This is a genomic window from Kordia sp. E (genome assembly GCF_056033805.1).
In genome coordinates this window covers 57,672-288,357 of record NZ_JBRASR010000003.1, presented here as the reverse complement: position 1 = coordinate 288,357, position 230,686 = coordinate 57,672, and the positions used below count along the sequence as shown (strand labels likewise).

Genomic DNA, 230,686 nt, shown 5'->3' with positions numbered 1-230,686 from the left:
TTTGCATAAAAAATTAGATCATAATATCTATTATATAAATCTTGATAAAGCTCCTATGGATACTATTACAAAACTATTACCAGCGCTTCAAAAAGCCGATGGTATTATTTGTGATTTAAGAGGATATCCCGAAGGAAATGATGGCTTAATTTCACATTTATTAAAACAAAATGACACTTCTACATCTTGGATGAGAATTCCAAAAATAATATATCCAGATCAAAAGAATATTGTAGGATATGAAAAACGCAGTTGGGGATTAAAAGCTAAGAAACCATATTTAGGCGATAAAAAAGTGGTATTTATAATAAGCGGAAGAGCTATTAGCTATTCAGAAAGTTATATGGGCTTTATTAGAGGTTATAATTTGGCAACCATTATAGGGCAACCGACAGCAGGTACAAATGGTAATGTAACATCTTTTAGACTTCTTGGTAATTTACGCATCAGTTGGACAGGAATGAAAGTTGTAAAACACGACAACTCCCAATTATATAGCATAGGAATTTTACCCGATATTTATGTAAATAAAACTATTGAAGGTGTAAAAGCTGGAGAAGATGAATTTTTAAATAAAGCCATTGAAGTAATTTTAGAAAAATAAATTGCTCAAAAGAAGCAACACAAGCTTCATAAAATTGAGTTTTACTAAAATAAAAAGTCATTCAATTACTTGAATGACTTTTTCCTCAACCAACCTAATAACTGATATCCCACCTTCAGCTATGAAAAAATTGTGCGAAATCATTGTCTGATTTCTGAATCAAATATAGGGCTGGATTGTCTTAATTTGTTCTTAATTGAATCCTAAAACTTGATTAAAATTTTCACAGAGAAACGTTAATTTTTAAGAGTTTTCTCCTATTTTGGGATTAAATCGCAGTACCAAAACGCAGTATCCCATGCAGAATCACCTGACGCACAGCTATCTTCGTCTTTTTTGGAAGGAGTATATGTTTTTAACACTTTTTCACCGATAGTAAAATCGATTGGAGAAGAAAAAATAGGTCCATCAAATACAAATGTGTGAAATTCTCCATTTTCTCCACATGGATCAACCGTATCTGGTAAATCATTAATGAAATTTTCATCTAAAATTCTTCCCACAAAAGATTCATCTAGTAATTTAGCATTGACACAAACTGTAATTGCTTTAAAACCTAGTGACAATAATTCTTTTAATAAGGCTTTTGTATCTTGTTTCCATAGTGGAAATACAGCTGTAATTCCGACTTCTTTGAGTTTTTCTTCTCGATAACTTCTTAGATTTTCTAAAAAAATATCTCCAAAGATTCCATATTCAAAACCTTCCTCAACCAATTTTGAAGTGGCTTTTTTCATGGTTTCGTCATAGCTAGACATTGAAACTTCTGCCGGAAAGTATATTTTTTGTAGTGGCAATTGCAAACGTTCTACTTGTGCGTCTAGCAATTCTTCACGCAATCCGTGCATAGAAACACGCTCGTAATCTTTATTTACTGTTGTGACTAATTGTATAACGTTGTATTCTTTGTCTTTTAGAATATAATATAAAGCCAGTGAAGAATCTTTTCCTGTGCTCCAATTAAAGTATGCTTTCTTCATTTATGATAAGAAACTTTGAATTGCCAATTGATAACTTTGCGTTCCAAAACCTAAGATAACACCTTTTGCATGCGCAGAAATATACGATTGATGTCTGAATGTTTCTCTACCAAATGTGTTTGAAATATGAACTTCTACAACTGGTGTACTAATAGCCTTGATTGCATCACCAATTCCAATAGATGTATGTGTGTAGGCGCCTGCATTTAAGATAATTCCATCATAATCAAAACCAACTTCTTGTAGCTTATTAATCAACTCTCCTTCAACATTTGATTGATAGTAACTTAAGTTTACTGCTGGGAATTCTTTTTGTAATCCTTTAAAGTAGTCTTCAAACGTAGCGCTTCCATAAATTTCTGGTTCACGTTTTCCTAACAGATTTAAGTTAGGTCCATTAATAATAATGATGTTCATGGCAATTGTTTTGGTAAAAATAGACAATTTTTACCCATAAAAAAAGGAAGCAATAGTTGCTTCCTTTTACTAGTTTTATAGTAAGATAAATTCTTAGAATCCGAACTCTACTCCTAAACCGATAGTATTGAAATCACCACCATCAATTGAAATTGCAGTATAAGAAGCGTTTAAGTTGATTTTTTCTGTAATATCATAACCAATTCTTGGTCTGTAATAAAAACCACCATCATTACCATCGTTGATTCCGATTGCATATCCAAGGTCAGCTCCTAAATAAAACTTATCAGAAACATTGAAACGACCAGCAGCTGCAAGTGGAATAAATTGAGCATCATCTACGTCTGCAGTAGCAGTAATTCCAAGTACAGTAACACTTCGCTCATCTCCGAAAGCTGAAGTAAATCCTGAAGCAACTCCAACATCAAATTTCTCTGACACATTCCATAAATAAGCTACATCTAAACCTACACTAAAAGAATAAAAATCTCCAGCGTCACCGATTGGTAAAGCTGCGTTTGCTCCTACTTTAAACTCTTGTGCATTTGATGTGAAAGCAAAAGCAAAAATTGCAATTGCTACTAAAAAAATTTTTTTCATCTTAAATAGTTTTTTAATTAATTCATTACAAAAGAACTAATTTTTGTAATTTGACATACATTTGTTAACTAATTATTAACACATTTTGACGCAACCCTATTTTTAACATTCTGATTATCAATTGTTTATTTTTTAACAAATTTTACTAAAATTATAAGATTTTTCCTATGAAATGGGTGCATACGCTTAAAGATTTCCAACATTTTTTGAGAATAGAACGCGGTTTATCTGACAATACAATTGTAAATTACACACTTGATGTAGAGAAGTTAATTCAATTTATTACAGATAATAAAATCAATCATTCGCCACTTTCAATTGATGAAGAAACTGTTCAACAATTTATTTATGAAGTTGCAAAAATTTTAAATGCTCGCTCTCAAACACGTATCATTTCTGGTTTAAAAAGTTTTTTTAATTATTTGGTTTTTGAAGATTATCGAAAAGACAATCCTATGGAACTGATTGAAGCACCAAAAATTGGACGAAAACTTCCTGATACATTAGCACTAGAAGACATTGAAAAATTGATTGCTGCCATTGACTTAACAAAGATAAATGGACAAGGTCATCGAAATAAAGCAATTATAGAAACTTTATATGGTTGTGGATTGCGCGTAAGTGAATTGGTAGGTTTAAAGTTATCTGACTTATTCTTTGATGAAGGTTTCATAAGAGTTACTGGGAAAGGAGATAAACAACGTTTCGTACCTATTAGTAGCTTTACACTGAAATATATCAACATTTATGTAAAAGAAGAACGAGTTCATATAAAACATATTCCAGAGTTTAGCGATACCGTTTTTTTGAATAGACGTGGAAAACAATTAACACGTGTGATGATTTTTACAATTATTAAACGTTTAACGGAGAAATCAGGCTTAAAGAAGAAAATATCACCACATACGTTCCGACATTCGTTTGCAACACATTTGTTAGAAAATGGCGCCGATTTACGGGCTATACAACTGATGCTAGGTCATGAAAGTATTACAACTACTGAAATTTACATGCATGTAGATAGAAGCCATTTGGCAATGGTCATGGAAAAATTTCATCCTAGGACATAAAAAAAACAGAAACCGTTAACTGATTTCTGTTTTTCTTTTTTTTGAATATTCTGTTAGTTAACAAGTACTCCAACAATCTTTAACAGATTTCTTTTCACCAACATATCTATGATTGCAATAACACATAAATGATGCTGCGAGGGAAGCTGTCACTTTTCCACCTTGTGTTTCAATTTGCTTTGCTTTAGAAAGCATGTCTACTCCTGCGAGATTTAAAATTTTCTTTAACATAACAGGTCTTATTTAGGTTATACTAAAGATATCTATAAATAATAGCTATTCGTCAATGTTTTGCCATAAACTAGAAACGTGAATACCGTAAGTTGTAAAGCTTAGTATCCACGTTTATGGCTTTATGTAAGTTTTTAAATACTTACTTTGCGATATTTACCGCTCTTGTTTCTCTAATTACTGTAATTTTCACTTGTCCAGGATAGGTCATATCCGTCTGAATCTTTTGTGAGATATTGAATGACAATTCAGCAGCTTTTGCATCATCTACTTTTTCACTCTCAACAATCACACGTAATTCACGACCAGCCTGAATTGCATATGCTTTCTTTACTCCTGGGAAACCAAAAGCAATATCTTCTAAGTCTTTTAAACGTTGAATATAACTATCTAATACTTGACGACGTGCGCCTGGTCTTGCTCCTGAAATTGCATCACATACTTGTACAATTGGTGATAATAATGAAACCATTTCTATTTCATCGTGATGCGCTCCAATAGCATTACAAACTTCTGGCTTTTCACCATATTTCTCTGCCCATTGCATTCCTAAGATTGCGTGAGGTACTTCTGTTTCTGTATCAGGCACTTTTCCTATATCGTGTAATAATCCGGCTCTTTTGGCTAATTTTGGATTTAATCCTAGTTCAGCTGCCATTACACCACAAAGCTTAGCAACTTCACGTGAATGCTGTAATAAGTTTTGTCCGTATGAAGAACGATATTTCATTCTTCCAACCGTTTTAATCAATTCTGGATGCAATCCATGAATTCCTAAATCGATTACTGTACGCTTTCCAACTTCAATGATTTCTTCATCAATTTGTTTGCGTGTTTTCTTTACGATTTCTTCAATACGTGCTGGATGAATTCGTCCGTCAGTTACCAATCTGTGTAATGACAAACGGGCAATCTCTCTTCTTACCGAATCAAAGCATGAAAGAATAATAGCTTCTGGTGTATCATCAACAATAATTTCAACACCTGTAGCAGCTTCTAAAGCTCTAATGTTTCGTCCTTCTCTACCAATAATACGCCCTTTAACATCATCAGATTCAATATTAAAAACTGATACACAGTTTTCAACAGCTTCTTCTGTTCCAATTCGTTGAATGGTATTAATAATAATTTTCTTAGCTTCTTGTTGTGCCGTTAACTTTGCTTCCTCTTGTTTCGTTTGAATGTAGCTCATTGCATCCGTTTTAGCTTCTTCTTTTAAAGATGCTACTAATTGGTCTTTTGCTTCATCAGCCGATAATCCTGAGATTACTTCTAATTGTTCTATTTGGCTTTTATGTAAACGCTCAACTTCCGTCTTTTTCTTTTCTACAAAGTCTAAACGATAGTTGTAATCTTTTACTTTTGATTCTATTTCTTGGTTGAGTTTTTTATTCTTTGATAATTCGCTAGAAATTTGAGATTCCTTATCACGCGTACGTTTTTCGGCTTCAGCCATCTTTTTATCCTTAGATAGGATAAACTTTTCATGTTCTGCTTTGAGCTCTAAAAACTTTTCTTTTGCTTGAAGAATTTTATCTTTCTTTACGCTATCTGCTTCTACTTTTGCTGCTTTTAATGAAGAAGAAGCTTCTTTTTTAGCATCTTGAATAATTTTTGAAGCTTGTTTTTTCTCCAAGCTCTTGGCTATCATAAAGCCTATAAATGCGCAAACAATGCCGACGGCGGCTGCGATTATGATTGTTGTACTATCCATCATCTATCGATCTTAATTATATATTAGTTATAATGTAAAGCATTGAATTTCAAGGCAAGCCTTACATTTTAAAAATTAAATTAAAGTTGAGTTGCAACTTTAAGTTCTGCTTTTCAGCAGGATTAGTTCAACTTGAAAATTTTGTATCCGTCTTTTCAGACTTCGTAAAACTGAGTTTCACTAATAAAAAAAGCCTACATTGATTAGAGTTTTGTATAAACTCCAAAAAAACAAGTTTAGAGCTAACAGATTGATCAAGGATCCGTCTAAATACTGAATAAATTCAGTACTAACAGCGTGCTTTTACAACCATGACTCACTCTTTTTAATTATATTAACGTTGAGTTTATCAAAAATAAAAACCAATGTAGGCAGTAACCTATTGTATTTTAAAGAACTTATGAGCTAAGTTGCGCCTTCAATAATTCGTCAAGCGCTTTTAATTTTTCTTCTAATGCGTTTTGATTTGCATCTTTATCTATCGTTTTTTGCTCTACCTGAGCTGCAAATTGCACGGCACACATTGCCAATACATCTTGCTTGTCTCTTACGGCATAGCTTTGCTCAAACTGTTTTATCATCGCTTCTATTTTCTTAGCCGCTTTGCGCAATCCTTCTTCTTGGCTTGCTGCAATGGTTAGTGGATATACTCTATCCGCAATAGAAAGCTTTATTTTGAGCTTATTTTCCATAGTGTAAAGAACTATCTTTTATTCGGCTAATTGTGCAATACAATGGTCAATTTCCCGAATTAGTGTATTTATTTTAAGCTTAGCTTCTTTTTTGTTGTTATCACTGCCAAGCATTGAATTTGCAATTTTTAACGTTTGAAATTTTTCTTCCCATGTTGAGATTTCTTCTTGCAAACGCGTTGTATTTTGATTGGCTGTTGCTAATTCTTGACTTAGTTTTTGGTTTTTTTGCTCCAAAACTGCAAGTTTGTGAAGCATTTTACTCACTCTATTTTCAAGAGAATCAACGATTTTCAAAGTACTACTCATTACATTTTTCTTCAATGCATATAATTACAAATTTAGCATTCATAAAATTAGTTCGCAAGGGTTTTGGTCATTATTTAAAGTATTACTTTAAGATTTGCAATTTTTGGTGCAGTTTTTGAATTTAAAGATTCCGAATTAACTTAGTATTAGCTATTTTAGCTTTTCAAACGCATTTTTGATTTATGTACAGACTGTTTTTTATTTTTATATTTTTCTTTTCCCTTGCCTTTTCTCAACAAAAAATTCCACAAAACGATTTTAGATCGCCGCTGGATATTCCAGTTATTTTGTCAGGAACTTTTGGTGAATTGAGAAGTAATCATTTTCACTCAGGACTAGATATTAAAACGAAACAAAAAGAAGGTTTTGAAGTATTTGCCATTGGAGATGGACATGTTTCTCGTATTAAAATTCAACATTGGGGATTTGGAAAAGCGTTGTATGTAACGCATACAAACGGTTATACTTCTGTATATGCGCATTTGAAAAAGTTAGCTCCAAAGTTAGAAGCGTATTTAAAAAAACAACAATATAATAAGGAGCGTTACGAAATTCAGTTGTATCCAAAAGCAGATGAATTGGTGCTAAAAAAAGGAGAAGTTATTGCATATTCTGGAAATAGTGGTTCTTCTGGCGGACCGCATTTGCATTTTGAAATTCGTGATGCAGCTTCCAAACCAATGAATCCGATGTTGTTTGGTATTGATGTAAAAGATTCACACCATCCGACAGTAAATGGTGTGTTTGTGTATGCATTGTCAGATTCTGCTCAGGTTAATTCTTCTAATAAAATTGTACAATTACAATTAAAGAAAGGAAAAGAAAAGAATAGTTTTATTGCTGATAAAGTATTCGCTTCGGGCGAAATTGGCTTAGGTGTAAATTCATATGACCGACAAGATTTAGCATTTAATAAAAATGGAATTTACCAATTGGAAAGTTCTGTAAATGGCGTAAAAAACTTTAGTTATGATTTTCAAAAGTTTTCTTTTGGTGAATCGAGATATATTAATACGCTGATTGATTATGCTCGTTTTAAAAGTAAACGACAACGTGTACAACGCTGTTTTGTTACTGATGCCAATAAACTCAGCATTTATGATGATGTTGTTAATAACGGAAAGATTCAAATTGAAGAAGGAAAAGAATACACAGTTGTTTTAAAAGTTAAGGATTTTAAAAATAATACAACTACAATTACAGTTCCTATTATTGGTAAAAAACAAAAGATTACACAAAAGAAGAAAGAAATTGTTACGAATAACTTAGTTACACGAAATTCTGAACATACAATTAAAGAAGGTGACGTTAGTGTTTATATTCCGAAGCAAGCATTTTATGAAGATTTCTATTTTGATTTGAGTAAAGATAAAAAAGGTCGTTATAAAATTCATAATGATAAAGTGCCAGCTCACAAAAATTTTGTCATTACGTTTGATGTTTCATCATATCCGGTAGCTGAACGCAAAAAATTATTCATTGCCAGTTTAAACAGAAAAAAGAAACCTTCATACAGTAGGACAAAAAAGAAAGGCACTAAATTTACGACAAGTACAAAAAATTTAGGAACGTACTTTATTGCAAAAGATACAGTTCCACCTAAAGTGAAACCTGTGAATTTTGCCAAGAATAAGTGGATTTCCAGTAAAAAGTATTTAAAAATAAAAGTCACAGACAACCTTTCAGCGGTACGAAGTTATCGTGGAACTATTAATGGAAAGTGGATTTTATTTGAATATGACGCCAAAAAAGGTATGTTATCTTACGATTTTAGTGATGTTGCTTTTACCGAAGCAAAACATAATTTAAAATTGATCGTTACTGATAATGTTGGAAATAGTACTACTTTTACAAGCACGTTTTTTAGAAAAAATTAAAACTAATTATATTGAAACCAATACGAAACATCCTTTTCTTCGGTTTTTTCCTGTTTGCAAACTTCATCATTGCGCAAACAGCAACTGTTAGAGGAGTTATTTTAGACAAGAACAATAAACCAATTGAGAATGTAAATATTAGCACTTCCGTAGATTCGGGAACGCAAACGAATAAAAACGGTTTTTTTAAAATCGTTATTCCTGCTAATGAAAAAATTACACTTACGTTTTCGCACATTACACTCAAAAACATCACCGTTACACTTCAGTTGAAGAATGGAGAAGATTATGAGTTTTATCCTGTAATGAGTGAAAGTACGGAACAAATTGGTGTTGTCGTATTAGATTCTCGTCGAAGAAAAGACGTGCAAGGAATTCAAACTATTGCCGCAGAAACAGTAAAGTTGATTCCTGGTGCAAATCCTGGAGTAGAAAATCTATTGATGTCTTTCCCTGGTGTTAATAACAACAATGAATTAAGTACACAATATTCAGTTCGTGGTGGAAATTACGATGAAAACTTAGTGTATGTAAATGAAATTGAAGTATATCGTCCATTTTTGGTTCGTTCAGGACAACAAGAAGGATTGAGTTTTGTAAACTCTGATTTGGTTCAAAATATAGATTTCTCTGCTGGAGGATTTCAAGCAAAGTATGGAGATAAACTTTCTTCAGTTTTAGATATTACTTATAAAAGACCTGTTCGCTTTGGCGGAAGTGTCAACTTGAGTTTACTTGGTGGAAGTGCTTCTATTGAAACTGCAAGTAATGACAGCAAGTTTTCTACCATTTCGGGAATTCGTTACCGAGATAATAGTTTATTAGTAAATAGTAAGCAAACCGAAACAAATTTTAGACCGCGATTTACAGATTTTCAAACGTACATGACGTATAAGTTTTCAGATAAATTTGATTTGAGTTTCTTAGGAAATGTTTCTTTCAACGATTATGATTACGAACCATTAACACGTCAAACTAACTTTGGAACTCTACAAGATCCGATTGCATTACTCGTATTTTATGAAGGTCAGGAACAAGATCGTTACCGAACGTATTTTGGAGCTTTAAAAGCAAATTATTATCTCAACGATGATGTAACATTAAAGTTTATCGCGTCAGCATATCATACTACAGAACAAGAACATTTTGACATTTTAGCACAGTACCGCTTAGGAGAAGTAAATACAGATATTGGTGGTCAAGATTTAGGAAGTGTAGAATTTAGTGAAGGAATTGGTTCGCAATTAAGTCATGGTCGAAATGATTTAGATGCCTTAATAGTTAATGTAGAACACAAAGGAAGTTATAAAATTAATGATGATGAAAATCAAGTTGATTGGGGAATTAAATATACACATGAAGATATTCGTGATCGATTGATCGAATGGGAAGTGATTGATTCAGCCGGATTTTCTATTCGTCCACCATTACCACAATTTTCAAACAATCAACCATATACACCTTATGAAGGTCCAATAGAACCTTTTCAAACGGTTCGCGCACGAAATAATACACAAATTGATCGTGTTTCTGGATTCGCACAATGGAGTAAACAATCAACACTTGGAGAACACGACGTTTGGACAAACGTTGGTGTACGTGCACATAGCTGGACAGTAAATGGTGATGGAATTGAAAGTAATGCACAAATGGTTTTCAGTCCAAGAGCGCAATTTGCTATTAAGCCAAATTGGGAAAAAGATATGTTATTCCGTTTGTCGGGAGGATTTTATCATCAGCCACCTTTTTATAGAGAATTACGTGGTCCTGATGGCGTTGTAAACCCAAATGTAAAAGCACAACAATCTGTACATGTGGTTTTAGGAAACGATTATAGTTTTAAACTTTGGGACAGACCTTTTAAGTTAACAACTGAAGCGTATTATAAGAGTTTATCTGATGTAAATGCCTATACAATTGAAAACGTTCGAATTCGTTACAGAGCTGACAATGCTGCAACAGCATATGCATATGGTTTAGACTTGCGTATGAATGGAGAATTTGTTCCTGGAACAGAAAGTTGGGTTAGTGTTGGATATTTAAAAACAGAAGAAAACATTAATAATCGTGGATATATTAGCAGACCTACTGATCAACGTTTGAAGTTTGCAGTATTGTTTCAAGATTATATGCGTAAGATTCCAAACTTAAAATTGTATTTAAACTTAACATATAATACAGGATTGCCTGGTGGATCACCTAGTTATTCTGATCCGTATAACTTTCAAAGTGAATTACCTGATTATAAGCGTGCAGACGTAGGTTTCTCCTATGTTTTAGTAGATAAGGATAAACAATTTGACAAAGGTTGGAAATCTGCTTTTAAAGAATTGAATGTAGGTTTTGAGATTTTTAATGTATTTGATGTACAAAATTCAATTACCAATACGTGGGTTCGAGATGTGTATACAAAGCGTCAGTTTGGAATTCCAAATTTCTTAACTGGTCGTGTGTTTAATGTAAAAATGGGAATGCGTTTCTAGTTAGATGTTAGATGTTAGATGTTAGATGTTAGATGTTAGATGTTAGATGAAAACTAAATAATCCTAGCTCACTTCGAGTGATTTTCGATAGAAGATTGTATCGAGAAGTGCTTTTGAAACGAAGATATAATAGATTCCTGTCTACAGGAATGACAAAAAATTGTAATGAAGAAGATAGTTATCCTTTTATTATTAGTTGTTGGAATACAACAAAGTACTGCACAAAAAAAAATATATGTAAGTGATAAGTTTGAAGAACTTTCTAAAGATCATCAAACTATTGCTATTCTTCCTTTTCAGACTACTTTAAATTTAAAAGCTGCGCAAGAAAAATATAGTGAAAAACAACTAAAAAAGTTTGAACAACAAGAAGGTGTTGCCGTTCAAGAAGCATTAGAAAGTTATTTTTTGAATCGTAAACGCAAGAAGAAACTTAAAATTGATTTGCAAGATATTAATACTACGAATAGAATCTTGAAGAAAGCAAAAATTACTAGTGAAAACATAGACATTTACACACCACAAGAATTGTGTAAATTATTGAAAGTAGACGCAATTATTAGTGGTTCATTGACTTCTCGCATGTTACTTTCTAAAGAGGTTGATACGTCTTTTGACTTGATTACATTCCTTAAAGGAAAATCCGATTACGGAAAAATCATCCTTAAATTGAGTGATAAGAATACTGGTAAATTGTTATGGCGTTACGAAAAAATCATCAATAGAAAATCTGGTAAAAACACTTCTACCATTATTGCTAAAATGATGCGAAAAGCTAGTAGACAGTTTCCTTATGAAGAAAAGTTATGATTCGCTATTTTGAATTAATTCGGTTGCTTTTTTTTATCTAAAATTAATAGAACTGTAGCAAACTTCAGTATAGACTGGAATTACGATTGAAAGTTTAGTTAGCTTCATTGATCACTTTTATTTTTACATTGTTTTCGTATACGCTTCTTTCTATGATTTCATCATTTTTAGCTCTTTTTATAACTTCTCCATTTAGTTTGCCATGTTCCCAAACTCCCGTAAGGTATTCTCCATTTTTAAAATAGAGCGTTCCTTTACCATGTCTTACATCATTTTTCCAGTTGCCAGTATATTTTTGTCCGTCTTCCCAAACATACGTTCCCAAGCCGTTTCTTTTTCCGTTTTCCCAAGCTCCCCAATATCCTAATTCTGGTAAGAATTCCATTAAGTATGTGTTTGGGTTTTTAAGTTCTTTAATGATTTTAAATTTATTGGGATATCTATCTATTACAGGAACTAAGTATTTGTGAGTTGAAGAATATCCGAGTTGCTCCACAACTACATAGTCTACATTTTTACTTTTTAAGTATTCAATTTGCGCTTCTCTATCTAGTGTTTTTTGATAGTTTGTTACATTCTTTTTTGAAAATAGATAAAATAAACCTTCTTTCCGTACTGAAGTTACAGAATTGTCAGTCGTGTTTTTTTGAACCCAATCTGCCAATGCGAAGTAATTTTTGTAGTTGCTTGCATAAGCTCCACTTGCTTCATCTTCCAATTTAGCTATTGATTCACTTCCATATGTAAAAGACCATAACCCTAAAATCAGTATCATGACTGTAGGAATAACATATTTTTTATACTTCGGAAAAACTTTAGAACTTATTAGTTTCAGTAATTCTATCATTCCAAAAATGACCAGAAAAATAAGTAATGGTATTAATGGAAGTAAAAAACGTATTCCAAACCATACATGAGGCCATACCATAAGTAATGAAAGGAAAGCTATACTATATGAAAGGATAAAAATTTTGAATTTTGGCAGTCTAAATATTCCAAATGAAATTATTCCAATAATCAAAAATCCTAAAAACCATTCTATTAAAGGAGCTGCTGCATCTGTATACATAATATCTTTAGAAGATATAATACTTGAAGGTATTTCTTTCGTTATATATCTTTCTACATTTAGTGAAATTCTTTCGCTAATATCTAAAAAATCGATACTTCCAAGTTCAGGTTTATATGGATTTTTTAAAAATAGTTGATGTATGTAAGAGTTTCCAGTAGCATTCCTATTTCTAAGTATCCAAGGTAGATATAATAGTATAAAACCACCAATTGAACTAAAGAAGTATGACCATCTTTTTTTTAGGAATAGATAAAATACAATACTTACAAATAGCGCCAATGCTACTGAACGAATGTAAAATGAAAACGACAGGCATATTAATAATAGCAAGAAAATCCAGTTCTTAAAAACAGGTTTAGAGAAATCTATCTTTATAAATAACCACACAGATACCATTGAAAAGAATAGAAAAGGAATTTCACTCATCATAATCGTAGAATAGACTAATAGATGATAATTGAGTAGTGCTATAAAACTCGTAGCAAAAGCAATATGATCGTTTTGCGTAAGTTTTTTTACAATGAAAAATAGTAATAATATAGCTCCAAAAAGCAATATACCATTGAACACTTTAATCGTTACAATATCATTTGAAAATAGTTTTGTAACGCCAGCTATTACCAATGGATACCCTGGTGGATAATGATAATGCGCTTCTTTTTCGAGATGTTGAATGTTTGTATAACCATCTCCATTAGCAATCGCTGTACCCAACATATAATAACTAACATTATCACCAACCAAGCTTACTTTTTTATCAAAAATATTACTGTAAATTTTGATAAAAGTAACAGCTAGAATTACTATATATATAATTCTAATAAGTTTCTTGTTAGCTGCGATGGATTTAATCATTAGTGTTTTAGGGTTTCAAAATAGCTACAACTTAAACAGCTTCTAATATAGAGATAATTTAAAAGATAATTGTTACTTGATGCATGAATGGTAACAACATAAAAAAAGCGAGTTCGTATTGAACTCGCTTTTGTTTTTATATCGTTATTGTTTATGAGATTCTGAATCAAGTTCAGAATGACGTATACATTATGAATTTGCGTATTCGCTTAATACTTCTATTAAATAATCGATTTCTTCTTTTGTATTAAATTTTGAGAATGAGAAACGCAACGATGGCTTTTCTAAATCTTCATTACTTAAAATTGCACGTAATACATGTGAACCTTTACTGCTTCCCGATTGACAAGCACTTCCTCTAGAGCAAGCAATTCCTTTTAAATCCATATGAAATAATAGCATCAACGCTTTTTGCTGATTAAAAGGTAAACATACATTTACTAATGTGTATGTGCTTTTTGTAGTTTCATGACAGTTACCGTTGAATTTTACTTCTGGCAATACTTTTTTAAGCTCGTCCATGAAGTACATTTTCAAACCTTCTACATAGCTTTTTTCTTCTTCTATATTGTCATAGGCAAGTTTGAAAGCTTCTTCCAATCCAACAACATTATGAACTGCTTCTGTTCCTGCACGGAATCCACGTTCTTGCGATCCACCAAAGATTAACGGTTTTAAGCCTGAGTTTTTTCTAATAAAAGCAAAACCAATTCCTTTTGGTCCGTGAAATTTATGCGCTGCTGCTGCTAAGAAATCAACATTTGTTTTTTGTAAATCCCATTCAAAATGCCCAATTGATTGAACCGAATCTGAATGAAATAATGCTCCGTATTCTTTACATAACGTTCCGACTCTATCGGCATCTAAGATATTTCCAATCTCGTTATTAACGTGCATTAAACTTACTAACTTTTTAGAATTATCTGATTTCAATAATGCTTCCAAATCCTCATAATCAGGCGTTCCACACGATTGTAATTTTACATAAATCACTTTTATATCACTTTCTACACGCAATTGTTCTACGGTATGCAAAACTGCATGGTGTTCAATTGGTGACGTAATAATTGTTGTGACTCCTAAATCACGTACAGAACAACGCAATGCCATATTATCTGCTTCTGTTCCTCCAGAGGTGAAAATAATTTCTTGTGGAGAAGCATTTAAATATTTAGCAATCGTTTTACGAGCTGTTTCTATTAATGTTTTTGAAGAGCGACCATAACTATGTGTTGAAGACGGATTTCCGTAATTCTCTTCTAAAGCTACCTTAATGCGATCTACAACTTCTGGTCGAATTTGTGTTGTAGCGGCACTATCAAAATATACATTCTTCATTCGTAATTTATTATAAATAGGGTTGGTTTAAAATAAAGATGAACAAAAATAGCTTAAATAAAATTATTTGCAATAAGTTTCGTTATAAATAGAGTTTTCTTATACTTTTGCTTATATATTTATACGAATTTTTTAATAGCATATTTCATGAAAAAATTATTGTTACTTTTTGTCCTAGTGTTTACGTTTGGTTGTGATGATGGAGATTTACCCTTGGAAGAAATTGACTTTACAAGTACAGCAAGTGTAGATTCTTGTAATACTGTGGCTGGCGTTACATTACTTTTTAAGATTGATAGTGTTAATGCTTTAATATTAGAAATTCCAAATACACTAATTGTAAATACGATTACTGAAGATGAAGCTCCACGAGAAGCAAATTTAACAAACGCTAGTATTAATGCGTATTATAGAGGTTTCAATACAACTATTACAAGTACTTATTTCTGTAGCGAATTGCCTCCTTCTGATGTTCAAGTAAATTTAGAATATACTGCCAATAATGGTATTATAAAAGTTGTTACTACTGAGGTATTTGATACTACTGATCCAACAATGGTAACAGATTATAAACATGAAATTACGTTTGAAAATATTGTGTTTTCAAATGAAGTTGGAGATAGTGTAACGTATGAGTTATTTGATTACGGTACAATTACAACGCCAATAGAATAGGTTTAAGGAAATTGAAAACCTCAATTCTAGCCAAACGTCTTTTCGAGTGATTTTTGAAGAAAATTGTATCGAAAAATACTTAGAATAGAGAATGGAAATTTAAAAATCTAGTATCAAATTAACTTTTAGGATTTTGATAGATGTATACTTCAGTGGCACCTAAACCATACTTTTGATAATTTGCATCATAGTATTTAACGTTATCATAACGTCTAAATAAATACGCTAATTCCTCTTTTAAAACGCCTGCGCCAACTCCATGAATAAATACTACTTTAGGAATACGCTTGCTAATTGCAAAGTCTAATTGACGTTTTGCAGCATCTGTTTGTATCGTAAGCATATCATAATTACTCAATCCTTTGTAAGCATTGGTTAGTTGATGAATGTGTAAATCGACTTCCAAAATAACTTCAGAACGATCTTTTCTCGATTTTACTAAAACACGTTTGGGTTTCGTTTGCGCTTCTTTTTCTTGAATAGCATTATGAATTTTTTGATATGATAAATCGAGCGCTATTTCATTAGAGTTTACTTTGACCAACTCAGAAGCTTCAAATGCAATTGGAAAACCTTCACTTGTTTCTACAGTAATTGTCTTTCCATTAACAGATTGTACAACTCCACTAACGACATCATCAATTGCTTCTACCTTATCACCTACTTCAAAATTCATGACTATTATATGCGTTTACTTTTGTTATTTATTCCTCTTCTTCTTGTTGTTCGTATTTTTCTCTATTAAAGTATTCTTCGTCTTCATACTTTTTTTGTTTGTTTGAAGTTTGCATCGAAGTTACTTTGTAGACTCCAAACATCATCATAAATAATGCAATGATTGTAACCACTATTTGTCCTTCGCCTTGAATGTTATCTCTAAAAAGCAACATTCCTGCTCCACAAAAAAGAAGGAAAAAGTAAAGTGTTGTTTTATATTTTAATTTCACTACATACAATTTTAGACCTCAAAAATAATATTTTCTTTTCAAGCATTCCTTTCATTTATAAAATGATCAAAGAAATAAGTGTCAATTTTCATCTTTTTCGCAAAAAAAGTATCTTTTTCCGTAACATTCCATCTATAAATACTACTCATGAAACAGTTGAATATTGAATAAAGTATTTTCTATATTTGTAAAAACGAATTGTAAAAATGCATAATGCGCTCATTTTTTTAGGACAACTTGAAGATTATATGCTTCCATGTGTTTCAAAAAAATACTTAGGAATTGATTGCTTTGGTTGCGGAATTCAACGTTCTTTATCATTCCTTTCACAAGGAGAATTTATAGAAGCATTTAAAATGTACCCAGCAATTTATACGCTTATTTTATTTTTTATCCTTGTAGGTTTCAATATCTTTTATAAATTTAAAAGTTCTCAGAAACTGGTTAATATTTTAGGAATTGCAAACGTCGTTATTATTATAATCAGCTTTTTAATCAAAAAATTATATTAAATTTAAATAATCAAACTATAACACACATGAAAAAACAACTCAATCCAACGTTAGTATATGTCTTATCTGTAGTAGGTTTTCTTTGCTGCTGCTTCAATGGGCTCGGATTTTTACTTTCAGGAGCTGCTTATTTTGTAGCCGATAATAAAATTAAAGGCGCTACAGCAAATCCTGATGATTATGAAGGTAATCTTAACAATATGAATACAGCTAAAATTGTTGCTTTAGTTGTGACTATTATTAATGTAATTTACTTTTTATACTCTATTTACTATTTCTCTACTGGAGGATGGGAAGAATCTCAAGAGCAATGGAGACAGATTTTAGAACAAATGGACAATCAATAAGAAATTAGATTTTTCTATATATATAAAAGCGGATGTAAAATTTACATCCGCTTTTTTTATGTACTCTATTTTTATAAAATTTAAAATCCTGTTGCGCCTGCAATGATTACAAAAACAAAAAGCAATGCATATATTCCGGCAATGCTCAATATTAAAATTCCTATGAATTTATAATGTGATTTTAGACTTGAAAAAGCAGCTGTTAAATCTTCTGTGTTTTTTTCTTGTAATGCAGATTTCATTCTTCGCGAAAATCTATATAAATACATTACTGGAAAAAAATACAATACTGCCAATATAAAATATACTATAGATACAAATTCCATAGACATTCCTCCTGGTCCTCCAAATAAACTCGCGTTTCTATTCACAGCAGAAAACATCACGAATGAAAATATCGCAATCAACAAAAATAATCCTATGACTATAAACCCAATTATTGATAAAATAAAAGCCCATTTTGCAGTTTCACGCAGAAACTTTTTGGAGTTTTCATTTAATCGTAATTCGAAATTATCAAATACTGAACTATCTTGTTGTTTTAAAGGCACTATTCAAATTCTTTAAGTGTTTTTATAATAATTGCTACACAATCTAACAATTGTTCTTTTGTCATTACTAATGGCGGTGCAAAACGAATAATGTTTCCATGTGTTGGTTTTGCAAGTAATCCATTATTTTTCAAAGCCATACAAATATTCCAAGCTGTATCACTTTCTTCTGTATCATTGATTACAATTGCATTCAATAATCCTTTTCCTCTTACAAGGTTTACAATAGTACTTGTTTCAATATATTTGTTTAATTCACCTCTGAATAATTCTCCCATCTGAGTTGCATTTTCTGCTAACTCTTCATCTCTTACAACTTCTAACGCTGCAATTGCAACTGCTGCCGCTACAGGGTTTCCTCCAAAAGTTGAACCGTGATTTCCAGGACGAATTACGCTCATAATGTGATCATCTGCTAACACAGCTGAAACTGGGTATGCGCCACCCGATAATGCTTTTCCTAAGATTAAAATATCTGGTTTTACATTTTCATGATCTACGGCTAATAATTTTCCAGTACGTGCAATTCCTGTTTGTACCTCATCAGCAATAAATAATACATTGTGTTTTTCACATAATGCTTTCGCTTTCGCTAGATATCCTTCTGATGGAACATATACACCTGCTTCACCTTGAATCGGCTCTGCCATGAATCCTGCAACATTTGGATTATTTGCTAATGCTTCTTCCAAAGCAGCAAGGTTATCATATTCAATTTTGATAAATCCGCTTGTATATGGTCCGAAATTTTTACGTGCTACTGGATCATTTGAAAATGAAATAATAGTTGTTGTTCTTCCGTGAAAGTTATTTTCGCAAACAATAATTTCTGCTTTGTTCTCCGCAATTCCTTTTTTCTCGTATGCCCATTTTCTACAAATTTTCAAAGCAGTTTCTACCGCTTCGGCTCCTGTATTCATTGGTAATAGTTTGTCGAAATTGAAATATTCCGATGCAAATTTTTCATAACGACCTAAGATGTCATTATAAAATGCACGAGACGTTAATGTCAATGTTTGTGCTTGAGACACCATCGCATTTACAATTTTTGGATGACAATGTCCTTGGTTTACTGCTGAGTATGCAGAAAGAAAATCGTAATATTTTACGCCTTCTACGTCCCAAACGTATACGCCTTCACCTCTATTCAAAACCACTGGAAGTGGATGATAGTTGTGTGCTCCGTACTTGTCTTCTAATTCAATTGCTTGCTGAGATGTTAATTGTTCTAAAACAGCCATTTTAATAAAGTTTTAAATGATAGATAAAATTACCATTCCTTCTCTACCTTTATCTTTTCGAGGAATCGAAAATTCAGCGTGGGAGAGAAATCATCCCTAGAGACTTGCAAAATACTAAATATTAATCTCGAATTAAAACTTATTCAGATATTTTAGACGCTAATGAAGATACTTGTAACTCTAAACGTTTCATTTCTCTTAAAATAGCACGTTTATCCATTTGCATCCAAGCGTATACTTTTATCATAGACATAAACATTGCACTAATTACAATACCCAATCCCCATTTTATAAGTTCGTTTGTTTCTGTTACGTCAAAAAACTGAATGAAGCAATAAATCATGAATCCGAATACACCTAGATTAATGATATTCATAATGACAGCCAACCAACCTAATTTCCCTTTAAAAATACTTCCTATAGATCCAAAAAGTCCTTGCTCGTCCAATTCATCGTAAAACTTTGATTCTTCTTCTGTTAGCGTTTCTTTGATTAACGCATCTATATCTTCCATTGTGCTCATAATTTCTATTTTTTTAATTGTTTTTTTAATTGTTCTCGTGCGTGATACAAACGCGATTTTGCAGTTCCTACTGATATTCCTAAAATGCTTGAAATACGTTTTAAAGAATAATCATCTACATAAAACAAACGAATTATTTGTTGTTGACTTGTTGTCAATTGTCTGATAGCCTTCTTTAACTGTTGCTTTGCAAACGTTGTATCTGTTGACGGAATTTCCTGAATGGATTTTGTAACCTTATAATCTTTATGACTTTGTACCTGTTTAGAAACTGATCGCGTCCAATCAATTGATTTTCTATGTACAATTCGTAATGACCAGCTTTTAAAACGCGTTGGATTTTGTAATGTTTGTAGGTTATCAATGATGAGTTTCCAACTATCCTGCGCAATATCTTTGGCAACTTCAGCATCTTTTACAATCCAATATGCATGATTACAAAATGTTTTATGAAAACGTTTTACTAACACCGCAAGTGCTTGCTTATTTCCTGCTACGTATTGTGTGACCAATTCGCCATCTGGTATGTGATTTTTTTTATGCATAAAAAACTTCCGTCTATACTACAGACGTGAAAAAATTGTAAAGGTTCATTTTTTGAGAAAAATTTTATCCTTTTTTAAAGATACGGGAAATTTTGGTTGTCGGGTTTTGGGTTTTGGGTTTTGGGTTTTGGGTTAATTTATTTATGGGCAATTTTACTTCAAAGAATAAATTCTTAAACTTATAAACTTCTAACTCGTTATTCATTATTCATTATTCATTATTCAAAAATACTTTTACATTTAAAATTTTGAGTTTTACATTTTACTTTTCTCTAAATTATGGGTGTTTTCCTTCTTTTTCAGTCACTTATAAGCTTGTACTTTTGTAATATGATTAATCATTATATCATACAGGAGCTATCCGAAAAGCCTATATAAAAAGAGTAGGAAACCTATCAAAACCAAAACATTATGGCAAGTCAATGCAATTCAGTTGTTGTGAATCCTATTAGAAATGGAAACAACCTTAACATTTTAGTCGGAGCACAATCTGGCACAAATCCAGCAATTTTAACGTGGATTATAGTACGTCAAGGTGGTTCTACACGTTATTTTTATCCAGACGATTTCAATATTGGTGGGCAATATGTATATCCAGGTTTAAGTCAATCAAAACTTAACATTGCTATTTCTCCAGGAGATGTAAAAGTAGAAGTTTACTATAGTGATTCTAATTGTACTGCTTCTGCTGGTGCATAATCACCAGTTAGTTTACAATTAAAAAAAATGAATAACATTTAAAACACAATCATTATGAGTACACAACGAAAAATTCGTCAGATTTCTATAAGTCCTGACGCATTATATATAAAAGCTTCTTCAGTAGATGCTGCCACAGAATCATTTATGAAATATATAAATGAAGTTACTTTAGAGTTGGTTTCAAAAGGCACGCACGTAAGTGGTATACAAATTCTGGAAGCAATAGCAGATAAAGAAATGATTCACTTTAAGTTTGATGATCCAGACAATTTAATTGATCATGTATGTTTGCATATGAGCCGATATAACCCAGAAGCAAAAATAGAAGTACATCATACTTCTGCTAGGAGTTAGTCATTAGTTTCTAGAATATATTTTAAAAGCCGACCTGAGAGATTTTTTCCTTGGGTTGGTTTTTTTGGATTGAATACTTTGATCTTCATTTCTTAACTAATCCTATTCAAAAAGAAAGTTCTATTTTTAGGTATCTCTCTCGAATTGAAATCTACTACAATAGATCTAAATATCTCTGTTTTGAACATTAAACTAATTACTTTTGATTTACTTCTCTTATTACTCACTTATAAATTTAGATTACCTCTTATTTCTATTTTTTTTAGGGTGCTTTCTTAATTGTGCCATACTGGAATCTAATTTTTGATACTTACCTTTAGAGTGGATCCTAATTTTATTTACTTTTAAATTGATTTCACAATCCGAACTATTTAAAATCATTAAATTCTTTTTACCTGAAAGTACCTTTTTATCATCTTCCCCGCTTTTAACTAAATAACTAAGATTAGATTTTGCTAAATTAGCTCTATTATATTTTTTTGATTTATCAAAAATACTCCTTATGTATTTTTCTGATGCTTCCTCATTAAAAAACACATTTTTAAAACAATTAATAAATTGAAGAGTATTTAATTGATCTACTTCATCCTTTAATGTAATTTCTATTAACTTTTGTTTTCTATTACCAATTTTATAAATACTATTATCAAAGAATACAATAGTTAATTTACTAGTAATAGGTATAAATATTTCTAATCCAATCACACCATACCCTGATTTTGATTGTGTCCATTTTTTTTGCTCAAGAAACTGATTATATTTAACTATAGGGAAATCAGAAGCTATGAACGGATATTTTGTTTTATTTATTAAAAGTTTAAAATCTAAATCTAAAATATCAATTATTATATCTGGAACATTTGATAATGATAATTTTACAACTTCATCATGGCTTAATTCTGGAACTAATTTTTTGATATCTACATTAGGGTCTAAAGACAATAAATTTTTGCTCACCTCTTGCATCATTCCTTTCATAGAGTCAATTCTAACTGGATTTCTCAAATCCGTTAATGTTACAAAAGTTAATAAGTCTATATGTCCCTCACTTCCTTTTTGCGGAAGTTCTCTTTTATAAATAAGTTTTTTTACTATGCTAGAAAGTTTTCCTTCAATCTCTGCTAAACTATCTTCAATTTTTCCATCATAACCATAAAAAAAATTTTTTGAACCTTGAGTTTTTAATTTTGCTTTAGGTATAAAAAATTCATTATTTATATTGAACACACCAATTTGTTTTTGATTTTTTCGATGTGAAAAATTCCTAAGATAGAATTTAGGAATGTAATGTTGATTTTTCTTTTCTGTTATCATTTATTAAATCAATTCTAATATAAAAACTATCTAAAATTAATACTCTATAACTACTATTAACATTCGTAAATATAAAGCAAAGGCTATACTAACTCATTACGGTTTCCCATAATCATTCTCTAATAATCACCAAAAACACACAACATCACAAACCTTACATTCAAACTTTTAGCATTTTTTTAAATATTCCCACGATAAATAATATATATATTTACTGCTATTGTTATTTTTGCCGCATGGGAAGAAAGAATCGTAAGAAATTGTTTGAACAGGTTGAAGTGGTAGATACTGCTACAAAAGGAAAAACAGTTGCTAAAACTGAAGATGGAAATGTGATATTTTTACCAAACGCCGTACCTGGTGATGTGGTAGATATTCAAACATATAAGAAACGAAAAGCATTCTACGAAGGGAAAGCGGTACACTTTCATTCGTATTCAGATAAACGTACCGAACCTGTTTGTGAACACTTTGGAACTTGCGGTGGTTGCAAATGGCAACATATGGGCTACGAGCACCAATTGTTTTACAAGCAAAAAGAAGTGTTGAATAACTTAACACGCATTGGAAAAGTTGAATTACCAGAATTAACACCAATTTTAGGAAGTGCAGAGCAATATTTCTATAGAAACAAAATGGAGTTTTCATTTTCGGACAGTCGTTGGTTAACACAAGAAGAAGTTGATTCAGAAGAAGATTTAGGCGATAGAAATGCACTTGGTTTTCACATTCCAGGAATGTGGGACAAAATTTTAGATGTAAAAAAATGTCACTTACAAGCCGATCCATCAAATGCAATTCGTAATGCTGTGAAGCAATTTGCTACGGAAAACAATATTGCTTTTTTTAATACACGTCATCAAACTGGATTGTTACGAACGTTAATGCTTCGAACATCTTCCATTGGTGAAGTAATGGTATTGATTCAGTTTTATCAAGAAGACAAAGCAAAGCGCGAATTATTATTAAACTATATACAAGAGACGTTTCCTGAAATTACATCGTTATTGTATGTAATCAACGGAAAAGGAAATGATACCATATACGATCAAGAAGTGATTTGTTTTAACGGACGCGATCATATTTTTGAAGAAATGGAAGGCTTGAAGTTTAAAATCAACGCCAAATCTTTCTACCAAACAAATTCTGATCAAGCATATGAACTGTATAAAATTACGCGTGATTTCGCAGGATTAGAAGGTGACGAACTCGTGTATGATTTATATACTGGAACAGGAACCATTGCACAATTTGTATCGAAAAAGGCAAAAAAAGTTGTTGGTGTAGAATCGGTTCCAGAAGCAATTGAAGCTGCAAAAGAAAATGCAGAATTAAACAATATTAAAAATACAGAATTCTTTGTTGGAGACATGAAAAAGGTATTCAATGCTGAGTTCATTTCCGCACACGGAACGCCTGATGTAATTATTACTGATCCACCACGTGATGGAATGCACGGTGATGTTGTGCAACAAATATTAAATATTGCACCAAAAAAAGTTGTCTATGTAAGTTGTAATAGCGCAACACAAGCGCGCGATTTAGCATTGATGGACGCAATATACAAAGTAACCAAAGTACAAGCTGTTGATATGTTTCCGCAAACACATCATATTGAAAATGTTGTACTTTTAGAAAAGAGAAATTAAAATATATGAAGAAGTTATCTTATATAGGAATTATAGGTTTTGTGATGGTAGCAGCTATATTGTCCTTTTCATGCGAGAAAGATGATATTTGTGCCGAAGGAACACTCACAACACCAAGATTAGTCATTGAGTTTTTTGATGCAGATATTAGTATTGCTACAGGAGAAGATGTTGCTAAAAATGTAACGAACTTATTTGTAGTAGCTACAAGCCCGAATACAGATCCTGATACTGTTTCGCCTATTCAAACGAGTGCTAGTTCTGTAGCTACGGTTTCCATTCCATTACGCACATTGGAAAACAGTACTGTATATGAATTTTACGCTGGATATGAAACTGACAGCGACGGAAATATTACCGCAGGAAACTTAGACACCGTAACGTTTAACTATGAAACTTCAGAAATTTTTCTATCTAGAGCTTGTGGATATATAAAAAACTATAGATTAGATGATGCTGGAACTGGCGTAGTTGTTACGACAGATTCAGACAACTGGATTGATCCGGCTGCAGGAATTGCCATTACACAATTTACTATTCAAGATGAAACAATAGCACATGTTAAAATATATCACTAGTATACTCGCATTCTTGGTAGTTAGCATCAGCTTTGCACAAGAAAATTTAGAAGAAACAACAACTACTACTGAAGAAGAAACAGTAGTCGTAAAAGATACGCTTGCCGGAAAAGATAATTATGGATTACGAATTGGGTTAGATTTAAGCAGACCAATTCGAATGTTACTAGAAAAAGATTACCAAGGTTTTGAAGTTATTGGTGATTTTAGAATTACAAAAAAATTCTATCTAGCAGCAGAATTAGGAAACGAAAAGAAAACTGTTGATGATGATCAATTAAACTTTACAACAGAAGGAAGTTACTTAAAGTTTGGGTTCGACTTTAATGCGTACGAAAACTGGTTTGGAATGGAAAATGCCATATTTGTAGGTTTACGTTACGGATATAGTACACACAAACAAACATTAAACAGTTATCGTGTATATATTAATGATACACATTTAGAAAATCCTAATGAGTTAGAAGTTACGCCTGGCACAGAATTTTCTAGCTTAAATGCACACTGGATTGAAGCTGTTGCTGGTATAAAAGTAGAACTCTATGATAATATTTATTTAGGTTTTAGCGTACGCTTAAATCGACTCTTAAGCACCAAAGAGCCTGACAATTTTCAAAATTTATTCATACCTGGATTCAATAAAGTAACGACAGATAGTAATGTTGGAGCTGGTTTTAATTACACAATAAGCTATTCAATTCCTATCTATAAAAAAACAAAGAAGAAAAAAGAGGAAGCTGCTGAAGAAACTGAATAATGCCAAATAATTGAACCTTTTAAAGGTTCTTATTAAATTTATAACATTGAAAACTTAAAAGTCATCTCTATAGATGGCTTTTTTTATATAATTTAACATATAACTAGAAATAGAATATATCTCTATTTCACTATTTTCACTATCTTCATCTTACTAAATAAACCATACCAATTAATACCATAAAAATGAAATTTCATCAATCAATTACCACATACCTTTTTGGTATACTTTTCCTGTTTTCTACGTTTACAACTACTGCTCAAAATGTAAAGGACACACGTCTAATGAAGAATCCTGCCATAAGTAAAAATAAAATTGCATTTATCTATGCAGAAGATTTATGGGTTGCTAACAGAGATGGCTCCAACCCTATTCGACTGACTATTGACGAAGGAATTGAGTCACGCCCTAAATTCTCGCCTGATGGTTCTAAAATTGCATTTAGTGCTGAATACGATGGAAATACAGATGTCTTTATTGTTGATGCAAATGGAGGTATTCCAAAACGACTGACTTGGAATCCTTACTATGATCGCGTACGCGGTTTTGATGCTTCTGGAGAAAACGTGCTTTTTTCTTCTAGAAGACATAGTCATGTATACGCACATCGTCAACTATATTTAGTAAATATAAATGGAGGTCCTATAAAAAAACTTCCTGTTCCCACAGCTCATTACGCAACCTACTCACCTGATAATAAATATATTGCGTACACACCTTTTCCAAATGCTCATGAACAATGGAAAAATTACCGTGGCGGACGACAAGCGCGTATTTGGATTTATAACGTAGCTAATCATGAAGTTGTAGAAATTCCAAAACCAGCTACAGGTAGTAATGATACAAATCCGCAATGGATTGGAAATACAGTTTACTTTAGATCAGATAGAAATGGAGAGTTTAATATCTATTCGTACGATATGAATTCAAAGGAAATTACACAACATACAGACTATGAAAAATTTCCAGTCTTAGGAATGACTTCTGACTACAAAGATTTGATCTATGAACAAAAAGGGTATTTACACATATACAATCCTGCTCAAAAGAAAAGTACAAAATTAACCATAGGAATTGCAACCGATTTACTAGAAATGCGACCGCGTTTTGTTTCTGGAAAAAAATATATAAACAATATGTCTATTTCTCCTACTGGAAAACGACTGGTTGCTAATTTTAGGGGTGAGATTGTTACGATCCCTGTTAAAAAAGGAGATGTCAATAATCTTACTGAAACTGTTGATGTCCATGAAAAATCTCCTAAATGGTCACCAGATGGGAAAAACATTGCTTATTTTTCTGATGCTTCTGGAGAATATGAACTGCACTTACAAAATGTTCAAGATAAGAGTGTCAAAAAAATAAAACTAGGTGATGGTGGGTTTTATGGTGATATTCATTGGTCGCCAGACGGAAAGAAAATAAGCTATAGTGATCATACTCGAAGTTTTTATATATTAGACATTGCTTCTAAAAAAAGTACTAAAATTGCCTCTGATATTATGAATACAGGCGGTTCGATAGGTTATTTGTTTCGTTCATGGTCGCACAATTCAAAATGGATTACGTATGTAGTAATAACAGAAACACTTTTTGAAAAAGCGTATGTATATTCTGTAGATCAAAATAAATCGTATGCCATTTCTGACGGTTCATCACATGTAACAGAAGCTATTTTTGACCCAAGCGGTAAATATATTTATATGACAGCTTCAACTGATGCTGGACCACTAGTTAATTGGTTTGATTTATCCAATAGAGATTCAGAAATGACAAATTTAATTTATGTAGTTACATTACAAAAAAATATAATTTCTCCTTTAGCTAAAAAAAATGATGATGAAGAAGCAGTCTTAGAAAAAACAGAAGATACTATAGATTCAAACAAAAAGAAAACTACTGATTTCACTATTGACTTTGAAGGTATTCAAAATAGAGTTGTTGCACTTCCTATTGGGTCTGGAAATTATGCAAATTTAGCTTCTGTAAAAGAAGGCGAACTATTATATATCTCTAGAAAACCACATACAAATCACTATTATTCTCCGCAATCTATAAAGAAATATAATCTTTCTGATCAGAAAGAAAAAGAAATCATGAAAGCTACAAGGTTTGATATTTCTGCTGATGGAAAGAAAATGTTATACTACAAACAAGGCAACTATGGAGTAGTCAATGTAGGTTCAAAACCAAGTAACTCTGAGGTTAATCTTTCATCAATCAAAATTAAAATTGATCCTCCTAAAGAGTGGCGCAATATTTTCAATGAAGCTTGGCGTGTAAATCGAGACTATTTTTATGATCCAAATATGCATGGACTAGACTGGAAGAAAATCAAACAGAAATACGAACCTTTTTTGACTGATGTAACTACACAAAATGATTTATACAGAGTTATGGGATGGATGTTTAGTGAACTAAGTGTTGGACATCATCGTTTTGGCGGTACTAGAGATTGGTTACATAATGCTCCATACATAAATGGAGGTTTGTTAGGCGCTGATTATGAAATTAAGAATAATCGTTATCAAATTACAAAAATATATGGCGGATCTAATTGGACGCCAAGCTTACGAGCTCCTTTAAATGAACCAGGTATTAATGTAAATATTGGTGACTATATTATAAAAATAAATGGAAAAAATGTTACGGGTACACAGAACATATATGCCTTTTTTGAAAATACTGTTGATAAAATTGTAACGCTCACTGTTTCAAAAAAAGCAGATGGTTCTAATGCTCGTACATACAAAGTTGTTCCTATTTATGACGAAATTAATCTTAGAAGCCTTAGCTGGGTTGAAGAAAACATCAAAAAAGTAGATAAAGCAACAAACGGACAAATAGGTTATGTCTTTGTTCCTAATACTAGTGACAGAGGACACGAATATTTTAAACGCTATTTTTATCCGCAAACTAATAAAAAAGGTATAATTGTAGACGAACGCTTTAATGGCGGTGGTCATTTAGCTGATTATTACTTAGATATTTTGAATAGGAAAAAAATGTCTAATTGGAGCTTTAGACATGGAAAAACTATGTCAACTCCTAGCGCTTCTATAGACGGACCAAAAGTATTGATCGTTAATGAAGCTGCTGGTTCTGGTGGTGACTATTTCCCTTGGGCTTTCCGTAAGATGAATTTAGGTACTATTGTTGGGAAAACAACTTGGGGAGGATTAGTCGGTGTTTCTGGCTTTCCTAGATTTATAGATGGTGGCTATGTAACCGCTCCACACTTTGGTTTTTGGGATGAAAATGGTTTTGGAATTGAAAATGTTGGCGTTGCTCCTGATGTAGATGTTGAACAATTGCCAAAAGATGTCATTGCAGGAAAAGATCCGCAGCTGGAGAAAGCAATCGAAATAGCATTGAAGCAACTCAAAGAAAATCCGTCTACACCATTAAAAAAGCCAAAATATCCAATTAGAGTTCGAAAAGAACAGAATAAGTTTTAATCTTATTATAAAAAATAGTTGTATTTATGACAATTAACGAAAAAGCACGTTTGTACGCGATTGAAAAACATCGTGATGCTAATCACCATTATGATCAATATTCTTATGAATTTCATTTGCAAATGGTTGTCAATGCTGCCAAACAATTTCTATATTTAATTCCAGAAGAAGCACAACAAAATGTATTAGCAGGTTGTTGGGTTCATGATATTATTGAAGATGCACGCGAAACTTATAATGATGTCAAAAAAGCATTAAATGAAGATATTGCCGAACTTGCTTATGCATTAACAAATGATAAAGGAAAAACGCGCAGTGAACGCGCTGGAAATGCATATTATGAAGGAATCAGAAATACGCAGTATGCAATATTTATAAAACTTTGTGATCGTGTGGCAAATGCTACACATTCTAAAAACACGAATAGTAAAATGTTAGCTGTCTACCGAAAAGAAAACCCTTCATTTATTGCGAAATTATATGATGAAAAATATCTTGAAGTTATTCAGCATTTAGAAGAATTGTTGAAGGTTTAACCAGTTAAAGTAATCTAAAGAAACACAGTTTAACTCATGAATCTAATTGATTTTATCATCGGAGCATTACTAATCAATGCAATTCCGCATTTAATTTTTGGGTTGACCAAAACTCATTTCCTTGGAATGTTTGGCTATAGTCCAAAAGGAAATATCGTCTATGCTATTCTTCAGTTTGTAGTAGTGATTGTATTATTTTGTTATACTTACGGATATGCAACATTATTAGAGAATGGTTTTGTAGCTGGCGGAATTACAGTTTTAGTACTTTACTTTATTTTTGGAAAGGCTTTAGTGAAATTTTACGGAAAACGAAAAAGTGAAGCCAAATAACAGTAATGAAACACATATATTATACTCAAGTTAGAAAATCATACTATAATTAAAGATTTGAACTAAATTTAAAATGTCTAAAAACAAGGATTTAATAGAAATTGCGAAGTTATTTTTCAAGTTAGGAAGTATCTCTTTTGGTGGTCCTGCTGCTCATATTGCAATGATGGAAGACGAAGTTGTCAAAAAAAGAAAGTGGATGTCACAAGAACACTTTCTCGATCTTGTTGGTGCTACTAATTTAATTCCTGGTCCAAACTCAACAGAAATGACTATGCATTGCGGACACGAACGTGCAGGTTGGAAAGGTCTTTTTGTTGCAGGAATTTCTTTCATTTTTCCTGCGGTTGTAATCACTTCTATTGTTGCTTGGCTTTATCTAGAGTATGGTCAATTGCCAAATGTTGAGCCTTTTATATATGGAATAAAACCAGCAGTTATTTCAATAATAGTAATGGCAGCTTTCCGACTTGGTAAAAAGGCTATAAAATCTACCGAACTAGCAATTCTAGGGATACTAACTTTAGTAGTTTGTCTACTTGGTGTAAATGAAATTGTTGCGCTTTTTGGTTGTGGACTTCTTGGTTTAATTCTATACTTTTTCAAAAAGAATAAAGATAACTTAAAGAGTTTCATTCCACTTTTACTTTTTCAAATTGTTGAACCTTCAAAGATTGGAGCATTCAAAATATTCTTGACTTTTTTAAAGGTTGGCGCCATTCTTTATGGAAGTGGCTATGTACTCTTTGCCTTTCTCGATACAGAATTGGTTGCAAACGGCTGGTTAACACGACAAGCATTAATTGATGCCGTTGCATTTGGACAAATAACACCAGGACCAGTTTTGTCAACCGCAACTTTTATAGGTTGGCAAATGAATGGAGTTACGGGAGCTATTGCTGCTACTATTGGAATTTTCCTTCCTTCATTTCTTTTCGTACTTATCCTAAATCCATTGATTCCTAAAATGCGGAAGTCAAAAATTATTAGTGCAATCTTAGATGCTGTAAATGTTGCTGCTGTTGCCTTAATAATTGCTGTTTGCGTAGAAATGACAAAAGATACATTAATCGATTGGCGAACTATTTTAATTGCGATTGCAAGTTTAGTTAGCGTTTTTGTTTTCAAAAAACTGAACAGCGCATTTATCGTTTTAGGCGGCGCAATAGTTGGATACTTATTGACTTTTATTTAAACTATTAAACAAAAAAAGGAGTTGAAAACTATTCTGTTATTTTTTATTGAAATGTGTAACTAATTATTATGCATATATACTAACTCAACATGGGACTATTGACACAAGAGTATAAAGAACATTGGAATACTTTAAGCAAGGTATTATTCAGATTATTGTTTACTTACTTTGTCCTATATATACTTCTCACATTCTTTGGCTCTTTATTTGAAACGCCTTTTAGGTGGATTGGTAAAGTAATTCTTGGAATAGATTACGAATATGAGGTAAGCGGTTATGGCAGTGGAGATCATACTTTTGCATATATAACTTTATTTGTAAATGCAGTTTCGACCTTTGTAATAGTTATTCTTTGGAATCTTATAGATCGAAAACGTAAAAGCTACAATACATTACTATATTGGTTTTTAGTATTTCTTCGTTTAATTTTAATCGCTGCAATGTTCCTTTATGGGTTTGTAAAAGTTTTTAAACTTCAATTTCCATCTGCTTCATTAGTACATTTGCTTGATCCTTTAGGTGATTTTTCTCCAATGGGATTAGCCTGGAAATACATGGGCTATTCAAAAGGGTTTAATGTATTTGTTGGTTCTTTAGAAGTATTAGGAGGTTTGCTTTTAATTCCTAGACGTACACAAACACTTGGTTCATTTATAATTATTGGTGTAATGACTCAAGTAGCTGTAATGAACTTCTGCTTTGATATTCCTGTCAAATTATTTTCAGTTCATTTAGTTATAATGGCTTTGGTTATTTTTATCACTGACAATCGATTTTTAAATGTATTCATTAAAAATAAAGCTGTCGAAGAATATAATTATCATCATCCTGTTACGAGTACTAAATACCATAAAGTCATTTTTTGGGTTAAATCTATTGGCTTAATTATTATTGTCAGTTTCATATCTTTTAATTTTTATACAACTGAAAGTCATAGAGGAAAGAATCGAAAAAAGCCGCTATTATATGGCATTTGGGAAGCTTCATATTTTATTAAAAATGGAGATACATTGCAACCTTTAATTACAGATCATTATAGATGGCGTTACCTTATTGTTGATTTAAAGGATAAAGCAATTGTAAAGACAATGGATGACTTAAAACATCAATATAAATTTATACCAGATTCAACGTCTCAAAAAATAATAATCCATAAAAAAGATTCTGGGTCTGAAGGTTATAATTTCAACTATAAAAGCGTGAATTCAGATTTTCTTCAACTTGATGGAGTTATAGAGTCTGACACATTACACATTATATTCTCTAGAAAAGATCACACTAAATTTAATTTAAACGCTCGTGGTTTTAATTGGATTAATGAACGTCCTTACAATAAATAAAGTGAGCTTAGACAAGATCATAATTATTGTTGCTGCATTGTATTATCCTTGTTTAAAATATATGAAATACAAAGCAAAACATCCAGAAAAGAAATGGTTGAGTTATTTATAATTGTAAGATCTCTTTCTAAATGACAAAACTTACTGAATACATATATTACGTTGATCAAAATATCCTGAATATTATTAAAACAAATTTCGAACTCGTTGATTCAAAAGATTGTAAAAAAAATACATTGACAGAAATGAAGATTAGGAAATAAATAGTGTTATACTATTTTTATACAACCCAATTTTATCTGTAACAATTTCATCTTAGTACACACTCATAAAAGACAATCTATAAATGGTTTGTAGATTGTCTTTTTTAATACTAAACTGTACTAGGTAAATCTTAAAAATGAATAGCATGAAAAACAACAAAAAATATATCGTACTAATAACTAGTATACTTGTATTGATCATTGGATATTTCATTGCAGATATTATGTTATATGATGGTATTAAACCAATTTCAATACATGAAAATGGTGTACAAGGAAACTACTTCATTAAAAGTGATACAGAAAAGCAACCAACAGTTGTACTAATTGGCGGCGGACAATGGGGCGATTATTGGGCAGAACAAATTGCAAAAAAAGGATATGCAAGTTTATCATTACCATATACTCGAAGAGAAGGTTTACCGAAACTAGCAGAAGAAGTAAACCTTGAATATTTTGAAAAAGCATTACACTGGCTTGCAGAACAACCAGAAGTTGATGCAGATAATATCATAGTGATGGGCGCTTCCAGAAATGCCGAGCTAGCTTTAGTACTTGCATCTATATTCCCTAACTATATTCATGGTGTTGTAGCATATGCACCAAGTGCTGTGAGTTGGTCAAACACTGTACTTCCGTATAGTGCTAATAGTTTAAAAGCAAGTTGGAAATATAAAGGAGTTGCTATTCCGTATGTATCAATGGACAAAATTCAGGGAAACAATACCGATAAAATTAAAACATTGCCTTACTGGGAAAATGGTTTAGCCAAAACAAACGAAGTATCGAAAGCAATCATTAAGATTGAGAATATTAAAGGACCTATTTTGTTATTCTCTGGATTAGATGACAAAGTCTGGCCAGCAGCAACGATGGCGAATATATTAGAGGACAGAATAAAAGTAGCTAATTTTAAGTATGACTTTAAAAATATACAATATGAAAATGCAGGTCATTTAATTTCAACACATCCTGATATAAATTCAGATATAAAAACTGGAAATATGACGATTAATGGCAAAACATATACGTTTGAATTTGGAGGAACTACAGAAGGTGATACAAAAGCAAAAAAAGATGCTCAGCATAAATTGTATCAGTTTTTAGAAAAGTTAAAGTAAATCAATGCCCATAAAACTCAGCAACCTCAACCATTGGAACTTCTACTGTAGTAAAACTATGATTCTTTCTGATTTCGAAAGTAATAAGTTTAGAAGCGCTGTCAATTGACTTTATAGTGATACCACTAAGAAGTGCTTTATAATATTCTATAGGTAAAATAAGATTGTTTTTAGCTGAAGTATAGGTGTATGTATATTTTTTCTGTGTAGATAAATCACATATATATAGTTTGTTCCTAGGCAACGTATTTGAATCTGAACTTGATTTCATATACGTTGTATTCACTTCAGAAATTATTACATAGGAACCTTTTTTATCTTTAAAATAATCAACAAGGTATGAAAACTCAGAATTCAACTGTTCCATATTCACAATCGTATTTCCATTGTGGTTGATTGTTTTAGGTGTGATAGTGATTCCTTTTTCTTTTATATATTTTTCAGCACTACCCTTTTCCAGTCGTAAATTACCATTATCATAATACGTACACATTGCGAAAAATCCATTTTCTAATATTTCAGCTGTAGCTGTATTAGAAATAGCTTCTTTTTTCGACGTGCAAGAACACATCAAAAGTATACTCAACAAAATTATACTATAGAATTTCCGTATCATCTTATACTTCTCTGCTATCACCAAATATACTTTTCATCATCACCTTTTCTTTGCCGCCTTCATCGACTACGCCAAATTTTGGTGCTAGTATACTTGCAATCACTGCACATATTAATGACAACCACAATCCGCTTATAGGAATAACATAACCTAAGGTAAAACGGAATACTAAAAAGAGCGACATAAACGCGACTAAATTGAGTAACAACGCTTTTGTTTTTGGTTTCATCTGTGTAATTTTTTAGTTTTCTTAATCTTTATCTTGGTGTTTGGCTTTCTTGCTTCCTGCATACATTTCATACTTAACCAAACGTGATTCTAACTTTCCGTTAAACACTTTTATCTTTCTTGATGGACGTAAGCCTACAAATTTCAACGCTTCTAAATTTGAGGTAATAAACCAAGCATTGGTATTCGCATATCCTTGTTTTAAGGTATCTCCAATTTCGGCATAAAATTGTTCCATATCAATATGTAAACGTTCGCCATAAGGTGGATTGAACAAAATATGCAACTTTTCATCTCCTTCTTTTTTTGTTTCAAAGAAGTTTTGTTGACGAATTTTGATATAATCACTCAAGTTTGCATTTTGGACATTGTCTTTTGCTTTCTGAACTGCCGAAGGCGCTTTGTCATATCCATAAATATCATGATGAAATTCACGAATTTTACGCAAGCAAGATTCTTCTATCTTTTCATATAAATCAACATCCCAATCGTTCCATTTCTCAAAACCAAATTCTTTTCTATTGATGTTTGCAGGAATGTTACAGGCAATCATTGCAGCTTCAATAGCAATGGTTCCACTTCCACACATCGGATCGAGTAAATCGCTTTGTCCGTCCCAACCTGACATCATTACCAAACCTGCTGCCAATACTTCATTTATTGGTGCAATATTGGTTGCTGTTTTATAACCACGTTTGTGCAACGATCCGCCCGAACTGTCTAATGAAATTGAACAATCATTGTTTTGAATGTGTACATGAATACGTAATGTTGGAAATTTTATATCCACATTTGGACGTCTTCCTTCCGTATTACGAAATTTATCTGCAATTGCATCTTTCGTTTTTAAGGCTATAAATTGTGAATGTGTAAATTGTTCAGAAGCAACTGTAGCGTCAATAGCAAATGTTTGTTCGTGCGTTAGGTATTTATCCCAATGCATATTATACACCTGATCGTATAAATCTTGCTCATTCTTAATTTTAAAATATCGGATTGGTTTTAGAATTTTAATCGCTGTACGCAAGCATAAGTTTGCTTTGTACATAAAACCTTTATCTCCTCTAAAAGTAACGTTACGGGTTCCCTTTCGGATATCCATAGCGCCCAATCTTTTTAGTTCATCTTCCAACATGTCTTCAAAACCGTGTAAGGTTTTGGCAACCATTTTATAATTATCTCCCATTTGCTTCTGTAATCTGACTGCAAAAGTACATTAATTTGTTGCCTTATAAAACTTGTAATAAGAAACGTTGAAAAACTTCTTAATTATTACTATTTAATCTATTGGCTTTAAAAATTCTAAATAATCCATACAAAATAATTAAAACGCCCACTAAGGAGAAGATTACTGATAAAATTGCATACTCTTTCCAAATAGATAGTATCATCATTCCTACTATTGAAAATAAAAGTCCTAGTACTATACATACCATTCCTTTCATTTCCTTTTTTGATTTATTCATTGGTTTAGTTTAAGTTGAGTTTGTATAAAAACAGTAAAGATTTAAAGATTACTTATCCTTTTAAGTTATCATTTTCGGCAAGCACATTCATGGTGTTCATTAAGGTATTTAATTGTTTCCATACAGAGTTTTTCCAAAATTGGAATGTTGATATCTGCTAGTTTATTGACATAAATACAAGCCTTTCCCATTTTGAATTTCCCCAAATCTTCCAATAAAAGTTCGCTTTCTTTCGTATTTGAATATACATAGAATGAAAACTTTGCTTTCCTTGGAGAAAACCCTAAAAGAGGCGCATTTCCTTCGTGTCCACTTTCATATTTGTAATGGTAACTTCCAAATCCGATAATTGTTGGTCCCCACATTCTAGGTTCAAACGTTGACCATTTGCGCATCAACTCAATTAGTTGAAAACTATCAGCTTTCTTTTGCTCATGAGTCACATATGAATTGACAAAGTCAGTCACTGAAACCTCCGTTTCTTTTGTTTTATTTTCAGCCATTGCAGTTCTATTTATAAGTTTATAAACACCTCTTTTATTGTAATTTAGGTAAAATTTAACTCAAACTCTTCAATATCTTTATGAATATTTTTAATTACACTTTTACTTTTTCCCCAATCAAAAAGTTGTCCTTTTATCTTAGCATCAATACGTACCTCAACTCCTGCTTCATTTTCTTTTAAAGAAATTATAACTTCCCCGCCAAAAGTTTTCATGTCTGAAGGAATTTCTGCTATAAGAATGATTCCGTTAAGTGCCTCTTTTGCTTCCATTAAAGGGTAATTATTTTTTGCCAATGAACAGAGTATCTTTACTACTATTTTCTGAATTAAGTCTGTATAAGATACTGTTTTAGATTTTCCTGTCTTTACGCCTAGCTTTTTATATATTGGAACTGCTACATCTGCTACTTCTTTTAAGGACAATCCTGTTAAAGGAGAAAATAATGTATCTATTCTTTTAAGAAATACATCCGCAGAAATGCTTTTTTTTGATTCCGCTAAATACCGTTTAATAATATCTTGAACCGTTGGGTTTTCAACAACTAGTTTTAAATCTTCTTCTTCCCACCAACTTTTAATAACAAGTCCTTCAATTTCATTCTTATCTAGTCCTTTCGTTCCACATTCAGCACAGTATTTCCCTGTTATTTTCTCTTTGCATTCTGGGCAATATATGTTTTCCATTAAAACAGTTTTTAGTTAGCTACAACGAGTAGTCTATTGTTTCTAGCATCACTCAAAATTAATAATTGATTCTATTTTTCTTGTATATATTCTCTAAAATTAGTGAATATATAGTTGCTTTGAAGTCGTACTTACGCAAAACCGACTTGTGTTCATTGTTTTTATTAGCACTTTTCAATTCATTTGCTTCATTATCAAGTTTTAAAAATATAGTAATCATGAAAAAAAAGAATCTAAACGTATTAACATTGAACAAGAAATCTATTTCTAATCTTAAGGTAATGAAAGTTAAAGGTGGAGCTGATACACTGATAAACTTTAATTGTCGTGTAACTAATGAATCCTTTTGCGAATGTCAGTCAGAAGGTTGCAATACAGGGCATACTTTTGATGATTGTGACGTTTCAGGTACTTGTAATGAAACTGCATATCCAATTTGTTAATACTATGTATAAAGCGATCTTCGGATCGCTTTTCTTTTTTAAGTACTTATGTTTACTAAAATCTTTAATGATTTTATATAACAACTTTCACCTATACTTCAATCATACTAGTAGTGTACAATCTTTTTAATCTCCTTCTATTAATTTATCAAATTGCCAATTTGATACTTTTCTTATCCTTTTAATTCTATCAGCTAATGCGGGATTATAAGAACATCTTGCTTTATCAAAACCTATCCAATCTGGAAAATACTTTTTAGCCAGTTTAAAAGTCCATTTATTAAATTTATTTGATTTTCTCTCATGTAAAGGTTTCTCAATTAAATACGTTCGATAATTAACAACAAGCCCAAACATATCTTTTAAATCTGGATGACTTTCTAACAAGCCTTCATCTTCCCAAATAACCGCATCTTCCATAAAATAATACTCCATTTTTGGGTTTTTCATGTTAGATTTTCTTGGCAAACTATTTTTATATTTTTTGAATACGCGCCTTATTTTTATTACAACTAACAGTTTGTATAACATTTTCTAAAATTATTCAATATATAAGCATAATCAAAGTAGAGTGTCTTATTTTATAATACTAAGATGATGATAACAAAAAGGATCACTACAAAAAGTTATTGACACCTTGGAGTGAATTAAGGGGAAGTTGTAATTGATTTTTATATATAAAGCACTCGTTACAAACGAGCGCTAGCGTGGGTATTACTATAAAAAGCGGGACATCTATATAAGAAATCCCGCTTTTAAAACCTTCTATGAAATACTTATAATGTATACCTATTAATTTGTTTGCTCAAGCCATGCCGTACCTGAAACACTTTTAGCTTTATTGTCTAATGTCATATTACCTGTTACAGCTCCTACACCTTCGTATACGCCACCATTAAACACTTGATCTGGAAACAAACTTTTTACTGTAAATGATCCATCTATAGCTGCAATTTCAACAGATACTTCAGTAAAATACTCCTTACCTCCTACAGTTGTAGATTTTGTTGGTTTCAATTTTGTTGGCACAAAGAACGATCCACCTTCTGCACCTACTTGAATAGTAGCCACTCCCTTAGTAATTGTATTCAATTTTGGTGTAGTCATTGAATAATTAGAAATCGTAACTCCATTGTCCAATTGCATATCTTGTAAAATCCACTTCACTCCTTGTCCATGATTCCCAAATTTTCCCCATTCGTGATCCATCCAAGTAACTCCTGTTACATTGTGTTTTTCTGGAGTACCATTTTCAGGAGTAATTGTAATCGTACCATTTGCTTGTATACGCGTTAATGAAAAGTAGAAATTGTTATCGTACTTTTCTGGTTTTGGTGGAGTTGGCGCTTCTCCAGTTCCCCAAACAATAAATGGTTTTCCTTCTTGAGAGAGTGTCAAATCAAACGATACTGTTGCTTTGGTAGCAGCATCAGTTAACGATGCCGTAACTTTCATGTTCTTTGTTGGATCTGCCGCTAGAGGAGCACTCATTGATACATCTTCCAAGTTTACTTTCCAAGGTTTTGACGGATCACTTTCTGCCCAATCTTTTGATACTGATACTGTTGATTTGGTTTCATGATAGTGAACTCCATTTTTTACATCTGTAAGCATTACTTCTGTAAAACCTAATGGATAAAATGCAGCCGCATTAATTTCAAAACCAAATACTCTACCTGTATCTGTCTTTAATGTACCAATGTGCCACCACCATTCTGTAGAGCAACCATTTGGATGAGCTGCATCATACGTTGGCGTATGCAAATACATATCATTTGGTAGTGAAACTTTTGGAGCTGGTAATTCAACTTTGTGTTCTGGAACATTTTGTACATGACTGCGATTATGTCCTCTTAATGGTCTTTGTTGTTGTGCTGTTGTACTCATAACTTTTAGTTTTTGGTTTTCCTACTCTATTTATATTGACTTTTCGGATTCCGTCGTTGTTGTAACAAAGGTGCGTTGAATACGAAATTTTTTATAGAGAGGAATTGCCTGTTTTACAGAAAAGGATAGAATTTACCATAACTACGTACTTGTACGCACTAAGTACTCCAAGGATTTTATATAATAATCTCCGTTGTCATTTTTATATGTTTTTTGAAACTCTTTTAATGATTCCACCAAATTGTTGGTTAGTATAAAGAAATACAAATAGTTTTTAATGTTCATTTCGGTTTCAAAATTGTGCTTGTATTTGGCAAGTTTTGCTTTGATTTCTTTTAATTCTGCTACTTAACCGAGAAAGTGGGCGTAGCTCCTGCAAGTATTTCTAATATTGTTCAAGGAAATAGTTTTCCAAAACCTGAATTATTATTGAAGATTGCCAATACTTTAGATGTAGATATCCGTGATTTGTTTTACCCAACTAAAGAGGAAGAGAACCCAACTGAAGCACTCCAAAAAGTAATTGATGAGCTGGAACGGATTAAAGGGAAGTTATAGTTGACTTTTATTTGTAAAGCACTCGTTACAAACGAGCGCTAGCGTGGGGGTTTTGTATCCGAGGATTTTCCGCAGGAAAATCAGCTTGACCAAACACGCACTAACATTTTGATTTAGGATTAAACTTAAGCATTATTTTTGTACGTAGTTTTTTATTCAGGTTTTAAAATCTCTTGCACTCTTTTTTTTACAGGAACCATTTTATAAAATCTTTCTTTTGCGGATAAAACCATTAAATAACTATCGCCAATATTATCGATACAATTATTATATTCTAGTGGTTTTCTTTTTCTCACATCGTAGGTCATTCCAACTATTTTTCCCTCATCGTTCGGTGTGGTTAGTTTTTCATTTCCATCTTTTTTATAGATTATTTTTTGAGTGTCACATTCGAACCCTGATTTTTTCTTTATCATCAACTCGATATTTTTATTATTCGAAGTATAATTTCCTTCCAAATGAATCTGTTTAGTACTAGTTTCATTTAAAATATAAATATTGTAAACAAAATTACTGTCAGACATTAGTTTTAGGTTTCTTAAATATTCCACCATATTTCCATTTAGGTCTTCTGTGGTCTCATATTGGAGATATTCTTTCTCTACAACTTGTTTTTTATTGTTTCCACAATTCAAAAATAAAAGAAATGAAATAATGGTAAGTATTCTCATTTTACGGGTTTTCAGGTTTCTTTAAATTACGTACAACGGTTTAGTATATGAAAAGTAGCAGATTTACTTGTGCCATTTTTCGATTTAAAAACAAAGATAGCAGAAAAGAACCAAACATTAAGTTTAGCACAAAACTGCTATTTTTTATATACTTTGTTGGCTGTTCGTTCTTTTATATTTTTGAGAAACGAATCACATTACCAAATATAATAATATAGAGGAAATATTTAATTTTCAAACTTCTCAATATCATTTAAAAACTCTAAAGCTTTCATCGTTTTTGATCCTATAAATAACCCAATAGTTTTTCTTATCCATTCAATATGTAGATTTTTGTAGGTTAATTTATTTAAAAACCAGACTAACGGAATAATTAATAAGGAATTAACCATAAGGTATGTTAGCACAAAATCGGAATCCATATTAGCATATAAATCAATATTGAATAAATAGTCGCTTCCAACAACTACGTAAGACCACCATATTGGTACAGATAGAAACATTAATTTCACAAATAATAAGCCGTGTATATTTACTAACTCTATCTTTTTCCTTATATCAATAATTGGTTTTGCAAAGTCTATTTGTTTTAATAAGGTAACTTGTCCTATACTACCAGATAATGCAATTAATGTAAAAACACCAACAATAACACCGCTCGTTGCTAAATGTGTATGAGTCCAATTAGTTGCAATATAATTTCCCATAAATAGTGCTAGTAAAGAAAGAATAACAATTTCTATAACTCTATATTTAAGAATAGTCTGCGTACTCTTTTCTGATTTATCCAACTTTATGCTCTTTAAAGACGCTACGTTTAAACTTAATTTTTTATCTAATTTATTATCGTAGGCTGCTAATATTTTTTTTAATTCTTCTGCTTCCATAATTCTATATATTTTGAAATTCTTTTTTTAATTTTAATTTAATTCTACTAATTTTTGTGGCGACATTAGTTTTAGTAATACCAAGTATTTCTGAAATTTCCTCGTAACTTTTTTCTTCTAAATATAATAGCATTAGTGCTTTATTTAGTTCATTTAAATTATGAATGAATTCTTGTAATAACTTTAGATGATAATTTAATTCTGTTTGCTCTTCAATAGTATCTTCTTCTATTTTGAAAATAGATTCTTCATTGTAAAAATCATTTTTAATAGACCACTTTTTTTCTTTCCTATAAAAAGAGATTGCTACGTTTAATGCAATTCGATACATCCAAGTTGAATATTTATAATCGCTATTATAATTATCAAACGAATTCCATAACTGGATAATAATTTCTTGCTCTAAATCTTTTCTATCTTCTTTATTTTGGCAATAAGAGTTCACAATTTTATAGATGATTTTTTTGTGTTCATCTATCGTATTTATGAATTGTTCTTTTTTATTTACCATCATTTGTAAGTGATTATACTTTTGTAATCTAAAAATATTTATGCATTGAGAAACAATATCTCTTGGTTTTATATATTATTCGCAATACAAAATAAAAAATCATAAATAATAAGAAAAAGCATTAATTATAGTTCCTAGAATTAAACTAGAAACGCCTTCTTTTAACGATAAATGTTTCTGGTTGATATTGTCCGAATAAGCAATCCATAACGCAAGTAATGCGCTAGAAAAAAATATTGCGACAATATAAGTTGGGAAATCAATAGAAATTATACCAAACCAACTGAATACAATTTCCTCTAGTACTGTAAATCCGAATAAGGCTAAAATAGGGTTTGATTTTGTAGGTTTTGTTATTAACAATATGCCACCATACAACAGAATTAAGCAATTAATTAGAGGCAAAATTTGATTAAAATAGGATAAACTGAAATAACTCTTAAAAGAAAAATCAAAATATTCTTTTAAATCAATATTTAAACCTGAATGTATCATGAAGATTATGCTAAATAGAATACCTATAAATGAAAATATAATTCCGATAATTTTTCTAGTTGCCATATTATAATAAGTTAGTTTACTTATTATTCGCAAGACTTAAAAAAAATCACACTTTTTATGATTTTTTTACTTGTTGTTTAAAACAGCGTTTGGATGAAAGTTTCGGAATGACAGCCAACGTGTTTGTGTATGATTTCGTTGTGTGTTTGAGCAACTAATTTAGCAAATACAAACCGAATAGAAAATCCGCGAGAATTTTCGTAAGTAGGCGAGCACTAGCAATGAATTATACATGGTGTTGGCAACAGGCTTTTATTCAATTTACATATCACCTTCACCTGAAGGGACTATAACAAATCCATATTCAACATCATCAGGAACACTATATTTCTCCCAATATTCGCCTCCAATTCCAGCTAATTCGCTTTTTTTGTCATCGACCTCAAGTCCAGTATCTCCGAAATAAATTTTAGGTCCAATGTCAAACAAAAGGGAATCTGTATCAACAAATTCGAATATTTTCTCATCATTCGTTTTCAAGGTAAATTTATCTTTAATACTCACAGTTTTGTCAGTTTCATTCCGTAAAAAGATTTTATAAGTTGTACCCTTTTTTTCATAATCGGCTGGGATTATATATGTTTCATCTCCTTTTTCAATGATTTCATTTCCATGTTTATCTTTATATCTATTATCGTTTTTACAACCAAATAAAAATGATAAAATTCCAATAGCAAGTATTACTGTTTTTAGTTTCATTTTTTCAGAATGTTCGTTTTTTCAAAGTGCAGTTTTGAGCTTGTTACCAACGTGTGTATAATGAACATATGTTCATTATACAACCTATGTTTTCTTACAAATCTAAGTGATTTTTAATAAGTTAAAGAGTTTTTCATAAAACAAACTACTGTTTTAAACAGTTTTGTTATTTATATAAACTTTTTAATTGATGAACTAGAATAGATTAAGGGGAAGTTGTAGTTGGTCTTTATGTGTAAAGCACTCGTTACAAACGAGCGCTAGCGTGGGAATCTATTTACAATGTTTTTTTTTGTAAATCAGAAGTTTTAATATTACCCAATTTACTTGCCTGATTCCAATCAGAACAAGCTCCTTTTATATTTCCTGACTTTTGTCTAGAAAGACCTCTATTAAAAAAAGAGTTATGGTCAGTAGGATTAATTTTAATAGCTTTATTAAAGTCTTTTATAGCTCCTTGAAAATCTCCTAATTTATTTTTAGCATATCCTCTATATTTATATATTCGAGCATCATTTGAGTCAAGTTCAATTGCTTTATTATAGTCTAGAATTGCATCTTTTAAATTGCCTAATTGTTTCTTAGCCCATCCTCTATAAAAGTATCCTTCTTTGTCTTGAGGATTAATTTCAATAAATTTATTAAAATCTTGGATTGATGATTCGTGCTGTTTTAAAAACTGTTTTGAACGACCTCTTAAATAGTAAGGTAATGGATTATTTGACTCTAAATTTATTACCTTAGTGAAGTCTTGAATTGATTCCTCATAATTTTTTAATTCAAAATTATTCATACCTCTAAATAAATATGCATTAATAAAACTAGAATCAAGTTTTATAGCTTTACTATAATTTTCTATTGCCTTAATATAGTTTTTTGACTTGCTATAAACTATTCCTTTGTTAATGTATTCAATCGATGATTGACAATGAATTGAAATTGTGAAGTTTAAAATTATTAATAATAGTAATGTTTTTTTCATATGTTCTGTTTAATGCACGCCAACGTGTTTGTGTATGATTTCGTTGCGTCTTTAAGCAACTAAATTAGTAAACTAAAACGAACCAAAGGAAACTCCTTCGGAATTTCCAAGTAGGCTAGAACTAGCAATGAATTATGTCATTTAATCGTGAACTTGGAATATCAAAGGCATTTTATAGGAAACGTTAATTGGTTTTCCATCTTTCATTCCAGGTTTCAAATTTGGTAATAGTCCGATAACTTCAATTGCGTTTTGGTTCATAATATCTGGTCCACCAGTAGCATTGATGTTTACTGGTTTTCCATTAGTATCAATTATAAATTCTATCATTATTTTTACTCTACCAGAAAGTCCAACATCATCAGCAAGACTTGTATTGAATTTTCTCATTACGTGTTGTTGAATAAACTTATTCGTGCATTTTTGCTTTTTATCAATATCCCATTTCGATTTACAATCAGGTGCCAATGGCGGGTTTTCAGCTTGCTTAAATTCAACAATTTTAGTTTTGTCAATTTCTTTAATTACAATTTCTGCTTTTGAGTAATCAACACCTTTTGCTTTTTCTGATTTTGATTCAATAATTTTAGGCTTTGAAGGTTTATCATCACTTAATTTTTCCATTTCTAATCGAATCATTGGAAGTATGAAATATGTTTTGCCCTCTACTTTTTGAACAGTAATATGCATTGAAGAAAATCCATCATTTTTTGTTCCAATTAGTATTTGGTTGTCTTTTATTTCCCAATTTTGATTGTCAAGAACAAACAATTCTTTCATTCTTTCATCAGCTAGTTTTCCAAATTTGATCCTAAAAACTCTGTTTCCTTTGAAATTGAATTTTGAGTTTAAAAAAGCATTTTCAACCATTTTTAAAGCTTCTTTTTGTGGAACTTCATCAGAATTAGGAATATTTACATTAATAGCTTTCCATTCTCCCATTAAATTTTTATCATTCAAGTTTTGAGCTTTCGTTAAAAGGCTAAATATTAATGTTGTAACTAATAGTAATTTATATTTCATAATGTTTTTTTCAAATGTTGGGCAACGTATTCGTGTATGGTTAGTTGCGTTCAAATACGTGATTTATTTTCCGCAGTTACAATATAGTAAAAAGTAAGGAAGAACCATCGTCTTAGCCAGCAACAGCAATTAATTATACACGTGTTGTGGGTAGTTATTCTTTTGTACTTACAACTGTGTCAATAATAGTTTCATAAGCTGCAAAATATGCTCGATTTCCAAATTTAGAAAAAGACCATAGAGCAATTTCTGATTCCGTTTTAAGTTCATTTGGAATTAAGTGAGGGAATGCCTGCCCAATTGCATGGGATTTAATTAGAAAATGAACATCATTTTTTGCTTCGTTATCAGAAGAAAAATTATTGAATAATACTTCTGATATTACTATTTTATCACTTGTGATATCATATCTAGCTTTATAGATTAATTCGCCATCCCAACTTCTAGAAAAAAAGAGATAATCATTATAGGCATAAATATCCCATTTACAATCCATAGAATCTGCTTTAAAAGCAATTCCTTCTAGCTTATCTCCATTATGAGGATATTCTAAGTTAACTGATGTTTTATTAAAATTTGTGGTATCAAAATCAACTAATTCTTTTCCTAAAGAACTTCTTAACTCATTATATTTTTCGGCAATTTTTTTCTCTTTTGTAAATGCCATAGTAGTTGTAGTATAAGAGCTAATATCCAAAACTTTTTTATTAAATGGATTGTCATTCGCTCCAAGTTCCAACCAACGAAATGAATGTTGATTAGAATCTGTTTTTAAAAATTCAGATTCTGGTTTTCTTTTTTTCTTAAACCATTTAAACATAAAGTTCTTTTTAATTACCTACAACGGTCTCGTATAGCCGTCAGTTATGGGTTTTAAGTTACTGTTTTTCGACTAAGCACTGACACTCGCAATTCCGAGTGGATTCGGACGTAGTCGAATCCGCCGTAATTGCGGTTATACATTGTTGTAAACAGTTTTTTATTCAGTTCTGTTTTCAAATTCGGTTAGTTTTTGTCTTATTGATTTTCCCTCTTCATAACTCACACGCAATTTATTCAGTCCAAAAATAGATTTTTCATTTTGCTCAGTTATTTCTAATGCAGATTTCACACCGTTATATATCAATGATTCATTTCCGTTTAACTTTTTTTCAAGTTGAATTTTGTTCCGCACTATTAATAAAATTCTTTTTTCAGTCAGAATTAAAGTATCTAGTTTTTTTCTTGTGAAGAAATATATAGCAGAAATTAACGAAACAGTATTGTTTAAAATCGATTCAAAAAAAGATTGTTCAGATTCCTTTTCTAATAGGATAATTCCAGATTCAGTTTTCAGAATGGTATTAATTTCTTTTTTCGTCATATATGCTCTAAATTGTTTACAACGGTTTGTGTATGAAACTTAGCGTGCAAAAAGACACTAACTTATCGGATTAACACAGAGCCGAATTTTTATATTTTGTTTTTAATTTTTCTCTTTTTAAAAGCCAAATTAAAAATTTGGTGGTCTATGGTAATAAGCAAGAACCTTTCGGTTTAGCCTTTACTAGCTATGTTTTATACACGTTGTTACCAGCTGTTTTTTAATACATTCCACTTGTTAAATGAGTTTTATCAAACCTACATAGAAAATCATTGGCTATTCCATCATTCTCATTTAGTAAGTCTAAAACAGATTTTTTAATTGTTTTTTTAATTTGCGTATAGACAATTTTACTTTCAAGTTTCTCTTTAAAACTGCCACTAAATTCAAAATTTTCACCACGAACAGAGCATACAATTATTAATCCATTTAACATTTTTTTTCTTTTAACTTTAAAGGTTTCTAGGTTGTGTTTCTTAACATATGTCTTACAAGCTGATAAAAGTCCATCAAAAACACCATCAACTAATGAGCCTCCACATCTTGTTTCGGTATTATTAGCAAAACTTAGAATATGTGGTGTTGGATACCAATCTGTTCTATAAGCAAGTCCAACTTGATATTGATTAGAATTTATTGTGTCATCGATTGTTATTTTAAACTTTGGTTTTCCTAAAACTTCTTTGTTTACTTGGTCAAACAAGTAGAATATACCTTCTGGAAAATAATAATAATTTTGTGATAAATATTTATGCCTTTTGTCTATTGTTAATGTTTCTATTTGTTTGTTTAAGACTGAGATTAATAAAGCTTTTTCGGTTAAATTTAAATAATCAATCGTAGTGTTTTGAATAATTTTTTTGTCAAATGAAAAAGAAATTGTTGTTTCACAATCATTTTCTTGACTGATGTTAAACGTTTTGGATATAGCTTTTAAAACTTGAGGCAAATAATAATCTTCAAAATCTTTTGTTTTGTGAGTAAAGTGTTCCAAAAATGAGTTTATATTACTATTTGTAGAAATATTAATTGCAAAGTCGTTATCCCCTAATAGAATTATTTTAAAAAGAATTTTATCAGTTTTAGATAATTCTATACAATCAGTGACTAATCCTAAAAAGAGGCTTATGATATTTCCAAAATACATAAAAGGTCTTTTTTTTACGTGTTCTGAAAAATCAAAAGGTTTTATTGAACTCTTAGAATATTTTTCGCTGTTTTTCATTAATTGCTGGTAACGTGTTTGTGTATGGTTAGTTGCGTAGTTAAGCAACTAAATTAGTAAACTTTTACGAACCCGTGAATATTCCGCAGGAATATTCGCAAGTAGGTAAGAACAAAGCAATTAATTATACACGGTGTTACCAATAGTTTTTATTTAATATGCTTGTAATATATAATTAAACTATCCATAGTAATTGTTTTTAAAGCTAACCCATTTTGGTCAAATATTACTTTACGTGAATAGCTTTGATTTTGATTTTCTCTATCTATCCAGCTTAAAGTTGTTAAAGTTGAATCAAGATTTTTGTTAGAGTAATAATAATCAGTTATTGCATTAGAACTCAATGATGAATCTTCGTTATCACTTGGTTCGTATAATATTTCTTTCGTAGATAATGAGTTCAATTTTGTGTCGTAAACGTATTTTGTAGTGAGCTTTTTACCCTTTCCATAATCGTTATTCTGATACTGATAGGATTCTAGAATTTTTCCATCTTTTTTGAATTTAAAAATAGCTGCTGGTTTTGAAACATCCTGTTTTGAAATTCCAATAGAAGGTTCAGTATAATACTTATAGAGGATTAAGCTATCGTTATCAAATTCATAGCGAAAATTGAAAATAGCTTTAAAATCAGTAAAAAATATTTTTTGCTTTTCAAGGTCTAATGAGTCGTATTCATATTCTTCATTTATGCTATACATAAAAGATTTCCTCCATACGGTTTTAATATTTCCGTTTCCATTATATTCGATAATTTCAATTGTATCGTTCTTTTTATAAAGTGCAGTATCAAATCCCGATATCAAAAGAGTCTTCTTTATATTATTTTTTAATATACTTGCTTGATTGAAATCTAAAAAGTCTAATTCAGACATTTTTAAAGTTTTATCATTACAACTGAACAATAAAAAAGTTAATATTATTAGTAGTAGTGCGCTTTTCATCAAATTATTGGTAACGGTTTTGGCTAAACTGCGTTTTAATGCAGTTTAGGTTTTGTTAGCTTACGTTTTTTACTTTTTCAATATAGTTATGAAAACTTTGAATCATTGAAACTCCAGCCTCAAACATAACAACATACCCAACTCCAATTTCGTAATCAGGTCCAACAAAATTCATACTATTCTGAGCCTCTATTAAATCTGTTGGAATCACTGGGTCAACATGACTCCCTCCTTCTTTATTTGCGTACTTTAATGTTAATTCCCTCCTCGACCATATTTTTTTATTTACACCTGGCGCACCAAGTATCATCCTATTCCACCAATGATTCCGAGACTTGAACAATCTAAATGTGTCAAGAAATTCTTCTTGCGAAATGTTAATTCGTATTCTTGGAACTTGGCAATCTACATACGAAGCAATATTACTTTGGAGACTTTCAGGGATTCCACCCCTGTCAAAAAACATCATTGGTTCCGTGAACTTATTGTCAGGATGATTTTCTATTTGACCAATCAACGAATGGCTTTGACTGGTATCATGTACTAAGGTTCTGATGGTTGATGCTATTCTTTTTACTTCAAATAGTTGTCCCTTATCAAATGCAGATAACGAGTTATTAAGAAAATGCAAGTTTTCATTACCTAATTCAATTAAATTTTCAAGTGTTCTTGTCATTTTTCAATGTAAGCTAACGTGTGTATAATGAACATATGTTCATTATACAACCTATGTTTTCTTACAAATTTAAGTGATTTTTAATAGGCTTAAGAGTTATACATAAAAGAAACTATTATTTTAAACAGTTTTATTATTTATATAAGCTTTTTATCAGATAAGAATATTGATCTGACATAGTTCAAAAAAAGCGCAATACACCAAGTTTTGACTACCAAAAAAAAGATATATTCACACTAGGTCTAAATATTATTTTACCTTTTTCAATTGTAGCCGCCGTAACTTCTACTGCGGTATCTTTCCCTGTTGCAAATACATTCCTTTTATTTTTCACTAATATCTGATAGTTTTTTCAATATTTCTAAATATTCTGTGTAAGCGTAGCAATTATTGTATAAGCGTTGTGTTTTATAGCAAAATGAAATATTTCTCTACACAAATAATAGAACTATAAAGTTAATAAGGGTGATTTTCCTCCTGTGTATCTTTCTCTTCTACAGTACTTTTACTAGCTATTAACCATTAAAGAAAAAGTTATGCCACAGTATGCACAAGGAACTACAACATGGACGAAGTTAAAATCGTATCAAGCGGTATGGGACCCAAAAATTGATTTAGGAAAGTTTTATTTTACCACATTTCAAGGTGATAGAGAAGAAACACCTTATATGACTGCCGATAATTTTGCAAGAGTTATTGATATTCTACGAAATGAAACACCTGTATACGGGAATTCTGAAACTGGTTCTGTAACCACGCAAACAGAAGCAGTAGGAGAAGAAGAAAGCTAAACGTTTTCGATAGATATATAAAAATAAGAGGTTGTCTAAAAACTTTTTAGACAACCTATTTGTGTTGTGCTATACAACTTGTTTTTCTAATGCGATAAAATGAGTTGTTTCCTCACCGTATAGTGGTATGATGCTAACTTCACATTTATAAGCTGTATTGTCTTTTTTGTAATTAATGATAATTTCTTTGAAAGGTTTGTTTTGCATAATTTTTTCTCGAATCCTGCTTTTGGCTTCCTCAGAAGTTTGTTCGCCTTGTAAAAATTTTGGTGTTTTGTTTACTGCAAACTTTTGTGAATAGCCTGTCATTTCCGAAAAACCTTCATTAACCCATATGATATTTTGGTGAATGTCCGTAATGATTAAAGCTTCATAGTCATGCTCGGAAAATACCAAGTTGAGATCGTTTTGCCAATTGTGCTTTTTAGCTAGAGTTGCTACTTGTTTTATTTCTGTTTTCTTTTTGGCATCTTCTAACATTTCATGAAAACTTTCCATATAAATGTCCCAACTCATTAATGGCATAGGCTTGTAACTAAGAGACTCGGTATTTGTTGCTTTTCTATTGTCTTCTTCGCTGGTTATATTGGACATGTATATGTCTAAACCTGCCATATTATTGAGGTTGTTTTTCATAGTAATTCTTTAATAATGTAAACAATAGTTCTTTTTCATTGCTAAAATAATAAGAATCATAGTTGAAATCAAATCAATGTGATAAAGTTTATGATCTTATGAACGCAGTATATATTGAATGTTTTTGAAATTATTTTTTAACTGTCACGACTACTAAAGCGCAAAATGTATTAATTTTGCAATCTGTTAAATGTATTGTTTAATAGAAACTGGGTTAAGGATAGCAGCATTTGTTTGAGCTCTTTTTTAGATTTGGATTCCTGCCTTCGCAGGAATGACAAAATAAAAAAAGCGAGTGCGGATAGCCTGACCTCCATAAAAATGGAGGAAACCCCAAAATAAGAATATGCAGAAAGAAGAGACAACTTGGTACGCATCGTGGTTTGACACACCTTATTATCATATATTATATAAGGATAGAGGTTATGATGAAGCGGAAGCCTTTATGAAACATTTGGTTGAGTTTTTGAACATGCCCGAAGACGGAACTATTTTGGACTTGGCCTGCGGAAAAGGAAGACATTCTGTCTTTTTGAATAAAATGGGCTATGATGTTACTGGTGTAGATTTGTCTGCTAATAGTATTGAATTTGCTTCACAGTTTGCCAATGATAGCTTGCGCTTTGAAGTGCATGATATGTGTAAACCGTATCCGAAACAGTTTGATGCCGTATTTAATTTATTTACAAGTTTTGGGTATTTTGAAAGTGAAGACGATAACTTGCGCACTATAAAGTCTATTAAAACAGAACTAAATGAACAAGGTTTTGGTGTGATTGATTTTTTGAATGCTGATTTTGTGATTGATAACTTGGTAGAAAACGAAGTGAAAGAAGTAGATGGAATTATTTTTCGCCTACATCGCTATGTAGAAGACGGTTTTATTTATAAAGATATCCGTTTTGAAGCTGACGGACGCGAGCATCATTATACCGAAAAAGTAAAAGGTTTGCGCCTTGAAGATTTTGAATCGTATTTTAAAGCAGCTGCTATTGATTTATTAGCTATTTTTGGCGATTATAGTTTAGGAAAGTTTAATAGAAAAACTTCCAACAGACTTATTATGATTTTTAAATGATACAGTATTTACTTCCTATTTTTGCCGTTGTATTTGGTTTTTTGTTTGTGACTGTTTTTCAGCTTCGCGATAAGAAACGCATGAAATTATTGCTCGCATTTAGTGGAGCTTTTTTACTAGCCATCACCATTTTTAATTTACTACCAACCGTTTTTTTAGATTATAAAAGCAGTTATGGTATTTTTATAATGGTTGGGATTTTATTGCAGATTTTCCTAGAATTCTTTTCAAAAGGTGCCGAACATGGACATGTACACTTACATAAAAATAGTACTGCGTTTCCGTGGTTATTATTTTTAAGTCTGAGTATTCATGCAGTGTTAGAAGGTTTCCCTATGCATCATCATGAACATTTGATCTATGGAATTGTAGTACATAAAATCCCCGTAGCTATTATTTTGACAACATTTTTTTATAAGTCAAAATTATCAAAGGTTTCTATTATATCATTTTTAGTTTTGTTTGCATTGATGACGCCTTTGGGTAGTTTTTTATCTGAGCACGTTACATTTTTAGAAGCTTATCAAAATCAAATTTCAGCATTAGTTATTGGAATCTTTTTACATATTTCTACCACAATATTGTTTGAAAGTTCGGAAGGACATAAGTTCAATTTAACAAAACTGTTGGTGATTATTGTAGCAACTACCATTGCCTTCTTTATATAATACGCGGACTTCCTTATTTTATTACTATTGCTTCTTTACGCTTCCTGAAGAAAATGTAGAAGTTCCATTTTGGTTTACAATTTTGAAATACCCAACAGTTGGCACTTTTTGATTTCCTTCTTTTGCAATACCTCGCATATCCACTTGAAGATTATATACCCTAATGGTGTCATGATGTTTTGTTACCGTATAAAATCCTTTTGCAAACCAACGCATTTTATCTGCAACATGTTGATCTATTTCCTGTAAGTAGTGATCATTTATAGGAAAAGCTGTGATGGTTTTGTCTGTATTAGAAAAGGTACTGTGTTTGCACATATATATACTATCCTTCGTTTTTGCTACACCATACCAATTGATATTAGCAACTCCAACAGGCATGGTTAACAAAGATGTATAGCTGATGTTATTTTTTGTAAAACCTCTTTCAATATTAGTTGCTACTATTTCTTTATGTAGTAAGGTAAAGAGTAAGTATATAGAACTGATCCATAAACCATAATTATTAAATTTTGATCTGTTTTTATGCGAACGATATAGCCAAACACTTGCTATTAATCCTATAATCATAGGAAGTGTATACACAGGATCGACCACATTAATACTATCAAAACCTACTCTGCGGTCACTAAACGGCAATAGTAATTGTGTGCCGTATGCTGTGAAAGTATCCAATAATATATGTGTAAAAAGACATAACCATACGAAAAGGAAACATCTTTTAAAGGAAATTTGAGAAAACCATTTTATTTTACTGAGTACAAATGCTAGCAGTAATGCGCCAATAATACTAAATACAATGGAATGACTGTAACCTCTATGAATACTTAGCATTTTAAATTTGTCATAAAATAAATGTAGTATCACATCAAGATCAGGAACCGTAGCAATAATAGCTCCTGCAATTGCTGCTTTGCTTCCTATCTTTTTTCCAAGTGTAGCCTCACCTATAGCGGCACCTAATACAGCTTGTGTAATACTATCCATTTACTTTTTTTTACGTTATGAAAAAGAAAATATACGTATGCTCCTATCCTTTTTGTATAAATGTACACATCTATTTTTTAATGACAGCCTTGAAGTTTTGAAGATCTTCTAATTCGCCTCCTATGACATAGGAATAGGTTTTATTTTCATCAAAACTCAACGCTTCTTCAATGTATACAAAATACGATTCTAGCTGTTTTTCTACTTCTTTCTTTGGAAGTTTTTCTTTTTCAAATGTAATTGCAATTGCAGTTCGGTACGTAGAAAACCCATCAACATCATTTAAGTCATTATAAATTCCGTCTTCAATCAATTGATAGTTAGACGTATTTCGAAATTTCTCAAATGGTATGATATTGAAACTTTTCATTTTTGGTAGTTCGTAATTTAGTATGCTACGATTTTTCAATATGCATTGCGCAGCATTGATCTTTTTGACATTGACAGTATTTTCTATTGTATAGATGAAGAACTACCAAACCAATACCAGGTAGGTAAATAGTATACTCTGGAATAGAAAACCAGCCTACTTTTTCATTCATAATAATTATGCACAAACACAGCCATGTGATCCAAAGTAAAGATTTCATCCATTGTTTACTAGTTGACTTACTAGACCAATAAATGGCAATAAACGATATGATGAGAAAAACAAAATCTAACATTTTCCACCAAACCGGGACGGATACACCATGACTAATTGTGTGTGTTTGTACAATAAATAGAAACGGCGTAAATACACAGTGTAGCAAACAAAAACTACTTATGAACGCTCCTATAAAATCTGAATTATTTTTATTAAAAACCATATATTAATGCAACTGAGTTGCAAAAGTAGTTATTTTTTTTGTTAATGCAACTAACTAGCCTTAATTTTGTATTATGGGAGTTATTAGAAAAACGAAATCTGTTCAAACATTACTTGATATTTTTGAGAGAAATGAAGATGCCATTTCTGTTGTGCAATTAATTGATCTTTTACAACAAAAGATGAATAAAACTACCATTTATAGAATTCTTGAACGCATGGAGAGCGATGGCATTGTACATTCATTTATGGATAAAGATGGACTTAAATGGTATGCAACATGTCATAGTTGTTCTTCAACACAACATTCTGACATTCATCCGCATTTTCAATGTCAGGATTGCGGAAAAGTAGATTGCTTATCTGTTGAAATGAAAATACCTTCGATACCTAATAGAAAGATAAATTTTTCTCAAATATTACTTATAGGAACCTGTGAAAATTGTGTTTCATAGTTATTCTAATTTAGAATTAAATACGTTACTTTAATAATAGTTTCCTTAGTACACTTCTATTTAACTCAGTGAGTGTACGGAATTAAAAAATTCATTTTTTTCATGTTTAGCAAAGCAGAATCGCAGAAATTACGAAAAGATTTTTGGACTTCGTTTGGAAAGTCATTTCCACGAAAGTGGATTTTATACAATACAAAAATTAAAGATTTTTCATTTAAGTTTTATTTCGATAAGAGAAAAGCAATGGTTACGCTTGATATTGAAGATCAGAATATTGAGAATCGCATTAAGTATTGGGATAAAATGATTTCGCTAAAGAGTATTTTGAAAGATGAATTTTTACCAGAGGCTGTTTTTAATGCAGATTATGTGTTAGACAACGGAAAGGAAATTTCCAGAATTTATCTTGAAAAACACCAAGTTTCTATTCATAATAAGAATACTTGGCAAGAAACAATGCTTTTCCTCAATGAAACAATGAAACAGTTTGAAGCGTTTTATTATGAATACGAGGATTTTATTAAAGCGTGATTTAGACTTAACTCAATCAATTTTATTTTTAACTTCGATTAATTAACCTTAGTTTGACTACATTCAGTGTGAACGTTTATGGTGTTTCAAATTATTAGTCCAGTTAGAAGTACTTTATTCTTAGATTCTGAGATAGCTTAAATTATTTTAAGAAATCTTCTATATTCCTATTCATCTAATACTGTAATTGGATTACTTCATTACCCAAAATCAATATCTTATTACATTTTCATGATTTATACTTTTAAAAAGTATCAAATTCGTGTTGTAATCACATAAAGATTTGATTAAGTAGCTACTAGATTTATTTGATTACCAATTTTAAATTTTCAAAAAAGATTTAAAATAACACTATCAAAAAGTTTGATAGTATACCACGGAGATCAATCATTCGTGATATAAATTAACAATTTAAAAATAAATATTATGAGTAATAATTTAAATTTAGAGCGAGACATAGTTTTAACAAAAACTGTAGGTAATCTTGATGATGTACACGGAGGTACACTAAAATGTAGAACAGCTGACTTTTTTGCAGTCAGTGCCAACGTCGTTGTGCAACTTGCTGTGTCAAACCCAAGTAATACAAACAGTGTAAAATTTAATTTCTTTAACAACAACTCCAATAGTAGTGCATTTAGTGGAGAATTAGGTCCAGGAGGAAGTGCTTCTAAAACGATTCCTTTTAGTGAAGAATTGAATATCTATAGAGTACAGAATCAATCTCAATGCGGAAGAACAGGAACTACTCCATATTTAAACTGGACAGCTATATCTGATCAAACCTAAGTAGATAGCTATCAAAAGTAAAACTTCTTAATCCTACTAATTTTTTTAGTAGGATTTTTTCAATAAAAATATGAAGAAGTTTGACTACATTCAGTGTGAACGTTATAATGTTTTGGATTATTTAACGTACATTGAAGTATTGTCTGTGAATCTCCTAATTACTGCTATGTTAAAGAAAATTGCTACACTTACTATTTTTATCTTCTGTATAAACATTATACAAGCACAAGAGTTTTTTAGAACGGAAGAAGGAAAGAAAACCTACACCAAAACACAACTAGATAAACGCGTTCAAGGCTTAAATACTGCTACTAATTCAAAAAATAGTACGATGACTTTCATGGTTAGTTATACGATTGTCAATACTATTAAAAAAAAGGATTCTATTATTCATATAATTAAATATGAATTTGATTCTAAACCTAGTAAGAATGAACGCTTATATCAACTAGAAAATAAGCCATTTCCTGATTTTAAATTACGGAATTTAGAAGGTAAAAAAGTAACTGAACAGGATTTTAAAGGCAAGATAACCTTCATTAATCTTTGGTTTGTGAATTGCGTTCCTTGCAGACGCGAAATGCCACTTTTAAATATACTACATAAAAAATATAAAGACAGCGTTGACTTTAGATCGATAACATTTGATTCCAAAGAAAGTGTACAACAATTTTTGAAAACAAACGACTACACTTTTGATCATTTGGTTAGTGCAAAGTCTTTTTTAAAGAAAGATTTAGGTGTAAAAGCGTATCCAAAGATTATGATTGTAGATGAACATGGTGTTATCAACTATATTGGTGCCGGAATTCCTCCTACTTTTGATAAAGAAACAAAAAAAATAAAAGACTTTACTGAAAATGATCTTGCTTATTTGGAGGCGATTCTTGATGAATTACTTAAAAAGTAAAAAGGCATTAGTAAGTGTTACTAATTAGTATTTTCTAAATCTTTAATCAAGCTTACTGTTTCCTTTTTATTAGCATCCATATTTCTTTTGTTTATGATATACGCAACTACAAAAAGAATGATTGTTGCAAGGTGAAAGTAGCTTCTATTTTCATCATTAATTTCAAAATTGAAAATTGTTCCTTTTTCATATAATCCAAGCAAAGCCATATTTAATGCTAGTATAATGATAGACATATATAATAGTAGATGTTTTGTTTTGAAACGCATTTTTTTAGTCAGTTTTTTTATATAATCATGATTGTTAAAGCTTGATTCATTGGTTATCTTTCCATAATTAGTTTGATACAGCGGAACTAATTTTATAGCAATACCAATAACTAATAATATATACGATACTAAATAAAACGTATTCCCTAATAATTCAGATAGGAATAACACCGAAGCTACCATAATTACAAGTAAAGCAGTAATTAGTTTTATCCGTTGGAATTTTGCCTTTTTTTCGATTTGATTTAATCGTGCTATTAATTCATTTGTATTCATTGCATTAGATTTTTGCTCTTTCCACATATTTTTCCATTTTATAATTTGTTCTTCCATCCTATTATATTTTCTTAGCTAGTGCTTTTTTTATTCTATTAATCCGTACGCCAACATTAGAAACACTAATTCCAGTGATATCAGCAATCTCTTTATAACTAATATCTTCTAATACTAAACTCATGATAATTCGGTCAATTTCCTTTAAAGAAGAAATGGCTTTGTATAGTTTTTTAATTTGTTCTTGCCCAAAAGGTGAAGATGCTTCCGTACTTTCAGTTTTTAAGTTTTCAGGAATTAGGTTGGTATGCTTCTTTTTTAGTTTATTAATTTTACTTCTTGATAATAGCGCTGTATTTGTAGTAATTCTATACACCCAAGTATTGATAGAACTTTCACCTCTAAAACTATCTAAACTGTTCCAAATTTTGATTAATACTTCTTGAAATAAATCGTCCGCATCAGTAGTATTTCCCATAAAACCCAAACAGAGACGATAGATTTTATCTTTTAAATCCTCATAAACTTCTCTAAAATATTCTTCTTTAGCATTCATACACAACCAAACCCATTTTTAGTATATGCAATACATTTTATTTTCAATTTCATATCCGTAATTATTGTTGATTTATTCTTTAGAGTCTTAATTGAATTATTTATTACACTTTTTACACATATTTTTTATTTCAGCATATTTTCTAACATATATAAAATCCTAAAGGAACTTTCTACATTTCTTTAGGCAACTTATTAAGTTAATACTATTCCTACAGATTCTTGTTTTTTTTAATTAACTTCATTGCATACAAATGCAATACCATATTATTTAACTACCAAAAAACTAAAATCATGGATGAGAACAAAGCTACTTCAACATTGACTTTTTTACGAAAGACAGATCAAAACGGCGGTGAGCTTGAGATGTTAACCACAAGTCTAGATAAAAAACAAATTCTAAAACGACAACGAGGACAATCTCTTATTTCCAAAAATATTGGTGAAGGAGAAGAAGTTATTGTTATTGGTGCTGGCGTAGCAGGATTGTCTGTCGCATATGAATTGCTAAAAAATACAAAGTATAAAGTAACGGTTTTAGAAGCACTAAACAGAATTGGCGGACGAAGCCTTACCGTACGACCTGGTGATAGCTTTACAGAGAATCCAGAAAATAAACCAAATACAACCTATACACAAACTTGTAATTTTACAGTTGAAGACATGTATAACTTACCGTATTTGAATTGTGGTCCTGGGCGAATTCCGTCTGCACACCGTGATGTATTGAATTATTGTAAAACACTTGGCGTGAAGTTAGAAATTTATGTAATGCAAAGCCGATCGAATGTAGTGTATGATGGCAAAGCTTTTTTGGATGCAGAAGAAAATCCTGAAACTATTGTAAATCGCAGATTGGCAAATGATCCAAGAGGATATTTTTCACAATTTTTATATGCATTGCCTGAGTTATTAGAAATAATTAAAGATAGTAAAGATGCTACAAAATACGAGAAGTTTTTAAGTTTTATAAAACCTTTGGAAGATGCATTAGAAGATAAAGAAGGTAACATAAGTGAAGTAAAAGCAGCAACTTTTAAAGATTGGTTGAAAAAGTTTGGCGATTTAAGCGAAAGCGGAATATTTGAAAAAACATCACGTTCTGGATATACCGAATTACCAGGAAAAACAATGCTAGGTGAAGAAGAAAATATTATTCCAAAACTTGATTTTACAAAAATGCTAGATTCTGAATTTTGGAAATTAAGCTTCTATCAACCAGATGATTTCTTATGGCAACAAACTTCGTTTCAGCCTGTTGGCGGAATGGATATGATTGTAAAAGCGTTGGCAGTTGAAGTACAAAAACTCGGCGGCACTATTATGTTGAGTGCGCCTGTAACCGAAATTGCTAGAAAAGATACTCAATATGTTGTGAGTTATAAAAGTGGAGATTCTGTTGATTCTAAAACAGTACATAAATGTTTTAGCAATATGCCAATTCCATTATTACAAGATAAAATCGCAAAAGGTTTATTTAAAAACCCTGATTTTGAAAAAGCTTTAAATATAGTTTTTGATCATAAAGAGTTTTTACGTCCGACAGTAAAAGTAGGTTGGCAAAGTAAGCGAAAGTATTGGCAAGATCCTGAAGATAAAAATACGGTTCCAATTTTTGGAGGTATTTCTTGGACTAAGAATCCAATGGTACAAATGTGGTATCCTTCTAATGATTATCATCAAAATTTAGGAATACTTACAGGCGCGTATAATTTTTCAGATAATGCAACAATTTGGGGAGATGAAGATCCAGCATGGCGATTGGAAGAAGCAAAGAATGGTGCAGAACAATTACATGGCGAAGCGTTTGCTGATCAACTAGATCATGGACTAACCATAGCTTGGCAAAATATTAAAACACAACGAGGTGGTTGGGTCGACTGGACAAAAATTGACGATCAAACTAAAGACCCAACTTTAAATTACCATGATATTCTCCGCATACGAAAGCGTACTATTCTAAAGAAGGCAAAACATGCGCATGCACCACATGAATCTGCAGAATGGGTTTTTAATACCTTACAAGAAGGCGATGATGGTTTTTATATTGTAGGTGATCAGTTGTCATCATTGCCAGGTTGGCAAGAAGGTGCTATTGCATCTGCCTTAGTGGCTTTCGGGTTGTGTACACAAGTAGAAGGGTTTCAAGCACCAAAATTGCGTCAAGTACCATTTACGGCGCAGTTGGTTGAAGGAAGATAATATGTACTTTATATAATTTTAAAAAATCACTTTTGAAGAATTTCAGAAGTGATTTTTTAGTTTGCCAAACTTATACTTTTTTAATTACATACGTTACAATTCCCCAAATAAGTAATTGTTTGTCTTTTGTTACTTTTATTGGCTTGTAATTATCGTTTTCTGGCATGAGATAAACACATTCTTTGGTCATTTTTAAACGCTTTACTGTAAATTCTCCATCTACATAACAAACAGCAATTTTTCCGTTTGTTGGCGTGATACTTTTATCGATGACTAATAAGTCATTATTGTCCAATCCTGCACCAATCATAGATTCGCCACTTACACGCGCGTAATATGTTGTATTTACATCATTGATGAGTTCTTCATCTAAACTGATGCGTTTGTTTTTAAAATCATCTGCTGGTGAAGGAAATCCTGCAGAAATTCCTTCTGAAACAAATTCAAGCTTTGTGGTTCCTTGTATTGACTTGTAAAACGTCAGTAGTTCGTTTTGTTGGTTCCTTTTCATTTCTTTTCAATTAGATTGTATTGCAGTTTAATGTAATGATATCACTAAATTTTGTGGTGTACTCAGGTGATAAGTGTGCTTGTCGCATTTTCCAAGTTCGTTGTAAATCTTGATTTGCCATTTTTATTTTTCGTTCACCATATTTTTCATTTAATGTATCCATTGCTGTCATGAGTTGCTTGTGTTTTGGATCTTCATTTTTGAATAAATCGAGTTGTAAAGCATTTGTTTTCACCAATCCCATTAAAATAACGCCAGCTCTTTTGTATTTGATTCCAGGTTTATAGATAGTATCTAATGCTTTTTGTGCAAATTGATTGATTGTTAGTGTAGAATTCGTTGCGTATGGCAATGTGAGTATTCTATTGGCTCTATGTTGCGATTCGCTGCGTTTATTACGATCGCTTTTTAAATACACCATGACTACATTGCATGAAGAAGCTTGCATTCGTAACTTTTCTGCACAACGTGATGCGAATGTAGCAATCCGCTCTTTCATGTTTTCTTTGTCTGAAAATGTAAATTCAAAACTTCGTGTCGTTGCAATTACTTTTTTGTTTTGTACTTCGTCCTCAAGTAAGATAGTTGGTTCTCCTTCTAAATCTTTTTTTAGGCGTAAGCCAACGATAGACATGTTTCGTTTTACCCAATCGTCTTTGAGTTTTGTAAATTCATATGCTGTTTGTACACCTTTATTTTGTAAGCGTTTTGCATTTCCAAATCCAATTCCCCAAATATCTTTTATAGGAAGCCACTTGAGTAGTTTGATACGTTTTTCTTCTGTATCAATTACATAATAACCATCTGTTTTCTTTGGAAATTTTTTAACAATATTATTTGCTGCTTTTGAGAGTGCTTTAGTTGGTGCAATTCCGACACTTACAGGAATTCCTGTACATTGATAGATATGATCTTTTATAGTACAACCTATTTTTTGATAGTCATTAGATTCAGGCAATTTCAAAAAAGCTTCGTCAATACTATATACTTCTACATCGGGAGAAAAACTTTCGAGTAACTTCATTACGCGTTCACTCATATCTCCGTATAATGAATAGTTAGAAGATTTGATTTGAATATTTTTTTGTGCGATAATTTCTTTATACTTGAAAAGCGGTGCGCCCATAGGAATTCCTAACGCTTTTGCTTCTCTACTTCGAGAGATTACACAACCGTCGTTGTTGGATAGTATTGCCAGTGGCTTTCCTATCAACTCAGGATCAAAAGCTCTTTCGCAAGACGCGAAAAAACTGTTACAGTCAATTATTGCATACATATATTAAGGGGAAAATGTATGTAAAATTAAACGCATTTGGAGGTTTGCAGAAAGATTCCAAAAGTTATTCCTGTCTTTGCAGTATAAAAAAAGCAGCTCGAAAGCTGCTTTTTATAATTTATGTGAGAAATGTATTATTTTGGATCTAAAATCACATCAATACGTTCTACAACATCTCTTAAATGTATTTTACTCATTTGATCACCTGTGCGTCCAGCTGCAGCTCTAGCACTTCTTTTTAGTGTATTTAATTCTGCTCTTACAACAGCACGTAAATCTGATTGACTTGTATTTAGTGCAGTAGATTTCACATAATCACTACCTCTAAATTGACGTTGATTTTTAGCAGTCATTAAATATGCTAATCTGTCAATGTGCGCTCTTTGTAAGTTACGACGATATGCGTCAATTTTTCTACCTGAGCTTAATTCTGTCCAAACTCCATTACGTAAGTCGCGCATCATTTCTAAAATAGAATATGAATCACTTCCGTTTAATGTTTCGTTTTCCATTACACGTGCAAGTCTACCTAAACTTAAGATTCTGTTTAATGTACGAACTTGAGTTCCTCTAATTCTTTCAGTAGTTCCAGAATACTGTGTTTTACTGAAAATTTCTTTATCTAATAACCATTCTTGTGTTTGAAATAAGTTATCGTTGATAAATTTTAAAGCTCTTTTTTGATCTGCTTTAGGTACATGTGTGTAAACAGCTCCTTCTTGGTCGTATGTTTTGTTGTGTTCGTAAACTCCACCAATATTTGAAGAAACATGTCCCATATAACGATTATACTGTCCAAGAACTTGTCCGTACATTGTATCTAAATCATCATATGTTTTACCATCTTTAGCTGTCCATTTGATTAGGTTTGGAACAATTCTTTTTAAGTTTCTGATTCCATAATCACTAGCTTTCATAGCGTCACTTCCTAAATCCTCTGTTTGAGAACTTGGATCTACTACGTCTCCAGCTTGCTGATGTCCAAATCTGTACATTGGATCTCCAGCTTTGTCAAGAATCCACTTATCTAATGTTTTCTTCTCATCATTTGCTGTTTTAGCATCCAAAATTGGACGATATCCCCAACTAATTGAATACTTATCATATGGTCCGATGTTTGGCATTAAAGCAACGCCTTCATCTCCTGGTTGTGCAACATAATTAAAACGAGCATAATCCATAATAGATGGTGCCGTTCCATATTTTTTTGTAAACTCAGCACTTCTTAAATTTTCAACTGTATATGCAACACTACTTCCCATGTTATGCGGTAAACCTAATGTATGACCTACTTCGTGAGCAGATACAAAACGAATTAAACGCCCCATAACTTCATTCTTAAACTCTAGCGTTTGTGCATCTGGATTGATTGCTGCTGTTTGAATAAAAAACCAGTTTCTTAATAAACTCATTACATTATGATACCAGTTGATATCACTTTCTAAAATTTCTCCACTTCTTGGATCACTTACGTGAGGTCCGTTTGCATTTGGAATAGGTGAAGCTAAATAACGTACTACTGAATAACGTACATCTTCTGGACTCCAATCTGGATCTTCTTCCACAGATGGAGGATCTTTAGCTATAATTGCATTTTTGAAACCAGCTGCTTCAAAAGCAACTTGCCAATCTTCAATTCCTTGTTTAATGTAAGGCTTCCACTCTTCAGGTGTTGCTCTATCTACATAATAGATAATTTGTTTCTTAGGTTCAACAAGTTCGCCTCTTTTAAATTTATCAAGATCTTCATCTTTAACTTCTAGTCTCCAACGATCTAAAAATGTAACTCGCTTACTTTTTTGTGCTTGTAATCCATAATCTACTTGACCACGAGCAAACCAACCAACACGCTCATCAAAATGACGTCTCTTCATTGGTTCTTTAGGTAGTAAAATCATAGAGTTACTCATCTCAACAGAAATAGACCCTACACTTCCATTAGATGGTGGAGCGCCTGCATTATATGTTTTTACATGTCTTGTTTCAATATTTAAAGGATAACTCTTAAGCTTATCAATATAAGATCTAGAAGCATCTAATCTTGAGATTTTATATTGTCTTCTTCTGAATGAAGGAATTCCTAAAGCTTTAACATCTTTAGAAAATAAAGGTGTAACTTCAATTACTGTATTTAAAGAATCTTTACTAAATGCCTTAATTGGGAAAGAATATAGAATAGGTTCAAAGTTAGAATTTACAACTGCTTCATGAACAGGTAAAGAATCAGCAGCCACTACATTGTGTGAAACCACTCTTAACAAAACTTGTTTTCTATTCTTTTCCCAGCGAAGTACTTGTGTATTTTGCTTTCCTCCTCCAAAACCAAGTCCTGAAGCTGTTTTGGCTATTCTTGTCACCATTAACATCTCTCTATTAAAAAGAGAATCTGGGATTTCATAGTAGAACTTATCATCTAATTCATGAACAGTAAACAAACCTGTATCACTTTTAGCATCTTTGGTAATAACTTTATTGTAAGGCTGTATTGCGCCTTTTTTTGGTTTTTTCTTTGGTTTAGCTGATGCTACTGCTCCTTTCTTACTTGCAGAAGCTTTCTTAGCAGTAGAACAGGAAGTAACAGAAATAAGCAAAATTCCCAATAGAAATAATGGTATTTTTCTTAACATAGTTATGAATAAATTGGTTTGAGGCCGTAAATTACTAATAACATTACATTAATACTCAATATAGAAGAGACTTTAAGATTTCTTTAACTAGGGTTTATTTAGTCAATTTAACATTTAACATTTTTATACAAAAAAACCCTTACTAATCATTATAATTAGTAAGGGTTTTAAAAAAAGGCGGCGACATACTCTCCCACATTTCTGCAGTACCATCTGCGCTAATGGGCTTAACTTCTCTGAGTACTCGAAGTGTCATAGTGATATCGGTAGTACATCCTGCGCTATTGGTTGCTCTGATGCTAATTGTTTGTGGATTAATTATATTTTGATACGCTGATGGGTCTGCTATTGGCGTGTCACTGGCTAAATCCGCTGCACTAGCATAATACGCAAGTGTTAAACTAGTATCACCACCTGTGATCTCTAAGTATTTATCGGTTAGATCAAAAGTAGTAAGTTCATCACTAGTATCTCCACTTAACTCATCATCACAGAGTTGAAATTGAGTAGGTTGTACCAGTACTGGCGGTCCAACCACAATGATGTCAAAACTACCAATGGCAAAACATTCAGTAGTGTTGTGTTCTAAACGTACCCAGATTGTTTGCTGATTGGCTACAATGTTGGTATAGTTTGTAAGGTTCACAATAGGATTAACATCATCTTCTGCATCCATTTCACTCTCGTGATAACTAAGGGTGAAGTCTCCTGGTGTTTGTGTTCCATAGATTTCTGTTTGTGTCTGAGTCAGATCAAACATATCAAAGCCATCTAAACTTGACGCATCATCACACTCTTCTAAATCTGTAATTACCAGTGGTAATACTGGAATTGGTGTAACTGTTAATAATAGTGGTGTAACAGTAAAACATCCTGTCACAGTATTGGTTGCCAAGACATAGATTGTTTGACTATCCATCATAATGTTAGTATATGGAGAGGCAAGTGGGAATAGATTCATCTGTGCATTTTCTAGTGTCTCATGGAAACTATAAACTACATCAGGCTCATTGTTGATAATATCATTTACCAGATCATTTAAATCAAATAATTGGAATCCATCATTGTCCTCATCACAGATGTCAGCTGTTAGCATTCCATTTGGATCAAGAGTTGGACTCGGAAGTGGATTGACTCTAATATCAAAGGTAATCGTATTTACACATGTTGTGGTATCATTAGTGGCTCTTACAAAGATGGTTTGTACACCAATCTCTGTATTGCTATACATCGTTGGATCCGCTATAGGAGTATCACTAGCTAGATCCGCTGCATTAGCATAGTAGTTAAGACTAATTCCTGGCGCGCTGTTAAGTAAGTCCTCAGCAAGAGACGTTAGATCAAATACTTCAATCCCATCATTAAGGCTAACGGCATCACATGCTTCTAAACCTGTGAGTTGTACAAGCGTTGGCAATTCATTGACAACAAGAGTTAGATTGGTTACTGTAAAACAACCTGTGGCTAAATCCTCCACACGTACCCAAATCACTTGTGGGCTTGGAGGTATGTTGCTATAAGCGTTTGCATTGTTGATCTGACCTACACCAGTTCCTAAAACAGCATTGGCCTGTGTGTTATAATAAGAAATATCATGAGTTAAAGGATCTTCCCCGTTTAGAATGTCTGGTTCACTTTGAGTAAGATCAAACTGTGCAATTCCATCAGTATCGGTATCACACTCAGCAAGAATTGTTGCATCCATAGCAGCAACCTCAGGTGAATCGTGTACAATTAAATCAAGTGACACAACATTGAAACATCCCGTAAGGACATTCTCCACACGGACATAAATTGTTTGAGTATAGGCATTGATATTAGTATAGTTATCCGCTAAAACATTCACATTGTTATCAGCATCTTCTGGAGTTTCGTGATAAGTTACTGTTACTTGTCCTGGAATTACACCGCCAGTAATTTGACTCTCAGTACTTCTGATATCAAAGATTCCAAAACCATCATTGTCTGTATCACAGTATTCTAATGGTGTTGCAGGGAAAACTCCAGGTGTATCATTAATGTTAACCGTAAGTTGGGTTACAATATGACAACCTGTATTGATATCTTCTACACGTACAAATACAGTATACATCGTTGGCGTTGCTGTGTTATCATACGCAGCAGCATTGATCGCAGCCATATCTGTATCTGCATCAGCTTGTGTTAAGTGATAGGATACATTTAAATCTGGATTCATTGCCGTGATCTCATCGTTTTTAACCGTTAAATCTACTAAAGCAATACCATCGGCAGTTTCATCATCGCAGGCTTCTAAATCTGTAGGAACAACGAAAAGTGGTAATGGTGGTACTTGTAATTCAAAACTCCCTACTTGGAAACATCCAAGAGGATTTACAGCTCTAACAAATATAGTATCTCCATTAAGTCCGTCTATTGTAGTAATTGGTGATACATCTCCATTTGCATTAGCAAGTGTTTCGTAATATGTAATAGTAAGACCTACTTGTCCATTTTCTATGACGGTTGTATGTGTTGTTAAATCAAATATCTCCATCATATCGCCTGTATTGTTAAAATCACAAACAATCATTGGTGGAATGTTATCTAAATTCGGAAGTGGATCTACAATTAAGATGAATTCAATCACATCAAAACATCCAGTAATATTATCCGTTACTCTAGCATACACAGTTTCCAAAAGAGGCGTTACCGTTGTGTATAATCCCATAATTTCTGTACCAGCAACTCCTGCCTGTGCAGCAGCATCAGTTGTATAATAGGTTACAGTGGCAGTTCCTACTAAAGCACCTAAAATCTCAGCGTCTTTTGTAGATAGATCAAATGTTCCTAATCCATCAGTATCATTTCCATTTGTACCTTCACACACACTAAAGTTTGTTGGTACAGTTGCTACGATTGCAGGATTTACGATTAAACCTATAGAAGATGTGTTAAAACATCCAGTAACTGCATTTTCAATACGAATGAAAATTGTTTGGCTATCACTTACATATATTGCCGGAAGCGGTGTTCCGCCACCTGCAATTGCATCTGCTAGTGTTAGGTAATAACTAATTATTAATGGATCTGCAGAAGTTTGTGCTGCAATTATTTGAGCATCAGCATCTGTTAGTGTAAATTCAAAAAAGCCATCAGTATCATCATCACAAACTTCTAACGTTGCTAGAGGAACTGAAATTGGCAATAAATTCACTTGTACTTCAAAACTAGTTGTCGTATAACATAAATTTGTTGGGTCTGAACTACTAACTCTAACAAATATTGTTTCTAATAAATCTGTATTTACATAAGTCGTTGGTAAAGCTGCTGTATTTCCTTGTGCATCTGGCAATGTTGGATGATAAGAAACAGTTACATCAGCAGCATTTTGAGTTCCAATAATTATTGGAGTTTGCGTCGTAAAATCGAATGTTTCTGTTCCATTATTTGAAGTATCATCACAGACAACCATATTTGCTGGCTGAACTGCTGTTGGTTGATAGTCTACACATATTTCAAAGCTTGTAGTATCAAAACATAAAGTATTCGCATTATTTTCTATACGAACATGTATAGTTTCACAATCAGCCATGTTTGTATATGGACTTACTAATGCATTACTATTAGCCATTGCATCTGCTAGTGTTGGATGAAAAGTAACAGAGAATGCCATTCCATCTTGTGTTCCAAGTACAGTTGCTTGCAGCGCTGCTAGGTCAAATGGAACAAATCCATCATTACTATCATCATCACAAACTGTAATATCTGCAACTACATTTGCTACTGGTAAAGTATTTACAGTGATATCAAAATTCGTTATTGCATAACATATATTTGTTACATCTGTGCTACTAACCCTAACGAATATAGTTTCTGTTGCATTCGTATTTGTATATGATGTTGGTAAAGCTGCTGTATTTCCATCTGCATCTGCTTGTGTTGGATGATAAGAAACTAGTATATCTCCAGGGTTTTGAGTTCCTGTAATTATAGTAGTTTGCGTATTGAAGTTAAAAACTTCTATACCATCATTTGAAATATCATCACAAACAATCATGTTTGGAGGCTGTACTGCTGTTGGCTGATCATCTACGCATATTTCAAAGCTTGTAGTATCAAAACATGTAGTATTCGCATTATTTTCTATACGAGCGTATATTATTTCACAATCAGCCATATTTGTATATGGACTTGCTAATGCATTACTATTAGCGTCTGCATCTGCTTGTGTTGGGTGAAAAGTAACAGAGAATATCATTCCGTCTTGTGTCCCAAGCACGGTTCCTTCCAAAGCTGCTAAATCAAACGGAGCAACTCCATCATTTGTATCATCATCACAGACTGTAATATCTGCAACTACATTTGCTATTGGTAATGCATTTACAGTAACACTAAATTGTGTTGTAGAGAAACATCCTGAGGCAACATCTTCAACTCTTACAAATATTCCTTCTGTTTGATTTGTATTATCATACATTGTTGGTAAAGCTCCAGTATCTGCATCAGCGTCTGCTTGTGTAGGATGAAAAGTAATATCAAATAACATTGGATCTTGCGTTCCTATTATGTCTCCAATTTGAGTTGTAAAGTCAAATGTTTCTATTCCATTATTTGATAGGTCATCACAGACAACCATATTAGCTGGTTGTGTAATTGTTGGTGTTACACCATAAGTAATAACAACAGAATCTACTACATCACATCCATTATCATTTACGGTAACGCTGTACGTTCCACCTACCATTCCAGTAACTACAAAAGTTGGGTTTGTAGCTCCTACAATATCAGTACTATCTAAAGCCCATTGATATGTAGCCGTTGTAGATGCGATATCAGCATCTAGTGTAATATCTCCTGTAGCTGTATCACATAGGTTTTGATCTGGACCTAAATCTACATTAAAAGGATCTAAAATTTCTACAGTTACATCATCTGTAACCGTTACAGTATCTCCATTACAGTTAGTATAAATTACTTGTGCAGTATATGTTTCTGTTGATGGAGGACATACATTAATTGTTGCAGTTGTACCTACAACAGCTCCTGAAGAATCTAACCAAGAGAAGTCAACAACACTGTTTCCAGCTGGAGTAAATCGCCATGCTTCGTCGTTTGTAACCCATGGTGAATCAGATGTATTTCTTCCTGGCGGAACAAAAGCTGTATCTCCAGCATCATTCTGAATACCAAGTGCCGTAGCACCACCTTGCCATGTATTACACGTTGGCTTGTCTTTAATATATATATCAATTACATTGGTCGTTTCATAAAAAACTGCCATGTGTGTTGCCAATAAGTTATTACAAGCAGTTGAATATAGAGGCACTTCAAAATAAGAAACCGCTAATACTCTGTTTGGAGCAGTACCTATAATTTCCCAAGCAATTTCCTCAGAGTTACTCGGTACAGGGTCAATATCATGTATAGGCGTAAAAACATTTCCATGTCCAAGCACATCATTTGTATTATTTGGCAAATCTTGATTAAATGCATAGCCACTACCCGTATCTGTTCCATCTACATCAAAACGAATCACTCCATTAGATCCAATTTGAAATTGTGTTTCCGTATCAGTGAAAAAACAAAAATCAAATGGCAAACTTTCTACATCCGACCATCTGTCATCTGCATTAGGATTTAGTGAATTAGTTAACCCACTAAAACTAAAAGGTGGAACAAAAGGTATTTGCTCTATAGTATAAGTATTTGTTTCTCCGATATCCAAAAATTCGGCAGTAATATCAGTACAACCAGTACTCGCACAGTCTAGCACGACATCATCTCCAGCACTTACAAAAGGATTACCTGGTGTTGATGCTCCTACAATGACTCGTAAATCAATAACGTTTTCATTTCCACAACCTTCCGCATCTACTACTGTATAAGTTACAATATAGACACCTGGTGTTGTATATGGATGTGTTACAGTTTGTCCATTTACTACTGGTGTTCCGTCGCCAAAATCCCAAGTATATGTAGCTCCTGTTCCATCAGAAGAAAATGTAGCACTACCATTAAATGTAACAATTTCATTTACGTCAGCACTAATAATGTTAGCTGCATCCGCTGAAGGAGTTGTACTATCTATGTTAGCAATAACTTCTTGACATGCACATGTTACTGTAGCTTGCCAACCTATATTTACTCCTGCGGCATCAGAAACAAATCGCACTGTTAAACAACCAGTTGGGTTTGCACCTGAAGCAACAACAATTCCTGGCGAAGCAGTTCCTGTGTATGTTCCTATTAATGGTGCAGATATGTCATCTCCATCAAAAATATCCATGAAATCACTTCCATTTTGAAGACCAAAAGAAGTAAAGTCTAGTTGAGCTCTTTCACCTGCCGAAGAAGGACAAATGGTTAGCACAAAACTTTCGTTATTTGCGTATTGTCCGGCTCCACCACCACCAGTATCAAAAAACGTGGGTGAAGTTCCACAATCAAAAGAAATATTACCATCTTGCATATTAAAGTCTTGACTCAAAACAACAAAAGGCAATAAGAGTAGAAGGCTAGTTAGTATTTTTTTCATTGGTATTGCTTTTTGTTAGTTCTTTTGAGATTTAATAAACAATATATGTTGTTTGTCTATTCTGTATATCACAACTTCATTTGAAAATAGATTGATATCATATTTCAAGGGATTGAAATTACTTTGATTAAAAGAGAAGTCTTTGAAAAGGTTACTATTGTATGTTTTTAATAGCGCAACTTCTGAGAGATTTTGGTATTCTTCACCATCTTTAAATTGTTGCTTGTAGATTGAAACTCTATTTAATAAAAGATTTTTGAAACCTTTATAGCGAATTGCATCAGAAAAGATAATAGCTTCCGCTTTGTCTTGGTATACTTCTTTTATTAATTTATCTATTTGATGTTCTTTGAATTTAAATTCATTGTTTTTAGTCTGAGCATTTAGAGAAAGCCCTAAAAACAGGAACATCACACATATATAAATTTTACGCATAATAGTTGTGTTTGGTTGAATTCTAGGTTATTAATTTTAGTGTAATATCGTTTTTTAATTGCTTAGAAAACGACTCATTTCTTTCATTACTATATATAACAACAATACCTATAAAAATCCGACATTGTGTTAAAAAAATTATTTTGAAATGCGGAAAATTAAGAAAATTTTATGATATACATAATTCTTTAACACATTTATTTACGGCACGTTCCGTTAAATCATATTCAATAATTAATTATCTTTGCTGTCTTGTTAAATTTTGAAAAAAACTGTGTACGTATAATATGTAATTTAGAAGTTTAAAATCTTCTACTTTTTCCATAAACTACAACACACTTTTAACCTTAAAGAAAAATTGAATCGATGAAAATAGATAAGGCGCTTGAAGAAGAAATACAAGCTATGGGAGATGATCATATTATGACTTCATACGACACTCCATTACGCAAGGATGCTTTTGATTTGAGCGACGACGAAAAAATAGTAAGCATCAAAAAAGATGTTGCTAATATTATGGAAACTTTAGGCTTAGACATGACAGATGACAGTCTTAAAGGAACACCAAATAGAGTTGCAAAAATGTTTGTTAAAGAAATTTTTGGCGGATTGCACCCTGAAAGAAAACCAAAAGCTTCTACTTTTGACAACAAATATAAGTACAATGAAATGTTGGTAGAAAAAAACATAACCGTTTATTCTACTTGTGAACATCATTTACTTCCAATTGTTGGTAGAGCACATATTGCTTACATTTCTAAAGGAACTGTTGTTGGACTTTCTAAAATGAATAGAATTGTTGATTATTACGCTAAAAGACCACAAGTTCAAGAGCGCTTAACGATTCAGGTTGTGAAAGAACTACAAAAAGCACTCGGAACCGAAGATGTTGCCTGTGTTATTGACGCCAAGCATCTTTGTGTTAATTCTCGCGGAATCAGAGACATAGAGAGTAGTACTGTAACCGCAGAATACGGCGGAAAATTTAAAAACGAAAAAACACGTCTAGAATTCCTAGATTATATTAAATTAGATACAAATTTTTAAACAATCACATTTTTTATTAAACCATGAAATTATATCAAGAACAAGAACTGAAAATATACAATTCCCTCACAAACCAAAAAGAAGTTTTTACACCTATAAATGAAGGTCATGTTGGAATGTATGTATGCGGTCCTACAGTATACAGCAATGTACACTTAGGAAACGTACGAACGTTTATGTCGTTTGATATGATTTTTAGGTATCTAACTCACTTAGGCTATAAAGTACGATATGTACGAAATATTACTGATGTTGGACATTTAGAAAACGATGCCGACGAAGGTGAAGATAGAATTGCTAAAAAAGCACGTTTGGAAGAATTGGAACCTATGGAAATTGTACAACGTTACACTGTAGACTTTCATGAAATTCTACAAAAATTCAATTTTCACCCACCAAGTATTGAACCAACTGCAACTGGACATATTATTCAACAAATAGAAATTGTAAAAACTATTATTGAAAATGGATTTGCCTATGAAGTTAATGGTTCTGTATATTTCGACGTATTAAAGTTTAATGAAACAAACGAATACGGAAAACTTAGCAAACGTAATGTTGAAGATTTAGCTCACAATTCAAGAGCGTTAGATGGTCAGAGTGATAAGAAAAATCCACAAGATTTTGCACTTTGGAAAAAAGCTGACGAAAAACATATCATGCATTGGCCTTCTCCCTGGAGTGAAGGTTTTCCAGGTTGGCACCTAGAATGTACTGCAATGAGTACAAAATATTTAGGAGATCGATTTGATATTCACGGTGGCGGAATGGACTTAAAGTTTCCACATCACGAATGTGAAATTGCTCAAAATGAAGCTTCAAAAGGAACTTCGCCTGTAAACTACTGGATGCACGCAAATATGTTGACGCTGAATGGTAAGAAAATGGCAAAATCCACTGGAAACAATATTCTTCCAAGTGAAATTTTCTCTGGTGACAGTAAACATTTAAGCAAAGGATTTGCTGCAAGTGTAGCGCGTTTCTTTATGATGCAAGCCAATTACAGAAGCATTCTTGACTTTAGTAATGACGCTTTATTAGCTTCTGAAAAAGGATTCAATAAGCTTATGGAAGCTATGAAAACCCTTGATAGCTTACAACCAATTGGCGATAAAACTAGTTTTAACTTTTCCGTTTGGAAACGTAATTGCTACAATGCTCTAAATGACGATTTTAACACACCAGTTTTAATTGCAGATTTATTTGATGCTGTAAAGTATATCAATCAGTTGAAAGATGGAAAAGCAACAATTTTAGCGGAAGATTTAAAAGCGCTAAAAGAAAGTATGCATGCCTTTGTTTTTGAAATCTTAGGATTGGAACAACAAAGCGGTTCATCAGATGATGGAGATTCACTTTCGGGTGTTGTGGAACTATTAATTAGTCTCAGAAATGAAGCGAGAGCAAATAAAGATTTTGCAACTTCTGATAAAATTCGTGACGAATTATTAGCTTTAGGAATTCAATTGAAAGACGGAAAAGATGGAACTTCTTTTTCTGTCAACTAGTATTGCATATATAACTAACTCAACAACATACAGTACATGGATGGTCTTGGAATTATTTTCATCATTGTTGGTGGTATTATTGTTTTATACAATATCATCATTCAATTTTCAAACTTGACAAAAATTATTCAATATTCTTTTGCAACCAATTCACTTGGAAGTTATTGGGAATATTATTTTAAGAATAATTTTAGCCTAAGAGCCATTATATCATCTATGATTGGTTTGGTAATTGCAATCGTGATTTTCTTCATCATTGCGCCTTTTATTTTATATAGAAAGTATGTATTAAAAAATGACATTGATAGTCAGTTAAAATCTGGCTTAATGTTCAATTATGAAGAATCGTATCCACACATTAACAAAGAAGCCTTCTTTCAGACAAATATTGATTTTTTAAATATTAAAGATGTAGATGTTCCAATTGTAGGAAGTATACGTGTTGACTTGATAATGATTATGGCGAAGATTTCTGAATATTGCGAAACCAATAACAAGGAAGTTGATTTTAAAGTCATGGAAAAAGTAAAACTAAGCAATAAAGCCACTGCAACTATTCCTGTGATGATGACAGTAAACAATCGCGAATATCCTTTATATCTTATTTACACAGATGAACATCAAGATAAGTATAAAGAAATGAAGAAATTATTGTTTCAAAGCGGTTATAGAGATTGTATTTATTTTTCACCAGAAAAAATAGTGTAACTTTAAACTAATCAAATTAAATAACTATTAAAAAAATACTTATATACCCGTTTATTTTGCTCATTCGCTTTTACCAAGGCGCAATTTCTCCATTTACACCTTCAGCCTGTCGTTATACTCCAACTTGCTCACATTATACAGCAGAAGCTTTGCAAAAACACGGTTTATTTCGTGGCGGAAAACTAGCAATCAAGCGTATTTTTAGTTGTAATCCATTTGGCGGAAGCGGACACGATCCTGTACCAGATGAATTGCCAAAAAAATAACATTCCTTTCACTATTCACTTTCCTTAATTTCCGTTTCGTTTCCCTATATTTACATTTTGTAAACAACCTCATATGCACTTATTAAGTTTTCCGTGGCATCCTAATGAAACTCTATTCAGTTTAGGTCCAATTGAAATAAGATATTATAGCCTAATGTTTATCATTGCGTTTAGTTTAGGATATTATATCTTAAAACGAATGTATGAAACAGAGAAAGTTCCTTTAGAATATTTAGATTCTCTTTTCATGTATTCAGTAATTGCCACCTTACTTGGTGCGCGATTAGGGGCTGTTATTTTTTATGATTGGGATTATTACCAAGATCACTTAATAGAAATTCTACTACCAATAAAACAAGATCCGAATGCCACTCTTTTTGGATTTATAAATGGTTATAAATTTACAGGATTTGCAGGTTTAGCAAGTCATGGAGGAGCTATTGGAGTTATTTTCGCCATGTATTTACATCGAAAAAAGCATCAGTACAAATCTTTACTTTGGATTTTAGATAGAATTGTAGTTCCTGTAGCTATTGGTGGTGCTTTTGTACGACTTGGAAATTTCTTTAATTCTGAAATAGTTGGAAAATTTACCAACTCTAATTTTGGAGTCATATTTCAAGAAAGAGGCGATACACTTCCGCGACATCCTGCACAATTATATGAAGCAATTTGCTATGTTATTCTATTTATTCTTTTATGGTACCTATACTGGAAAACAGATAAAAAAGAAAAACAAGGATATCTTTTTGGATTATTTTTAGTGCTTTTATGGACTATACGTTTCTTTGTAGAATTCGTAAAAGAAAGTCAAGGTGGATTTGAAGATAAGTTAGGAAATGTATTAACGACAGGTCAATGGTTAAGTATTCCGTTTGTAATTGTTGGATTCTATTTTATGTTTAGAAAAACAAAAAACACAGCTACTGAAGCATGAAAAAATTCTTAATACTACTTAGTTTCACGATTGCTTTTGTTTCGTGTAAGAATGATGAAAACAAAAAAGTAAAAACTGTCGAAATTAAGTTCACTAAAGAAGGTGAATTAACGATTAGTAAGGCTAGCGGCGATGAAGTTATTACACTTGATATTGAGTTTGCAGAAACAAATTACGAACGTGAAACTGGTTTGATGCATCGTACATCAATGGAAGACAACCAAGGAATGTTATTTATCTTTTCTGCTGAATTTCCTCGTAATTTCTACATGAAAAACACCTACATTCCATTAGACATTATTTACTTAGATCAGCATAAAAAAATCGTGAATTTTCAAGAAAATGCCGTTCCACTTAATGAAGAAGGTTTACCTTCTGAAATTCCAGCAATGTATGTATTAGAAGTAAATGCAGGATTGGCTGAAAAATGGCTACTCGAAATTGGCGACAATATCAGTTTTGCAAAGAATTAAACATAAATTCCACTAAATTTCTTCAAATTTCAGAGGAAAAAGGGACTTTTTCCCCTTTTATAGTAGCATACTAAACAATACATTTGTTAACAGTATCTACTAAAAATTATGTCAAATGCATGCGTATTCATCAATCACTAGCGACACTATCCAAAGGAAAGGTTCTAATTCAAATACTTTCATTAAAGAAAAAGGAAACAAAAACAATTTCATTCCTTCAGATATACAAACGAAACTAACTATTGGCAGCTCGAATGATAAATATGAAAAGGAAGCCGATCAAGTAGCTGATAAGGTAACGAAAATGTCTAATGCTTCTGTTACTACTACTAATGAATCACAAACAGTGCAACGAAAACCATTAAGCGCTACGCTTAGTCCTCTTATTCAAAGACAAAAAGGAGAAGAAGAGGAAATGGTTCAAATGAAAAAAGAAGGAAGTAACAACAAATCATCAACCACATTAGATACATCTCTAAAAAATAGTAAAGGTAGTGGAAAAACGATGGATTCTTCAACACGAAGCAGCATGGAAAATAGTATTGGTGCTGACTTTTCAAACGTAAAAATTCACACGAATGAAAATGCAGTACAAATGAATCGTTCTTTATCTGCCAAAGCGTTCACACATGGAAATGATATCTATTTCAATAAAGGACAATACAGACCAAAAAGCTCAGAAGGAACACATTTACTTGCACATGAATTAGCACATGTAGTACAACAAAAAGGAAATAAAACACAAACAAACTTAATTCAGCGATATTTTGATGCTTCTGGATCAAAAGGAAGCGCAATTGGTAGTTCATACCGTATTTCAGATGATTTAACGACAGCAGTAAAAGTTGGATACCCAAATCATGATTTTTACGCAAAAGCGGGTAAAGTGGCCGCTGCTAATGTTAAATTAGCAGCTGTAGGCTCAGGCATAGAATTAACAGAAACTGGAACTACTTTTGATGTTTCTAATGCAGCAGGCACCAAAAAAACACTCAAAAAAATAGAAGCGACAAATAAACAAAATGCTACATCTGGTGATAACATGAAACTGATTGACGATTGTGGAGATAGTTGTGCTGTGGTAGTTGGTGGCGACTCACGTACTGCATTACATAGAGATTCCATGACTGGATTAGATGCCAAAACAGCTGCCTCTATACCTTCTCTCATGAAAGCAGAAGTTATGAAAAAACTACTCAATAAATGGCTTACAATGGCTTCAACTTCTGCCGCTATAAAAATTAAGATAAATGATACTATTGCTAAAGCTGATGCGAAAAAATTAGAGATAGACGCTGCACTTACTGCGTATAGAGCAGCAACCACCGAGGCTGAAGAAGAAATAAAGTTAGATATTTATTGGTCAAAAGTAGATGCATATGGAGATATTATGATGTCTTTTTACAACACACTACCAGAAGCCAATAGAGAAGAAATTGATGAGTACTTAAAAATAAATCAGTTTGCACGTCCTGATGTTGGGCAAGGATTCACAATGTCTTCTGGCGGTAAAAATTACGCAGGAAAAGATACTTGGAATTTCCATTGGGCAGGTGTTATTATGAAAAGTGATAATCAACAAGATACTATTACATTAGAAAATTATGCAGTTCCTGGAGATGTAGAAAACGAAAAATGGGATATCGCTATGTATGGTCCTGCCAGTAAAGAAGGACAAACTTTCCATGAACAACACCATGACACAGAACAACATGGAGACAGACCTACTACCATGGCAATTGAAAAGAAATAATGAAACAAAGGACACTAATATATACACTTCTACTAGTTGTATTTACCATGTGTAATTCTAAAAAAACAGTTGACACAATGCAAAATGATATTTTAGATTTTGAATTTAATAAAGAAGCTACCTTAACTGGTTTATATACAAAAAGTAGCATTGCAAAACGCGGTGAAGCTTTACATACTGGTCACTATAAAATAGTAGTAAATGACACGCTAGAAGTTATCTTATTACAACCATATAAAAAAGAAGCAATCCGCAAAAAAGAAGAAGTTGAGCGTTTTGAAGGAAAAAAAGTAACTGTTACAGGAATTATTATGGCAAAAACAACTTTGTCTGCTTCTTCTTTAGAAAACCGTCCTGCTTCTGTAAATATCCCTTGTTTTATTACAATTGAATCTATTGAGTTAGCTGAACAAAAAGAAGGCGACGAAGAAGAATAAAATACTTATTAAACTCATCTTATTAGTTTTTCATTTTTAGACTTCACCATTAAACAAAACATCAATTACTACTTTTAAAGTTTCGAAAAAAAGCATAACCTACCACAAATGAAACGAATTATAACACTGAGTAACATTTCTCATGCCAACTCACACAACCTACTTAATTACAGTGTTTTAAAATACATATTCTCGCCTGCAATTCGATAATCACGACTTACTTCATTATTTTTATCACCATCACTTTCATAGTTTCGTATTGATTAATTATTAAAACTGTTATTATGAAAAAACAAAAATTAAAAGTACTAGGGTTAAACAAGCGATCTATTTCTAATTTAGCAGGAGGAAAAGCTGCTTCACCAACAACAATGAATTCAAATATCACTTGTCAAATACCAAGTTTATGCGGCTCTTTTGACTTATGCGATTTAACGATTAATTCAATAGAAATTTGTGCAACACGTCCACCTGCATGTGCTGGATAATACTAACACATTAGATAGCACAAAAAACGCCACTCAAATGAGTGGCGTTTTTTTATGAATTACTATTGAGGATATAATCTATATTGATTATTTCTCAACTTCTTCTAATCCTTTGTTGATATCTCCTTTTTTGATAGTATCAAACATCACTGGAGTTGCAATAAACATAGATGAGTATGTACCTACAATTACACCAACAATTAAGGCAAACATAAATCCACGGATAGATTCTCCACCGAAGATAAAGATTGCTAATAATACAACTAACGTAGTTAACGATGTATTCAACGTTCTACTTAGTGTACTGTTTAATGCAGCGTTTACCACTTTACTAAACTTCCAGTCTGCACGCTCGTCCATAAATTCACGGATTCTATCAAATACAACCACCGTATCATTCAGCGAGTAACCAATTACAGTTAATATTGCCGCAATGAATGCTTGGTTGATTTCCATTGTAAATGGTACATATTTCCAAGCTAATGAGAAGATACCTAATACAATTAATACATCATGGAATACTGCAGTTACCGCTCCAAGCGAGAATTGCCATCTTCTGAATCGTAATAAGATGTATAAGAATACCACTACTAACGAACCTAATACTGCCCAGAAAGAGTTTTTCTTAATATCATCCGCAATTGTTGGTCCAACTTTGATCGATTGCATAATTCCTGCATCTTTATCGTCAGCTCCATCAACAAACTTTCCAAGATTCATATCTGCAGGTAAGAATGATTTTACTCCATCAAATAATTTCTGCTTGATTTCATCATCAACCTCTGTACCTGTTTCATCTACCTTATATTTTGTTGTAATCTTTAACTGGTTATCATCTCCAAATGTTTTTACTTCTGGCGAGTTTTCAGCTCCAAAAACAACAGTCAGTTTTTCTTTAACATCTTGTGGATTTACATCATTTATAAATCGTACTTGATACGAACGTCCTCCAACAAAATCAACACCTTGATTCAATTGGTTTCCAAAAATAATTGATCCTAAACCTACAAGTATAACAGCTCCTGAAATTACATACGCAATTTTACGTTTCTTCAAGAATTCAACATTCATGTTTCTGAACAAGTTTTTCGTTGCTCCAGTAGAGAATGCTAATGTATTTCCTTTTCCAATATACCAATCGATTAATAAACGAGTGATGAAAATTGCTGTAAATAATGATGTTGCAATACCAATTAATAATGTAGTTGCGAAACCTTTGATTGGTCCTGTTCCGAATAAGAATAAGATCAAGGCTGTTAAACCAGTTGTAATGTTTGCATCTAATATAGAAGACATGGCACCTTTCCAGCTAAATGCATGGTCGATTGCCTCTTTTAACGTTTTCCCTTTTGCTAGTTCTTCTCGAACACGCTCAAATAAAAGTACGTTGGCATCCACCGACATTCCTATAGTTAATACAATACCAGCAATTCCTGGTAATGTTAATACAGCTCCTAAATTTGCTAATACACCAAAGATTAATAGGATGTTGAATACTAAGGCAACATCTGCAAAAACACCTGCTCTACCATAGTAGAAAATCATCCAAACTAATACTAATACTAAAGCAATCATGAATGACATTAAACCACTATCAATTGCTTCTTGTCCTAATGATGGACCTACAATTTCTGATTGTAAGATATCTGCTGTTGCTGGTAATTTACCTGCACGTAATACGTTTGCTAAATCCTGCGCTTCTTCAATTGTGAATTGTCCAGAAATTTGAGAGTTTCCTCCAGAAATTTTTCCGTTCGTTACACTTGGAGCAGAGTATACAATGTTATCTAAAACAATTGCAATAAATCCGCCTTCTTTATGTACTTCTTCTGTTAACTTCTCCCATTGTTTTGCACCAATTCCGTTCATTTGCATGCTTACGTTGGCTTTTCCATCTTGTGCAAATCCTTGGTTCGCTGCGTCAATTACATCACCTTTCATTTGAGGTTCTGACTTCGAACCTTTTCTTTTTCCTTCTAAAACATATAATTCATATGTATTATTAGCATCTTTATCTTTACCATATGCAAAACTTACAGAGCGTAATTCTGCTGGTCTAACTTGCTTAATAACGTCGTTATTAAGTAACTTCATTACAGTATCCTTATCAGCTTCTTTTACTCTACCGATAATTCCTCCACCTTGAAACGTGAAGCTAATTCTGTCAAATAATGGATTTACAACATTTAAGCTATCTTCTTCTGTAGACGTTAACAAGTCTTCACTAGCATCTTGTGCATCTTCAGTAGCTGAAGCTTCTTCTGTTGATTCAGTTGATTCAGCATCATCTGCTACTGCTTCTTTCTTTTCCTTGTTTTGAGAAACATACTGAGGAAGTTCTTTTAACTTTTCATTTGCTGCTGCAAGGAATGTACTCAATTTAGAGTTGTCATTGTATGTTTTCCAGAATTCAAGTTCTGCAGTTGTTTGTACTAACTTTTCAATACGAATAACGTCTTTTGCTCCTGGTAATTCAATTAAGATACGTCCAGAAGTTCCTAAACGTTGAATGTTTGGTTGTGTAACTCCAAATTCATCAATACGCTTGTTTAATACTTCTTTTGCAGAAATAATAGACTCATTGATTTTTTGTCTGATGACACGCTTTACATCACTATCAGCTGTTTCAAATGATGGAATATCTTCTTGTAATGCTTGTGTAAAGAAAATATCTGGATCTGCTAATAATAATCCTTCTGGCTTTAATTCGTCAAACGCTCTAAAGAAAGACTCTACGTAATCTTCTTGTGCACTTGCCTGTAATACATCAGCTCTAGCTAACGCTTTGTTAAACGTTTCATTTTCCGTTTTATTTGCTAATCCTATTAAAATATCTTTTACAGATATTTGAAGAATTACGTTGATTCCTCCTTTAAGGTCTAACCCTTTGTTTAATTCTTTTTCTTTCGCTTCAGAATATGTAAACGATGTGAAACCATAACTAATTGGCTCACTCTTATCAATAGAATCTAGATACTGTTTTTCAACAGCCGATCTTCTTGATGAAGTTTCCTTTGTTTCAGATTCGCCTTGTGCTGGTTTTGGCACTTGTGCAACTGAATACGTTTTTGCCTCATTTTCAATTTTATTCGTGATAAACGTAAACGATAATTGGTAAATACTTACCAATCCGAATAAAATGGCAAACAATTTTATTAATCCTTTGTTCTGCATTATTCAATATTTTTGGTCAAATTTTTTAAAACGAGCAAATATATAATTTACCGTATAATTTGACAATTATTTTTTTCGTGATTTAATTGTGATTGTAACAGCCTTTTACACTAAAAGTAATGACTGCGATTAATTGAAATGAATTCAATTAAGTTTTAAGAATGTACTAATGAAGTAGGTCCTGCGCGAACATCAGGAATTTCGTATGAAATATTTTCTTTTAAAATCGTAGTATACGTTGATTCCGTATATGCTAGCGCAATTGTAGTTTTGAGTTCTCCCTTAAGGTATGAATTTGTATTCCCAAATGAATTTGGACTCGGCGCTTTGTCGTATTCTTTTTGTAATTCTAAAATATATTTTCCGTGCGTTCCAACATGCAGATTTGAATCTGTTTGTAATTCGTATACATCCAATTTGAATGTATCAACGTTTCCATAACCTTCAAACGTAAAAACTTTTTTATTCGTTGGAATTTCGTCGGATTCACCTTTTGAGGTGATTCCATTGGAAGAAAGTACTTTTTTGATGTCTGCAACAGCAGCTTCACTGTAATAAGCAATTTTTAAGATTCCATTTTCTTGTGCTCGAACCTGAATCTCTGTTATTCCTAATGCTTTTAATTCTTGTTTGATTGCTTGAATAACATCTAGTGTATCTTCAGCAACAATCTCTTGATCAACAAATTGAAGCTCTATTTGCTGATTTGGCACAAGAGTTTGCTCCTTGTAAAAACCAAGAAGTGTGATAAGAATAATTAAAGCACTAAAATACTTTTTTGCAAGCATGCGCCAAATATAAAAATAAAGACTACAAAAACGTAGCCTTTTGAGATTTAATTTCACTTTAATATCCTGAATATTATCACGCTAGTGTAAAACACGATCTATTTTTCAGATATTGTTTCTTCTGCTAACATCATTTTAGTGATTTTAACTTTTGGAATGGTTCCAGAACTAATAGCAATTGCCATTTCTTCAGCAGTTTCTTTTGAAAAACCTCCCGAAATTTGTGTCATTCCACCTGTAATTTTCCCACTATTTACAGATGGTGCACTGTAAATGAAGTCATCTATAGTAACAGCAATAAATCCTCTTTCATGATATACCTTTTCGGTAAGTCGTTCCCATGTAATTGCGCCTTCTTTATTCATTTTTAAATTCACTACATACCTTCCTGCTGCATATCCTCTTCCTACAGAAGCATCTATTATACAACTTCCGTCAAGTGGCGCTTCACCTGTTGAAGTAATATATACTACGTGTAATAAATATTCTTCTTCATTCTGAGATCTCCCCAATAAAAGTTTAACTCTTTTATTAAGACTTTTCACAAAAAAAGGCGTTTTATAAATAGCTGATGCTTCTAAACGCTCTTTATCTTCCTCTTTTACAAATCCAATCAATCCATCTTTCAAATTATTGGGAGCTATACTAACAACGTCAATAAATTCAGTAAAATCTTTGTTTTCAGAGGCTTTTTCTGTCACGTCACTTTCTAGTTCATCTTGTGAATCCGATTTGTAATTTTCAAATAAATAATCGAAAACTAGTTTTTTTTCTGTTACAACTTCAAAAAATTCTAATTTCCCAGCAACAACAAAATTTCTTTTAAGCGCTTTAGGATTTATAGTTCCTTGAAAGGTAAACGTAACTTTTTGTCCTTTTTCTTCAATAACAGTAACATTTGTTAATCCAACTGACATTAATCGATTCTGAATTTTTGTAATAGCTTCCTTCTTTTGACTTGCATTTAAATCTGTTTCTTCTATTTCAAATTCAATGATCATTTTTGGTCCATTTTCAAACATAGAACAAGATGATAGAAATAGCATACATACGATAAAAGAAGCTATTATATATTTGTATATTCTCATAAATTAAGTATTAGATTAAAAAATAAAGGCTGCAAATAATATAGTTGCAGCCTTAGTTATTTTATGTTTTGGTGCTTTTTTTACTGCTCTTCCATATTTTTATAGCCTTCTGGTGGTGTTGTCTCAAATAATTCTGTAGAAACTTTTTCTTCTTTAATCGAAGTTACTTCTGAAGTAATTTCCATATCTATTCCCATTTGATTCATTTTAGTGATTACATACAATGGAAAGCCTTTTATTTTATCCCCAAGTTCAGCAACTTGTTGTGATATAACAGGAATTTCTTCTGTTGTATATAACTCCATTTCTAGCATTACGCCTTTTTTATCAATAACAGCGATGTATTGTTCACACTCGTATCCTAAAACTTCCTTAGTCTTATCACCTTTTGTTACTTTTATATTTTTTAAATCTTCCTTAGTTATAAGGTCTTTTTTAAGCATATATAACTTTCCAAGTACAGGATTGTCCATTAATATCAACATTTCATTTTTTTCTGAGTTGATTACGGTAACAATATCTCCAGATGATGGATTTTTTATTTCAGCTCGAGAGTTTCTATTTTTAAAATAAGTAATAGATTCCATTGCACCAATTGCATCAAACTGAGCTTGTGCTTGCTCATTGTCCGTTGATATTGTTTGTTTTGCAATTATTTTACCTTCTGTAATTTTCTTTTGAGCGGAAACCGCTATACTAAATACTAAGGCTACAGCTAAAATTATTTTTTTCATGTTTTTCTTTTTATGTATTTCTTACAACATATGTACAATGCTGCATTGAAACGTTACAATAGTTGGTTAAATAAAAATCCTCATGACTATTTTATCATGAGGATTTTTTTATAAATTTTTATGTAGAATCTTATAATTCTAATAATCCGTTTGTTTTTGTTACACCGGCAGCACTTTCTGTTAAGTGTGCTTTTTCAGCATCGCTTAATTCGATTTCTACGATACTTTCAACTCCGTTTTTTCCTAAGATTACTGGAACACCAATACATAAGTCGTTTAATCCGTATTCACCATCTAATAAAACAGAACATGGGAACATTTTCTTTTGATCGCAAGCAATTGCTTGAACTAATCCTGAAACTGCTGCTCCTGGCGCATACCATGCTGAAGTTCCTAATAATTTAGTTAAAGTAGCTCCACCAACTTTCGTTGCTTGTTTTACCTCTTCTAAACGCTCTTCTGATAAAAATTCAGAAACTTTCACACTGTTACGTGTTGCGTGTGCAGTTAAAGGAACCATTCCTTTGTCACTGTGTCCACCAATTACCATTCCGTCAACATCAGAAATTGGCGCTCCTAATGCTTCTGCTAATCTATATTTGAAACGAGCACTATCTAAAGCTCCACCCATTCCAATGATTCTATTTTTTGGTAAACCTGTTGTTTTGTGAACTAAATACGTCATTGTATCCATTGGATTACTTACGACAATGATAATTGTGTTTGGAGAATGCTCAATTAAGCTTGCAGAAACCATTTTCACGATTCCAGCGTTGATTCCAATTAATTCTTCACGTGCCATTCCTGGCTTACGAGGGATTCCTGAAGTAATTACGCAGATATTACTTCCAGCTGTTTTAGAATAGTCATTTGTACTTCCTGTGATTTTTGTATCAAAACCATTTAAAGAAGCTGTTTGCATTAAATCCATTGCTTTTCCTTCAGCATATCCTTCTTTGATATCTAGTAAAACTACTTCTGAAGCAAAGTTTTTAATTGCAATATATTCTGCGCAACTAGCGCCAACTGCTCCTGCTCCTACAACTGTAACTTTCATATTATTCTATTTTTTTGATGTATTGTTTTCTAAGCCGCAAAGGTCACATTTTTTATACTGAAAAACAATGTTATTTTGAATTATTTACAGCAATACCGTTATCGAATACTTAGTGAAATACCAGCACTTAAGGTATTGAATTTCTGCAAAGTGTAATCGCCAAAGATTTTTATCGGACCAAGATTTAATCGTGCTCCAAGTGTTGTTCTAATTCCATTGGCTTCAAAGTCAAGATTTACAGGATTGGATACCGTTTCACTTACTGTAGAAACAGTATTTCCGCTACTATCTTGTACATCATATGTAAGGTCATAATCACCTTTTATATTGATTTCAGATTTTCCATTGTTGTATCCAAAACCTCCATATAAGGTTATAATTTTAAAGTCTAATGAACCTAATACTTGAATTGTCCATCCGTTCATTGTAAACTCGGCTTCTCCATCTTTTACAGCAACATTGTCAGATAAACTATCATCATTGATTGCATATGTTGCTTTTAATCGTGTAAATGCTCCAAGTATTGAAACACTTAATGGTAATTTGTCTATTGGACCAAAGTATTGTGTAAGATCATGCTGTAATCCTACTCCAATAAGACTAGCTTTAACATCGTCATCAAAACTTAGTTTAGGAACAAATCTTAATTTCACATCTGTTCTTGTTGGTAATCCTAATCCGACCTGAATCATTGGTGCTGGCGCAGCATTTATTGGAAAATCTTCTGCTATTCCTCCTGGCATTTCAAAACTTCCAACTTTAAAAGTGTTGGTTCCATCAATAGGAATACTAATATCAATTGTTGTTTCAGCACTATTTTCACTCATTACTGTTGGTAATGATGTTTCGCCATTTGCTGTTGTCAGAAATTCATAATCAGCAGGATTGAAGTTAAAATTCTGGTTTGAACTTGGAATGAAACTCAAATTTGCGGAGACAGTGACATCAAAACCAAATTTCTTGTGGGTTTTAGCTGTTGTATACCAACCTCCATTGATGCTATATAACAATCCTTTCATTAGTGGATTCATATAGTTTTCGGTAAGCTTACTAGCGTCATTTCCAGATAGTAAAAGACTTTCTAACTCTTGAGACTGTACTGTTGTTACACACAATAATACGAGTAGGGTACAAATTTTTTTCATGATTATTTCTTGTAGGTTAAGTTTATTTAGTTAAAAATAGCAAAAACACTCAGGAAAATCTACAGGAAATTGCCCCTTTTTCTTTTTTTTGTTCTTAGAAAACATTGAAAAGACACTTTACAAACTCATAAACACACATATACACCTTCAATCGAAAGCATATTTTTCATATATTTATGTAAAAAAATTACATCATGAAAAAAACTACACCCTTTTTGTACGCCTTACTATTCTTTATGTATGGATTTGCACAACAAGATTTACTTAACGATCAAAATAAGTGGATTTTACAACACATGGTTATTAACGGAACTACAATTAATATATCGCCAGCACCATTACCCATGTATAACCCAGGAATCCAATTTTCAGGAACTGATTCGAGTAATTATAATTTTAGCGCTGATGTAGCTGGTATTAATAGTGCTTTTGATTTAGCAGGACCGCTTGTCATCACTCCAACTTCGTTTACAATTCAGCAACCAAGTGTAACACTAGGAGATTGCGCTCCAAATTGTGTTCTTGAAAGCCAATATTTATCTACAATTATCTCAGGAAATTTCAATCCTTTAAGAACATTAGATTATGAAATTATTGACGAAGGGAATGGTAGAAAGAGGTTAACAATCACGACGCCAGAAGGAAACATTGCCGTTCACGGAAATTATATTTTATCCGTAAAGAAATTTGACAAAAAAAATATTACAATGTATCCAAATCCTGTACAAAAGAAATTGCATTTTGATTTTAAAGGAAATTCTGTAGAAAAAATGAATGTACTATCAATAGTAGGTGCAAGTATTTTTGAAACAACTATTTCTCCTCAAGAAAACTCCTTAGACTTATCATTTTTAAAGCCTGGAGTTTATTTTTTGAAAACAACCTATCAAGATGGAGATACAACTGTTTCTCGATTTATTAAAGAATGATTCATTTTTTCAAATCACTTTTGAACATATAAAAAAGCACCTCTTAAAAGAAACATTTTAACGGAACACGTTTTCAAGCTTTAACCATCATTAAACCTTGTATGGAATACAAAAAAAAGCAATTACGCACATATTACGTAATTGCTTTTAAACTTAGTTTTGAATAATAATTAACTTGAATACTATTCGAAATGAATTAATTCATAACATCTATTGGACCTGTCCAATCTGTACGTGTCCCGTCGTGACAAACAGCTCTCACATAAAAGTCGTATGAAAAACTTGTACTTAATGAATATACAGGCCATGACCCAAGTCCTGTATTAGAAACAGTTCCTGAAGTAACTGATACTCCATTTTGAACTACAGTATGCTCAAATAATGTTGATCCATTATAATCCCACTGAAAAAGTATTCCAATAGTAGAACCATTATTGAATTCAACTTGTTGATTTATATTTGTTGGCGGAATACAAAGATTGTAATCAGTACTAGCAAAAAAGCTTACAGGACCGACCCAAGAACTGAAACCTAAGTTATTTTCACAATTAGCACGCACATAAAAATCGTATGCATTTCCTTGTGACATAACAGCTCCATCAAAATTAGTTTGATTAGTAGTTTCAATTTCTCCATCTCCTATATTAAAACCTTCTAAGCCATATTGAACTTGATAATATGATGAGTTATTATCAAATGAATCGTCCCAATACATTGTACCATTACTAACAGATAAGTCTCTAGGGCTTTTACAAAACTGTTCAACAGTCAACACAAATGGTCCATACCATTGTGTTATTTGACTATTTGCGCATTGTGCCCTGATGTAAAAACTTAAGGTTTCATCACTATCAAGTAAGAAGAAATCATTTAATTCTCTTGAATCTGATGAAGTTTCTGTGGAAGCGAAATTAAAAGGAAATGTATAATTACCTTGTACCTGACCAATATCAGAACTCCTTCCAAAACCAATCTCATAGAAATTAAAACTTTGGTCACCAGTCCAAGTAAAGTTTAATGTTCCTGAATTTTGTGAAACATTAATAAGCGAAACTGTTCCGCAAGAAACTTGTTCATCTCCATCTTCTCCACAACTGAAGACCAACAAGGCTAATAATAGATAAATAGTGTTTTTCATTTTTTTTAAATAGTTTTTATGCATCAAAATTACAATTAAACTCTTTATAAAAAATATTTTATTCTCACTTAATTATAAGCTGTTTACTTACAGATAAATACATCTATTATTATATTTAAAAATCATAAAAAAACCTGCATATTATTACATACACAGGTTCATTTTTATTTATTATTTGGAGTTTATGCATCAATGTTTGCATACACAGCGTTCTTTTCGATAAATTCTCTACGAGGTGGTACTTCATCTCCCATTAGCATTGAGAATACTCTGTCTGCTTCTCCTCCATTATCAATCACTACTTTACGTAATGTTCTAAAATCTGGATTCATAGTCGTGTCCCAAAGTTGTTCTGCGTTCATTTCCCCAAGACCTTTGTATCGTTGGATTCCTGCTCCTTGACCAAATTCTTCTACAATTGCATCACGCTCTTCATCATTCCAAGCATATCTACGTTTTGCTCCTTTTTTCACTAAGTATAGTGGCGGTGCTGCAATGTATATATGTCCGTTTTCAATCAATTCTTTCATGTAGCGGAAGAAGAATGTTAAGATTAAAGTTGCAATATGCGATCCATCGACATCGGCATCACACATAATTACTACTTTATGATATCTTAGTTTTGAAAGGTTTAATGCTTTACTATCTTCTTCAGTTCCGATGGTAACACCTAAAGCTGTAAAGATATTTTTGATTTCTTCATTTTCAAAAACCTTGTGTTGCATTGCTTTCTCTACATTAAGAATTTTACCTCTTAATGGTAAGATTGCTTGAAACATACGATCACGTCCTTGTTTTGCAGTTCCACCTGCCGAATCTCCCTCGACAAGGAATACTTCACATTTTGCAGGATCTTGCTCAGAGCAGTCACTTAGTTTCCCAGGCAAACCTCCAATACTCATCACTGTTTTACGCTGAACCATTTCACGCGCTTTTTGTGCAGCATGACGTGCTTGTGCAGCTAAAACAACTTTTTGTACGATAGTTTTGGCATCATCTGGATGTTCTTCCAAATAATCTGTCAACATTTCAGATACTGCCTGACTTACAGATGCAGATACTTCACGGTTACCAAGTTTTGTTTTAGTTTGTCCTTCGAATTGTGGTTCTTGAACTTTTACAGAAATAATTGCCGTTAATCCTTCACGGAAATCATCACCAGAAACGTCAAACTTTAATTTGTCTAACATTCCAGATCCTTCCGCATATTTTTTCAGCGTATGCGTTAAACCTCTTCTAAATCCAGATAAGTGTGTTCCACCTTCGTGTGTATTAATATTGTTTACATACGAATGTAAGTTTTCAGAATACGAAGTATTATATGTCATTGCAACCTCAACAGGAATTCCGTTTTTCTCGCCTTCAAAGGCAATAACATCGGCAATAATTTGCTCACGATTTCCGTCTAAGTATTTGATAAACTCTTTTAATCCTTCTGTAGAATGAAAAGTTTCTCCTATATATTCTCCTTTTTCATCTTTGTTACGCTTGTCTGTAAGTGTGATTGTAATTCCTTTATTAAGGTATGACAGTTCGCGCAAACGACTTGCTAGTGTATCATAGTTATATTCTAACGTTTGTGTAAAGATAGAAGCATCAGGTTTGAATGTTACTGCTGTACCTCTTTTATCAGATTCACCAATAGCTTTTACAGGATACATAGGTTTCCCGCGTTCGTATTCTTGTTCCCAAACTTTTCCATCTCTAAAAACAGTCGCTCGTAAGTGATCAGATAGTGCGTTTACACAACTTACACCAACTCCGTGTAATCCACCTGATACTTTATAAGAATCTTTATCGAATTTACCACCAGCACCAATTTTCGTCATTACAACTTCTAGCGCGGATACACCTTCTTTCTCATGAATTCCGACAGGAATACCACGACCATTATCTTCTGTAGTGATCGAATTATCTTCATTAATGACTACACTAATCGTATCACAATGACCTGCTAATGCTTCATCAATAGAGTTATCGACAACTTCATATACTAAGTGATGTAAACCTCTAGTTCCGACATCTCCAATATACATGGAAGGACGCATACGTACATGCTCCATTCCTTCTAATGCTTGTATACTGGAAGCGGAATATTGATTTTTCTTTTCTTCGCTCATAAATGTTATTCTTAATTTTTATAATTTTAGAACAGCTTACAGCGTTCTGATTTCTTATTATTAATACAGACAAATATAAGGTTTCATAAATTCATTTTTAAACACTTTTAAGCCGCTTTTCAAATAGTTATTAACATTTAACCCTTTTAAAGAAAACTGCTTAGAATGGCTTAAAATAGCCTTAGACAGATTTTTAAGTTGTTTTTTTATTTAGGTCTGACAGCGATTTTAAAAACATTCCGTAGAAGTGATATTTTGACATTTTAATCCTACAGTAAAACACCTATAATACACTTGAAAAGCTAAAAAAATACATTTTTTAACTTTGTGCTCTTTCGTTTTTAGTAGATTTGTTATACTAACGACTATTATTAAACATTTAGCTATGAAAATAAAATTACTTTTACTTACATTACTTTTTAGTACTGTAACTTTTTCACAAACAATTTCATCGTTCAATAGTGATCCAAATACTGATTTTACTATTCTCGATTCTTCTACACCAATTGACCAGACACCAACAGGTGCTAATGCCGTTTGGGATTTTACTGGACCAATGTTTTTAGGAACAAATATTGACACCTATGCAGCTCCAACTGCAGCACAATTAACTACATACCCTGGAACTACTGAAGTTCTTTCTATCACTTCGCAAGGCGGCACACCTACAGTAAGTGAATTTTTCTTGAGAGAAGATGGAACAGGAAATTATATTACAGGTGTTTCGCAAGGAGATATCGTTTTAAATTATAGTACGGCTAATGGTTTTGTTGGATTGTTTCCATTAAACTTTGGTGCAAATAATTCAGGAACTGTTTCAGGCACATTTACGTATCAAGGCACAAGCGGAACTTTTACCGGAACATTAACTGCTACTGTTGATGCGTATGGAACATTAACTATGAATGACCTACTTTGCTGTGGAGGTTACTCAGCGAATGTAACACGTTTGCGCATTGATCAAACTTTGAGTTTTAGTATTCCTCCTATCTTTAACAATATAGGAACGCTGACACAAACTACGTATTATTATTATGATGATACTGCCGATAATTTAGCGTATAGATATAATAATGCACATATTCTTTCTGCTTTTTTAGGGATTGATCAAACTATCGAAACATACGAACGTAATACTGCTATAACTCTTTCTAGAAATACTGTTGAAGCTTCAAACTTTAACTTGTATCCAAACCCTGCAAAAGATTTTATTACGATTGATTCAGAAGAGAACCAAGTTATTAAAAACATTACAATTGTTGATGTACAGGGAAGACAAGTTTTTACACAAAACGGAGACATCGCAAGAATTTCAGTATCAAGTTTACAGAAAGGAATGTACTTTGTAACGCTTGAAACAGAAACTGGCGGCATAACTACAAAGAAGTTTATGAAACAGTAATTGTTTACTTTATAAAAAAATAAAAACGCTCAGAGTTATTATAGAAACTCTGAGCGTTTTTTTATGACTCTCATTTAAACTATGCTAGTAGTTATGGAATAGTGTTTGATAAGTATCTATGAAACCGACTATTATGAAAAAACTACTCTTTCTACTTACTTTCTTACTAAGCTTTCAATCTACTTTTGCAGATTGCACATCTTCTGGAATGCAGTTTTATCCGATGCAAGAAAAGATAAATCGTAATGCAATGTTTATTATTCAAGGATATGCAATGAGTATTGAAACTATTAAAACATTTAAGAACCGAAAAGTGTATTTAAAAAGTGAATCTGGCGAGCTTGTTGAATTGAAATTACAAGAGATTTTATATAGCTCGATGAATTTAGCGCAAGCTATTTTTATTCCATCAAAAACATTACAACCTAACACGAAGTATTTTTTGAAGTACGAGCATCAAACTGATAAAGAAACGAGAGACATGCAATCTCGATTTTACGGTGACAAAAAACCTTTGTATTGGATCACAAGTACCGAAGAATATGGTAAAACATTTTCAACGCCAGTTTCTGCTACATACAAAAATTCAAATGTAGAATATTATGGTTGTGGACCAGAAGCGCATGCTGCCTTTGATTTAAAGAATGATCCAAGCAAAAAAACTTGGTATAGAACTGAACTCCTTGATGTTTCTACAAATACTAAAAGCGTATACTATATTCAATCATATAATAATAAAATTAGCGTTGGTCACGGTATGTGTTCTGGAGCATTCAGTTTTAATGGTAAAGGAATGTATAAGGTACGTTTTACACCTATAAATTCTGATGGAAAAGCCGCTACAGCTACAAATTGGGTTACTTTTAAAAGTCCTTTTTCGGGAGATATAGTAAAAGGTTTTTAATAGAAGTAATTCCTTCATTATTTGAAATATAAAAAATCATTAAAATTAACCTTAAAAGCTTGAATTAGTTAGGAGTCCATATTATATTTGCGTTTTATTTTTAAGCATTCACAAATAACATATGAGATTACACGATTTAATATTGAAATCAACTGAAATTTCTATCTCTTTAGATGAAATACATTTAAGCACTCATAACAAAGAACAGTTGCAGCAATTGCTAGATGAGTTCAATTATTTTGAAGCTTTAAAGGAATATGATTTACCAATAGCAAATAAAATATTATTACACGGTCATACTGGTTGTGGAAAAACTGCTACAGCTAAAGCTATTGCAAAGGAATTAAACAAAGAAATCATTATTCTGAATTTGGGAAGTTTTGTTTCTTCTAAATTAGGGGAAACTGCCAAGAATATTACAGATATATTTAAAAAAGCTTCTCGCGAAAAAGCTGTTCTATTTCTTGACGAATTTGATTATATCGGCAAAATCAGAGATTACGATAGTAAAGATTCTGGAGAAATGAAACGTATTGTAAATACAACCATTCAGCTCCTCGATAATATTTCAGATGACACCTTACTTGTTGCCGCAACAAATTATTTAGAAATTATAGACACAGCTTTGTTACGACGTTTTCAATTAAGACTTCAATACGATTTACCAAATAAAGAAGCTTTAGATCGTTATTATGATGACCTTTTAAGTAAGTATCCAAAAAAATATCAAAAGCTTACTAGAGTATATAATATTTCATATGCTGAAGCCAAAGATATTGTTATGCTTTTCGTCAAAAAGCAAATCATTACTACTGAAAAAAGGAAAGCTTCAGAAAAGAAACATTATTTATTTTCATACGGAACATTACAACTAGAAAAAGTACAACAAGAAACCTATAATCGCATTTTATCTGGCAGTAAGGATTCATTGTCAAATTATAAGTTAGCATCATTAGAAATCACAAATGCTGAAGTACTGACTAAGAGTGAACAAAAATTTCATCCTATTGCTGTTAAGACGCTAAATTTAAACGATCATATTGAAGGTGTTATCTTCGAGATTACTGAACAAGAATTATTAGATACAGACACCTATGAAGTTGATGATTATGAAAGAGTTTTAGAAACATTTACTTCAGGTAAAGAAGCTTGGATTTATGTAGCAAAGAATAATTAAATTAAAATAGCTCCCGAACCATTTTTATCAGTATATACAATTTCGCCATTAGTAAATGTTACGCCAGTTGCAATATCGTTTTGAAGCAACATAGCGCCATCAGCATCTATAAAATCAAGTAAAGGTGCAAGTTGTACCAGATTTGAGATTCCAATAGAAGATTCTGTCATACAACCTGCCATAATTTTTATTTGTTTTGCTTTCGCGATTTGAATCATTTGCAACGCTGGTGTAATTCCACCACATTTCATCAACTTAATATTGATTCCGTGAAACACTTCTATACATGTTGAAACATCCGCTAGTTTTTGACAACTTTCATCCGCAATTATTGGCAATGCACTTTCTTGTTTAATAGTTTTCATACCTTCCCAATTGTCTGCCTTTAATGGTTGTTCAATAAATTCTACATTGAGTTTTTTGAGAATTTCAGCATTTTTTATAGTTTCTTCCACTGTCCAAGCACAATTAGCATCTACTCTGAAAACTGAATTTGTAATCTCACGAAGTTCTCGAATGATTTTGATATCGTTTTTTGTTCCAAGTTTTATTTTATAAATCGGCCAAGGTGTTTCTTTAATTTTCGATTTCATCACAGCAATCGAATCTATTCCTATAGTAAAGTTTGTCTTTGGTAAGTTGTCATCGTTCTCACTCCAAAATCTACGCAATGGCTTTTGTTGTTGTTTTGCATACAAATCCCAATACGCACAATCTATCGCGCACAATGCAAAGTAGTTATCTTTCAATTTTGGTTCTAATAATTTCCAAAGTTCGGCTGGATACAAGTTTTCTTCTACAGCTTCAAGTACAGCTTTGACACTTCTGGCGGAAGCCTTTAAACTCTCAACAGTACTATTGTAATACGGATTTACCGTTGCTTCTCCGTAACCTATATGATTTCCATCCGAAATTGAAACTACCACCGTTTTTTGAACCGTAACTGTATACCGCGAAGTGGTAAATGGATTTTTTAATGGAAGTGAAAAAATTTTGATCTCTAATTGCAACTTCATGTTTTAAAGATACAGTTTCTTCAATATATGAAAAATAAAAGTACTGTATCATTTACAATGATTCGCTTTCTAATGAAACTTCTGTATGAAAACCATATGCTTTTAATAAAAAACTTAATAAGTTACAAAATCATAATCAATTGACAATAAGTTAAATACCTTTTATTCATACGTCTTTACCTTACAAATAACGAAGGTTTTATCTATATCTTTAAGTAATTATAACCAATAAACAAACCAAACATGAAAAAAAGTATTTTTAAAGCATCATTATTCGGAATAATGCTGCTTACAGCTTTCGGGCTAAGTGCACAAACAACAAATTTTGGAACAGGTTCTGGAACTCTCGGAAATGGATCTACCTATGTAGGTGTCAACACAGGAGGTTCAGCTACAACCGCAACTATAAATAATAGTTTTTATGGACAAGATAGTGGTAGAAGTACAACAACAGGAAGAAGCAATTCTTTCTATGGAAACAATTCAGGGCTTTATAATGTGACAGGTGATCTTAATTGTTACTTTGGAGTAGCAAGTGGTGCAAAAGCTGGTAGTAGCAATAGAAACTCTTTCTTTGGCTCATCTAGTGGAGTGTACAGTACTAATACAGAAGACAATACATTTATAGGCTATTCTACAGGAACCTATAATGTTGGAAGTTACAATACTTTCGTCGGATCAGATTCAGGAAAAGGAATCTCTGGAAATCAATCACCAGGGAAACTAAACTCTTTTTTAGGTAGTTCTTCTGGACACAAAAATCAAGGAGTAGCAAATACTCTTTTAGGAGCATATTCAGGATATAATAATATTACTGGAGACAGCAATGTATTTATAGGCTATGCTGCAGGATATAATGAGCTCGGAAACAATAAGTTATATATTGATAATACTACTACTCCTACACCTCTTATTTATGGTGACTTTGCCAGCAATAAAGTAGGAATTAATACAAATCAACTACCAAATAGTGTCGGTGGAGCAAATACAAGTGCGTATGGTTTATATGTAAAAGGAGGTATTTTAACAGAAGAAGTACGTGTAAGAACTGGTTGGGCAGATTATGTATTTGCTAAAGACTATCACCTTACTCCAATTAATGAAGTTGAAACTTTTATAAAGGAAAACGGACACTTACCAAATGTTCCTTCTGCAACTCAGGTAGAAAATGAAGGAATAGAATTGGGTGACATAGCTCGTATTCAACAAGAGAAAATAGAAGAACTTACCTTGTATATCATTAATCTACAAAAACAATTAAATGCTTTAGAACAAAAATTTGACAAAAAAATCAATAAGCAATAAATGCTTTACTTAAAAATTAACATTATGAAAAACTTAAATATTTTTATACTAAGTTTTCTCTCTTTTGTTTTCTATTCAGGTATAGCTCAAGAAAATATTGATGAAAATTTATTAGAAGAACTCAAAGCTAAACAATCGGAAGAATTTGTTTCTGTTATTGTCATGCTGAAAGATCAAGCTGACATTGTTGAACTGAAAAGAAGTCAAGAAAAACTTTCAAGACAGGAAATTCATATGCAAGTTGTCACAACTTTACAGGACAAAGCAAAGGTTACACAAAGTGATTTGTTAAGTTATTTATCCATGCATCAAAGACGAGGTAATGTAGAAGCGTATAAACCGTTATGGATTGTAAATGCTGTCATTGTAAAAGTAAAATCTAAAACTGTTTTTGAAATAAGTAAACACAAAGATGTATCATTTATATACTTAGATTACATCATTACGTCTATAATTCCTGTAGAACAAACTAGAGGTTTATCAACTTCCATCAATGGTGTAGAAGACGGAATTACCTTAATTAATGCAGACTGTTTATGGGCTCAAGGCTATACTGGAAATGGCAGAATAGTTTCACACTTAGACACTGGAGTTGATGCGAGTCATCCAGCATTGTCAAGCAAGTGGTTAGGAACTGTTCCTGGTATTACTGCTGCAGAATCTTGGTTTGACCCTAATGGTCTTTCGCCTAGTTTTCCTGTAGATTCAGGATCGCATGGAACACATACGATGGGAACTATTTTAGGAAGTACTCCAGGAGATATTATCGGGGTTGCTTATGATGCAAAGTGGATTTCTGCAGGTGTCATTGATATTGGCGGAATAAGTGGTACAGTGACAAACGCATTATTAGCGCTTCAATGGACAGCAGATCCAGATGGTAATCCATTTACGGTAAGCGATGTTCCTGATGTAAGTTCTAACTCTTGGGGATTAAGTCCAATTTATGGACACGTTCCAAGTGCGTGTGATACCACATTTTGGTCAGCAATAGATAATTTGGAAGCTGCAACAGTAGTTGTATTATTTGCTGCTGGAAATGAAGGTGGATTTGGAAGTAGTACATTACGAACTCCTGCAGATAGAGCCACTACATTTAACAATGCTTTTTCGGTAGGTGCATTAGATGCAACTGGAAGTAATATAGCAGGTTATAGTAGTAGAGGTCCATCAACGTGTGCTACAGGTACAATGTCTATAAAACCAGAAGTCGTAGCTAGAGGTTCTGCTGTAAGATCATCTATACCAGGCGGTGGATATGCAAACTTTAACGGAACTTCCATGGCAACTCCTCATGTTGCTGGTGCTGTAGCTTTATTGAGAGAAGTAAATCCAAATGCTACTGTAGATCAGATTAAAGATGCTTTAATTTTATCTTCCATTGACTTGGGAACTGCTGGAGAAGATAATGATTATGGTCATGGATTAATTGATGTTTGTGCCGCGGCATTACTAATATCACCATGTCCAGCTGTTCTTAACATCACTGCAAATGTTCCTTCGGGAACTGATACACAAGAAGCTTCTAACAGCATTACTGCTTCAAATACAATAAGTAATGGAGCAACAGCTATTTATCATGCTGGAGATGAAGTATTATTAACATCCGATTTTGATGCGTTAAATGGTTCTGTCTTTAGAGCGTATATTGAAGGTTGTACCAACAACTTTGTTAGTAGACAAGCGCCTGCAACAACTGTTATTTTTGAAGATTCAAATACGCCTATTTTTGAAGAAGAAACCACAGCAAATAAAATGTATGTTGCTCCAAATCCAAATAATGGAACATTTACACTTTATTTTGATCAAAAAGAAAAAGGTGTACTCCAAGTTTTTGACTTCAAAGGAATTTTAGTGTTAGAAAAAGCTTTTGAACCTAATACTAATTTACCAGTGAATATTCAACAGAATAGAAAAGGAATGTATTTTGTAAAAGTGATTACCCAAAATCAAACATTTACAGAGAAAATCATAAAAGAATAAACATTAACTAATTATAAAAAAAAGCGAATCTATTTACTAGATTCGCTTTGCTTTTTATAACTATATTTATTTTTAATACGCTTCGTCGTGAACACTAGCTACTGCTCTACCTGAAGGATCGTTCATGTTTTTGAATGATTCATCCCATTCTAAAGCTGTTACAGAACTACACGCCACAGAAGGTACTGATGGAACCGTTAATGAAGCAGTTTCTGATGGAAAATGCTCTTCAAAAATAGTTCTATAATAATACTCTTCTTTTGCTCTTGGTGTTTGTAGTGGAAAACGGAATTTAGCATTTGCCAATTGTTCGTCTGACACTTCGCTTTCTACTAATTCCTTTAAAGTATCAATCCAACTGTAACCAACGCCATCACTAAATTGTTCTTTTTGTCTCCATGCTACGCTTTCTGGTAAGTACGATTCAAATGCTTTACGCAATACCCACTTTTCCATACGTTCTCCGTTAATCATTTTATCTTCAGGATTGATGCGCATTGCAACATCCATAAATTCTTTGTCAAGGAAAGGCACACGACCTTCTATTCCCCAAGCTGCTAACGATTTGTTGGCACGCAAACAATCATATTGATAGAGCTTATCTAGTTTACGAACGGTTTCTTTGTGTAATTCTTCTGCGCTTGGCGCTTTGTGGAAGTATAAATATCCTCCGAAAATTTCATCTGCACCTTCTCCAGAAAGCACCATTTTTATTCCCATCGATTTGATAACTCTTGCCAATAAATACATTGGCGTCGAAGCGCGAATTGTGGTAATATCATAGGTTTCTAAGTGATAGATAACATCTTTTATTGCATCCAAACCTTCTTGAATAGTAAATTTTACTTCATGATGTACTGTTCCAATATGATCTGCGACTTTTTGGGCTGCAGCCAAATCTGGAGAACCTTCTAATCCAATAGAAAACGAGTGTAATTGTGGCCACCAAGCTTCACTTTGATCGTCTGTTTCAATTCGTTTTTGCGCATATTTTTTCGCGACAGCAGATGTAATAGAAGAATCTAATCCACCTGAAAGCAATACTCCATAAGGAACATCAGACATTAATTGTCTGTGAATTGATGCTTCCAACGCTTCACGCAATTCGTCAATACTTGTTTGGTTTTCTTTTACAGCTTCGTATTCCATCCAATCACGTTGGTACCATTTTTTCAATTCACCATCTTTACTATCTAAATAGTGACCTGGAGGAAATACTTCTATCTTACTACAAACACCTTCTAAGGCTTTTAATTCCGAAGCAACATAGAATGTTCCGTTTTTATCCCAACCCATGTATAGTGGAATGATTCCCATGTGATCTCTTGCAACTAAATAACGATCTTCTTGTACGTCATATATTGCAAATCCGAAGATTCCATTGAGTTCGTCTAAGAATGTACTTCCTTTTTCTTTGTATAATGCTAAGATGACTTCACAATCTGATTGTGTTTGGAATGTATATTTTCCATCAAATTGTTTTCTTAACTCTCTATGATTGTATATTTCGCCATTTGCGGCTAATATTAATTGTTTGTCTTCACTAAATAATGGTTGTTTTCCAGAAGCTGGATCTACAATTGCCAAACGCTCATGCGCTAAAACTGCTTTATCATTACTATATATTCCTGACCAGTCTGGCCCACGATGACGGATTTTTTTCGACATCTCTAAAAGTTGAGGTCGTAATACTTCTGTTTTCTCTTTTAGATCAAAGGCGCATACAATTCCACACATAATCTTTTCTTTTTTGTTATAATTACACTACAAATATGCCTTTTAACTTTCAATTTAAAAACATAAAATTCATTTATACTTATAATTTAAAACTAAAAAATACTTATTAGGCAGCAATTGAAACTATTTTATTTAAAAAAGACGATTATACTTTCAGACTAAAAAAAAGGAACATGATATCATATTCCTTTTTATTCATTTTACTAGAAAAACAGACTATTCTTCGCCCCAAGTACAATTGCGCACATCTGTATCACAGACTTCAAAACAAGAATCTCCTGTAGGTTTTGCAAATCCGCCTTTGACTAAGTTGATGTTTGTAAGATTTACTATTGATGTTCTTTTAAAATTTAATTGACTTTTTAATTGTTGTTTTTTCATGATTTTGGTTTTTGTGATTTTTATATGTTTTCTTCTATTTTAAACTTACTGTAATTTTTTAAGAAATAAATACGGCTTCACCTTACTTATTTACATGTAGGTTTTTTATTGTATGTAGAATTTTAACATCTATTACAAAAGTTTAACATTATTCTAAGAATAACTTTTAGTAGTTTTATGTCATAAATAATTCATCATGAAAAAGAGCTTTTTGGCTACCTTATTTTTTATAACATTATTCTTATGTAGTGCTGATGTTTCTGCGCAAAAGTTTAGTGACATCGACAAAAGCCCTCATGATATTAGTTATTTTAAATCAAAAAGAAACGCGCCGCCTGTTATTAAGGTTTTATACGGAAGACCACAAAAGAAAGGAAGATCTATTTTTGGAAATTTAGTTCCTTATGGTAAAGTATGGAGAACTGGCGCAAATGAAGCTACAGAAATTACACTTTTTCAAGATGTAAAACTTGGCGAACAAGAAGTCAAGGCTGGAACGTACACATTATTTACGATTCCTGGAAAAAAGTCTTGGACAATTATTTTAAATTCAGACACGGACGTTTGGGGCTCTTATTATTATGATAAGAACAAAGATGTTGCCCGCATAGACGTTCCTGTTAACAATACTGATAGCGTTGAATATTTTTCAATTGCTTTCAAAAAAGAAACTGATGGTACCAACATGATATTAGCATGGGACAATATCAGCGTTGCTGTACCGTTTAGTTTTTAATTATTCTTTATTTATTGTTATTATTGGTTATTTGAAGAACTCAGAAGTCGTTAAGATTTCTGAGTTTTTTTCTTTTATAGATTGTTAGAACTTTTAGACTTGTTAGTTGTTGTTTCTAATAAAGGTAGAAATCTATATTATTCAAAGTGGATTCTGCATCAAGTTCGGAATGACAACATTACTTTTAAGTATTTCTTAATACAAATTTGTGTGCAAACTCATTCGAAATGACAATTTACTAATTAGTATTAAGTATCTAAATTGAAGTTTCTGTTTTCTAAAAATACATCAGTACGATCTAATATCTAATAACCTATTTTACTTTTTTACCAGCTAAATATGTCTCCTTAATTGTTGTTTTTAGAATGTCGTTTTCTGGAATTTCCATAATATTTTTATCTAAAACGATAAAATCTGCAAATTTTCCAACTTCAATGCTACCTTTTTCAGCTTCTTCAAAGTTGCTATATGCTGCCCAAATTGTCATTCCTTTAAGTGTTTCTTCACGAGATAATGCATTTTCTTTTTGAAAACCACCATTTGGATAATGGTCAGAATCTTTTCTGGCTACAGCCGCATAAAATGTTTTAAACGTACTTACATATTCAACCGGAAAGTCAGTCCCTAAAGCTACTTGTCCTGATAAATTTAATAGTTTTTTATATGCATACGCATCTCTTAAACGTTTTTCACCTAAACGATCGCCTGCCCAATACATATCACTAGTAGCATGTGTTGGCTGCACAGATGGAATGATGTTTTTATTTTTAAAGTGAACAAAATCTGCTTCATCAATTACTTGTGCATGTTCTATTTTCCAACGACGATCTGTTTGTCCTTGTAATACACGCGCATAGTTTTTTAGCACTTGATAGTTAGCCGAATCACCAATAGCATGTGTGTTCATTTGGTAGTCAGTTTTTGCAATTCGATCTGCTAATTTTGATAGTTCTTCTGGACTTATAACCATAGCACCAAAGTGATTTTCTTTGTCTGTATATGATTTTTTTAAAGATGCTCCGCGTGAACCTAAAGCGCCATCGCCATATACTTTGAATGAACGCACATTTAGATAATCAGTTTTGTACGGTTCTTTACCAATATAATGCTCTACATTTTCAGGTGTATTACTAATCATCGCATAAATACGCATGCTTAATGCATCTGCTTTTTGCAAACTATCAATGAGATTGATAACACTTTTATCCAATCCGGCATCGTTTACAGTTGTTAATCCATATTGAAAACATGCATTTTCTGCATCTTGCAATGCTTGAATTTGTTGTTTTCTTGATGGTTTTGGAATGATCTTATCTATTAAATCCATTGGATTATCAATCAAAATTCCTGTAAGCTTTCCGTTCTTTAGCTGAATTTCTCCTCCAGCTATTTTTGTTTCTGGATTAATTCCTGCTAAGTCCAACGCTTTCTGATTCGCCAAATATGCATGTCCATCTACACGTGTTAAAGCAACTGGTGTATCTGGGAATAATTCGTCCAAACGATCTTTAGTTGGAAATTCTTGTACTTCCCAATCGTTTTGATCCCAACCTCTTCCCGTAATGAATGGTGCATTTTTTTCTTTTTGAAATGCTACTACTTTCGCAATTACTTCTTCGTAACTTTTCGTTCCTACTAAATCAACACTTTGCATGTTCATCCCTAAACCATAAAAATGACAATGTGCATCTATAAACCCTGGAAATACAGCCTTTCCGGCAACATTTACCCTTTTTGCAGCTTCGTAATCGTCAAAAATATCTTTTGTGTCTCCTATTGCAACAAATTTCCCATCTTTTATCGCAAATGCTTCTGCTTGTGAAAATTCTGAATCTACTGTGTAGGCTTTTGCATTGAAGACAATCATATCAACTTTTTCTTTCTCCGAACAGGAAAAAAATAGTAATGATAGTACAAGGAAAATGGTTAATTTTTGCATTTTAAGGCTAGTTTTTAGTGTTTAAGAACCAAAACGTTTTAAGTACTTCTCGATACTATTTTCTTCATTTTATTCCGAAAATCACTCGAAGTGACGCTTTGAAGGATTTAAAAATACAACTTTTTACTGTTGCGATCTATTCCTTTTTATTTTTGAAACAATAATTCACAAAAAAAGCGCTCAATGTTAGTGAACGCTTTTCAAAATTATAATTTATTTTATGTGTTAGAAGTCAAACTTATACGTTGCTCCTGCCATGATTTGAAATTGTTGTACTGGGAAATTTACCCAACGTTGGTAATCTTGATTAGCAATATTGTTTGCTTTTACAAACGCCGTTAGCCTATCATTAAAACGATATCCAAGATGTGCATTTACATCAATAAAACTATCTAATGTAGCAATTGTTGGCATTGATGAAATTGTTATTTGATCTTTACGCTCACCTATGAAGAAGATATTTGTTCCTGCAAACCAGTTTTCTGTGATTTGATAATCTGCAAATATAGAAGCTTCAAGTTCTGGTAAGTTCCACGCTTCTGCTTGCTTATCCATACTGTAATTGAAGTATTCAAGTTTTGCTCCAAATTTAAAATTGCTTGTAATATCAACATTTACTTCTCCAAATGCAGCAATTGTATTTACATCGTCATATACAACATTGAACGAGTTTCCATAGGTATAACCGTTAGCTGAAGTTGCTGAAGGACTAAATGGATTTGCTTGAAATAAAGCTTTTCCACTTTCAGCAATGTAAGAAGCTCTAAGATTATAACTTACGTTTCCTGTTAGCTTTCCTTTGATTCCTAAGTATCCATTATACTGCTGATCCGTTGGCGCAATTGCCAATGTTGGCGATACAAAATTGTTTTCTTGTACAAAATCGTAGTAAGAGTTTTGTTTTAAGTCACCTTCTATTCCCGCGTAAGCGATTACATTGTCTCCGCTTAGTTTGTATTGTGCTGTAATTCTTGGGTAGATAAAAATGTCGCTTTCACTATTTTCAGTATCTAAACCAACATAAATTGCTGCTCCAAAATTTACTGTAAGATCGTCTCTTAGAATCACTAAACTTGGAGAGATTCCAGCTTTTAGTGTACTGTAATCGATTCCTGCAGTTTCCTGGAAGTTGTTTTTAAATGTTCCACCAACATAGTCTAAATCAACAGTTGTTTTTATTAATTCACCAGCAATCTCTACTTCAAATTCTGGTTGTACAATTAATCTATTTTCTCCAGAACTAAACGCGTCAAACATTCTTCTGTATAATATCTTTCCTCCATTGAAAAACGAATTTTCCATGTTTACATCAGCTCCAACATATATATTATGATATGTTTGCTGCTCACTAATAGCTCCAATTTGGGCAGGCGTTAAGATTTCTTGTGGCAAACCGTACCAATTATAAACCTGATGTTGATATCCTAGTTTTCCTTTCCAAGATAAATCGCGTCCACGATTGATGTATGCTAAATCGAGTTTTGTGTCAAAAAATTTATCATCCAATTGCACATTTTCAATTCCACCTTGCGAAGAATGATGATTTAAAGAAATATCAAACGTTTCGTCTCTACTAATTGCTCTACTTGTGTAAAAATCAAGTGCTGCTGTATTGTAGTTCCCTAAACCTAGAGATACATATGTATTGTATAGTTTTTCTCTTTTTGCTTTCTTTAAGCCTTCTGCTTTTCCTTTTGCAGGTGTAAATGTAGACGCAACTGGAAATGAAAAGATAGAATATTTTATCTCCTTTTTCTTGTTGGTTTCTTTATCGTTTAACGAAGGTGTTTGTTTAATCTTGAAAGCATCCGAAATAGTAGGTGTATATGATCGAACTACGTTTACAACTTCCGTTCCAATCGTTTCCTCCTTTTCCTTCTCTTTTTCTTCACCTTTTTTCTGAGCATTCGCCAAATTAGCCATAAAGAATATCGCTAGAATAAAACCTGATTTTAATATTTGGTTTCGCATAGATTGCTTGCTTTGTATGTTTATGTTTGATTTCAAAATGTCGTCTTTAGGATTAGTTTCCATCTTTTTCTTCTTCCGCTGGCGTTACTGATGAGTTACGTTTTGCTTCTGCCTTTTTGATTTTGGCTAATTCCGTTTCTGCTTCTGCAACTTCGTCTGTGTAATCTGTAAAGTTTTTGATAACACTTTCTAAAATGTATGTTGCTTGGAATGCATCTTCTAAAGCATAAAAGTTTTTTGCCATTAGAATTAATCCTTTTGCTCCAAATTGCTTGTAACTTGAATAGTCTTTTACTAATTTTTGAACTGCCGTATTAGAACCTTCATGATCATTTTCTTTGTTTTTGAAATACGCATCATAGTATAATGCTTCAGCCGCCAGTTTTCCTTTGGCAATTTTTTGTACTTCTATATATGCTAATTTTGCTTTGTCTTCATCGTCCGTAGCAATTGCCGAACGCGCAATGATTACATGTGCATCACTTTTAATACGATCATCTACTTTTTCATTTGCCAATACTTTTTCAGCATAACTTACCGCTTGTGCATAACTCTTAAGTTCGTAGTTCGCTTTCATTAAGTTTGATTGTGCAAATGTGATATTCTGTGGAAAATCAGCACTCTCTTCTAAACGCTTCAATACTGGAATTGCTTTTGTGTAACTGTCCGTTTCTAAGAATACTTGTGCTAAACGTGCTAACGCTTGTTCTGTATACTCGTTACGTTCTGTTTGCAATACAAATTCATAGTATGGAATTGTTTTTTGCGTTTCTCCTTTACTAAAGTATGATTGTGCTAAGTAGAAATTTGCTTTTGTAGCATGCAATCCGTTTGGAAATTGTTCTGTGTACTTTTCAAATCCTTTAATTGCTTTATCCGTATTGTTTTGCACGAATTGTTTTTCAGCTGCTTCATACGTTGCATTGTCCAATTCGGCATCCGTAACATCTACAAAGTCTAAGTTTTTAACCCAGTTTGCATATACTTCTACTTGCCCTAATTCTATATAAATTAATTTTGCTGTTGCAACTGCTTGAATCGCTTCTTCCGTATTTGGAAATTTTGCTACAACTGCTCTAAATTTTGTTAATGCAACTTGGTTTTTTCCACCATTATAATTGATTAAACCTTGTTTTAAGATTGCTTTTGGTACATATGAACTTTTTGGATAGTCAACCACCATTTTTTCATACGTATTTAAACCATCTTCTATATTTTCTTCATTGATGTACGTGTTTCCTAATTCGAATAAAGCATCATCACGTAATGAAGATTTTTTATATTTTTTTGTGAATTTATCTAACTCACTAATTTTCGTATTCGTTTTTCCTGTGAAACCGTAACTAATTGCTTTTTGAAAGTATGCATAATCTTCATCTACACCTTTCATTGCAATTGCTTTGTCGTATGCTTTGATTGCGTCTGCATATTTACTTGTTACAAAATGACTATCACCTAAACGTAAGTAACTATCATTTACACGACCTTTATCATCTGCATTATTTGTGATAAACTTTTCAAAATTTGTTATCGCGTTCGTATAGTCTTTTTGCTTAAAGTATGTATATGCTAAGTTGTAATCAATAGTTTCTGCTTCTTCAGTATCCGTAATATTTGCAGTTACAAATGATTTAAAACCTTCCAAAGCAATATCATAATTATCTAATAAATAGTTTGTTTCTGCTTTCCAAAAGGTAGCTCTTGCTGTATATTCAGGAGCTTCATTTTCTTTGAGTGATTTTTCAAAATACGATAATGCATCTTGATATTTTCCATCGTTAAATAATTCAATAGCTCTGTAGAATGCTACTTTTTGATACGTTGCTTTATCACTGTATTTCTTACTCGCTTCAAGTAAATCTAACGCTGCTTCGTAATCTTTAGAAGTAATGTATGAACTTACCAGTAACTCTTCCAATTCTGCTTGGTGTTCAGTTTCAGGATATTTTTTCAGGTATGATGTTAATACAGAAGGAACACTTTCGTATGGGTTTCCTATTTCATAACTCAAACGTGCATAATTTAATCCTGCATCTTCTTGAATTTTTACATCAAAATCCATTTGTGAAGCATTACGGAAGGCATTCAACGCTTGTTGTTTTTTGTCTGTATTTAAATAACATTCACCTAAGTGATAATAAGCGTTTTGCGCTACAAAATTACTTCCGCTTACAATTTTATTGAATTGCTTTATAGCATTTTCATAATCCTTTTGTTTGTAATATGCATATCCTAATTGATAGAAATCTGTATTATTCCATCTTCTCTTTTTCCCTTTGTATGCTTTTAAATACGGAATTGCTTCATCATATTTTTTAAGGTTAAAATAACTTTCTCCAATAATTTTATTGAGTTCGGATATTTCTTTTCTATCTGCATTTGGCAATTCTTTTTTAGATAAATCAATTGCTTTTTGAAAGTTTCCAAGTTTGAAATTCATATCAGCTTTGAAATACGAAAGCTTTTCATTGAATTCATCTTCTTCCGAAACACCTTCAAAATATTCGTTTGCTTCTTCGTATTTATCTTCTTGATACGCAATATATCCTGTATAGTATTTTGCTTGTGAACCGTATTTTTGAGAATCTAATAATTTCTGAAAATATGTTTTAGCCTGATCATATTTTTTTGATGTGAAATACGCGTATCCTTTTTTGAAATTGTATTCTTCACGTTGTGAATTCGTTAAATTATTTTCACCCGATTTGTCATACCATTTTAAGGCACGTGAATATTTACCATTTTCAAAATAGTAATTTGCTACATCTATATATGCAGAATTTCGTTTGGTGCTTGTTGGATATCTTGTTACAAAATCTTCCATCATATTATCTGCGCCTAATTGGTTTAGTCGCACCGCACAATTAGCAATGTAATATGCACAATTGGCTTTCGTTTCATAATCACTAATTTCACCTTTTACACGGTCAAAAAGCGCTTGAGAAGCTTGGTATTGCTTACTATTATACAAATGTAATGCTTCGTTGTAATCCTTTAAATCGTGTGTATACACTTTGGTTTTTTGCGCGTATGATAGTTGAAAACATACGAACACGAAACATAGAATAAGTTGAAGATTTTTTTTGCTCATGAATCTTGTTGTTTTATGAGTTTTGCAATGAATTGCGATTGTATTTTTATTCCATACAAACTTAACGTAAATATATCTGTTTCGCTAACTTTATAAGGCAGCTTTTCTGTTAAGAAAAACACAATTCTCTAATGAGATAACGTGTGTTTTTTAGGTTAATTATATTTTAAGCTAGATTATTATATTTTTGGACTGAATTAGGTTATCAGACGTATGAATTCAATATGACGTTACTACAAACGAAAGTGAAATGTTTTTTGCTAAAAAGCAGATTGCCACATGTTTTATTTCTGTCTTTTGTCTTGATACAAAAGAAACAAAAAATCAATTCTGTCCGCAGGAAATTGCTACGCATCATTCAATCGCTAAGCTACATGCGTTACGCTTCGCGTAGCACTTCCGCTTGCTTCTTCATTATTTCTTTAGACAGAGGTACAAGATGAATGAATCTTTTTTCATTTAATTTTTTAGGATTGGACTTTAATTGTTTACTTTGTGTATTCTATTTAAAATCATTCAACATACATGGAGCAAATTCTCAACCTTAGAGGCGTTTCTATTTTCCAAAGAGAAAATCTTATTCTATCCGATATCAACCTTGTTATTAATAAAGGTGATTTCGTATATTTAATTGGGAAAACAGGTTCGGGGAAAAGTAGTTTTATTAAAACATTGTATGGCGACTTACCTTTGACAGAAGGCGAAGGAAGTATTGTTGATTTTGATTTAAACACCTTAAAAGAAAAAGAGATTCCTTTTTTACGTAGAAAACTTGGTATTGTTTTTCAAGATTTTCAATTACTGAATGACAGAACTGTTGCCGCAAATTTATTGTTTGTTTTAAAAGCCACTGGTTGGAAAGATAAAGACAAAATGGAAGCAAAGATTGATGAAGTTTTGGATAAGGTTGGTATGAAAACAAAAAACTTCAAATATCCGCATCAACTTTCTGGTGGAGAACAACAACGTATTGCAATTGCCCGCGCACTTTTAAACGATCCCGAACTAATTATAGCTGATGAACCTACTGGAAATTTAGATCCACAAACCAGTATGGAAGTTATGCAAGTATTACAAGAAATCAATAAAAACGGGCGTACCATTTTAATGGCTACACACGATTATGCAATGATTCTAAAATATCCTTCTAAAACTCTTAAATGCGACGGAGGTAAAGTCTTCGAAGTAGTTCAAAAGAATGTATAATTCCCTCAAAAACACACTCAAAAAGATAATTCCAAATCGTTTTATCTTTCAAAACGAACCTTTTTTTAGGTTTTTTCACGGTATTTTTTATTTGGGCACATCACATCAATGCACAGTTTGTTCTAAGAAGCTAAAATCATTTATCAAACTAAAAAATAATGATTCCCTATGCCCATTTTGTGGAAGTATAGCTAGGAATCGTCGTCTTTGGGACACCTTACACTCTAAGCATTCATTACAAGGAAGTATATTGCATTTTTCCCCATCTAGAAATATTTATAGAAAATTAAAAAAACGAGCAGATATTTCATATATTACTTCTGATTACGAAGACGAGTTTATTGCCGATTATCACTTTGACATTACCAATATTGAACAAAAAGATGCCTCTTTTGATACGATTATATGTTATCATGTTTTAGAGCATATACAAGAAGATACGAAAGCGATGCAAGAATTGTATCGAGTTACCAAACCAAACGGAACCATTTTTATTCAGACACCTTTTAAGGAAGGTACTATTTATGAAGATGATACGATTACAAGTCCTGAAGATCGTTTAAAACATTTTGGACAAGAAGATCATATTCGGATTTATTCGGTAGACGGACTAAAGAAACGGTTAACCGACGTTGGTTTTAACGTAAAAAAACTTACTTTTGAACCAACTGAACATGATGTATATTACGGATTTATTTCCCCCGAAACTATTTTAATTGCAACTAAGTAATGCTGTCGATCCTTATCCCTACCTATAATTACGATATTTCTTCTTTGGTTGAAGAAGTGCATGCACAATTACTTTTTGCTAAAATTCCTTTTGAAATTATTTGTTTGGACGACTGTTCTACGGATTTTGATAGTATTCAAAAAAACGAAGTTATCAATTCGCTTTCTGATGCAAGTTATATTGTTTTGAAAGAAAATATTGGAAGGAGTAATATTCGAAACTTACTTTCTGACAAAGCCCAGTATAAGTATATTCTTTTTATTGATGGCGATTCTTTGATATTGGATGATTTGTATATACAACGCTATTTAGACGCTATTTCTGAGGATTCGGCTATTATTTATGGAGGAAGAACTCATCCTGAAAAAGTTACCAAAGAGCGACTATTACGCTGGAAATATGGGATTTACAGAGAAGATGCTTCTGCTGAAGATCGCAAAAAAAAACCATACAAGAGTATTTTATGCAATAATACTTTAATGACCAAAACTTCCTTTGATGCAATAGGTTTTGAAAAAGCTATTACACAATATGGGCATGAAGACACCATTTTTGCTTTTAATGCAAGTAAGTTAGATATCAAGATTCAACACATTGAAAATCCTGTTTTACATGGTGATGTAGATTTAAATGAAATCTTTTTTCATAAAACACATCAGTCGTTAAAAAATCTAAATTATATTTATAAAGAACAACTTATTGATTTATCATTTATTACTTTTTTGAGTACATACAATGTGCTCAAAAAATATAAACTCAATTATGTACTTGCACTTATACATAAAATTGGTTATCCTTTCTTTAAATGGCAGCTTACTTCTAACAATCCTTCTCTACACATTTTTAATTTGTTTCGTTTAAGCTATTTTTGCACTATAAACTTACGTGCATGAAGCCTTTTTTCTCTGTAGTTATTCCATTATTTAATAAAGAAAAATTCATTAGTAAAACACTAAATTGTGTATTACAACAATCAATTACTGATTTTGAAATTATTATTATAAATGATGGTTCAACAGATAACAGTTTGGCCACAGTAAAAAGTTTTGATGATAACAGAATTAAAGTTTTTACACAAGAAAACTCAGGTGCTTCAACTGCCCGAAATTACGGTATAGAAAAAGCTACAGGGCATTTTATAGCATTACTTGACGCTGATGATTACTGGGAATCTAATCATTTAGAAGCTTTAAAAGATTGCATAGATAAGTTTCCAGAAGCTGGATTGTATTGTACTAATTTTAATATAAATGTTGATGGCACTCATATTAAAAAAAGTCAATTTAATTTTTCATTTGACACAGAAATTATTCCCATTCCTGACTTTTTTATAGCCAGTATTTTTGGATTTGTTGCTTCCTCCTCTTCTGCTGCTTTTCGGAAGGACGATTTTTTAGCTTTGGGCGGTTATCGCAAACATATTAAATCTGGACAAGATTCTGATTTATGGATTCGATTCGGATTGCATCATGAAGTTATTTTCAATCCAACAACTACCATGTGTTATAATCAGTTTGACAATTCAAGTTTATCTAAAGGAAATCATCTTCAAGGTAGATATGTGGTTGTATCATCTTATACTGAGATGGAAAAGGACAACGCTTCTTTAAAGTGTTGTTTGGACGCTAATAGATATGCACTTGCAATGCAATGTATACTTATCAACAAATTGGATTTGTATCAAAAATTAAAGAAAGAAATTGATTTTAAGAATCTAAATATGAAGCAAAAGCTTTTGTTATATCTACCAAAAAATTTATTGGTTTTAATGAAAAAAACGCAGCTTTTTCTATCTAAAAGACAAATTTATATTTCAACTTTTAAGTGATTGAAATTCATTGTAATCTCTAATATAATCTTCCTCTAAAAATACTCCAGAGGCAACTACCAAACATACCGATCCTGATGAAAAGTTTTCCAGTTCTCGCCAAATCATCGTAGGAATCAAAAGTCCCACATTAGGCTTATTTAGCGTGATTCGTTGTTTATTTTTCCCATCATCTAAAACTACATCAAAACTTCCACTAACTGCTATCAACAATTCTAATTGCTCTTTGTGTGCATGTCCTCCTCTATGCGCTCCGCTAGGAACATCATATAAATAGTATACGCGCTTTATTGAGAAAGGAATTGTTTCATTTTCTATAACAGATAAATTTCCTCTTGGGTCGGAAATTTTAGGTAATTCTATGATTTTAATATTTTGCATCATTTTCTATTAATTCTTTCCAATGTAAAGCTACATTATCAAGTGTTAAGTGCTGAACCGATGATTTTGCGTTTTTTTTGCATTGTACATGCAATGCTCTATCTTCTAAAAATACGTTAAAAGCTTTTGCTAAAGCTTCTATATTATGATTTTCAACCAACAACCCATTGTGTCTGTGTTGTATTATTTCTTTTGGTCCTGACTTGCAATCTACTGAAACTACTGGAATTCCACAAGCTAAAGCTTCTACTAATACCATTGGAAATCCTTCATGTCTGCTTGTTAGCACACTAAAAAATGCTTTGCGAACATAAGGAAACGGATTTTGGAGATGCTTGATATGTTTTACATACGGTTCAAGCTGTAAAGCATTTATATTTTCTCTCAACAAAGAAACATCTTTCCCATCTCCAACAATATAGAGTTTTATACCTTTTTTAGATAAATCAGAGGCTTTATAAGCATTCAAAAGTAAGGTTAAATTTTTAACTTTTTCATCTATTCTACCATAATAGATTATATAATTATCATCGTTCACTAATAGGCTTTCATCTATACTTTTACCAATAATATCAGAAGGAATTGGATTGTATATTTGTGCGCAGTTTTTGAATGTATACTTTTTAAAAACTTCGCTCTGAATCTCTTTACTTACTGCTACAAATTGATCTATCTTATTGTATATTAATTTTAGTAAAAATTGAGGTTTTGGAAAATAATGTTCTAAATGATAGCTATGAATTACTGATATAATTTTTTTTGCTCTAAATATGTGATGATGATAAATGAATTCTTTTAAAAATTGAATTTTGGTACGATTATCAATAATCACATCAAAACCGTGTTTTTTAAAGTAAGATCGTGCTGTTTTTATCTTTTCATATTGAGAATGTTCATTCTTTACTTCCTGTTTTAAACAGAATAAAGTTCCTGAATATTCATAATCAATATCATTGTTAATGATTAAAATATGAACTTCATATCCTAAGTCTGTTAACATTTCAGATAGCAATGCACTAAAACGCTCAGCTCCGCCTTTGCCTAAGGATGTAGAAATTATACATATTTTTTTCATGCGGGCTTAAATTAATTAAATATGTTCACAAAGTGTAATCAGGCGTATATATAAGTTATACTACTAACTGAGTTTATCTTAGTTTTATTAATTTTTAATCGAAAATAGGGAAAAATTAGTTCAGATGTGTACTTTTTAAAAGTGATAACTGCAATTCATCCAAAAGAAATGAGAAATGTGCAAATTTCTAGTATTTTTAGCCAATAGAAAAAGACAAGTCACCTTTCATTGTACTAGCTTATAAAAAAAGTACTTTTCACAGGTCTCTTTCTTTTTAGAAAAACAGTATATGCGAATTTTATTAATTGGGGAATATAGCCGGTTTCATAATTCTTTAAAAGAAGGATTGGAAGCCTTAGGGCATGAAGTTTTACTCGTTGGCACAGGAGATTATTTCAAACGCTTTCCTGTTGACATTAATACGGATGCTACTCTTTTTAAACATAATAAAATTCTGAATTTTTTCAGACAAGTTATTTTTCGTTGTACACGCCTAGATTTAGCATATACAGAAACGGCTATTCGGTATCTGTGGCACTCAAAAAAGTATAAAGGTTTTGATGTGGTGCAACTGATAAATTCGAATGCCATAAAAACACATTTACCATTAGAAAAATATTTCATTTCTAAATTGAAAAAAAATAATGCTAAGTTATTTTTATCTGCTTGCGGAGACGATTATCATTGCATTTCCTATATGTTAGATAAGCCCGCTTTTAAATACCATGTGCTAACTCCTTATCTACAAGACAAGTCTTTAAAAGAAACGTTTAGTGCTCCTCTACGCTATGTTACTAAGACATATAAAAAACATTATGATTTTGTGTATAATCTGTGTGATGGCATTATTGCTTCTGATATGGATTACCACATTCCTTTGATCGGAGATAAAAAATACTTAGGTCTTATTTCAAATCCTATAAACATTGATATTTTAGATTTTCAACCACTTGTAATTGATGATAAGATTCATATTTTTCATGGTATAAATACTGCAAGTGCCATAAAAAAAGGAAATAAAATTATTCAAGAAGCTTTAGAAGAAGTACAACAATTATCCCCTGAAGACATTGTTGTTAAAACTACGTATAGTCTTCCATATAAAGAATACATTCAAGTCAATAAAGATTCGCATATCATTATGGATCAAGTATATGGTTATGACCAAGGATATAATGCTTTGGAATCTATGGCAAGAGGAAAAGTTGTGTTTACTGGAGCCGAGAAAGAATTTGAATCATTCTATAAGTTAGATAAAAAAGTAGCTGTTAATGCTACACCTGATAAAGAACAGATTATAGCTGAACTGAAATACCTAATTACACATAAAGAGGAAATTATTGCGCTAGGAAAACGAGCAAGAGCATTTATTGAAAAAGAACATCATTATGTAAAAATTGCCCAACGTTATATTGATACGTGGTCTGGAGTTTAATTGAAAGATTCAATAATTCAAAGATTAAAATCTATACTCTTTGATCTATTTTCTATTCAAGGTTTAAGGTTCAAGAATCTGAAATCAACAAATATTAATCTAAACGATTAAAGATTTGAAAATTCAACTAACGTTAAAGTAAGTTTCTCAAAATGAATTCTCTAGAATTCTATTGTAAGATTTCACTTAAGGCTCTAAAGGTTGTTTCATAACTAATGTTAGTTTTTATTAAATGTAATAATTCACTAGAGTCATTCATTATCTGACCATTCAATAGAATTCCATTATTTTCTCCAAAACAAATCGTATCTACTTTCTTATAAGAATATTTTGCATATACAGTAATTCTAATGTTAGGATAATTTTCCTCTTTAGATTTTGTTAATTTCCGAGTTAACCTACAAAATTGATCTATAAAATCTTGGGCATTGATCGTTTTAAAAAAAATGTCACTTTTTTTAGCATTATTTTTTAATTCATTGATACATCCCATTGCAATAGGTGTTGTTGTACCTTTTTGAATAAAATAAATATCAAAACTACATGTTTCTTGAGCTTCAGAATTAGAGTTATTTCTACAGGCAAACATAGAAAGAACTATTATTACCATGAAAAGCATTGTTATTTTATTGTTGAGCATAGTAATACTTTTTAGCTAGAATATAAAGAATGCTTTTTTATATTTTTTTGTAAAGATTCTAATCTTCATTATACTTATTAATACACCATATTGATATTTTTTAAGCTTTCAACCTTCTAATTCCTTCAAACACAACAATACTTACTGCATTTGCCAAATTTAAGCTTCTAATATGCTCACTAAACATTGGAATCGTGTATAATTGATCTGGATATTTAGTTGTGACTTCTTCGGGTAAACCAACCGATTCTTTTCCAAAAACTAAAAATAAATCATCTTCATATGGAATTTCATCATAGGTTTTTGTTCCATGACTGGATAAATAAACCATTTTTTTAGTTGAATTCTTCTCGTAGAATTCTTCTATATTTTCATAAATATGAACGGATAAATGTTGCCAATAATCCAATCCTGCACGTTTGAGCCGTGCATCTGTAATTTCAAATCCGAAAGGTTTCACTAAGTGTAAGTTAGAACCTGAAGCCAAACTGAGTCTACCTATGTTCCCTGTATTTGTTGGGATTTCAGGTTCTATAAGTACTATATTGTATGCCATTATTTAAATGCTATGTAATCAATTTCTATTTTAAAATCGCTTGCTTTTTTTTCATTCGTCACAAATCCTAAACGAAGAATACTTTCCAGTTCTTTTTTTGTTGGCTTTCCTGCTTTTTTTCTTCCAACACTATATTTGATAAATTCTGAGAATGAAATTTCTTCTTTAACCCATTTCCAATCTGTATTGGGTAAATCACGTTTATAATAGGGTAAAAACCAACGTTTGTCCATTTCTAACGTCATTGCCATTGTATATCCTTTTGAACGGTATTTGACAATTATTTTTTCGTAGCCAGATAAATCTCTTTGATAAAATGGACTTTTATAAGATGAAAATCCTCCATTGTTACGCAATGAAACTGTTCCTGTAAAAGATACACAATCATCTAACATGAATGTTTCTCCTTTGGATAACCCGCCCATAACACCGTCATTTATAATTTCCCAACGTCCTCCATCTTTGTTTTCGCCAAAATCGATTTTCTTTTTTTGAGCAAAGACTATTTGTGTGAAGATTAATAAGAATAGAAATAAAATTCTTTTCATTACTTTTTTTAGTTAAAGATACAAAGATTTTGTGATGTTTGTTATTGAATTTCGCTAACTACTTTTGCAGGAACACCAGCAATGACAACATTATCTGGAAAGCTTTTGGTTACAACAGCAGCGCTTCCCACAACTACATTTTTACCCAAAGTTACACCTTTTAGAATGGTAACATTGTTTCCAATAAACACATTTTCATTAATAAAAACTTCTTCCGGATTAGGGTCAGTTTCATGACGCTTGTCTATTGCTAAGTTATGAAATGAACTATCACTAACATGAAAATTATAACCGATAACCGTATTTTTGGATATCGTGATTTTTTTTTCAGCCGTAATTACACATGAATTATTGATGGCAACATTTTCACCAAAGTGAATTTCTGCTTGCTTTCCACGTGCTTCTATATAACCATAACCACTTAATAAGTAAGGAGATCTGTAAATTCCAAAACTTGTATTGTTTCCAAAATGTATGGTTCCATCACCTTCTAATAGCAATGGTTGTACATATATTGGTTTTCCTATCGTATTGGCTATGGAACTTAGAAATTTATACCTTCTAACTTTCCAGCGTAATATGATATGTTTTAGGAATTGCTTCATAGTTTCAAAAATACACTTTTTCGTTTAGCTACCCTTTTTCTGCGTTAATTTTACTCGATAATCAATATTTAAAATGTTTCCATGTGTATCTAAATTTCTTGCAAACATCTTATGATTCATTTTCAGGAACTTTACTAAATAACAACTTCCTAAAGATGATTATTAGTAATACTAATGCTATAAAACTTCGCGCACAATGTGCCATTACAACGCCTTCTATTCCAATTTGATTGGTAAAATATATGCTTAACGAATAGAATAATACCAACGAGGTAATTTCCACAAAAAGATAGTATCCAAGCATCTTTTTCGCAAATAATTGATATGCAATTACTAATGAAATTACTTTGAAAAAGTCACCTAATAATTGCCAAAAGAATAAGCTTTCTGTTGGTAAAAAGTCTTCATTATAGATGAACTGAATCACCCAAATTCTAAAAAAATAAATTATGACAAGTCCAATTGCAAATATTGGTAAAATCGTTTTGTAAAAATCAAAAATAATCGCCCTAAAACCTTTAACCGTCTTGTTTTCAGAAAGTTTAGGCAATACATATAACGTTAATAAAGATGTTACAAAGATTAGATATTGATTCGAAATTCGTTGCATTGCTTCCCAATAACCAGCTTCATCTTCGCCAATAGTTTCAATAATGTGATTTCGAACAAACACATAAATCATTGGAAAGATAAATGCCGAAACAGCTGCCATAAGTGTGTATGACATGTATTTTTTTACATAGTTTTTTGAAAGTGCTTTAGTAGTAAACGTCGGTAACGAAATTCGCTCCCTGTATACTAATATTAAACTAAATATCAACAATACTGAAGGTACAATACTTAATGATATTAATGCACCATCCAATTGATGTTTCCAGACTAAATATACTGTAAACGCAAGGTTGACTAAGTATCCAACAATGTTGAGTGTGATGTATTTTTTATACTTTTCAAAACCATTGATAATTCCTAAACACAATACATTTAACGCGTATAATGGCAATACAAATGCTAGAATTTTAAAGATATAACTAAACTCTTTTCCTCTAAAAATAAGTTCATTCCAATAGTTTGCACCAAAAAACAATGCGATTGAAACAACAAAAGTTGCAACCAAAATAATACACAACGCTGTTGATAATACTTTTTGAAGTTCTGTTTTATCATTTTTATGTTCAGCAGTATATTTTATGATTCCTGCACTAATTCCAAACGTTGCAAGCGCATAAACTGTTTTTAGGAAATCGCGTAGATTTCCTACGGAAGCCATTCCTTTTGTTCCCACAAATTCGGCTAACGCCTTTGAAGTCAACACACCAACAAGCACATTAATTAGTATCGCAATACTATTGAAAGAAGTAACTTTCAGTAGTAAATTGTTTGCAATATGCTTTTTAAGTTTGTTCAAATGGTTTAGGAAAATTGGTTTAAAACAGCAATAATTGTATCAATTTCATCCGTTTCTAAAATTGGATTGATTGGTAAACTCAAACATTCTGCATGAATCCTTTCTGTAATCGGAAAGCTCAAATCTTTCCATTCTTTATACGCTTCTTGTTTGTGTGGCGGTGTTTCGTAATGGATTAATGTTCCTATTTCGTTTTCCGTTAAATACGCTTGTAATTTCGCTCTATTTTCTGTTCTAATCACAAATTGATGAAATACATGTGACTCATCATTTTGATAGTTTGGCAAGATGATCAACGGATTCTTAATTTCACTCAAATACCGTTTTGCAATTTGTCTTCTGATTTCATTATCAGCATCCAAATGTGGCAATTTTACATTTAAAAAAGCTGCCTGAATTTCATCCAATCGATTGTTAACACCTTTGTATTGATTTACATATTTTGATGAACTCCCATAGTTGCGCAATTTCGTAATAACTTCTGCTAATTGTTCGTCATTTGTTGTTACTGCGCCAGCTTCACCTAACGCTCCTAAGTTTTTTGTTGGATAGAAACTAAAACCAGCTGCATCACTTAGATTTCCTGCTTTTTTATCATTTCTGTTTTTCGCGCCATGTGCTTGTGCCGCGTCTTCCATGACTAATAGATTGTGCTGTTTTGCGATTTTATGAACTTCCGTCATTTCCACCAATTGTCCATATAAATGAACGACTAATATTGCTTTGGTTTTTGGTGTAATTGCTGCTTCAATTTTTGTTGAATCAAGATTAAATGTCTCCAAATCGGGCTCAACCAATACAGGTTTCAATCCAGCTTTTGTGATTCCTAAAATGCTTGCAATATATGTATTTGCAGGAACGATTACTTCGTCTCCTTCTTGTAGTTTTCCTAAGATTTTATATGCTTCAAAAATCAAGATTAACGCATCTAAACCATTACTAACTCCAACACAATGTTTCGTTGCACAGTAGTCTGCATATGACTTTTCAAAGCCTTTTACATTTGTTCCCAATACATAATATCCTGAATCTAAGAACTTCTTGAATTCTTGTTGAAATTCAGTTTCAAATCGTGCATTGAGTGTATGTAAGTCTAAAAACTTGATCATGTGAGCGAAATTTTAAAGATATCTTGCGTATGACAAATGCAACCGAGTTCTTCTTTTTGTTTAAGCAATCCTGTATTGAAACCTTGTTCATTGTCTGCATCAACCGTTCCCATACTGAAATAGCGCATGCCTTCGTTTTTGAATTTTTCTATGAGATGAATGAAAAGATATTCCAACGCACGCAACGAAGCTCCATTTTCTGTATTGGCTCCATATTGTGATTTTACAACATTGTTATGCTTAAAAATAGTAATTCCCGCTAGGGTTTCACCATCAAGTTTTATGTTGTATTGTATAATTTTTGATGGAAATAACGTTTGCAGTTTGGTAATTTCGGCTAACGAATGTACAGGTTTTGCGCTGTATTTTTCATCAAGTTTTGGCGCTAAAACTTCATTCCAAAATTCTGAAAGACTTCCGTTTTCTTCGATTTCAAAACCTAAACTATAATTCTTTTCGTAATGTTTACGCTTGGTCTTATGAATTTTAAATTCTTGACCGTAATCAATTGCCAAAACTAAATTTCTTGATTGTAGTTTTCCTTTGATTGTTAGAAAATATAATAATTCGTCCGCAGCTTTTTCATAGTATATCTGTGGAATCGTTTTTACATATATTTCTTTAAAACCTTCACTTTTAGCATATTCAACCACCAATTCTAGTAATTGAAATACTTCGTGTGCATTTATATTTTTTGGAACAATCAAACTACCAAACGTTAATCCTTGATGCGAATGAAGTACATTTTCACGAAGATTGGCAGGAAACAAACCAATTAGTTTTTCTTTCTTAAAAAGCAACAGCGAATGGTCTTCAAATCGGTCTTTATGATATTCCATAAAATCACGATAGAAGAGAAACGAACTGTTTTTTGCTGTTGAGACAAAGGTATCCCAAAGCGTTTTGTGTTCACTTGTATATTTGGTTACTGTATAAATTTAGGTTTCGTTTAGAAATAGTGAATTTACTAATTTTAATGGGAGTTTTGTAGAAGTATGATAGGAAAATTGCTTTCTAATTGAAAAACGACTTTTTAACTTCATTATTATATCTCGAATGCGCTCGATTTGATATTATAGTATTCAATAGTCTGCACTTTTCAAATCTTATTAATCAACCTTCCTAAAAACCACATTTCCATCTGAATCAATGTATTCATACACGCCAGTTGGTGCGTTTTTTAAGATGATGGAATGACTTGTATCTTCTTGAAAGTTTTCTAGCAATGATTCGTTATCACCTAAGTATGCGAATACCGTTCTGAATAAATTCACTGGCGTTTTTAGTTTTGAATCGTATGTTGGCACAGCATTGTTTGGCCATTTAATTGCTAATATTGCTGAAAAGGATGAATAAATTAATGTCTTATCCGTTTGCTTTTCAAAGAGTTCTTTGGTGTAATTGAGTCCAACATAACCACCATGATCTGCCGCAATGACAATTAAACAGTTTGGATCATTTTTGATGATAACACTTGTTATTTCAGTAAGCCAAGCATTCGCATCTTTTACTTTTTTGAGATAGTTTTCACGCTCCACCTCTTTTCCTAACGCTAGATTTTTGAAAGTTGTAATGTGTCCTGGAATAATTTTTTCAATGAAGTAAAAATTTCGCTTTCCTTTTTCTCGCTGAATTGTTTTTTCTAAAGGATCAATTAGTTTTTTACTATACGCAAATGAACCAGATCCAAACCAAGGAACTTCTTCTAAACTGAAGTTACATGAATCGTATTTTATTTCTGGTCTATTTACTAACAAATACGGATTTTGCATGAATAGAAACGTCTGATACTCATTGTTTTTGAAGGTTTCAATCACCGGATTGTTTCCAGCAATTACTTCGCGTGCACCAAATAATTGCTCGCCTTTGTAATGATGTTTCATGCCAAACATGGAACTGTTTGACAATACCGTTGACGTATAATTACTTCTGAAATTTTTGTATAGTTTGAAGTTTTTCCCTTCTAAATGTGATTCAAATTGACCATTTTCAAAATTATATGGAGCTTTTGCTAATTCTGAAAAATTCACATAACCATCTGGTTGAATGATATATACATTTGGGAATTTATTAAACTTCGTTTCTACAATTGTATCTGGTTGTGTAAGCCATTCATCCGAATCGAAAATTGCTCGGTATAACGTTGGCAATAGCGTAACGAGTGCCACAAACGCCATGAGAAATTGAATGACGACTATTTTTTTGTATTGTTTTCTGAGTAAAATCGCGAGAAGCGAAAAACCAATAATATATGCTAAGATGATTTTTCGTTGATGAAAACCATAGATTCTTCCCATGAAGTACAACCCAAAAAATGCTGCATTTAGAATTGGCAATAGATATTGTTGAAATTTATTTAGAAATTTTAATCGCTTTGCAACTTGCCAAGAAACCACAAAAACTAGTATCGGAAGTAAAATATATGCACACAATATCACGACAAATTGAAACGCCGAGTTTACCAACATAAAGTTGGAATGATACACATATATGAACGAATATAAACCAGCGGCAATTGCAAACACAATTGGATATTCTTTGTTGTCTTCTACAAATGCTATTATATGTTTTCGGAGTTTAGCTAGCATTTTTTTTCTTGAATAAGTATAGAATTCGTTCCGAATCTGTGATTGTTTTTTTGTCGATTAACTCGAAATGTTCCGAATAGGTTTTTTCAAAATTTTCCAGATTGTAATGTCCAAATTGATCTTTAAATTCTGCCTTCGCATTCAACAAGCGTGTTGCGTAGGAATCGTTTCGTTTTGGAAATTCAATGATGAGATGTTCTGAAAAAGAAGCAAAAAACGCTGCTGAGTTTTCAAAAGGTACATTTCCCGTTAAGGATAAATGATGAATTAACGCGAGTGCTAATACTGCATCCGGTTTGAATTCCTGTAAACGCTGCACAAACGAGAAGCGTTCTGTATTTTGAAATCCAATTGCTGCTGACGGATTGAGCAAATCAATTACAAATGGCAACATATTGGTTTCTTTATTTTTTTTGACTGCATAGTGATTTTGATCCACCGCATTGTTGTCAATATCACCAACTAGTGCAAGTTCTATTTCAGAAGTAATTTGACGTACAAATGTTCCATCATTTCCTCCAACATCAATTATTTTTTTTGCATTTATTGTTTGAATCCAATCGTTAATGATTGTAGATTTTTGTGTAAATGCTGTATCAGAATAGTTTGTTTTTTGGTAATAATTTCCCCATTCCGATTGTTCTTTGAGTTGCAGTTTTTTGATGAAGTTGTATAAACTGTCTATGATATTAAACAATCCTTTTTTAGACAAAGACGCTTGCTTTGTAGCTTGTACATCTTCTTCTTGATGCTTGTTTTCATATTTAGCCAATAGATGAATATTGGTATATAAAAACGGATTGAACTTTGTTGTTTTTGGCAGTAACGAAGCAATCATTTTTAGTGGAATTCCGTCAATGAAATTCGACATCGTTTTTAGGAATTCTGCACCATGATATTTTGACAATAGCAAAGGACCTAAAAAGTGTGTTATGAATTGCTTGTATGCTCGCCAAGGTGTATTTTCTTGATAGAAATCTAGCGAAAGCGTATCTATAAATATTGCATTTCCATTGTGAAAAGCAATGTTGTACGCTGTTGCATCTTTGAGTGAGAAACCGTTTTGCAACGCGTATTTCTGCAATTTTAATGTGAGTAAAGCTGCTTCTTTGTATTGCTGAAAACTCCATTCGTACGGATATGTTATAAACGGAATTTGTTCAGGTTGAATACAGATTTGAGTTTCAGTGTTTTCTATTTCTTCATGTGGAATTAATAGCTTGTGCTGAAATGATTTTTCAAAAAATCCTGAATCTTTTAGCTTGTTGTACTGCGGAAAGTAACTTGGAAATATAACACGTTTGATTACATTATTTTCAACATATACATGTCCGCTAGGATCACGATATGAAGAAGCATGTCGCGAATTATTTGTCATCTTTCGATGGGTTTTCTATCTGAGAATCATCTATATCAATATCGTCAAATACATCTTGATCAGACGTATCTTTATGCAAACCAAGAATGGCTTTTATTTTATACATGACATTTTTAGAAAACAAGACAACTCCTGCAACGATTGCAACGATTGCCTGAATCAACATTGCTCCTAATCCAGCATCAAAATAAAGAAAGTGCATAGTTTGATATTTCGGTAAAGATAGAAAATAGAATTTTAATAATTTGAAGTTCTAAAAAGAGTTTTTTTTAACAACCTGTCTAGGAACGTTCATTTTTGTCTTGACGCAAATCCTTCGACTCTGCTCAGGATAAACCAAGCCAAAAAAGTCAAGGCAATCTATAGGAAATTGCTAAGCAACATTCGTTCATGCGTTTCAGAATTATTTACCAAATACTTCCCAAAAGAAATAATCTCTTTTATCTAAAACTCAGATTTAGGAATGCTGTGGCTTCAAAAATTATTAACGGAAAATATTTGCTATACTTCGGAAAAAGATAATAGCTCGTTTTAACTTCTAAACTATTTAATTACGCATTGCTTTTACGACGTGTAAGATGATAGATATTAATTCCTAAGATTGCAAAGTTGGTAATGATGATTGGTAAACCAATACGCAATGTAGGCATTAAGAAACCGTATGCAACAAATAGCAAACATCCAACAGCATTGATCATTCGCAAGTTTTTTAAGTCTTTCATTGTGAATGAAACTAATACTGCTAATGATGCTAAGTATCCAACCCATTCTGTTCCTGTTATTCCTAATATTTCCATTGTTTTATTTGTTTACTTATTGATTCGTTTGTAAGCAAAAGAAAAGGCTTCACTGCATAACAATGAAACCTTTTTTTGATGTGAATCTTGTTTATATTTTAGATGATTTTGTTACGCTTTCTTTCCACTTCTGTTAAGTGTACTTTTCGTAAACGTAAGAAGTTTGGTGTTACTTCTACATATTCATCTTTTTGAATGTATTCTAATGCTTCTTCTAAAGAGAATTTGATTGCAGGAACAATTTTTGCTTTGTCATCTGCTCCTGAAGAACGTACGTTTGATAATTTTTTCGTTTTTGTAACGTTTACTGTCATGTCGTCTCTACGAGAGTTTTCTCCAATTACTTGTCCTTCATAGATATCTTCTCCTGGATCTACGAAAAACTTCCCTCTGTCTTGTAGTTTGTCAATTGAATATGGAATTGCTGTTCCTTTTTCCATAGATACTAATGAACCATTTTGACGTTCTGGAATTCCACCACGTAATGGTTGGTATTCTTTGTATCTGTGTGCCATGATTGCTTCTCCAGCAGTAGCTGTTAGCAATTGGTTACGCAATCCGATGATTCCTCTTGATGGAATTAAGAATTCGCATACCATACGATCTCCTTTTGCTTCCATACTTAACATTTCACCTTTACGAAGTGATACCATTTCAATTGCTTTTCCAGAAACGTGCTCTGGTAAATCGATTGTTAACTCTTCAATTGGCTCACATTTTTGACCATCAATTTCTTTGATAATTACTTGTGGCTGACCAATTTGTAATTCGTATCCTTCTCTACGCATTGTTTCAATCAATACTGATAAGTGAAGTACACCTCTACCAAATACGATGAACTTGTCTGCGCTATCTGTTTCGTTTACACGTAAAGCTAAGTTTTTCTCTAGCTCTTTCATTAAACGATCTTTAATATGGCGTGATGTTACAAACTTTCCATCTTTTCCGAAGAAAGGTGAATCGTTAATTGTAAATAACATACTCATTGTTGGTTCGTCAATTGCGATTGTTTTTAATCCTTCTGGATTTTCTAAATCTGCAATTGTATCTCCAATTTCAAATCCTTCTAAACCAACAATTGCACAAATATCTCCAACTTGAACTTCCGTAGTTTTCTTTCTACCAAGACCTTCAAATGTGAATAATTCTTTGATTTTTGTTTTAACAATTGATTTATCACGTTTTACCAATGCAACTTGCATTCCTTCTGTTAGCGTTCCTCTTTGTAAACGTCCGATTGCGATACGTCCAGTAAATGAAGAGAAATCTAAAGATGTGATTAACATTTGTGTACTTCCTTCTTCAAATTTTGGTGATGGAATGTGCTCCATAACCATATCTAATAAAGGTTCTATATTTTCTGTTTCGTTTTTCCAGTCATCAGACATCCAGTTGTTCTTAGCTGAACCGTATACCGTTGGAAAATCTAATTGCCATTCTTCAGCACCTAATTCAAACATTAAATCGAATACTTTTTCGTGTACTTCGTCTGGCGTACAGTTTTCTTTGTCTACTTTGTTTACTACTACACAAGGTTTTAATCCTAAGTCAATTGCTTTTTGAAGTACAAAACGCGTTTGCGGCATTGGTCCTTCAAAGGCATCTACTAATAGTAAAACTCCATCAGCCATATTTAATACACGCTCTACTTCTCCTCCGAAATCGGCGTGACCTGGTGTATCGATAATGTTGATTTTTGTTCCTTTGTAGTTTACAGAAACGTTTTTAGAGGTAATCGTAATTCCACGCTCACGTTCTAAATCGTTGTTATCAAGAATTAAATCTCCTGTATTTTCATTTTCACGAAATAGTTGACAGTGATACATGATCTTGTCTACCAACGTTGTTTTCCCGTGATCTACGTGTGCAATAATTGCAATATTTTTTATTGAAGCCATCTTTACCTCTTATTTTTAAGCGTGCAAATGTACTGTTTATTTGTTAGAGAATGTAACTTTCCTCAATTTTTTAAGTTATCTTTCTGTTAATTAATCTTTTAGAACATTTATTTACTATCCTTTTTTTAGCAGATTTACATCATATTTTATGTATCTACGTTTTCATAATACTATGTTTACTGCATTCCCGTAAGGCGTTAGTTTTCAGATTTTTCACTTTTAAGTATTCTATTTTTAATCATAAAAACACCTACCATGTTAAAGAATATTTTAAAAATAAACGGAATAAAAGAGTTGAATAAAACTCAACAACAAAACACTTTAGGAGGTTTCATTGGAAATTGTTCTAGCTATAATGGTCCAGTTTGCTTTGGTCCAGTCCAAGGTTGTGGAAGCTGCGCTCATTATAACTCTTTACCTATTGAATATCAAGCATGTGCTTTGGTTCATATAAGCTGCGAAGAGTTTGATCCAATATAAAAACAAACGAACTTTTGCGTGTTTTTCAACTACTTTTGCTACAAGAAGTAGATTTCCTTTTTGCTTTTGAAATTTACAGTATCTTTATGCAAAATTTATAATTTATGCAACTGAGTTCTATTCCAAAAATAAAACATACTGATTCTAATAACTTTTTTTTACTTGCAGGTCCATGTGCTATTGAAGGCGAAGATATGGCATTGCGTATTGCAGAAAAGGTACTTAAAATTACGGATGCTTTAGAAATTCCGTATGTGTTTAAAGGAAGCTTTAAGAAGGCAAACCGTAGTCGAATTGATAGTTTTACTGGAATTGGAGATGAAAGTGCTTTAAAGATACTTAGAAAGGTTTCTGAGACCTTTGATGTACCAACTGTTACAGACATTCATGAAGCTTCAGATGCTGCAAAAGCTGCTGAATATGTAGATGTATTACAAATTCCTGCATTTTTGGTTCGTCAAACAGATTTGGTTGTGGCTGCTGCCAAAACAGGAAAAGTTGTAAACTTGAAGAAAGGACAGTTTATGAGCCCTGAAAGCATGCAACATGCTGTGAAGAAAGTACACGATTCTGGAAATCAAAATGCTTGGATTACTGACAGAGGAACTATGTTTGGATATCAAGATATGATTGTTGATTTTCGTGGAATTCCTACGATGAAACAGTTTGCTCCAACCGTGTTGGATGTGACACATTCGTTACAACAACCAAATCAATCGAGTGGTGTTACAGGTGGAAGACCTGACATGATTGAAACAATTGCGCGTGCTGGTGTTGTGAATAATGTAGATGGATTGTTTATTGAAACACATTTTGATCCTGCAAATGCAAAAAGTGATGGCGCAAATATGTTACACTTAGATCATTTGGAAAAATTGTTAACTAACTTGGTTAAGATTCGTAAAACGATTAATTCTCTTTAGATTTACTTAGAATTTAATTATTTAACATAAGTTTCATTTAAATAAAATTTTGAAACTCAGTTTTTTATTTTCGTTTTCTTTGATCGCACAAAGAAAAGAAACAAAAGAAAATGCGCTTTTCCAGAGGTATTTTTAATTTTTTTACAGGAAAAATTAAAACTGCAATGATTTTTCTAAATTTTCTCCAAGGATTCAAAAATTTTTAACGAAAAACCCCTGCTATACTGCGGAAAAGAAAAAATCACCCTTGATATCTATATCGAATTTACGTTATTTAGGACTTACAACTTCAACTAATGATAAATTAAATTCAACATATTACATTGAGTAGTCGTTAAAATGTTAGCATCTATTTTTTACATCTAAAATTCAACATTTATAATTCAAAGTAACTAATACAAACTAGCGGCTTTTTTTAGTACTTCCATTAAAATTTTATCGTTGATATCTTCAACTTCTTTGTAGCGTAACGAAGCCATTACTTTCCGCTTTTCTGTAACCAAGTGTTCCTTATGTATTAGAATTTGTCCACCTTTTACAATGCCAATATCTACATATTGTCTTTTGTGACTTGCATTTAAGTAGCAAAATGGTTTTCCTTTTAGGTAATAGAACGGAATTCTGTATTTGTATTTTAATTCAATGTTGGGAAATGTAAACTCGATCAATACTTGTAATTGCAGTAAGATAGATTTGTAAGGTTCCGGTTGTTGTAATATGTAATTTTCAGCAGGATTCATTTTTCTATATCTAAAACCCTAAGATAGGTTTTATTTTGAAATTAGGGTATAAAAAAAGACTTCTACGTAGAAGTCTTTTTTTATATATACCTTAAACTATTAACAATATTTTATTGTTATTTCACATTCAGTTTTTGTTGGAAGATTTCCTACGCAATATTCAGTATCACCTGTTCTTGTCGTTGGACGTGAGCATACAGTAACATCTTGAGATAAACATGCGTTATCTAATGTTGGATTGGGTATACATCCTGATGATATACAGGTAAAGCCGTTTACAGATACTATTTGTGTATCTGCTCCTTGCAACGTACCTCCTTTTATATTATTGGCTATATTAAAAGATACAATCGTAGTTTTTTGGAATTTTAATTTAGAGAGGAATTCTTTTTTTTTCATTTCACTATGGTTTTATTAAGTTACCCTCAAATATATATCCAGAAGTATTACATTTCAATAAACTATATCTAGAAATTCATAAATTCCGAGTGTAAATAAATTTATTCAATATTCTGATTATCAAGACTTTTAATGAAATATGAAGGGTATAAACCAGTTTTATTTTTAAAAGCTCTAGAAAATGATTCTGAACGATTAAATCCTATTTCTTGCGCAATCGAATCTATGGTGTAGGAACGGAATTTTTTATCCTCTTTTAATCGTTTAATAGCATAATTGACACGTAAGTCAGTAATATACGCTGTAAATGATTTTCCTTTATGTGCATTTACTAATTTTGATAAATAAGACGTGTTTGTTTTTAGTTTTTTAGCTACTTCATTTAAACTACAATGCTTACTTAAATATGATTTTTTTGCTTCAAAGACGTCTAGTTTTTTTAGTAATTTCGCCTTAGTTTCATCTATAATTTCAACATCTTTCACTACAGTTTTTGTAGTTTTCTTTAAAACTATTTCTTCTGGAGCAACTTTAGCAATAGCAATTATTTTTTCTTCTTTTTCCTCTTCTAAACTTTTTAGAATTGCTGTAAATTTTCGTTGATTATTTTCCTCTCGCTTTTTATAAAAATAAATTAATCCACTTATAATTAATAACGCTAAAAAAATACTTATATATAATAACACCTGAGTTTTTTGAGTTTTTTTCTCAGCCTGACTTAGTTCTTCTTTCAAAGATTTCAAATCATATTTTTTTATTATTTCAATACCAATAGCATTTTGTTTTTTATCATTTTCAGTATATACTTCGTTTGTTTTTTCGAAATAATATAAACTCTTTTCTGTATTTCCAATTTCTTTATAGGATTTCCCCAAAAACTCATACATATCATCTAAACTAAAGAAATTTGTATTTTTTTGTTGCTGATTAAGTTCTATTGTCTCTAAAATATTAATAGCTTTTCTGTATTCTTTTTTGCTGTAATATACTTTTGCTATATTAAGATTTATAAAAGGTATTTGTAGTCTTGAAGTTTTAATTTTATTTGCATAATTTAAAGCTTTATCTAGATACAGTATTGTGTTTTGATACATTCCTTTTGCTAGGAACGTTTCACCTAAAAAATTATATAAATATGTTTTAGCGTCCTCGTCTCCATACTGATTACTAAGCTCAATTCCTTTATTGCCATAATATTCAGCTTTTTCATAATTTTCTAAACGTAAATATGATTTTGTAAGTGCTATATATATACTAACTTCTAATCTATTTAATTTATTTGATTGTTCTTTTTCAAGAATTTTCAGCGTTCCCTCCAACAATTCAACAGCTCCTTTATTGTCGTTTACTTCAATTTTTAATAAAGCTATATTTTTAAATATTGCTAATTGTTTACCAATTTGTTTTGTTTGCTTGGCAAGTTCCATTGCTTTAATATAACTTTCCATTGACTCCTTATACTTACTATTATCATAATATAAGTCTCCTTTAAAGATATATGTTCTCAATAGTAAGTCAAGTGAATTTATTTTTTCAGCAATTTCTGTTGCTTTAAGTGTATTACTTATTGATTTCTTGAAATTAGTTTCGTAATTGTTCCATTTTGCTAAGCAATAATATCCCCAAAACTGAGCTTCTAAATTTTCAGAATCTGTCATATTATTTTTCACATATTCTAAGCAAATACTCACCCTTTCTACATCTTCCATGTATTTTTGCATAAATAAACGAGCAAATTCCTTTGGCGGTAATTCTTTTAAAGATGCTTTAAATGCTGATTGATCAAAGCTTTGAATTGTATCTTGTACAGTATTTTTTGCAAATGATTCCTGATTATAACCAAAGGAAATAATAAATAATAGAAGTACCAGATATTTTTGGAGGTGCATATACAGTAGGTTTTAATGCTTTATTGAATCGGTAGTATATCAAAAATAACGGTTTTCCTGTATTTTAACTATAGTTTTGCCTTCAATTTTTAACATTTGTTATTAGTTTACTTGAAATCACATAAGAATTCTCCTTTTTACTTTTAGTGATAGCAAGCATAACATTAATCAATCTCTTGACTATTTAGTTCTTTTATAAAATAAGAAGGGTAGAGTCCTGTTTTTAATTTAAACGATTTAGAAAATGGTTCTGCACGAATATACCCAACTTCTTTTGCAATTGCCTCAATTGTATATAATCTGAATTTTTTATCGTTCTTCAAACGATCTACCACATAGTATACTCGCAATTCTTTAATGTAGTTACTAAAAGATTTTCCTTTATGTTTATTTACTGTTTTAGACAGATACGTTGGATTTGTATTTAATTTTGATGCTACGTGAGCTAACGTAATATCTTTCTTTAAGTATAGTTTTTTCTCTTCAAATTTTTTTAGTTTTCCCAATACTTCGAAGGCTATTGCATTTGAAATATAGTTTTTATCATTTTCAGAAATGATTTTAATTGGTTTTAATTCTTCCGATTCATCATTTGGTAGGTTTGATGTTTCAAGTAGTTTTTCAAACTTCTTTTTATTTTGTCTTTCTCGATTTATATAGATCAAACTAAAACCTACTATTAATAGTAATGATAAAAATATACTGACAATTAACCATATACTTTTACTTTCCGATTTTTCTTGCGCTGCATCTAATTCTTCTTTAAGTTCAGCTAAATCGTATTTTCGTATAATTTCTAAATTAATTTCAGCTCGTTTTTTATCATTTTGAATATCTATTTCACTTGCTTTTTCATAGTATCGTATACTTTCATTTATATTTCCTAACAGCTTGTAGGACTTCGCCAAATAATAATACATTTCTTGTATACTTAGAATCTCAAAATCATGATCACTTTTCATTTTCTCAATTTTGAGAAGTTCATCTATTGCTTGTGTATATTTTTGTTCATCATAATAAGTTTTTGCTCTGTATAATTTAATGAATAATAAGATGCTTTCTTTTCCTTTACTCTTTGTTACCAAGTCCTCTGACTCATCTAAAAAGTTATAGCATTTTTTAAATTCTTTTTTGAATCTCGCAATTTCTGCAAATCCTGATAAAAAATATGCTTTTGAAATTGGATTATTTAAGCCTTCTTCATTAAGCTGTATGCCTTTACTACAAAAGACTTCAGCAGATTCGTAGTCTTCTATCTTAATAAAAGCTCCACATAAATCTATATAGATATTCACTGTACTAGATTTAGGAATTAAACCTGGATTCTCTTTAACTTTTTCTAGATTTTCAAGTAGTAATTCAATTGCACCTCTGATATCGTTAGCTTGCATTTTAATTAAAGCTACATTCATAGCAATAATTATTTCTCTTTTTGTGTTTTTTTGTTTTTTAGCAATAATGAGTGCATTATCATAAGCATCTAATGCACCTTTATGATCAGTACTATAAAAACAATAAACTCCTTTACGTAAATACGCTAAGTAAAGTATACTGTCATTTTTTATTTTTTTAGCAGCTTCTATTCCATTATCTGTAAATAATATTGCTTTTTCGTAATTTCCTTTTTTTTCTTCCCATATAGATAGTGTAATACTTGCACTTCCAACTTCTTTTAAGTTTCGAGAGGTTAAAAACTTATTTTCAATATATTTTGCTACAATACTTGTTTTTAATGAATCTTCGTCTAATACATTATATAAAGCGAGCGCTAGGTTATATGGTGATTTTCCTTCAAGTGATTTTTTAAGAGTAAGTGTATCTAATTGAATTGAAGTATTTATATTTTGGGAAGACACAGAAACGGCAATACAATGAGTAAGTACAAATAATAAATAAAAATTATATTTTTTTAGCCAATCTAGAAACATCTATTTTGTTAAGGGACTTTTTATGTAAGGTTTAGAATCAAAAATAACGGTTTTACAGTATTTTAACTATAGTTTTTCCTTCAATTTTCAGTAAACGTCATTAGTTTATTAGTAATCAAATAGGTATAATTTAATAACTGGACTCGTATTTTATGAATTAAGATAACCATTTTGAAAGTTATCATTCATATTTTTTTGTTTGTAATATGATAGTAATAGCTTTGCTTTCAACTACTACGATAGTTAGAAAATAAAGTCCAATTTAAAAAACGTTGTTGATGCAATTTATTGTGTACATTATTATGAAGATTTTTTCTTAGGAACATCTGTTTAAAAAGTAAGGTATAAAAAAACTCCCTAAATAATTTAGAGAGTTTTTGTATAATTTAAAAATGCATCTTAGCATTTTGCTGAGCCTGCAATGCAATTCTCGTCTGATTCATTTATTATTGTTATCCCTGTTTTACAGTCATCCTCCTCAGTATTACATTCTTCAATTGTTAACGCACATAATACAACAGACCCAACAGTCTCAGGATCACCACCTTTAAGAAGGTTTAATGTTGCAATACTAACTTTGTTTACTTCTAACTTTAATTTTCTTTCTTTTTTCATATTCTAACTATTTTAAATAATTAATGTTATTTCAAATATAGTAGAAAATGAAATTGACACTTTATACAGTTAGTCGTAATTTATAAATAACGACTATCCTTTATCGCTATTTACCTGTTTATCAATCTCTTTAATAAAATATGAAGGATAGAGTCCAGTTTTCACTTTGAAGGCTTTTGAGAAAGATTCTGATCGTTTGAAGCCAATTTCTTGAGCAATAGCTCCAATAGTGAAGGATCTAAATTTACGATCATGTGATAATCGTTCTATAGCATAATCAACTCGTAAGTCTGTTATATATGTAGTAAATGATTTTTCTTTATGTGTATTTATCACCTTTGAAAGATAGGTTGTATTGGTTTGAATTTTTTTGGCAACTTCTACTAAGGTACTGTCTTTACTTAAGAACAATTCTTTTTCTTCAAATTCATCTAATTTATGTAAGATTGCTAAAATTTTTGGATCAATTTCAGCAGGTTTCTGTTGAGATTTTTCTTTAGATGTATTTGTAGAAGTTTCATTGGAGCTCGTAAGTTTTCCTTTTTGTCGTTTTTCTTCTAACTGATTCATTAAAGCAGCAAAGCGTTTTTTATTTTTTGCTTGCTGTTTTTTATTAAAAATAATTAAACCAATTATAATCAATAGTAACAATATAATTCCAGTGACATAGAGGTATTTGGTGCTCAATGATTTTGCCTCTAAAGCATCTATTTCTTCTCTTAATTTAACTAAGTCAAATTTATTAATGATACTGGTTTTTAGTTCATCTTTCTTTTTATCATTTTGTGCATCTAATTCACTAGCTTTTTCATGATACTTTATACCTAGTTCTGCATTTCCTAATGCTGTATATGATTTTGCTAAGTAAAAATAGACTCCTTGAAGACCTAGAAAATCTATTTTGAGTTCTTCTTTTAATTGTTCAAGTTCCAATAATTCTTCTATTGTCAAATTATATTTTTCAGCTGCATAATATGTTTTCCCTCTGTAAAGTTTCACAAATAACTCTAAACTCTTATCTGTATTAGTTTCACTCAACAATTCTTCCGTTTCATCTAATAATTCATGCGCCCTTTTATAATTCCCTCTTGAAGTTTCTATTTCAGCGAATGCTGATAAAAAATGAGGTATTTCCCTAGTCTTTTTTAAAGATCTACTGATTTTCATTCCCTCATCACAGTAAAAACTTGCAGATTCATAATCTTCAATGTTTATATGTGCTGCACATAAGCTAACGTAGAAATTTAACTTCTGACTTTCACTTATTATATCTGGTCTTTCATTAATAATCTTTAATTTTTCTAATAGTAAAGAAATAGCTCCTCTCTCATCATTTGCCTGTACTTTAATAAGCGCTATATTACCAGACAATACAATTTCTCTTTTAATATCTTTTTTAAGTTTTGCTATATCAAGTGCTTTATAAAAAGGTTCTAATGCTTTCAAATTATCTCCTCTTTTATAATAAAGACTTCCTTTTTTCAAATATGCTAGATATAGTAGACTGTCATTTTTTATTTTTTTAGCTACTTCTATTCCTTTATCAAATAAAGAATATGCTTCTTTAAAATTTCGTTGTTTTTCTTCCCAAAATGGTAATAGTATACAAGCTATTGTTACTTGTTCTAAATCATCAGAATTTAAATAATTACCTCTAATGTACTTAGCCAAGATTGCGGTCTTTAGTGAATCTTTATTTTTTACTTTTTGAAAAAGATGACTAACAGCGTAAAGTGATTTTTTCTCTAACGATTTTTTAAATGCAATAGTATCTAATGGTTCTGATTCAGTAGCATCATCTTGTGCAAATACAATGTTAGAAGTAAAAATCATAACGATACACAGAAAAAATGTAGTGTATTTTTTAAGGAGGGATATTGACATATGTTTGTTGGTGTTCTATTCTAGGTAAACTCAAAAATAGCGGTTTTTCAGTATTTTAACTATAGTTTTACCTTCAATTTTAAGTAATCCTCATTAGTTGCTTACTAATGAAGCTACTATCTTTTTGAAAAATGAGCTTGTATTTTATGAATTCAAATACCCATTTTGAAAGTTATCATTCATATTTTTTTGCTTATGATATGACAGTAATAGCTTTGCTTTCAACTACTCAATAGTTAAAAAAGAAGGTTCTATTTAAAACACATTATTGATGCGGTTCTTTTTCGCACATTATTATGAAGATTTTTTCTCAGGAAAAGCATCTATTTAAAAAGTAAGATATAAAAAAACTCCCTAAATAATTTAGAGAGCTTTTATGGGTTTATGATTTTGTATTATTAACATCCATCAGATTGGACTATACAATGTCTTACAGTTATAATTGTTTTAGTGGCTCCTGTAACACTTGGAGGAGGATCACATGTTAAATTTGTATCAGGACATAGTTCCGTTAATGTACATTGGGTTAAACCATCTGTAGCACACAATACAACAGATCCTACAGTTGTGTTATCTGTACCGCCATATAGCGTATGAAGATTTGATATTCTTACCTTGTTTACAATCAGTTTTAGTTTTCTTTCTTTTTTCATATTATAGGGAATTTTAAATAATTAATGTTACCTCAAATATAATAGAAAATGAAATCGATGATTGTATGTGCTTGTCGTGATTTATAAATAACGATTATCCTGTTCCTTTACTTAGCTGTTTTTCAAGCTCTTTAATAAAGTACGAAGGATAGAGTCCTGTTTTAACTTTAAATGCTTTTGCGAAAGATTCCGAGCGTTTGAAACCAACTTCTTGCGCAATAGCACCAATGGTAAAGGATCTAAATTTACGATCGTGTGACAATCGTTCTATAGCATAATCAACTCGTAAATCAGTTAAATATGCAGTAAATGATTTTTCTTTATGTGTATTAATTACTTTAGAAAGGTAGGTTGTATTGGTTTGAATTTTCTTAGCAACTTCCACTAATGTGCTATCTTGACTTATATATAATTCTTTCTCTTCAAATTCATTTAATTTTTCTAAAATCTCTGCCATTTTTGGATCAATTTCAGTAGATTTTATTTTTGAAGTATCTTTTGATGTTACTGTAGCTACAACTTTTTTATCAGCTTGTGTTACTTGATTATCAAGTTTTCCTTTTTGTCGTTTTTCTTCTAACTGACTCATTAAGTTAGCAAAACGCTGTTTGTTTTTTTGTTGTTGTTTCTTATTAAATATTAGTAAACCTATAATTACAATAATTAGTAAAATTATTCCAGAAATGTAAAAGAGTTTTGTCCGCTGTGATTTTCGTTTTAAATCTTCTATTTCTTCTTTCAGTTCTGGAAGATCATATTTTTCGATAAGATTTGTGTTTATTTCATTTCGCTTCTTATCATTTTCATTACTTATTTGTTCTCCCTTATCATAATAAATTATGGCTTCATCTGCATTTCCAAGCTCTTTGTACGATTTTGCCAAAAAGTAATACATTTCCTGAATACCTAAGATTTCGTGTTTATAATCATAGTCGCTCTTCAATTCTTCGATTTTCAATAATTCATCTACTGCTAACTGATATTTTTGTTCGTCATAATATGTTTTTGCTTTGTAGAGTTTTAAAAATAAACTTAGATTATCTTGTCCAAAGCGCTTGTCCATTATTCTTTGTGCTTCATCCAATAGTTGATGAGATTTTTCAAACTCTTTTTTACTTCTAGCTATTTCAGCGAAAGCAGACAAAAGATGCACAGAAGACATTGGATCTTTTTTTTCCTCATTAATTTTCATTCCAGTTTCACAGTAATCAGCAGCAGCGTCATAATCTTCAAGATAAATATAAGCTCCACAAATATTTACATATATGCTTAGCTTTGATCCCTGGTTTAGTAAATCAGGCTGTTGATCTGTTTGATTCAGAATATCAAGAAAGGTTTCTATAGCACCTTCTCTATCTTTTGCTTGCAATCTTACCAAAGCAATATTGCTTTTCACAAAGATTTCATTTTTTATGTTTTTTTCTTTTTTAGCAATAGCAAGTGCCTCATAATACAATTTTAAGGCAGGTTTATAATCCGCTTTATTGAAATGACTAGTCCCTTTTCGTAATAATCCTAGATATCGTAAGCTATCATTGTTTATCTCTCTAGAAATTTTAATTCCTTTAGCTACTAATGATATTGCCTTATCTATATTTCCATTTTCCACTTCCCAAACATATAATGATATGTATGCTCCTGCTTTTTCTTTAGGATTTTCAGACGTTAAATACGTGTTTTCAATATGCTTGGCTATAATACTTACTTTTAAAAAATCTACATCTATTTCTTTGTACATTTCTAGAACTAAAGGATGTAACGCTTTTCCGTTTAGTGTTTCTTTAAATGCAATGGTATCTAGTGGTTCTGATTCAGTTACATTATCTTGTGCAAATACATTGTTAGAAGCAAATAACATAACTGTACACAAGAAAAGTGTAGTGTATTTTTTAATGAGGGATATTGACATATGGTTTTGTTGTAGTTCTTTTCTGGGGAATATCAAATGTAACGAATTTATGACATTATTATTTTACAGGAATTGTAAATATAAAGCTCGCGCCTTTTCCCTTAGCGCTTATTACTCTAATCTCTCCATCATTACGTTCTAGAATTTTTTTCACTAAAGCCAAGCCAATTCCAATAGAGTTTCCTTTGATTTCTGCATCCAATTTTTGAAATAGTTGAAATATTTTTTGATGATATTGTGCGTCAATTCCTGGACCATTGTCTTGTATTGAAAACTGATGACCTACTTTTGTCCGTTTATAATCAATAGTAATTTCTACAATTTCTTTGTTAGTATGCTTAATTGCATTTTGAATTAAGTTTTGAAATATTTGTAATAATTGAGATTCATTGAATGTTACTTTTGGTAGTTTTTGTTGAATGTTAATACGAACATTTTCAGCTGTGTTTACCGAAATAATGCGTTCTACTAGCTGTTGTACATCAACCATTTTTATAATTTGTTGTGTATCCATTTGAAGCGAATAGTTGAGAATTCCTTCTACCAGCAAATCCATTTGTGTGATTTGTTCTTTAATTAAATCTATACTTTTATGCGCTTCTTCATCTAAGCCATTTTCTTCATCTTCCGTAAGCCAATCAGTTAGGGTATACATATTTCGCAACGGACGTTTTAAATCATGCGAAACTACATAAGCAAATTCTTCTAAGTCATTATTTTTTCGGAGTAATTCTTTAGCTCTATTTTCAATATCGAGCGTTCGTTGTTTTACAGTATCTTCTAAGTTTATGTTGATACTTTCTAGCTTTTTTCTATATCTAATAAAACCATTCATCACCAAAAATGAAAAGATAAAAATAATTCCCATTGATAATAAAATAGCACTTTCAGACATGCTATCTAAATCAGAATTAAATACATGATATGAAAGATGAAGTAACTCAGATACACTGTATATTAATACTAAAATTCGATTACTTAATAATAAAACCGAACCAAATATGAATACATATGTAACTAATAAAAAGTCTAATGAGAAATTATTTAAACCTGTTCCATACGTTAAATAATGCTGAAATAGTAAGGTTGAAAGAAATACAAACCAACCATATTGATCAGTGATTGATTTGTTTTTTAAATACGGTAAAATTCCTGAAACCAGAAACAGACAAGCAAAAATGATATTTCCATAAAAAGGCATTATCAATTCTGGATTGTAATATTTCATTACTTCCAAATAGATAAATGTGCTTGGAGCACCAAGAATCAGTGTAAGGCTACTATTCTTGATTTCAAAAGGCTCTAACCTTCCTAATTTTTTAAGGAAATTAATAATCATATACTATAAAAAAGCTCCGTGTATTTTAGAATGGAAATGATATAAATTCATTATTTTTCAATGGTAAAGAAGAAGGTTGTCCCTTCACCTACTATACTTTCTAAAAATATTTTTCCACCATTGCGTTCTATTATTTTCTTCACTAATGCCAAACCAATTCCAACAGAATCTACTTCGTTTTCTATTTGTAGTTTTTGGAATAATTGAAAAATTTTGTCAAAGTATTTCTCTTCAATTCCTGGTCCATTATCACGAATTGAAAATTGATGTTTTGCATTCACAACTGCATAATCAATATGAATTTCTACTTTTTCTTTGTCATTATGCTTAATAGCATTTTGAATCAAATTTTGAAATACTTGCAATAATTGCGATTCATTAAACGAAACTTTAGGCAACTTTTCTCCTAACGTAATCGATACATTTTCATTAGAATTTACTGTAACAATTCGCTCTATAAGTGCTTGCGTATCAACTATTTTTAATTCTCGCTCTGTATCCATTTGAAGCGAATAATTAAGTATTCCTTCTACCAACAAATCCATTTGTGTGACTTGTTCTTTTATTAAGCGTAGACTTTTATTAGCTTCATCATTAAACTCATATGTTTCGTCTTCTGTAAGCCAATCGGTTAAGGTATAAATATTTCGCAATGGACGTTTTAAGTCGTGTGAAACGACATAAGCAAATTCTTCTAAGTCTTTGTTTTTTCGTAATAATTCTTTGGCTCTATTTTCAAGATCGCGTGTACGCTGTTGAATACGATCTTCCAAGTCTGAGTTGACGGATTCTAGTTTTTTTCGATATCTAATTAAACCATTCATCACTAAAAAAGAGAAGACAAATATTGTACTCATAGAAACTAAAATGGCGCTTTCAGACATTCGATCTAAGTCAGAATAATATACACGATACGAAAGGTGTATTAATTGTGAAGCACTAAATAAGATGACTAACAAACGGTTACTAAGCAATAATACCGAGCCAAATATAAATACATAGGTGACTAATAAATAGTCGAGTGAAAAGTTGTTTAACGCTGTTGTGTATGTAAGATAAAATTGGAATATGATGAGTGTCCAAAAAACAATCCAACCATAAACTTCATCCAAAAATTTATTCTTTGCGTACGGCACTAACCCAACAAGCATAAACAATACTGTAAACACTTCTTGTCCATAATACGGAACGATTAAACCAGGGTTGTAATACAGCATTATCAACACATATATATATGTGCTTGGTGATGCCAAACAGAATGTAAAACTACTATTCTTTATTTCGAAAGGTTCTAATCTTCCAATATCAAAGAGATATTTGAAAATTTTATTCAAGCAATACTTTTTTTAATTTAAGATTTTAAAGTTATGGAAATCATAGCAATAATCAAATCTAATAAAAATCATTTTTGCTTGCATAGTCGGACTTTTTTATTTTACTTTGTATTTCAAAGTACTTTACTATGACATCATCAGACTATTTAAACGATATTAAAGAGATTAAAAACCTCATGAATAAATCATCTCGATTTATTTCATTGAGTGGCCTTTCTGGAATTATGGCTGGAATTTACGCGCTTGTTGGCGCTTGGTTTGCACATCAAGAAATTTTAAAGGTATATAAAGTAAAAACAAGTTTGTGGGATGCAAACGAATATACTGGTTCTAGCAACTTAACATTAAAATTGCTACTAATTGCTGCCATTGTAATTACGTTAGCAATTGTTACAGGAATTGTATTAACCCAACGAAAAGCTCGCAAGAATGGTGAAAAGATGTTTGACAAAGCTGCGCTAAAGTTATTAATCAACTTTCTAATACCATTGGTTACAGGTGGAATTTTCGCCTTGATTATTTTACAAAAAGGATTCGTTGGATTGATTGCTCCAATAACACTTATATTTTACGGACTTGCTTGTGTAAACGCAAGTAAATTTACACTTGGGCATGTAAAGTATTTAGGCTTTGCTAATATTATTTTGGGCTTAATTGCAACGCAATATACAGGATATGGATTGTATTTTTGGGCAATAGGGTTTGGATTATTTCACATCATTTATGGAGGATTGATGTATGTTATTGTTGAAAGAAACGCTAAATAGAAACCGTGAGTATTATTACAAACATAAATAAAGCTTTTGATCACCGAATTCGTTTGGGCATTATGTCCATTTTGATGGTGAACGAGTTTGCTGATTTTAAGATGCTGAAAGAGTTGTTATCTATTACGGATGGAAACTTAGCGAGTCATGCAAAAGCCTTGGAAAAAGTAGAATATATTAAAGTTGAAAAACAGTTTATTGGACGGAAACCCAATACACGTTATAGTGCAACTCCAGTAGGTCGTATGGAGTTTAAGAAACATATTGAAGCCTTAGAAAACTTAATTAAAAAAAGCGAATAATTTTATATCAACAACACTTACTAATTCATAACAAACGCTTACTAAATGAACACATTAAATCACATAGAAAACACGGTACTTTGTACAAACAAAATCGTTAGGCAACACTCCTAACCTACATAACTCACTATTTTTTTATACATATACTTTGAATTTCAAAGTACTTTAAAAACTAAAACATGGAACACCAAACAGAACAAAAAAACAGTAACGAAAACAACAACAAATTTAGCGCTTGGCTCAGAAACTCTATTACCGCACGGATGGCAATGATGGGTTTATTAATTTTATTATTAATGGTACCATTAACGTTAATTCAGAAATTAATTAAAGAACGTGAATATCGCCAACAAGACGTTGTAGAAGAAATAAATGACAAATGGGGAAACTCAATTATATTATATGGTCCAATTTTAAAAGTTCCGTATAAAACCTATGAAGAAACTGTAAAGTATGATGCAGAAACAAATAATACAGTTAAGGAGAAACGAACGATTTTGAAGTATGCATACTTTTTCCCTAAAAAATTAAAGTTTGACACGAATGTAAAGACTACTCCAAAGAAGCGAAACAATTTTGAATCGGCAGTTTTTACTGCAAATATTGCAGCTTCGGGAAGTTTTGAAATGCCCGATTTTTCATCGAAATCAATTGCGGAAGAAGATATTGTTTGGGAAAAAGCAACTTTGTTAATTAAAACAACCAATTTGAAAGGTTTGAAAAGTGAAGTTGTGCTCAACTTAAACGGAAATTCATATGAGTTTGAAACCAATTTCAGTAATACAAATTCATATAAGAACAATTTGGGTGAGTTGGAAAGTTCATTTTTAGCATTAAAAGATGTTCCAAAAACTGACGATCGTACGTTCAATTTTTCGCTTCAATATAATGGAAGTGAAAGTATTCAGTTTATTCCAATTGGAAAAATTACAGATGTAAAGATGACATCTGACTGGAAAGATCCAAGTCATTTTGGAAATTTCCTTCCACAAGATGAAGGTGAAGAGAAAACCGAGAATAGCGGATTTGAAGCAAATTGGCGCTTATTGAACACGAATCGTTCGTTTTCGCAACAGTTTTTTCAAACCTTACCAAAACTGACTGAGTTTGCATTTGGAACAAAATTTATTATTCCGCTTGACGAATATCAAAAGAGTGAACGTGCTGCAAAATATGGTTTCTTAGTAATTGGATTGACGTTTTTAGTATTCTTCTTAATTCAGACATTAAGCAAAATAAATATTCATCCTTTTCAGTATTTGATGATCGGAATTGCATTGGTAATGTTTTACACCTTATTAATTTCAATTTCAGAACATAGTAGTTTCTTAAAAGCATATTTCATTGCTGGAGTCGCCGTTATTGTGATGATTACACTCTATTCAAAATCTATTTTAAAGTACTGGAAGTTTCCGCTATTTATTGGTGTTTCATTGATCGCATTATACGGATTCATCTTTGTCATTATTCAAATGGAAAGCTATGCATTGCTAGTTGGAAGCGTTGGTTTATTCTTGATTTTAGGATTGGTAATGTTTGTTTCAAGAAAGATAGATTGGCAATTGGACTAATCAGTTGTCGGGTATTAGGTATTGGGTATTAGGTATTAGGTATTAGGTTAATTACACTCAAAACTCATAATTAAAACTAGTTAGTCGGTTAGTTTGGTGAGAGACGATTCCTGACTTCTTGGAAGTCAAGCACTGAGAAGTTCAGGTTTCGTTTTTTCTTTTCAAATTCAAATTTAATTTTAAACACATGAATATTCCATTTTTATATAAATTATTACAAACTGCCAAAATCACGGCGATTTTAAGTTTTTTGGGCGGTACTTTTTTACTGATTTTGTATTTTTATTTTTCAGGATCAAAAACAGTTTTAAGCTTAGGTGTTTATTATGCATTATTTACGTTAATGTTAAATAGCATTTTATTCTTCACATTGATTATCACGTTTATGCATAGCGAAATTAAGCGAAAAAAAATTCTGAAATCATTATTGATAATGGTTATCAATGTTCCGATAGGTTGTTGTTATCTTTTTGCAGTTTTATCCTATCCAATTTAAAAAACACACACATGAATAAACCACTTATAAAACTCAGTTTCATATTACTTTTGATGTTGTCATTGAAAGCAATGTACAGCATCAGTACGTTGGAACAGTTACGTTATTTTATGTATCCAATGATTCCACTTATTGAATTATTTTCGCAAATAGCTTTTGACTGGATTCCTGAAGTTGGGTATAGTTCTTCTTTGAATATCATCATAGAAAAATCGTGTGCTGGTGGTAATTTTTTCATTATATGTTTTGCCTTTTTGAGTTTCAAATTGTGGAAATTTAATAGCTTTTTACAGTTTTCTATTCGGATTCTATTTTTAGGAATTTGCAGTTATTTCATCATGATTTTAGCCAATACAGCTCGTATTGTAAGCGCTATTAAATTGGTTGAATGGGAAATGACCGCAAATTATATAGATCCGAAAACTGCGCATTTGGCACTTGGAAGTATTCTGTATGTGCTTATCCTTCTTTTTATAAATCATCTTATCTCATCAAAATATGCCAACGTTCAAATTTCATAAATCACTCGGGTATTTTTGTACCGTTATTTTATTACAAATCATTTTAGGTTTTTTACTCTATAGCGCATTTAATTCACCTGAAGGAAATTCCTGCGAATGGTCTGCACTTACAGGATATTGGATCGTTTTACAGATCATTACTGTAGGACTTATTTATGCAGATATTTCTAATAAAATTAAACATTGGATTCTTCCATGCACTATTATTGTAGGCTATTTACTTTTGATTCTATTTTTGTTGAATTCCAATATTGCAAGACTAATTCCTAGAGTGAAATCGACTAGTATTAATTACGAATTGCTTCCTTTATACTTTAGTATTCCAGGCATTTTTCATGCTATGCTAGATTTGATTTTCACGTATTTTAAGCCAGATGGAAAGCTCTCTTCAAACCTGCGCAACTTTATGTATGCCTTTTCGGTTCCGATTGGTTTGTATCTTTTTACAATGCTTATTATTCCACTAATAAGAGGCACACATCATATTTATTTTGGGTTAGACGGGTTTTTAGTTCAAGTGATTATTTGCATTGCTATTGCAGCATTTTTGTTTTTCTTTTTGCGAATGATTTTAGGAAATATTATTGGTAGAAATATAAAAAACAATCATTCCTTCATGATTTTACTTTTTGGACTTTTATTTCCGATACTTGGACTTATCGTGAATTTTGAATTTGAAATGTTTGGAGATTTTAATTTCATCATGATATATGTTGCCGTAATTGTAAATGCTATTGGACTGTTTCTGTTATTGAATGATTCTAGTACTACTAAATTTATCGGCTTTTTGTTAGCCTGCTTTGGATTACCATATGTAGTGTATTTCTTCATTGTCTTCTTACCCTTTATTCCAATTTCATTTATTGCATTAATTGCTTTAGGCGCAGGAGTTTTGATGTTGACTCCAACAGTTTTACTGCTTGTACAATTTCAAGTTATGTCAAAGAATTACATGCAAGTTGTAAAGAAGTATGGTAAAGAGAAAGTCCTTTCTTTAGGTGTTTTGTGTGTCTTAATTTTGCCGATTTCATTTGCATTATTTTGCCATAATCATAAAGTGTTATTGGACACAGTAATTGCAGAAACAAATCATTTTGACACAAGTGATCATGAATATAAAGATTTTAATGTAGATAAACTAGCATACATTTTTAAGCAAATGAAAAAGAATCGTCGTAGACTTTCTTTCGGTTCATCTGAACAACGTTTGCCATTATTGTCTATTTACTATGATTGGTATGTGTTTGATAATTTACAATTATCACGACAAAAAACTATTGAGATTAATCGTTTGTTTTTGGGAGATATAACACATACATTTTCTGGCTATCGTCCGCCAGAAACTTTAACAGCTTCTGTAAAATATACGTATAAAACTGAATACGTAGCCAAAGGAGATTTTTATAAAACACAGGTTGATTTTGCAATTACAAATTTAGATAATGTCGGTATGCGCGAATTTCGTTCAGAATTCACTTTACCAAAAGACGTTTTTATTAGTGATTATTATTTAGATATTGGTGAAGAACGCGTACATGGAATTTTAGCCGAAAAGCAAGCTGCTAATTGGATTTATGAGCAAATTACCAACCAACGTCGCGATCCAGGAATTTTACAATATCTGTATGATGATGTGCTTTCATTAAAAGTATATCCTTTTTTGAAGAATGAAACACGCACGACAGGATTTACATTGTATCACAAAAATTCAGTTCATTTTTCATTGAATGAAACGCCAATTTCCATTGATGTAAAACCATTGTCGCAAAACGTAACCGAAATTGCTACGAATGCTTTTTATATTCCTAGTACACTTAAAGAAAATCTACCAAAAGTTGAAGCGCCAATTCGATATTATTTTTTAGTTGACAATACAACAAAAGGTACAACAGAACGCGCACAATTTGAAAGTGATTATGAACTTTTAGACAACACTATTAAAGAGCATGCGCAAGTATTGTATGTAGATGCAGACGTGAATTGGAAAACGCCAACAACGCCAAAGAATTCGGGTTTTAATTTGTTGAAAGCTGTTTCTCAGATTCAATATGCACATCAAGATCAAAAGAGCATTCCGTTTGTTGTTGTATATGCTTCCAATCAGAATCGCTTTTACGGAAAATATACTTCTTGGGAGTTAAAAAACATGTTTCCATATGACAATTTTATAGAATATAAATCATGGAATCAACAAGTATTTCCTGCGTTGGAATTTGGAGAGTTTTCAAGAAATGGAAAGTCGTGTTATGTTCCAAAAGACAATTTACCCTCGTTAGTTTCCTTTGATAAAACTGCTGACTTTACTATTGAATCAACTTCTAATGCATTTTTGAATGCGTTACAATTACGTTTGTTTCATGATATAAATGATTTGAATCCAAAACAGCAACGAACACGTTGGTTAGATGGCTTACGCCAGAGTTTTTCTCAGAATATTTTAACACATAGTACAACCTATATTTCACTTGAAAATAAAGAACAGGAAGCACGTTTATTGAAAAAGCAAGAAGAAATCATGAATGCTTCTCCTATTGAAAAAGCTGGCACTGAAGCACAACAAATGAGCGAACCGTATTTCTGGATATTATTAATGCTGTTTTTTATCTACATCGGTCGACAACAATTTTTACAACATAAAAACACAGAAATACTATGAATTTACAAGGTTATAAATTGAATCAGTTTTTAATGCTGAATAGTCTATTCTGCGTTTTATTGTTGTTACTGCGTGTGTATGTTACCCGAAGTTTGTTTTATAGTTTCTTAGTCTGGAATTTATTTTTAGCGGCAATTCCGTATTTTATTTCTACAGCGTTATCTAACACTATTTGGCTAAAAAAACAAACACTAGTATTGCTTGTTATTTTAGGAATTTGGTTGTTGTTTTTACCAAATGCTCCGTACCTTATTACCGATTTGATGCATTTGCGACATGCAAAATCTTCATTGTCTTGGTTAGATCCTTTTATGTTGTTTGCTTTTGCTTGGAATGGTTTGATTTTAGGTTTATTATCAATGCATCAAGTATATCAAATTTTAGCTTCTAAATGGAATCGAACTGTTGCCAAACGTTTGTTGTTTGTGGTTGTCTTTTTGTGTGGTTTTGGTATTTATTTAGGAAGATTTCAACGTTGGAATTCATGGGAATTGTTTAGTGATCCTATTATTTTATTGAAAGATTGTTTATATAGTTTTTCTAATCCTGCATACAGAACACGTACGCTAGGAATTACCTTAGGATTTGGATTTTTCTTGTGGATTTTATTTTTAACAACAACTTCATTTTTCAACATAAAAAAAGCATCTCGTGAGTGAGATGCTTTTCTATAGATTCAAACTTGATATTCAACTAACAACCTGGATCTACGATAAGGTCAATACTGCCTGTTGAAAAACAACCAGTACTAATATCATATACTCTATAAAATATAGTTTGTGGATCAGAAATATTTGTATATGTAGGAGGTAATGCATTTACATCATCATCAGCATCTTGTTGCGTTTCATGGTAAGTTACTTCATACGCTCCTTGTCCTTGCACAATTTGTGCATCTAAACTTTGTAGATTAAATGTTCCAATACCATCTCCATTTCCATCACACACCGTAAGACTTAAACCTGCTGGGCCAACTGGTGTCTGATTTACAATTAAATCTAATGTTGATATTTGCACTATTCCTGAGCTTTCTATTCTAACAAAAAGTATAAAGCCGTTTCCCACGGTTGCTGGTGAAGCTAACGGAGCAATATTTGCATCAGCATCAGCTTGTGTTTGATGGTAACTTACGGTTCCTGTAGATCCAATTAAATAATAACTATCCATAGAAGTTAAATCAAAAACTCCTACTCCATTTTGATCACCACAGGCTTCTAAAGTTCCTGTTTGCGGGAAGTTTCCGCTAGTATCATTATCATATATCGCTACCGTTCCTTGCACGGTTGTATTACTTGTATTTCCACTAGTAACAGTCGCAGTTACTGTAAATTCTTCCAAAGACTCTACATCAAGATCATCAATAATTGGAATGGAGAATGATAAGGAGAGACTTCCAGCCGGAATAGTTACCGTCATAATAGTATTTACATAATCATCTGGACTCGTAGCGGTATCATCTGTAGTTGTAATATTTATTGTGGTATCTGAGTTGCTCGCATGATCTAAATAGACTTGTAAATCAGCAGTTCCTACAGCTTCATGTACTGAAGCTATATATGTCATTGATAGTTCTGGCATGTTAGGATCATTTGGATCATTCGGATCACTAGTTCCACTAGGAACTTGATTTGTAGCTGGGTTGTCAACACCTGTTGTTTCTTCACAATCTGTTAATCCATCCCCGTCACTATCTTCATGAATGACATATAAATATAACATTCCAATATCCGTTTGTTCTGTAATAATATTTGTTGCTCTTACAAAAATCACTTCTCCATTATTTATCACATTTGAAAGTGCAGTACTATATGAAGAACCTAATGGACTTGTATTATTTTGAGCATCTACTTCAGTTTGAAAGAAAGTATATGTATGTAAATCGTTTCCAAATTCTGTAACAACTGCATCTAAGTCAAACACTATTGGATCGCAACCTGTACCCATAATTTCTGCTGAGAATACTACAACATCTAACTCATCTAAGTAATCAGGAATTTGATCGCCATCACTATCGTCATTTGTTGGATCACCATCTCCATCATAATCTTCATCAGCAGTATTTACACCATCGCCATCATCATCTGCATCTTGATAGTTTGGTATACCATCATCATCAGTATCGTCATTTGACAAATCATTATCTCCATTTATATCTTCAAATGAATCAAAAATTCCATCACCATCTGTATCAACAAACCCTGTACATGAACTTAATGCTCCTAAATCTAAAGTAGCATCTCCTGATAGAGTTCCTGTAAGAACTGACGTTACTTGATTATTAGCAATATCTACTCCTTTTATCGAATAATCTATTGTTCCACAATATGTAACTGGGTATTCAAATGTTCCATCTGTTACGGGAATTATTACTGTTGAATCACCTAAAAAGAGTTGCATATAACCATCTGTTACATTTTCTCCATCACAAGTAACAAATGTTCCTGAAAGCGTTGTTGTATTTTGGTTATTTGCACTAACAGTTATTGTTGTAGTTGTGTCTGTTGTAAATGGTCCAATGGTTGTTGTAAATGATTCTCCATCACATGAAACCCCAGGAACTATTACTGTAAGTTCTTCTCCAGATGGTACTAATCCACATTCAACTCCATTAGCATTTGTATAACCATATGTTCCTGTTGAGTTTAATAATGAAGAGTATAAATCGACAGGTGTAAAAGACATCGGATTTCCGTTTTCATCTATTAATTCAATACATAGATATACAGATGGATAAGGATAATCGTAATTCCAGAATGAAAAGTGACTTACATCTCCAACATATTTATTTCCTTGCAAAGTAGCTTCTCCTTCTTCTACCCAATATCCTTCTGTTTCATCAAAATGCCATAGTGGAATTGTTGCTGGCGGATTTGAAGCATTTGCAGCTAGAGGCATCGAAATTTGTGATGTACTTCCTTCTGCTAGTTGTAATTCTTCTCCTGAACCACTTTTAAGCTCAACAGCTAACATTCCATATGTTTCTAAAGCAACAGCCGCTCCATTTGCATCTTGTGCAAATAACATTCCTGGCATCATTGCTTCCATATTTTCATCGTCTGGACTTAGATGTTTTAAAATTACGCTTACATCTCCGCTATATGCAGAACCATCTGATTTTATGAAGTTTCCATCAAACACAACTTCAGTTCCATTAGGTAAATTTACGGTGGCTTCTTGTCCAGTATTAATCGTAGCAATTATGTCTTCTTTCAATAACATAATCTCAACACGATTCACTTCAGATGCAGAAGGAGCCAATGCTCTTGATCCAAAAATGTATCCGTCTTTTTCTGCTGTGATGTATGCAAACTTTTCATATGCCGTAGCATCTTCTATTGAGAATATTCCGAAAAGATCTGTAGAAGCTATTGTGTTTCCAACACGAATTGTTGCTCCTTGTATTGGTTCATTTTGCTCATTTACAACACGACCTAAAAAACGTGCGGTAATTGTTGTTCCAAAGTTTTCTTCGAAATTGGTATTTACTGGTAGTGGCTCATTTTCTGTAATTGTAGAGTTGTCATCATTCTCACAAGAGAAAAAACTCAATACAAATACACAAAATACTAACGAGAGTAATTTTTTCATAAGTTAATCGGTTTTGTTGTCTTTGTAATTATAACAACCAAACTTATAAAACTCCTACAAAAAAAATTGATCCGTTTTTATTTACCAGCTACATAATCCGTTAGATATGCATATCGTTCAGTAAGTTTTCCATCGGAAGTTGTCATTCTAGCTCTCGCCAATACGCCATCTTTATCTCCATTGAAAAAAGCAGGAATTACATGCTGTAAAAACATTTCTCCAAAACCTTCACTTGCATCTTTTGGTAGTTCGCATGGAAGGTTATCAACCGCCATTACTGTGATTGCTCCTTTAGCATTAAAATCAACTTCTTTTTCTGTATTTGCATCATATCCATAAAAAGGATCAGCAATTGTAGAAGAACGAATAGTACTTGCTACTGGGCCGTCAATATCACAAGAAATATCAGCTATTAAGTTGATTTTGAATTCAGGATGTTTGGCATCTTCACGAGTGAATAAGTATGGTGCGCCATCACCATAAAAATGTCCTGCTATAAAAAAGTCTGTTGTTTTTGCATATGGCATAAAATTACTTTCATAACCGCTTGGGTCTTTGTAAAACTCATATTTATCTCCAGCTTTTCCATCGACACGCTTGTTGTATTCCATCACATCAATTAGGCAATATACAGGTTCTGTGAAATCAGATGTTAAGTATACTGTATCTGTCACTTCTTTAATTCCTAGATGATCAAGAATTTCTTTAGCTCCGTAAGCAACTTTTCCAGTTCCTGATAATACAATTTTGATATTTGGAAGTTGAATTTTATCTAATTCTTTTTTGACAGCATTCAAATCTGCAAGGTTTTCAACTTTTGGCAATTCAAACAATCCATCTCGTAAACCTAATGCACGAAAACCATTATATGCTCCAACAAGTCCTGCATAACGTCCAAAACCTATTAAACGTCCGCCATTATCTTTGGTAATAACTTCATGATCATACATTTCAATGTTTTTAGCTAACATTGCTTGTAATAATTTACGATTGTATGGTTGCTTTTTTATGGTATGCGAAAAGTAAAAGTATTTTTTATTTGGAATTAAATGTTCAATTGGCACTTCTTTTACACCGATCATTACATCACAATCTGACACATCATTTAAAACTTCAAATCCTTTTTCCGCGTAAGCGTTATCAGAAAACACACGAATATCAGATGATTCAACTTTAAAAGTTGCTTCTGAAAATTGTGTTTTAGCTTCTGCTAATTTTTCTGGAGAGAATACTACGCGTCTATCTGGTGGATTTTTACGTTCTTTTATGATGGCAAATTTCATATGCATTTTTTTTAGTTCTCAGTAATAATAGTAACTGACATGGTTAAGTTTGGTATATTTTTTGCTCTAAAGTAATAGTATTAATGCAAAAAACACAAAACTATTAAAAATTGTGTTATGTTTGCTATCCTTTTTGGATTTAGACAAAAAGTTCTTTAACATATTGGGGTCGACTGGTTTTGACAGCGAGTCGAATTGGAGTGTAAGCACGTCGAGCGCTGAGAAATAGCTCGTAAATCTCATATTTCACACTTTTTAAATGGCGAAAATAACTACGCTTTAGCTGCATAATCCGAATTATAGTAAGATTAGCCTCAGTTTCCGTTAGACGGAAAAGCTGAATGTCTCCTGGTAGCCCTTGTTGATGGCGACCAATTTAGAGACACCATAAAAGTCAACATCGAGACTACGTAACTTCGCCGTAGTTTTTACAATTAAGAAGATAAGCTAGTAGTGGGCGGTTTTTGGTCAGCTATTAGTCGAAAATTAAACAAGAACTAAGCGTGTAGAAAGCATTTTAATTGCTTGTTTGGACGAGAGTTCGATTCTCTCCGACTCCACTTCAAGAGAATTATCATAGAAATTATGGTAATTCTCTTTTTTATTTCCGCTCAAATCACTTGATATATTTGTGATTATTAAAGTAAGAAAGAGATTTAAAGCTTATACTTAAATATGAAATAATTAAAATCTTATAATTTAATATTTAAAAGAACCAACCCGATCAACTTTCTGAATTCCAACACTTTAACCAACGCATCAATAATTCACTGATTTACATTTAGTGAATTATATTACTATCATATTCTAAAAATTCGGTTAAATACGTACAAATTAATTATGTTTGTAAGGATTAACAATGAATTAAAACGATGAAAAAACAATTAACTATTCTATTAGCAATTTTTTGTTCTGCATTTATGTTTGGACAAAAAATGAAAGTAAAAAAAGGAAACTTTGATTTTATAAAAGGTCAAAAAGAAATCAATGTAGAGTTCGTATATGACAATATGAAAATCCTGAAGAAAAACTTGACCAATGAACAATATATGGCAGAACATTCTGCTGATTTAGAGAAAAAATCAAGAGGAAAAGGAAAAGCTTGGAAAAAGAGTTGGATGGCAAGTAGAGAACTTATCTATGCTCCTAAGTTTTTAGAATTAATGAACAGATACCTTTACGAAAAAAAAGGTGTAAGTTTCGAAGAAGATCTTCCTAATGCAAAATATACACTGATTGTAGAAACCGTATGGGTATATCCAGGTTGGAATGCTGCTGTAATGAGACAACCAGCAAAGGTAAGTACTGTACTTAGATTTGTAGAAACAGCTAACAGAGACAATGTATTATTAGAAATTACTAGTAAAAAAGCTCCTGGAAACAGGTTTGGCGGAACATTTAGTAATGAAGACCGTATTGGTGAAGGATATGCTAAAACTGGAAAGTCACTAGCAAAAAAGATTATGAAAAAAGCGTTTTAATAAAACGAACTTTTATAAATATAGTACAAGCGAATAACTTAAAGTTATTCGCTTTTTTCGTTTTCCATATCTATCAAATGTGCTACCGTTTTAATCAATCGATGATGTTTAGTCACAAAAGGATTGCTTTTATCCCAAACATAACCTGCTAACACAGCACATATCTGCCTTTTAATCTCTGGATTCTCTGGGCGATGAAAAAATAATTTCTGTAAATTCCCTGTATACCACTCTTTCACATAAGAAGCAAAGACATTTACACCTTCTTTGATATATCCTGTATATTCAGTTTCCCAATCTACCTTTTCACCATTCAACTCTTTTGCTGTTAACTTTGCAGCTAATAAAGCTGATTCTGTAGCAAATGTTACTCCTGATGAAAATACAGGATCTAAAAACTCTGCACTATTTCCTGTAAGCGCATATCGTTTTCCGTATAATTGCTTCACTGATTTGGAAAAATTTTTAATCAATACAGGATCAAATAGAAAATCTACTCCTTTAAAGCGTTCATAAAAATAATCTGAATGTTTTAATAGCTGTGTTAATTTTTCTGAAGTATCTCCTTCAAAAGAATCTAAAAATGCTGTAGGACCAACATAACCAATGCTCGTTACTCCATTAGAAAAAGGAATTACCCACAACCATGTTTCTGTATCGATAACATCAAATGTAATCAAAGTTCCTTCTTCTCCTTCTGGTCTATGAATGTCTTTTACATGCGTAAAAATAGAAGAATGCATTGGTAACTCGGAAGGCTTTTCTAAATCTAACAATCTAGGTAATACTCTTCCATAACCACTAGAATCAATAATATGCTTTGCTTTAATTACTTGTTGATTTCCTTGTGTATCTTTTATTGTAACAATAGCAAACTCTTCTTCAAAATCTACAGCAATTACTTCTTGCTGGAAAGCAACATCTATTCCTTTTCGAATTAATTCTTCTGCCAAAGCATTATCAAAATCTGCACGCGGCACTTGCCATGTCCAATCCCAACCTTCAGTATGTTTTTTACTAAAATCAAAATTACATACCTGTGATCCTTTAAGAAATCGTGCTCCAGATTTTATTTCAAAGTTTTGTGCTTTCAAACAATCTAGCAAATCTACTTCTTCAAAATGGTCCATACAACGTGGTAATAAGCTCTCTCCTATTACAAATCGTGGAAAAATATTTTTTTCTACAACTTTTACTTGAAAACCATTTTTATGTAAATAAGCAGCTGCGACACAGCCTGAAGGGCCAGCTCCAATCACTAAAACATCAACATATTCATCATTCATAGTACCTCTATAAGTATAGATTCGTTAATTATTATAAATTTGCATTCCAAAATAACTATTTTACTTTTAGTTATTAAAATAATATTCATTAAAAGTTTGAGTAATTTATAGATGTTAACACTTAAGGGGAAATTAGAAATACACGATTTTTATAGCGCCATATTTCAGGATGAATCGATTGCAGTAGACGATAGTGTTCTTGCCATTGTAGAAGAGAGTTTTAATTTTTTAAAAGAATTTTCTGAAAATAAGATTATTTATGGCGTAAATACTGGGTTTGGGCCAATGGCTCAATACCGAATTAATGATGAAGAAAGAAATCAATTGCAATTTAACCTGATTAGAAGTCATGCTTCTGGAACAGGAAACCCAATTCCTCCTATGTACGTTAAGGCAGCTATGCTAGCGCGATTAAATACATTGTGTTTAGGAAAGTCTGGAGTACATAAATCTGTAATAGATGTGATGATTACTTTAATCAATAAAAACATAACTCCACTTATCTATGAACATGGTGGTGTTGGTGCAAGTGGCGATTTGGTACAATTGGCACATTTAGCCTTAACTCTTATTGGTGAAGGTGAAGTATTTCAAAACGGAACACGCAAAGACACCAAAGAAGTTTTTGAAAAAGAAAACCTTGCTCCTATTACAGTTGCACTAAGAGAAGGACTTGCTTTAATGAATGGAACCTCTGTAATGACAGGTGTTGGATTGGTTAATACTATCTACACCAGAAGATTATTAAATTGGATGATTACTGCTTCTTGTGCTATCAATGAAATCGTAAAAGCATATGACGATCATTTATCTTATGAGCTAAATCATGCAAAAAAACATATTGGTCAGCAAGAAATTGCGAAACAAATGCGAACGCACTTAAAAGATAGTACTTTGACCAGAAAACGAGAAGAGTATCTTTATAGTGATCAATCTGAAATAACTGTTTTTAAAGAGAAAGTACAAGAATATTATTCATTAAGATGTGTACCTCAAATACTTGGACCAGTATTAGACACACTAAACAATGTTGAAAAAATCTTAATAGAAGAAGTAAACTCTGCAAATGACAACCCAATAGTAGACGTTCAGAAAAAACACGTATATCACGGTGGGAATTTCCATGGAGATTATGTATCTTTAGAAATGGACAAACTAAAAATTGTAGTAGCCAAAATGTCCATGTTAGCAGAACGTCAATTGAATTATTTATTAAACTCAAAATTAAACAATATACTTCCTCCATTTGTAAACCTTGCCAAACTAGGATTAAACTTTGGTATGCAAGGTGTACAATTTACAGCGACCTCAACCACAGCTGAAAACCAAATGTTATCAAATCCTATGTATGTACATAGTATTCCGAATAACAATGACAATCAAGATATTGTAAGCATGGGAACTAATGCAGCCATGGTTACTAAAAAAGTTATCGAAAATGCTTTTGAAGTTGTCGCAATCGAATTAATTACAATTATTCAAGCCATAGAATATTTGGGTGTACAAGATGAGGTTTCTTCAAATACAAAAAAGATGTATGATGCTATTCGTAAAATAGTTCCAGTCTTTAAAGAAGATGTGGTGATGTATCCATATGTAAACCAAGTAAAGAACTATATTATTAATAATAAAAACGATTAAAAATAATGAAACTCAAATACTTATTTTTTTCAATCACATTGTTGTATATAAGTAGTCTATTTTCTCAAGAACTAGCATTGGTTAGAGAAGGTGACAAATTTGGCTACATTAATAAAACGGGCGACTATGCTATTGAAGCTCAATTTAAAAAAGCAAGAAGTTTTTCTGATGGAATGGCTATTATTCTAAAAGACGGAAAATGGGGTGCCATAAACGCAAAAGGAGAATGGATTATTCAACCTGAATATGATCGCATCAAAGAATTCAATTCTGGCTTTGCCTTAGCATATAAAGACAAAGTATGGAATTATATTGATAAATCAGGAAAAATTTTAGAAACACCAATACCTGACAAATATTACGATTTTAATGATGGCGTTGCGCTCTTTAGAAAAGGTGATAAAATAGGATTACTCGACACCAATGGAAAACTAATACTTGAACCTACATATGACAAAATTATGGCTTTCAATGATGGGCATGCAAAAGTGTTGAATGAAAAAAAGTGGGGAATTATAAATAGCAAAGGAGAAATTGTCATACCTATTGAGTATTTTAAGATTGGAATTTACAATGAGAATGCTACTTGGGCTAAAAAAGGAAAGAAAGGGAAAACTTTAGGACTTATTGCTAACAAGAAATTTACTCCGCTAACTGATATTGATAGAGTGTGGAATTTTAATGAAAACTCTAAAATGGCTAGAGCCGAATCTGATAAAAAAATTGGTTATATCAACGCAAAAGGAGAATGGGTTATAGAACCTACCTACAAAAAAGCAAGAAACTTTAATCATGGTTTAGCGCCTGTCCACAATGGTGATAATTGGGGATACATCAATGAAAAAGGAGAAACAATAATTCTTTTTCAATATCATGATGCTGAAACTTTTTCAAACGATGGATTAGCTCCCGTAAAAAACAAAAAATGGGGATTTATAAATACATCTGGACAAATTGTAATACCATATAAATATACAATCACAGTTGGTTTATCATTCATGAAAAAAGATGCTCAAAAAGGTTTTATCAATGGATTGGCTAGAGTGAAATACAATAAAAAATGGGGATTCTTAACTACCGAAGGAAAAGTACTCGGAGATAAATGGTATAAGAATGCTGAATTATTTATAAATACGAATGAATAGTACATTTTAATGAAGAAAAATACAATCGAAAAAACAAAATATGCATTAGTAACTGGTGGCTCTAGAGGAATTGGAAGTGCAGTCTGTATTCAATTAGCTAAAGAAACTGATTACGAAATTTTAATCAATTACCGAAGTAACAAAGAAGCTGCTACTAAAACATTAGAAGAAGTAAAAGCTGTTGGAGGAAAAGGACAATTATTACAATTTGATGTTGTAGATGCAACTGATGTAAAAACAACATTAGACAATTGGCATGAAGCTCATAAAGATGCTATTATAGAAGTAATTGTAAACAACGCAGGAATCACCAAAGATGGTTTGTTTATGTGGATGAAACATGAAGATTGGACAAACGTCATTGATACAAGCTTACAAGGTTTCTTCAATGTTACGAATCATTTAATACAAAAACTATTAGTACATAGATATGGTCGCATTATCAATATGGTTTCTGTTTCTGGACTCAAAGGAACTCCAGGGCAAACCAATTATTCTGCCGCCAAAGGAGCTGTAATAGCTGCTACAAAAGCATTAGCGCAAGAAGTTGCAAAAAGAAACATCACGGTAAATGCTGTTGCCCCAGGATTTATAAAAACTGATATGACTAGTGAATTAAACGAGAAAGAACTCAAAAAATTAATTCCCGCAAACAGATTTGGAGAAGCAGAAGAAGTTGCGCATGCAGTTACTTTCTTAGCCTCTAAAAATGCATCCTACATAACTGGCGAAGTCATAAATATTAATGGAGGAATTTACTCGTAAATTAATTAGTGTCTGATTGGAAACAGACAATTTTTACAAGTTGAATTATTTTTGATGTAATTTGCATTTACTTTTTATGAGTTGATGCCTTAGCATCAATCGATTAAAAATAAATGTGAAGGATAGAAAAAGAAACAAATTTAATAGTGTTGTGTTTCCGATCAGACACTAATTATAAAACGTAAGCATGTGAAAAGAGTTGTAATCACAGGAATGGGAATATATTCGTGTATAGGTAAAAACTTAGAAGAAGTAAAAACATCGTTATATAACGGAACATCTGGTATTGCCTTTGATGAAGGAAGAAAAGAATTCGGATATCGTTCATGTCTAACAGGAATGGTTGCGGAACCTAACTTAAAGAAACTACTATCTAGACGTCAACGTATTAGTTTAGGACAAGAAGCAACGTACGCTTATGTTGCCACACTTGAAGCTTTAAAAAATGCAAACATCGATCAAGAATTTCTTAACACAAATGAAGTAGGTATTCTTTATGGAAATGACAGTACTGCAAAATCAGTAATTGAGTCTGTAGACAAAATCAGAGAAAAAAGGGACACAACTTTAGTAGGTTCAGGAGCTATTTTTAAAGGAATGAACTCTACTGTTACAATGAACCTTTCTACGATTTTCAAACTCACAGGAGTCAATTTTACCATAAGTGCAGCTTGTGCGAGTGGTTCTCATGCTATAGGAATGGCATATCAACTTATAAAAAGTGGTATGCAAGACTGTATTATTTGTGGTGGAGCTCAAGAAATAAATCAACTTGCAATGGGAAGTTTTGACGGATTGGGTGTTTTTTCCACCAATATTGAAGATCCTTCTAAAGCATCTCGTCCTTTTGATGCTAACCGAGATGGATTAGTTCCAAGTGGTGGTGGCGCAACACTTATTGTTGAAAGTTACGAATCTGCTGTCAAAAGAGGTGCTAACATTTTAGGTGAAATCATCGGATATGGTTTCTCTTCAAATGGAGAACATATCTCTACTCCAAATGTAGATGGGCCATCAAGAGCAATGAAAAAAGCTATTCAACAAGCAAATATTGATACCTCAACAATTGATTATGTAAATGCACATGCAACTTCAACTCCAGTTGGAGATGCAAACGAAGCAAAAGCTATATTTGATGTATTTGGAGAAAACGGGCCACATGTAAGTTCTACCAAGTCAATGACAGGGCACGAATGCTGGATGGCTGGCGCTAGTGAAGTAATTTATTCTATGCTAATGATGCAGCATTCTTTCGTCGCTCCAAACATCAATCTTGAAACTCCTGACGAGGACGCAATCAAATTAAATTTAGTTAGTAAAACCTTAGATAAAAAAATTGATGTATTTTTGTCGAATTCTTTTGGATTTGGAGGAACAAATTCAGCATTAATAATAAAAAAATATAAAAGTTAGAAGATGAATAAAGAAGTTATTATTGAGAAGATAAACGACTTTCTTATAGATGAATTTGAGGTTGAAGCAGAAGATATTTCACCTGAAGCAAACTTAAAAGAGACTTTAGAGCTAGACAGTCTTGACTTTGTTGATTTAGTAGTTGCTATTGAAGCAAACTTTGGAGTAAAACTGGTTGGAGAAGATTTTGTAGGAGTTGAAACACTACAAGATTTTTATGATTTAATTGAAAGAAAAATTAGTTAAAAATAGCTTTCGCGATGGCTGCTGAATGGAAAGGAAAGTCCAGAGGTTCTGTTTTAGGATACAAAATATTTGTCTTTTGTATTAAAAAACTAGGAATACGATCAGCTTATTTTATACTATATTTCGTTGCTGCATATTTTTGTCTTTTCGCAAGAAGTAGTTCAAAAGCAAGCTATTATTATTTTCGCAAACGCCGCAAATACTCTCCCTCAAAAAGTATTGTGAAAATATATCAAAGCTATTACAAATTTGGTCAAACAATACTAGACAAGGTTGCTATTTCATCAGGATTAAGGGATAAATTTACCTATCATTTTGATGGTATTGATCAATTAAGAGAATTACTAAAACAGCAAAAAGGAGGCATCCTAATTAGTGCGCATGTAGGTAATTTTGAAATTGCAGAACACTTCCTAAATGAACTAGATGAAAACCCAGCTATCAGTCTATTAACAACTGATTCTGAGCATAGAGCAATAAAAGAATATCTTGATAGTGTAACTGTAAAATCTAATATAAAATTTATCATCATAAAAGATGATCTTTCGCATATATTTGAAATCAATGCTGCATTATCTAGAAATGAATTAATTTGTATTACTGGCGATCGATATGTGCAAGGAGCGAAACATTTAACAGCTTCACTATTAGGAAAAGAAGCAAAATTCCCTGCTGGACCTTTTTTAATAGGATCAAGATTAAAAGTTCCTGTAGTGTTTGTTTACGTGATGAAAGAAACTAGCAAACATTATCATCTATATGCTAGAACAACAGAAGTTAAACACAGAGATGCGCAAGGTTTGCTAAATAAATACACAGAAAATGTTGAGTGGATTCTTGACAAATATCCTTTACAATGGTTCAATTATTTTGATTTTTGGGATGATATAAATTAATGAGAAACACATGAACGTACTTAAAGAGAAAATAACAGATTCAGCTACTATATTGAAGCTCATTCCTCAAAGACCACCAATGGTTATGATTGACGCTTTGGTATATTATGATGAATCAAAAGTAATTTCTGGATTTACCGTTTCAGAAAACAATCTCTTTGTTCAAAAGACTGAATTTACAGAACCAGGACTCATAGAACACATGGCACAAACTGTTGCTTTATATACTGGATATCATTTCTATATCAACAACATGCAAGCTCCAGAAGGATATATTGGCGCTATAAAAGGAGTTGAAATTAGTAAACTACCAAAAATTGGAGATCAACTTGAAACGGAAGTAGTTATTTTACAAGAAATCATGGGCGTAACTTTAGTGAAAGGAACAACACGATTACATGGAGAAGTCATCATGACTGCACAAATGAAAACTGTATTGAAAAAATAACGTTGATGAAGAAAAAAGAACTTGGAACTGCAACAAAATTTACAGAAACGTATGATATTCGAGTGCGATTCAATGAAACTGATCCGCTAGGAATTGTATGGCATGGCTATTATATTCACTATTTTGAAGATGGTAGAGAAGCTTTTGGACGTAAATATGGCATCTCTTATCTTGATGTAAATAGAAACGGATACGCAACACCTATTGTAAAATCATCTTCTGATCATAAACTTCCATTACGATATGGTGACGTTGCTACCATAGAAACTACATATATAAACACACCTGCTGCAAAAATGATATTTTCATATAAAATTATGAACGCAGAAGGAAAAGTAGTTTGTACTGGTACTACTGTTCAAGTATTTGTAGATGATAAAGGAGAATTATCGCTTACAAATCCTGAGTTTTATGAAGCTTGGAAACAACAAATGAACCTAGTATAAGTATCTTATGAGAGCAGTATACTGTACGGCAAATAACATTGTATCACCTTTAGGGTTTGACAGCGCAACAAATAGCAATCAAGTTGCGCAAGAAAACGCTGGAATTACATTACAGTCTGATACAAATCTATTAGCAACGCCTTTTTATGCTTCTATCATAAATAATAATACACTTACAGAAGCTTTTCAAGAAATAGATGATCCGTCACTATACACGAAGCTTGAAAAAATGATGATACTATCTTTAAAAGATACTATCGCAAAAGCTTCTTTTACAATCACAGAAAAAACAGCATTAATTGTTTCCACTACAAAAGGAAATATTGATGTATTGCATTCTAAAAATAATGGATTCTCACCAAATAGAGCATATTTACCTGTATTAGGAAATACAATAAAATCTTTTTTTGGATTTCAAAATGAACCTATCATTGTTTCCAATGCTTGTGTTTCTGGGATTTTAGCAGTCGCTGTAGCAAAACGACTCATTCAAAATAACAATTATGATAATGCATTCATCGTAAGTGGTGATCTAGTTTCAGAATTCACCTTATCAGGATTCAATGCATTTCAAGCTATTAGTGATATTCCTTGTCAACCATTCTCTAAAAACAGAAAAGGTATTACTATAGGAGAAGCCGCAGCTTCTATTGCTATCACAGCAGAAAAAACAACAGATGCCATTCAAATCATTGGAGACGGTTCATGCAATGATGCAAATCATATTTCTGGACCTTCAAGAAATGGTGAAGGGTTATTCAGAAGTATTCAATCAGCAATAAAAGAAGCTAACATCACAGCCGAAGATATAGACTATATTTCCGCGCACGGAACTGCAACTCTTTACAATGATGAAATGGAAGCTATTGCTTTCAACAGAGCAAACTTGCATACGATTCCTGTAAATAGTCTAAAAGGATATTATGGACATACTTTAGGAGCTTCAGGATTATTAGAAGCTATTATTGGAATTCATAGTATGAAAAACAATATAGTATACACATCACTAGGCATAGATGAACTTGGAGTTTCTAAACCTATTAATATCATAAAAGAAACAAAACAAAAAAACATACAAACCTTTTTAAAAACTGCCTCTGGTTTTGGAGGTTGTAATACAGCTGTACTTTTTAAAAAATAAAAACATATTGAATAACGATTTATACATAACGAATTATTGCCACATTAAAAACAATACAATTGTTGTTGATGGGAAAGAAATTGCCACAAAAGAAAGTGATCTTTCATGTGCTGAATTTCTTAAGCAAGTGTATAAAGAACATGTCAATGATTATGCTAAATTCTTTAAAATGGATACTGCTAGTAAGCTATCTTTTATAACTGCTGAATTTTTATACAATCAAGTAAATCTATCAGCAACAGCGAAAGAAAACATGGCGATTGTATTATCTAACAAAAGTGCTAGTTTAGATACTGATAGAAAACATCAAGAAACAATCAATGATAAAGATGCCTACTATCCTAGCCCAGCAATTTTTGTATACACGTTGCCCAATATAGGAATTGGAGAAATTAGCATCAGGCATCAAATATTAGGTGAAAATGCTTTTTTCGTATTTGATTCATTCAATGCAAAAACACTATCGCAATATGCTGAGTCTTTAATTCATGCAAAAAAAAGTACAGATATATTATGCGGTTGGGTAAATGTTGATCAAGACGAATACGAAGCATTTATGTATCTTGTCAACCAAGAAGGCACACACAAACACACAGAAGAAAACATTAATACATTATATCAAAAAAACAAATGGAAGCATTAAAACTAGAACTGAAAGAGAACATTATTGAGCAATTAAATTTAGAAGATTTTTCGGTTGCTGATATTGCAGATGACGATGCCTTATTTGGAGATGGATTAGGTCTAGACTCCATTGATGCTTTAGAGTTAATTGTAATGCTAGATAAAAATTACGGTATCAAACTAACAGATCCGACAGAAGGAAAAGAAATTTTTAAATCTATTGAAGTTTTAGCAACATATATTACAGCTAATAGAACTAGATAATATGGCAAAACAAGGTGTTGCAATTACTGGAATGGGAATCATTTCTTCTATAGGAACTACTGTAGAAGAAAACTTGCACGCGCTTGTATCTTCCAAAAAAGGAATTGCTCCTATTGTTCATATTCAAACGCGACATAAAGACTCCATTAAAGTTGGCGAAGTGCTGCAAACTAATGAAGAATTAGCTGCACAACTCAATTTACCAACAGACAATAATTATTCTAGAACAGCATTATTAGGTTGCATTGCTGCCAAACAAGCTATTGCGAATGCAAATAGTACTGATTTTGAAAAGTATCGTACAGGTTTAATTTCTGCAACAAGCGTTGGCGGAATGGACATGACGGAAAAATATAGTGCCAGTTTTTTATCTGATACAGAAAGTCAAAAATACATCACGAGTCACCATGCTGGCGATAGTACTCAGAAAATTGCATTACAATTAGGAATCACAGATTATACAACAACGATTAGTACTGCTTGTTCTTCTGCTGCAAATGCAATTATGTTAGGCGCACGCTTGATTAAAGCTGGAAAACTAGATCGTGTTGTTGTTGGAGGAACAGATTGTTTATCAAAATTCACCATAAACGGATTCAATACATTACTTATTCTATCTGACACAGATTGCAAACCATTTGACGCAGACAGAAAAGGATTGAACTTAGGAGAAGCTGCAGCTTTCTTAGTACTAGAATCTGATGCAATAGTAGCCGAACAAAACAAAGAAGTACTTGCCTATGTTTCTGGATATGCTAACGCGAATGATGCTTTTCATCAAACAGCTTCATCTTCAAATGGAGAAGGTGCTTTTTTAGCCATGCAGAAAGCTTTACAAATTGCAAAACTACAACCTCAACAAATAGATTATATCAATGTTCATGGAACGGCTACAGCAAACAATGATGCTTCTGAAGGTGCTGCAATACGAAGAATCTTTGGAGATCACATTCCAGATTTTAGTTCTACCAAAGCTTTTACAGGACATACCTTAGCTGCTGCTGGCGCTATTGAGGCTGTATATTCAGTCTTAACATTACAACACAATACATTGTTTCCTAATTTGAATTTCAATACGCCTATTCCAGAATTGGACATGAAACCAATTACACAAGTACAGAAAAAACCAGTACAACACGTATTATCTAATTCATTTGGTTTTGGAGGAAATTGTTCAACGCTTATATTTTCAAAGAACTAATGAACCCATGTTATATACATAGTATTGCTTCTATTTCTTCGCAAGAAACATTTAATAATGCTTCTTTCTTAGAAACTGTTGTTACGCATGAATCTGATACAGTTACTGCAATTCGACCAAATTACAAAGCGTATATTCCACCTGCTGCTAGCAGAAGAATGGCTACAGGAGTAAAAATGGGCGTGGTTACTGCAAAAACAGCTTTAGAAGAAGCTAATATTGTAGAACCAGATGCAATCATTACGGGAACAGGAATGGGTTGCATAGAAGATTCTGAGAAGTTTTTAAATACAATACTTGAAAATGATGAGCAATATCTTACACCAACATCATTTATTCAATCTACACACAATACGGTTGGTGCACAAATAGCTTTAGGCATAAAGTGTAAAGCATATAATGTAACCTATGTTCATGGTGCAAATTCCTTTGAAGCGGCACTTATAGATGCACAATTATTACTTCATGAAGCAGAAGCTTCCAATATACTTGTTGGTGGCGTTGACGAACTTGGAAAGAAGTTTATTCATGATTATGCAGCGCTTCAAGAAAGTCGTACAGTTCCTTTTAGTGAAGGTGCACATTTCTTTACGCTTGGTACTGAGAAAAAAGAAAGTTCGTATGCTGCATTAATGGCTGTTGATTGTATTCAATCAATTGCAATTGAAAATATAGCACAAAGAACAACTGCTTTTTTACATCACAACAACCTTACGCCTGCTGATATTGATCTTGTCGTTTTGGGAACTAATGGAGATGCGTACGATACCTATTATGAAGCACTACAAAACAAATTGTTTCAAAACACAACACAAATACAATACAAACATCTTTCTGGAGAATACCATACAGCTTCCGCTTTTGGACTTTGGACAGCTTCAAAAATTATAAAAGAACAAACGATTCCTGAAGCTGTATTGATGAACGATGTTAAGAAGACACACTACAAAAATGTGTTATTATACAATCAGCATCAAGGAGAATACCATAGTTTTACTTTACTGACCTCATGTTAACATTTAGAAACATAAATATAATAAGCTTGCTATTATTAGTAAGCATGTTACTTTGTGATTTCTTTATTCCGTCACTATCAATTTCTATATGGATTTATATTATTTTAGGTCTTTGTTGGTTAACCATTACAATTATTGGTTCATTCAATATTACATGGAATTATCATTTAAAAGCAATTAATAAAGCAATTACTACGGAGAAAAAAATTGTGCTGACTTTTGATGATGGACCAAATTCAACCTACACGCCGAAAGTACTAGAACTACTTGAAAAATATAATGCTACCGCTACTTTTTTCTGTAGTGGAAAACATGTTGAGCAACATCCAGATTTAGTTGAAAAAATAGTTTCACAAGGACATGTTATTGGAAATCATTCCTATTCGCATAGTAATTTCTTTGACTTCTATGGAACAAAAAAAGTTGCGGATGAGCTCAAAAAAACAGACGAACTAGTTACAAATATCATCGGTAAAAAAATGAATCTCTTTCGTCCGCCGTATGGTGTTACAAATCCTTCTATTGCAAAAGCAATAAAACACAGCAAACACCAAGTAATTGGTTGGAATGTAAGATCTTTAGATACAGTATTGAAAGATCCTAAAAAATGTATAGACAGAATTATTCCAAAAATAAAGCCTGGAGCAATCGTATTACTTCATGATTCACATGAAAATAGTATTATTATTTTGGAACAATTATTGATATTTTTGCAAAACAACAACTATCAAACAGTTTCACTAGAGACTTTAGTTAATATAAAAGCATATGCGTAATCTTATATATATCTTATTATTTTCCTTTTTCACTCAAGGAATGTTAGCTCAAAAAGCATTGAGTAAAGAAGAAGCTAGCACGTTTAAAAAAGCAGTTATTAAAACAGCAAATACAACACAAACTATTGTAAGTGATTTTGAACAGTATAAGCATTTAAGCTTCTTAACAAATGATATTAAAACAGAAGGAAAACTTGTATTTAAATCTCCCAATCTTATAAAATGGGAATACACAGATCCTTATAAATACACTGCCATATTTAAAGAAGATAAATTATTCATTAATGATGATGGCGACAAAAGTAATATTGATGTTGGCAGCAACAAAATGTTTAAAACCTTTAACAAACTGATTATTAACAGCGTTAAGGGAAATATGTTTAATGAAAAAGAATTTACTATTAGTTATTTTAAAGTAGACAATTCATATATGGTGAAGTTTGTGCCTAAGGACAAAAGCATGCACCAATTCATTGCAAGTTTTGAGCTTACTTTTGATATAAAAACAGCTGATGTTGTAAAAGTAAAAATGATAGAACCTTCAGAAGATTACACAGAAATCATATTTAAAGACAAACAAAGAAACACTACAGTTCCGAATGAGACATTTAATCATTAGTATTTGTATATTTTGGTGTTTTACTTCTTGTTCGTTATCTACAACGAAAGGCTTAATAGCTACTGACCCCGTAGTTTCACAATATCACAACACGTATTTTTCTGATCTTACTCAAGATTATATATACAAAGCTAAAATAAAGGCTTTCGACACTAATTTTGGCGGAATTTTAATCATCAAAAAACTACCAAATCAAAATCATAGGATTGTATTTACTACAGAGTTTGGAAACAAAATTTTTGATTTTGAAATTCAAAAAAATGAATTTAAAACACACTATATACTTAAGGAATTAGACAGAGGAATTATCGTCAAAACTTTACAACGAGATTTTGAAACCTTAACCAAAGAATACAATCTTCTGCAAAAGAAATTTGAGAATCCTACACACTTAATTTATCGTTCTAAACTAGGAAAACGCTACAATCATTACTTTTTAGATAAAAAGACAAAAGCATTACAAAAGATTGTACATACTACCAAAAGTAAAGAAAAAACCATTTTCAATTTTCAAAAAACAGAAGACAACATTGTTAAAAATATACACATTCAACATAAAGGATTACCACTAACTATTTCGTTATCTTATTTGAATTGATGAAAATTTACGCTTACGGATTTCCCTTGTTAATACTAATTGTTAATTTGTAATTTAGCGCTTTATAAAAACATTGCATGAAAAAATCGATTTTAGCACCATTTTTACTTTTAATTTTTTCTTATTCTTTTAGCCAAAAAAGAATAGATCCAACTCCAGAACATATTGCACAAGCAAAAGCACTTAAGGAACAGTTTAGTGATGTTGATGTAGTACTCTTAAAAAGTAAAGACCACGTTACTTTTAATCTGAATAAAAAGGCAACAAAACTTTCGGTATTTCATAAAACAGATGAGCATTTAATGAATATTAGCTCAAGAGCTGACATTCAAAAATATGTTTTTTACGATAACGAATCTAGTGTTGCTAGGTTCGATATACACTACCGAAATAAAAGATCAGCGCCCATTAATCTAAAAGATGAATCTTATACAAGTAATGATTTGTTTCACAATGATGCACGTGTAAAATTTGCACATTTAGATTTTCCAGTTCAGGGCTACACCTACTTTTTTGGAGCTACGAAGCGTTATAAAGACATCAAATATTTTACGACATTATATTTTACGGGTGAATATCCTATTCTTGAAAAAGAAATCAAAATTGTTGTTCCAACATGGTTAGATATCGAATTTAAGGAACTGAATTTTGAAGGTCATGAAATTACCAAAACAGTAACTTCTGATAAAAAATCAAAGACAAAAACCATTACATATAAAGCTACAAATGTAATTGCTGGGTTTGATGAAAAAAAATCTCCAGGACCAAGTTACATATATCCTCACATTTTAGTATTAGCAAAATCGTATACACATAAAGACAAGACGCACACACTTTTTAATGAAACAAAAGACTTATATAATTGGTATAAATCTCTTGTAGATAGTATGGAAGATGATACAACTTCATTGAAAGAAAAAGTAGCCGAGTTAACCGCCAATGCAGCCACAGATGAAGAAAAAATAAAAAACATCTACTATTGGGTTCAAGACAACATCCGTTATATTGCTTTTGAAGATGGAATTGCAGGGTTTAAACCCGATGAATCTCAAAACGTATTTAAAAAACGATATGGAGATTGTAAAGGAATGGCAAACCTTACCAAACAGATGCTTACAGAAGCTGGGTTTGATGCGCGCCTAACATGGGTTGGGACAAAACGAATTGCGTATGACTACACTACGCCTTCACTTTCTGTAGACAATCATATGATATGTACATTGTTGAAAGATGGAAAAAAAATATACTTAGATGGTACTGAAAAACACAGTGCTTACAAAGAGTATGCGGAACGTATACAAGGAAAACAAGTAATGATTGAAGATGGAGATTCATTCATGTTAGAAAAAATTCCGACAACAACATTCAATGAAAACAAAGAAACCTATTCTTTTCATGCTAAAATAAAAGGCGATGTGCTTACAGGAAACATTGCACACACTTTCTCAGGGGAAAGTCGCGCTTCATTCTTATATCTTTATAATAGCTTAAAAAACGACAAGAAAAAGGAAGCCTTGCGTTACTATTTAGATAGCGATGACAAAAACCTATCTGTTAGTAACATTCAAACTTCAGATTTAAACAATAGAGAACAAGATATTTCTATTACCTGCAATCTGGAACAAAAAAATGCAGTCTCATCTTTTGATGATGAAATCTATCTTGATTTAAACTACACCAAAGAGTTTCAAGGTTTTAATTTTGAAAAACGAAAAACAGCATATCTCTTTTCTCATAAAAGATATTACGAATCAGAAATTCAATTAGAAATTCCGTCAGGATATAAAATTCAGGAACTTCCAAAACCTATAGAAACAGATCATACCAATTATAAAATAGATGTTCGTTTTGAATTAAAGGGAAACACATTGCATTATAAAAAACTTTTTATCATAAAAAATGCAGTCATAGAACCTTCAGACTTTACCGAATGGAATGCAGCAATTAAAAAGTTGCAAGCTATTTACAAAGAACAAATTATATTGGTTAAATAATAAATATTACCACTTCAACATGAAAAAAAGAATACTATTCATTGCTTTATGCTTTCTATGCGCTTTACAGATACAGGCACAATCTGAAAAACAAGTAGAAATAAACAAACTTGTTTGGGAACAGCAAAATGACTTTACAAGCCTTATGGAAGTCGCTCCAAAATGGAAAGATGAATCTGCTGTGTACTTATACAAATCTGTCACATATTTCTATAACAGACCTACAAATAGCATTCAGTATACCAAAATTACTAGAAATAGAATAAAGCTATTAGATCAAGCAGCTGTAAAAGAATTTTCTGAATTCAAATATGAAAAAGACAACTCTTATTATAGAAGATCAAGTAGAGTTACCAATACTTTTTTATTAGGCGTAAAAATTATTAAGCCAGACGGAAAAGAAATTATGGTAGCTATTGATACGGAAGAAATAGAAACCAAAGAAGGGAAAAAACTAGCAATTCCAAACCTTGAAAAAGGCGATATTTTAGATTATTATTTCTACTCTAACATTATTGTAGGAGAAAACGATTTGTTTCAATATGAAGCTGTAGAAAATGTAATTGGAGAAAACTATCCAATTATGAATTATGAGTTTACTTTAGAAACTGAAAAAGACTTTTTTATCAGTTTCAACACCTATAACAATGCGCCAGAGTTAGCATTAAAAAGCATTCAAAAAAAGAAAAGAAAAAAACGAGTGTACAACTTTTCTATGAAGGATGTAGATAAAAATGACTTTCCAAGATGGTTTTATCCATTAGTTGAATTGCCTTCTTATAAATTTAATGTGCTTTTTGCAAGAACTAGAAGACATGAAAAAAATGCATATGCTTTTATCCCAAAAGATGTAAACACCGTTAAAACAACTGTTTCAAAAGATGAAATATTTAACTTATATAAAGACAAATTTTCTCCTTTTGGAGACTTATACGGTATAGAACGTTTTCTAAAAAAGAAAGAATTTAGTAGCAATACAGAAAAAGTTACTGCTGTTTTTTACTATATGCGACATGCCTATTTTTCTCGATACATAGAAGCATTTTTATTGGATGAAGCCAACATTTTGTATCCATATGAGTATTATGGAAGAAAGTCTGTCTTCCTTGATAAGGAAAAAAGATTCGTGCGATTCTTTGCTGCTTTTCTAAAAGATAATAAAGTAGATTATGAAATTCTGGTAGCTACCAAACGATTCAACGGATCTATTGAAGATTTACTGTTAGAAACAAACCTTAATTTTATTGTAAAAGTAAATACAGAAACGCCACTTTATATTGAATATTTCAATCAATTTACAACTGTAAATTTAATTTCTCCATTATTAGAAAATACAAAAGCGTATGCGCTAAAAGTTGTTAAAAGAAAACGTATTGAAGATATTGAAACCATACAATTACCTAAATCGACTCATGAAGATAACAATACGTTAGAACAATTGAGTTTGACAATCGCTGATGACTTTTCTAGTATTAATGTTCATAGAAATTCTATAAATAAAGGACACAATAAAATTGATGAGCAAAAACGAAGATTAAATTTTTATGATTATATAGATGAAGATCATGAAAAATATAAAACAACACCTATTCTTGACAAAGTAAGAAGCAAAAGGAAAAGAACTCAGTACAAAAAAGAATACAATGCCTTACTTAAAAAAATGAAAGAAAAGAATCATGAGAAGCTAAAAGGCATGACCGCAGGTGAATATAATTTAGAAATTGATGATTATTCATATAAAATTCTAAACAATGGACGCTATGGAAAAGGCGATACTTTTCAGTTTGAGGAAGACTTCACAATTAAAAGCAACTTGATAAAAAGAGCTGGAAAAAATTACATCATTAACATTGGAAGACTTATTGGAGAGCAAGTAGATATTAACAAAAAGCAACAACAGCGCACCAATAACATCTACACAGAAAACCCACGTTCATATAGCAATGAAATTACTATAATAATCCCTGAAGGTTACACAGTTAGCGGACTTAAAAACTTAACTAAAGACGTGAATACTAAAACAGGAGGTTTTACCAGCAACGCTTCTATAGATGGAAATAAACTTATTATTAAAACTAATAAGTATTATGTAAATTATTATGAGCCTAATTCGAATTGGCCAGAAATGCTTTCCTTTCTAGATATAGCATATCAGTTTACACAAGAAAAAATATTATTAAAGAAAACAAACTAGATAAAAGTTCATAACTAAAAAAGATATTTTAACGTTAAATAACTTTTTTAACGCTCACAAAATACTATTTGGTATCAATGATAGCTTATAAGTATATTTGCAAAATTTTAATTTAAAAACCGATTAATTATGAAAAACAAAATTACCTTTCTTATTGCATGTTTTGCAGTATTTTTATTGAATGCCCAAATAGAAATAAAACCAGGAGTTAAAGCGGGTTTAAACATTTCTAACTTTACAAATTTAAGTAGCTCAAACTTAGATGGAAAAAGCCTAACTTCTTTTCATATTGGAGGAACTGCCGCTTTTAAATTTGCTAAGTTTTATACATTACAGCCTGAATTATTATATTCTAGACAAGGAAGTAACATAAAAAGTACCATTACACTTTTTGACACCAATTCTAACCCTATCTCTAATGAAGAAATAAAAGTTCAATTAGATTACCTTTCTATTGTGGTAAACAATAAGTTTTTTATTGCTGGTAGCGGATTTAACGTTCAAGTTGCTCCAGTTATTGATATCTTGTTAAGCGATAAAAACATTGAAGGCCCTGAAGGTTTTGATATTGCAATTGCAGGTGGTATTGGATATAACTTCCCAATGGGAATAACTTTAGACCTAAGATATAAGCAAGGTATCGTAGATGTTTTTGGAAGAAATGTAGATGATGGAAATGGCGCGCAAACAACTAGTTTTAGTGATTTAGTACTAAATAAAACAATCCAATTGAGCGTTGGTTACGAATTTGACTTTAAATAAATTATGCTAATAGAAGGATTTTACACTGTTGTAACTAAAGAAGAAATCTCAGCACAAGATATTCTTGTTACCATACAATTGCACAAAGAACATCCAGTTTTTGATGGACATTTCCCAGGAAACCCAGTAACTCCTGGAGTTTGCATGATTCAAATTATAAAAGAAATTGTACAAGGACATTTGCAGACAGAACTCTTTCTACAACGTATTTCAAATGTAAAATTCACAGCTTTAATAAATCCATACATAAATTCAGAACTTTTACTAGAAATATCAATTATACAAACAGATGATATCGTGAAAGTGAAGAATATTAGTAAATTTGTAGATGGTACTATTGCACTAAAATGTAATAGTACCTTTATACAAAGATAATGTTACTACAGGAATGAAGGAGGAAATAGGTATTCAGCAAAGAATTGCGCAGTTAAAATGCTGTGTCATCATTCCTACCTATAATAATTGCAAAACATTGCAACGCGTTATCGATGGTGTATTACAGTATACTTCATCTATAATTATCGTAAATGATGGATCAACAGATACTACTCCTGAAATTTTAGCAGCATATCCTCAAATTCAACAAATACAACTACCAAAAAATAAAGGAAAAGGAAATGCACTTCGTATTGGTTTCAAACATGCCGAAAAAGAAGGATATGATTTTGCCATTACTATAGATTCTGACGGACAACACTTTCCTGAAGATATTCCAAACTTTATTGAAGCACTAGAAACCTCAGATTCAAAAGACCTATTATTAATTGGTTCGCGAAATATGGAGCAAGAAGGTGTTCCTAAAAAGAGTAGTTTTGGAAATAAATTCTCAAATTTTTGGTTTTGGATAGAAACGGGAATAAAGCTAGAAGACACACAATCAGGCTATCGATTATATCCGTTACAAATATTAAAAAAGCTAAAGTTTTACACCACCAAATTTGAATTTGAAATTGAAGTTATTGTAAAAACGGCTTGGAAAGATGTTGCTGTAAAAAATATTCCAATCAAGGTTTTATATGATGAATCGGAAAGAGTTTCGCATTTCAGACCTTTCAAAGATTTTACGCGTATCAGTATTTTAAATACATGGTTGGTTATTGTAACTATCTTTTACATCAAACCAAGAAATGCTTTTAGACGATTAAAAAAAAAAGGAATTAAACGATTCTTCATCGAAGACTTCTTAGGAAGTAATGATTCTCCTAAGAAAAAAGCATTGTCCATTGCCTTAGGTGTTTTTATTGGACTGTCTCCTTTTTGGGGTTTTCACACTTTTTTAATTCTATTTCTAGCCGTAACATTCCGATTGAATAAAGTAATTGCTTTTGCATCTTCAAATGTAAGTATACCACCTTTTATTCCGTTTGTAGTACTGGCTGGTTTAAAAACGGGAAGCATTATCCTTAATGAGCCACAACCTCCATTATTTGATAATTTTGGAGAAAATTTTGAAATGCTTACGAGTCTTAAATTATATATTGTTGGAAGTCTTGCTTTTGCCTGTATTGGAGCTATCTCTTTAGGTTTACTAAGTTTTGTATTCTTGTCCATCTTTCAAAGAAAAAAAATAGCATCGCAAAATGGATAAGTTTTTCCTTTCTATATATCATTATTTTCAGGCTAAAAAACTATGGAGTTTTGTTATAGCACTGTTTCTATTTATAGGCTTAGGTTTTATTGCTTCAAAAATTCAATTTGAGGAAGATATTACCAAACTGATTCCTACGAATGAAAAAACTTCTGCCGCGGAGAAAGTTTTAAAAACAGTAAACTTTGCGGATAAAATTATTGTAAATATTGCACGAGAACCAGAAGGTTCTATACAAGATTTAACAACATACGCTTCTCAATTAATTGATAGTATTTCTCAAAAATCAGGAAACTACATCAAAAACATTCAAGGGAAAGTTGACGATGATAATATTCTAAAAACATTAGATTTCGTATACCAAAATCTTCCGTTATTTCTAGACAAGGAAGATTATCAAACTATTGAAAATAAACTAAGCAAAGACAGCTTAGATGCAATCACAAATAAAAATTATAAAACGCTCATCTCTCCTACTGGAATTGTCGCCAGAAAAACCATTTTAAAAGATCCATTAGGATTATCATTTATAGCATTAAAGAAATTTCAGCAACTCAATATTGAAGACAATTTTACATTATATGATGGTTTTCTGGTTAGTAAAGATCAAAAAAACATTCTGTTGTTCATTACACCTTCATTAGCTTCTAGTGAAACTTCTGAAAATGCCGAATTTGCAGAACAATTATATGAGATTAATGCAAACTTAAATTCAAGTTTTCAAAATAAAGTAAAAGGAGAATACTTTGGTGCAACACTTATTGCGGTAGCGAATGCGAAACAAATTAAAGGTGACATTCAACTTACGATTGGAATAGCACTTACCATACTTTTAATAATTCTTATACTATTTTATAAAAAAATAACCATTCCTATTATCCTCTTTACACCAACACTTTTTGGAGGATTACTCGCTATAACTTTTCTTTTCTTATTTAGAGGAAAAATATCTGCAATCTCATTGGGAATTGGTTCTGTATTACTTGGCGTAACGCTAGATTATTCTTTACACATTCTGACTCATATTAGAAGTAATCACACAATTAAAAGTTTATATGAAGATGTGAGCAAACCTATTTTGATGAGTAGCCTTACAACTGCTTGTGCATTTTTATGCTTATTATTTTTAAGTTCTCAAGCATTGCAAGACTTAGGAATATTTGCTGCAATTAGTGTATTAGGTGCTTCTTTCTTCGCGTTGATTTTTATTCCACAAGTATATAAAGATACTGGTAGCAAAAAGGAAAAGAAAACTATTATAGATACGCTAGCTAACTATAAATTGCATCAAAACAAATGGGTTCTTATTGTTTTAGGTATAGCCATGATTGTGAGTATGTTTACTTATAACAAAGTTTTATTTAATAAAGATTTAGCCAAACTAAATTATAAATCTGAAGTTTTAAAGGATGCAGAAAAACGTTTAGATGTGCTGACAAACATTGCTGACAAATCAATGTATATTGCAGCATATGGAAATACAGAACAAGAAGCATTAACAACAAACGATGCTGTTTTCACAACATTAGAACAACTTAAGAAAGAAAACAAAGTATTAAACTTTAGCACTATTGGAGGCTTAGTTCATTCTGAAAACAAACAACTTCAAAAAATTGAAGCTTGGAATCAATTCTGGAAAGATCACAGTGTACAAGAAACCAAGGATAATCTTATTACAAGTGGAGAAAAACTAGGGTTTAAACCAACTACTTTTCAAACTTTCTACACCTTGCTTAATACCAAATTTAAACCTTTAGAAAGTGAAGAATACAATGTATTAAATCTGTTCTCTTTAGGTGATTATATTGCTACTAAAGATAATTTTACAACGGTAACTTCATTAGTGAAAGTTCATGAAGATCATATTGAAGATATTCGAGAGACTTTTAAAGAAACAGCACAAGTTCTTCTTATAGACAGACAGCATATGAATGAAACTTTTTTAGGCAATCTAAAAACTGATTTCAATACGCTTATAAAATACTCATTACTTGTTGTTTTGTGCATTCTATTGCTCTTCTACAGAAGCTTTTCATTAACTATTGTAACCTGCATTCCTATTTTTCTAACTTGGTTATTAACTATAGGAATCATGGGACTTTTAGGAATAGAATTCAATATATTCAACATCATTATTTCTACCTTTATTTTTGGACTAGGTATTGATTATAGCATTTTTGTCACCAATGGATTGCTCACAACTTATAGAACAGGAGAAATTGCGCTTCCAACACATAAAACATCTATTATACTTTCCGTAATTACAACAATTTTAGGAGTTGGTGTTTTAATATTTGCAAAGCATCCAGCACTATACTCAATTTCTGTAGTTTCAATTATTGGAATTCTATCTGCGGTGATAGTTTCTTTTACAATTCAACCATTATTATTCAAGTTGTTTATCGGAAGTAAAACAAAAAGACCTATTACATTTCGTCTGTTTATTCACTCAGTACTATCATTTGGATATTTTGGAATCGGTGGGTTTTTACTATCAATCTTTAGTGTTACGGTTCTAAAAATTATTCCTGTTAGTAAAAAAACAAAAATGAGATGGTTTCACAAAGTCGTTTCAAAATTCATGAAATCTGTACTGTACACCAATCCTTTTTTGATTAAAAGAATCATTAATTTATCCAATGAAAATTTTGAAAAACAAGGTGTTATCATTGCAAATCATACTTCTTTTCTTGACATACTAGCGATAGGAATGTTACATCCAAAAATTATATTCTTAGTGAACGATTGGGTTTACAACTCTCCTGTTTTTGGGAAAGCCGTACAACTTGCTGGTTTCTATCCTGTGTCTAGCGGTATTGAAAATGGATTGGATCATTTAAAGGAAAAAGTTGATCAAGGATATTCATTAATGGCTTTTCCTGAAGGAACAAGGTCTAATACGAATAAAATAAAACGTTTCCACAAAGGCGCTTTTTACTTAGCCGAACAGTTTAATTTAGATATTATTCCTGTATTAATTCATGGAAATTCTGAAGTATTACCCAAAGGAACTTTTATCATTAAAGATGGAAATATTACTTTAAAAATACTAGATCGAATAAAAGCTACTGATACACGTTTTGGAACAAGTTATTCGCAAAAAGGAAAACAAGTTGGAGCATATTTTAAAAAGGAGTTTGAACTGTTTAGAAAAGAAATGGAACAAGCTGACTATTTCCACAACCTCATTCTGGAAGATTACAGATATAAAGGAGATAGTTTATACCAAAATGTGCGTCAGGATTTAAAATTACACAAAGAAACATACGCACATATTTCTGAAATCATTGGAAAAAAAGATAGCATAACGCATCTTTCTAAAGATGCCGGACAATTAGATTTTCTCTTATCTTTAGATGCTGTAGATCGTAAAATTGTTAGTTTTATTGAAAATGAAAAAGATCGTACGATTGTTCAACATAGTTTTATTACGAATAATCATAGTAAAATAACGATAGTTGACACGTATGAAAAAGCATTAGAAACAAAAACAAATGTCTTAATTATTAACTTACCGACTTTCCCCGAAGATCAGTTAGAAGCTAAGATACAAGAAGGTATTGATTGTATTATTTTAATTAAAGACAGTGTAAAGTTTGTAGAAAATATACCTACAGAAAAATATAAAAGAACAGACCTAGATAATCGTATCATTTTAAAAAGAATAAACGAAGAAAAATAGTATATGAAGGAGCAATACGATGTTGTCATTATAGGAAGTGGTTTAGGTGGATTGGTCTCTGCAAATATTTTAGCACGCGAAGGTCATAGTGTTTGTATCTTAGAAAAGAACAATCAATTTGGAGGAAATCTTCAAACGTTTGTTAGAGATAAAACCATTTTTGACACAGGCGTACATTATATCGGTGGATTATCTAAAGGACAAAATCTATATAAATACTTTAACTATTTAGATATTATTGATGATCTGAATTTAAAGCAGCTAGATGAAGATGGTTTTGACATTATCACTTTTGATGGTGATGAAACCGAATACAAGCATGCGCAAGGATATGAAAACTTTGCCAATACACTAATTGCTCAATTCCCTGAAGAAGAAACAGCAATTACAACCTATTGCGAAAAGCTAAAAGAAACTTGTAATGAATTTCCTTTATACCATCTAAAACATGGTGCACCATACTATGAAAATGTTGAATTATTTGAGTTAAACGCCAAAGAATATATAGACAATCTTACAACAAATGAAAAATTAAGAGCTGTATTATCAGGCTCTAATTTATTATATGCTGGCGATGGAAACACAACACCTTTCTATGTACATGCATTATCTGTAAACTCATATATAGAAAGTGCGTATCGTTGTGTAAATGGTGGCGGACAAATTTCTAAAATCTTACTAAAAAGGCTGAAACAATTTGGTGGAGAAGCATATAAATACAAAGAAGTTGTAAAGTTTAACTTTGAAGATAAAAAGATCACGAGCGCTGTTACAAAAGATGGAACTGAAATTAAAGCCACAACATTTATCTCTAATGTAGATCCTAAGCTTACTTTAAAAATGGTAGGCGATCAAAAGCTTCGAAAATCCTATGTAAATAGAATTCAGAATATAGAAAGCATCATTTCTACATTTAGCTTATATCTAGTTTTAAAACCCAACTCTTTTAAATACTTAAACAAAAATCATTATCACTTTAAAGGCGAAAATACTATTTGGAGTGCACAGAATTATACACAAGAAAGTTGGCCTGAAGCGTATATGGTTTCTATGGGAATCAAAAAGAATATGAGTGAATGGGGAGAAAGTATCACTGCAATGACCTATATGAATTACGATGAAGTTTCGCAGTGGGAAAACACATTTAATACAGTAGCAGACAAAAATGATAGAGGTCAAACATATGAAGAATTTAAAGCTCAAAAGGCTGAAATATTCATTCAAGAAATAGAGAAAAAATTTCCAAATATCAGAGAATGTATTCAAGAAGTTTATACTTCTACTCCATTATCCTATAGAGATTACATCGGAAATAACAGAGGTTCTGCATACGGATACGTGAAAGATGTGAACAATCCTTTAAAATCATTTGTATCTCCACGTACTAAAATAAGAAATTTACTATTTACTGGTCAAAGCTTAAACATGCATGGTATTTTGGGAGTTACTATTAGTGCTGTTATGACATGTTCTGAACTTTTAGGAAAAGAATACTTATTAAACAAAATCTTAGACGCTAACAAAGAAGAATGATATACAAAAAATCCATCATACATCGGTTTTTATGGTATACAGTATTGCTGTTACTTCTTTGGTCATGTGGAATTTCTAAATCATTAAAAGATGTTCCAGATGTTAGCAACTATACTAATAATATTGCTGAACGCGTTCAGGTTTCGGATACAACCTTTGTTGCTGGAAATAACTTTCTTTCTAAAAACAAACAAGGATTATGGGAACTTTATGTTTCTGGAGATCCGCTAGAAAGAGGATTATATACAGGAAGCTTAACAGAAGAATTATTTCAACGTCAGGAAGATGTTTTCTTATCTAAAGTAGAAGAACTTGTTCCTTCAAAATTTAAACAGGCATTATTACGAAAGTTTTTAGCTTGGTTTAATCGAAAAATGTATTTACATATTCCTGAAGAATACAAAGCAGAAATTTATGGATTATCGCAATACGCTTCAGAAGAGTATGATCATATTGCTGATAAATATTTAAGGATTTTATATTTACACGGCGCGCATGATATTGGACATGCTTTACAAGATTTGGCTTTAGTAGGTTGCTCCTCGTTTGCAGCTTGGGGAGACAAAACTACCGATGGAAGCATGATTATTGGAAGAAACTTTGATTTTTATGCTGGCGATGATTTTGCTAAAGAAAAAATTGTTGCCTTTGTTGCGCCTACTACAGGACATAAATTTATGTCGGTAACTTGGGGCGGTATGATTGGTGTTGTTTCTGGAATGAACGAACATGGACTTACAGTAACTATCAACGCTGGAAAATCTAAAATTCCATTAGTTGCTAAAACGCCAATTTCTATTCTAACACGCGAAATATTACAATATGCTTCAACTATAGAAGAAGCAATCGCTATTGCTAAAAAACGAAAAGTATTTGTTTCTGAATCTATTTTTGTTGGAAGCGCCAAAGACAAAAAAGCAATTCTTATAGAAGTATCTCCAGAGAATTTTGGAGTTTATGAAGTTCCAAATGCGAATCAATTGATTTGTTCTAATCATTTTCAAAGCGAAGCGTATGCAGATGACAAAAAGAATATTGCGCATATTAAAGAAAGTCATTCTCAATATCGTTATGAACGAATGCAGGAGCTTTTAGATCAAACTGCTAAAGTAACTCCACAAATTGCTGTAGACATTCTTAGAAACAAAGAAGGACTTGCTAATAAAGAAATAGGTTATGGTAACGAAAAGGCGTTAAATCAACTCTTAGCGCATCACTCAATAGTATTTAAACCTGAACAACGATTGGTTTGGGTTTCATCTAATCCGTATCAGTTAGGAGAATTTGTTGCGTATGATTTAAATGAAATATTTAAAGACATTGACAAAGAATCAAACACGTTCTCTTTAGCTAATTCGACATTAACTATTGCAAAAGATCCTTTTCAATACACTACTGCATTTAAAAACTATGAACAATACAGACGTTTAAAAGATACTATAGTAGCAGCTACGGAAAATAAAAAACGTTTGGAGCCTGGTACGCTAAAAAAATTACAACAATACAATCCTGAATATTGGGAAGCGTATTATATTGTAGGGAAATATTATATGCAACGAAAATATTATACGGCTGCATTGCATGCTTTTCAAAAAGCAACTACAAAAGAAATCACCACAGTTCAAGAACAAGAAGAAGTTGATTCATATATTAAAAAATTAAAAAGGAAATTAAAGAAATGATTCCTGAAATAGAAAAAGCATCATTTGATCAAATTAAAGAATATCAAGAGCAAGAACTTAAAAAACTGATTGCTTATGTAAGTGAACATTCTGCTTATTATCAAGATGTTTTTAAAACACATAACATCTTGCCTGAGACAATTCAAACTTTGGAAGATTTGATCAAAATTCCTGTAACTACGAAAGAACAGTTGCAAGAATTTAATGATGACTTTATATGTGTTCCCAAAAAGAAAATCATCGATTATGTAACAACTTCTGGAACATTAGGCGAACCTGTTACTTTTGCTTTAACTGATGATGACTTAAAACGATTGGCCTATAATGAAGCTATTTCTTTTGCATGTGCTGGCGTTCAAGAAGAAGATGTGATGCAACTTACAACAACCATGGACAGGCGCTTTATGGCTGGATTAGCATATTTCTTAGGCGCTAGGGAATTAGGCGCAGGAATTATACGAGTAGGCGCAGGAATACCTGAATTGCAATGGGATTCTATTTTAAAATTCAAACCAACTTATTTAATTGTAGTTCCATCATTTTTACTAAAGTTGATTTATTATGCAAAAGAACATAATATAGATATAAATTCTTCTGGTATAAAAGGAGCAATTTGTATTGGTGAACCGTTACGAAATCAAGATTTCACATTAAATACACTTGCCAAGAAAATTAAAGAAAGTTGGGACATTACACTGTATTCCACGTATGCATCTACAGAGATGAATACTGCTTTTACAGAATGTGAAGCACAACAAGGTGGACATCATCATCCTGAACTTATTATTGTAGAAATTTTGGACGATCATAATTTGCCTGTGAAAGCAGGAGAAATAGGCGAACTAACGATTACAACGTTAGGTTTGGAAGCGATGCCTTTAATACGTTTTAAAACTGGCGACATGGTTAAAGCACATACCGAAAGTTGTATCTGTGGACGTAATACACTACGTTTAGGACCTGTAGTTGGAAGAAAAAAGCAAATGGTAAAATATAAAGGAACAACTTTATATCCGCCAGCGATGTACAATATTCTCAATGATTTTAATGAAGTAGAAAATTATGTTATTGAAATATCACATAATACTATTGGAACAGATGAAATACTTATTAAAATAGCAACTAAAGTTCCTTCTGAAGAATTATTAGTTAGTATTAAAGATCATTTCAGAGCAAAACTACGAGTTTCTCCAAAAATCGGATTCTATTCCAAAAAGGAAATCCAACAACTTCAATTTCCTAAACTGAGTAGAAAACCTATAATGGTCATTGACAAAAGAAACAAAACTGCGCTATAAAATCACATTTATCTAAAATATACTTCTTGTAAGTGACAAAAAAATGCTACTAATTAAAATAGTGTTTTTCCTATTATTATAAGTGATTTAACTGTTCTTTTCACTTATTTATTTCACAAACTTTGTATTAAAATATGAAGTATCTAAAAACAGAAAATATTTTTTTGTAAGTTAGTAACGGTAATAAGTAAGGAATAGTTCTTTTCAATTTGTAAAAATTAACTTCTATACTAACCATATAGATTTTTTTTACAAAAGAATTATTTCATATAAATAATCAGGGGAATTACATGAAAAAAGTACTATTAGCATTGGTGTTTATCATCATTAGCAATGAGGTAGTTTATTGTCAATACGCTATTGAAGGTGTTGTGACAGATGCTACCAAAACTCCACTTCCTGATGCATTTATAAGTATATTTAAAGATAATGAAATTATAAAAAATCTCATTACAGATAGTATCGGGTATTATAAAATTGAAAACCTAAAAAGAGGAAACTATAAGCTCAATTATCATCATATTGGTTATACAGATTCTATTATAACCATTGATCTGCAAAAAAATACAATTCAAAATTTTAGTTTTAATCAAAGTACTGAACTTTCAACAGTAGTAGTTACTGCTGAGAAAAATATTATTGAGCGAAAAACTGATCGATTGCGATTTAATGTAGCAAACTCAGATTTAATCATTGGAAATAGTGTTTGGGAGACTTTAAATAAAACACCTTTTGTATCTACGAATGAAAATGGAAATATTGAAATTGCAGGAACAAGTGGTGTAATTGTGTATATAAACAATCGAAAAAAGCGACTTTCCGGTGAGGTATTGATGAATTACCTTAAAAGTTTACCTGCCGATAATCTAGAAGCAATTGAAGTGATTACAACACCTTCAAGTCGATTTGAAGCAGAAGGCGGCGCAGGAATTATCAATATTGTGACTAAGAAAAATAAGGAAGAAGGTTTGGAAGGTAATGCAAGTTTGAGTGCAAGACAAACCAGACTTTTTTCTGAAGCAGGAAGTATCTATCTCAATTATAGAAAAGCAAAGTGGAATTTATACGGAACAGCTTATTTGAGTAATAGAGAACGCTTGACTACTTATGAAAAAGATATATTTTATGCTGAATCATCTGATATAGAAACACGCTTCATAGATAGAGAAAACACATCAAAAATCCTTTTTTCAGGAGTAAACTTAGGTGCTGATTACGAAATCAATTCAAAACACGTTATTGGAATGTTATTGGAATATTCAGGTTCTGATGAAAACCAAAACAGAGATGCTATAAGTTTTGACTCGTATGCTTTGAACGATTCGCTTACATTCACAAAAAATAGAGATGAAGCAACAGATCAAAATTATTCTCTAAACTTAAATTATCAAGGAAAACTAAACGAAAAAGGTACATTACTTACTGTTGATGTTGATTTTTTAAGGTTTTCATCTGACAACACAGGGATTAGTAAAACCGATGTTGTTACACTTGAAAATAATGATGTTTTATATATACGCGATTGGTTTCGAAATGCTACGATACAAGATATAAACAATACATCTTTTAAACTGGATTTAGAACTGCCAATAAATGATAACATATCAGTTGAAACTGGTGTAAAATTATCATTTTCTAAAGTAGATAATGATTTAAATTTTGACAATAGAGATGTTACAGGAATGATTTGGATTGACGATCCTACGCAAAGTAACTTCTTTGAATATGATGAAAACATAAACGCTATCTATGCTGTAATCAATCATATATTAAGTGAAAAATGGTCATATCAGCTTGGAACACGTTTTGAAAATACCATAGCAAAAGGAAAACTTGAAGGAGAACGAGTTGTAGATAGAAACTATACAAATTTCTTTCCAACAGCATTCTTAAAATATGCACCAAACAATAAACATAGTTTTGTATTCTCAGTGTCAAGCAGAATTACACGCCCAAGTTTTTGGGATGTAAATCCGTTTCGAGTATATACTACAGATAGAGCATTCTTTGAAGGAAACCCTTTTTTAAATCCTTCTCGATACTATCGTCAAGAACTAAACTACACAAAAGGATCAGGAAAAGTGCGCATTGTAGCACAAATTGCTGCAAGTCAGTTACTCGACGAATTCTACGCACTTCCGTTTAACTCAGACGAAGGTGTCATTATTAACAGAAAAACAAATTATGGAAACAAATATTCGTATTCAGGAAGCATTACATTGGCAACCAAAATACAACCTTGGTGGCGATTAAACACTACCTCATTATTTGGTCATGTGCAAACTACTGGAAGTTATGCAGATGATACAATAACTATTGATAGTAATACGTTACTATTTAGATTGACCGCAAATCAGACTTTTACCTTATCAAAGGTAAGAGGAATCTCCTTAACTGTATTCGCGAAAAACACTTTCCCCTTTACATTAGTCAATACCGAAATTGGAAATCGACTAGAAACTGAAATTGCATTACGAAAAAATATTGGACGTTTTAGTTTGTCCCTATCTGGAAGAGATTTATTCAGAAGTGACAAGGTTCGATATAACATTCGAGTTGGTGACATTCGTATTAATGACACTAATTATTATGACACCAGAAGTGTTGCCTTTGCAGTGCGTTACGCTTTTGGTAAATCAACAGTGAAAAATCAACGGTATAGAGATACTGGGAATAGTGATATTCAAAGACGTCTCTAACGATTGAAACAATATATAATGCATAGTTTTTTCATTTTACTTACAAAATGAAGGGCATTTGTCATGTCCTTACTGATGACAATTTTATTAACCATTTAAATTTTTAACGATGAAGAAAAATTCAAAAATCACTTCAAACTTAAAGTCACAAAAGATTGTTGACAAAGCGTTAAGCAGCTCTAATGAAGAGCAGTTAGACCTTTACAAAGCAATCTTTGGAGGTAGAGCAAGTGCATCTTGTCCGGTAGTAGCGGTGAGTGCTAGAGCATCAAGAGCTTCTGGGTATGACAAACAAATTGATCCTCAATTTTTGTTAGCAGCTCCGATGAATCCTGGGTCTCTAGATTCTCCATCTGAACCAGCTTCAGATATTCCGGTAGGATAGTAAAGTTGGCTAGATAATCTCTAACACTAGAGATTATCTAGTTTTTTTAAGAATCAAAAAAAATAATTATGTATAAAGTCACTTCATTTGTATTAAAAATTGTCAGTAGATGTAATCTGAATTGCTCCTATTGTTATATGTATAATATGGGCGATCAAACGTATTTGAAACAACCCAAATTTATGTCGTTGAAAACCATGCAATTCTTCGCTGATAAACTGAAAAGTTATAGCGATAAATCTGGGCACAAACATATTCAGATTGTATTTCATGGAGGTGAACCATTAATGGCAAAACCAGAATATTTTGAAAAATGTATCGCCATTTTTAAAAATACTGCACCAGATATTACATATTACTTTACGGTACAAACAAATGGTGTAACACTTGATCAAAATTGGTATACGCTATTAAAAAAACTAGGGATAACCATAGGAATTAGTATTGATGGTCCAGAAAAATATCATGACGAATATCGTGTGTTTCATAATGGAAAGGGTTCGTATAATTTAGTAGCGGAAGCAATTAAACTCGGAAGAAAAAATCATTTAGCAGGCTTATTAATGGTAATAAACATTGGTATTCCAGTAAATGAACTATACGGAGAAATAAAAAAATTAGGTGTAAACAATCTCAATTTGTTACTGCCTGATGGACATTACGAACAACCTCCTTTTGGCTTGGAAGCAAACAAACGAAAAGACAAAAATCACACTCCATATGCAGATTGGTTTATAGACTTGTATAAGGTTTGGAAAGTAGATAAAGCTCGTCCAAAAATTTACTTATTTGAAAGTCTAGTAAAATTAATAATGGGACAAGATGGAATTGGAAACCAACTTATTGGAAGACGTACCAATGGTATTATTGTGTTAGAATCTGACGGAAGCATAGAAGTCGTAGATTCGCTAAGAGCTTGTTTTGAAGGTATTACACGAAATGAAACAAATGTAGCTACACATAACATAGAAGACATATTTGAAGATGAAACGTTCCAACTCTTTTACAACGCGCATCATCATGTTTCAGAACAATGCCTAAACTGCCCTGTATTTGACATTTGTGGTAGCGGATTTTTAGGACAACGATATTCGGAAGAAAACGGATTTGATAATCCTACCATTTTTTGCAAAGACATGATACGCTTAATTTCCTTTATTCAAAATGATATTCTTTCTTCACTACCAGAAGAATCTGTAGCAGAGCTAGGTATTGAACCTTTAAGATATGATGAAATCATAAACAGTTTTGATGAAGAAAATGAAATTAAAATTGATCCGGAAGTGCAAAAAACATTACAGTCATATAAAAAAGAGCTACAGATATGAAACTAAAAAGAGGAATGCGTGTTTTTGGGGATGTAAAGAATCTTTCATCCCAAATTAAAATAAATACAGGTACACGAGAAGTGCTTGAAAACAATGGTATACAATACTATGAAGGCTCTTTTATTCCTCTACAAACTTGGCAAACTTTGTCTTCATCTGAATTAAATAAGTTGAATGCAATAGGTGAAACTTTTACTAATTACAGTAAAAATCTATATATAGGTGAAATTCCTGAAAAAATAAAAAATGCTTTTAAGCTACTGAACTTAGCAAACTGTATAAGTCCAGATGAAGTTTTTCCAAGGTTTAAAGCCCATAAAGAAGATGTAAAAAAAATTAATGCAGTATTAGATAAATTCTTAAAAAAATGTTCATCAACGGGAGATTTTAAATTTCATAAAATCACACGAGCAATGCCCAATAAAGAAACGATGACTAGTTTTCATGTGGAAGGTGACTTTTTACATTTAGGATTGCACATAGATCAAAGTAGGCATTTCAAAATCCATACTGCACATAAATCTGGAAATAGAATATCTATCAATTTGGGTAATGAAACTCGCTCTTTAATATTTACAAATTTGTCAATGATTCAAGTCTATAATATGATTCGTGAAAAAATTGATATAAAAAAAATTACACTTAACCCAGATACGATCGCACCTCATTTTTTCAGACTTTACCCAGACTACCCTGTATTAAAATTGGAAGTAAAACCCTATCAATATTATACAGCGCCAACTGATAATTTTTTCCATGATGGTTCAACAATGGGAACCCAAAACATAGATATTACTATTGTGTATACAGGATTATTTGATCAACTACCTTAAAACATACAACGCATGCAACTCATACAAAACGGTATAAAACTACACAGCAAATTGGATCATTTTTTTGATGAAGTTGAAATCAATTCGGGAACTGTTCATCATTTACAACAAGAAAAGAGTAAAGTCAATTATTTAGATTGGTCTTTTGTACCTCAATATGAGGATGATGCGTATGTAGTAAAGCGTGATTGGCGAAAACTTTCCAAAAAAGAAACCAATGCAGTAACAGCTTCAACAAATAGAAATTATTACAACACAATTTATGTTGGTGATATTTCAGATGAATTAAAACAAATTTTCGAAGACCTGAAATTTAAAAAATGTTTACGACCAGAAGATGTACATGAATGTATGAAACGTGATCATGATTTGACGTTGAAATTGAGTAATACAATGCAGAACTATCTAACAAGTTCTGCAAACAACAAACCATTTCATTTTCATTTTATTGGAGCAAATCTTCCAAATATTGATATGGTTGCCGCTGATAATACAATGCTTCCACCAGATCATCAAGAAGAAGACAAAAAATGTATGGGAATTCATAATGATGGCGCCGAACCAACATCCGTACATGCAACTTATAAATCAGGCAATCGTTTTACCATAAATTTAGGGAACGAAACACGTTATTTTTTATATGTAAATCTATCATTAACGCAAGCTTTTAATATGCTCAAAAAGAAACTAGGGATTTCTGTTGAACACATAGATTTATACAATATATCAAAATTATTTTTCAAATATTTTCCAGACTATCCTGTAATTAGAGTTCCGCAAAAACCCTATCAATACTATATTGCGCCTACCGATCATTGTTTCCATGACGGATCAACGTTTGGAATGACAACATTGGATGTATTGATGATTTATTTTGGAAAATTTCAATATTAAGCTCATTTAAATTATACTAAAAATGGAAATCAAAAGACAAATAACAATTCACAATTCGCTTCCTGAAGGCTTGGATGCGTTAGCTATAAATTCAGGAACTATACATCATAGCCAGTATGAAGCTGACACTGTAGAATTTTTGGGAGAAAAATATACACCTAAATTCACACCACATGCATACTTAAACAAAAAAGATTGGAGACCTTTAAATGCCAATGAAATTGCTTGTATAACGCCTCCTGAAAACCGAAATGATCTTAATACTATATATCTTGGCGTTATTCCTGACGAGTTGCGTGCCAGTTTTGAAACAATATATTTAGACGAAAGTACAGATAGACGCGACATGTTTTTTCGATTAGAAAAAGATCCATCAAAGGTGAAAAAAGCAACAGAGTTAATACATGATTTTTTACTTCCAATGTCAAATGGTGAAAAATTTCGTTTTCACTGTATTGGTGTAAACAATCCTAATTTACCATTAGTTGCGGCAAATACTATTATGTTACCTAACGATCATAAACCATCAGATAGAGAACTTATAGGGCTTCATAATGATGGTACTCAGCTCATGACTATTGAAACAGCTCATCAATTTGAGAATAGAATTAGCATCAATTTAGGTAAAGATTCGCGTTATTTCCTGTTTGTCAATTTATATTTAACAGAAGCGTATCAAATGCTTAAAGAATGTATGAGTGACGAGGAGTTTAAAAAAGTAGATATTTCTAATATTCCGAGATATTTCTTTAGTCATTTTCCAGATTATCCAGTGATTCGAATAGAACAGAAACCATATCATTACTACATTGCAGCTACTTACAATTGTTTTCATGATGGTAGTACTATAGGAAATAAACATTTAGATGTTACGATGACCTATTTCGGGAATTTTCAATATTAAAAATTAGAATTATGACAGCAGTAGCAACAGCAACAATGATGAAAAAAGGAATTTGTATTCACAACAACTTACCTAAAGGATTTGAAGCTATTCAAATTAATTCGGGAGTTGTACATCATAAAGAACATAAAGGTTCACAAGTAAATTATGAGTATTTATCGTTTATGCCTTTATACATTGATGAAGCGTATATTCCGAAACGAGATTGGCGACCGCTGAACAAACTTGAACAACGCATTGTCACGCCAACAGAAAGTTTGAAAGATCATAATAATATCTATTTGGGAGAATTGCCAGAAAAAGCAAAACAATTGATTCAAGAAATTGATTTTAGTTTGTGTAGAGGTAGAAATGATGTGATGCAACGTTTTGGTGAACACAAAGAATTAACGATGGCACTGAATACTGAATTACATAACTTTTTGCAAACCATTGCTAATGATAAACCCTTTCATCTACATTGTATTACAGCAAATTTGCCCAATGTAGAAATGGTTGCCTGTGATATCACGCGGTTACCTGAAGATTTTACTATTCCTGAAAAAAAATACATGGGCATGCACAACGATGGAACGCAGTTTATGACCTTGCATACAACGTATAAACACGGAAATAGAATTTGCATCAATCTTGGAACAGAAACACGTTACTTTTTATACATAAATCTTTCAATGATTCAGGTGCATAATATGCTGAAAGAAGTTACAGATATTAGTAAAGTTGATGTATATAATGTGGCAGAAACTTTCTTTAAACATTTTCCAAATTATCCAGTCATCAGAATGGCACAAGAACCGTATCAATACTACATTGCTCCGACCGACAATTGTTTTCATGATGGTTCTACGTTAGGAAATACAAAACTAGATATCAATATGGTGTATTTTGGAAATTTCACACATTAGACTCCATAGTTTTTTAAAGATTAACTTGAAAACTCAATCAATTAGTTAGTTTTAAAATTTTTAATTCTGCATTTTTATTTAGAATGATAAAATGTGTTTCATCAGCAATCACAATTTTTTGAATCGCTTTTGCTTCTGAATGATTTAAATAACTTGTATCTGTTTTGTATTGATACGTTTCTGTATCGTTTCCTATTAATATATAACCTTTAGATGCATCATAACGAATCGTTTCTACTTCGGCATCATAGACGTTTCCAACACCAAAAATATCTAAAGAACCATCATTATTAAAATCGTGTGTTGCAATACTTAGTGTTGGTCCAAATTGCGCCTGATTGGGCAATGTTTCTATTTCAAAATCTCCTTTTCCGTTATTTTTAAGAATGATCGATTCAAAGTTTGTTACTTCTAAATGTGTAGCATTGGCTAAGTTTTCTTGTCCGTATATTTCAGTCAGTGTAGAAGCTGCAAACTCTTTATAGGTTTTTATTTTATTATTTAAAACAGGAGTTTGTTGAGAAGAACATTGTTTCCCACGAACTGGAAGTAATTCACCCGTTTTAGAAACTTTACTCAACGCCATATCAAAAGAAGCATTTTGATCTAAATTCCCTGCATATATATGTAGAGGTTTTTCTTTAGTTGGATGAAATTTATTGTTCGTTCCCCAATTTCCTATGATGTACTCTTTATGACCATCGGTATCAATGTCTGCTTCTGTGATACATTGGTACCAACCAATTGTATTACTAAGTTCTGGAAGACTTTTTTTGTTGAATTTCCCGTTGTTGTTTTCAAATATGGTAACTGGCATCCATTCACCAACAACAATTAAATCTAAATCACCATCTGCATCGTAATCAGAAAAAATAGCATCATTTACCAGTTGTAATTCTGAAATTTCAGAAATGACCTCATCATTTGTCTTTGTAAATTTTCCGTTTTCATTTTTCAACAGATATGATGTTTCTGCTAAAGGATATTTTCCATGTGTTGTGCTTCCACCAATAAAAATATCAATGTCACCATCATTATCATAATCTCCACTTGCAATCGCTTTTGTGTTCACTCGTATTTTAGGCAAACGATTGGATTTTGTATAGTTTCCTTTTCCATCATTTATATACAATCGATCTTGCAACAACGCACTATTTTCTTCATTTTCATATCCTCCAGAAGTTACATATAAGTCAAGATCTTTATCATTGTCAACATCTATAAATTGTGCATTTGTATCTTCAACCTTTTTGTCTGCTTCAAATAGCTTTTGACTTTTCTCAATGAATGTTCCATCACTTTTTTGAACATATAATTTTCCCGAAGCATCTTTTGCATTTCCCACAAAGAAATCATCTAAACCATCATTATTTACATCAGCCACAGCTAACGGGTTTCCTTTTTCAGATTGTTTTTGTGGTAAAAGCACTTGCAATTCAAAATCATCAAAATCGTTTTCTTTCTGAACATATTCAACTCCTAAATCAGTAGGGTTTATAGTTTCAAACAAAGCAACTGAACTTGAGTTTTCTATTTTCTTCTGTGTTGCATTTTTATAATTTAATGTCGTTGTTTCGCCAATTTTCACATCAGAAAGCAATTGTTTTTTTCCATCTTGCCAATGAACTATTACACTATCAATTTGTGTGATTTCACCTAAACCAAAATGTAACTTATTTGTTACCGATGATTGAAAGCCTCTACTCAACAACACTGTTTTAGATTGTTGTAATCCGTCAGCATATACGTTGACTGTAGTTCCGATTCCATTTTTATTTTGAGCAGTTCCGACAAGGGAAAAAGTAACAGAATTTGCGTCTGAATGATTTTTGTAAATCTGTGCTTCCGCAGATTGATTATTTGTGATAATGTCTAAATCGCCATCGTTATCTAAATCAGCATATACAGCTCCACTAGAATTCACTTTCGCATCAAAACCCCAATCTTTTGTTTTGTTAGAAAAGGTAAGATCTTGGTTATTTTGAAAAATATAATTGTTTAATGTGTTTGAAGGCATCATGTTGATCGCTTCTTCTAAGGATACTTTTTTACGATTTTGAATGTTAGTTTTCATCTGGTTTCTAAAATCCTGATTGGAAAGATCATGCTCAATTCCATTGGTCACAAATACATCGTTAAAGCCATCATTATCAAAATCAGCAATTAGTGGCGCCCAACTCCAATCGGTTTTTGCAATGCCTGACAACTGCCCTATTTCGCTAAATGTTCCATCGCCATTATTGAGTTGCAACATATTAGACATGTATTGGTGATGATAACCTGCATTGACAACCGCATGGAAGTTTTCCGTGCTCATCGTTGCCATGTTTTCTTTGCTTCTGATATGATCTTCCGCTAACATATCTAACACAATCAAATCGGGTTGTAAGTCGTTGTTAATGTCTGCAAAATCAGATCCCATACTATTTACCGAAATGTGTTTGAAACGTTCTAGAATTTCATCTTTAAAAGTTCCATCACCTTGATTTATGTATAAAAAATCAGGTTCTAAAAAGTCGTTTGCTACATAAATATCAGGAAGATTGTCATTGTTAAAATCACCAATAGAAGCACTCAATCCCCAAGCTTTGTTTTCAATGCCTGCCATACGTGTTATATTGGTAAAACGCTGTCCGTCATTTCTAAATAATTGATCTGAATTGTACGGTTCTTTTTGTTGTTGAATTCGTGGATCGATATTGGTGTTATTGCGAAAGTCAAAACGGTGATTTACCAAATACATATCCAAATCGCCATCCGTATCATAATCAAAAAAGTAGGCTTGTGTAGAAAATCCAAAATGATCAATTCCGTATGCAGCAGCACTTTCCTTAAACGTATTATCTTTTTGATTGATGTATAGTTTGTTCTTTCGAAGATTATGGTCTTTTAAAGAGCCTGATTTACACACATATATATCTAACCAACCATCATTATTAATATCAATCATGCTTACGCCAGTTGTCCAACCATTTTCATCAGATACTTTTGCCGTTTTAGTAATATCTTCAAACTCAAAATCACCTTTATTTAAATACAATGCATTACTTCCTTGATTTGAAGAAAAATACACATCTTCCAATCCATCATTATTAATATCTCCTACAGCAATTCCGCCACCATTATAGATATATGAATAGTTTAGAAAGTTAAAATATAGATTTTCCTTTACTTCGTTTTTGAAATGAATATTAGTACGTTCATTGCTTAGTAAACTAAATAACGTCGTACTTTTTTCTTCTGCTTTTTCAGTACAACCAATACATAAAATTAGTATTGCTAAGTAGAAGATTTTATGTTGTTTTAAAAATATCATTTCAGGAGATTTATTTAGTATTAATTACTGTCATTCCAGTCTAAGGTTTTATAATGCCTTGCCAGATAATTTTTAACGATAGTTATATCTTCTTTCGCCGTTAAGTCGGGAACATGTTCCGAAAATGGAATGCCTTCAACGGTGTTTGGGTGTTCTTTCACCATGTTTAATAAAGCCGTTGGTAGTTCTTTTTCATTTCGAATAGAATGTATCGGGCAATTCTTGAGGTATTTTAAAAACACAGCTCCTTTAAATTTAAAGATGTTCATACTTACTCTCAAAACGCCAGAAGCATCTTTGTAATTTTCTACTTCTTCTAAAGCAGGTTTTTCTATAATGCCTATTAATTGATTTTTTACATTCAACTTAGCCAAAGCAAAGCGTGCGACTCTTTCCAGAGAAAACTCCAAAGCATCTCTATTATATCCAATAAAAGCATTGTCGCTAGTAGTTTTTCTTAGTGCTAAAAACGCATCCGCGGAATATAAATTATCACTATTGCAAACTGTATAATATTGCGTGTTTAATTCAGAATATTGTGTAACAGCTTGATATACGGCATCTGCAGTTCCAAAAGGCTTCGTTCTTCCTTGCGGAATATGTTGCGTAGCAAACGAAATATTGAGTCCATGAAAAGCATTGTCTTTTTCTTTACTTCCATAAAACTTTTTGAATAACTCACTTTGCTTCCCTACAACAATATAGATGTTTTTATATCCTGCCGATTTTGCATTGTACAATAAATAATCGAGTATTGGTCTTCCATCAGGATTTATACTGATGAGACTTTTACTTCGTTGATTTGCTTCTGCTACTTCTTGCTCACTTAAGTTACTAAGTGTTGTTTGCTTTTTCATTCTTGAAGAAGCGCCTCCAGCCAATATGATTAAGTTTGTATGCATTCTTTCGTTTATACGCTAGTTACACTATTTTGGCTCCAGTAGCTATAGATACTAAATATGCATCTACAGCTCCAGCATTTTTGATACTATCAATTACTTGTTGTTCTTTTCCTTCTGGCGCTATAGCTACAATGCTTCCACCTTTTCCAGAACCTACTATTTTTGCTCCTAATGCACCAGCGTTTAACGCAGCATCAATCATATCATCAATTCTTGGAACTGTGATATGTAATAAGTCTCTTAAAACTTCATGATGTTGATACATTAAATGACCTATCTCTTTATAATCTAATGCTGCTTTTTGAAATTCGACCAATGCTTTTCGTGTAATTAAATAATTTAAAACAGCTCCACGGAAATACGGTTGTAAGTCTGCGCTTAAATAGTTTTCATAGGTTTTTAAATCACCTTTTTTAACCTTTCTTATATCGAAATTCGCATCAAATTCTTTTACTTTTTCAATAGATCGTATCGCATTTTCTTTTAATTCTTTTAGTGTTCCTAAAGTGTCTTTCGGAATACCTGATTCGCCAATAATGAGTCCTGGCAACTTTTTAGGAATCGTTTCATAAGCTGAACTTTCATCTGTTTCTAAATATATAATATTACCTAAACTAATACTATATTGATCCATTTTTCCACCAGATGATTTTTGCTCTACAACTTCTGCTTCATACGCAACTTGAGCAATAAATTCTTGCGTCACATTCTGATCACATCCAAAAGCTTCTACTAAAAACTGTACCCAAGCGACTACAACAGCAGATGAACTTGAAAGTCCTGCATTGATAGGAATTGTTCCAGTTATGGTAATATCATATCCTTTCGTAGGAATACAGTTGTACTTTTTTAAAACTTTTAAAACTGCTAAAAAATGATCTCCAATGATGTCTGTATTTTCGTTTACAGCATCAATTTGTATTGTTCTTTGTTTGTCAATATCTGGTTTTGATATGTTGAAACATACTGAATTGTTTTCAACAGCTACTAGTTTTATGAACTTATCTATTCCACAAGCAATAACTGGCAAACCTAAATAGTCTTGATGATCGCCAAAAAGACAGGTTCTACCAGGAGCTAATGATATTATTTCTCTCATTAGTATGTGTTTTTAATCCAGTTGTATGGTTTACGTTTTACCCACAAACCTCTTGTGAAGTCCGGAAAATCTTGTGGTGCGCCGTTATTTTCAATAGAAGCTTCAGAAAGTGGTGTTATTGCACTCCAAGCTGCTGCATCATAGGCGTCTAATGGTGGCGCAATGTTTTGTTTTGCAGATTCTACAAAAGCATTTAACACAAAAAAGTCCATTCCGCCGTGACCAGAACCTGCTGCATATTCACCGTATTTTTGCCATAATGGATGATCGTACTTTTTGAGCCATTCATCAGCAGCATCCCAACGATGCGGATCTGATTTTCCTTCTATATAAATTCTATTTCCATCTACTTCCCACAAACCGTTTGCTCCTTGCACTCTAAAACCTAATGAATATGGTCTTGGTAAATTACAATCGTGTGTTACAATAATGGTTTCACCTTTTGCAGTTTCTATAGTTGTTGTAATGACATCTCCTTGCTTAAATTTTACTTTTGCATTCGGATGATCTTCTCCTCCGTGTTTTACAATGTAATTGTGAAGTCCAATAGCTTTTGAAGCATTTGACGTCAAGGATACAAAACGATTTCCTCTGTTGATGTCACACATCGTTGCAATAGGTCCAACGCCGTGCGTAGGATATACATCTCCATTTCTTAATACAGAATGTTGCGTACGCCATTTAGATTCAGAGATTCCTTTTTCGCCAAATTCTACACCTTTTCCATAAGGCGTTTTTCCATCATTTAGTTTTACAAAGCGTAAATCGTGTTGGTAACCACATCTAAAATGAACGAGTTCACCAAATACATTTTGTCGTACCATATTGAGTACAGCCATTACATCGCGGCGATAGTTTACATTTTCAAGAATCATTAAATGAGAACCTGTAGCTTCATGCGTATTTACCAAATCCCAACATTCTTCTAATGTGTTGGCAGCCGATACTTCCAAACCTGTATATTTCCCAGCTTTCATGGCATCAACAGCCATTCGAGTATGCCACAACCAAGGTGTAGATATGATCACAGCATCTACATCTTTTTGGTCTAACAGATTTTTATAGTCATCATCAGATTTCCCAAAGACTTTCGGTTTTTTATACCCTGCTTCATTTATCTTTTTTAAGGCAATTTCTATTCGTTTTGGATCTATATCACAGATGGCAGTCACTTCAATATCCTTTCGTTGCAACGAATTGTTTAAATGATTCGTTCCTCTGAGTCCAACACCTATAAAGGCAAGTTTAAGTTTTTGCTTGTTTGTATTTAGCATAGACCCAAAAGCTATGTTTGGAACCATAGAAATACCTACTCCAGCTACGGCTATTTTTTTTATGAAATTTCTTCTCGATTTCATCCTGTTTTTTTTGGTTTGGTTAAGATATCTATAAAACTAGGGAATTATCTGAGAAGTTTGAAAATGTTATACGAAAACTACTCTTTTATAAATTTCCAAGATGTGTTATTATTTTGAGTATATAGTTTTATAAAATATATGCCACTTTGTAATTCGTTTACAGTTATGACTTCTAAATTGTTCTTTTTTGTAAGTACTAATTTTCCATTGATGTCAAAAATTTCGATGTTGAGTAATGGATCTGTATCACTTTTTATATGAATTTCATTTTTTACTGGATTCGGATAAATTTCAATCGCATCAATACTTATATCAGAAACACTTAAAGAGGCGATACTTATAGTTCTGGTATACGTATGTTCTACACCGCATTTGGTCGCTGTAAGTGTCACTTCATAATCTCCTATTGCAGCATACGTATGTACTGGATTATCTTGTGTTGAAGTTGTAGTATCTCCAAAATTCCACGTTCGATTTTCATATTCATTTCCAGACGTAAATGTCACTTCATTATTATTTGTAACATGATTGAAATATGCTGTAAAGTCCCAAAAATTTAAATCATCAAAAACAATTGTTTTAGTAGCTAACTTTATAGCTGTAGCAGTTGCTTCTGGCAAAGATGAATTCCATGTAATTAACGTAGGATCTTTTTTGTAAATCATCGTATAAAATGCACATGCTGCTGCATACGAACCTGCTAATGAAGGATGCGAACCATCTCCAGTGTACAAATCAATGTTTGGTAGATTCGTACGTATATAACGCCAAACAGCTCCAACAGGAGACACTTGTGCATTGTTCTGTTCTGCCATCAAAATATAAGTCGCTCTAATTGCATCATCCATACCTTCATACGTACAAACCCACGGAGCAGAAGCACAATTACTTGCATCTCCATTTTCTCGTCCCCAAGTCATATAAAATAAAGGCAACGTACAGACATTGTTTGTTCGGATGGTATTGATTAGAGATGCTGCATGTGGATATAATTCAACTTCCATTTGCGCTTGTCCCCAAGAGGTTTCTTGACTTTGCGCCTGTATGGCTACAAAGTCCCAATTGTCAGCATTGATTTTATTCGTTGTTGTGGTATTAGTAACATGATTCATCAATCGATGTCCTCCTGGCGTATTAGAATCATAAATTAGTATATCGCCAGTATTGGTAGCCATATTATTTATCATTGACGGTAAGTTATTGGATGCAGTATAACTATTTCCGAGGAATAATACTTTTTTGGTGTCTTGCGCTATTAGCACACAAGAGAATAAAATAGCTATGAGATATAGTAGGTTACTTTTTGTCATTTGTGTTGGTTTGCTAATAGAACACTTATCTAGGTTTTTATCCTACCAATATTTTTAAAAATATCAATTTAGTTCTACATGAAAGTTATCTTCACGTAAGTGATGAATTAAATTTTCCATAGGTCTTCTCACAAAACTAGTTGCTAACAGCCCTTTTTTACTTAATTCACTATTTATAAAATCTTTTCCATGATAGGCAATAGAACCTACAAAATGTAGTGGAACTGTTTTTAGTTCTTCTCGATATTGTAAAATGTGGTTTTCAATAAACTTAGCCATACCTTTTGCAAGTAACTTAGAAATGTATGGATGTTCTCTATTTTCAAACATGAACTTTGCAAATTCTGCTAAGTATTTATTTGGCGTCGCAGATTTGTATAGCTTATCAACTACTTTTTTTTCTTTTAAATTGAATGTAGCTTCAAAAGAAAGACGTAGTTCTTCAGGCATTTTTTTATAATAATAACCTCGAAGTAATCTTTTACCAAAATAATTTCCGCTACCTTCATCCATCACGATATATCCTAAAGAAGGAATTTTTGTGTGTGTTGTTTCCCCATCAAAATAACAACAATTTGAACCTGTACCAAGAATACAAACAACAGCTGGTTCACTAGTAGTTGCCCAAACAGCAGCCATAATATCTTCTCTTACGATAGATTTAGAATTTTCGAAAAATGAGTTTAAAATGTGTTCTACTTTATCTTGATTTTTTTTAGTTCCACAACCAGCACCAAAGAAGCAAACAGAAGTAATTTTATCTTTATGTTTGGAGAGTTTTGAATTCTTCGTAATAATTTTTTGCAATGCTTTTTTTGATAAAATAGCTGGATTTAGTCCTTTCGTTCTAATGCGTAAAGGTTGTTTTTCCTTGTTTTCATATAATATCCAATCACATTTTGTAGAACCGCTATCTGCTATTAATACCATTTGTTTTGTTTTAGGAATTTTTTGCTAATAAATTGTACACAGACATAATTTCGTCAATCATATCAATGCCTTTTTGAAGCACTTTACTTTTTAAATGAATTTCGGCAACAACCGTAGTATCATTTTCAGTATCATTTTTTATGTGAAATTTTCCTTCCGGAAAAAACACATGCAATCCATTTGATTCATCTTGCAAATACAAATCAAACTCACCACTTACCCAATTTATAAATTTGTCATAACGCTTTGAAGAAGAGAACGTAGTTTTACGAATCAATTGATGATAAGGACTTGCAAAAGATATGTTTGTTTCGTTATCCACTTTTTTAGTTGTTTTTAAGCACTTAAGTTTAATTGCTCGTTTTCAATTTTCCTCAATAATTTTTTTACGCAGTTTTGTCCAGTTTTAAATCCGTCTTTCTCTGAAGCTGTATTGCTTTCTTGAATTAAACTTGAAGAAAATTTGATGTTATTTTTAATATATACTACAGGCAATCCTCTTTTAGCCACACTTTGGATGTGTGTTATTTTTTTTGATGCAACTGTTTCTTTTATAGAAGAAAAAATCAATCCGTCAATAATATTACTTTCAGATAATAACTTGGTGTACGCAATTTCTTTTTTGTAATCATTACACGATTGATATACCATGATTTTGTAATCATTTTTAGATGATTCTTCCGTAATCCCAATTAAAGATTCTAAGAAGAAAGTATCTTTTAAATCTGGTAAAATCACGCCTAATATTAAGCTTCTTTTATTTCGTAAAGCCGTCGCTATAATATTGGGTTTATAGTTAAGTGATTTTGCCACTTCGAGCACCTTACTTTTTGTAGCAACACTTATTTCTGGGCTATCATTTAAAGCTTTTGAAACTGTAGAAATGGACAACTCTAAGATAATTGCCATATCTTTTAATGTAACGTTTATTGGTTTTTTACTTGAGTTGAACATCTTTTTATTATTTAGTCAGATAGTTTGATTTACAGAAAAGTAGTAGTTTCTCTAACGAATCTACAATAGCCAATTCTGTATCAGCAAATGGCTCTCTAAGTTGTTTGATATAATTTTTACATTGATTAAATTCTTCCTGTGTAATTTTTTTAGCTTGAAGTGACGCTTGTAATGATTTCGAAATAGCCGCTAAGTTTTTAGATAAAGGTTCTAAAGGTTGTATTATTGGATTCTTTGAGATTTTTACAAATACATCATGATTCGCTTTCCACTTGTTCAAATAGTCAGTAATTTTTTGACCACTATTATCACTTCTATCATTTATAAACTGTGATACCTTTTTATTAAAAACAAGCGCATCTTCTGCATCAGCAGTACACGCATCAGCAAATAGTGTAAAAGGAGAGAAAGATTTGTATTCTGTGCCACCTTCGTTTCTTGTATATATTTTTAATGGTTCGCAAATATTTGATAAAACAACTAATGAAGTAATATCTTGACCTTTAGTTATATTTCGGAGAATAACATCTTTATTACGAATGTGTGTGATGCCTAGTTCTTCTAAGGTTAGACTTACCTCTTTAAGCCTTTTCAGCATATTATCAATATCTTTTACTTCTTTGGCAGACCAATAACGTTCCGCAATTGCTGCTGTTCTAGGCCAAATTCTAGAATCTATAGTTAAAGGTGTTACCAATTCGCTCCACATAGTAGTTTCAGCTCCTAAGATGCGTTTGCGTTCTTCTTTGGTAAGTACTGCGTCTCCAATTGGGTCAACCGTATAATGATGTTTCACAGAAAGCATTCTGTCAATATAATATCCGTTAGAAAGTACAGTATTATATCCTTTTTTTGCTGCTGCAATTAACGTACTGCTTTCCAAGCCTTCGTTTGTGCCTCTCCAAGAATGAATTACTGCTGTTGTGGGCATTGTTGGCGTCATAATTTCGTCCCAACCCATCAATTTTTTGTCAAGCTTCTTTAATATTTTTTCCAATCGAATATTGAAATATGTTTGTAAGTCGTGATTCGTTTTTAAATCGTGCTTCTTTTTGAATTTTTGAATCTCTTTATTTTCTGTCCAATGTTTTCCTGCGTTTTCATCACCACCAATATGAAAGTATTGATCTGGAAATAACGGCGCAATTTCAGTAAATAGGTTTTTTAAGAAAGTGTATGTTTCTTCTTTTATCGGGTTTAATGTCGGATCAAAAACACCAGCATATCTTTCTATGTTATTTTTGTAACCGTCTTTACTGCCCAGTTCTGGATACGCTGTTAGAAAAGCTGAAGCATGACCTGGAACATCAAATTCAGGGATAACTCTGATTCCTAAATTGGAAGCATATTGCACCACATCTTTTATTTGTGCTTGTGTATAGTATAAACCGTCTGAAGCGAGTTCTTGTAATTTTGGATATACTTTCGATTCAACTCTGAATCCTTGGTCATCTGTTAAATGCCAATGAAAAACATTTAGTTTCACAGATGCCATTGCATCTAAATTTCGTTTTATAACGCCTATAGGCTGAAAATGTCTAGCAACATCAATCATTAAACCTCTCCAAACAAATCTTGGAGTATCTTGAATGGTTACTCCAGGAAAGTAATATTTGGAAGCATTGTGTGTTGTTAATTGTAGCAAAGTTTCTAATGCTCTTAATGCGCCAACATCTGTTTTTGCTTGTATTGAAATCGCATCACTTTTAATTTCTAAGTTATACGATTCGTCTTGATAAATTGTTAAATCAGAAACGGATTCAAAGTTAACTTTAATAGCAGCATCTTTACTTTCAACTGGGAAACCAGTATCAATAAAAACGCCAGTTCTACCAGAAAGTCTTCTTAGAAACTTAGTAGTTGCTTTTTGCACTCTTCCTTCTGAATCATTTCCAAGAATACTGATTGTAAGTGTTTCGCTTATCTTGAATTGAGAATTATTTTCTTGGATTTCTTGCGGCCAAGGCATTAAGTTATACTTCTCCGACAACGCGTGTTGAGAAAATGCTAATTGACTAAAAAGTCCAACGAGTATGATGAGAATAATTCTATTCATTTCTTTAGTTTAATGTATTTTTCTACAATGTATCTATCCATTCCAGCAGCTTCTACTTTTTCAATTCCAGATTGGATTAAGGTGTCCCCTTTTATTTCAATTTTAAAAGAGAATTGATGTTTTTTTATAGCTTCAACAGCCGTAAAATTTAACGTTTCTGTATAGTCGTCACCTTTTAAAGTATACGTACCTGCTCCGCCATAAAAATTGGCAGTTCCATTATTTTCTTGATTGAAAAAGGCAAAATGACTTTTATTTATAATTTTTATAAAAGTTGTATTTGATAGATCTTTTAGTTGGATACTGTCACCTTCAATGGTTTTTGCATAGACCATTTCCCAAGTGCCTTCTATATGTTTTGAATCTTCCTTTTTAACACAATTACTAAGACTGAATAGCGTTAAAAAAAGAAGTGTGTATTTTTTCACACGTTTCATTTTTTAAAAGTGATAACGTTTAAAAGCTTCGATAGCTGCATAGTCTGCTAATCCTAAATCATTGTATTTTTTAGCAGTTAATCTATTTCTGTCTTCAGCTCTTACCCAAAATTCTCTAGAATCTCCACCTTGAAACATTACTCCATCTTTTTGTGATTGATGGTAAAATATTGCATGGCGTTTTTTTAGTATTTGGTCTGGACTCATTGGTACCGCCATTTCTATTTCGTATGATTCCCATTCGTGCCAAGCGCCTCGATATAACCAAACCCAACAATCATCCATGTAATCATTTGTTTTTAGTTCTTCTAGTGCTATAAATAGTGAATCTAAGCATACTTTGTGTGTTCCATGAGGATCGGCTAAATCTCCTGCGGCATAAATTTGATGTGGTTTTATTTCATCAATTATGTCTTTCATTATTTGAATATCATCAGGAGAAAGATTCCCTTTTTTGATAGTTCCCGTTTCATAAAATGGAAGGTTTAAAAAATGTACATTTTTATCTTTTAATCCTAAATATCTAGTAGCAGCAAGAGATTCACTTTTTCGAATAGCTCCTTTTAGTTTTCTTACATCTAATGAATCTATTTGGTCATTATCTTTTTTCTTTTTCAAGAAGTTAATAATGCCATTTACATTGATAGAACTCGGATCTAAATCCTTTGCGATTTCGGCAAATTTCAGCGCTTCTTCATCAGATACTGCAATATTTCCTGAAGTTTGGTAAGCTATATGAACATCGTGTCCTTGCTCTACCAATCGATCAAATGTTCCGCCCATTGAAATCACATCGTCGTCCGGATGTGGACTAAATATGATGATTCTTTTTTTGGCAGGAAATGCACGTTCTGGTCTGTTAGAGTCATCAGCATTTGGTTTTCCTCCTGGCCATCCAGTTATAGTATGTTGTAGCTTATTGAACATTTTAATGTTCATATCATACGCAGAACCTTCTTCTGTTAGAAGTCCAGACATACCATTATCATTATAATCTTTATCTGTTAGCTTTAGAAAAGGTTTCTCAAGCAATTCACTCAACCATACAACTGCTTTTAATTTTAAGTCTTCTGTCCAAACACACGAAGTTACCAACCAAGGAGTTTTTACACGTGTTAATTCGGCAGAAGCTTCTTTGTCTAATATAAATGTTGTGTTTTGATGTTGTTGTAAGTATGTAGCAGGTACATTAGCGCTTATTTGTCCTTCTATAGTTTCTTTTACGATTTCACTTTTGTTAATTCCCCAAGCTAATAGAACAATTCTTTTTGCGCTTAAAACTGTCCCAATTCCCATAGTAATGGCTTTTCTTGGAACATTATCAATTCCTAAGAAAGAAGGAGCAGCATCTACACGTGTTAAGTGATCTAGTGTAATAATTCGTGTTCCAGAATTTAAGTGAGAACCAGGTTCGTTGAATCCAATATGTCCAGTTCTTCCAATTCCAAGCAATTGAAAATCTAATCCACCAACATCTTTAATTTTTAGTTCGTAATCAATACAGTATTGATATAAATCTTCTGTACTTACCTTTCCATTTGGAATGTTAATGTTTTCAGGTAAAATGTCTACATGATTAAAAAGGTGTTCATGCATAAAGTAATAATAGCTTTGAATATTACTTTTATCCATTGGATAGTATTCGTCAAGATTGAATGTGATTACGTTTGCAAAACTTAAGCCTTCTTCTTGGTGCATTCGAACTAGTTCTTCATATACTTTTATAGGTGAAGATCCTGTAGCTAGTCCTAAAACACATGGTTTATTTAAGAGTTCTTTTTCTCTGATCAAAGAAGCAATTTCTTGTGCGACAAGAATAGACGCTTCATTTGAGGTTTCAAAAATAACATTGTGTATTTTTTCGAAACGTGTTTCTTCAAACTTTCCCGCTTTAGCGTACGAAATATTTTTATAATCTGCGAAATCAATTTCCATTATGTAGCCTTTCTTTTTTTTGAAATTAACGTGTAGGGTAAAACAACGAGAACCTAGATTCTCGTTGTAATAAACTAATTAAACATGAAATATATGAGAGCGTTATTTTAAAAGTTAGATCCTCCAGTATCCCACCATAAACGTGTTCCACCATTATCAGGACCATTTAAGAGTCCAACAGCAACAGCAACATTTGCGCTATTGGTATTTAATTCATTCTCAACAAAATTGATTCTTCTAATTTGAATGTTTGTGTCAATAGTTCCTCCACTATTATTTACAACTACAGGGAAGATTCTTGGATATCCCGTTCGTCTAAACTCACTCCAAGCTTCTTGACCGTCAGGAAACATAGCAATCCATTTTTGAGTAATGATTTGTTCTAATTGTTCTTCATTTGTACCACCGGCATTGTATGCTATTTTTACATCACTTCCGTAAGGAATATTATTTACTGCGAATAAAGCATCTACAAAATCGTTAGGTGTACTTGTATTATCTGTTAGGTAATCTGATATTCCTGAAACACCATGTTGTGTAAATGATGCCGTTACACCAGCCTCGTAATTTGCTTGCGCACTACCAGCACCAGCCCAACCTCTCAATGCGGCTTCGGCTTTTAAGAAATGTACTTCAGATGCAGTCATCCATGTGATTGTTTCTCCATCTATAACGCTTCCAATAGAAGCATGATCAAGGTATTGTGCTTTTGACTCAATGTCTATTCCCATTCGAATTCCTTTGTAATCACCAGCTAGCGAAGCATCTGCAGAAGGATTGAAATATGCATCTATTCTTCCATCATTGTATCCTGTTAATATAGATTCCATTTCTGCTCCCATTCTGATGTCTCCCCAAGAACCACTAATAACTGTAATAGGATGTGGGAAACCAGTGCTGACAACCATGTCTTCTGTTTCTAATAATCCTGCACTACTAGCTAAAGATAATTCTCCTTGTGCTTTTGCTAATGTTGGATTTACTTTTGAAACACGCATTGCGATTCGCAGACGCATACTATTTGCAAATTGTCTCCATTTAGCAATATCACCAGCAAACGCAGATTTATCAAAAGGGACAAATTGAACATCGCTAATAAAAGGTTCTAAACCATCAATAGCAGCTCCTAAGTCGTCAAAGAATGCTTGATATGCTATCTCTTGAGAGTCATATTCTCCTGTTGTTGCAAAATCATCAAATTTCGTATAACGTATTGGTCCATAGATATCAGATACACGATGCATTGCAGTAACTTTTATTATGTTTGCTAAATGCACAAACTTAATTGCATTAGCATCTCCTGATAATTCTACAGCATTTTTAATATTTAATGCTTGCGGCATTACACTTCCATAGGCATCAGACCAAGGAAAACCATTCCAACCATTAACTAAAGCATAGGTCATGTTATTTACATTTCCAGCAAATGGTGTTGGCGGTGTCATATAACCAGAGTATACATCTCCTATAAGACCTTGTTGTAATTGATAATTCCAAGCAGGAGTTGCATTAAATACATTTAAGAACATCGGTTGAAATTCATTCCCAACATTATTATTCATTTGGGTTAAACTTTCTTCAGTTATCCCGTTTGGATCAGTATTGACGTCTTGAAAGTCATCAGTACAATTTGATAAACTCATCACCGCTAAAAAGGCAAGTGAGTATTTTATAAGTATTTTCTTCATTTTCTTAGAAATTTACATTAATGTTTAAACCGATGCTTCTTGTAGAAGGTTGTCCATATATATCAACACCTTGCAATCCTATTCCTGTACTTGAAGCAATGTTTGGATCAAATGGAGCATCTTTATATATAAAGAAAAGATTCGTTGCAATTACAGATAGATTCACAGATTCAAAGAATTCACTTTTTACAGGTAATTTATAACTTAAAGATAATTCTCGTAAGCTAACATTTGTTGCGTCGTATACATATTCTCCTAGTAAACCAGCTCTACCACCTGTTTTTGTGTAATAGTCTTGTGCAGTCATTTGAAGTTGATTTCCATTGGTATCTACAACATTGATCATTCCTCCATTATTATTTCTTGCATCTGCAGAAGCTTGTGATACTCCGTAAAAATCATTTACTGCTTCAGTAACACTTACTACATCTCCTCCAAATTTACCATCAATTAAGAAGTTTAATGTTAGATCTTTGTAAGTAAATGTATTGCTCCATCCTAATGTGAAGTCTGGTTGTGCATGTGCAATAGTTTCAAAGTCAGTAGCCTCAATAGTTAAGTTTCCACTGCCATCATCAGTAACAACTGGCAATCCAGCAGCATTTCTAACTACAGAACGTCCACGAATACTACCAAAGTCTTCTCCTTCAACTAAAGAGTATCCATATCCATTTACTCCAGGACCTGTTAAGATTGCTTCTCCATTATCAAGTGATGGATGCACTGATACAACTTTGTTTTTGTTTGAAGCATAGTTTACTGTTGTATTCCAATTAAAGTTATCGCTTACGTATGGTTTCGCATTAATAATCAATTCTATACCTTTATTCGTAATTTCACCTGCATTTACTATGTTTTGTGTATATCCTTGTATGTTTGGCTGTGCAGCAATAAAGAATATTTGATTTTCTGTTGTAGAACTATAATAAGTAAAGTCTACTCCTAATCTGTTTCCTAAAAATCTCCACTCTGTACCAATTTCAAATGATTTTTGATTTTCTGGTTCTAGTGTTTCACCTTCTCTAGGTGCAAATGTTGCTTGATTAGCAGATCCTGTATTTCCAATTGTTCTTAAAGGAATTGTAGCATATGCTGGAATATCTTTACCAACTTCTGCGTATGAAGCTCTAATTTTTGCAAAAGAAATAGATTCTGGCAATTCAAATATACTTGATAAAATACCTGTTACACCTACCGAAGGATAGAAGAAAGAGCTTGATGCAGTATTTACTAGTGTTGAAGACCAGTCAGTTCTACCAGTTATATCTAGGTATACCATATTTTTGTATCCAATATTAGCAGTTCCAAAAACAGATTGTACTTCTCTATTGGTTACGCCTTGTGATATATTATTTGTCTGAACAAAGTTTGCAATGGTAAATTCGTTTGGAAATCTTAATCCTCCATTTGTTCCAGAGTCTAACGTTATTCTATCACCAATAGAATACTTAGTAAGACTTGTTCCTAAGGTAATTCCAAGATCAAAATCTTCTGATAGTTTTTTCGTATAGTTAGCAATCAAATCAACATATTGTTGCGTGTTTTCTGTTTTTTCAAGAACATATCTTCCTGTATCTGGTACAAATGTTAAGTCACTACCTGCATACAATCTTTTATCGAATGTAAAGAATGACTTATCAAAACTTCCTCTAGATTGTAATGAGAAATTTTCGCTTATTTGATATTTTACACTAACACTAGCTAAAACTCTCTGTGCAATATCTTTACTAGGATTACGATTTATTAACCAATATGGGTTTTGCTGAATATTTTCATCAAATGAAGTTGCATATTGATCCATCATGTTGGTTGCAGTGTTGAAATATTCAAATTGATTTTTGTAGTTATTTAAATCAATTCCTACTGGATTTAAATACAAACCTGTTAAAGGGTTTGAGTATAATCCATTGGTTGGTCTATTCCAAATTCTTTGATCAGATAAGTTTACATTAGCTGAAACTTGAATTTTATCTTTAAAGAAACTTGCTGTTTCACGTAAGTTAATTACGTTTCTATTGAATCTGTTTCCAGGCATTACTCCACCAGCATTTGTATTTGCATATGAAAAATACGTTTGTGCTTTTTTATTTCCTGCACTTAAAGATATAGATTGTATCGAAGTTACGCCTGTATCAAAAAAATCATCAACAGTGTTAGACAATCCTCCAGTTCTTGCTCCCCAAGATTTAGGATCAGTAACTCTACCGTTTTCTGTGATTGGCTGTCCTACAGAGAGTGATTGATACTCTGTTTGTAATTCTGGCAATGAAATAACATTATCAATAGTAAGCGTTGAGCTATAGTTTACTTTAAGCCTACCTTCTTTACCTGTTTTTGTTGTAATAAGAATAACTCCATTAGCTCCTTGACTACCATATAAAGCAGCAGCAGAAGCTCCTTTTAATATCGAAATGCTTTCTACATCATCTGGATTTATGAGTGAAGTAATGTCTCCTCCATCTCTATTTCCAGTTTGACTTCCAAAGATATCTCCTCCTGGTTGTGCGCCATTACCATTGTTTAGCATTGGTACACCATCAATTACATACAAAGGATCATTATTTGTTGTAGAAGAATTACCTCTTAATACAACTTTAGTAGATCCTCCTACACCTGAAGAGCTTCTCGAAATGGTCAATCCTGCTGATTTTCCCGATAAACTATTAATAGGGTTTGTTTGTTTAACTCTCGTTAAATCATCTCCTTTTACATCTTGAGCAGCATACGTCAGCGTTTTTCTCTCTTTCTTGATACCAAGAGCAGTTACAATAACTGCATCTAATGCTTCTTCGTTATCTTCAAGTTGAACGTTGATGACATTTGAATTTCCTACTGTTACTTGTTTAGTAGTCATTCCTATAAATGAAAATGTCAATACATCTCCGGGAGACGCTTTGATAGAATACTTTCCATCGAAATCTGTTTGTGCTCCTTTTGTAGTTCCTTCTACTGATATATTTACGCTAGGAATAGGTAGATTATCTGTTTTTGAAGTTACTGTACCTTTAATTTCTTGTTCCTGAGCAAAAGAGTTTTGCGCGAATAATAGGAAAAAAGAAAACAAAAATAACACTCGTAAATTTTGTTTCATAATGTTGGTTATTTACAATTTTATGATACCAAAGTATTTCAATCAAAATTTATTTGGAAAAAAAATATATAAACAACATTATTTTACACACAGACGACAATGAACTGAAGACCAACGATTTTTTAAAAATAAAGAATAATCAATTTTATTGTTAATTAATTAATATATCGTTAAAATTGCTGTATAATATTACGTATTTATTGTTAAAAATTTCTAGAACGTGCTTAAAACTATCTTTAAAGAAAATTCGAATCATACCATACCAAGAAAGTATCATATCGCTTTTTGGGTAGGGTATTTTATACTTAATTTTATTAGATGGGGAAGTTATTATCAAGATTATTGGTATTCATTTAAATCGAATCTGTTAACGGTTTCTATAGGAGCAATATTGGTATATGTCAATATTTACTTCTTGTTTCCAAAATTCATTTTAAATAAAAAATACGCAAGTTATATAGTGTATTTTTTTATTACGCTGTCCATTTTTTATGTGGTACGAACCGAGTTGATATATATTCTTATTAACGAAAATGTTTGGCCGGAATCAGACACACCACAAAAAGCATATTCTTTTAACCATATTATTGTTGTCTTTATGATAGGTATTTATGATGTGGCTCTTGTTACTATGTTAAAGTTGACTTCTGATTGGATTTTTGAGCGAAAAAGAACAGAACGATTGAAGGAAGTACAGATGAGAACTGAATTAAATCTTTTAAAATCTCAAATACAACCACATTTCTTTTTTAATACATTAAATAGTTTATATGCTTTGGCTATTGATAAATCAGAAGATACTCCGCGTGTAATTTTGAAATTATCCGATATGATGCAATATGCATTGTATGAAGTCAAAGGATCGAAAGTAGGCTTATTAAAAGAAATAAATCATATTAATAATTATATAGATATAGAAAAAATGCGATTTAATGATCGTATAGAATCTGATATGAATATCACAGGAAATATAGATGATGTCGAAATTCCACCTTTATTATTCTTATCATTTGTAGAAAATTGTTTTAAACATGGATTAAAAGGAATTGAAAAAATTAATATTAATATCTGTTTTGAAATTACCAAAGACAATTATTTAGAATTTAAGCTTGCAAATAATTTTAATTCAAACGATACAGACCAAGAAAAAAATCATGGTATTGGAATTATGAATTCCAAAAGAAGGTTAACATTGTTGTACGACAATGATTTTGTTTTAAACACTAAGATACAAGATAACACATATAATTTATTTTTAAAGATCCCAGTACTATGAAAATTAAGTGCGTTATAATAGATGATGAACATTTGGCAATTCAGGTTATAGAGAATCATTTAAAGAATTTTGACCATATTGAGATTGTAGCTACTTTTAATAATCCGCTAAAGGCATATCCAGTTTTAGAACAGGAAAAAATTGACGTGATCTTTTTAGATATTAATATGCCACAAATGACTGGTTTTCAGTTTATAGAAAACTTGAGTTATAAGCCACTAATAGTTATCACAACTGCGTATCGTGAATATGCTGTAAAAAGCTTTGAATTGAATGTATTAGATTATCTAGTAAAGCCAATTCCATTTGATAGATTCTTAAAAACAATCAATAAAATATACCAACAAGTGTACATGAACAATGCAACTACAGATGTAGGATTGCAACAAGAACCACATATTTTTTTAAAGGTTAATAAAAAATTAGTCAAAGTAAATTTCAATGATATTCTATTTATAGAAAGCCTTAAAGATTATATCAAAGTTAATACGACACTTGGCGACTATGTTGTGCATAAATCACTTTCAGCAATTACTGAAGAGTTACCACAATCGAGTTTCTTAAGAATACACCGATCCTATACAATTTCCATTAATAAAATAAGTGCCTTAGAAGGAAATACCGTTGAGATTTTAAATAAAAAAATTCCAATAGGTAGAAACTATCTTAAAATTACTAAACAGCGTATTTTCAACATTAATGATGATACTAAAAAATAACTAACTACTAATTTATTATAATGTCTACTACTAACGATACATTAAAAAAATCTACTCTAGTTCCAATTTTAATCATTGCCGGCTTATTCTTTATTTTTGGCTTTGTAACTTGGATTAATGGAGCTTTAATTCCTTATATGAAAACCATTAATGAGTTAACAGATACCCAATCGTACTTGGTTGCTTCTGCCTCATACATTTCATTTGTTGTGATGGCTTTACCAGCCTCTTATATCATTAAGAGAATAGGGTTTAAAAGCGGAATGTCACTTGGATTAATAATTATGGCTATTGGAGCTTTAATTTTTGTTCCAGCAGCTGGCGCAAGAACCTATTGGATGTTCTTAGTTGCTATTTTTATTCAAGGAGTAGGAATGACTTTACTACAAACAGCTTCCAATCCATATATAACTATTTTAGGACCTATAGAAAGTGGTGCCAAACGAATTGCTATTATGGGAATTGCCAATAAAGTAGCTGGAGCATTAGGTTCTGTTATTTTTGGAGCTATTTTACTAACTGGAATCGATGAAGTAAAAGAAAAATTAACCACAATTAGTGACGTTGAAAAAGATCAGCTATTAAACACTACAGCAGATAGTGTTGTAATGCCTTATGTCATCATGGCTATTGTACTAGTTATATTAGGAATTTTAATTAGAAAAGCGCCATTACCTCACGTAGAAGCTGCTCCAATTGAAGAACCTAAAGACGGTGAAAAGTCTAAAACAAGTATTTTTCAATTTCCACACTTATGGTTAGGCGTTTTAGCATTATTTGTATACGTTGGTGTTGAAGTTATAGCAGGCGATACAATTATTGCGTATGGTATTGCTTTAGATATTCCTACGGAACAGGCTAAATTCTTTACTTTACTGACACTCATGGCAATGGTTTTCACATATGGGTTAGGTGTTTTCTTAATTCCAAAATACATCAGTCAAGCATTTGCTTTAAAAGCTAGTGCGATATTAGGAATTCTATTGTCATTTGCAATTGTTTTCACTAGTGGATTTACTTCCGTTCTTTTTGTTGCTGCTTTAGGATTTGCTAATGCATTGGTATGGCCAGCTGTTTGGCCTTTAGCTTTAACAGGATTAGGGAAATTTACTAAAACTGCCTCAGCATTACTGATTATGGGAATTTCTGGTGGAGCCATTCTTCCACTTTTATATGGAGTTTTAGTTGATAACAAAAAAGAACAGTTAATTTCTAGTGGAATAAATGAACTATCTGCCACAGCAGAAGCTGCATCACACGGATATTGGATATTACTTCCATGTTATCTTATCATTCTATACTATGCTTTTTGGGGGCATAAAGTAGGACTCAAAAAATCTTAATTTGTTAATACAATGAAGAAAGAGAGAATAGTTTCAGTAGATATTTTAAGAGGAATTACCATTGTGGCAATGATTCTAGTAAATACTCCTGGAACATGGTCTAATGTATATGCTCCACTACTCCATGCAGAATGGCATGGTTTGACGCCAACTGACTTAATTTTCCCTTTCTTTTTATTCATTGTTGGAATTTCTATAGCATTTGCATATAAAAACAAACCGAGAACGTTTTTGACATACAATAAGATCTTTATTAGAAGTCTAAAACTTGTTGCATTAGGACTATTCTTAAACTTGTTTCTACCATATATTCCATTCATTACTGATATCGGAACTATGCGAATACCAGGCGTTTTACAACGAATTGGTATCGTATTTTGCGTTTCAGCAATACTATATCTTCACTTTAATTGGAAAATCATATTAGGATTATCCATAACTACATTACTAATCTATTGGGCTTTTCTAGGGTTTTTCCCTTTTCCAGATGGAACATTACCAACTTTTGATAGAGCGCCTAATAATTGGGTTAATTATGTTGATGTAACCATTTTAGGAGAACACATGTGGAAACCAGATTATGATCCTGAAGGCATTCTGAGTACAATTCCTTCTGTAATAACATGCCTATTCGGGATATTGATAGGTAAAGTACTAATGACTTCTCAAAATAAAAAAGAAATCACACTCTTTGTAATAGCGATTGGTTTACTCTTAATTGGCTATATTTTTAGTTATTGGTTTCCTATAAACAAAGCACTCTGGAGTAGCAGTTTTGTATTAGTTACAAGTGGCTGGGCAGTTTTAATCTTATCAATAATTTACTTTATTACTGATGTATTGCATATAAAATTTGGAGCCATATTTAAGTATGTAGGCATCAATGCAATCACCATTTACTTCTTATCAAGTTTTATCTCAAAATTCTTTTATTTAACTAAAGTTGGAGAAAACAAAAACATACATTCATATCTATATAATAGCATATTTGTACATTCTTTTCTCAGTGCCGAAATGTCTTCTTTCGTATATGCTTTAGTTGTTGTATTATTCTATTTATTATTAGGATACATTCTATTCAAAAAGAACATCATTATTAAAGTCTAATAAAATTATCAACAAATACGCCTTTGATTCAGTTGAAGGTTTTTACACATTAATTGTTTTAATTAAATATCTTTTTGACATCGTAACAATCAACTCTATATTCTACAAAGAAATTAGAGCTGCTTCTCTTCAACTCCATTTCAAGAAAATTATCTTAAATTTTATGGCAATTCTCTTTTTTATTTCTATTTAATCAATGCTTAATCTCTATCATCTAAAAAATTTAAATTATAAAAAAACCACCCTAAATGGGTGGTTCCATGCAAGTCAACAAATAAAAAAACTCACATTTATTAATCATTTTTTAATTTAGGACAACTATCATGATTAATATCTTTATGCTTATGCTGAAATTATAAAAAATCATTCTTTAATTATTTTTAGTTCTGCGGTAATTGTTCTTGTATTTGATATGTACTAAAGTTTAAAAAGTTTCCTGGATGGGCTAATACATTCTGTAAGATAAATGGTGTATCTGGTGATACCCCGATGTATTGAGTATTTCCATTCATATTTACATCATTCATTGCATACCCAACTATAGCATACGTTGGAAAGTTTAGAAAGTTTCCAGGGTCATTTAATACTGCTGACAATATGCTTGGTGAATCTGGACTTACTCCTGAATATTGCACAATAACATCTCCATTTACATTTCCTGCCCACATCGCTATTTTGCCACTTGGTGTTCCAAAAGCAGTTTGTGCATTAGTTCCGAAGGTATTGGTTGAGCCATTTGTAAAATCTATCAATCTATCTGAATTACTTAACGCAATTGCAGTATTACTCATGATACTCAAATGATTGCGATGTTTGATTACAACATAGTAGTTCCCAAATGGTATATTAAAAGATAATGGTGAAACTCCATCTACTTCAGTTATATCTCCATCACGTTGTAGCAATGCAGATTTTGCAACTATTGCCACTGTACTATTTGAATCGTTTCTTAATTCGACCCAAACCCAATCGACAATTGCATTTGAACCTGTTGTACTAAGTACAGTTACATCCGTAGTTGCATTATCTTCATAAGGAGATATTACAGGAATGAGTCCTGCTACACGTAAATCATCACGCATTAGCGTTTCTTCTCCTGTATTAGGGTTCAGTACTGCGCCTTGTAAGTATACTATTGGAGTAAAAGTTATCGAAGTATTTTCAGAACTTAATACAATATCATTTCCATCTCCTCGATTGTAATATATATACCAATTTTTTCCATTTCCTGCTATAGGAGCTCCATTGGGTAATCCATTGAATGTACCAACTATAGGATCGTTCCCATCATTATTTACCAAAACTAGGTTTTCTGGATCTTCAGTGAAAAATCCTGAATTATCTGTTAACCTTAGCGTAGTACCATTTATAGCCACTGTACCATTTACTACTATTTGATCATAATCACTTCCTGGAGTGGTAAAATCGTTCACTTCTATTTCCAGCGTATCGTCTGATGCCATGATCAAGTTTCCGCTGATATTTAATTGACCTGGAGATTGTCCTGGTGCTAAAGTTCCATTAATCGTAGTATTAATTGCACTAAACTGTGTCTGCGCATTCGCTCCACTTGGCGTATGAATAGGTCCTTGGCTGGCTACTATACCTAAGTTACCTCCTGCTAGTATTTGCGTACTAGAAGTTGCTATATTTACTGCTGGAGCATCTGTTGTTCCACTAGTTCCAATTAAGTATACATCTCCGTTTCCAGTAGTGTTAATATTTACAACTCCTTGAACGAATACTCCAGTCTGGTCAGTTGCGCCAGTAGTGTCTAAACTAGTTCCTGTAATATAAATGTTTCCGGCTGCAGCACTGAGCGATGTTGAACTATTGAAATCTATTATTGCAACTCCATAATTCGTGCTTTCGCCTGTTCCGCTAGTACCATTAACTGTGATAGTTCCAGCACCAGTCGTTTGGATTGCTGCTCCAATTGCTACTCCTATGTTTGAACTTCCAGTTGGACTGTTTCCTCCTGTTCCAGTAATAGAAATGTTTCCTCCGCTACTTTGAATAGTCGAAAGCGGGCTTATGGCTACTCCAAAATTATCATCATCTCCAGCTAAAGCTGTTCCCGTAATATTGATATCGCCTGTATCTGTAATTAGATTTGTTTCTAACACTATCGCACCTTTTGATGAAGCGGTATTTGACGATCCTGTTGCGTTTAGCGTAATATTTCCAACTCCTGAGGCCTGAATCGTAGATGTACTTATTTCCATTCTGTTAAGATCTAGCCCAGGAACAAGACCAGTTCCACTTGTCATCGTAATATCTTTTCCTGCCGTAGATGTAATCGTACTATCGTATATATAAGTTCGCTCTAAGCTTGTAGTTGTAATTGATCCTTGAGTAGTAACATTACCATTTACAATAAATTCTTTAGCAATTAAATTAATATCACCACTACCAGTATCTGTATTAGCCACAACTCCAAATTGCACAATATCATTTGGTCTATTAACAGTTAGATCTGCATCAAAACTCAAATCAAATCGCCTAATCGATATTGTTGCTATATCATCGCCTCCAGTACCATTTAGAGTCAATGAGTTTAAAGGGTTGTTATAATTTACTGATGAACCTTGAAAGAGACTAAGAGAATTATCTAAGCTACCAATGTCAATTAAAACAATATTACCTCCAACATTTAAGGTAAAAACTCTATCATTAACCTCTAAATCATCTATAAGCCCATTCTCTAATCCAATATACGTTATCATACTATTATTTTGAATATCAATAGTACCATCATAACCTCCTGTAAAAGTATGCGTTACATTCGTATATATTCCTGGTCCCGATATAGACATACCATCTCTTACAATACCGCTTTCAGTACCGCCATCAAAATTGATTGCATGTGTAAAATTGCCTCCGTTCAGATCCACTTGTAGATGATCCCAACCATTTTCCGTGTTGATATTGATATCTCCTGTTACAGAAGCTATTGGCACTAAAACCTCGTCTCCATCTTGAATGGCTCCTGGTCCAGCGATTAGTGATTTATCAGCATCACTCATGCGGTAGTTTACACCTTCAACAATAATAGTTAGATCATCATTTGATGCATAAGGATCCGTAAAAACTAAGTTCCCTCCATTAACTTCTACGTTTGGAATTAACTCAACAGTAGTCAGAATAATATCAAAAAAATCACCCTGATTATAATAAATATACCAGGTCTTTCCATTACCTGGGATAGCAGCTCCTTGAGGTAAACCATTAAAGGTTCCGATAATACGATTCCTGCCATTAATCAAAGTAATCGTTTCTGGGTTTGCTGTGCTAGGCGAATTGTCTGTTATAATAAGTGTAGCATCGTTTAAATTTAACACACCACTATCGTCAAATTTTATATGGTCATAGTCAGTTCCAGGAGTGGTAAAATCATTTATTTCCATCTCAAACGTATCACTAGACTCCATGGTAAGATTTCCACGTACAGTCAATTGTCCTATAGCCTGTTCTTGTCCGGGTGACAATACTCCATTAATGATGATATTACATTCATTAAAATAATTGAGACTAGTAAGTTGTATCTCGGTTGTAATTATATTGGGCGTATGAATTGGTCCTAAATTCGCTGTCAGAGTAATATTTCCATCAACTTGTATCAGTGTATTTGAAGATGCTAAATTTATTGCTGGAGCATTTATTGTTCCACTAGTTCCTTCTAGAAAAATGGCTCCAGTTCCGGTAACGCTAATTGTTCCTTCTAGATGTACTCCCGTTTGGTCAGTTCCAGCGGTATCCATACTAGTTCCTGTGATTGAAATATTTCCATTTTCAGTAGTGATTGCTGTAGTTCCTAAAGTTTCAACACCATAATTAGAATTAGTTCCGATTCCACTATTTCCATTAATAGTAATAGTTCCAGAACCCATAGTTTTAATGATTGTCCCTGAAATCATTGAGACTCCATTATTAGAAGCTCCAATACTGTTTCCTCCTGTTCCTGTTATCGTAATATCTCCACTATTACTTTGAATTACTGTAGAAAGTGACATATCAACACCTTTGTTAAAACTACTTCCAGTTAAAGCACTTGACCCTAATAGCGTAATATCACCTGTATCTGTAAGTAAATTTGTTTCAAAGAGTATTATTCCTTTAACAGCACTAAGCGTGTTTTCAAGATATGCTGCCCCATTAAGAGAGATTGTTCCAGTTCCAGTGGTTTGAATTGTCGATTCGAATATTCCGATAGCGTCAAAACCACCTGTTCCAGATGCTGGCATGGTTCCAGCAATCATCATAATGTTTCCTCCTCCTGTAGATGTAACATCACCTTCTGCTATATAGGTTGTTTCTAAGCTCGTAGTTGTTATCGATCCTTGAGTAGTGAAATTAGCCCTAACTAAAAATACTTTAGAAGCTACATTTAGATCTCCACTTCCAAGATCGATTCCAGGTTCGATTCCTAAACCGATTCCAAATCGAATAGTATCACTTAGTCTATCAATGGTTAAATCTGCATCAAGTCCAGCAGCAAATTTATTAATCTGAATAAAACCTTGACTAGATCCACTACCATTGATGATCATCGAATTAAGAGGGTTCTTATAATCTAAGGTTGTTCCTCCACTAATAAAAATTTGGTTATCTAACGTACCAGTGGTGTCGAAAGTAATAGAATTATCGACATTTAAGGTAAAAGTCCTGTCATTAACATTCAGATTATCTATAATAGGTTGTTCTAGTGCTGTATAATTTATAACACCATTATCTGTAATAGCAACTGATCCTTCGCCAATATCAGTAAAAGTATGGGTAATACTCGTATACGTATCCGTTCCCGAGAATGACATGCTATCAGTTTGAGGACCTCCATTGAAGTTTATTAGACTCGCAAAGTTTCCGTCTATAAAATTACCACCATTCATATCCACATTTAAATGATCGTCACCATCGCCTGTACTGATATTGATATCTCCTGTTACAGATGCTATTGGTATTAAAACATCGTTCCCATCTTGAGTGGTTCCAGCTCCAGCAATTACAGGTTTTCCAGAATCACTAATACGATAATTTGCTCCTTCAACAATGATAGTTAAGTTATCGTTTAATTGATAAGGATCCATAAAAACCATAGTTCCTGTATTACTATACACTTCTACATTTGGAACGGAAGATTCTGTATTTAATACCACATCATTACCATCTCCTTGATCGTAATGAATGTACCAAGTCTTACCATTTCCGGTTATCGCTGCTCCATTTGGCAATCCATTGAATGTACCATTTACTGGGTCAGTTCCATCGTTATCAATTATTACAAAATCTCGGTTAAGAGTGATTTCTATATTATCGATTAAAGTTAGTGTCGCTCCATTTAGATCAACCGTACCATTAACCACGATTTGATCATATTCACTTCCTGCTGTAGTTCCATCTACTTCTGCCTCATAGGTATCTCCAGATCCCATAATAAGGTTCCCGTTTACAATTAACTGACCTGGAGATTGTCCAGGAGCCAATAGACCATTGATAGTTGTGTTATTGGCATTAAATTGAGTCTGTGAGGTAATTCCGTTAGGCGTATTTATTGCCCCCACATTCGCCGTTATGTTTAAGTTGCCACCAGCTTGTAGTTGCGAAGCAGATGATGATAAGTTTATTGCTAGTGCATCTATAGCTCCACTTGTTCCTTGAAGAGATACATTTCCAGAACCTGTTGTACTAACTCCTCCATTAAGCTCCAGTCCAATATAACCTGTTCCTGTGATATCAATTTCTCCAGTACCAGCAGTTTGAATTGTTCCCGATGCCAATGAAACACCGATACTTGAATTGTTTATGACATTCCTACCTGTTCCAGTGATAGTAATATCTCCGCCATTACTAAGAATTGTTGAGGCATTTTCCAAACGCACTCCACCAAAATTAGCATTCCCATTGTCAAAACCACTTCCTGTGATGTCAATAGCACCTGTATCCGTACTAATGCTACTGCCTAATTTCATATGTAAACCATAAAGAATATTGCCTGTTGAGGTGTTTGAGAATGCAGTTCCGTTAAGAGCTATAGTTCCCGATCCTGTGGCTTGAATATGCCCGTTGCTCATATTTATTAAGCTAGCACCTATTGATGTATTATCTGTCCCAGCGGTCATGGATATATTTCCTCCGTTCGACTGGATTGTAGCCTGATTGATATTAATTCTATTTTTGGTTGTGATAGTAATCGTTCCTGTTGTAGTGATATTGTCTAAAACACTCAATGTGTTGCTGTTTATATTCAGATTACCACTTCCAATATTGGTCATATTAGTTGTGAAATTAACCCGATCATCAGCATCTCCATTAATGGTAAGGTCAGCATCAAATCCAGTTGCAAACCCATTAACTTGTACAATACTTTGATTTGCCACACTACCATTAATGGTCAACGAATTAATAGGATTGTTGTAAGCTAGCGTTGATCCTGCTGTAACGGAGATTAAATTGTCTAGCGTACCACCTGCTGCGAAATCAATAAAACTTTCAACATTCAAAGTAAAAACTCGATCATTTACCACTAAGTTATCTATGATGGTTTGCTCTAATTCTGTGTAGGTGATGATACTATTTCCTGTGATCGCAATAGAACCTTCTCCATCGCCTGTTAAGGTATGCGTAACATTATTGAAAGTATTTGTTCCTGATATCGATATTTCATCGTTTAGAGTACCACCATTATAGTTAATTACGTCTACAAAGTTGCCTCCATCCAAATTCACATCTAGATGATCGTTACCGTTTCCTGTGTTAATGTTGATGCTCCCAGTTACAGAAGCAATTGATACTAACACATCGTATCCATCCTGAGTAGCTCCCGAACCTGCAATTAAAGGTTTTGTTGAATCACTGATGCGATAATTTGAACCTTCACGAATCATGGTAAGGTTGTCTGCGTCAAAGTTTTGACCTGTAAAAATCATATTTCCACCACTTACTGTCACATTGGGCGTAGGAGGTACAGTACTCAATACAACGTCACTACCAAGGTTGTAATAAATATACCAAGTTTTCCCGTTCCCTGCTATAGAAGCACCCTGAGGCAATCCGTTAAAAGTACCAACAGGAGGATTGGTTTGACCACCATCGATCAATACGATTGTTTCGTGACCAGAAGTACTCCCTGAGTTATCTATTAAGTTTAATGTCGCACCATTTAAAACAATTGTACCATTGACCGTCAATTGATCGTAATCACTACCAGCTGTGGTAGAACCATTCACTTGCATCTCCAAAGTGTCATCAGAAGACATAATAAAGCTTCCGTCTATGATTAGCTGTCCTGGAGACGACTCTCCAGGTCTCAAAGATCCATTAATGGTTGTATTATTAGCATCGACTAATGCCTGTGATGCAATACCACTAGGTGTAATAATAGGTCCTTGAGTGGCACTCAAAATAATATCATCACCTGAAAGAATTTGTGTGGCAGGTGCTAACGTGATCGCTGGGGAATCTACTGCTTCACTTGCACCTTGTATAAAAATATTTCCTGAACCAGTTGTTGTATTAAAAGTACCAATAAGTTCCATTCCTCTATAACCTGTACCCGTAATGTTGATAATTCCATTACCTCCAGCCTGAATTGTACCTGATGTCATGTCGACACCTATATTCTCATTATTTACAGTATTTCTACCTGTACCATTAAGGGTAATATTTCCACTGTTACTTTGGATTATTGAAGACCCTTCTATGATCATTCCTCTATAATTAGCACGTCCATTGTTAACGCCATTCCCAGTAATACTAATAGCACCTGTATTGGTACTTATACTACTGTTTCTCCTCATATAAAAACCACTTATTGTATAATTCAAATTGTTGGTTGCATATGCTGTTCCACTAATGGTAATATTTCCTGTCCCTGTAGTTTCTAGGTGCCCTTGATACATATCTAAACCGCCATTATCACTAGCTTCTACCACACTTGTCCCAGCTGTTATAGAAATATTTCCATTGGTTGTTTGAAGAGTTCCTCTAATTCTAGTTCTATTTTCACTCGTAGTGGTAATTGATCCCGTTGTAGTAACATCCTTAATGTAAAGTTGACCACTAGTTGCATAAAAGTTACCACTGCCTATAGCCATATGAGCAATAAAGCGTACATTATCGCCTTCATCTCCATTGACAGTTAGATCTCCATCAAATCCAACTCCTATCCCTCTTATATCTAGATAATCATCACCAAAGCCAGTAAGATTAATGGTTAATGAGTTTGTAGGCGTGTTAAAATCTACTGTCTCACCATAATTAGCAGAATCGATTTGCATATCTAATGTACCTCCATTAACTATGGTCATGGATTCCGTAAAATTTGTATTATTTCCTGTAAAAGTAAAGACTCGGTTAGCCACATTTAGGTTATCTGTTATTGGCTCAAGACCTTTGTAGTTAATACGACCGTTATCTGTAATATCAACAAATCCATCATTGTTGTTTATAAATGTATGTGTAACTGTATCATAGCTACTATTATCAGAACCAATAAGTACCATATCATCTCCTGTAGTCGTGTTTTGTGTTCCTCCATTGTAGTTAATTATGTTACGTACGTTTCCATTTGAAAGATTTACTGTAAATGTATCATCACCACCTTTTGTGTTGATGATAATTTTCCCTGTAACTAAAGTAATTGGTACTAAAACCGCATCGCCATCTTGTTTTACTTTATTCCCTGCTGTCAAAGCTACAACAGTGTTGCTTAGACGGTAGTTTGTTCCTTCTAAAATAATACTGATATCATCATTTACACCAATATCATCTGTATAGATTAAATTTCCAGCGTTGTCTAGTGTTACTACATTTGTGTTTTTTAAAGATGTAGTAGTATTTGATTTAATAAATTCATCTTTAGATATACAATTATCATTATTAGCAATACTTGCATTGCTAAAAAAGAAAAATAATATATACAGAAAGCCGTATGGTAAAAAAGTTTTCATGATAATGAGGTAGATTAGTTTTTGGTATGATTTTCTTCTAGTTTCTTTTTTAATTGTTCTAATGCATTTAATTGAATTTTTAGCCGTTCATTTTCTTCTTGAATGATCTTTACTCGATCTTTCTTTAAAAAGTTATTAATGAATTGCCATACGAACATTTAATCACATTTAGAATTTTAACTGAGTCAAAACTATTTATAAACATATAGGATGAAGAAAAAAACACATGCACAAATCATGTACAAGAGCTAAAACCTCATGTACAACTCATGTACAATTGAAAAAAATAAAATTTCAACTGATTGACTATAAATTACTTATAAAAATTTATTATAATTTTCTAAGAATTTCGTTTAAATCTTCTTCTGGAGAGAGATTTAACTTTTTTCTAAGCCTAGACCTGCTTCTGTATACAGATTCTAGTGCTACATTTTGAAGAATTGCAATTTCATTGTTATCAATATTAAGACGTATTAATGAACAAAGTTTGACTTCTGTTTTGGTTAAGGCTGGGTATTTTTTATGTAATTTTTCATAAAAAGCTGTGTTTAACACATCTACTTTATTTTGAAAATCGATCGTAGAATTGTCCACAATTTCTCTATCTAAAATTGCTTTTTCTAAAGCTTTAAAATTGAGGTCTTCTTTTACTGAACTCGATTTTTTTATTTTCTTGATATACTTTAATAACTCCTCTCTCCATTTGTGATTTCGAGAGATATTTAATGCAAAATCTGAAATGTCTTTTTGCTTGTAGTTAATTTCATTTTGCAACATTTCATTTTTGAGTTCTCCGAGCTTCACTTGTTCTCTTCTTTTGCGTAATAGAAAAATGATCACTGCGATAATCAATCCAAATATACTTGCTATGATCGTAGTTACTTTCCAAAATTTTGTAGAGGCTTCTTCTATAATTTGTGATTCTTTAATTTTCTGCCTTTCCATTAATCGGATACTGTCAATATCTTTTTGTCTATCGTACGTATATTTGGCTTCCAACTCCGCAAATTCCTTGATACTTTTTATATTCATATCTTTTATTTGCTGACGTTTATATCCGCGATAGAATGCAAAAGCACGCTCATGGTTTCCAAGATCTTTATAAGCATTACTAAGAGACAGGCAACGATTGGCTATAAAACCTTCAACACCTACTTCTATTAATAAATCGAGTGATTTTTTATAGTATATGACTGCTTTTTTAGGTTGTTTCAACTTCCTGTATGCATATCCTAAATTTTTATAAGCTCTTTCTAAACTAAGCTTATCATTAGTCTTCTCACATATTTTAATGTTTTCTTCAGAATACGAAATTGAGGTTTTGTAATCTTTTTTTTGACGAGCATTTCTAGACAACTTAAAGATTGCAGAAGATTTACCTTTTTCAAAACCTATAGAATCTGCATATTTTAGAGCTTTTTCAGCATACATTTTGCCTTTTTCTTTTTCTTCATGTGCCAGATAGTATGAGCTTAGCGCATTTAGTACGTTTACAAATTCTTTTTCATTTTCATATTCTTTTGACAAGTTCAATGCCTTGTTATAAAATTGTAATGCTTTTACACTATCTTTCTTGTGAGAGTACAACCTACCAAGAGACCTGTATGTAGCTGGTAATGTATACGTTTCACCTACATTTTCTTTTATTTTAAGACTCTCTTGAATGGCTTTTAAGCTTTGAACATATTCCGTATCTATTCTATAATAATGTCCTAATTGATCTAACATTAGGGCTTTTTTGAGTAGAAAGTAGTTAGTATTCTCTATTTTAATTAAAATACGATTGTCAATAATATCAATAGCTTTCTCAAAACTTTTTATAGATTTTTGTGTTTTTATTCTTAAGTTTTCAAAACCTATTTTATAAAGTTTTTCGACTTCAATACTATCATTTTGTGCATTTAATGTAATCGTGAGAAGAAACATGACAAGAAAGCAAATCTTAAACTTAGATAAGTTTAGCAAAGATTTAATAAAAATGGAATAATCTAAAATCAAAGTCAGCGTTATTTTCTATTCCTTTCAAAGATAGGCAAACTAATAACAGAAGGATTATTTTTAAAAAAGAAAAAACACGTTGCAAATTCGCACTCTTTACTATACGTATAATCTTCCAAACATCTATTTTTAAAGAGTTCGAAATACTTCTCTCCAACTCCATTTCAAGAAAATTACTCTGAAGCCTCACCTTGTGATTCATTGTACGAACGCAATGCTCTATTAGAATTGTTTCTTCTATGACCAAAAGATGTTTGCACTTGTGTATTTGATCGTGGAAGTTTTGATCCACCAGATAAAATAGAACCTGGAATTTCAAAATTATAAATCACTTCATCACTTGCATCATTAACGGACACACCCCCAGCTGTAATAACTGTATACACTCTAGCATATGAACCTATAAGTTCCGTTACAAGATAATCAACTTGAGCTTCCATATTAAATAATATGTCCTCTCCATCTTGTCTTCCTCTAAAAGTATGTTCAAATAAACCTTCACGCCTGTTTTCACTTGTCCATTGTGCTAGTCCTGCACCTGGTTTTTTAGGTCCAGTTCTTCCGCTAAAACTTCTATTCATAATTTGTTCAGGCGTAAAATCGGTTGTTCTTCCTGAAAAATTTCTTGCTCGCATCGGAGTTCTTATATCACTACCTTCAACTCTACTAGGAAGTACGCCCGATTCACTATATAAGTTTCCAACTAATCCAGCTGCTCCGTTTACAGGAAAATTATAATTATCAATTAGAAGTCGCATTACATATACTGAACGTTCATCTCTGCCCGTAGCTTCCCAAGTAGTTAAAGCTTCCGGTTCTAGTGTACTTACCAAGCCTAACATATGTTGTGCTCGCTGTAATTTACTTTGTTGATTAGCACTTAAGCTTGTTGGCGGAGTTGCCAATAATGTTGAAATCCTAGCTAAAATTCTAGCTCCAGATTCCTGACTTTGTAATAATGTAATATCTCTATTTACTGCACTATACATAAAATCCAATGCTAGGTCAAATGCGCCACTTCCTACCAAAGTAAATACTTCCAAAACAAGTTGCTCATTAGCAACTGCATTTTGAGTGGCTTTTGCCATTAATCCAACACCTCTTGAATATGCACTTGTACGAGTATCTATGAAATCTTGTGCTTGAGTTCTCAAATCTACAGATGTTGTATTTGCTATAAGCTGTGGTAACTCGTCTAGTAAATGATTCCAAGAAGCATCAAACCTACCGGCTGCGCTTCTTATGTTTAACGGATGTAAAACTCCTTCGCTTGTAGCTGTGTCAATTCGTATTGGTAATGGAAAACGCATTCCTATTTTCCAATTTGTCATTGCTGGTGGAACTGCTGCTGGTGGAATTGCTAACTTATATCTATTAAAAACTAACAATCCTTTTGCTAATTCTTCAGCTGTTAAAGGAGTTGTTATATTTGGCGTTGTAGCTCCAGGTGCTGTAAATGGCGTGGCTGAGTTCCAAAATGGTAATAATACAGCTCCAAGATTCCTTATCTTAGTTGTGGGACCAATAATCATAAAAACATCTTGAAATGATCCTGGAGGACCAACTCTGGTAGATAACATCGGATTCGTTACAACAAGTTGTCCTCCCAAAGCTGGAACTGCATTTATTGTTGCCTCAGTTTGTACTGTATTTGGCGTATGTGTTGTTGCTGTTGGATCTCCATCTTTTTGAATTGTATGATCACTACTCTTTTGTTGTACTACATGTGTTAGTTCATGCGCTAACAATCGTTTTCCAGCGTTTGAAGTTGGATTGTATTTACCACTATTAAAATAAACATTATTTCCGTTGGTAAAAGCTTTTGCTCCAATATTCCTGCTCATTTGCACAGCTTTGGTATCTGTATGAACACGAACGTTATTGAAATTTCGCCCAAAACCAGATTCCATTTCTGTTTTTACAGTATTTGTTAACGGATTTCCACTTCCTTTAGACGCTTGTAATTTTGATTCAAAAGCAGCTGATGCAGTATTAGAATTTTTAGTATTTGAAGGTTTTAACTGAATTTGACTTATTTCTTCTTTTTCCTCTTCCTTTTTTCGTTGTATTTGATTCTTTGTCGCATTATTTACGATAGCGTTTTGAGTTGTATCTTTTTTCGCTTGTACTAATGATGTTTTAGAAATAGTCACATCTTTTTTACTCTTATTGACGATCTTTTCGCCCATAGCATCTGCTTCTTTTTCATAACTATCATTCGACTGACCAATAGCCAGTTTTGCTTGAATAAATGAAGGTGTTATTTCTTGAGATTGATTATAAAAATCATTCTTCCCTTTTGGTTTAATAAAAGCTTGCTTGTGTTGTTTTTTCTGTACAGTATTATTAGTTGCAATTGGTGCTTTCATTCGTAAATTATTTTGAAGATCTCATACTTACATATTCATATAAAATTAATTACTATTTAATTTAACTAAGTAAGTTTAACACCTTTTATCAGTAAGGATAAACACCTTTTTTTAAATCACACATTTCTTTTAAAAAATAAAAACATCTCAAAATAGAAATCGTGCATCATGCAACTTACCTCTAAAACAAAGGCTTTTGAAAAGATTGATGCAACAAATGTTTTAATGTTCGCGACATTCGTTGTATTATAGATTTATGAATTACGGTAGTTTTACAACTAATAGAAAATGAAAAATGTGCAATCGCATTTCTTCAATTCAAAACTTTAAATCACTAATCCTCTTTTATGAATTTAGTTTCAAAATACTATACTGTTATCATTTGTTTATGTTTAACGATGTTTACAACTATAAACGTACAATCTCAAGAATCAAAACACCATAAAATGGAAGCAAAAATTGACTCCATACTATCCATCTTAACCTTAGAAGAAAAGGTAGCAATGTGTCATGCACAATCAAAATTTAGCACAAAAGGTGTAGAACGTTTAGGAATTCCTGAAATATGGATGGCAGACGGACCACACGGCGTACGAGCTGAAATAAGTTGGGACGATTGGGCATATGCAGGTTGGACAAATGATTCCATTACTGCGTTTCCAGCATTAACATGTTTAGCTTCAACGTTCAATCCTACATTAGCAAGTGAATTTGGATTTAGTTTAGGAGAAGAAGCACGTTACAGAAAAAAAGATGTACTTCTTGGTCCTGGAGTTAATATTTATAGAACACCTATGAATGGTCGTAATTTTGAATACATGGGCGAAGATCCTTTCTTAGCTTCTACCATGGTTGTTCCGTATATAAAAGGTGTACAAAAAAATGGTGTTGCAGCTTGTGTGAAACATTATGCACTAAACAATCAAGAATTATGGCGCGATAAAGTAAATGTAGAAGTTAGTGACAGAGCGCTTCATGAAATATACTTACCTGCATTCAAAGCTGCCGTACAAGAAGCAAATGTGTGGGCAATAATGGGCGCATACAATAAATTTCGTGGCCAATATACAACGCATCATGAACTCTTAACTATGAAAATATTAAAAGGAGATTGGAAATATGATGGAGTTCTTATTAGTGATTGGAGTTCTGCTCATTCTACAAAAGAAGCAGCTTTAAATGGTTTAGATCTTGAAATGGGTACAGGAACTGATGGTTTAGGAACTACAACGGCAAATCATTATGATCAATACTATTTAGCATCTCCTTTCTTAAAAGCATTAAAAAATGGAGAAATTGAAGAATCGGTAGTTGATGATAAAGTTCGAAGAATATTACGATTAATGTATCGTACAAACATGAGCAGCAATCGTCCACTTGGAAGAGCGAACAACAAAGAACATCATGACGTAGCCAGAAAAGTAGCTACAGAAGGAATTGTACTTTTAAAAAACGACAATAACTTCTTCCCTATCAAAGACGACAAAAATATTACAATTGCTGTTATTGGTGAAAACGCAACACGATCTATGACAGCTGGCGGTGGTTCATCAGAATTAAAACCAAAATTTGAAATCTCTCCGTTAGAAGGATTAAAAGCACGTTATAAAAACGCAAAAATAATTCACTCAATGGGATTTGCTTCTGGACGTTCTGTATATGATCAAATTATGCCTTCTCCATATGACGCCGATTCATTAAAAACGGAAGCTATCAAAGTAGCAAAACAAGCAGATATTGTTCTATTTGTTGGAGGTTTAAGTAAAAGTCATTTACAAGATTGTGAAGGTGATGACAGAAGACAATATGGTTTACCATTTGGGCAAGAAGAATTATTAAATGATATAAAAGAAGTAAACAAAAATGTAGGATTTGTGTTAATTACAGGAAACGCCGTCGATATGCCTTGGCTAGAAAAAGTTGATGGCGTTATACAAACTTGGTACTTAGGTTCTATGGCAGGTCATGCGATTGCTGATGTAATAAGTGGTGATGTAAATCCTTCAGGGAAATTACCTTTCTCATTTCCTAAAAAATTGGAAGACAATGGCGC

The 230,686-nt window shown here is 32.1% G+C and carries 201 protein-coding genes and 2 other RNA genes (2 of these 203 only partly in view); 97 read left to right on the top strand and 106 right to left on the bottom strand.

Annotation, left to right across the window (positions count from 1 at the left end; genetic code table 11):
- Positions 1-604, top strand: partial view of a S41 family peptidase gene (locus ACUUYC_RS14425; protein ID WP_474266825.1) — the final stretch only. 1,175 nt of this gene lie to the left of the window's left edge; only the last 604 of its 1,779 coding nucleotides appear in the window; its start codon lies beyond the left edge, outside the window; it ends in the stop codon at positions 602-604.
- 257 nt (positions 605-861) lie between these two features.
- Here the strand turns inward: ACUUYC_RS14425 and ACUUYC_RS14420 are convergent, their stop codons facing one another.
- The 3 genes from ACUUYC_RS14420 to ACUUYC_RS14410 form a co-directional block, all read right to left on the bottom strand.
- The gene (locus tag ACUUYC_RS14420; protein ID WP_474266822.1) at positions 862-1,584 is read right to left on the bottom strand and encodes a Dph6-related ATP pyrophosphatase; all 723 of its coding nucleotides are present in this window, start codon (positions 1,582-1,584) and stop codon (positions 862-864) included.
- A complete protein-coding gene (aroQ, locus tag ACUUYC_RS14415) occupies positions 1,585-2,001 on the bottom strand; it encodes a type II 3-dehydroquinate dehydratase (protein ID WP_474266819.1) in 417 nt (138 codons plus the stop codon). It lies immediately after the preceding gene.
- A 93-nt stretch (positions 2,002-2,094) separates the two neighbouring features.
- Positions 2,095-2,601, bottom strand: coding sequence for an outer membrane beta-barrel protein (locus ACUUYC_RS14410; RefSeq protein WP_474266816.1), 507 nt, complete (start codon positions 2,599-2,601; stop codon positions 2,095-2,097).
- Positions 2,602-2,768: 167 nt separating this feature from the next.
- On the opposite strand from ACUUYC_RS14410, the gene xerA reads away from it, so the two are divergent.
- A complete protein-coding gene (xerA, locus tag ACUUYC_RS14405; RefSeq protein ID WP_474266814.1) occupies positions 2,769-3,671 on the top strand; it encodes a site-specific tyrosine recombinase/integron integrase in 903 nt (300 codons plus the stop codon).
- Between the two features lie 57 nt (positions 3,672-3,728).
- Here the strand turns inward: xerA and ACUUYC_RS14400 are convergent, their stop codons facing one another.
- The 5 genes from ACUUYC_RS14400 to ACUUYC_RS14380 form a co-directional block, all read right to left on the bottom strand.
- Positions 3,729-3,902, bottom strand: a complete 174-nt coding sequence (locus ACUUYC_RS14400) for a hypothetical protein (protein ID WP_474266811.1) — start codon at positions 3,900-3,902, stop codon at positions 3,729-3,731.
- A gap of 142 nt (positions 3,903-4,044) precedes the next feature.
- Positions 4,045-5,616: a ribonuclease Y gene (gene rny / locus ACUUYC_RS14395; RefSeq protein WP_474268499.1), complete on the bottom strand. Its 1,572-nt coding sequence runs from the start codon at positions 5,614-5,616 to the stop codon at positions 4,045-4,047.
- Positions 5,617-5,833: 217 nt separating this feature from the next.
- A non-coding RNA gene (ssrS, locus tag ACUUYC_RS14390) (6S RNA) lies at positions 5,834-5,962 on the bottom strand.
- A gap of 52 nt (positions 5,963-6,014) precedes the next feature.
- Positions 6,015-6,308, bottom strand: a complete 294-nt coding sequence (locus ACUUYC_RS14385; protein WP_474266809.1) for a cell division protein ZapA — start codon at positions 6,306-6,308, stop codon at positions 6,015-6,017.
- Between the two features lie 18 nt (positions 6,309-6,326).
- Positions 6,327-6,617 (bottom strand): hypothetical protein, encoded by a 291-nt coding sequence (locus ACUUYC_RS14380; RefSeq protein ID WP_474266807.1) that lies wholly within the window; start codon positions 6,615-6,617, stop codon positions 6,327-6,329.
- A gap of 182 nt (positions 6,618-6,799) precedes the next feature.
- Here ACUUYC_RS14380 and ACUUYC_RS14375 point away from each other — a divergent pair, with 182 nt between their 5' ends.
- The 3 genes from ACUUYC_RS14375 to ACUUYC_RS14365 all read left to right on the top strand — a co-directional run bounded on the left by ACUUYC_RS14375 (position 6,800) and on the right by ACUUYC_RS14365 (position 11,787).
- Positions 6,800-8,494, top strand: coding sequence for a M23 family metallopeptidase (locus ACUUYC_RS14375; protein ID WP_474266805.1), 1,695 nt, complete (start codon positions 6,800-6,802; stop codon positions 8,492-8,494).
- An 11-nt stretch (positions 8,495-8,505) separates the two neighbouring features.
- Positions 8,506-10,977: a TonB-dependent receptor gene (locus ACUUYC_RS14370; RefSeq protein WP_474266802.1), complete on the top strand. Its 2,472-nt coding sequence runs from the start codon at positions 8,506-8,508 to the stop codon at positions 10,975-10,977.
- Positions 10,978-11,142: 165 nt separating this feature from the next.
- On the top strand, positions 11,143-11,787 hold the full coding sequence (locus ACUUYC_RS14365) for a hypothetical protein (RefSeq protein WP_474266800.1): 645 nt from the start codon (positions 11,143-11,145) through the stop codon (positions 11,785-11,787).
- 94 nt (positions 11,788-11,881) lie between these two features.
- Here the strand turns inward: ACUUYC_RS14365 and ACUUYC_RS14360 are convergent, their stop codons facing one another.
- Both ACUUYC_RS14360 and ACUUYC_RS14355 read right to left on the bottom strand, forming a co-directional pair.
- Positions 11,882-13,714 (bottom strand): ArnT family glycosyltransferase, encoded by a 1,833-nt coding sequence (locus ACUUYC_RS14360; RefSeq protein ID WP_474266798.1) that lies wholly within the window; start codon positions 13,712-13,714, stop codon positions 11,882-11,884.
- A 189-nt stretch (positions 13,715-13,903) separates the two neighbouring features.
- Complete coding sequence (locus ACUUYC_RS14355) at positions 13,904-15,052, bottom strand: cysteine desulfurase family protein (RefSeq protein ID WP_474266796.1); 1,149 nt, start codon at positions 15,050-15,052, stop codon at positions 13,904-13,906.
- Positions 15,053-15,199: 147 nt separating this feature from the next.
- Between ACUUYC_RS14355 and ACUUYC_RS14350 the strand changes: the two genes are divergently transcribed.
- The gene (locus ACUUYC_RS14350; protein ID WP_474266794.1) at positions 15,200-15,727 is read left to right on the top strand and encodes a hypothetical protein; all 528 of its coding nucleotides are present in this window, start codon (positions 15,200-15,202) and stop codon (positions 15,725-15,727) included.
- A 118-nt stretch (positions 15,728-15,845) separates the two neighbouring features.
- Here the strand turns inward: ACUUYC_RS14350 and ACUUYC_RS14345 are convergent, their stop codons facing one another.
- Together ACUUYC_RS14345 and ACUUYC_RS14340 are read right to left on the bottom strand one after the other, a co-directional pair.
- Positions 15,846-16,403 carry a Smr/MutS family protein gene (locus ACUUYC_RS14345; RefSeq protein WP_474266792.1) on the bottom strand — a complete coding sequence of 186 codons (558 nt, stop codon included), beginning with the start codon at positions 16,401-16,403 and terminating at the stop codon, positions 15,846-15,848.
- A 28-nt stretch (positions 16,404-16,431) separates the two neighbouring features.
- A complete protein-coding gene (locus tag ACUUYC_RS14340) occupies positions 16,432-16,674 on the bottom strand; it encodes a hypothetical protein (protein ID WP_474266790.1) in 243 nt (80 codons plus the stop codon).
- A 206-nt stretch (positions 16,675-16,880) separates the two neighbouring features.
- Here ACUUYC_RS14340 and ACUUYC_RS14335 point away from each other — a divergent pair, with 206 nt between their 5' ends.
- Together ACUUYC_RS14335 and ACUUYC_RS14330 are read left to right on the top strand one after the other, a co-directional pair.
- The gene (locus ACUUYC_RS14335; RefSeq protein WP_474266787.1) at positions 16,881-17,186 is read left to right on the top strand and encodes a DUF2752 domain-containing protein; all 306 of its coding nucleotides are present in this window, start codon (positions 16,881-16,883) and stop codon (positions 17,184-17,186) included.
- A 26-nt stretch (positions 17,187-17,212) separates the two neighbouring features.
- The gene (locus ACUUYC_RS14330) at positions 17,213-17,533 is read left to right on the top strand and encodes a CCC motif membrane protein (RefSeq protein ID WP_474266784.1); all 321 of its coding nucleotides are present in this window, start codon (positions 17,213-17,215) and stop codon (positions 17,531-17,533) included.
- 80 nt (positions 17,534-17,613) lie between these two features.
- On the opposite strand, the gene ACUUYC_RS14325 is transcribed toward ACUUYC_RS14330, so the two are convergent.
- From ACUUYC_RS14325 to ACUUYC_RS14310, 4 genes are all read right to left on the bottom strand, one after another.
- On the bottom strand, positions 17,614-18,084 hold the full coding sequence (locus ACUUYC_RS14325; protein WP_474266782.1) for a DUF5362 family protein: 471 nt from the start codon (positions 18,082-18,084) through the stop codon (positions 17,614-17,616).
- Positions 18,084-19,325: an ornithine--oxo-acid transaminase gene (gene rocD, locus ACUUYC_RS14320; protein WP_474266780.1), complete on the bottom strand. Its 1,242-nt coding sequence runs from the start codon at positions 19,323-19,325 to the stop codon at positions 18,084-18,086. Before rocD ends, ACUUYC_RS14325 begins: the two co-directional genes overlap by 1 nt.
- 139 nt (positions 19,326-19,464) lie before the next feature.
- Positions 19,465-19,848 carry a DUF6768 family protein gene (locus ACUUYC_RS14315; RefSeq protein WP_474266778.1) on the bottom strand — a complete coding sequence of 128 codons (384 nt, stop codon included), beginning with the start codon at positions 19,846-19,848 and terminating at the stop codon, positions 19,465-19,467.
- 5 nt (positions 19,849-19,853) lie between these two features.
- Positions 19,854-20,393, bottom strand: coding sequence for an RNA polymerase sigma factor (locus ACUUYC_RS14310; protein WP_474266776.1), 540 nt, complete (start codon positions 20,391-20,393; stop codon positions 19,854-19,856).
- Positions 20,394-20,804: 411 nt separating this feature from the next.
- On the opposite strand from ACUUYC_RS14310, the gene ACUUYC_RS14305 reads away from it, so the two are divergent.
- The gene (locus tag ACUUYC_RS14305; protein ID WP_474266774.1) at positions 20,805-21,092 is read left to right on the top strand and encodes a hypothetical protein; all 288 of its coding nucleotides are present in this window, start codon (positions 20,805-20,807) and stop codon (positions 21,090-21,092) included.
- 54 nt (positions 21,093-21,146) lie between these two features.
- The gene (locus ACUUYC_RS14300) at positions 21,147-21,449 is read left to right on the top strand and encodes a hypothetical protein (protein WP_474266772.1); all 303 of its coding nucleotides are present in this window, start codon (positions 21,147-21,149) and stop codon (positions 21,447-21,449) included.
- 240 nt (positions 21,450-21,689) lie between these two features.
- Here the strand turns inward: ACUUYC_RS14300 and ACUUYC_RS14295 are convergent, their stop codons facing one another.
- Positions 21,690-22,763, bottom strand: a complete 1,074-nt coding sequence (locus tag ACUUYC_RS14295) for a DUF4238 domain-containing protein (protein ID WP_474266770.1) — start codon at positions 22,761-22,763, stop codon at positions 21,690-21,692.
- A gap of 236 nt (positions 22,764-22,999) precedes the next feature.
- Here ACUUYC_RS14295 and rlmD point away from each other — a divergent pair, with 236 nt between their 5' ends.
- The 9 genes from rlmD (at position 23,000) to ACUUYC_RS14250 (ending at position 33,993) form a co-directional block, all read left to right on the top strand.
- Complete coding sequence (gene rlmD / locus ACUUYC_RS14290) at positions 23,000-24,412, top strand: 23S rRNA (uracil(1939)-C(5))-methyltransferase RlmD (protein ID WP_474266768.1); 1,413 nt, start codon at positions 23,000-23,002, stop codon at positions 24,410-24,412.
- 5 nt (positions 24,413-24,417) lie between these two features.
- On the top strand, positions 24,418-24,990 hold the full coding sequence (locus tag ACUUYC_RS14285; RefSeq protein ID WP_474266766.1) for a DUF6452 family protein: 573 nt from the start codon (positions 24,418-24,420) through the stop codon (positions 24,988-24,990).
- Positions 24,971-25,747 (top strand): DUF6048 family protein, encoded by a 777-nt coding sequence (locus ACUUYC_RS14280; protein ID WP_474266764.1) that lies wholly within the window; start codon positions 24,971-24,973, stop codon positions 25,745-25,747. Before ACUUYC_RS14285 ends, ACUUYC_RS14280 begins: the two co-directional genes overlap by 20 nt.
- 185 nt (positions 25,748-25,932) lie before the next feature.
- A complete protein-coding gene (locus ACUUYC_RS14275; protein ID WP_474266762.1) occupies positions 25,933-29,205 on the top strand; it encodes a S41 family peptidase in 3,273 nt (1,090 codons plus the stop codon).
- A 26-nt stretch (positions 29,206-29,231) separates the two neighbouring features.
- Positions 29,232-29,741, top strand: a complete 510-nt coding sequence (locus ACUUYC_RS14270; RefSeq protein WP_474266760.1) for a phosphohydrolase — start codon at positions 29,232-29,234, stop codon at positions 29,739-29,741.
- A 36-nt stretch (positions 29,742-29,777) separates the two neighbouring features.
- Entirely contained in the window at positions 29,778-30,074 is a 297-nt protein-coding gene (locus ACUUYC_RS14265; protein WP_474266758.1) for a hypothetical protein, read from the top strand.
- Positions 30,075-30,147: 73 nt separating this feature from the next.
- The gene (gene chrA, locus ACUUYC_RS14260) at positions 30,148-31,269 is read left to right on the top strand and encodes a chromate efflux transporter (RefSeq protein ID WP_474266756.1); all 1,122 of its coding nucleotides are present in this window, start codon (positions 30,148-30,150) and stop codon (positions 31,267-31,269) included.
- 89 nt (positions 31,270-31,358) lie between these two features.
- Positions 31,359-32,609, top strand: coding sequence for a DoxX family protein (locus tag ACUUYC_RS14255; protein WP_474266753.1), 1,251 nt, complete (start codon positions 31,359-31,361; stop codon positions 32,607-32,609).
- 409 nt (positions 32,610-33,018) lie between these two features.
- Positions 33,019-33,993 carry an acyl-CoA thioester hydrolase/BAAT C-terminal domain-containing protein gene (locus tag ACUUYC_RS14250; protein WP_474266751.1) on the top strand — a complete coding sequence of 325 codons (975 nt, stop codon included), beginning with the start codon at positions 33,019-33,021 and terminating at the stop codon, positions 33,991-33,993.
- Between the two features lies 1 nt (position 33,994).
- On the opposite strand, the gene ACUUYC_RS14245 is transcribed toward ACUUYC_RS14250, so the two are convergent.
- The 6 genes from ACUUYC_RS14245 to ACUUYC_RS14220 form a co-directional block, all read right to left on the bottom strand.
- On the bottom strand, positions 33,995-34,564 hold the full coding sequence (locus ACUUYC_RS14245; protein WP_474266749.1) for a hypothetical protein: 570 nt from the start codon (positions 34,562-34,564) through the stop codon (positions 33,995-33,997).
- A 46-nt stretch (positions 34,565-34,610) separates the two neighbouring features.
- On the bottom strand, positions 34,611-34,838 hold the full coding sequence (locus ACUUYC_RS14240) for a hypothetical protein (protein WP_474266747.1): 228 nt from the start codon (positions 34,836-34,838) through the stop codon (positions 34,611-34,613).
- Positions 34,839-34,859: 21 nt separating this feature from the next.
- On the bottom strand, positions 34,860-36,023 hold the full coding sequence (locus ACUUYC_RS14235; protein ID WP_474266745.1) for a THUMP domain-containing class I SAM-dependent RNA methyltransferase: 1,164 nt from the start codon (positions 36,021-36,023) through the stop codon (positions 34,860-34,862).
- Positions 36,024-36,102: 79 nt separating this feature from the next.
- Positions 36,103-36,303 (bottom strand): hypothetical protein, encoded by a 201-nt coding sequence (locus ACUUYC_RS14230; protein WP_474266743.1) that lies wholly within the window; start codon positions 36,301-36,303, stop codon positions 36,103-36,105.
- 68 nt (positions 36,304-36,371) lie between these two features.
- Positions 36,372-36,806, bottom strand: a complete 435-nt coding sequence (locus ACUUYC_RS14225) for a DUF1801 domain-containing protein (RefSeq protein ID WP_474266741.1) — start codon at positions 36,804-36,806, stop codon at positions 36,372-36,374.
- Positions 36,807-36,850: 44 nt separating this feature from the next.
- Positions 36,851-37,492, bottom strand: a complete 642-nt coding sequence (locus ACUUYC_RS14220; protein WP_474266739.1) for a hypothetical protein — start codon at positions 37,490-37,492, stop codon at positions 36,851-36,853.
- 218 nt (positions 37,493-37,710) lie between these two features.
- Between ACUUYC_RS14220 and ACUUYC_RS14215 the strand changes: the two genes are divergently transcribed.
- A complete protein-coding gene (locus ACUUYC_RS14215) occupies positions 37,711-37,935 on the top strand; it encodes a hypothetical protein (RefSeq protein WP_474266737.1) in 225 nt (74 codons plus the stop codon).
- A 126-nt stretch (positions 37,936-38,061) separates the two neighbouring features.
- Here ACUUYC_RS14215 and ACUUYC_RS14210 read toward each other — a convergent pair whose 3' ends face one another.
- Entirely contained in the window at positions 38,062-38,385 is a 324-nt protein-coding gene (locus ACUUYC_RS14210; protein ID WP_474266735.1) for a hypothetical protein, read from the bottom strand.
- 342 nt (positions 38,386-38,727) lie between these two features.
- Positions 38,728-39,822: a lipocalin-like domain-containing protein gene (locus ACUUYC_RS14205; protein WP_474266733.1), complete on the bottom strand. Its 1,095-nt coding sequence runs from the start codon at positions 39,820-39,822 to the stop codon at positions 38,728-38,730.
- Between the two features lie 360 nt (positions 39,823-40,182).
- On the opposite strand from ACUUYC_RS14205, the gene ACUUYC_RS14200 reads away from it, so the two are divergent.
- Positions 40,183-40,380 carry a helix-turn-helix domain-containing protein gene (locus tag ACUUYC_RS14200; RefSeq protein ID WP_474266731.1) on the top strand — a complete coding sequence of 66 codons (198 nt, stop codon included), beginning with the start codon at positions 40,183-40,185 and terminating at the stop codon, positions 40,378-40,380.
- 152 nt (positions 40,381-40,532) lie between these two features.
- Here ACUUYC_RS14200 and ACUUYC_RS14195 read toward each other — a convergent pair whose 3' ends face one another.
- The 12 genes from ACUUYC_RS14195 to ACUUYC_RS14140 form a co-directional block, all read right to left on the bottom strand.
- Positions 40,533-41,051 (bottom strand): hypothetical protein, encoded by a 519-nt coding sequence (locus ACUUYC_RS14195; protein WP_474266729.1) that lies wholly within the window; start codon positions 41,049-41,051, stop codon positions 40,533-40,535.
- A gap of 227 nt (positions 41,052-41,278) precedes the next feature.
- Positions 41,279-41,938 (bottom strand): hypothetical protein, encoded by a 660-nt coding sequence (locus tag ACUUYC_RS14190; RefSeq protein ID WP_474266727.1) that lies wholly within the window; start codon positions 41,936-41,938, stop codon positions 41,279-41,281.
- 4 nt (positions 41,939-41,942) lie between these two features.
- A complete protein-coding gene (locus ACUUYC_RS14185) occupies positions 41,943-42,452 on the bottom strand; it encodes an RNA polymerase sigma factor (protein ID WP_474266725.1) in 510 nt (169 codons plus the stop codon).
- A gap of 96 nt (positions 42,453-42,548) precedes the next feature.
- Complete coding sequence (locus ACUUYC_RS14180) at positions 42,549-43,010, bottom strand: hypothetical protein (protein WP_474266723.1); 462 nt, start codon at positions 43,008-43,010, stop codon at positions 42,549-42,551.
- A gap of 261 nt (positions 43,011-43,271) precedes the next feature.
- A complete protein-coding gene (locus ACUUYC_RS14175) occupies positions 43,272-43,709 on the bottom strand; it encodes a hypothetical protein (protein WP_474266721.1) in 438 nt (145 codons plus the stop codon).
- A 277-nt stretch (positions 43,710-43,986) separates the two neighbouring features.
- The gene (locus ACUUYC_RS14170; RefSeq protein WP_474266719.1) at positions 43,987-44,691 is read right to left on the bottom strand and encodes a tetratricopeptide repeat protein; all 705 of its coding nucleotides are present in this window, start codon (positions 44,689-44,691) and stop codon (positions 43,987-43,989) included.
- Between the two features lie 141 nt (positions 44,692-44,832).
- Positions 44,833-45,714 (bottom strand): energy transducer TonB, encoded by an 882-nt coding sequence (locus ACUUYC_RS14165; RefSeq protein WP_474266717.1) that lies wholly within the window; start codon positions 45,712-45,714, stop codon positions 44,833-44,835.
- A gap of 154 nt (positions 45,715-45,868) precedes the next feature.
- On the bottom strand, positions 45,869-46,534 hold the full coding sequence (locus ACUUYC_RS14160; RefSeq protein WP_474266715.1) for a hypothetical protein: 666 nt from the start codon (positions 46,532-46,534) through the stop codon (positions 45,869-45,871).
- Between the two features lie 159 nt (positions 46,535-46,693).
- Positions 46,694-47,077, bottom strand: coding sequence for a hypothetical protein (locus ACUUYC_RS14155; protein ID WP_474266713.1), 384 nt, complete (start codon positions 47,075-47,077; stop codon positions 46,694-46,696).
- A gap of 220 nt (positions 47,078-47,297) precedes the next feature.
- Entirely contained in the window at positions 47,298-48,302 is a 1,005-nt protein-coding gene (locus tag ACUUYC_RS14150) for a hypothetical protein (protein WP_474266711.1), read from the bottom strand.
- Between the two features lie 149 nt (positions 48,303-48,451).
- Positions 48,452-49,246: a hypothetical protein gene (locus ACUUYC_RS14145; RefSeq protein ID WP_474266709.1), complete on the bottom strand. Its 795-nt coding sequence runs from the start codon at positions 49,244-49,246 to the stop codon at positions 48,452-48,454.
- Between the two features lie 55 nt (positions 49,247-49,301).
- Positions 49,302-49,922 (bottom strand): hypothetical protein, encoded by a 621-nt coding sequence (locus ACUUYC_RS14140; RefSeq protein WP_474266707.1) that lies wholly within the window; start codon positions 49,920-49,922, stop codon positions 49,302-49,304.
- Between the two features lie 536 nt (positions 49,923-50,458).
- Here ACUUYC_RS14140 and ACUUYC_RS14135 point away from each other — a divergent pair.
- The gene (locus ACUUYC_RS14135) at positions 50,459-50,713 is read left to right on the top strand and encodes a hypothetical protein (protein ID WP_474266705.1); all 255 of its coding nucleotides are present in this window, start codon (positions 50,459-50,461) and stop codon (positions 50,711-50,713) included.
- Positions 50,714-50,782: 69 nt separating this feature from the next.
- Here the strand turns inward: ACUUYC_RS14135 and ACUUYC_RS14130 are convergent, their stop codons facing one another.
- Positions 50,783-51,349 (bottom strand): PAS domain-containing protein, encoded by a 567-nt coding sequence (locus ACUUYC_RS14130; RefSeq protein WP_474266703.1) that lies wholly within the window; start codon positions 51,347-51,349, stop codon positions 50,783-50,785.
- A gap of 346 nt (positions 51,350-51,695) precedes the next feature.
- On the opposite strand from ACUUYC_RS14130, the gene ACUUYC_RS14125 reads away from it, so the two are divergent.
- The gene (locus ACUUYC_RS14125) at positions 51,696-52,427 is read left to right on the top strand and encodes a class I SAM-dependent methyltransferase (RefSeq protein ID WP_474266701.1); all 732 of its coding nucleotides are present in this window, start codon (positions 51,696-51,698) and stop codon (positions 52,425-52,427) included.
- Positions 52,424-53,095, top strand: a complete 672-nt coding sequence (locus ACUUYC_RS14120) for a ZIP family metal transporter (protein WP_474266699.1) — start codon at positions 52,424-52,426, stop codon at positions 53,093-53,095. The genes ACUUYC_RS14125 and ACUUYC_RS14120 overlap by 4 nt, the downstream gene beginning before the upstream one ends.
- 24 nt (positions 53,096-53,119) lie before the next feature.
- On the opposite strand, the gene ACUUYC_RS14115 is transcribed toward ACUUYC_RS14120, so the two are convergent.
- The 3 genes from ACUUYC_RS14115 to ACUUYC_RS14105 all read right to left on the bottom strand — a co-directional run bounded on the left by ACUUYC_RS14115 (position 53,120) and on the right by ACUUYC_RS14105 (position 54,891).
- The gene (locus tag ACUUYC_RS14115) at positions 53,120-54,082 is read right to left on the bottom strand and encodes a metal-dependent hydrolase (protein WP_474266697.1); all 963 of its coding nucleotides are present in this window, start codon (positions 54,080-54,082) and stop codon (positions 53,120-53,122) included.
- Between the two features lie 70 nt (positions 54,083-54,152).
- The gene (locus ACUUYC_RS14110) at positions 54,153-54,452 is read right to left on the bottom strand and encodes a hypothetical protein (protein WP_474266695.1); all 300 of its coding nucleotides are present in this window, start codon (positions 54,450-54,452) and stop codon (positions 54,153-54,155) included.
- 25 nt (positions 54,453-54,477) lie between these two features.
- A complete protein-coding gene (locus ACUUYC_RS14105) occupies positions 54,478-54,891 on the bottom strand; it encodes a MerC domain-containing protein (RefSeq protein WP_474266693.1) in 414 nt (137 codons plus the stop codon).
- A gap of 73 nt (positions 54,892-54,964) precedes the next feature.
- Here ACUUYC_RS14105 and ACUUYC_RS14100 point away from each other — a divergent pair, with 73 nt between their 5' ends.
- From ACUUYC_RS14100 to ACUUYC_RS14085, 4 genes are all read left to right on the top strand, one after another.
- Entirely contained in the window at positions 54,965-55,345 is a 381-nt protein-coding gene (locus tag ACUUYC_RS14100; protein ID WP_474266691.1) for a Fur family transcriptional regulator, read from the top strand.
- Between the two features lie 102 nt (positions 55,346-55,447).
- A complete protein-coding gene (locus ACUUYC_RS14095; RefSeq protein WP_474266689.1) occupies positions 55,448-55,876 on the top strand; it encodes a DUF4268 domain-containing protein in 429 nt (142 codons plus the stop codon).
- A gap of 426 nt (positions 55,877-56,302) precedes the next feature.
- Positions 56,303-56,665, top strand: coding sequence for a hypothetical protein (locus tag ACUUYC_RS14090; RefSeq protein ID WP_474266687.1), 363 nt, complete (start codon positions 56,303-56,305; stop codon positions 56,663-56,665).
- A 166-nt stretch (positions 56,666-56,831) separates the two neighbouring features.
- Positions 56,832-57,575 (top strand): TlpA family protein disulfide reductase, encoded by a 744-nt coding sequence (locus ACUUYC_RS14085; RefSeq protein ID WP_474266685.1) that lies wholly within the window; start codon positions 56,832-56,834, stop codon positions 57,573-57,575.
- A gap of 20 nt (positions 57,576-57,595) precedes the next feature.
- Here the strand turns inward: ACUUYC_RS14085 and ACUUYC_RS14080 are convergent, their stop codons facing one another.
- Together ACUUYC_RS14080 and ACUUYC_RS14075 are read right to left on the bottom strand one after the other, a co-directional pair.
- Positions 57,596-58,177 (bottom strand): hypothetical protein, encoded by a 582-nt coding sequence (locus ACUUYC_RS14080; protein WP_474266683.1) that lies wholly within the window; start codon positions 58,175-58,177, stop codon positions 57,596-57,598.
- Positions 58,178-58,181: 4 nt separating this feature from the next.
- Positions 58,182-58,673: an RNA polymerase sigma factor gene (locus tag ACUUYC_RS14075; protein ID WP_474266681.1), complete on the bottom strand. Its 492-nt coding sequence runs from the start codon at positions 58,671-58,673 to the stop codon at positions 58,182-58,184.
- A gap of 293 nt (positions 58,674-58,966) precedes the next feature.
- Here ACUUYC_RS14075 and ACUUYC_RS14070 point away from each other — a divergent pair, with 293 nt between their 5' ends.
- A complete protein-coding gene (locus ACUUYC_RS14070) occupies positions 58,967-60,874 on the top strand; it encodes a flavin monoamine oxidase family protein (protein ID WP_474266679.1) in 1,908 nt (635 codons plus the stop codon).
- 70 nt (positions 60,875-60,944) lie between these two features.
- Here the strand turns inward: ACUUYC_RS14070 and ACUUYC_RS14065 are convergent, their stop codons facing one another.
- The 5 genes from ACUUYC_RS14065 to ACUUYC_RS14045 all read right to left on the bottom strand — a co-directional run bounded on the left by ACUUYC_RS14065 (position 60,945) and on the right by ACUUYC_RS14045 (position 72,219).
- Entirely contained in the window at positions 60,945-61,385 is a 441-nt protein-coding gene (locus ACUUYC_RS14065; RefSeq protein WP_474266677.1) for a LexA family protein, read from the bottom strand.
- 10 nt (positions 61,386-61,395) lie between these two features.
- Positions 61,396-62,661: a Y-family DNA polymerase gene (locus ACUUYC_RS14060; RefSeq protein ID WP_474266675.1), complete on the bottom strand. Its 1,266-nt coding sequence runs from the start codon at positions 62,659-62,661 to the stop codon at positions 61,396-61,398.
- Between the two features lie 134 nt (positions 62,662-62,795).
- The gene (locus ACUUYC_RS14055; RefSeq protein ID WP_474266673.1) at positions 62,796-65,288 is read right to left on the bottom strand and encodes a zinc-dependent metalloprotease; all 2,493 of its coding nucleotides are present in this window, start codon (positions 65,286-65,288) and stop codon (positions 62,796-62,798) included.
- A 142-nt stretch (positions 65,289-65,430) separates the two neighbouring features.
- On the bottom strand, positions 65,431-71,784 hold the full coding sequence (locus ACUUYC_RS14050; RefSeq protein ID WP_474266671.1) for a PKD domain-containing protein: 6,354 nt from the start codon (positions 71,782-71,784) through the stop codon (positions 65,431-65,433).
- Between the two features lie 15 nt (positions 71,785-71,799).
- Complete coding sequence (locus tag ACUUYC_RS14045; RefSeq protein ID WP_474266669.1) at positions 71,800-72,219, bottom strand: hypothetical protein; 420 nt, start codon at positions 72,217-72,219, stop codon at positions 71,800-71,802.
- Positions 72,220-72,585: 366 nt separating this feature from the next.
- Between ACUUYC_RS14045 and folE the strand changes: the two genes are divergently transcribed.
- From folE to ACUUYC_RS14000, 9 genes are all read left to right on the top strand, one after another.
- The gene (folE, locus tag ACUUYC_RS14040) at positions 72,586-73,266 is read left to right on the top strand and encodes a GTP cyclohydrolase I FolE (RefSeq protein WP_474266668.1); all 681 of its coding nucleotides are present in this window, start codon (positions 72,586-72,588) and stop codon (positions 73,264-73,266) included.
- Positions 73,267-73,289: 23 nt separating this feature from the next.
- Positions 73,290-74,774 (top strand): cysteine--tRNA ligase, encoded by a 1,485-nt coding sequence (gene cysS, locus ACUUYC_RS14035; protein ID WP_474266666.1) that lies wholly within the window; start codon positions 73,290-73,292, stop codon positions 74,772-74,774.
- 36 nt (positions 74,775-74,810) lie between these two features.
- Positions 74,811-75,482, top strand: coding sequence for a hypothetical protein (locus tag ACUUYC_RS14030; protein ID WP_474266665.1), 672 nt, complete (start codon positions 74,811-74,813; stop codon positions 75,480-75,482).
- 20 nt (positions 75,483-75,502) lie between these two features.
- On the top strand, positions 75,503-75,748 hold the full coding sequence (yidD, locus tag ACUUYC_RS14025; RefSeq protein WP_474268497.1) for a membrane protein insertion efficiency factor YidD: 246 nt from the start codon (positions 75,503-75,505) through the stop codon (positions 75,746-75,748).
- 73 nt (positions 75,749-75,821) lie between these two features.
- Positions 75,822-76,685, top strand: a complete 864-nt coding sequence (gene lgt / locus ACUUYC_RS14020; RefSeq protein ID WP_474266663.1) for a prolipoprotein diacylglyceryl transferase — start codon at positions 75,822-75,824, stop codon at positions 76,683-76,685.
- Positions 76,682-77,158, top strand: coding sequence for a DUF192 domain-containing protein (locus tag ACUUYC_RS14015; RefSeq protein ID WP_474266662.1), 477 nt, complete (start codon positions 76,682-76,684; stop codon positions 77,156-77,158). Before lgt ends, ACUUYC_RS14015 begins: the two co-directional genes overlap by 4 nt.
- Before the next feature lie 115 nt (positions 77,159-77,273).
- Entirely contained in the window at positions 77,274-78,911 is a 1,638-nt protein-coding gene (locus ACUUYC_RS14010) for an eCIS core domain-containing protein (RefSeq protein ID WP_474266661.1), read from the top strand.
- Between the two features lie 77 nt (positions 78,912-78,988).
- Positions 78,989-79,348: a hypothetical protein gene (locus ACUUYC_RS14005; RefSeq protein ID WP_474266660.1), complete on the top strand. Its 360-nt coding sequence runs from the start codon at positions 78,989-78,991 to the stop codon at positions 79,346-79,348.
- A 284-nt stretch (positions 79,349-79,632) separates the two neighbouring features.
- Entirely contained in the window at positions 79,633-79,836 is a 204-nt protein-coding gene (locus ACUUYC_RS14000) for a hypothetical protein (protein ID WP_474266659.1), read from the top strand.
- 87 nt (positions 79,837-79,923) lie between these two features.
- Here the strand turns inward: ACUUYC_RS14000 and secDF are convergent, their stop codons facing one another.
- From secDF to ACUUYC_RS13970, 6 genes are all read right to left on the bottom strand, one after another.
- Entirely contained in the window at positions 79,924-83,010 is a 3,087-nt protein-coding gene (gene secDF, locus ACUUYC_RS13995) for a protein translocase subunit SecDF (protein ID WP_474266658.1), read from the bottom strand.
- A 155-nt stretch (positions 83,011-83,165) separates the two neighbouring features.
- Positions 83,166-83,798, bottom strand: a complete 633-nt coding sequence (locus ACUUYC_RS13990) for a hypothetical protein (RefSeq protein WP_474266657.1) — start codon at positions 83,796-83,798, stop codon at positions 83,166-83,168.
- 98 nt (positions 83,799-83,896) lie between these two features.
- Positions 83,897-84,886, bottom strand: a complete 990-nt coding sequence (locus ACUUYC_RS13985) for a SecDF P1 head subdomain-containing protein (protein ID WP_474266656.1) — start codon at positions 84,884-84,886, stop codon at positions 83,897-83,899.
- 80 nt (positions 84,887-84,966) lie between these two features.
- The gene (locus ACUUYC_RS13980; RefSeq protein WP_474266654.1) at positions 84,967-85,620 is read right to left on the bottom strand and encodes a DUF4412 domain-containing protein; all 654 of its coding nucleotides are present in this window, start codon (positions 85,618-85,620) and stop codon (positions 84,967-84,969) included.
- 130 nt (positions 85,621-85,750) lie between these two features.
- On the bottom strand, positions 85,751-86,677 hold the full coding sequence (mdh, locus tag ACUUYC_RS13975; protein WP_474266652.1) for a malate dehydrogenase: 927 nt from the start codon (positions 86,675-86,677) through the stop codon (positions 85,751-85,753).
- Positions 86,678-86,775: 98 nt separating this feature from the next.
- A complete protein-coding gene (locus tag ACUUYC_RS13970) occupies positions 86,776-87,822 on the bottom strand; it encodes a DUF6588 family protein (RefSeq protein WP_474266650.1) in 1,047 nt (348 codons plus the stop codon).
- Positions 87,823-88,016: 194 nt separating this feature from the next.
- Here ACUUYC_RS13970 and ACUUYC_RS13965 point away from each other — a divergent pair, with 194 nt between their 5' ends.
- Positions 88,017-88,751, top strand: coding sequence for a T9SS type A sorting domain-containing protein (locus tag ACUUYC_RS13965; RefSeq protein WP_474266648.1), 735 nt, complete (start codon positions 88,017-88,019; stop codon positions 88,749-88,751).
- Positions 88,752-88,947: 196 nt separating this feature from the next.
- Here ACUUYC_RS13965 and ACUUYC_RS13960 read toward each other — a convergent pair whose 3' ends face one another.
- Together ACUUYC_RS13960 and gyrB are read right to left on the bottom strand one after the other, a co-directional pair.
- Entirely contained in the window at positions 88,948-89,889 is a 942-nt protein-coding gene (locus ACUUYC_RS13960) for a hypothetical protein (RefSeq protein ID WP_474266646.1), read from the bottom strand.
- A gap of 182 nt (positions 89,890-90,071) precedes the next feature.
- Positions 90,072-92,009: a DNA topoisomerase (ATP-hydrolyzing) subunit B gene (gene gyrB / locus ACUUYC_RS13955; protein WP_474266644.1), complete on the bottom strand. Its 1,938-nt coding sequence runs from the start codon at positions 92,007-92,009 to the stop codon at positions 90,072-90,074.
- Positions 92,010-92,394: 385 nt separating this feature from the next.
- Between gyrB and ACUUYC_RS13950 the strand changes: the two genes are divergently transcribed.
- The 3 genes from ACUUYC_RS13950 to ACUUYC_RS13940 all read left to right on the top strand — a co-directional run bounded on the left by ACUUYC_RS13950 (position 92,395) and on the right by ACUUYC_RS13940 (position 95,492).
- A complete protein-coding gene (locus ACUUYC_RS13950) occupies positions 92,395-93,411 on the top strand; it encodes a T9SS type A sorting domain-containing protein (protein WP_474266641.1) in 1,017 nt (338 codons plus the stop codon).
- 133 nt (positions 93,412-93,544) lie between these two features.
- Positions 93,545-94,315 (top strand): hypothetical protein, encoded by a 771-nt coding sequence (locus tag ACUUYC_RS13945; protein WP_474266639.1) that lies wholly within the window; start codon positions 93,545-93,547, stop codon positions 94,313-94,315.
- A 121-nt stretch (positions 94,316-94,436) separates the two neighbouring features.
- Entirely contained in the window at positions 94,437-95,492 is a 1,056-nt protein-coding gene (locus ACUUYC_RS13940) for an AAA family ATPase (protein ID WP_474266637.1), read from the top strand.
- Here ACUUYC_RS13940 and ACUUYC_RS13935 read toward each other — a convergent pair.
- On the bottom strand, positions 95,489-96,508 hold the full coding sequence (locus ACUUYC_RS13935; RefSeq protein ID WP_474266635.1) for a dipeptide epimerase: 1,020 nt from the start codon (positions 96,506-96,508) through the stop codon (positions 95,489-95,491). The two genes, ACUUYC_RS13940 and ACUUYC_RS13935, sit on opposite strands and share 4 nt — an antisense overlap.
- A 243-nt stretch (positions 96,509-96,751) precedes the next feature.
- On the opposite strand from ACUUYC_RS13935, the gene ACUUYC_RS13930 reads away from it, so the two are divergent.
- Together ACUUYC_RS13930 and ACUUYC_RS13925 are read left to right on the top strand one after the other, a co-directional pair.
- Positions 96,752-97,813 carry a hypothetical protein gene (locus ACUUYC_RS13930; RefSeq protein ID WP_474266633.1) on the top strand — a complete coding sequence of 354 codons (1,062 nt, stop codon included), beginning with the start codon at positions 96,752-96,754 and terminating at the stop codon, positions 97,811-97,813.
- Positions 97,814-97,837: 24 nt separating this feature from the next.
- A complete protein-coding gene (locus ACUUYC_RS13925; RefSeq protein WP_474266631.1) occupies positions 97,838-99,796 on the top strand; it encodes a S8 family peptidase in 1,959 nt (652 codons plus the stop codon).
- A 72-nt stretch (positions 99,797-99,868) separates the two neighbouring features.
- On the opposite strand, the gene asnB is transcribed toward ACUUYC_RS13925, so the two are convergent.
- Together asnB and ACUUYC_RS13915 are read right to left on the bottom strand one after the other, a co-directional pair.
- Positions 99,869-101,533 (bottom strand): asparagine synthase B, encoded by a 1,665-nt coding sequence (gene asnB, locus ACUUYC_RS13920; RefSeq protein ID WP_474266629.1) that lies wholly within the window; start codon positions 101,531-101,533, stop codon positions 99,869-99,871.
- A 216-nt stretch (positions 101,534-101,749) separates the two neighbouring features.
- Complete coding sequence (locus tag ACUUYC_RS13915; RefSeq protein WP_474266627.1) at positions 101,750-101,914, bottom strand: hypothetical protein; 165 nt, start codon at positions 101,912-101,914, stop codon at positions 101,750-101,752.
- Between the two features lie 196 nt (positions 101,915-102,110).
- On the opposite strand from ACUUYC_RS13915, the gene ACUUYC_RS13910 reads away from it, so the two are divergent.
- The gene (locus tag ACUUYC_RS13910) at positions 102,111-102,650 is read left to right on the top strand and encodes a DUF2911 domain-containing protein (protein ID WP_474266625.1); all 540 of its coding nucleotides are present in this window, start codon (positions 102,111-102,113) and stop codon (positions 102,648-102,650) included.
- Positions 102,651-102,963: 313 nt separating this feature from the next.
- On the opposite strand, the gene ACUUYC_RS13905 is transcribed toward ACUUYC_RS13910, so the two are convergent.
- From ACUUYC_RS13905 to ACUUYC_RS13895, 3 genes are all read right to left on the bottom strand, one after another.
- The gene (locus ACUUYC_RS13905) at positions 102,964-104,589 is read right to left on the bottom strand and encodes an amidohydrolase (protein ID WP_474266623.1); all 1,626 of its coding nucleotides are present in this window, start codon (positions 104,587-104,589) and stop codon (positions 102,964-102,966) included.
- A 225-nt stretch (positions 104,590-104,814) separates the two neighbouring features.
- Entirely contained in the window at positions 104,815-106,560 is a 1,746-nt protein-coding gene (locus tag ACUUYC_RS13900) for a TonB-dependent receptor (RefSeq protein ID WP_474266621.1), read from the bottom strand.
- A 52-nt stretch (positions 106,561-106,612) separates the two neighbouring features.
- Positions 106,613-109,651: a tetratricopeptide repeat protein gene (locus ACUUYC_RS13895; protein ID WP_474266619.1), complete on the bottom strand. Its 3,039-nt coding sequence runs from the start codon at positions 109,649-109,651 to the stop codon at positions 106,613-106,615.
- Positions 109,652-110,176: 525 nt separating this feature from the next.
- Here ACUUYC_RS13895 and ACUUYC_RS13890 point away from each other — a divergent pair.
- Genes ACUUYC_RS13890 through ACUUYC_RS13875 form a run of 4 tightly spaced genes read left to right on the top strand, consistent with a single transcriptional unit; the run spans position 110,177 to position 113,415 of the window.
- Positions 110,177-110,857, top strand: coding sequence for a cell division ATP-binding protein FtsE (locus ACUUYC_RS13890; RefSeq protein WP_474266617.1), 681 nt, complete (start codon positions 110,177-110,179; stop codon positions 110,855-110,857).
- Positions 110,850-111,587, top strand: coding sequence for a class I SAM-dependent methyltransferase (locus ACUUYC_RS13885; RefSeq protein WP_474266615.1), 738 nt, complete (start codon positions 110,850-110,852; stop codon positions 111,585-111,587). Before ACUUYC_RS13890 ends, ACUUYC_RS13885 begins: the two co-directional genes overlap by 8 nt.
- Complete coding sequence (locus ACUUYC_RS13880) at positions 111,587-112,480, top strand: glycosyltransferase family 2 protein (RefSeq protein ID WP_474266613.1); 894 nt, start codon at positions 111,587-111,589, stop codon at positions 112,478-112,480. The genes ACUUYC_RS13885 and ACUUYC_RS13880 overlap by 1 nt, the downstream gene beginning before the upstream one ends.
- Complete coding sequence (locus ACUUYC_RS13875; RefSeq protein WP_474266611.1) at positions 112,477-113,415, top strand: glycosyltransferase family 2 protein; 939 nt, start codon at positions 112,477-112,479, stop codon at positions 113,413-113,415. The genes ACUUYC_RS13880 and ACUUYC_RS13875 overlap by 4 nt, the downstream gene beginning before the upstream one ends.
- Here ACUUYC_RS13875 and ACUUYC_RS13870 read toward each other — a convergent pair.
- Both ACUUYC_RS13870 and ACUUYC_RS13865 read right to left on the bottom strand, forming a co-directional pair.
- Positions 113,401-113,799, bottom strand: a complete 399-nt coding sequence (locus ACUUYC_RS13870; protein WP_474266609.1) for a sugar 3,4-ketoisomerase — start codon at positions 113,797-113,799, stop codon at positions 113,401-113,403. The two genes, ACUUYC_RS13875 and ACUUYC_RS13870, sit on opposite strands and share 15 nt — an antisense overlap.
- Positions 113,783-114,871: a glycosyltransferase gene (locus tag ACUUYC_RS13865; RefSeq protein ID WP_474266607.1), complete on the bottom strand. Its 1,089-nt coding sequence runs from the start codon at positions 114,869-114,871 to the stop codon at positions 113,783-113,785. Before ACUUYC_RS13865 ends, ACUUYC_RS13870 begins: the two co-directional genes overlap by 17 nt.
- Before the next feature lie 289 nt (positions 114,872-115,160).
- Here ACUUYC_RS13865 and ACUUYC_RS13860 point away from each other — a divergent pair, with 289 nt between their 5' ends.
- On the top strand, positions 115,161-116,306 hold the full coding sequence (locus ACUUYC_RS13860; protein WP_474266605.1) for a glycosyltransferase: 1,146 nt from the start codon (positions 115,161-115,163) through the stop codon (positions 116,304-116,306).
- A 169-nt stretch (positions 116,307-116,475) separates the two neighbouring features.
- Here the strand turns inward: ACUUYC_RS13860 and ACUUYC_RS13855 are convergent, their stop codons facing one another.
- From ACUUYC_RS13855 to typA, 12 genes are all read right to left on the bottom strand, one after another.
- Positions 116,476-116,946 carry a hypothetical protein gene (locus tag ACUUYC_RS13855; RefSeq protein ID WP_474266603.1) on the bottom strand — a complete coding sequence of 157 codons (471 nt, stop codon included), beginning with the start codon at positions 116,944-116,946 and terminating at the stop codon, positions 116,476-116,478.
- A 100-nt stretch (positions 116,947-117,046) separates the two neighbouring features.
- Positions 117,047-117,502, bottom strand: a complete 456-nt coding sequence (locus ACUUYC_RS13850; RefSeq protein ID WP_474266601.1) for a tRNA (cytidine(34)-2'-O)-methyltransferase — start codon at positions 117,500-117,502, stop codon at positions 117,047-117,049.
- Positions 117,502-118,050: a CIA30 family protein gene (locus ACUUYC_RS13845; protein ID WP_474266599.1), complete on the bottom strand. Its 549-nt coding sequence runs from the start codon at positions 118,048-118,050 to the stop codon at positions 117,502-117,504. Before ACUUYC_RS13845 ends, ACUUYC_RS13850 begins: the two co-directional genes overlap by 1 nt.
- Positions 118,051-118,091: 41 nt before the next feature.
- The gene (locus ACUUYC_RS13840; RefSeq protein ID WP_474266597.1) at positions 118,092-118,655 is read right to left on the bottom strand and encodes an acyltransferase; all 564 of its coding nucleotides are present in this window, start codon (positions 118,653-118,655) and stop codon (positions 118,092-118,094) included.
- A 109-nt stretch (positions 118,656-118,764) separates the two neighbouring features.
- Positions 118,765-120,063 carry an O-antigen translocase gene (locus ACUUYC_RS13835; protein WP_474266595.1) on the bottom strand — a complete coding sequence of 433 codons (1,299 nt, stop codon included), beginning with the start codon at positions 120,061-120,063 and terminating at the stop codon, positions 118,765-118,767.
- A 5-nt stretch (positions 120,064-120,068) separates the two neighbouring features.
- The gene (locus ACUUYC_RS13830; RefSeq protein WP_474266593.1) at positions 120,069-121,172 is read right to left on the bottom strand and encodes a DegT/DnrJ/EryC1/StrS family aminotransferase; all 1,104 of its coding nucleotides are present in this window, start codon (positions 121,170-121,172) and stop codon (positions 120,069-120,071) included.
- On the bottom strand, positions 121,169-122,011 hold the full coding sequence (locus tag ACUUYC_RS13825) for a GNAT family N-acetyltransferase (RefSeq protein WP_474266591.1): 843 nt from the start codon (positions 122,009-122,011) through the stop codon (positions 121,169-121,171). Before ACUUYC_RS13825 ends, ACUUYC_RS13830 begins: the two co-directional genes overlap by 4 nt.
- A 270-nt stretch (positions 122,012-122,281) precedes the next feature.
- Positions 122,282-123,760, bottom strand: a complete 1,479-nt coding sequence (locus tag ACUUYC_RS13820) for a hypothetical protein (RefSeq protein WP_474266589.1) — start codon at positions 123,758-123,760, stop codon at positions 122,282-122,284.
- Positions 123,750-125,138, bottom strand: coding sequence for a class I SAM-dependent methyltransferase (locus tag ACUUYC_RS13815; RefSeq protein ID WP_474266587.1), 1,389 nt, complete (start codon positions 125,136-125,138; stop codon positions 123,750-123,752). Before ACUUYC_RS13815 ends, ACUUYC_RS13820 begins: the two co-directional genes overlap by 11 nt.
- Complete coding sequence (locus tag ACUUYC_RS13810) at positions 125,128-125,340, bottom strand: hypothetical protein (RefSeq protein ID WP_474266585.1); 213 nt, start codon at positions 125,338-125,340, stop codon at positions 125,128-125,130. Before ACUUYC_RS13810 ends, ACUUYC_RS13815 begins: the two co-directional genes overlap by 11 nt.
- Before the next feature lie 349 nt (positions 125,341-125,689).
- Positions 125,690-125,935 carry a uroporphyrinogen decarboxylase gene (locus ACUUYC_RS13805; RefSeq protein WP_474266583.1) on the bottom strand — a complete coding sequence of 82 codons (246 nt, stop codon included), beginning with the start codon at positions 125,933-125,935 and terminating at the stop codon, positions 125,690-125,692.
- A 98-nt stretch (positions 125,936-126,033) separates the two neighbouring features.
- The gene (gene typA / locus ACUUYC_RS13800; RefSeq protein WP_474266581.1) at positions 126,034-127,833 is read right to left on the bottom strand and encodes a translational GTPase TypA; all 1,800 of its coding nucleotides are present in this window, start codon (positions 127,831-127,833) and stop codon (positions 126,034-126,036) included.
- Between the two features lie 255 nt (positions 127,834-128,088).
- Between typA and ACUUYC_RS13795 the strand changes: the two genes are divergently transcribed.
- Both ACUUYC_RS13795 and kdsA read left to right on the top strand, forming a co-directional pair.
- Positions 128,089-128,313 carry a hypothetical protein gene (locus ACUUYC_RS13795; protein ID WP_298422812.1) on the top strand — a complete coding sequence of 75 codons (225 nt, stop codon included), beginning with the start codon at positions 128,089-128,091 and terminating at the stop codon, positions 128,311-128,313.
- 104 nt (positions 128,314-128,417) lie between these two features.
- Complete coding sequence (gene kdsA / locus ACUUYC_RS13790) at positions 128,418-129,236, top strand: 3-deoxy-8-phosphooctulonate synthase (RefSeq protein WP_474266579.1); 819 nt, start codon at positions 128,418-128,420, stop codon at positions 129,234-129,236.
- 392 nt (positions 129,237-129,628) lie between these two features.
- Here kdsA and ACUUYC_RS13785 read toward each other — a convergent pair whose 3' ends face one another.
- The 10 genes from ACUUYC_RS13785 to ACUUYC_RS13740 all read right to left on the bottom strand — a co-directional run bounded on the left by ACUUYC_RS13785 (position 129,629) and on the right by ACUUYC_RS13740 (position 141,926).
- Positions 129,629-129,976 (bottom strand): DUF1801 domain-containing protein, encoded by a 348-nt coding sequence (locus ACUUYC_RS13785; RefSeq protein WP_474266577.1) that lies wholly within the window; start codon positions 129,974-129,976, stop codon positions 129,629-129,631.
- A 99-nt stretch (positions 129,977-130,075) separates the two neighbouring features.
- On the bottom strand, positions 130,076-130,375 hold the full coding sequence (locus ACUUYC_RS13780) for a hypothetical protein (RefSeq protein ID WP_474266575.1): 300 nt from the start codon (positions 130,373-130,375) through the stop codon (positions 130,076-130,078).
- Positions 130,376-130,476: 101 nt separating this feature from the next.
- Entirely contained in the window at positions 130,477-132,264 is a 1,788-nt protein-coding gene (locus tag ACUUYC_RS13775) for a helix-turn-helix domain-containing protein (RefSeq protein WP_474266573.1), read from the bottom strand.
- Positions 132,265-132,428: 164 nt separating this feature from the next.
- On the bottom strand, positions 132,429-134,192 hold the full coding sequence (locus ACUUYC_RS13770) for a helix-turn-helix domain-containing protein (RefSeq protein WP_474266571.1): 1,764 nt from the start codon (positions 134,190-134,192) through the stop codon (positions 132,429-132,431).
- Between the two features lie 399 nt (positions 134,193-134,591).
- On the bottom strand, positions 134,592-134,807 hold the full coding sequence (locus tag ACUUYC_RS13765; protein WP_474266569.1) for a hypothetical protein: 216 nt from the start codon (positions 134,805-134,807) through the stop codon (positions 134,592-134,594).
- Positions 134,808-134,900: 93 nt separating this feature from the next.
- Entirely contained in the window at positions 134,901-136,691 is a 1,791-nt protein-coding gene (locus tag ACUUYC_RS13760) for a helix-turn-helix domain-containing protein (protein WP_474266567.1), read from the bottom strand.
- A gap of 398 nt (positions 136,692-137,089) precedes the next feature.
- Entirely contained in the window at positions 137,090-137,344 is a 255-nt protein-coding gene (locus ACUUYC_RS13755; RefSeq protein WP_474266565.1) for a hypothetical protein, read from the bottom strand.
- Between the two features lie 94 nt (positions 137,345-137,438).
- Entirely contained in the window at positions 137,439-139,253 is a 1,815-nt protein-coding gene (locus ACUUYC_RS13750; RefSeq protein ID WP_474266563.1) for a helix-turn-helix domain-containing protein, read from the bottom strand.
- 58 nt (positions 139,254-139,311) lie between these two features.
- On the bottom strand, positions 139,312-140,592 hold the full coding sequence (locus ACUUYC_RS13745) for a sensor histidine kinase (protein ID WP_474266561.1): 1,281 nt from the start codon (positions 140,590-140,592) through the stop codon (positions 139,312-139,314).
- A gap of 50 nt (positions 140,593-140,642) precedes the next feature.
- Entirely contained in the window at positions 140,643-141,926 is a 1,284-nt protein-coding gene (locus tag ACUUYC_RS13740; RefSeq protein WP_474266559.1) for a sensor histidine kinase, read from the bottom strand.
- 128 nt (positions 141,927-142,054) lie between these two features.
- On the opposite strand from ACUUYC_RS13740, the gene ACUUYC_RS13735 reads away from it, so the two are divergent.
- The 6 genes from ACUUYC_RS13735 (at position 142,055) to ACUUYC_RS13710 (ending at position 148,898) form a co-directional block, all read left to right on the top strand.
- Positions 142,055-142,693: a hypothetical protein gene (locus ACUUYC_RS13735; RefSeq protein WP_474266557.1), complete on the top strand. Its 639-nt coding sequence runs from the start codon at positions 142,055-142,057 to the stop codon at positions 142,691-142,693.
- A gap of 5 nt (positions 142,694-142,698) precedes the next feature.
- Positions 142,699-142,995 carry a winged helix-turn-helix domain-containing protein gene (locus ACUUYC_RS13730; protein ID WP_474266555.1) on the top strand — a complete coding sequence of 99 codons (297 nt, stop codon included), beginning with the start codon at positions 142,699-142,701 and terminating at the stop codon, positions 142,993-142,995.
- A 179-nt stretch (positions 142,996-143,174) separates the two neighbouring features.
- Positions 143,175-144,566, top strand: coding sequence for a cell envelope integrity protein CreD (gene creD, locus ACUUYC_RS13725; RefSeq protein WP_474266553.1), 1,392 nt, complete (start codon positions 143,175-143,177; stop codon positions 144,564-144,566).
- 507 nt (positions 144,567-145,073) lie between these two features.
- A complete protein-coding gene (gene xrtK, locus ACUUYC_RS13720) occupies positions 145,074-145,583 on the top strand; it encodes an exosortase K (RefSeq protein ID WP_474266551.1) in 510 nt (169 codons plus the stop codon).
- Positions 145,561-148,239 carry an MSEP-CTERM sorting domain-containing protein gene (locus tag ACUUYC_RS13715; protein ID WP_474266549.1) on the top strand — a complete coding sequence of 893 codons (2,679 nt, stop codon included), beginning with the start codon at positions 145,561-145,563 and terminating at the stop codon, positions 148,237-148,239. Before xrtK ends, ACUUYC_RS13715 begins: the two co-directional genes overlap by 23 nt.
- Complete coding sequence (locus ACUUYC_RS13710; protein ID WP_474266547.1) at positions 148,236-148,898, top strand: DUF1361 domain-containing protein; 663 nt, start codon at positions 148,236-148,238, stop codon at positions 148,896-148,898. The genes ACUUYC_RS13715 and ACUUYC_RS13710 overlap by 4 nt, the downstream gene beginning before the upstream one ends.
- A gap of 34 nt (positions 148,899-148,932) precedes the next feature.
- Here ACUUYC_RS13710 and ACUUYC_RS13705 read toward each other — a convergent pair whose 3' ends face one another.
- Together ACUUYC_RS13705 and ACUUYC_RS13700 are read right to left on the bottom strand one after the other, a co-directional pair.
- Positions 148,933-151,827, bottom strand: a complete 2,895-nt coding sequence (locus ACUUYC_RS13705) for a Calx-beta domain-containing protein (protein WP_474266545.1) — start codon at positions 151,825-151,827, stop codon at positions 148,933-148,935.
- Between the two features lie 77 nt (positions 151,828-151,904).
- Positions 151,905-153,110, bottom strand: a complete 1,206-nt coding sequence (locus tag ACUUYC_RS13700) for an NAD(P)-dependent oxidoreductase (protein ID WP_474266543.1) — start codon at positions 153,108-153,110, stop codon at positions 151,905-151,907.
- Between the two features lie 165 nt (positions 153,111-153,275).
- On the opposite strand from ACUUYC_RS13700, the gene ssrA reads away from it, so the two are divergent.
- Together ssrA and ACUUYC_RS13690 are read left to right on the top strand one after the other, a co-directional pair.
- Positions 153,276-153,673: a transfer-messenger RNA gene (ssrA, locus tag ACUUYC_RS13695) on the top strand.
- A gap of 309 nt (positions 153,674-153,982) precedes the next feature.
- Complete coding sequence (locus ACUUYC_RS13690; RefSeq protein ID WP_474266541.1) at positions 153,983-154,591, top strand: hypothetical protein; 609 nt, start codon at positions 153,983-153,985, stop codon at positions 154,589-154,591.
- 44 nt (positions 154,592-154,635) lie between these two features.
- Here ACUUYC_RS13690 and ACUUYC_RS13685 read toward each other — a convergent pair whose 3' ends face one another.
- Positions 154,636-155,877 (bottom strand): NAD(P)/FAD-dependent oxidoreductase, encoded by a 1,242-nt coding sequence (locus ACUUYC_RS13685; protein ID WP_474266539.1) that lies wholly within the window; start codon positions 155,875-155,877, stop codon positions 154,636-154,638.
- Positions 155,878-155,988: 111 nt separating this feature from the next.
- Between ACUUYC_RS13685 and flxA the strand changes: the two genes are divergently transcribed.
- From flxA to ACUUYC_RS13525, 32 genes are all read left to right on the top strand, one after another.
- On the top strand, positions 155,989-157,518 hold the full coding sequence (flxA, locus tag ACUUYC_RS13680; protein ID WP_474266537.1) for a flexirubin biosynthesis tyrosine ammonia-lyase FlxA: 1,530 nt from the start codon (positions 155,989-155,991) through the stop codon (positions 157,516-157,518).
- Positions 157,519-157,523: 5 nt separating this feature from the next.
- Entirely contained in the window at positions 157,524-158,663 is a 1,140-nt protein-coding gene (locus tag ACUUYC_RS13675; RefSeq protein ID WP_474266535.1) for a WG repeat-containing protein, read from the top strand.
- A gap of 9 nt (positions 158,664-158,672) precedes the next feature.
- Entirely contained in the window at positions 158,673-159,428 is a 756-nt protein-coding gene (gene flxB / locus ACUUYC_RS13670) for a flexirubin biosynthesis SDR family reductase FlxB (protein WP_474266533.1), read from the top strand.
- Between the two features lie 189 nt (positions 159,429-159,617).
- Positions 159,618-160,841, top strand: a complete 1,224-nt coding sequence (locus ACUUYC_RS13665; protein WP_474266531.1) for a beta-ketoacyl-[acyl-carrier-protein] synthase family protein — start codon at positions 159,618-159,620, stop codon at positions 160,839-160,841.
- Between the two features lie 3 nt (positions 160,842-160,844).
- On the top strand, positions 160,845-161,087 hold the full coding sequence (locus tag ACUUYC_RS13660; RefSeq protein WP_474266529.1) for an acyl carrier protein: 243 nt from the start codon (positions 160,845-160,847) through the stop codon (positions 161,085-161,087).
- Between the two features lie 14 nt (positions 161,088-161,101).
- Positions 161,102-161,983, top strand: a complete 882-nt coding sequence (locus tag ACUUYC_RS13655) for an LpxL/LpxP family acyltransferase (protein WP_474266527.1) — start codon at positions 161,102-161,104, stop codon at positions 161,981-161,983.
- Positions 161,984-161,993: 10 nt separating this feature from the next.
- Complete coding sequence (locus ACUUYC_RS13650; protein WP_474266525.1) at positions 161,994-162,431, top strand: hotdog family protein; 438 nt, start codon at positions 161,994-161,996, stop codon at positions 162,429-162,431.
- Between the two features lie 5 nt (positions 162,432-162,436).
- Positions 162,437-162,877, top strand: coding sequence for an acyl-CoA thioesterase (locus ACUUYC_RS13645; protein WP_474266523.1), 441 nt, complete (start codon positions 162,437-162,439; stop codon positions 162,875-162,877).
- Positions 162,878-162,884: 7 nt separating this feature from the next.
- A complete protein-coding gene (locus ACUUYC_RS13640) occupies positions 162,885-164,018 on the top strand; it encodes a beta-ketoacyl synthase N-terminal-like domain-containing protein (RefSeq protein ID WP_474266521.1) in 1,134 nt (377 codons plus the stop codon).
- A 7-nt stretch (positions 164,019-164,025) separates the two neighbouring features.
- Entirely contained in the window at positions 164,026-164,661 is a 636-nt protein-coding gene (locus ACUUYC_RS13635) for a 3-oxoacyl-ACP synthase (RefSeq protein ID WP_474266519.1), read from the top strand.
- Positions 164,649-164,906 (top strand): phosphopantetheine-binding protein, encoded by a 258-nt coding sequence (locus tag ACUUYC_RS13630; RefSeq protein ID WP_474266517.1) that lies wholly within the window; start codon positions 164,649-164,651, stop codon positions 164,904-164,906. The genes ACUUYC_RS13635 and ACUUYC_RS13630 overlap by 13 nt, the downstream gene beginning before the upstream one ends.
- Position 164,907: 1 nt before the next feature.
- Positions 164,908-166,107, top strand: coding sequence for a beta-ketoacyl-[acyl-carrier-protein] synthase family protein (locus tag ACUUYC_RS13625; protein ID WP_474266515.1), 1,200 nt, complete (start codon positions 164,908-164,910; stop codon positions 166,105-166,107).
- On the top strand, positions 166,107-167,123 hold the full coding sequence (locus ACUUYC_RS13620; RefSeq protein WP_474266513.1) for a beta-ketoacyl synthase chain length factor: 1,017 nt from the start codon (positions 166,107-166,109) through the stop codon (positions 167,121-167,123). Before ACUUYC_RS13625 ends, ACUUYC_RS13620 begins: the two co-directional genes overlap by 1 nt.
- 26 nt (positions 167,124-167,149) lie before the next feature.
- Complete coding sequence (locus ACUUYC_RS13615; protein ID WP_474266511.1) at positions 167,150-167,899, top strand: polysaccharide deacetylase family protein; 750 nt, start codon at positions 167,150-167,152, stop codon at positions 167,897-167,899.
- Positions 167,892-168,518, top strand: a complete 627-nt coding sequence (gene lolA2, locus ACUUYC_RS13610; protein ID WP_474266509.1) for a flexirubin biosynthesis/transport protein LolA2 — start codon at positions 167,892-167,894, stop codon at positions 168,516-168,518. Before ACUUYC_RS13615 ends, lolA2 begins: the two co-directional genes overlap by 8 nt.
- Positions 168,499-169,116: a flexirubin biosynthesis protein LolB2 gene (lolB2, locus tag ACUUYC_RS13605; RefSeq protein WP_474266507.1), complete on the top strand. Its 618-nt coding sequence runs from the start codon at positions 168,499-168,501 to the stop codon at positions 169,114-169,116. Before lolA2 ends, lolB2 begins: the two co-directional genes overlap by 20 nt.
- 77 nt (positions 169,117-169,193) lie before the next feature.
- Positions 169,194-171,110, top strand: a complete 1,917-nt coding sequence (locus tag ACUUYC_RS13600) for a transglutaminase-like domain-containing protein (protein ID WP_474266505.1) — start codon at positions 169,194-169,196, stop codon at positions 171,108-171,110.
- 19 nt (positions 171,111-171,129) lie between these two features.
- The gene (locus ACUUYC_RS13595; protein WP_474266503.1) at positions 171,130-173,304 is read left to right on the top strand and encodes a DUF3857 domain-containing protein; all 2,175 of its coding nucleotides are present in this window, start codon (positions 171,130-171,132) and stop codon (positions 173,302-173,304) included.
- A gap of 129 nt (positions 173,305-173,433) precedes the next feature.
- Entirely contained in the window at positions 173,434-174,066 is a 633-nt protein-coding gene (locus ACUUYC_RS13590) for a porin family protein (protein ID WP_474266501.1), read from the top strand.
- Between the two features lie 3 nt (positions 174,067-174,069).
- Positions 174,070-174,441 carry an ApeI family dehydratase gene (locus tag ACUUYC_RS13585; RefSeq protein ID WP_474266499.1) on the top strand — a complete coding sequence of 124 codons (372 nt, stop codon included), beginning with the start codon at positions 174,070-174,072 and terminating at the stop codon, positions 174,439-174,441.
- A gap of 13 nt (positions 174,442-174,454) precedes the next feature.
- Positions 174,455-175,654, top strand: a complete 1,200-nt coding sequence (locus ACUUYC_RS13580) for a DUF2062 domain-containing protein (protein WP_474266497.1) — start codon at positions 174,455-174,457, stop codon at positions 175,652-175,654.
- Complete coding sequence (locus ACUUYC_RS13575) at positions 175,647-179,336, top strand: MMPL family transporter (RefSeq protein WP_474266495.1); 3,690 nt, start codon at positions 175,647-175,649, stop codon at positions 179,334-179,336. Before ACUUYC_RS13580 ends, ACUUYC_RS13575 begins: the two co-directional genes overlap by 8 nt.
- Positions 179,337-179,339: 3 nt before the next feature.
- Positions 179,340-180,869, top strand: a complete 1,530-nt coding sequence (locus ACUUYC_RS13570; RefSeq protein WP_474266493.1) for a phytoene desaturase family protein — start codon at positions 179,340-179,342, stop codon at positions 180,867-180,869.
- Positions 180,866-182,551 (top strand): C45 family autoproteolytic acyltransferase/hydolase, encoded by a 1,686-nt coding sequence (locus ACUUYC_RS13565; protein ID WP_474266491.1) that lies wholly within the window; start codon positions 180,866-180,868, stop codon positions 182,549-182,551. Before ACUUYC_RS13570 ends, ACUUYC_RS13565 begins: the two co-directional genes overlap by 4 nt.
- On the top strand, positions 182,548-183,849 hold the full coding sequence (gene flxY / locus ACUUYC_RS13560; RefSeq protein WP_474266489.1) for a flexirubin biosynthesis putative acyl-CoA ligase FlxY: 1,302 nt from the start codon (positions 182,548-182,550) through the stop codon (positions 183,847-183,849). The genes ACUUYC_RS13565 and flxY overlap by 4 nt, the downstream gene beginning before the upstream one ends.
- Before the next feature lie 290 nt (positions 183,850-184,139).
- Positions 184,140-186,548 carry a TonB-dependent receptor domain-containing protein gene (locus ACUUYC_RS13555; RefSeq protein WP_474266487.1) on the top strand — a complete coding sequence of 803 codons (2,409 nt, stop codon included), beginning with the start codon at positions 184,140-184,142 and terminating at the stop codon, positions 186,546-186,548.
- 109 nt (positions 186,549-186,657) lie between these two features.
- Positions 186,658-186,933 (top strand): hypothetical protein, encoded by a 276-nt coding sequence (locus ACUUYC_RS13550; protein ID WP_474266485.1) that lies wholly within the window; start codon positions 186,658-186,660, stop codon positions 186,931-186,933.
- Between the two features lie 68 nt (positions 186,934-187,001).
- A complete protein-coding gene (locus tag ACUUYC_RS13545; RefSeq protein ID WP_474266483.1) occupies positions 187,002-188,261 on the top strand; it encodes a radical SAM protein in 1,260 nt (419 codons plus the stop codon).
- Complete coding sequence (locus ACUUYC_RS13540) at positions 188,258-189,094, top strand: hypothetical protein (protein ID WP_474266481.1); 837 nt, start codon at positions 188,258-188,260, stop codon at positions 189,092-189,094. The genes ACUUYC_RS13545 and ACUUYC_RS13540 overlap by 4 nt, the downstream gene beginning before the upstream one ends.
- A gap of 12 nt (positions 189,095-189,106) precedes the next feature.
- Positions 189,107-189,988 carry a hypothetical protein gene (locus ACUUYC_RS13535; RefSeq protein ID WP_474266479.1) on the top strand — a complete coding sequence of 294 codons (882 nt, stop codon included), beginning with the start codon at positions 189,107-189,109 and terminating at the stop codon, positions 189,986-189,988.
- Positions 189,989-190,010: 22 nt separating this feature from the next.
- A complete protein-coding gene (locus ACUUYC_RS13530) occupies positions 190,011-190,892 on the top strand; it encodes a hypothetical protein (RefSeq protein ID WP_474266477.1) in 882 nt (293 codons plus the stop codon).
- Between the two features lie 11 nt (positions 190,893-190,903).
- Positions 190,904-191,797 carry a hypothetical protein gene (locus tag ACUUYC_RS13525; protein WP_474266475.1) on the top strand — a complete coding sequence of 298 codons (894 nt, stop codon included), beginning with the start codon at positions 190,904-190,906 and terminating at the stop codon, positions 191,795-191,797.
- Between the two features lie 37 nt (positions 191,798-191,834).
- Here the strand turns inward: ACUUYC_RS13525 and ACUUYC_RS13520 are convergent, their stop codons facing one another.
- The 13 genes from ACUUYC_RS13520 to ACUUYC_RS13460 all read right to left on the bottom strand — a co-directional run bounded on the left by ACUUYC_RS13520 (position 191,835) and on the right by ACUUYC_RS13460 (position 210,873).
- Positions 191,835-195,113, bottom strand: coding sequence for a VCBS repeat-containing protein (locus ACUUYC_RS13520; RefSeq protein WP_474266473.1), 3,279 nt, complete (start codon positions 195,111-195,113; stop codon positions 191,835-191,837).
- A 20-nt stretch (positions 195,114-195,133) separates the two neighbouring features.
- A complete protein-coding gene (locus ACUUYC_RS13515) occupies positions 195,134-196,015 on the bottom strand; it encodes a sugar phosphate nucleotidyltransferase (RefSeq protein ID WP_474266471.1) in 882 nt (293 codons plus the stop codon).
- 19 nt (positions 196,016-196,034) lie between these two features.
- Positions 196,035-197,114, bottom strand: coding sequence for a mevalonate kinase family protein (locus ACUUYC_RS13510; protein ID WP_474266469.1), 1,080 nt, complete (start codon positions 197,112-197,114; stop codon positions 196,035-196,037).
- Positions 197,114-198,472 carry a Gfo/Idh/MocA family protein gene (locus tag ACUUYC_RS13505; protein WP_474266467.1) on the bottom strand — a complete coding sequence of 453 codons (1,359 nt, stop codon included), beginning with the start codon at positions 198,470-198,472 and terminating at the stop codon, positions 197,114-197,116. Before ACUUYC_RS13505 ends, ACUUYC_RS13510 begins: the two co-directional genes overlap by 1 nt.
- Before the next feature lie 77 nt (positions 198,473-198,549).
- Positions 198,550-199,782: a T9SS type A sorting domain-containing protein gene (locus ACUUYC_RS13500; protein WP_474266465.1), complete on the bottom strand. Its 1,233-nt coding sequence runs from the start codon at positions 199,780-199,782 to the stop codon at positions 198,550-198,552.
- Positions 199,783-199,845: 63 nt separating this feature from the next.
- Positions 199,846-200,712, bottom strand: coding sequence for a BadF/BadG/BcrA/BcrD ATPase family protein (locus ACUUYC_RS13495; RefSeq protein ID WP_474266463.1), 867 nt, complete (start codon positions 200,710-200,712; stop codon positions 199,846-199,848).
- 10 nt (positions 200,713-200,722) lie between these two features.
- Positions 200,723-201,034: a hypothetical protein gene (locus ACUUYC_RS13490; RefSeq protein WP_474266461.1), complete on the bottom strand. Its 312-nt coding sequence runs from the start codon at positions 201,032-201,034 to the stop codon at positions 200,723-200,725.
- A gap of 14 nt (positions 201,035-201,048) precedes the next feature.
- Positions 201,049-201,666, bottom strand: coding sequence for a LacI family DNA-binding transcriptional regulator (locus ACUUYC_RS13485; RefSeq protein ID WP_474266459.1), 618 nt, complete (start codon positions 201,664-201,666; stop codon positions 201,049-201,051).
- 7 nt (positions 201,667-201,673) lie between these two features.
- The gene (locus ACUUYC_RS13480) at positions 201,674-203,722 is read right to left on the bottom strand and encodes a beta-N-acetylhexosaminidase (protein WP_474266457.1); all 2,049 of its coding nucleotides are present in this window, start codon (positions 203,720-203,722) and stop codon (positions 201,674-201,676) included.
- Positions 203,719-204,150, bottom strand: coding sequence for a lipocalin family protein (locus ACUUYC_RS13475; protein ID WP_474266455.1), 432 nt, complete (start codon positions 204,148-204,150; stop codon positions 203,719-203,721). Before ACUUYC_RS13475 ends, ACUUYC_RS13480 begins: the two co-directional genes overlap by 4 nt.
- 12 nt (positions 204,151-204,162) lie before the next feature.
- Complete coding sequence (gene nagB, locus ACUUYC_RS13470; RefSeq protein WP_474266453.1) at positions 204,163-206,094, bottom strand: glucosamine-6-phosphate deaminase; 1,932 nt, start codon at positions 206,092-206,094, stop codon at positions 204,163-204,165.
- A 107-nt stretch (positions 206,095-206,201) separates the two neighbouring features.
- Positions 206,202-207,782 carry a RagB/SusD family nutrient uptake outer membrane protein gene (locus ACUUYC_RS13465; protein ID WP_474266451.1) on the bottom strand — a complete coding sequence of 527 codons (1,581 nt, stop codon included), beginning with the start codon at positions 207,780-207,782 and terminating at the stop codon, positions 206,202-206,204.
- Between the two features lie 4 nt (positions 207,783-207,786).
- Positions 207,787-210,873: a SusC/RagA family TonB-linked outer membrane protein gene (locus tag ACUUYC_RS13460; RefSeq protein ID WP_474266449.1), complete on the bottom strand. Its 3,087-nt coding sequence runs from the start codon at positions 210,871-210,873 to the stop codon at positions 207,787-207,789.
- Between the two features lie 220 nt (positions 210,874-211,093).
- Between ACUUYC_RS13460 and ACUUYC_RS13455 the strand changes: the two genes are divergently transcribed.
- The 4 genes from ACUUYC_RS13455 to ACUUYC_RS13440 are packed head-to-tail and all read left to right on the top strand — an operon-like array spanning position 211,094 to position 215,318.
- On the top strand, positions 211,094-212,149 hold the full coding sequence (locus ACUUYC_RS13455; RefSeq protein WP_474266447.1) for a sensor histidine kinase: 1,056 nt from the start codon (positions 211,094-211,096) through the stop codon (positions 212,147-212,149).
- Entirely contained in the window at positions 212,146-212,868 is a 723-nt protein-coding gene (locus ACUUYC_RS13450) for a LytR/AlgR family response regulator transcription factor (protein ID WP_474266445.1), read from the top strand. The genes ACUUYC_RS13455 and ACUUYC_RS13450 overlap by 4 nt, the downstream gene beginning before the upstream one ends.
- 20 nt (positions 212,869-212,888) lie before the next feature.
- Positions 212,889-214,211 (top strand): sugar MFS transporter, encoded by a 1,323-nt coding sequence (locus ACUUYC_RS13445; protein WP_474266443.1) that lies wholly within the window; start codon positions 212,889-212,891, stop codon positions 214,209-214,211.
- 12 nt (positions 214,212-214,223) lie between these two features.
- Positions 214,224-215,318, top strand: coding sequence for an acyltransferase family protein (locus tag ACUUYC_RS13440; RefSeq protein ID WP_474266441.1), 1,095 nt, complete (start codon positions 214,224-214,226; stop codon positions 215,316-215,318).
- Between the two features lie 380 nt (positions 215,319-215,698).
- On the opposite strand, the gene ACUUYC_RS13435 is transcribed toward ACUUYC_RS13440, so the two are convergent.
- The 4 genes from ACUUYC_RS13435 to ACUUYC_RS13420 all read right to left on the bottom strand — a co-directional run bounded on the left by ACUUYC_RS13435 (position 215,699) and on the right by ACUUYC_RS13420 (position 228,633).
- Positions 215,699-224,266, bottom strand: coding sequence for a beta strand repeat-containing protein (locus ACUUYC_RS13435; RefSeq protein ID WP_474266440.1), 8,568 nt, complete (start codon positions 224,264-224,266; stop codon positions 215,699-215,701).
- 14 nt (positions 224,267-224,280) lie between these two features.
- Positions 224,281-224,424: a hypothetical protein gene (locus ACUUYC_RS13430; protein WP_474266439.1), complete on the bottom strand. Its 144-nt coding sequence runs from the start codon at positions 224,422-224,424 to the stop codon at positions 224,281-224,283.
- Positions 224,425-224,596: 172 nt separating this feature from the next.
- On the bottom strand, positions 224,597-226,192 hold the full coding sequence (locus ACUUYC_RS13425) for a tetratricopeptide repeat protein (protein ID WP_474266438.1): 1,596 nt from the start codon (positions 226,190-226,192) through the stop codon (positions 224,597-224,599).
- A 245-nt stretch (positions 226,193-226,437) separates the two neighbouring features.
- The gene (locus ACUUYC_RS13420) at positions 226,438-228,633 is read right to left on the bottom strand and encodes a phage tail tip lysozyme (protein WP_474266437.1); all 2,196 of its coding nucleotides are present in this window, start codon (positions 228,631-228,633) and stop codon (positions 226,438-226,440) included.
- Positions 228,634-229,079: 446 nt separating this feature from the next.
- Between ACUUYC_RS13420 and ACUUYC_RS13415 the strand changes: the two genes are divergently transcribed.
- On the top strand, positions 229,080-230,686 hold the 5' portion of the coding sequence (locus ACUUYC_RS13415) for a beta-glucosidase (RefSeq protein ID WP_474266435.1). Its footprint extends 496 nt past the window's final position; the window shows 1,607 of its 2,103 coding nt (coding positions 1-1,607); it begins with the start codon at positions 229,080-229,082; its stop codon lies beyond the right edge, outside the window.

Bases quoted from the DNA above. Each gene is read 5' to 3' on its own strand.
- ACUUYC_RS14420 (WP_474266822.1), bottom strand. From the start codon at position 1,584: ATGAAGAAAGCATACTTTAATTGGAGCACAGGAAAAGATTCTTCACTG.
- aroQ (WP_474266819.1), bottom strand. From the start codon at position 2,001: ATGAACATCATTATTATTAATGGACCTAACTTAAATCTGTTAGGAAAA.
- ACUUYC_RS14410 (WP_474266816.1), bottom strand. From the start codon at position 2,601: ATGAAAAAAATTTTTTTAGTAGCAATTGCAATTTTTGCTTTTGCTTTC.
- xerA (WP_474266814.1), top strand. From the start codon at position 2,769: ATGAAATGGGTGCATACGCTTAAAGATTTCCAACATTTTTTGAGAATA.
- ACUUYC_RS14400 (WP_474266811.1), bottom strand. From the start codon at position 3,902: ATGTTAAAGAAAATTTTAAATCTCGCAGGAGTAGACATGCTTTCTAAA.
- rny (WP_474268499.1), bottom strand. From the start codon at position 5,616: ATGGATAGTACAACAATCATAATCGCAGCCGCCGTCGGCATTGTTTGC.
- ACUUYC_RS14385 (WP_474266809.1), bottom strand. From the start codon at position 6,308: ATGGAAAATAAGCTCAAAATAAAGCTTTCTATTGCGGATAGAGTATAT.
- ACUUYC_RS14380 (WP_474266807.1), bottom strand. From the start codon at position 6,617: ATGAGTAGTACTTTGAAAATCGTTGATTCTCTTGAAAATAGAGTGAGT.
- ACUUYC_RS14375 (WP_474266805.1), top strand. From the start codon at position 6,800: ATGTACAGACTGTTTTTTATTTTTATATTTTTCTTTTCCCTTGCCTTT.
- ACUUYC_RS14365 (WP_474266800.1), top strand. From the start codon at position 11,143: ATGAAGAAGATAGTTATCCTTTTATTATTAGTTGTTGGAATACAACAA.
- ACUUYC_RS14360 (WP_474266798.1), bottom strand. From the start codon at position 13,714: ATGATTAAATCCATCGCAGCTAACAAGAAACTTATTAGAATTATATAT.
- ACUUYC_RS14355 (WP_474266796.1), bottom strand. From the start codon at position 15,052: ATGAAGAATGTATATTTTGATAGTGCCGCTACAACACAAATTCGACCA.
- ACUUYC_RS14350 (WP_474266794.1), top strand. From the start codon at position 15,200: ATGAAAAAATTATTGTTACTTTTTGTCCTAGTGTTTACGTTTGGTTGT.
- ACUUYC_RS14345 (WP_474266792.1), bottom strand. From the start codon at position 16,403: ATGAATTTTGAAGTAGGTGATAAGGTAGAAGCAATTGATGATGTCGTT.
- ACUUYC_RS14335 (WP_474266787.1), top strand. From the start codon at position 16,881: ATGCATAATGCGCTCATTTTTTTAGGACAACTTGAAGATTATATGCTT.
- ACUUYC_RS14330 (WP_474266784.1), top strand. From the start codon at position 17,213: ATGAAAAAACAACTCAATCCAACGTTAGTATATGTCTTATCTGTAGTA.
- rocD (WP_474266780.1), bottom strand. From the start codon at position 19,325: ATGGCTGTTTTAGAACAATTAACATCTCAGCAAGCAATTGAATTAGAA.
- ACUUYC_RS14315 (WP_474266778.1), bottom strand. From the start codon at position 19,848: ATGAGCACAATGGAAGATATAGATGCGTTAATCAAAGAAACGCTAACA.
- ACUUYC_RS14310 (WP_474266776.1), bottom strand. From the start codon at position 20,393: ATGCATAAAAAAAATCACATACCAGATGGCGAATTGGTCACACAATAC.
- ACUUYC_RS14305 (WP_474266774.1), top strand. From the start codon at position 20,805: ATGGCAAGTCAATGCAATTCAGTTGTTGTGAATCCTATTAGAAATGGA.
- ACUUYC_RS14300 (WP_474266772.1), top strand. From the start codon at position 21,147: ATGAGTACACAACGAAAAATTCGTCAGATTTCTATAAGTCCTGACGCA.
- ACUUYC_RS14295 (WP_474266770.1), bottom strand. From the start codon at position 22,763: ATGATAACAGAAAAGAAAAATCAACATTACATTCCTAAATTCTATCTT.
- rlmD (WP_474266768.1), top strand. From the start codon at position 23,000: ATGGGAAGAAAGAATCGTAAGAAATTGTTTGAACAGGTTGAAGTGGTA.
- ACUUYC_RS14285 (WP_474266766.1), top strand. From the start codon at position 24,418: ATGAAGAAGTTATCTTATATAGGAATTATAGGTTTTGTGATGGTAGCA.
- ACUUYC_RS14280 (WP_474266764.1), top strand. From the start codon at position 24,971: ATGTTAAAATATATCACTAGTATACTCGCATTCTTGGTAGTTAGCATC.
- ACUUYC_RS14275 (WP_474266762.1), top strand. From the start codon at position 25,933: ATGAAATTTCATCAATCAATTACCACATACCTTTTTGGTATACTTTTC.
- ACUUYC_RS14270 (WP_474266760.1), top strand. From the start codon at position 29,232: ATGACAATTAACGAAAAAGCACGTTTGTACGCGATTGAAAAACATCGT.
- ACUUYC_RS14265 (WP_474266758.1), top strand. From the start codon at position 29,778: ATGAATCTAATTGATTTTATCATCGGAGCATTACTAATCAATGCAATT.
- chrA (WP_474266756.1), top strand. From the start codon at position 30,148: ATGTCTAAAAACAAGGATTTAATAGAAATTGCGAAGTTATTTTTCAAG.
- ACUUYC_RS14255 (WP_474266753.1), top strand. From the start codon at position 31,359: ATGGGACTATTGACACAAGAGTATAAAGAACATTGGAATACTTTAAGC.
- ACUUYC_RS14250 (WP_474266751.1), top strand. From the start codon at position 33,019: ATGAAAAACAACAAAAAATATATCGTACTAATAACTAGTATACTTGTA.
- ACUUYC_RS14245 (WP_474266749.1), bottom strand. From the start codon at position 34,564: ATGTGTTCTTGCACGTCGAAAAAAGAAGCTATTTCTAATACAGCTACA.
- ACUUYC_RS14240 (WP_474266747.1), bottom strand. From the start codon at position 34,838: ATGAAACCAAAAACAAAAGCGTTGTTACTCAATTTAGTCGCGTTTATG.
- ACUUYC_RS14235 (WP_474266745.1), bottom strand. From the start codon at position 36,023: ATGGGAGATAATTATAAAATGGTTGCCAAAACCTTACACGGTTTTGAA.
- ACUUYC_RS14230 (WP_474266743.1), bottom strand. From the start codon at position 36,303: ATGAATAAATCAAAAAAGGAAATGAAAGGAATGGTATGTATAGTACTA.
- ACUUYC_RS14225 (WP_474266741.1), bottom strand. From the start codon at position 36,806: ATGGCTGAAAATAAAACAAAAGAAACGGAGGTTTCAGTGACTGACTTT.
- ACUUYC_RS14220 (WP_474266739.1), bottom strand. From the start codon at position 37,492: ATGGAAAACATATATTGCCCAGAATGCAAAGAGAAAATAACAGGGAAA.
- ACUUYC_RS14215 (WP_474266737.1), top strand. From the start codon at position 37,711: ATGAAAAAAAAGAATCTAAACGTATTAACATTGAACAAGAAATCTATT.
- ACUUYC_RS14210 (WP_474266735.1), bottom strand. From the start codon at position 38,385: ATGAAAAACCCAAAAATGGAGTATTATTTTATGGAAGATGCGGTTATT.
- ACUUYC_RS14205 (WP_474266733.1), bottom strand. From the start codon at position 39,822: ATGAGTACAACAGCACAACAACAAAGACCATTAAGAGGACATAATCGC.
- ACUUYC_RS14195 (WP_474266729.1), bottom strand. From the start codon at position 41,051: ATGAGAATACTTACCATTATTTCATTTCTTTTATTTTTGAATTGTGGA.
- ACUUYC_RS14190 (WP_474266727.1), bottom strand. From the start codon at position 41,938: ATGGAAGCAGAAGAATTAAAAAAAATATTAGCAGCCTACGATAATAAA.
- ACUUYC_RS14185 (WP_474266725.1), bottom strand. From the start codon at position 42,452: ATGATGGTAAATAAAAAAGAACAATTCATAAATACGATAGATGAACAC.
- ACUUYC_RS14180 (WP_474266723.1), bottom strand. From the start codon at position 43,010: ATGGCAACTAGAAAAATTATCGGAATTATATTTTCATTTATAGGTATT.
- ACUUYC_RS14175 (WP_474266721.1), bottom strand. From the start codon at position 43,709: ATGAAACTAAAAACAGTAATACTTGCTATTGGAATTTTATCATTTTTA.
- ACUUYC_RS14170 (WP_474266719.1), bottom strand. From the start codon at position 44,691: ATGAAAAAAACATTACTATTATTAATAATTTTAAACTTCACAATTTCA.
- ACUUYC_RS14165 (WP_474266717.1), bottom strand. From the start codon at position 45,714: ATGAAATATAAATTACTATTAGTTACAACATTAATATTTAGCCTTTTA.
- ACUUYC_RS14160 (WP_474266715.1), bottom strand. From the start codon at position 46,534: ATGTTTAAATGGTTTAAGAAAAAAAGAAAACCAGAATCTGAATTTTTA.
- ACUUYC_RS14155 (WP_474266713.1), bottom strand. From the start codon at position 47,077: ATGACGAAAAAAGAAATTAATACCATTCTGAAAACTGAATCTGGAATT.
- ACUUYC_RS14150 (WP_474266711.1), bottom strand. From the start codon at position 48,302: ATGAAAAACAGCGAAAAATATTCTAAGAGTTCAATAAAACCTTTTGAT.
- ACUUYC_RS14145 (WP_474266709.1), bottom strand. From the start codon at position 49,246: ATGAAAAGCGCACTACTACTAATAATATTAACTTTTTTATTGTTCAGT.
- ACUUYC_RS14140 (WP_474266707.1), bottom strand. From the start codon at position 49,922: ATGACAAGAACACTTGAAAATTTAATTGAATTAGGTAATGAAAACTTG.
- ACUUYC_RS14135 (WP_474266705.1), top strand. From the start codon at position 50,459: ATGCCACAGTATGCACAAGGAACTACAACATGGACGAAGTTAAAATCG.
- ACUUYC_RS14130 (WP_474266703.1), bottom strand. From the start codon at position 51,349: ATGAAAAACAACCTCAATAATATGGCAGGTTTAGACATATACATGTCC.
- ACUUYC_RS14125 (WP_474266701.1), top strand. From the start codon at position 51,696: ATGCAGAAAGAAGAGACAACTTGGTACGCATCGTGGTTTGACACACCT.
- ACUUYC_RS14120 (WP_474266699.1), top strand. From the start codon at position 52,424: ATGATACAGTATTTACTTCCTATTTTTGCCGTTGTATTTGGTTTTTTG.
- ACUUYC_RS14115 (WP_474266697.1), bottom strand. From the start codon at position 54,082: ATGGATAGTATTACACAAGCTGTATTAGGTGCCGCTATAGGTGAGGCT.
- ACUUYC_RS14110 (WP_474266695.1), bottom strand. From the start codon at position 54,452: ATGAAAAGTTTCAATATCATACCATTTGAGAAATTTCGAAATACGTCT.
- ACUUYC_RS14105 (WP_474266693.1), bottom strand. From the start codon at position 54,891: ATGGTTTTTAATAAAAATAATTCAGATTTTATAGGAGCGTTCATAAGT.
- ACUUYC_RS14100 (WP_474266691.1), top strand. From the start codon at position 54,965: ATGGGAGTTATTAGAAAAACGAAATCTGTTCAAACATTACTTGATATT.
- ACUUYC_RS14095 (WP_474266689.1), top strand. From the start codon at position 55,448: ATGTTTAGCAAAGCAGAATCGCAGAAATTACGAAAAGATTTTTGGACT.
- ACUUYC_RS14090 (WP_474266687.1), top strand. From the start codon at position 56,303: ATGAGTAATAATTTAAATTTAGAGCGAGACATAGTTTTAACAAAAACT.
- ACUUYC_RS14085 (WP_474266685.1), top strand. From the start codon at position 56,832: ATGTTAAAGAAAATTGCTACACTTACTATTTTTATCTTCTGTATAAAC.
- ACUUYC_RS14080 (WP_474266683.1), bottom strand. From the start codon at position 58,177: ATGGAAGAACAAATTATAAAATGGAAAAATATGTGGAAAGAGCAAAAA.
- ACUUYC_RS14075 (WP_474266681.1), bottom strand. From the start codon at position 58,673: ATGAATGCTAAAGAAGAATATTTTAGAGAAGTTTATGAGGATTTAAAA.
- ACUUYC_RS14070 (WP_474266679.1), top strand. From the start codon at position 58,967: ATGGATGAGAACAAAGCTACTTCAACATTGACTTTTTTACGAAAGACA.
- ACUUYC_RS14065 (WP_474266677.1), bottom strand. From the start codon at position 61,385: ATGAAAAGGAACCAACAAAACGAACTACTGACGTTTTACAAGTCAATA.
- ACUUYC_RS14060 (WP_474266675.1), bottom strand. From the start codon at position 62,661: ATGTATGCAATAATTGACTGTAACAGTTTTTTCGCGTCTTGCGAAAGA.
- ACUUYC_RS14055 (WP_474266673.1), bottom strand. From the start codon at position 65,288: ATGTTAAGAAAAATACCATTATTTCTATTGGGAATTTTGCTTATTTCT.
- ACUUYC_RS14050 (WP_474266671.1), bottom strand. From the start codon at position 71,784: ATGAAAAAAATACTAACTAGCCTTCTACTCTTATTGCCTTTTGTTGTT.
- ACUUYC_RS14045 (WP_474266669.1), bottom strand. From the start codon at position 72,219: ATGCGTAAAATTTATATATGTGTGATGTTCCTGTTTTTAGGGCTTTCT.
- folE (WP_474266668.1), top strand. From the start codon at position 72,586: ATGAAAATAGATAAGGCGCTTGAAGAAGAAATACAAGCTATGGGAGAT.
- cysS (WP_474266666.1), top strand. From the start codon at position 73,290: ATGAAATTATATCAAGAACAAGAACTGAAAATATACAATTCCCTCACA.
- ACUUYC_RS14030 (WP_474266665.1), top strand. From the start codon at position 74,811: ATGGATGGTCTTGGAATTATTTTCATCATTGTTGGTGGTATTATTGTT.
- lgt (WP_474266663.1), top strand. From the start codon at position 75,822: ATGCACTTATTAAGTTTTCCGTGGCATCCTAATGAAACTCTATTCAGT.
- ACUUYC_RS14015 (WP_474266662.1), top strand. From the start codon at position 76,682: ATGAAAAAATTCTTAATACTACTTAGTTTCACGATTGCTTTTGTTTCG.
- ACUUYC_RS14010 (WP_474266661.1), top strand. From the start codon at position 77,274: ATGCATGCGTATTCATCAATCACTAGCGACACTATCCAAAGGAAAGGT.
- ACUUYC_RS14005 (WP_474266660.1), top strand. From the start codon at position 78,989: ATGCAAAATGATATTTTAGATTTTGAATTTAATAAAGAAGCTACCTTA.
- ACUUYC_RS14000 (WP_474266659.1), top strand. From the start codon at position 79,633: ATGAAAAAACAAAAATTAAAAGTACTAGGGTTAAACAAGCGATCTATT.
- secDF (WP_474266658.1), bottom strand. From the start codon at position 83,010: ATGCAGAACAAAGGATTAATAAAATTGTTTGCCATTTTATTCGGATTG.
- ACUUYC_RS13990 (WP_474266657.1), bottom strand. From the start codon at position 83,798: ATGCTTGCAAAAAAGTATTTTAGTGCTTTAATTATTCTTATCACACTT.
- ACUUYC_RS13985 (WP_474266656.1), bottom strand. From the start codon at position 84,886: ATGAGAATATACAAATATATAATAGCTTCTTTTATCGTATGTATGCTA.
- ACUUYC_RS13980 (WP_474266654.1), bottom strand. From the start codon at position 85,620: ATGAAAAAAATAATTTTAGCTGTAGCCTTAGTATTTAGTATAGCGGTT.
- mdh (WP_474266652.1), bottom strand. From the start codon at position 86,677: ATGAAAGTTACAGTTGTAGGAGCAGGAGCAGTTGGCGCTAGTTGCGCA.
- ACUUYC_RS13970 (WP_474266650.1), bottom strand. From the start codon at position 87,822: ATGAAAAAAATTTGTACCCTACTCGTATTATTGTGTGTAACAACAGTA.
- ACUUYC_RS13965 (WP_474266648.1), top strand. From the start codon at position 88,017: ATGAAAAAAACTACACCCTTTTTGTACGCCTTACTATTCTTTATGTAT.
- ACUUYC_RS13960 (WP_474266646.1), bottom strand. From the start codon at position 89,889: ATGAAAAACACTATTTATCTATTATTAGCCTTGTTGGTCTTCAGTTGT.
- gyrB (WP_474266644.1), bottom strand. From the start codon at position 92,009: ATGAGCGAAGAAAAGAAAAATCAATATTCCGCTTCCAGTATACAAGCA.
- ACUUYC_RS13950 (WP_474266641.1), top strand. From the start codon at position 92,395: ATGAAAATAAAATTACTTTTACTTACATTACTTTTTAGTACTGTAACT.
- ACUUYC_RS13945 (WP_474266639.1), top strand. From the start codon at position 93,545: ATGAAAAAACTACTCTTTCTACTTACTTTCTTACTAAGCTTTCAATCT.
- ACUUYC_RS13940 (WP_474266637.1), top strand. From the start codon at position 94,437: ATGAGATTACACGATTTAATATTGAAATCAACTGAAATTTCTATCTCT.
- ACUUYC_RS13935 (WP_474266635.1), bottom strand. From the start codon at position 96,508: ATGAAGTTGCAATTAGAGATCAAAATTTTTTCACTTCCATTAAAAAAT.
- ACUUYC_RS13930 (WP_474266633.1), top strand. From the start codon at position 96,752: ATGAAAAAAAGTATTTTTAAAGCATCATTATTCGGAATAATGCTGCTT.
- ACUUYC_RS13925 (WP_474266631.1), top strand. From the start codon at position 97,838: ATGAAAAACTTAAATATTTTTATACTAAGTTTTCTCTCTTTTGTTTTC.
- asnB (WP_474266629.1), bottom strand. From the start codon at position 101,533: ATGTGTGGAATTGTATGCGCCTTTGATCTAAAAGAGAAAACAGAAGTA.
- ACUUYC_RS13915 (WP_474266627.1), bottom strand. From the start codon at position 101,914: ATGAAAAAACAACAATTAAAAAGTCAATTAAATTTTAAAAGAACATCA.
- ACUUYC_RS13910 (WP_474266625.1), top strand. From the start codon at position 102,111: ATGAAAAAGAGCTTTTTGGCTACCTTATTTTTTATAACATTATTCTTA.
- ACUUYC_RS13905 (WP_474266623.1), bottom strand. From the start codon at position 104,589: ATGCAAAAATTAACCATTTTCCTTGTACTATCATTACTATTTTTTTCC.
- ACUUYC_RS13900 (WP_474266621.1), bottom strand. From the start codon at position 106,560: ATGCGAAACCAAATATTAAAATCAGGTTTTATTCTAGCGATATTCTTT.
- ACUUYC_RS13895 (WP_474266619.1), bottom strand. From the start codon at position 109,651: ATGAGCAAAAAAAATCTTCAACTTATTCTATGTTTCGTGTTCGTATGT.
- ACUUYC_RS13890 (WP_474266617.1), top strand. From the start codon at position 110,177: ATGGAGCAAATTCTCAACCTTAGAGGCGTTTCTATTTTCCAAAGAGAA.
- ACUUYC_RS13885 (WP_474266615.1), top strand. From the start codon at position 110,850: ATGTATAATTCCCTCAAAAACACACTCAAAAAGATAATTCCAAATCGT.
- ACUUYC_RS13880 (WP_474266613.1), top strand. From the start codon at position 111,587: ATGCTGTCGATCCTTATCCCTACCTATAATTACGATATTTCTTCTTTG.
- ACUUYC_RS13875 (WP_474266611.1), top strand. From the start codon at position 112,477: ATGAAGCCTTTTTTCTCTGTAGTTATTCCATTATTTAATAAAGAAAAA.
- ACUUYC_RS13870 (WP_474266609.1), bottom strand. From the start codon at position 113,799: ATGATGCAAAATATTAAAATCATAGAATTACCTAAAATTTCCGACCCA.
- ACUUYC_RS13865 (WP_474266607.1), bottom strand. From the start codon at position 114,871: ATGAAAAAAATATGTATAATTTCTACATCCTTAGGCAAAGGCGGAGCT.
- ACUUYC_RS13860 (WP_474266605.1), top strand. From the start codon at position 115,161: ATGCGAATTTTATTAATTGGGGAATATAGCCGGTTTCATAATTCTTTA.
- ACUUYC_RS13855 (WP_474266603.1), bottom strand. From the start codon at position 116,946: ATGCTCAACAATAAAATAACAATGCTTTTCATGGTAATAATAGTTCTT.
- ACUUYC_RS13850 (WP_474266601.1), bottom strand. From the start codon at position 117,502: ATGGCATACAATATAGTACTTATAGAACCTGAAATCCCAACAAATACA.
- ACUUYC_RS13845 (WP_474266599.1), bottom strand. From the start codon at position 118,050: ATGAAAAGAATTTTATTTCTATTCTTATTAATCTTCACACAAATAGTC.
- ACUUYC_RS13840 (WP_474266597.1), bottom strand. From the start codon at position 118,655: ATGAAGCAATTCCTAAAACATATCATATTACGCTGGAAAGTTAGAAGG.
- ACUUYC_RS13830 (WP_474266593.1), bottom strand. From the start codon at position 121,172: ATGATCAAGTTTTTAGACTTACATACACTCAATGCACGATTTGAAACT.
- ACUUYC_RS13825 (WP_474266591.1), bottom strand. From the start codon at position 122,011: ATGGAATATCATAAAGACCGATTTGAAGACCATTCGCTGTTGCTTTTT.
- ACUUYC_RS13820 (WP_474266589.1), bottom strand. From the start codon at position 123,760: ATGCTAGCTAAACTCCGAAAACATATAATAGCATTTGTAGAAGACAAC.
- ACUUYC_RS13815 (WP_474266587.1), bottom strand. From the start codon at position 125,138: ATGACAAATAATTCGCGACATGCTTCTTCATATCGTGATCCTAGCGGA.
- ACUUYC_RS13810 (WP_474266585.1), bottom strand. From the start codon at position 125,340: ATGCACTTTCTTTATTTTGATGCTGGATTAGGAGCAATGTTGATTCAG.
- ACUUYC_RS13805 (WP_474266583.1), bottom strand. From the start codon at position 125,935: ATGGAAATATTAGGAATAACAGGAACAGAATGGGTTGGATACTTAGCA.
- typA (WP_474266581.1), bottom strand. From the start codon at position 127,833: ATGGCTTCAATAAAAAATATTGCAATTATTGCACACGTAGATCACGGG.
- ACUUYC_RS13795 (WP_298422812.1), top strand. From the start codon at position 128,089: ATGTTAAAGAATATTTTAAAAATAAACGGAATAAAAGAGTTGAATAAA.
- kdsA (WP_474266579.1), top strand. From the start codon at position 128,418: ATGCAACTGAGTTCTATTCCAAAAATAAAACATACTGATTCTAATAAC.
- ACUUYC_RS13785 (WP_474266577.1), bottom strand. From the start codon at position 129,976: ATGAATCCTGCTGAAAATTACATATTACAACAACCGGAACCTTACAAA.
- ACUUYC_RS13780 (WP_474266575.1), bottom strand. From the start codon at position 130,375: ATGAAAAAAAAAGAATTCCTCTCTAAATTAAAATTCCAAAAAACTACG.
- ACUUYC_RS13775 (WP_474266573.1), bottom strand. From the start codon at position 132,264: ATGCACCTCCAAAAATATCTGGTACTTCTATTATTTATTATTTCCTTT.
- ACUUYC_RS13770 (WP_474266571.1), bottom strand. From the start codon at position 134,192: ATGTTTCTAGATTGGCTAAAAAAATATAATTTTTATTTATTATTTGTA.
- ACUUYC_RS13765 (WP_474266569.1), bottom strand. From the start codon at position 134,807: ATGAAAAAAGAAAGAAAATTAAAGTTAGAAGTAAACAAAGTTAGTATT.
- ACUUYC_RS13760 (WP_474266567.1), bottom strand. From the start codon at position 136,691: ATGTCAATATCCCTCCTTAAAAAATACACTACATTTTTTCTGTGTATC.
- ACUUYC_RS13755 (WP_474266565.1), bottom strand. From the start codon at position 137,344: ATGAAAAAAGAAAGAAAACTAAAACTGATTGTAAACAAGGTAAGAATA.
- ACUUYC_RS13750 (WP_474266563.1), bottom strand. From the start codon at position 139,253: ATGTCAATATCCCTCATTAAAAAATACACTACACTTTTCTTGTGTACA.
- ACUUYC_RS13745 (WP_474266561.1), bottom strand. From the start codon at position 140,592: ATGATTATTAATTTCCTTAAAAAATTAGGAAGGTTAGAGCCTTTTGAA.
- ACUUYC_RS13735 (WP_474266557.1), top strand. From the start codon at position 142,055: ATGACATCATCAGACTATTTAAACGATATTAAAGAGATTAAAAACCTC.
- creD (WP_474266553.1), top strand. From the start codon at position 143,175: ATGGAACACCAAACAGAACAAAAAAACAGTAACGAAAACAACAACAAA.
- xrtK (WP_474266551.1), top strand. From the start codon at position 145,074: ATGAATAAACCACTTATAAAACTCAGTTTCATATTACTTTTGATGTTG.
- ACUUYC_RS13715 (WP_474266549.1), top strand. From the start codon at position 145,561: ATGCCAACGTTCAAATTTCATAAATCACTCGGGTATTTTTGTACCGTT.
- ACUUYC_RS13710 (WP_474266547.1), top strand. From the start codon at position 148,236: ATGAATTTACAAGGTTATAAATTGAATCAGTTTTTAATGCTGAATAGT.
- ACUUYC_RS13705 (WP_474266545.1), bottom strand. From the start codon at position 151,827: ATGAAAAAATTACTCTCGTTAGTATTTTGTGTATTTGTATTGAGTTTT.
- ACUUYC_RS13700 (WP_474266543.1), bottom strand. From the start codon at position 153,110: ATGAAATTTGCCATCATAAAAGAACGTAAAAATCCACCAGATAGACGC.
- ACUUYC_RS13690 (WP_474266541.1), top strand. From the start codon at position 153,983: ATGAAAAAACAATTAACTATTCTATTAGCAATTTTTTGTTCTGCATTT.
- ACUUYC_RS13685 (WP_474266539.1), bottom strand. From the start codon at position 155,877: ATGAATGATGAATATGTTGATGTTTTAGTGATTGGAGCTGGCCCTTCA.
- flxA (WP_474266537.1), top strand. From the start codon at position 155,989: ATGTTAACACTTAAGGGGAAATTAGAAATACACGATTTTTATAGCGCC.
- ACUUYC_RS13675 (WP_474266535.1), top strand. From the start codon at position 157,524: ATGAAACTCAAATACTTATTTTTTTCAATCACATTGTTGTATATAAGT.
- flxB (WP_474266533.1), top strand. From the start codon at position 158,673: ATGAAGAAAAATACAATCGAAAAAACAAAATATGCATTAGTAACTGGT.
- ACUUYC_RS13660 (WP_474266529.1), top strand. From the start codon at position 160,845: ATGAATAAAGAAGTTATTATTGAGAAGATAAACGACTTTCTTATAGAT.
- ACUUYC_RS13655 (WP_474266527.1), top strand. From the start codon at position 161,102: ATGGCTGCTGAATGGAAAGGAAAGTCCAGAGGTTCTGTTTTAGGATAC.
- ACUUYC_RS13650 (WP_474266525.1), top strand. From the start codon at position 161,994: ATGAACGTACTTAAAGAGAAAATAACAGATTCAGCTACTATATTGAAG.
- ACUUYC_RS13645 (WP_474266523.1), top strand. From the start codon at position 162,437: ATGAAGAAAAAAGAACTTGGAACTGCAACAAAATTTACAGAAACGTAT.
- ACUUYC_RS13640 (WP_474266521.1), top strand. From the start codon at position 162,885: ATGAGAGCAGTATACTGTACGGCAAATAACATTGTATCACCTTTAGGG.
- ACUUYC_RS13630 (WP_474266517.1), top strand. From the start codon at position 164,649: ATGGAAGCATTAAAACTAGAACTGAAAGAGAACATTATTGAGCAATTA.
- ACUUYC_RS13625 (WP_474266515.1), top strand. From the start codon at position 164,908: ATGGCAAAACAAGGTGTTGCAATTACTGGAATGGGAATCATTTCTTCT.
- ACUUYC_RS13620 (WP_474266513.1), top strand. From the start codon at position 166,107: ATGAACCCATGTTATATACATAGTATTGCTTCTATTTCTTCGCAAGAA.
- lolA2 (WP_474266509.1), top strand. From the start codon at position 167,892: ATGCGTAATCTTATATATATCTTATTATTTTCCTTTTTCACTCAAGGA.
- lolB2 (WP_474266507.1), top strand. From the start codon at position 168,499: ATGAGACATTTAATCATTAGTATTTGTATATTTTGGTGTTTTACTTCT.
- ACUUYC_RS13600 (WP_474266505.1), top strand. From the start codon at position 169,194: ATGAAAAAATCGATTTTAGCACCATTTTTACTTTTAATTTTTTCTTAT.
- ACUUYC_RS13595 (WP_474266503.1), top strand. From the start codon at position 171,130: ATGAAAAAAAGAATACTATTCATTGCTTTATGCTTTCTATGCGCTTTA.
- ACUUYC_RS13590 (WP_474266501.1), top strand. From the start codon at position 173,434: ATGAAAAACAAAATTACCTTTCTTATTGCATGTTTTGCAGTATTTTTA.
- ACUUYC_RS13585 (WP_474266499.1), top strand. From the start codon at position 174,070: ATGCTAATAGAAGGATTTTACACTGTTGTAACTAAAGAAGAAATCTCA.
- ACUUYC_RS13580 (WP_474266497.1), top strand. From the start codon at position 174,455: ATGAAGGAGGAAATAGGTATTCAGCAAAGAATTGCGCAGTTAAAATGC.
- ACUUYC_RS13575 (WP_474266495.1), top strand. From the start codon at position 175,647: ATGGATAAGTTTTTCCTTTCTATATATCATTATTTTCAGGCTAAAAAA.
- ACUUYC_RS13570 (WP_474266493.1), top strand. From the start codon at position 179,340: ATGAAGGAGCAATACGATGTTGTCATTATAGGAAGTGGTTTAGGTGGA.
- ACUUYC_RS13565 (WP_474266491.1), top strand. From the start codon at position 180,866: ATGATATACAAAAAATCCATCATACATCGGTTTTTATGGTATACAGTA.
- flxY (WP_474266489.1), top strand. From the start codon at position 182,548: ATGATTCCTGAAATAGAAAAAGCATCATTTGATCAAATTAAAGAATAT.
- ACUUYC_RS13555 (WP_474266487.1), top strand. From the start codon at position 184,140: ATGAAAAAAGTACTATTAGCATTGGTGTTTATCATCATTAGCAATGAG.
- ACUUYC_RS13550 (WP_474266485.1), top strand. From the start codon at position 186,658: ATGAAGAAAAATTCAAAAATCACTTCAAACTTAAAGTCACAAAAGATT.
- ACUUYC_RS13545 (WP_474266483.1), top strand. From the start codon at position 187,002: ATGTATAAAGTCACTTCATTTGTATTAAAAATTGTCAGTAGATGTAAT.
- ACUUYC_RS13540 (WP_474266481.1), top strand. From the start codon at position 188,258: ATGAAACTAAAAAGAGGAATGCGTGTTTTTGGGGATGTAAAGAATCTT.
- ACUUYC_RS13535 (WP_474266479.1), top strand. From the start codon at position 189,107: ATGCAACTCATACAAAACGGTATAAAACTACACAGCAAATTGGATCAT.
- ACUUYC_RS13530 (WP_474266477.1), top strand. From the start codon at position 190,011: ATGGAAATCAAAAGACAAATAACAATTCACAATTCGCTTCCTGAAGGC.
- ACUUYC_RS13525 (WP_474266475.1), top strand. From the start codon at position 190,904: ATGACAGCAGTAGCAACAGCAACAATGATGAAAAAAGGAATTTGTATT.
- ACUUYC_RS13520 (WP_474266473.1), bottom strand. From the start codon at position 195,113: ATGATATTTTTAAAACAACATAAAATCTTCTACTTAGCAATACTAATT.
- ACUUYC_RS13515 (WP_474266471.1), bottom strand. From the start codon at position 196,015: ATGCATACAAACTTAATCATATTGGCTGGAGGCGCTTCTTCAAGAATG.
- ACUUYC_RS13510 (WP_474266469.1), bottom strand. From the start codon at position 197,114: ATGAGAGAAATAATATCATTAGCTCCTGGTAGAACCTGTCTTTTTGGC.
- ACUUYC_RS13505 (WP_474266467.1), bottom strand. From the start codon at position 198,472: ATGAAATCGAGAAGAAATTTCATAAAAAAAATAGCCGTAGCTGGAGTA.
- ACUUYC_RS13500 (WP_474266465.1), bottom strand. From the start codon at position 199,782: ATGACAAAAAGTAACCTACTATATCTCATAGCTATTTTATTCTCTTGT.
- ACUUYC_RS13495 (WP_474266463.1), bottom strand. From the start codon at position 200,712: ATGGTATTAATAGCAGATAGCGGTTCTACAAAATGTGATTGGATATTA.
- ACUUYC_RS13485 (WP_474266459.1), bottom strand. From the start codon at position 201,666: ATGTTCAACTCAAGTAAAAAACCAATAAACGTTACATTAAAAGATATG.
- ACUUYC_RS13480 (WP_474266457.1), bottom strand. From the start codon at position 203,722: ATGAATAGAATTATTCTCATCATACTCGTTGGACTTTTTAGTCAATTA.
- nagB (WP_474266453.1), bottom strand. From the start codon at position 206,094: ATGGAAATTGATTTCGCAGATTATAAAAATATTTCGTACGCTAAAGCG.
- ACUUYC_RS13465 (WP_474266451.1), bottom strand. From the start codon at position 207,782: ATGAAGAAAATACTTATAAAATACTCACTTGCCTTTTTAGCGGTGATG.
- ACUUYC_RS13460 (WP_474266449.1), bottom strand. From the start codon at position 210,873: ATGAAACAAAATTTACGAGTGTTATTTTTGTTTTCTTTTTTCCTATTA.
- ACUUYC_RS13450 (WP_474266445.1), top strand. From the start codon at position 212,146: ATGAAAATTAAGTGCGTTATAATAGATGATGAACATTTGGCAATTCAG.
- ACUUYC_RS13445 (WP_474266443.1), top strand. From the start codon at position 212,889: ATGTCTACTACTAACGATACATTAAAAAAATCTACTCTAGTTCCAATT.
- ACUUYC_RS13440 (WP_474266441.1), top strand. From the start codon at position 214,224: ATGAAGAAAGAGAGAATAGTTTCAGTAGATATTTTAAGAGGAATTACC.
- ACUUYC_RS13435 (WP_474266440.1), bottom strand. From the start codon at position 224,266: ATGAAAACTTTTTTACCATACGGCTTTCTGTATATATTATTTTTCTTT.
- ACUUYC_RS13430 (WP_474266439.1), bottom strand. From the start codon at position 224,424: ATGTTCGTATGGCAATTCATTAATAACTTTTTAAAGAAAGATCGAGTA.
- ACUUYC_RS13425 (WP_474266438.1), bottom strand. From the start codon at position 226,192: ATGTTTCTTCTCACGATTACATTAAATGCACAAAATGATAGTATTGAA.
- ACUUYC_RS13420 (WP_474266437.1), bottom strand. From the start codon at position 228,633: ATGAAAGCACCAATTGCAACTAATAATACTGTACAGAAAAAACAACAC.